Annotated in this window: 215 protein-coding genes, 4 tRNA genes and 1 other RNA gene (2 of these 220 running past the window's edge); 126 read left to right on the forward strand and 94 right to left on the reverse strand. The window is 66.9% G+C overall.

The annotated features are described in order from the left end of the window. The 3 genes from V5740_RS01585 to V5740_RS01595 all read right to left on the reverse strand — a co-directional run. Positions 1-689, reverse strand: partial view of an amidohydrolase gene (locus V5740_RS01585; protein WP_347303343.1) — the start only. 901 nt of this gene lie to the left of the window's left edge; only the first 689 of its 1,590 coding nucleotides appear in the window; it begins with the start codon at positions 687-689; its stop codon lies beyond the left edge, outside the window. A 73-nt stretch (positions 690-762) separates the two neighbouring features. Further along, positions 763-3,690, reverse strand: a complete 2,928-nt coding sequence (locus V5740_RS01590; protein ID WP_347303344.1) for a TonB-dependent receptor — start codon at positions 3,688-3,690, stop codon at positions 763-765. A gap of 247 nt (positions 3,691-3,937) precedes the next feature. Continuing rightward, positions 3,938-4,435: an Lrp/AsnC family transcriptional regulator gene (locus V5740_RS01595; protein ID WP_347303345.1), complete on the reverse strand. Its 498-nt coding sequence runs from the start codon at positions 4,433-4,435 to the stop codon at positions 3,938-3,940. 269 nt (positions 4,436-4,704) lie between these two features. Here V5740_RS01595 and V5740_RS01600 point away from each other — a divergent pair, with 269 nt between their 5' ends. From V5740_RS01600 to gcvPB, 6 genes are read left to right on the forward strand one after another with little or no spacing between them, the layout of a single operon-like run. Beyond that, entirely contained in the window at positions 4,705-5,808 is a 1,104-nt protein-coding gene (locus V5740_RS01600) for an efflux RND transporter periplasmic adaptor subunit (RefSeq protein WP_347304417.1), read from the forward strand. Continuing rightward, a complete protein-coding gene (locus tag V5740_RS01605; RefSeq protein ID WP_347303346.1) occupies positions 5,808-8,918 on the forward strand; it encodes an efflux RND transporter permease subunit in 3,111 nt (1,036 codons plus the stop codon). Before V5740_RS01600 ends, V5740_RS01605 begins: the two co-directional genes overlap by 1 nt. A 1-nt stretch (position 8,919) precedes the next feature. After that, the gene (gcvT, locus tag V5740_RS01610; RefSeq protein WP_347303347.1) at positions 8,920-10,059 is read left to right on the forward strand and encodes a glycine cleavage system aminomethyltransferase GcvT; all 1,140 of its coding nucleotides are present in this window, start codon (positions 8,920-8,922) and stop codon (positions 10,057-10,059) included. Beyond that, complete coding sequence (gene gcvH / locus V5740_RS01615) at positions 10,059-10,433, forward strand: glycine cleavage system protein GcvH (protein ID WP_347303348.1); 375 nt, start codon at positions 10,059-10,061, stop codon at positions 10,431-10,433. Before gcvT ends, gcvH begins: the two co-directional genes overlap by 1 nt. 30 nt (positions 10,434-10,463) lie before the next feature. Then, positions 10,464-11,822 (forward strand): aminomethyl-transferring glycine dehydrogenase subunit GcvPA, encoded by a 1,359-nt coding sequence (gene gcvPA / locus V5740_RS01620; protein WP_347303349.1) that lies wholly within the window; start codon positions 10,464-10,466, stop codon positions 11,820-11,822. Next, positions 11,819-13,381 (forward strand): aminomethyl-transferring glycine dehydrogenase subunit GcvPB, encoded by a 1,563-nt coding sequence (gene gcvPB / locus V5740_RS01625; protein ID WP_347303350.1) that lies wholly within the window; start codon positions 11,819-11,821, stop codon positions 13,379-13,381. Before gcvPA ends, gcvPB begins: the two co-directional genes overlap by 4 nt. Before the next feature lie 76 nt (positions 13,382-13,457). Here the strand turns inward: gcvPB and V5740_RS01630 are convergent, their stop codons facing one another. From V5740_RS01630 to V5740_RS01670, 9 genes are all read right to left on the reverse strand, one after another. After that, a complete protein-coding gene (locus tag V5740_RS01630) occupies positions 13,458-14,630 on the reverse strand; it encodes a glycosyltransferase family 4 protein (RefSeq protein ID WP_347303351.1) in 1,173 nt (390 codons plus the stop codon). Between the two features lie 198 nt (positions 14,631-14,828). Next, positions 14,829-17,423: a hypothetical protein gene (locus V5740_RS01635; protein WP_347303352.1), complete on the reverse strand. Its 2,595-nt coding sequence runs from the start codon at positions 17,421-17,423 to the stop codon at positions 14,829-14,831. Next, positions 17,420-17,680 (reverse strand): hypothetical protein, encoded by a 261-nt coding sequence (locus tag V5740_RS01640; protein WP_347303353.1) that lies wholly within the window; start codon positions 17,678-17,680, stop codon positions 17,420-17,422. The genes V5740_RS01635 and V5740_RS01640 overlap by 4 nt, the downstream gene beginning before the upstream one ends. Before the next feature lie 274 nt (positions 17,681-17,954). Further along, the gene (locus V5740_RS01645; RefSeq protein WP_347303354.1) at positions 17,955-19,328 is read right to left on the reverse strand and encodes a hypothetical protein; all 1,374 of its coding nucleotides are present in this window, start codon (positions 19,326-19,328) and stop codon (positions 17,955-17,957) included. Then, a complete protein-coding gene (locus V5740_RS01650) occupies positions 19,325-20,557 on the reverse strand; it encodes a WcaI family glycosyltransferase (protein ID WP_347303355.1) in 1,233 nt (410 codons plus the stop codon). The genes V5740_RS01645 and V5740_RS01650 overlap by 4 nt, the downstream gene beginning before the upstream one ends. An 18-nt stretch (positions 20,558-20,575) precedes the next feature. Continuing rightward, complete coding sequence (locus V5740_RS01655) at positions 20,576-21,523, reverse strand: GDP-L-fucose synthase (protein ID WP_347303356.1); 948 nt, start codon at positions 21,521-21,523, stop codon at positions 20,576-20,578. 67 nt (positions 21,524-21,590) lie between these two features. Further along, positions 21,591-22,655, reverse strand: a complete 1,065-nt coding sequence (gene gmd / locus V5740_RS01660) for a GDP-mannose 4,6-dehydratase (RefSeq protein WP_347303357.1) — start codon at positions 22,653-22,655, stop codon at positions 21,591-21,593. 78 nt (positions 22,656-22,733) lie between these two features. Then, positions 22,734-23,525: a hypothetical protein gene (locus V5740_RS01665; protein WP_347303358.1), complete on the reverse strand. Its 792-nt coding sequence runs from the start codon at positions 23,523-23,525 to the stop codon at positions 22,734-22,736. Positions 23,526-23,687: 162 nt separating this feature from the next. Continuing rightward, positions 23,688-24,746, reverse strand: coding sequence for a sialidase family protein (locus V5740_RS01670; protein ID WP_347303359.1), 1,059 nt, complete (start codon positions 24,744-24,746; stop codon positions 23,688-23,690). Positions 24,747-25,077: 331 nt separating this feature from the next. Between V5740_RS01670 and V5740_RS01675 the strand changes: the two genes are divergently transcribed. The 6 genes from V5740_RS01675 to V5740_RS01700 all read left to right on the forward strand — a co-directional run bounded on the left by V5740_RS01675 (position 25,078) and on the right by V5740_RS01700 (position 33,714). After that, positions 25,078-25,959 carry an XdhC family protein gene (locus V5740_RS01675; protein WP_347303360.1) on the forward strand — a complete coding sequence of 294 codons (882 nt, stop codon included), beginning with the start codon at positions 25,078-25,080 and terminating at the stop codon, positions 25,957-25,959. Next, entirely contained in the window at positions 25,952-26,533 is a 582-nt protein-coding gene (locus V5740_RS01680; protein ID WP_347303361.1) for an NTP transferase domain-containing protein, read from the forward strand. The genes V5740_RS01675 and V5740_RS01680 overlap by 8 nt, the downstream gene beginning before the upstream one ends. Before the next feature lie 239 nt (positions 26,534-26,772). Continuing rightward, the gene (locus V5740_RS01685; protein ID WP_347303362.1) at positions 26,773-28,032 is read left to right on the forward strand and encodes a TolC family protein; all 1,260 of its coding nucleotides are present in this window, start codon (positions 26,773-26,775) and stop codon (positions 28,030-28,032) included. After that, positions 28,029-30,206 carry an ATP-binding cassette domain-containing protein gene (locus V5740_RS01690; RefSeq protein ID WP_347303363.1) on the forward strand — a complete coding sequence of 726 codons (2,178 nt, stop codon included), beginning with the start codon at positions 28,029-28,031 and terminating at the stop codon, positions 30,204-30,206. The genes V5740_RS01685 and V5740_RS01690 overlap by 4 nt, the downstream gene beginning before the upstream one ends. A gap of 5 nt (positions 30,207-30,211) precedes the next feature. Then, positions 30,212-31,354 (forward strand): HlyD family efflux transporter periplasmic adaptor subunit, encoded by a 1,143-nt coding sequence (locus V5740_RS01695; RefSeq protein ID WP_347304418.1) that lies wholly within the window; start codon positions 30,212-30,214, stop codon positions 31,352-31,354. Between the two features lie 68 nt (positions 31,355-31,422). Then, positions 31,423-33,714 carry an FdhF/YdeP family oxidoreductase gene (locus tag V5740_RS01700; RefSeq protein WP_347303364.1) on the forward strand — a complete coding sequence of 764 codons (2,292 nt, stop codon included), beginning with the start codon at positions 31,423-31,425 and terminating at the stop codon, positions 33,712-33,714. Here the strand turns inward: V5740_RS01700 and V5740_RS01705 are convergent. Genes V5740_RS01705 through V5740_RS01715 form a run of 3 tightly spaced genes read right to left on the reverse strand, consistent with a single transcriptional unit; the run spans position 33,704 to position 35,954 of the window. Further along, positions 33,704-34,864: an acyltransferase family protein gene (locus V5740_RS01705; RefSeq protein WP_347303365.1), complete on the reverse strand. Its 1,161-nt coding sequence runs from the start codon at positions 34,862-34,864 to the stop codon at positions 33,704-33,706. The genes V5740_RS01700 and V5740_RS01705 overlap by 11 nt on opposite strands. 40 nt (positions 34,865-34,904) lie before the next feature. After that, the gene (locus V5740_RS01710) at positions 34,905-35,504 is read right to left on the reverse strand and encodes a phosphatase PAP2 family protein (RefSeq protein WP_347303366.1); all 600 of its coding nucleotides are present in this window, start codon (positions 35,502-35,504) and stop codon (positions 34,905-34,907) included. Positions 35,505-35,531: 27 nt separating this feature from the next. Then, complete coding sequence (locus tag V5740_RS01715; protein WP_347303367.1) at positions 35,532-35,954, reverse strand: MarR family transcriptional regulator; 423 nt, start codon at positions 35,952-35,954, stop codon at positions 35,532-35,534. Between the two features lie 103 nt (positions 35,955-36,057). On the opposite strand from V5740_RS01715, the gene moaA reads away from it, so the two are divergent. Genes moaA through V5740_RS01730 form a run of 3 tightly spaced genes read left to right on the forward strand, consistent with a single transcriptional unit; the run spans position 36,058 to position 37,776 of the window. Next, the gene (gene moaA / locus V5740_RS01720; protein ID WP_347303368.1) at positions 36,058-37,062 is read left to right on the forward strand and encodes a GTP 3',8-cyclase MoaA; all 1,005 of its coding nucleotides are present in this window, start codon (positions 36,058-36,060) and stop codon (positions 37,060-37,062) included. Next, positions 37,062-37,301, forward strand: coding sequence for a MoaD/ThiS family protein (locus V5740_RS01725; RefSeq protein ID WP_347303369.1), 240 nt, complete (start codon positions 37,062-37,064; stop codon positions 37,299-37,301). The genes moaA and V5740_RS01725 overlap by 1 nt, the downstream gene beginning before the upstream one ends. A gap of 1 nt (position 37,302) precedes the next feature. Next, on the forward strand, positions 37,303-37,776 hold the full coding sequence (locus V5740_RS01730) for a molybdenum cofactor biosynthesis protein MoaE (protein ID WP_347303370.1): 474 nt from the start codon (positions 37,303-37,305) through the stop codon (positions 37,774-37,776). On the opposite strand, the gene V5740_RS01735 is transcribed toward V5740_RS01730, so the two are convergent. Continuing rightward, positions 37,773-38,258 carry a hypothetical protein gene (locus V5740_RS01735; protein WP_347303371.1) on the reverse strand — a complete coding sequence of 162 codons (486 nt, stop codon included), beginning with the start codon at positions 38,256-38,258 and terminating at the stop codon, positions 37,773-37,775. The genes V5740_RS01730 and V5740_RS01735 overlap by 4 nt on opposite strands. A 177-nt stretch (positions 38,259-38,435) precedes the next feature. Between V5740_RS01735 and rplU the strand changes: the two genes are divergently transcribed. The 3 genes from rplU (at position 38,436) to V5740_RS01750 (ending at position 39,845) form a co-directional block, all read left to right on the forward strand. Beyond that, positions 38,436-38,738 (forward strand): 50S ribosomal protein L21, encoded by a 303-nt coding sequence (gene rplU, locus V5740_RS01740; protein ID WP_347303372.1) that lies wholly within the window; start codon positions 38,436-38,438, stop codon positions 38,736-38,738. A 28-nt stretch (positions 38,739-38,766) separates the two neighbouring features. Continuing rightward, complete coding sequence (gene rpmA, locus V5740_RS01745; protein ID WP_347303373.1) at positions 38,767-39,036, forward strand: 50S ribosomal protein L27; 270 nt, start codon at positions 38,767-38,769, stop codon at positions 39,034-39,036. Between the two features lie 218 nt (positions 39,037-39,254). Next, entirely contained in the window at positions 39,255-39,845 is a 591-nt protein-coding gene (locus V5740_RS01750) for a GNAT family N-acetyltransferase (protein ID WP_347303374.1), read from the forward strand. On the opposite strand, the gene V5740_RS01755 is transcribed toward V5740_RS01750, so the two are convergent. After that, complete coding sequence (locus V5740_RS01755) at positions 39,815-40,720, reverse strand: metal-dependent hydrolase (RefSeq protein ID WP_347303375.1); 906 nt, start codon at positions 40,718-40,720, stop codon at positions 39,815-39,817. The genes V5740_RS01750 and V5740_RS01755 overlap by 31 nt on opposite strands. A 28-nt stretch (positions 40,721-40,748) precedes the next feature. On the opposite strand from V5740_RS01755, the gene V5740_RS01760 reads away from it, so the two are divergent. After that, positions 40,749-41,321 (forward strand): TetR family transcriptional regulator, encoded by a 573-nt coding sequence (locus tag V5740_RS01760; protein ID WP_347303376.1) that lies wholly within the window; start codon positions 40,749-40,751, stop codon positions 41,319-41,321. On the opposite strand, the gene V5740_RS01765 is transcribed toward V5740_RS01760, so the two are convergent. Continuing rightward, positions 41,309-42,031, reverse strand: coding sequence for a folate-binding protein (locus V5740_RS01765; RefSeq protein ID WP_347303377.1), 723 nt, complete (start codon positions 42,029-42,031; stop codon positions 41,309-41,311). The two genes, V5740_RS01760 and V5740_RS01765, sit on opposite strands and share 13 nt — an antisense overlap. Positions 42,032-42,095: 64 nt before the next feature. Between V5740_RS01765 and V5740_RS01770 the strand changes: the two genes are divergently transcribed. The 5 genes from V5740_RS01770 (at position 42,096) to V5740_RS01790 (ending at position 47,500) form a co-directional block, all read left to right on the forward strand. Further along, positions 42,096-43,721, forward strand: coding sequence for a phospholipase D family protein (locus V5740_RS01770; RefSeq protein WP_347303378.1), 1,626 nt, complete (start codon positions 42,096-42,098; stop codon positions 43,719-43,721). Positions 43,722-43,806: 85 nt separating this feature from the next. Continuing rightward, positions 43,807-44,223, forward strand: a complete 417-nt coding sequence (locus V5740_RS01775) for a hypothetical protein (RefSeq protein WP_347303379.1) — start codon at positions 43,807-43,809, stop codon at positions 44,221-44,223. Between the two features lie 97 nt (positions 44,224-44,320). Then, positions 44,321-45,787, forward strand: a complete 1,467-nt coding sequence (locus V5740_RS01780; protein ID WP_347303380.1) for a DUF87 domain-containing protein — start codon at positions 44,321-44,323, stop codon at positions 45,785-45,787. 155 nt (positions 45,788-45,942) lie between these two features. Next, on the forward strand, positions 45,943-46,983 hold the full coding sequence (gene pyrC / locus V5740_RS01785; RefSeq protein ID WP_347304419.1) for a dihydroorotase: 1,041 nt from the start codon (positions 45,943-45,945) through the stop codon (positions 46,981-46,983). Between the two features lie 97 nt (positions 46,984-47,080). Then, entirely contained in the window at positions 47,081-47,500 is a 420-nt protein-coding gene (locus V5740_RS01790) for a glycine zipper 2TM domain-containing protein (protein WP_347303381.1), read from the forward strand. A gap of 19 nt (positions 47,501-47,519) precedes the next feature. On the opposite strand, the gene astD is transcribed toward V5740_RS01790, so the two are convergent. Both astD and V5740_RS01800 read right to left on the reverse strand, forming a co-directional pair. Next, the gene (astD, locus tag V5740_RS01795; RefSeq protein ID WP_347303382.1) at positions 47,520-48,938 is read right to left on the reverse strand and encodes a succinylglutamate-semialdehyde dehydrogenase; all 1,419 of its coding nucleotides are present in this window, start codon (positions 48,936-48,938) and stop codon (positions 47,520-47,522) included. A 55-nt stretch (positions 48,939-48,993) separates the two neighbouring features. Continuing rightward, a complete protein-coding gene (locus V5740_RS01800) occupies positions 48,994-50,394 on the reverse strand; it encodes a protein adenylyltransferase SelO family protein (RefSeq protein WP_347303383.1) in 1,401 nt (466 codons plus the stop codon). 90 nt (positions 50,395-50,484) lie between these two features. Here V5740_RS01800 and V5740_RS01805 point away from each other — a divergent pair, with 90 nt between their 5' ends. The 4 genes from V5740_RS01805 (at position 50,485) to V5740_RS01820 (ending at position 54,617) form a co-directional block, all read left to right on the forward strand. After that, entirely contained in the window at positions 50,485-51,357 is an 873-nt protein-coding gene (locus tag V5740_RS01805) for an alpha/beta hydrolase (protein WP_347303384.1), read from the forward strand. Continuing rightward, positions 51,357-52,391, forward strand: coding sequence for a glycosyltransferase (locus V5740_RS01810; RefSeq protein ID WP_347303385.1), 1,035 nt, complete (start codon positions 51,357-51,359; stop codon positions 52,389-52,391). The genes V5740_RS01805 and V5740_RS01810 overlap by 1 nt, the downstream gene beginning before the upstream one ends. 111 nt (positions 52,392-52,502) lie before the next feature. Further along, a complete protein-coding gene (locus V5740_RS01815) occupies positions 52,503-53,285 on the forward strand; it encodes a tetratricopeptide repeat protein (RefSeq protein WP_347303386.1) in 783 nt (260 codons plus the stop codon). 3 nt (positions 53,286-53,288) lie between these two features. Beyond that, positions 53,289-54,617 (forward strand): PQQ-binding-like beta-propeller repeat protein, encoded by a 1,329-nt coding sequence (locus tag V5740_RS01820; protein WP_347303387.1) that lies wholly within the window; start codon positions 53,289-53,291, stop codon positions 54,615-54,617. Positions 54,618-54,626: 9 nt separating this feature from the next. Here V5740_RS01820 and V5740_RS01825 read toward each other — a convergent pair whose 3' ends face one another. From V5740_RS01825 to V5740_RS01835, 3 genes are read right to left on the reverse strand one after another with little or no spacing between them, the layout of a single operon-like run. Beyond that, entirely contained in the window at positions 54,627-55,793 is a 1,167-nt protein-coding gene (locus V5740_RS01825; protein ID WP_347303388.1) for a glycosyltransferase family 1 protein, read from the reverse strand. A gap of 45 nt (positions 55,794-55,838) precedes the next feature. Continuing rightward, positions 55,839-58,370, reverse strand: a complete 2,532-nt coding sequence (locus tag V5740_RS01830; RefSeq protein WP_347303389.1) for an FtsX-like permease family protein — start codon at positions 58,368-58,370, stop codon at positions 55,839-55,841. Continuing rightward, on the reverse strand, positions 58,367-59,065 hold the full coding sequence (locus tag V5740_RS01835; protein ID WP_347303390.1) for an ABC transporter ATP-binding protein: 699 nt from the start codon (positions 59,063-59,065) through the stop codon (positions 58,367-58,369). Before V5740_RS01835 ends, V5740_RS01830 begins: the two co-directional genes overlap by 4 nt. A gap of 49 nt (positions 59,066-59,114) precedes the next feature. On the opposite strand from V5740_RS01835, the gene V5740_RS01840 reads away from it, so the two are divergent. Then, positions 59,115-59,816 (forward strand): arylesterase, encoded by a 702-nt coding sequence (locus V5740_RS01840; protein ID WP_347303391.1) that lies wholly within the window; start codon positions 59,115-59,117, stop codon positions 59,814-59,816. 148 nt (positions 59,817-59,964) lie between these two features. After that, on the forward strand, positions 59,965-60,624 hold the full coding sequence (locus V5740_RS01845) for an RpiB/LacA/LacB family sugar-phosphate isomerase (protein ID WP_347303392.1): 660 nt from the start codon (positions 59,965-59,967) through the stop codon (positions 60,622-60,624). Between the two features lie 43 nt (positions 60,625-60,667). On the opposite strand, the gene recF is transcribed toward V5740_RS01845, so the two are convergent. Next, positions 60,668-61,759, reverse strand: a complete 1,092-nt coding sequence (recF, locus tag V5740_RS01850) for a DNA replication/repair protein RecF (protein WP_347303393.1) — start codon at positions 61,757-61,759, stop codon at positions 60,668-60,670. A 224-nt stretch (positions 61,760-61,983) separates the two neighbouring features. Between recF and V5740_RS01855 the strand changes: the two genes are divergently transcribed. The 3 genes from V5740_RS01855 to V5740_RS01865 are packed head-to-tail and all read left to right on the forward strand — an operon-like array spanning position 61,984 to position 62,509. Continuing rightward, entirely contained in the window at positions 61,984-62,127 is a 144-nt protein-coding gene (locus V5740_RS01855; protein WP_347303394.1) for a hypothetical protein, read from the forward strand. A gap of 38 nt (positions 62,128-62,165) precedes the next feature. Then, positions 62,166-62,309 (forward strand): hypothetical protein, encoded by a 144-nt coding sequence (locus V5740_RS01860; RefSeq protein ID WP_347303395.1) that lies wholly within the window; start codon positions 62,166-62,168, stop codon positions 62,307-62,309. Next, positions 62,306-62,509, forward strand: a complete 204-nt coding sequence (locus V5740_RS01865; protein WP_347303396.1) for a PspC domain-containing protein — start codon at positions 62,306-62,308, stop codon at positions 62,507-62,509. The genes V5740_RS01860 and V5740_RS01865 overlap by 4 nt, the downstream gene beginning before the upstream one ends. 10 nt (positions 62,510-62,519) lie before the next feature. On the opposite strand, the gene V5740_RS01870 is transcribed toward V5740_RS01865, so the two are convergent. Further along, complete coding sequence (locus V5740_RS01870) at positions 62,520-63,257, reverse strand: queuosine precursor transporter (protein ID WP_347303397.1); 738 nt, start codon at positions 63,255-63,257, stop codon at positions 62,520-62,522. Positions 63,258-63,319: 62 nt separating this feature from the next. Here V5740_RS01870 and V5740_RS01875 point away from each other — a divergent pair. Further along, positions 63,320-63,396 (forward strand) — tRNA-Arg (locus V5740_RS01875). Between the two features lie 12 nt (positions 63,397-63,408). On the opposite strand, the gene V5740_RS01880 is transcribed toward V5740_RS01875, so the two are convergent. Then, positions 63,409-65,271 (reverse strand): glycoside hydrolase family 2 TIM barrel-domain containing protein, encoded by a 1,863-nt coding sequence (locus V5740_RS01880; RefSeq protein WP_347303398.1) that lies wholly within the window; start codon positions 65,269-65,271, stop codon positions 63,409-63,411. A 91-nt stretch (positions 65,272-65,362) separates the two neighbouring features. Then, on the reverse strand, positions 65,363-66,661 hold the full coding sequence (locus V5740_RS01885) for a glycosyl hydrolase family 28 protein (RefSeq protein WP_347303399.1): 1,299 nt from the start codon (positions 66,659-66,661) through the stop codon (positions 65,363-65,365). A gap of 314 nt (positions 66,662-66,975) precedes the next feature. On the opposite strand from V5740_RS01885, the gene V5740_RS01890 reads away from it, so the two are divergent. Next, a complete protein-coding gene (locus V5740_RS01890) occupies positions 66,976-70,656 on the forward strand; it encodes a TonB-dependent receptor (RefSeq protein WP_347303400.1) in 3,681 nt (1,226 codons plus the stop codon). Between the two features lie 193 nt (positions 70,657-70,849). On the opposite strand, the gene V5740_RS01895 is transcribed toward V5740_RS01890, so the two are convergent. Next, positions 70,850-70,924 (reverse strand) — tRNA-Gln (locus V5740_RS01895). 76 nt (positions 70,925-71,000) lie between these two features. Further along, complete coding sequence (yghU, locus tag V5740_RS01900; protein WP_347303401.1) at positions 71,001-71,870, reverse strand: glutathione-dependent disulfide-bond oxidoreductase; 870 nt, start codon at positions 71,868-71,870, stop codon at positions 71,001-71,003. Between the two features lie 63 nt (positions 71,871-71,933). On the opposite strand from yghU, the gene V5740_RS01905 reads away from it, so the two are divergent. After that, the gene (locus V5740_RS01905) at positions 71,934-72,950 is read left to right on the forward strand and encodes a DNA topoisomerase IB (RefSeq protein WP_347303402.1); all 1,017 of its coding nucleotides are present in this window, start codon (positions 71,934-71,936) and stop codon (positions 72,948-72,950) included. A gap of 1 nt (position 72,951) precedes the next feature. On the opposite strand, the gene leuC is transcribed toward V5740_RS01905, so the two are convergent. Further along, on the reverse strand, positions 72,952-74,385 hold the full coding sequence (leuC, locus tag V5740_RS01910; RefSeq protein ID WP_347303403.1) for a 3-isopropylmalate dehydratase large subunit: 1,434 nt from the start codon (positions 74,383-74,385) through the stop codon (positions 72,952-72,954). An 80-nt stretch (positions 74,386-74,465) separates the two neighbouring features. Between leuC and V5740_RS01915 the strand changes: the two genes are divergently transcribed. Further along, positions 74,466-74,987, forward strand: coding sequence for a sterol desaturase family protein (locus V5740_RS01915; protein WP_347303404.1), 522 nt, complete (start codon positions 74,466-74,468; stop codon positions 74,985-74,987). Between the two features lie 191 nt (positions 74,988-75,178). On the opposite strand, the gene chrA is transcribed toward V5740_RS01915, so the two are convergent. The 11 genes from chrA to V5740_RS01970 all read right to left on the reverse strand — a co-directional run bounded on the left by chrA (position 75,179) and on the right by V5740_RS01970 (position 80,193). After that, on the reverse strand, positions 75,179-76,375 hold the full coding sequence (gene chrA, locus V5740_RS01920; RefSeq protein ID WP_347303405.1) for a chromate efflux transporter: 1,197 nt from the start codon (positions 76,373-76,375) through the stop codon (positions 75,179-75,181). A gap of 188 nt (positions 76,376-76,563) precedes the next feature. Next, the gene (locus V5740_RS01925; protein WP_347303406.1) at positions 76,564-76,914 is read right to left on the reverse strand and encodes a YbaN family protein; all 351 of its coding nucleotides are present in this window, start codon (positions 76,912-76,914) and stop codon (positions 76,564-76,566) included. 5 nt (positions 76,915-76,919) lie between these two features. After that, entirely contained in the window at positions 76,920-77,330 is a 411-nt protein-coding gene (locus V5740_RS01930; protein ID WP_347303407.1) for a SufE family protein, read from the reverse strand. Positions 77,331-77,355: 25 nt separating this feature from the next. After that, the gene (locus tag V5740_RS01935; protein WP_347303408.1) at positions 77,356-77,604 is read right to left on the reverse strand and encodes a hypothetical protein; all 249 of its coding nucleotides are present in this window, start codon (positions 77,602-77,604) and stop codon (positions 77,356-77,358) included. A gap of 19 nt (positions 77,605-77,623) precedes the next feature. Continuing rightward, a complete protein-coding gene (locus tag V5740_RS01940) occupies positions 77,624-77,887 on the reverse strand; it encodes a hypothetical protein (protein WP_347303409.1) in 264 nt (87 codons plus the stop codon). Further along, entirely contained in the window at positions 77,884-78,201 is a 318-nt protein-coding gene (locus V5740_RS01945) for a hypothetical protein (protein WP_347303410.1), read from the reverse strand. The genes V5740_RS01940 and V5740_RS01945 overlap by 4 nt, the downstream gene beginning before the upstream one ends. A 21-nt stretch (positions 78,202-78,222) precedes the next feature. Continuing rightward, complete coding sequence (locus V5740_RS01950) at positions 78,223-78,525, reverse strand: hypothetical protein (RefSeq protein ID WP_347303411.1); 303 nt, start codon at positions 78,523-78,525, stop codon at positions 78,223-78,225. Between the two features lie 23 nt (positions 78,526-78,548). Further along, positions 78,549-78,926: an envelope stress response membrane protein PspC gene (gene pspC / locus V5740_RS01955; RefSeq protein WP_347303412.1), complete on the reverse strand. Its 378-nt coding sequence runs from the start codon at positions 78,924-78,926 to the stop codon at positions 78,549-78,551. Continuing rightward, positions 78,923-79,216: an envelope stress response membrane protein PspB gene (gene pspB / locus V5740_RS01960; RefSeq protein ID WP_347303413.1), complete on the reverse strand. Its 294-nt coding sequence runs from the start codon at positions 79,214-79,216 to the stop codon at positions 78,923-78,925. The genes pspC and pspB overlap by 4 nt, the downstream gene beginning before the upstream one ends. Positions 79,217-79,219: 3 nt before the next feature. After that, the gene (gene pspA, locus V5740_RS01965) at positions 79,220-80,044 is read right to left on the reverse strand and encodes a phage shock protein PspA (protein ID WP_347303414.1); all 825 of its coding nucleotides are present in this window, start codon (positions 80,042-80,044) and stop codon (positions 79,220-79,222) included. Beyond that, on the reverse strand, positions 80,041-80,193 hold the full coding sequence (locus tag V5740_RS01970) for a hypothetical protein (RefSeq protein WP_347303415.1): 153 nt from the start codon (positions 80,191-80,193) through the stop codon (positions 80,041-80,043). The genes pspA and V5740_RS01970 overlap by 4 nt, the downstream gene beginning before the upstream one ends. Before the next feature lie 150 nt (positions 80,194-80,343). Here V5740_RS01970 and pspF point away from each other — a divergent pair, with 150 nt between their 5' ends. After that, complete coding sequence (gene pspF / locus V5740_RS01975) at positions 80,344-81,363, forward strand: phage shock protein operon transcriptional activator (protein WP_347304420.1); 1,020 nt, start codon at positions 80,344-80,346, stop codon at positions 81,361-81,363. A 141-nt stretch (positions 81,364-81,504) separates the two neighbouring features. Here the strand turns inward: pspF and V5740_RS01980 are convergent, their stop codons facing one another. After that, positions 81,505-82,059, reverse strand: a complete 555-nt coding sequence (locus V5740_RS01980; RefSeq protein WP_347303416.1) for a transcriptional regulator — start codon at positions 82,057-82,059, stop codon at positions 81,505-81,507. Between the two features lie 168 nt (positions 82,060-82,227). Here V5740_RS01980 and rimP point away from each other — a divergent pair, with 168 nt between their 5' ends. The 13 genes from rimP (at position 82,228) to V5740_RS02045 (ending at position 95,444) form a co-directional block, all read left to right on the forward strand. Further along, entirely contained in the window at positions 82,228-82,803 is a 576-nt protein-coding gene (gene rimP, locus V5740_RS01985) for a ribosome maturation protein RimP (protein ID WP_347303417.1), read from the forward strand. After that, entirely contained in the window at positions 82,803-84,452 is a 1,650-nt protein-coding gene (gene nusA / locus V5740_RS01990; protein WP_347303418.1) for a transcription termination factor NusA, read from the forward strand. The genes rimP and nusA overlap by 1 nt, the downstream gene beginning before the upstream one ends. Continuing rightward, positions 84,433-85,197: a DUF448 domain-containing protein gene (locus tag V5740_RS01995; protein WP_347303419.1), complete on the forward strand. Its 765-nt coding sequence runs from the start codon at positions 84,433-84,435 to the stop codon at positions 85,195-85,197. Before nusA ends, V5740_RS01995 begins: the two co-directional genes overlap by 20 nt. A 17-nt stretch (positions 85,198-85,214) precedes the next feature. Beyond that, positions 85,215-87,953 (forward strand): translation initiation factor IF-2, encoded by a 2,739-nt coding sequence (gene infB / locus V5740_RS02000; protein WP_347303420.1) that lies wholly within the window; start codon positions 85,215-85,217, stop codon positions 87,951-87,953. Positions 87,954-88,017: 64 nt separating this feature from the next. Continuing rightward, positions 88,018-88,767, forward strand: coding sequence for a glutamine amidotransferase (locus V5740_RS02005; RefSeq protein WP_347303421.1), 750 nt, complete (start codon positions 88,018-88,020; stop codon positions 88,765-88,767). Between the two features lie 11 nt (positions 88,768-88,778). Then, the gene (gene rbfA, locus V5740_RS02010) at positions 88,779-89,189 is read left to right on the forward strand and encodes a 30S ribosome-binding factor RbfA (protein ID WP_347303422.1); all 411 of its coding nucleotides are present in this window, start codon (positions 88,779-88,781) and stop codon (positions 89,187-89,189) included. 21 nt (positions 89,190-89,210) lie between these two features. Next, positions 89,211-89,813, forward strand: coding sequence for a thymidine kinase (locus V5740_RS02015; RefSeq protein WP_347303423.1), 603 nt, complete (start codon positions 89,211-89,213; stop codon positions 89,811-89,813). Between the two features lie 5 nt (positions 89,814-89,818). After that, positions 89,819-90,505: a site-2 protease family protein gene (locus tag V5740_RS02020; RefSeq protein WP_347303424.1), complete on the forward strand. Its 687-nt coding sequence runs from the start codon at positions 89,819-89,821 to the stop codon at positions 90,503-90,505. Positions 90,506-90,511: 6 nt separating this feature from the next. Further along, positions 90,512-91,396, forward strand: coding sequence for a tRNA pseudouridine(55) synthase TruB (truB, locus tag V5740_RS02025; protein ID WP_347303425.1), 885 nt, complete (start codon positions 90,512-90,514; stop codon positions 91,394-91,396). Between the two features lie 22 nt (positions 91,397-91,418). After that, positions 91,419-91,688, forward strand: coding sequence for a 30S ribosomal protein S15 (rpsO, locus tag V5740_RS02030; RefSeq protein WP_347303426.1), 270 nt, complete (start codon positions 91,419-91,421; stop codon positions 91,686-91,688). Between the two features lie 228 nt (positions 91,689-91,916). Further along, positions 91,917-94,247 carry a polyribonucleotide nucleotidyltransferase gene (gene pnp / locus V5740_RS02035; RefSeq protein WP_347303427.1) on the forward strand — a complete coding sequence of 777 codons (2,331 nt, stop codon included), beginning with the start codon at positions 91,917-91,919 and terminating at the stop codon, positions 94,245-94,247. Positions 94,248-94,418: 171 nt separating this feature from the next. Continuing rightward, entirely contained in the window at positions 94,419-94,703 is a 285-nt protein-coding gene (locus V5740_RS02040) for a hypothetical protein (RefSeq protein WP_347303428.1), read from the forward strand. Positions 94,704-94,754: 51 nt separating this feature from the next. Next, on the forward strand, positions 94,755-95,444 hold the full coding sequence (locus tag V5740_RS02045) for an epoxyqueuosine reductase QueH (RefSeq protein ID WP_347303429.1): 690 nt from the start codon (positions 94,755-94,757) through the stop codon (positions 95,442-95,444). Positions 95,445-95,468: 24 nt separating this feature from the next. Here the strand turns inward: V5740_RS02045 and V5740_RS02050 are convergent, their stop codons facing one another. From V5740_RS02050 to V5740_RS02070, 5 genes are all read right to left on the reverse strand, one after another. Then, entirely contained in the window at positions 95,469-97,448 is a 1,980-nt protein-coding gene (locus V5740_RS02050) for a YadA-like family protein (RefSeq protein WP_347303430.1), read from the reverse strand. Positions 97,449-97,815: 367 nt separating this feature from the next. Further along, positions 97,816-99,081, reverse strand: a complete 1,266-nt coding sequence (locus V5740_RS02055) for an amidohydrolase family protein (protein ID WP_347303431.1) — start codon at positions 99,079-99,081, stop codon at positions 97,816-97,818. Then, positions 99,078-100,487, reverse strand: coding sequence for an amidohydrolase (locus V5740_RS02060; RefSeq protein WP_347303432.1), 1,410 nt, complete (start codon positions 100,485-100,487; stop codon positions 99,078-99,080). Before V5740_RS02060 ends, V5740_RS02055 begins: the two co-directional genes overlap by 4 nt. Before the next feature lie 156 nt (positions 100,488-100,643). Beyond that, positions 100,644-101,954, reverse strand: coding sequence for a trehalase family glycosidase (locus V5740_RS02065; protein ID WP_347303433.1), 1,311 nt, complete (start codon positions 101,952-101,954; stop codon positions 100,644-100,646). A 203-nt stretch (positions 101,955-102,157) separates the two neighbouring features. Then, positions 102,158-102,796 carry a TetR/AcrR family transcriptional regulator gene (locus V5740_RS02070; protein WP_347303434.1) on the reverse strand — a complete coding sequence of 213 codons (639 nt, stop codon included), beginning with the start codon at positions 102,794-102,796 and terminating at the stop codon, positions 102,158-102,160. Positions 102,797-102,917: 121 nt separating this feature from the next. Here V5740_RS02070 and V5740_RS02075 point away from each other — a divergent pair, with 121 nt between their 5' ends. The 4 genes from V5740_RS02075 (at position 102,918) to V5740_RS02090 (ending at position 108,572) form a co-directional block, all read left to right on the forward strand. After that, positions 102,918-104,348, forward strand: coding sequence for an efflux transporter outer membrane subunit (locus tag V5740_RS02075; protein WP_347303435.1), 1,431 nt, complete (start codon positions 102,918-102,920; stop codon positions 104,346-104,348). Beyond that, complete coding sequence (locus tag V5740_RS02080) at positions 104,341-105,480, forward strand: HlyD family efflux transporter periplasmic adaptor subunit (RefSeq protein WP_347303436.1); 1,140 nt, start codon at positions 104,341-104,343, stop codon at positions 105,478-105,480. The genes V5740_RS02075 and V5740_RS02080 overlap by 8 nt, the downstream gene beginning before the upstream one ends. A gap of 22 nt (positions 105,481-105,502) precedes the next feature. Continuing rightward, positions 105,503-107,029 (forward strand): DHA2 family efflux MFS transporter permease subunit, encoded by a 1,527-nt coding sequence (locus tag V5740_RS02085; protein WP_347303437.1) that lies wholly within the window; start codon positions 105,503-105,505, stop codon positions 107,027-107,029. Positions 107,030-107,159: 130 nt separating this feature from the next. After that, positions 107,160-108,572, forward strand: a complete 1,413-nt coding sequence (locus V5740_RS02090; protein ID WP_347303438.1) for an oligogalacturonate lyase family protein — start codon at positions 107,160-107,162, stop codon at positions 108,570-108,572. A 90-nt stretch (positions 108,573-108,662) separates the two neighbouring features. On the opposite strand, the gene V5740_RS02095 is transcribed toward V5740_RS02090, so the two are convergent. Then, positions 108,663-109,565, reverse strand: coding sequence for an NAD(P)/FAD-dependent oxidoreductase (locus V5740_RS02095; RefSeq protein ID WP_347303439.1), 903 nt, complete (start codon positions 109,563-109,565; stop codon positions 108,663-108,665). Positions 109,566-109,674: 109 nt separating this feature from the next. Here V5740_RS02095 and V5740_RS02100 point away from each other — a divergent pair, with 109 nt between their 5' ends. Both V5740_RS02100 and V5740_RS02105 read left to right on the forward strand, forming a co-directional pair. Then, a complete protein-coding gene (locus V5740_RS02100; protein WP_347303440.1) occupies positions 109,675-110,106 on the forward strand; it encodes an Rrf2 family transcriptional regulator in 432 nt (143 codons plus the stop codon). 81 nt (positions 110,107-110,187) lie between these two features. Continuing rightward, positions 110,188-110,682 carry a nucleoside deaminase gene (locus tag V5740_RS02105; RefSeq protein ID WP_347303441.1) on the forward strand — a complete coding sequence of 165 codons (495 nt, stop codon included), beginning with the start codon at positions 110,188-110,190 and terminating at the stop codon, positions 110,680-110,682. Between the two features lie 150 nt (positions 110,683-110,832). On the opposite strand, the gene glgX is transcribed toward V5740_RS02105, so the two are convergent. Beyond that, on the reverse strand, positions 110,833-112,989 hold the full coding sequence (glgX, locus tag V5740_RS02110) for a glycogen debranching protein GlgX (RefSeq protein ID WP_347303442.1): 2,157 nt from the start codon (positions 112,987-112,989) through the stop codon (positions 110,833-110,835). Positions 112,990-113,099: 110 nt separating this feature from the next. Between glgX and V5740_RS02115 the strand changes: the two genes are divergently transcribed. Continuing rightward, positions 113,100-113,972, forward strand: a complete 873-nt coding sequence (locus V5740_RS02115) for an ABC transporter substrate-binding protein (RefSeq protein ID WP_347303443.1) — start codon at positions 113,100-113,102, stop codon at positions 113,970-113,972. Positions 113,973-113,981: 9 nt separating this feature from the next. Here V5740_RS02115 and V5740_RS02120 read toward each other — a convergent pair whose 3' ends face one another. From V5740_RS02120 to V5740_RS02135, 4 genes are all read right to left on the reverse strand, one after another. Beyond that, positions 113,982-114,599 carry a flavin reductase family protein gene (locus V5740_RS02120; protein ID WP_347303444.1) on the reverse strand — a complete coding sequence of 206 codons (618 nt, stop codon included), beginning with the start codon at positions 114,597-114,599 and terminating at the stop codon, positions 113,982-113,984. Between the two features lie 168 nt (positions 114,600-114,767). Then, the gene (locus tag V5740_RS02125) at positions 114,768-116,633 is read right to left on the reverse strand and encodes an ABC-F family ATP-binding cassette domain-containing protein (RefSeq protein WP_347303445.1); all 1,866 of its coding nucleotides are present in this window, start codon (positions 116,631-116,633) and stop codon (positions 114,768-114,770) included. A gap of 153 nt (positions 116,634-116,786) precedes the next feature. Further along, complete coding sequence (uxuA, locus tag V5740_RS02130) at positions 116,787-117,950, reverse strand: mannonate dehydratase (protein WP_347304421.1); 1,164 nt, start codon at positions 117,948-117,950, stop codon at positions 116,787-116,789. Positions 117,951-118,295: 345 nt separating this feature from the next. After that, positions 118,296-118,385, reverse strand: a tRNA-Ser gene (locus tag V5740_RS02135). A 122-nt stretch (positions 118,386-118,507) separates the two neighbouring features. Between V5740_RS02135 and hspQ the strand changes: the two genes are divergently transcribed. Then, positions 118,508-118,888, forward strand: coding sequence for a heat shock protein HspQ (hspQ, locus tag V5740_RS02140; protein WP_347303446.1), 381 nt, complete (start codon positions 118,508-118,510; stop codon positions 118,886-118,888). A 4-nt stretch (positions 118,889-118,892) separates the two neighbouring features. Here the strand turns inward: hspQ and V5740_RS02145 are convergent, their stop codons facing one another. The 8 genes from V5740_RS02145 to V5740_RS02180 all read right to left on the reverse strand — a co-directional run bounded on the left by V5740_RS02145 (position 118,893) and on the right by V5740_RS02180 (position 124,971). After that, positions 118,893-119,639 carry a sigma-70 family RNA polymerase sigma factor gene (locus V5740_RS02145; protein WP_347303447.1) on the reverse strand — a complete coding sequence of 249 codons (747 nt, stop codon included), beginning with the start codon at positions 119,637-119,639 and terminating at the stop codon, positions 118,893-118,895. Continuing rightward, positions 119,636-121,768, reverse strand: coding sequence for a flagellar biosynthesis protein FlhA (locus V5740_RS02150; RefSeq protein WP_347303448.1), 2,133 nt, complete (start codon positions 121,766-121,768; stop codon positions 119,636-119,638). The genes V5740_RS02145 and V5740_RS02150 overlap by 4 nt, the downstream gene beginning before the upstream one ends. Beyond that, complete coding sequence (locus V5740_RS02155) at positions 121,765-122,622, reverse strand: transglycosylase SLT domain-containing protein (RefSeq protein WP_347303449.1); 858 nt, start codon at positions 122,620-122,622, stop codon at positions 121,765-121,767. Before V5740_RS02155 ends, V5740_RS02150 begins: the two co-directional genes overlap by 4 nt. A gap of 61 nt (positions 122,623-122,683) precedes the next feature. Next, a complete protein-coding gene (locus V5740_RS02160; protein ID WP_347303450.1) occupies positions 122,684-123,028 on the reverse strand; it encodes a hypothetical protein in 345 nt (114 codons plus the stop codon). Continuing rightward, positions 123,025-123,321 (reverse strand): flagellar biosynthesis anti-sigma factor FlgM, encoded by a 297-nt coding sequence (gene flgM, locus V5740_RS02165; protein WP_347303451.1) that lies wholly within the window; start codon positions 123,319-123,321, stop codon positions 123,025-123,027. Before flgM ends, V5740_RS02160 begins: the two co-directional genes overlap by 4 nt. Before the next feature lie 92 nt (positions 123,322-123,413). Then, positions 123,414-123,911: a flagella basal body P-ring formation protein FlgA gene (locus V5740_RS02170; protein WP_347303452.1), complete on the reverse strand. Its 498-nt coding sequence runs from the start codon at positions 123,909-123,911 to the stop codon at positions 123,414-123,416. A 44-nt stretch (positions 123,912-123,955) separates the two neighbouring features. Then, positions 123,956-124,327: a hypothetical protein gene (locus tag V5740_RS02175; protein ID WP_347303453.1), complete on the reverse strand. Its 372-nt coding sequence runs from the start codon at positions 124,325-124,327 to the stop codon at positions 123,956-123,958. After that, positions 124,324-124,971, reverse strand: coding sequence for a MotA/TolQ/ExbB proton channel family protein (locus V5740_RS02180; RefSeq protein WP_347303454.1), 648 nt, complete (start codon positions 124,969-124,971; stop codon positions 124,324-124,326). The genes V5740_RS02175 and V5740_RS02180 overlap by 4 nt, the downstream gene beginning before the upstream one ends. 228 nt (positions 124,972-125,199) lie before the next feature. Here V5740_RS02180 and flgB point away from each other — a divergent pair, with 228 nt between their 5' ends. From flgB to V5740_RS02245, 13 genes are read left to right on the forward strand one after another with little or no spacing between them, the layout of a single operon-like run. After that, positions 125,200-125,547, forward strand: a complete 348-nt coding sequence (flgB, locus tag V5740_RS02185) for a flagellar basal body rod protein FlgB (protein ID WP_347303455.1) — start codon at positions 125,200-125,202, stop codon at positions 125,545-125,547. Between the two features lie 4 nt (positions 125,548-125,551). Then, positions 125,552-125,956, forward strand: a complete 405-nt coding sequence (flgC, locus tag V5740_RS02190; protein ID WP_347303456.1) for a flagellar basal body rod protein FlgC — start codon at positions 125,552-125,554, stop codon at positions 125,954-125,956. After that, positions 125,953-126,243, forward strand: a complete 291-nt coding sequence (locus V5740_RS02195) for a flagellar hook capping FlgD N-terminal domain-containing protein (protein ID WP_347303457.1) — start codon at positions 125,953-125,955, stop codon at positions 126,241-126,243. The genes flgC and V5740_RS02195 overlap by 4 nt, the downstream gene beginning before the upstream one ends. Before the next feature lie 6 nt (positions 126,244-126,249). Next, positions 126,250-127,062 (forward strand): flagellar hook-basal body complex protein, encoded by an 813-nt coding sequence (locus V5740_RS02200; RefSeq protein WP_347303458.1) that lies wholly within the window; start codon positions 126,250-126,252, stop codon positions 127,060-127,062. Positions 127,063-127,078: 16 nt separating this feature from the next. Continuing rightward, complete coding sequence (gene flgF / locus V5740_RS02205; RefSeq protein ID WP_347303459.1) at positions 127,079-127,819, forward strand: flagellar basal body rod protein FlgF; 741 nt, start codon at positions 127,079-127,081, stop codon at positions 127,817-127,819. Positions 127,820-127,843: 24 nt separating this feature from the next. Further along, a complete protein-coding gene (gene flgG / locus V5740_RS02210; RefSeq protein WP_347303460.1) occupies positions 127,844-128,638 on the forward strand; it encodes a flagellar basal-body rod protein FlgG in 795 nt (264 codons plus the stop codon). Beyond that, entirely contained in the window at positions 128,638-129,297 is a 660-nt protein-coding gene (locus V5740_RS02215) for a flagellar basal body L-ring protein FlgH (RefSeq protein ID WP_347303461.1), read from the forward strand. The genes flgG and V5740_RS02215 overlap by 1 nt, the downstream gene beginning before the upstream one ends. After that, a complete protein-coding gene (locus tag V5740_RS02220) occupies positions 129,297-130,400 on the forward strand; it encodes a flagellar basal body P-ring protein FlgI (protein WP_347303462.1) in 1,104 nt (367 codons plus the stop codon). The genes V5740_RS02215 and V5740_RS02220 overlap by 1 nt, the downstream gene beginning before the upstream one ends. Continuing rightward, a complete protein-coding gene (locus V5740_RS02225) occupies positions 130,397-130,678 on the forward strand; it encodes a rod-binding protein (RefSeq protein WP_347303463.1) in 282 nt (93 codons plus the stop codon). The genes V5740_RS02220 and V5740_RS02225 overlap by 4 nt, the downstream gene beginning before the upstream one ends. A 3-nt stretch (positions 130,679-130,681) precedes the next feature. Further along, positions 130,682-132,019 (forward strand): flagellar hook-associated protein FlgK, encoded by a 1,338-nt coding sequence (flgK, locus tag V5740_RS02230; RefSeq protein WP_347303464.1) that lies wholly within the window; start codon positions 130,682-130,684, stop codon positions 132,017-132,019. Continuing rightward, positions 132,016-132,933: a flagellar biosynthesis protein FlgL gene (locus V5740_RS02235; RefSeq protein ID WP_347303465.1), complete on the forward strand. Its 918-nt coding sequence runs from the start codon at positions 132,016-132,018 to the stop codon at positions 132,931-132,933. The genes flgK and V5740_RS02235 overlap by 4 nt, the downstream gene beginning before the upstream one ends. A gap of 54 nt (positions 132,934-132,987) precedes the next feature. Beyond that, the gene (gene motA, locus V5740_RS02240) at positions 132,988-133,851 is read left to right on the forward strand and encodes a flagellar motor stator protein MotA (protein ID WP_347303466.1); all 864 of its coding nucleotides are present in this window, start codon (positions 132,988-132,990) and stop codon (positions 133,849-133,851) included. A 1-nt stretch (position 133,852) separates the two neighbouring features. Continuing rightward, on the forward strand, positions 133,853-134,686 hold the full coding sequence (locus tag V5740_RS02245) for a flagellar motor protein MotB (RefSeq protein ID WP_347303467.1): 834 nt from the start codon (positions 133,853-133,855) through the stop codon (positions 134,684-134,686). Positions 134,687-134,689: 3 nt separating this feature from the next. Here V5740_RS02245 and V5740_RS02250 read toward each other — a convergent pair whose 3' ends face one another. Continuing rightward, positions 134,690-135,364, reverse strand: coding sequence for an HAD-IA family hydrolase (locus tag V5740_RS02250; protein WP_347303468.1), 675 nt, complete (start codon positions 135,362-135,364; stop codon positions 134,690-134,692). Positions 135,365-135,426: 62 nt separating this feature from the next. Here V5740_RS02250 and glmU point away from each other — a divergent pair, with 62 nt between their 5' ends. The 3 genes from glmU to V5740_RS02265 all read left to right on the forward strand — a co-directional run bounded on the left by glmU (position 135,427) and on the right by V5740_RS02265 (position 139,642). Further along, entirely contained in the window at positions 135,427-136,812 is a 1,386-nt protein-coding gene (gene glmU, locus V5740_RS02255) for a bifunctional UDP-N-acetylglucosamine diphosphorylase/glucosamine-1-phosphate N-acetyltransferase GlmU (RefSeq protein ID WP_347303469.1), read from the forward strand. A gap of 41 nt (positions 136,813-136,853) precedes the next feature. Continuing rightward, complete coding sequence (gene glmS / locus V5740_RS02260) at positions 136,854-138,689, forward strand: glutamine--fructose-6-phosphate transaminase (isomerizing) (protein ID WP_347303470.1); 1,836 nt, start codon at positions 136,854-136,856, stop codon at positions 138,687-138,689. Between the two features lie 170 nt (positions 138,690-138,859). Further along, complete coding sequence (locus tag V5740_RS02265) at positions 138,860-139,642, forward strand: SDR family NAD(P)-dependent oxidoreductase (protein ID WP_347303471.1); 783 nt, start codon at positions 138,860-138,862, stop codon at positions 139,640-139,642. A 49-nt stretch (positions 139,643-139,691) separates the two neighbouring features. Here V5740_RS02265 and acs read toward each other — a convergent pair whose 3' ends face one another. Continuing rightward, positions 139,692-141,641, reverse strand: coding sequence for an acetate--CoA ligase (acs, locus tag V5740_RS02270; RefSeq protein ID WP_347303472.1), 1,950 nt, complete (start codon positions 141,639-141,641; stop codon positions 139,692-139,694). 164 nt (positions 141,642-141,805) lie between these two features. Between acs and V5740_RS02275 the strand changes: the two genes are divergently transcribed. The 5 genes from V5740_RS02275 to V5740_RS02295 all read left to right on the forward strand — a co-directional run bounded on the left by V5740_RS02275 (position 141,806) and on the right by V5740_RS02295 (position 149,065). Next, positions 141,806-144,769: a TonB-dependent receptor gene (locus tag V5740_RS02275; RefSeq protein WP_347303473.1), complete on the forward strand. Its 2,964-nt coding sequence runs from the start codon at positions 141,806-141,808 to the stop codon at positions 144,767-144,769. Positions 144,770-145,010: 241 nt separating this feature from the next. Next, complete coding sequence (locus V5740_RS02280) at positions 145,011-145,493, forward strand: Rrf2 family transcriptional regulator (RefSeq protein WP_347303474.1); 483 nt, start codon at positions 145,011-145,013, stop codon at positions 145,491-145,493. Between the two features lie 65 nt (positions 145,494-145,558). Then, positions 145,559-145,723: a YezD family protein gene (locus V5740_RS02285; protein WP_347303475.1), complete on the forward strand. Its 165-nt coding sequence runs from the start codon at positions 145,559-145,561 to the stop codon at positions 145,721-145,723. A 74-nt stretch (positions 145,724-145,797) separates the two neighbouring features. Beyond that, positions 145,798-148,248 (forward strand): TonB-dependent receptor, encoded by a 2,451-nt coding sequence (locus V5740_RS02290; protein WP_347303476.1) that lies wholly within the window; start codon positions 145,798-145,800, stop codon positions 148,246-148,248. A 73-nt stretch (positions 148,249-148,321) separates the two neighbouring features. Next, positions 148,322-149,065 (forward strand): SDR family NAD(P)-dependent oxidoreductase, encoded by a 744-nt coding sequence (locus V5740_RS02295; RefSeq protein WP_347303477.1) that lies wholly within the window; start codon positions 148,322-148,324, stop codon positions 149,063-149,065. A gap of 6 nt (positions 149,066-149,071) precedes the next feature. On the opposite strand, the gene V5740_RS02300 is transcribed toward V5740_RS02295, so the two are convergent. Genes V5740_RS02300 through V5740_RS02315 form a run of 4 tightly spaced genes read right to left on the reverse strand, consistent with a single transcriptional unit; the run spans position 149,072 to position 157,048 of the window. Next, complete coding sequence (locus V5740_RS02300) at positions 149,072-149,980, reverse strand: transglutaminase family protein (RefSeq protein WP_347303478.1); 909 nt, start codon at positions 149,978-149,980, stop codon at positions 149,072-149,074. Then, positions 149,977-152,475, reverse strand: coding sequence for a circularly permuted type 2 ATP-grasp protein (locus tag V5740_RS02305; RefSeq protein ID WP_347303479.1), 2,499 nt, complete (start codon positions 152,473-152,475; stop codon positions 149,977-149,979). Before V5740_RS02305 ends, V5740_RS02300 begins: the two co-directional genes overlap by 4 nt. Before the next feature lie 36 nt (positions 152,476-152,511). After that, complete coding sequence (locus V5740_RS02310) at positions 152,512-153,639, reverse strand: acyltransferase (protein ID WP_347303480.1); 1,128 nt, start codon at positions 153,637-153,639, stop codon at positions 152,512-152,514. A 31-nt stretch (positions 153,640-153,670) separates the two neighbouring features. Beyond that, on the reverse strand, positions 153,671-157,048 hold the full coding sequence (locus tag V5740_RS02315; RefSeq protein ID WP_347303481.1) for a transglutaminase family protein: 3,378 nt from the start codon (positions 157,046-157,048) through the stop codon (positions 153,671-153,673). A 385-nt stretch (positions 157,049-157,433) separates the two neighbouring features. Here V5740_RS02315 and rpsM point away from each other — a divergent pair, with 385 nt between their 5' ends. The 4 genes from rpsM to rplQ all read left to right on the forward strand — a co-directional run bounded on the left by rpsM (position 157,434) and on the right by rplQ (position 160,101). Continuing rightward, on the forward strand, positions 157,434-157,802 hold the full coding sequence (gene rpsM, locus V5740_RS02320) for a 30S ribosomal protein S13 (protein WP_347303482.1): 369 nt from the start codon (positions 157,434-157,436) through the stop codon (positions 157,800-157,802). A gap of 68 nt (positions 157,803-157,870) precedes the next feature. Beyond that, the gene (gene rpsK / locus V5740_RS02325; RefSeq protein WP_119082761.1) at positions 157,871-158,260 is read left to right on the forward strand and encodes a 30S ribosomal protein S11; all 390 of its coding nucleotides are present in this window, start codon (positions 157,871-157,873) and stop codon (positions 158,258-158,260) included. A 115-nt stretch (positions 158,261-158,375) separates the two neighbouring features. After that, positions 158,376-159,440 (forward strand): DNA-directed RNA polymerase subunit alpha, encoded by a 1,065-nt coding sequence (locus V5740_RS02330; RefSeq protein ID WP_347303483.1) that lies wholly within the window; start codon positions 158,376-158,378, stop codon positions 159,438-159,440. A 241-nt stretch (positions 159,441-159,681) separates the two neighbouring features. Beyond that, positions 159,682-160,101: a 50S ribosomal protein L17 gene (gene rplQ, locus V5740_RS02335; protein WP_347303484.1), complete on the forward strand. Its 420-nt coding sequence runs from the start codon at positions 159,682-159,684 to the stop codon at positions 160,099-160,101. Between the two features lie 75 nt (positions 160,102-160,176). On the opposite strand, the gene V5740_RS02340 is transcribed toward rplQ, so the two are convergent. Continuing rightward, positions 160,177-161,841 carry a formate--tetrahydrofolate ligase gene (locus V5740_RS02340; RefSeq protein ID WP_347303485.1) on the reverse strand — a complete coding sequence of 555 codons (1,665 nt, stop codon included), beginning with the start codon at positions 161,839-161,841 and terminating at the stop codon, positions 160,177-160,179. 157 nt (positions 161,842-161,998) lie between these two features. Between V5740_RS02340 and V5740_RS02345 the strand changes: the two genes are divergently transcribed. Together V5740_RS02345 and V5740_RS02350 are read left to right on the forward strand one after the other, a co-directional pair. After that, complete coding sequence (locus V5740_RS02345) at positions 161,999-163,402, forward strand: DNA recombination protein RmuC (protein WP_347303486.1); 1,404 nt, start codon at positions 161,999-162,001, stop codon at positions 163,400-163,402. Between the two features lie 18 nt (positions 163,403-163,420). After that, entirely contained in the window at positions 163,421-164,122 is a 702-nt protein-coding gene (locus V5740_RS02350) for an SH3 domain-containing protein (protein WP_347303487.1), read from the forward strand. A 31-nt stretch (positions 164,123-164,153) separates the two neighbouring features. Here V5740_RS02350 and V5740_RS02355 read toward each other — a convergent pair whose 3' ends face one another. The 8 genes from V5740_RS02355 to V5740_RS02390 form a co-directional block, all read right to left on the reverse strand. After that, positions 164,154-164,975 (reverse strand): sialate O-acetylesterase, encoded by an 822-nt coding sequence (locus V5740_RS02355; RefSeq protein ID WP_347303488.1) that lies wholly within the window; start codon positions 164,973-164,975, stop codon positions 164,154-164,156. 34 nt (positions 164,976-165,009) lie between these two features. Then, entirely contained in the window at positions 165,010-165,813 is an 804-nt protein-coding gene (locus V5740_RS02360) for an RNA methyltransferase (protein ID WP_347303489.1), read from the reverse strand. Between the two features lie 46 nt (positions 165,814-165,859). Next, positions 165,860-166,138, reverse strand: a complete 279-nt coding sequence (locus V5740_RS02365) for an HPr family phosphocarrier protein (RefSeq protein ID WP_347303490.1) — start codon at positions 166,136-166,138, stop codon at positions 165,860-165,862. A gap of 46 nt (positions 166,139-166,184) precedes the next feature. Continuing rightward, the gene (locus V5740_RS02370) at positions 166,185-166,589 is read right to left on the reverse strand and encodes a PTS sugar transporter subunit IIA (RefSeq protein WP_347303491.1); all 405 of its coding nucleotides are present in this window, start codon (positions 166,587-166,589) and stop codon (positions 166,185-166,187) included. 85 nt (positions 166,590-166,674) lie between these two features. Next, positions 166,675-167,595, reverse strand: a complete 921-nt coding sequence (rapZ, locus tag V5740_RS02375) for an RNase adapter RapZ (RefSeq protein WP_347303492.1) — start codon at positions 167,593-167,595, stop codon at positions 166,675-166,677. Positions 167,596-167,624: 29 nt separating this feature from the next. Beyond that, on the reverse strand, positions 167,625-168,080 hold the full coding sequence (locus V5740_RS02380; RefSeq protein WP_347303493.1) for an HPr kinase/phosphatase C-terminal domain-containing protein: 456 nt from the start codon (positions 168,078-168,080) through the stop codon (positions 167,625-167,627). Next, complete coding sequence (locus V5740_RS02385; protein WP_347303494.1) at positions 168,077-169,633, reverse strand: stimulus-sensing domain-containing protein; 1,557 nt, start codon at positions 169,631-169,633, stop codon at positions 168,077-168,079. The genes V5740_RS02380 and V5740_RS02385 overlap by 4 nt, the downstream gene beginning before the upstream one ends. After that, complete coding sequence (locus V5740_RS02390) at positions 169,626-170,381, reverse strand: response regulator transcription factor (protein ID WP_347303495.1); 756 nt, start codon at positions 170,379-170,381, stop codon at positions 169,626-169,628. The genes V5740_RS02385 and V5740_RS02390 overlap by 8 nt, the downstream gene beginning before the upstream one ends. Positions 170,382-170,710: 329 nt before the next feature. Between V5740_RS02390 and V5740_RS02395 the strand changes: the two genes are divergently transcribed. Continuing rightward, entirely contained in the window at positions 170,711-172,300 is a 1,590-nt protein-coding gene (locus V5740_RS02395; RefSeq protein WP_347303496.1) for a phosphoenolpyruvate carboxykinase, read from the forward strand. Between the two features lie 37 nt (positions 172,301-172,337). Here V5740_RS02395 and V5740_RS02400 read toward each other — a convergent pair whose 3' ends face one another. Further along, positions 172,338-173,906, reverse strand: a complete 1,569-nt coding sequence (locus V5740_RS02400; protein WP_347303497.1) for a DUF1570 domain-containing protein — start codon at positions 173,904-173,906, stop codon at positions 172,338-172,340. A gap of 75 nt (positions 173,907-173,981) precedes the next feature. Then, positions 173,982-174,461 carry a DUF3597 domain-containing protein gene (locus V5740_RS02405; protein ID WP_347303498.1) on the reverse strand — a complete coding sequence of 160 codons (480 nt, stop codon included), beginning with the start codon at positions 174,459-174,461 and terminating at the stop codon, positions 173,982-173,984. A 55-nt stretch (positions 174,462-174,516) separates the two neighbouring features. Here V5740_RS02405 and V5740_RS02410 point away from each other — a divergent pair, with 55 nt between their 5' ends. After that, the gene (locus V5740_RS02410) at positions 174,517-174,696 is read left to right on the forward strand and encodes a hypothetical protein (protein ID WP_347303499.1); all 180 of its coding nucleotides are present in this window, start codon (positions 174,517-174,519) and stop codon (positions 174,694-174,696) included. 17 nt (positions 174,697-174,713) lie between these two features. On the opposite strand, the gene V5740_RS02415 is transcribed toward V5740_RS02410, so the two are convergent. Then, a complete protein-coding gene (locus tag V5740_RS02415) occupies positions 174,714-175,370 on the reverse strand; it encodes an alpha/beta hydrolase (RefSeq protein ID WP_347303500.1) in 657 nt (218 codons plus the stop codon). Positions 175,371-175,460: 90 nt separating this feature from the next. Between V5740_RS02415 and V5740_RS02420 the strand changes: the two genes are divergently transcribed. From V5740_RS02420 to V5740_RS02430, 3 genes are read left to right on the forward strand one after another with little or no spacing between them, the layout of a single operon-like run. Then, the gene (locus V5740_RS02420; protein ID WP_347303501.1) at positions 175,461-176,537 is read left to right on the forward strand and encodes an aminotransferase class V-fold PLP-dependent enzyme; all 1,077 of its coding nucleotides are present in this window, start codon (positions 175,461-175,463) and stop codon (positions 176,535-176,537) included. Beyond that, on the forward strand, positions 176,534-177,622 hold the full coding sequence (locus V5740_RS02425) for a cysteine desulfurase family protein (protein WP_347303502.1): 1,089 nt from the start codon (positions 176,534-176,536) through the stop codon (positions 177,620-177,622). Before V5740_RS02420 ends, V5740_RS02425 begins: the two co-directional genes overlap by 4 nt. Beyond that, positions 177,622-177,924 carry a 2Fe-2S iron-sulfur cluster-binding protein gene (locus tag V5740_RS02430; protein ID WP_347303503.1) on the forward strand — a complete coding sequence of 101 codons (303 nt, stop codon included), beginning with the start codon at positions 177,622-177,624 and terminating at the stop codon, positions 177,922-177,924. Before V5740_RS02425 ends, V5740_RS02430 begins: the two co-directional genes overlap by 1 nt. Before the next feature lie 3 nt (positions 177,925-177,927). Here V5740_RS02430 and V5740_RS02435 read toward each other — a convergent pair whose 3' ends face one another. Beyond that, complete coding sequence (locus tag V5740_RS02435; RefSeq protein WP_347303504.1) at positions 177,928-178,467, reverse strand: type 1 glutamine amidotransferase domain-containing protein; 540 nt, start codon at positions 178,465-178,467, stop codon at positions 177,928-177,930. Positions 178,468-178,566: 99 nt separating this feature from the next. Between V5740_RS02435 and parC the strand changes: the two genes are divergently transcribed. Both parC and V5740_RS02445 read left to right on the forward strand, forming a co-directional pair. After that, positions 178,567-180,852: a DNA topoisomerase IV subunit A gene (gene parC / locus V5740_RS02440; RefSeq protein WP_347303505.1), complete on the forward strand. Its 2,286-nt coding sequence runs from the start codon at positions 178,567-178,569 to the stop codon at positions 180,850-180,852. Between the two features lie 35 nt (positions 180,853-180,887). Further along, positions 180,888-181,085 carry a hypothetical protein gene (locus V5740_RS02445; protein ID WP_347303506.1) on the forward strand — a complete coding sequence of 66 codons (198 nt, stop codon included), beginning with the start codon at positions 180,888-180,890 and terminating at the stop codon, positions 181,083-181,085. 60 nt (positions 181,086-181,145) lie between these two features. On the opposite strand, the gene V5740_RS02450 is transcribed toward V5740_RS02445, so the two are convergent. Continuing rightward, a complete protein-coding gene (locus tag V5740_RS02450; RefSeq protein WP_347303507.1) occupies positions 181,146-182,951 on the reverse strand; it encodes an HWE histidine kinase domain-containing protein in 1,806 nt (601 codons plus the stop codon). A gap of 244 nt (positions 182,952-183,195) precedes the next feature. Here V5740_RS02450 and V5740_RS02455 point away from each other — a divergent pair, with 244 nt between their 5' ends. After that, positions 183,196-184,188, forward strand: a complete 993-nt coding sequence (locus V5740_RS02455) for a hypothetical protein (RefSeq protein WP_347303508.1) — start codon at positions 183,196-183,198, stop codon at positions 184,186-184,188. A gap of 80 nt (positions 184,189-184,268) precedes the next feature. Continuing rightward, positions 184,269-187,112 carry an excinuclease ABC subunit UvrA gene (gene uvrA / locus V5740_RS02460; protein ID WP_347303509.1) on the forward strand — a complete coding sequence of 948 codons (2,844 nt, stop codon included), beginning with the start codon at positions 184,269-184,271 and terminating at the stop codon, positions 187,110-187,112. A 50-nt stretch (positions 187,113-187,162) separates the two neighbouring features. On the opposite strand, the gene V5740_RS02465 is transcribed toward uvrA, so the two are convergent. From V5740_RS02465 to dapF, 5 genes are all read right to left on the reverse strand, one after another. Then, positions 187,163-189,301 carry a hypothetical protein gene (locus tag V5740_RS02465; RefSeq protein ID WP_347303510.1) on the reverse strand — a complete coding sequence of 713 codons (2,139 nt, stop codon included), beginning with the start codon at positions 189,299-189,301 and terminating at the stop codon, positions 187,163-187,165. Between the two features lie 157 nt (positions 189,302-189,458). After that, positions 189,459-190,091: an inner membrane-spanning protein YciB gene (locus V5740_RS02470; RefSeq protein ID WP_347303511.1), complete on the reverse strand. Its 633-nt coding sequence runs from the start codon at positions 190,089-190,091 to the stop codon at positions 189,459-189,461. Next, positions 190,091-191,014, reverse strand: coding sequence for a signal recognition particle-docking protein FtsY (ftsY, locus tag V5740_RS02475; RefSeq protein ID WP_347303512.1), 924 nt, complete (start codon positions 191,012-191,014; stop codon positions 190,091-190,093). Before ftsY ends, V5740_RS02470 begins: the two co-directional genes overlap by 1 nt. After that, positions 191,011-192,183, reverse strand: a complete 1,173-nt coding sequence (locus tag V5740_RS02480) for a radical SAM protein (RefSeq protein ID WP_347303513.1) — start codon at positions 192,181-192,183, stop codon at positions 191,011-191,013. The genes ftsY and V5740_RS02480 overlap by 4 nt, the downstream gene beginning before the upstream one ends. A gap of 10 nt (positions 192,184-192,193) precedes the next feature. Further along, entirely contained in the window at positions 192,194-193,018 is an 825-nt protein-coding gene (gene dapF, locus V5740_RS02485) for a diaminopimelate epimerase (RefSeq protein ID WP_347303514.1), read from the reverse strand. A 58-nt stretch (positions 193,019-193,076) separates the two neighbouring features. Between dapF and V5740_RS02490 the strand changes: the two genes are divergently transcribed. From V5740_RS02490 to V5740_RS02525, 8 genes are all read left to right on the forward strand, one after another. Next, the gene (locus tag V5740_RS02490; protein WP_347303515.1) at positions 193,077-193,493 is read left to right on the forward strand and encodes an EVE domain-containing protein; all 417 of its coding nucleotides are present in this window, start codon (positions 193,077-193,079) and stop codon (positions 193,491-193,493) included. Between the two features lie 66 nt (positions 193,494-193,559). Then, positions 193,560-193,730, forward strand: coding sequence for a CsbD family protein (locus V5740_RS02495; RefSeq protein ID WP_347303516.1), 171 nt, complete (start codon positions 193,560-193,562; stop codon positions 193,728-193,730). A gap of 125 nt (positions 193,731-193,855) precedes the next feature. Beyond that, the gene (locus V5740_RS02500; protein WP_347303517.1) at positions 193,856-194,020 is read left to right on the forward strand and encodes a hypothetical protein; all 165 of its coding nucleotides are present in this window, start codon (positions 193,856-193,858) and stop codon (positions 194,018-194,020) included. 22 nt (positions 194,021-194,042) lie between these two features. Beyond that, positions 194,043-195,149, forward strand: coding sequence for a DUF2279 domain-containing protein (locus V5740_RS02505; RefSeq protein ID WP_347303518.1), 1,107 nt, complete (start codon positions 194,043-194,045; stop codon positions 195,147-195,149). A 42-nt stretch (positions 195,150-195,191) separates the two neighbouring features. Beyond that, an RNA gene (ffs, locus tag V5740_RS02510) (signal recognition particle sRNA small type) lies at positions 195,192-195,286 on the forward strand. Between the two features lie 100 nt (positions 195,287-195,386). Continuing rightward, complete coding sequence (locus V5740_RS02515; protein ID WP_347304422.1) at positions 195,387-197,168, forward strand: DNA polymerase III subunit gamma/tau; 1,782 nt, start codon at positions 195,387-195,389, stop codon at positions 197,166-197,168. Next, on the forward strand, positions 197,165-197,506 hold the full coding sequence (locus V5740_RS02520; protein ID WP_347303519.1) for a YbaB/EbfC family nucleoid-associated protein: 342 nt from the start codon (positions 197,165-197,167) through the stop codon (positions 197,504-197,506). The genes V5740_RS02515 and V5740_RS02520 overlap by 4 nt, the downstream gene beginning before the upstream one ends. A gap of 142 nt (positions 197,507-197,648) precedes the next feature. Next, a complete protein-coding gene (locus V5740_RS02525; protein WP_347303520.1) occupies positions 197,649-200,123 on the forward strand; it encodes a zinc-dependent metalloprotease in 2,475 nt (824 codons plus the stop codon). 7 nt (positions 200,124-200,130) lie between these two features. Here the strand turns inward: V5740_RS02525 and ybaL are convergent, their stop codons facing one another. Both ybaL and V5740_RS02535 read right to left on the reverse strand, forming a co-directional pair. Further along, a complete protein-coding gene (ybaL, locus tag V5740_RS02530) occupies positions 200,131-201,792 on the reverse strand; it encodes a YbaL family putative K(+) efflux transporter (protein ID WP_347303521.1) in 1,662 nt (553 codons plus the stop codon). 227 nt (positions 201,793-202,019) lie between these two features. Beyond that, the gene (locus tag V5740_RS02535; RefSeq protein WP_347303522.1) at positions 202,020-202,484 is read right to left on the reverse strand and encodes a hypothetical protein; all 465 of its coding nucleotides are present in this window, start codon (positions 202,482-202,484) and stop codon (positions 202,020-202,022) included. A gap of 111 nt (positions 202,485-202,595) precedes the next feature. On the opposite strand from V5740_RS02535, the gene lon reads away from it, so the two are divergent. Next, positions 202,596-204,992, forward strand: a complete 2,397-nt coding sequence (lon, locus tag V5740_RS02540) for an endopeptidase La (protein ID WP_347303523.1) — start codon at positions 202,596-202,598, stop codon at positions 204,990-204,992. A gap of 201 nt (positions 204,993-205,193) precedes the next feature. Next, entirely contained in the window at positions 205,194-205,466 is a 273-nt protein-coding gene (locus V5740_RS02545) for an HU family DNA-binding protein (protein WP_347303524.1), read from the forward strand. A 33-nt stretch (positions 205,467-205,499) separates the two neighbouring features. Here V5740_RS02545 and rlmB read toward each other — a convergent pair whose 3' ends face one another. Then, positions 205,500-206,303: a 23S rRNA (guanosine(2251)-2'-O)-methyltransferase RlmB gene (rlmB, locus tag V5740_RS02550; RefSeq protein ID WP_347303525.1), complete on the reverse strand. Its 804-nt coding sequence runs from the start codon at positions 206,301-206,303 to the stop codon at positions 205,500-205,502. 160 nt (positions 206,304-206,463) lie between these two features. Here rlmB and V5740_RS02555 point away from each other — a divergent pair. The 3 genes from V5740_RS02555 to V5740_RS02565 all read left to right on the forward strand — a co-directional run bounded on the left by V5740_RS02555 (position 206,464) and on the right by V5740_RS02565 (position 208,305). Next, a tRNA-Tyr gene (locus tag V5740_RS02555) sits at positions 206,464-206,549 on the forward strand. 92 nt (positions 206,550-206,641) lie between these two features. Continuing rightward, positions 206,642-207,394, forward strand: a complete 753-nt coding sequence (locus tag V5740_RS02560; protein WP_347303526.1) for a phosphatidylserine decarboxylase — start codon at positions 206,642-206,644, stop codon at positions 207,392-207,394. Continuing rightward, on the forward strand, positions 207,391-208,305 hold the full coding sequence (locus V5740_RS02565; RefSeq protein ID WP_347303527.1) for a phosphatidylcholine/phosphatidylserine synthase: 915 nt from the start codon (positions 207,391-207,393) through the stop codon (positions 208,303-208,305). Before V5740_RS02560 ends, V5740_RS02565 begins: the two co-directional genes overlap by 4 nt. On the opposite strand, the gene V5740_RS02570 is transcribed toward V5740_RS02565, so the two are convergent. After that, positions 208,199-208,756 carry a hypothetical protein gene (locus tag V5740_RS02570; RefSeq protein WP_347303528.1) on the reverse strand — a complete coding sequence of 186 codons (558 nt, stop codon included), beginning with the start codon at positions 208,754-208,756 and terminating at the stop codon, positions 208,199-208,201. The two genes, V5740_RS02565 and V5740_RS02570, sit on opposite strands and share 107 nt — an antisense overlap. On the opposite strand from V5740_RS02570, the gene rpsB reads away from it, so the two are divergent. From rpsB to V5740_RS02655, 17 genes are all read left to right on the forward strand, one after another. Further along, positions 208,734-209,546, forward strand: coding sequence for a 30S ribosomal protein S2 (gene rpsB / locus V5740_RS02575; RefSeq protein ID WP_347303529.1), 813 nt, complete (start codon positions 208,734-208,736; stop codon positions 209,544-209,546). The two genes, V5740_RS02570 and rpsB, sit on opposite strands and share 23 nt — an antisense overlap. 96 nt (positions 209,547-209,642) lie before the next feature. Continuing rightward, positions 209,643-210,569 (forward strand): translation elongation factor Ts, encoded by a 927-nt coding sequence (tsf, locus tag V5740_RS02580; RefSeq protein WP_347303530.1) that lies wholly within the window; start codon positions 209,643-209,645, stop codon positions 210,567-210,569. A 161-nt stretch (positions 210,570-210,730) separates the two neighbouring features. Further along, a complete protein-coding gene (gene pyrH / locus V5740_RS02585) occupies positions 210,731-211,453 on the forward strand; it encodes a UMP kinase (RefSeq protein ID WP_347303531.1) in 723 nt (240 codons plus the stop codon). Continuing rightward, positions 211,453-212,013, forward strand: a complete 561-nt coding sequence (gene frr / locus V5740_RS02590; protein WP_347303532.1) for a ribosome recycling factor — start codon at positions 211,453-211,455, stop codon at positions 212,011-212,013. Before pyrH ends, frr begins: the two co-directional genes overlap by 1 nt. A gap of 95 nt (positions 212,014-212,108) precedes the next feature. Next, on the forward strand, positions 212,109-212,750 hold the full coding sequence (uppS, locus tag V5740_RS02595) for a polyprenyl diphosphate synthase (protein ID WP_347304423.1): 642 nt from the start codon (positions 212,109-212,111) through the stop codon (positions 212,748-212,750). Further along, positions 212,737-213,513: a phosphatidate cytidylyltransferase gene (locus V5740_RS02600; protein ID WP_347303533.1), complete on the forward strand. Its 777-nt coding sequence runs from the start codon at positions 212,737-212,739 to the stop codon at positions 213,511-213,513. The genes uppS and V5740_RS02600 overlap by 14 nt, the downstream gene beginning before the upstream one ends. Before the next feature lie 13 nt (positions 213,514-213,526). Continuing rightward, entirely contained in the window at positions 213,527-214,681 is a 1,155-nt protein-coding gene (locus V5740_RS02605; RefSeq protein WP_347303534.1) for a 1-deoxy-D-xylulose-5-phosphate reductoisomerase, read from the forward strand. 4 nt (positions 214,682-214,685) lie between these two features. Continuing rightward, positions 214,686-215,801, forward strand: a complete 1,116-nt coding sequence (gene rseP, locus V5740_RS02610) for an RIP metalloprotease RseP (protein ID WP_347303535.1) — start codon at positions 214,686-214,688, stop codon at positions 215,799-215,801. A 255-nt stretch (positions 215,802-216,056) separates the two neighbouring features. After that, complete coding sequence (gene bamA, locus V5740_RS02615) at positions 216,057-218,759, forward strand: outer membrane protein assembly factor BamA (RefSeq protein WP_347304424.1); 2,703 nt, start codon at positions 216,057-216,059, stop codon at positions 218,757-218,759. Beyond that, positions 218,759-219,436 carry an OmpH family outer membrane protein gene (locus tag V5740_RS02620; protein ID WP_347303536.1) on the forward strand — a complete coding sequence of 226 codons (678 nt, stop codon included), beginning with the start codon at positions 218,759-218,761 and terminating at the stop codon, positions 219,434-219,436. The genes bamA and V5740_RS02620 overlap by 1 nt, the downstream gene beginning before the upstream one ends. After that, positions 219,436-219,912 carry a 3-hydroxyacyl-ACP dehydratase FabZ gene (fabZ, locus tag V5740_RS02625; RefSeq protein ID WP_347303537.1) on the forward strand — a complete coding sequence of 159 codons (477 nt, stop codon included), beginning with the start codon at positions 219,436-219,438 and terminating at the stop codon, positions 219,910-219,912. The genes V5740_RS02620 and fabZ overlap by 1 nt, the downstream gene beginning before the upstream one ends. A gap of 253 nt (positions 219,913-220,165) precedes the next feature. Further along, the gene (rpmE, locus tag V5740_RS02630; RefSeq protein ID WP_121116886.1) at positions 220,166-220,393 is read left to right on the forward strand and encodes a 50S ribosomal protein L31; all 228 of its coding nucleotides are present in this window, start codon (positions 220,166-220,168) and stop codon (positions 220,391-220,393) included. A gap of 183 nt (positions 220,394-220,576) precedes the next feature. After that, positions 220,577-220,756 (forward strand): 50S ribosomal protein L32, encoded by a 180-nt coding sequence (rpmF, locus tag V5740_RS02635; RefSeq protein WP_347303538.1) that lies wholly within the window; start codon positions 220,577-220,579, stop codon positions 220,754-220,756. Positions 220,757-220,783: 27 nt separating this feature from the next. Continuing rightward, positions 220,784-221,869 (forward strand): phosphate acyltransferase PlsX, encoded by a 1,086-nt coding sequence (plsX, locus tag V5740_RS02640; protein ID WP_347303539.1) that lies wholly within the window; start codon positions 220,784-220,786, stop codon positions 221,867-221,869. Beyond that, positions 221,866-222,831, forward strand: a complete 966-nt coding sequence (locus tag V5740_RS02645) for a beta-ketoacyl-ACP synthase III (RefSeq protein WP_347303540.1) — start codon at positions 221,866-221,868, stop codon at positions 222,829-222,831. Before plsX ends, V5740_RS02645 begins: the two co-directional genes overlap by 4 nt. 138 nt (positions 222,832-222,969) lie before the next feature. Then, entirely contained in the window at positions 222,970-223,272 is a 303-nt protein-coding gene (locus V5740_RS02650; RefSeq protein ID WP_347303541.1) for an integration host factor subunit alpha, read from the forward strand. Between the two features lie 25 nt (positions 223,273-223,297). After that, on the forward strand, positions 223,298-223,669 hold the full coding sequence (locus tag V5740_RS02655; protein ID WP_347303542.1) for a MerR family transcriptional regulator: 372 nt from the start codon (positions 223,298-223,300) through the stop codon (positions 223,667-223,669). Here the strand turns inward: V5740_RS02655 and V5740_RS02660 are convergent. Then, positions 223,663-224,538 (reverse strand): mechanosensitive ion channel, encoded by an 876-nt coding sequence (locus V5740_RS02660; protein WP_347303543.1) that lies wholly within the window; start codon positions 224,536-224,538, stop codon positions 223,663-223,665. The two genes, V5740_RS02655 and V5740_RS02660, sit on opposite strands and share 7 nt — an antisense overlap. Before the next feature lie 131 nt (positions 224,539-224,669). Between V5740_RS02660 and V5740_RS02665 the strand changes: the two genes are divergently transcribed. After that, a complete protein-coding gene (locus V5740_RS02665) occupies positions 224,670-226,298 on the forward strand; it encodes a lysine--tRNA ligase (RefSeq protein ID WP_347303544.1) in 1,629 nt (542 codons plus the stop codon). On the opposite strand, the gene V5740_RS02670 is transcribed toward V5740_RS02665, so the two are convergent. The 3 genes from V5740_RS02670 to ettA form a co-directional block, all read right to left on the reverse strand. Next, positions 226,264-226,953: a 2OG-Fe(II) oxygenase gene (locus V5740_RS02670; RefSeq protein ID WP_347303545.1), complete on the reverse strand. Its 690-nt coding sequence runs from the start codon at positions 226,951-226,953 to the stop codon at positions 226,264-226,266. The genes V5740_RS02665 and V5740_RS02670 overlap by 35 nt on opposite strands. Before the next feature lie 111 nt (positions 226,954-227,064). Then, positions 227,065-227,973 carry an RcnB family protein gene (locus V5740_RS02675; RefSeq protein WP_347303546.1) on the reverse strand — a complete coding sequence of 303 codons (909 nt, stop codon included), beginning with the start codon at positions 227,971-227,973 and terminating at the stop codon, positions 227,065-227,067. Positions 227,974-228,091: 118 nt separating this feature from the next. Further along, positions 228,092-228,667: the 3' portion of an energy-dependent translational throttle protein EttA gene (gene ettA / locus V5740_RS02680; protein WP_347303547.1), read on the reverse strand. 1,104 nt of this gene lie beyond the right edge of the window; only the last 576 of its 1,680 coding nucleotides appear in the window; its start codon lies off the right edge, out of view — the gene reads right to left on this strand; it ends in the stop codon at positions 228,092-228,094.

Consider the following 228,667-nt stretch of genomic DNA (forward strand, 5'->3'; position numbering starts at 1 on the left):
TGGCTGGTCTTGCCTTTGAAGGTGTATTCAACTGAGACCATGCCGTTGCTGGTGCTGGGACCGTAGCTGGTCGAAAAATCGGAACTGACATGGGTGAAGATGCAGGCATCGACCCCTTCGAACATGCCGTCACGCACGAAGAAGGCCTTGGTCGCCAGCAATTCCTCCGCCACACCCGGCCACAGCATCAGCGTGCCGGACAGATTGTGCTTCTCCATCACCTCCTTGGTGGCGAGGGCCGCGGCAACCATCACCGGCATGCCGGAATTGTGCCCTTCGCCATGGCCAGGCGCGCCTTCCACCATCGGCTTGATCTCGCCGGTGCCGGGATACTGGCTGAGGCCGAGCAGCCCGTCGACATCGCTGCCGAGCGCGATCTTCGGCCCGCCGCTGCCGCGAGTGTAGGTGGCGGTCCACGCAGTCGGGATGCCGGCCGCGCCCTTCACGATGGTGAAGCCGTTCTCTTCCAGAATGCCGGTCAGATATTCCATTGTCTGGAACTCCTGAAAGCCGGGCTCGGCGAAGCTGAAGACGCTGTCCACCATGACCTGCACCAGCTTCGCGTTTCCGTCGATGCTGGCAGTGGCTTCCTGCTTGTAGGCAGCGGGTGCCTCCGCATGGGCGGTGCTGCCGATGGCGAGAGCGCCGGCGGCGGCGGCGTATAGGGTGGCAGTCCGGAACGCTTTCATCTCAATTGTCCTCCCCAAGGTGGAAAGCAGACGGAGCGAACCTGGATGGTTCGCGCCGCCGTGATGACCGATGTCAGTAACGGACCCGCAGGCCCATCCGGAATGTCCGGCCGAAGGTGTCGTAGCGTGACCTGCTCGTCTGCGGGTATGCGGGCGTATTGTTGCCGTCCGGCCCGTTGCCGACCAGTTCGGGATCGCGATCGAACACGTTCTTCACCGCGAACAGCAGCTGGGCATCGACGCCCCTCAGTTCGAAATCGTAGTTGAAGTTGGTGTCGAAATAGATCGCGCCAGGCACGTCGTTGATGTTGATCGTGCGATACAGTGCCCGGTCCGTGCTGCTGGTGAAGGTCGGGCAACCGGTCGTGCATTCGATCCAGTCATTGTCGTAGGTGCCGCCGGTATGGCCGCGCCCGACCAGCGAGGCGCCGAACCCGCTGTCCATGTCGTAGCCGACGCTGAAGCGGTATTGCAGTTCGGGCAGGCTGAAGGTGCCGGCGGCATCGTCCGTGATCGGGTCGATGCCGTTGTCGGTCACATTTTCCAGCGTGTAGGTGCCGAGCGCCCGCAGCGATAGCTCGCCGGGGCCGACCGGCCGGCGATAGCTCGCCTCGAAGTCGATCCCGCGCGATGTCTGGCTGGCGAAGTTGTAGTTGGTGATGTCGATCGTGACGATGTCGGTCGACCCGGGCGCGGCATAGTTGATGTCGTCGCAGAATTCCTGCTGCGCCTGTTCGAAGCAGAAATTGACTGTCGTCTGCGCGCCGATCTGGCTGATCGCGTCCTCCACCTCGATGTCGAAGTAATCGACAGTCAGGGCGAGGCCCGGCGCGAAGGAGGGTGTATATACCGCACCCACGCCGTAGGTCTGCGCAACTTCCGGATCCAGCAGCGGGTTGCCGGCGAAGTTCTGGACGAACTCGTCCGCCCGCACTGATCCATTGGCCAGCGGCACGTTGACCGAGTTGGTTCGCGCCGTGCCCGGATCGAACAGCTCGGCGATGTTGGGCGCGCGGATGTCGCGCGACACCGTGCCGCGCAGGCGCAGGTCGTCGAACGGTTCGGCAACCAGGCCGGCCTTCCAGGTGGTCACCGTGCCCGATGTCGAGTAATCGGTGACGCGCACCGCGCCGTTGAACTCGACGCCGTCGTACAGCGGGAACAGCAGTTCCGCGTAGGCTTCCTTGACGGTGTACGATCCTTCGATCACCCGGAAGTTGCCGTACAGCCAGAACAGGTTGGGATTGGTGCTGTACTGGTTCTCGTCGGTGTAGCCGTCGACCGATTCCTTGCGCCACTCGCCGCCGAACGCCAGGCTGACCGGGCCGGCCCAGTTTTCGAACAGGTTGCTGGTAGCGAAGTTGAGGCCGGCGACCTCCTGCTTGATGTACTGCGTCCGCTCCGGATAGATGGCCAGGAGCCATTGCAGCGCGTCCTGCGTGACGCCGCCGATGCCGATGCGGTTCAGGGGGACGCAGCCCGGCTGGTCGTTGGCCGGATTGGCATCGATGTTCACGCGGCACACGATATTGCCGCGGCTGTCATAGACCGCGTCCTGCGCGGCGTTCATGCGGTCCGCGCGCCAGGAATTCACCAGCACCTCGTTGGAGGTGGTCTTGCCGTACTGGTAGTAGCCGTCCCACGACCAGCCCATCGATCCCACGTCGAAATCGCCGTTGCCGCCCACGACATAGCGTTCGACCTGCCGGTCCGTCCGGCCGCCGCCGGCAGGGATGCCGGCATTGCTGGTGCCGATCGTGTAGGTCGTCGTGCCCGCCGCATTGTACAATGCCGCCGGCAGGAAGGCGTTGTCCGACCGGATCGGCACGTTCACGCTGGGCGTCTGCTGGTAATAGCTGAGCCCTTCGAACCGGTTGTACGATGCTTGACCGAACAGGGTGAACCACGGCGCGAATTCGTATTCCGCGCGGCCGAACAGCGACAGGCGATCCTCGTCATTCGCCAGCGAGTTGGAGCTGCGGTGATTGGCGCTGGTGATGTCGTAATCGCCGCCGATCATCCACTGTCCGCTGATCGCGCCATAGGCGAGCTGGTTCAGCGTGGGGCGGCCGGTCGCGGGATCGATCACGCCGAAATACGTGCCGCGCCGGGGCCCTGCGGTGATGAGGCCGCCCGGCGTGAAGTTTGACGAGCCAATGCCTGCCTGGATCAGCCGCTGGGGCAGGCCATTGGTGGCCGTGTAGGCCGGATTGTTGATCTGGAAGTAGCCGCTGTCGTTCCAGTCACGATCGATCGTGTGCTGCCCCTCCTGCGTGAAGTATTCGGCCGAGACCACCACATGCCCGCGGTCGTCGGCAAAGGGCGAGCCCAGCGTCATCGAGACCTTGTGGTTCGGGATGTCGCCATAGGTGGTGACGCCGTATTCGTAATCGGCGCTGATGCCGGTGAAATCAGTATCCAGCACGAAATTGACCACGCCCGCGACCGCGTCCGACCCGTAGACGGAGGAGGCGCCGCCGGTGACGACCTCGACCCGTTCGATCAAGGCCTGCGGGATCGTGTTGATGTCGACCAGCCCGGTGGATGTCGACGCGACGGAGCGCTGCCCATCGATCAGGATCAGCGTGCGGTTCTGGCCCAGGCTGCGCAGGTTCAATGCGCTGACGCCGGTCTGCCCGTTGGAGAGTGAGCCCGAATTCGTCACCGCAGTCTGGCTGCCGGTGACGGAGGGCAGGGTGTTGACGAAGTCGGCGATGTTGGCGGGCGCCTCCGTGCTGATCTCCTCCCCGCTGACCACGCTGACGGGGGTGGGCGCGTCATTGCCGTCGCGCACGATGCGTGAGCCGGTGACGATGATGGCCTCGCCGCCATCCGCCGCTTCCCCGGCCGCGGTGTCGACCTGCGGATTGGCCGGCGCAGATGCGATCTGCGCACTGGCAGCGGCGGGAAGCACGGCGATGGCCCCGACAAGGCCGGCTGCGTGGCATAGCAAACGTGCCTGATACCGCCCGCGCAGCTGCGCCCGTTGCGTCGTATTCATGGATCAACCCCCCTGTTGCAGGTGCCTGTTGATCCTCCCCCGCACGCCCGCCAGCGTTGTGTTATCGGCCTCGCAGCGAAGATTTCCCCCGCGAGTGTCTGATGACGGACGACGGCAATGTAACTGAAAGATGGCGGCGCATGACAACTAACTTTCTACGATTCACCGCCAGATTAGATGATTTCTTGCGCAATGTGGCATTCCGACGACAGGATCGCAAACGTCCCATTGACGGCGATTCTGGCACCTATCCCGCCGATTCATCCAAGACCGCCGGCGCGACCCGCCGCCGGGCGACCTCACGCAGCAGGAAGCTCGACCGGATCTTGGCGACATGCGGCAGGTTCGACAGCTCCTTGCGATAGACCAGGTCGTAATGGTCGAAGGAGCGCACGTTGATCATCATCATGAAGTCGTTTTCGCCCGAGATGAAGGAGCAGAACGACATGGAGGGGCATGACATCACCGCCTCTTCGAACTCCACCAGCTTGTCCTCCGACTGGCTGTTCAGTTCGATAAGCACCAGCACCGTGATTGCGTAGCCCAGCTTCTGCTGGTTGATGACCGCGGAATAGCCGGTCACCACCCCCTTTTCCTCCAGCAGCTTGCGCCGACGCGCGACCGCGGTGCTGGACAGGTTCACCTTTTCCCCAAGGGTCACGTCGGCGGCGCGGCCATCATCAACCAGTGCGCGCAGGACTCGAAAATCGGTACGGTCCAGCGCCTCACGCACGCTTTTTGCCATTACATTCCCTCGCTGCGGTGAAATCCATCAATTTGGCTGCCAAATACTGCCGTCTTTCCCAAGATATGCAAGGGCAGGAATGATACTTCTCACGGCAAGGCATCCGCATCGGGCGCCGCAAGTACCACCTCCTGCATGTGAGAACTTCCCGGATGGGTCGCGCCCTGATGATCCCTGCCTGTCTGCCGAAAGCCTGCTGCAAGGGTGGCGACATGCTTGGGAATTGCGCGTAGGGGTGGCGCTTGCCTGATCTCCTGAGCGCCCGGTCCATGCTGCAACCTTCCGCTTTTGCCCGATTTTTGGGGCCTGTGGTGCTTTCCGCGCTGCTGTGTGCCGCATGTGCCGACGGGGAGGAGAAGGGTGGCGGCCGCCCCCGCGCTGCACCGCTGGTGGAAGTGGTCGCGCCCCGGCCGCACGACTTTGTTGAGGTGATCGAGGCGGTCGGCACGGCCCGCGCGAACGAACAGGTGACGATCAGCGCCCCAGTGACGGAGCGGATCGAGCGGCTGCATTTCGATGACGGGCAGTATGTCCGCCGCGGGCAATTGCTGGCAACGCTCGCGCAGGGGCAGGAGCAGGCGGTGCTGGCGGCGGCCAATGCCACGGGCGCCCAATCCCGCGCGCAGCTCGACCGTATTCAAGCATTGAGCGAGCGTGGCTTCGCAACCACGGCGCAGCTCGACACGCAGGTCGCGATCGAGGCGCGCGCCAGGGCGGAGGCGGATGAAGCGCGGGCACAGATTGCCGATCGCACGTTGCGCGCGCCGCTGTCGGGCGCGGTGTCGTTGCGAACCATTTCCGCGGGGTCGATAGTGGCCGCCGGATCGCCGATCGCGGTCATCAGCGACCTGTCGCGCATCAAGGTCGATTTCACGGTGCCCGAGACGCAGTTGCGCCGGCTGCGGATGGGCGATCCGATCGAAGTTCGCTCCGCCGCGTTCCCGGGCGAGGTGTTCGGCGGCCGGATCGCCACCATCGATCCGGTGCTCGATCCCGCGACGCGCGCGGTCATGGTTCGGGCGGTGCTGCCAAATCCCGACGCCCGGCTGAAGCCCGGCATGCTGCTGGAAGTGGCGGTGCAGGCCGCCACCCGGCCCGCACTGGCCGTGCCGGAAATGTCCGTGACGGGCGAGGGAGCCAACCGCTTCGTGTTCGTGGTCGATGACAAGGGCGTGGCCCGCCGCCGCCAGGTGCGAACAGGCCTGCGTGATGCCGGCGTGATCGAGGTTGCCGGCGTGGAGCCGGGCATGCGGGTGGTGAGCCGCGGGATCGTGAAGGTTGAGGACGGAATGACCGTGCGCATCGCCGACCAGCCTCGGCGGGCCGCCGATGCTGCTGACAGCGGTCCCGCCCGCGCGCGGGTTCGCGGCTAATGTGGCTTTCCGACCTCAGCGTCCGGCGGCCGGTGGTGGCGCTGGTGCTGGCCATCCTGCTGACGCTGGTCGGGGCGATCGGGTTCCTGAGCCTGTCGGTGCGCGAATATCCGGATACCGACCCGCCAGTCGTGTCGGTGCGCACGACCTACACCGGCGCCAGCGCGACGGTGGTGGAAAGCCGGATCACCCAGCCGCTGGAGGACCGCCTCGCGGGCGTGGCCGGGATCGAGACGATCACTTCCCAGTCGAGTGACGGTCAGTCGTCCGTGTCCATCGAGTTCGCCACCGGCACGGATGTCGATTCGGCGGCCAACGATGTGCGCGACCGTGTTGCCGGCGCCCTGAACGACCTGCCGGAGGATGCGCTGGCGCCCGAGGTGCGCAAGGTCGATGCCGATGCCCAGCCGATCCTGTTCCTGATGGTTCGTGCGCCGGGCTGGGACCGGCTGCAGCTTGGCGAATATGTCGAGCGGGTGCTGGTCGACCGGCTGTCCAACATCAACGGAGTCGCGCAGGTCAATCCGTTCGGCATCGCCCGGCCGGCAATGCGCGTGTGGCTCGACGTGGACAAGCTGGCGGCGTTCCGCCTGACCCCGGCGGATGTGGAGGCGGCGCTCCGCACGCAGAACGTGGAGCTGCCCGCCGGCCGGATCGAAAGCGAGCAGCAGGCGCTGACGCTGCGCGTGGATCGCCAGTTCGTCAGCCCGGCCGATTTCGGCGGCCTCGTGATGGGTCGCGGGGCGGACGGCTACCTGGTCAGGCTGGGCGATGTCGCCCGGATCGAACGCGGTCCGGAAAACCCCTATTCGGTGTTCCGCCTGAACGGGGAGGACAGCGTCGGGCTGGCCATCGTGCGCCAGTCGGGGGCCAATACGCTGCAGGTGGCGCAGGATGCGAAGGCGGCGGTCGCCGCCATGGCCGGCGAATTGCCGGAGGGCATGACGATCACGCCCGGATCGGACAGCTCCCTGTTCATCGAGCGCGCGATCGATGGGGTGTACCACACCCTGGCCGAGGCGTCGGTGCTGGTCGTGCTGGTGATCTTCCTGTTTCTGGGTAGCTGGCGCGCGACGATCATCCCGGCCGTGACCGTGCCGATCTGCGTCCTGGCGACTTTCGCCGTGCTGTGGATGCTGGGCTTTTCCATCAACCTGCTGACGCTGCTGGCGCTGGTACTGGCGATCGGGCTGGTGGTCGACGACGCGATCGTCGTGCTGGAGAACATCCATCATCGGATCGAGGATGGCGAGCCGCCGCTGACCGCCGCGTTCCTGGGCGCCCGGCAGGTCGGTTTCGCCGTAATCGCCACCACACTGGTGGTGTGCGCGGTGTTCGTGCCGGTAATGTTCATCGCCGGCCAGACCGGCGCCCTGTTCCGCGAACTGGCGGTGGCGATGATCGCCGCTGTCGCGCTGTCGGGCGTGCTGGCGCTGAGCCTCACGCCCATGCTGTGTTCCAAGTTGCTGCGTCCGAAGCAGGCCGGCGGCTTCGCCGGGCGGGTCGATCGCGTGTTCGCGCGGGTGGAGCGTCTGTATGCCCGCGGGCTGGAAGGCGCGCTGCATCGGCCCCTGCTGGTGCTGGTGCCCACGGTTGCGGTGCTGGCGGTGGCGGCGTGGATGTTCGTCGCTCTGCCAAGCGAGCTGGCGCCGGCGGAAGATACCGGCGTGGTCGAGGCGCGTCTGACCGCGCCGGAAGGTACCAGCTATGCCCAGCTAAACGCGTTCACGCGCGAGGCGGAGAGCGCCATGATGCCGCTGCTCGGCGCCGGGGCGGTTCGCGGCCTGATGGGGCGGGCGCCATCGGGCGGCGGTGGCGGCACGTCGGAAGATTTCACGCAGGCGCAGGTCAACGCCTTCCTTGTCCCATGGGAGGAGCGTGAGCAGACCAGTGCCGACATCGCCACGGAGATGAACCGACGGCTGGGCGAGCTGACGGCCATGCGGGGCAATGCCAGCGTGCGCTCCTCGCTGGGTCGCGGGCGAGGCCAGCCGATCAACTTCGTCATCGCGGGCACCAGCTACGAGGCCCTGGCCGATGCGCGCGACCGGATCATGGCGGCAGCGCGCGACAATCCGGGGATCGTGAACCTCGACGCCGATTATATCGAGTCCAAGCCGCAGATCCTGATCGAGATCGATCACGAGCGGGCGGGTGACCTCGGAATCTCGGTCGATGCGATCAGCCAGGCGTTGCAAACGCTGCTCGGGTCGCGGCGGGTGTCCACCTATATCGAAGGGGGCGAGGAATACCGCGTGATCGTGCAGGCCGATGCCGACGAGCGTGATCGCGAGTCCCGGCTCGACAGCATCTATGTCCGGTCCCGCACCGCTGAGCTGGTGCCCTTGTCCAATGTGGTACGCCTGCGGGAGGATGCGTCGGCCCGTTCGCTGGGCCGGTTCAACAAGCTGCGCTCGATCACGCTGCAGGGGGGCATCGCGCCCGGCTACTCGCTCGGCTCCGCGCTGAAATTCCTGGAGGATGTCGCGGCCCGTTCGCCGGAGGTGCTGTCCGTCGGCTATCGCGGGGAAAGCCAGAGCCTCCGCCAGACCGGCTCCTCCATCTGGATCGTGTTCGGCTTCACCCTCATCACGATCTACCTGCTGTTGGCGGCGCAGTTCGAATCCTTCCTGCACCCGGCGGTGATCGTCACCGCCGTGCCGCCTGCCTTCGCCGGCGGGGTTGTCGGATTGTGGCTGACAGGGGGCTCGATCAACCTCTACAGCCAGATCGGCCTGGTGATGCTGGTCGGCCTTGCGGCCAAGAACGGTATCCTGATCGTGGAATTCGCCAACCAGCTGCGTGACGAGGGTCTTGCCTTCGCCGATGCAGTGCGCCAGGCGGCGCACCGGCGCTTGCGGCCCATCCTGATGACATCGGTCGCCACGGTGATGGGCGGGGTGCCGCTGGCGATCAGCACAGGCGCCGGCGCCGGGGCGCGTCAATCCATCGGCGTCGTGCTGGTGGCGGGCGTCACGCTGACGACCCTGGTCACGATCTTCCTGGTCCCGCTGCTCTACGACCGGCTGGCGCGGCGCACCAGTTCACCCCAAGCCGTCGCCCGCCAGCTCGAGGCAGAGCTGGACGACCTGCATCCGGAGCCTGCTTGAAATGAGTGACAGCGCCGTGGCCGAACGGCCCATCGCCACCCTGCCGCTGGACGCCTGGCATCGCGCGGCCGGTGCCAGGATGGTTCCTTTCGCCGGCTATTCCATGCCGATCCAGTATGCCGACGGGATCATCGCCGAACACGAATGGACGCGCACGGCAGCCGGCCTGTTCGATGTGAGCCACATGGGGCAGCTGCTGGTCACCGGTGCCGGAGCCGCCGAGGCGCTGGAGGCGCTGCTGCCCGCCGACGTCAGCGCGCTGGCGCCGGGCCGGATGCGTTATTCGCTGCTGCTGAACGAGCGCGGCGGCGTGATCGACGACCTGATCGTCACCAATGTGACGGTGGACGAGCCAGCCTACTTCGTCGTGGTCAACGGCGCGACCAAGGCGAACGACATCGCTCATCTAACGGCGCATCTGCCCGCCGGCGCCACGCTGACGCCGCTGCCCGGCAACGCGCTGCTGGCGTTGCAAGGGCCGCAGGCGGCGGCCGTGCTGGACCGTCTGCTGCCTGGCGTCACGACCGAACTCGGCTTCATGGAGGCGACCAGCCGCCTGCTCGACGGTGTGGAGGTGCGCATCTTCCGTTCCGGCTACACGGGGGAGGATGGCTTCGAGCTGTCGCTGCCCGCAGATCATGCCGCGATGCTGGCGGACCGGCTGATGTCGCAGCCGGAAGTGCGGCCCATCGGCCTGGGTGCGCGGGACTCCCTGCGACTGGAGGCCGGATTGCCGCTCTACGGCCACGATCTGGATGAGGATGTCGACCCTGTCATGGCCGGTCTTGCCTTCGCAGTCAGCAAGGCGCGGCGGGCGGAAGGTGGCTTCCCCGGCGCCGACCGCATCATCGCGCTGCTGCGCAATGGCCCGGCGGTCCGCCGCGTCGGGCTGGTGCTGGAAGGCCGCATGGCCGCGCGTGAGGGCAGCCTGGTGTTCGCCGGTGACGAGCAGGTCGGCCGGGTCACCTCCGGCGGTTTCTCGCCGACACTCGGCCACCCGATAGCACTGGCGTTCGTCGATGTCGCGCATGTCGCGCCCGGCACCGCCCTCACCACCGAAGTCCGCGGCAAGCGCCTGCCGGCGATTGTCACGCGTCCGCCCTTCGTTCCTCATCGCTACCACCGCAAAGGAGAGGCCTGATGGCCCGTTACTTCACCACCGAACATGAATGGATCGAGGTCGATGGCAACACCGCCACGATCGGCATCACCGATCATGCGCAAAGCCAGTTGGGCGACCTCGTCTTTGTCGAGGTGCCGGCCGAAGGTACCGAAGTGGTCAAGGGCAAGGAGGCTGGTGTCGTTGAATCGGTGAAGGCCGCATCCGACGTTTACTCCCCGGTCAGCGGCACCGTGATCGAGAGCAATGCCGCGCTGGAGGACGATCCTTCGCTGGTGAACAGCGGTGCCGAAGGGGAGGGCTGGTTCTACCGCCTGACCATTGCCGACGCCGCTGAGCTCGATGGCCTGATGGATGAGGCCGCCTACAAGGAATACGTGGCCGGGCTCGACTGAGAGCCCGCGCCCCCATTTTGAAAGCACCCGATGCGCTACCTGCCCCTGACCCAGACCGATCGCGCAGCCATGCTGCAGGTTATCGGTGCGCCCGATATCGACGCGCTGTTCGCCGATGTGCCTGAATCGGCCCGTTTGACCGGGCCGATCGCCGGCTTGCCGCTGCATGCCGGCGAACAGGCGGTCGAACGCCACATGCGGCGCCTTTCCGCGCAGAACCTGTCGGCAGCGGATGCGCCGTTTTTCCTGGGTGCGGGCGCCTACCGTCACCACGTCCCGGCCAGCGTCGATCACCTGATCCAGCGTGGCGAGTTCCTGACGGCATACACGCCGTACCAGCCGGAAATCGCTCAGGGCACGCTGCAGATGCTGTTCGAGTTCCAGACGCAGGTGGCGCGACTGCTCGGCTGCGATGTGGCCAATGCGTCCATGTATGACGGCTCGACCGCCGCTTGGGAGGCGGTGGTGATGGCGCGCCGCATCACGAAGCGCGGCCGGGTGCTGGTGCATGGCGGGCTGCACCCGCATTATGTCTCCACCATCCAGACAATGGCCCGTTTTACCGGCGATGTGATCGACTACGCACCGCCGGGGCTGACGGCCGATTGCGGAGAAGACGCGCTGTCTGCCCGCATCGATGGCGAGACGAGCTGCGTGGTGGTGCAATATCCCGATATCCTTGGCCGGCTGCCGGACCTCCAGGCGATTGCCGCAGCGGCGCAGGCGCAAGGCGCTCTGCTGATCGCCGTGGTGACGGAGCCGGTGGCATTGGGCGCGATCACCAGTCCGGGCGAGCTGGGCGCGGACATTGTCGTGGGGGAAGGACAATCGCTCGGCGTGGGGCTGCAGTTCGGCGGGCCGTATCTCGGCCTGTTCGCCACGCGCACCAAGTACGTCCGCCAGATGCCCGGTCGCCTGTGCGGTGAGACGCTCGACGCCGCAGGCCGCCGCAGCTTCGTGCTGACGCTGTCAACGCGCGAACAGCATATCCGGCGGGAGAAGGCGACCAGCAATATCTGCACGAATTCGGGCCTGTGTGCGCTTGCCTTCTCCGCGCACATGACCCTGCTGGGCGAGAAGGGCCTTCGCGCGCTCGCCGCGGAGAACCATCGGCTCGCCTGCGAGGTGGCCGACCGCTTGGCAGCCATCCCCGGTGTGGAGCTGGTGAACGACACCTTCTTCAATGAATTCACCATCCGCATCGGTCGTGATGCGCGTCAGGCAGTGCGCGAGCTGGCCGAACAGGGCGTGCTTGCCGGCGTGTCGCTTGGCCGGCTCTACCCGCAGGAGGAGACGCTGGCGGACGCATTGCTGGTGGCGGTGACGGAAACGGTCAGCCCGCAGGACATCGACGCCTTGGTTGCCGGGCTTGAAGGAGCGATCGCATGAACGTGCTGAACACCAGCGGCTGGCGGCCCGGTACCCCCGTGCCTGCCGAAGGCGAAATTGGCACCGTCACCGGCAATCGTGGGCTGATGCTGGAGGAGCCGCTGATCTTCGAGATCGGGACGACCGAAACGACCGGCGTCGATCTGCCGGAGCCCGCCGCGGGTGCGGCCAGCCGCCTTGGCAAACTGGCCCGCACTGCCCCGATCGGCCTGCCCGGCCTGTCGGAGCCGGAGACGGTGCGCCACTACACCCGGCTGAGCCGCCAGAACTATGCCATCGACTGCGGCATCTTCCCGCTCGGCAGCTGCACTATGAAGCACAATCCGCGCCTGAACGAGAAGGTCGCACGGATGCCAGGCTTCGCGGATGTCCATCCGCTGCAACCCGTCGATACGGTGCAGGGTGCGCTTGGTGTCATCAACGAGCTGGCGGTGTGGCTGATCGAACTGACCGGCATGCACGGCGTCGCCATGACGCCCAAGGCCGGCGCACATGGGGAGCTGTGCGGCATCCTGTGCATCAAGGCCGCGCTGGAGGCCCGTGGCGAGGACCGCCGCGTCATTCTGGTGCCCGAAAGCGCACACGGTACCAATCCCGCCACCGCCGCCTTTGCTGGGTTCACCGTGGAAGGCATTCCCGCCAATGCGGACGGCCGGGTCGATCTCGCGGCCCTGACCGCCCGGCTTGGCCCGGATGTCGCTGGCGTGATGATCACCAATCCCAACACCTGCGGCCTGTTCGAACGCGACATGAAGGCGATTTCGGACGCGGTGCATGCGGCGGGCGGCTATGTCTACTGCGATGGCGCCAACTTCAACGCCATTGTCGGCCGGGTGCGTCCGGGCGATCTCGGCATTGATGCCATGCACATCAATCTGCACAAGACCTTCTCGACCCCGCATGGCGGCGGTGGGCCGGGCTCCGGACCGGTGGTTCTGTCAGAGGCGCTCAGCCCCTATGCCCCCCTGCCGTTCACGGAACGGCATGCCGATGGGCACATCACCCTGGTTGAGGAGGAGACGGTGGGCGACCGCCATCCGCATTCCTTTGGCCGGATGAGCGCCTTCCACGGCCAGATGGGCATGTTCACCCGCGCGCTCGCCTACATACTCAGTCACGGCGCTGACGGTCTGCGCCAGGTGGCGGAGGACGCGGTGTTGAACGCCAATTACATGCTCCGCAGCCTTGAGGACGTGCTCGACGCACCTTTCGGGCATAGCGGTCCGTGCATGCATGAGGCTTTGTTCAGCGACGCGAGCTTTGCGAAGGGCATCAGCACGCTGGATGTCGCCAAGGCGCTGATCGACGAGGGGTTCCACCCTATGACCATGTACTTCCCGCTGGTGGTGCATGGGGCGATGCTGGTGGAGCCCACCGAATGCGAGAGCAAGGCGACGCTCGACCAGTTCATCGCCGCCTTGCGCAACGTTGCGCAACGGGCGAACGATGGTGATGACAGTCTCTCGGCTGCCCCGATGCTTGCACCCCGGCGGCGAGTGGACGAGACGGCTGCTGCGCGCAAACCGCAGCTGGTGTGGCGGGATCCGGCACCGGGCTGAAGAGGCCTGCGCTAGCTGCGTTTGAGAGTAAAGGCGTGCTGTCGGCTTCGGGCCGGCCGCACGCCCAGCCGGGCGCTCAGGCGTTTGCCGCCAGCTTCACGCTGTCGGCGATGTTCGCGGCGATCTGCTCGAGGGAAAAGCGCTCCCGGTATAGCTTGAGCGATGCCTCACGCATGCGCAGAACTTGCTCCCGGTCCTGCACCAAGCTGCTTACACGCGCAGCCACGCTTGCCGCATTCGCCGGATCGATGACGTAGCCGTTCTCGCCATCGATCACCGTCTCCGCCGTCGCACCGTCCCTGCTGGAGGCAAGCAGAGCGAGGCCATAACCCAGCCCTTCGAAGCCGGCGAGTGAACGGTAATCCGCCAGCGACGGGATCACCAGCACTTCCGCCGCGGCATAGAAATGGCCGAGGTCAGCGTAGCTCTGCCGCCCGGCGAAACTTATCCGCGCTCCTGAGACATGCTGCTCCGCAAAGGTCGCGAGCTCCGCCCGATCGGGGCCGTCTCCTACCACCACAAGGTCCAGTTGCGCGCGTACTCCAGGATCGCACAGGGACAACGCCTGCAGGAACTCGCGCAAACCCTTGCGCTGCGTAATGGAGTTGGCGAACAGCAGCCGTAGCGGACCCTCAGATCGTTGTATTTCGGTGTTCGGTCCAGGCGGGCGGGACGTCAGATAGGGCGCAACCCGCACCTTTTCCGGCCTCGCTCGCAGATCTTCTACCAGATACCGGCGCCCGCCCTCATTGTTGGTCTGGATTACGTCGGCCTGGCTAACCACCCAGCGCTTCACCTGTCGGACCACCGGATTGGTGCTGCCGCCACGGGCAGCAGGATCGGATTCGACCAGCAGCACCAGGCCGGTTCGCCGCCGCAGGGTTGCGGCCAGTGTTGTCATCAATGCCGGCGCGGTGAACTCGATCGTCACGAAGACCTGCACAGGCTCCCGTAACAGGCGGACGAACAGCGACGGCGCGGGCACCGCGATTTCGGTCGGGTAGACCTGCCCGTCTGGTGTCGCACGCTGGACGGAACGCCGCCGAAGACGCATCATGGGCTTCAATGCAATGCCGTAGCGATTGTTAAAGCTGGTGTCCGCATCGACGGCCACGCTCAGGGAAGGGATGAGGGTTCGAAGGCAGCGGAATATTTCCCCGAAATACATCAGGTCGTTGCCATAGCCAAAGCCATGAGACACGATCATCACGCTCGGAGTACCGACGCGGTCGCGATCGTTCCTGGTCATGGCTGACGATCGCTCCTGCTCGTGACCCCTACCTTCAGCGTGACTACCCCATATGATAGTCGTTCCGCAATGCGGCATCGGGATGGAGGCAGACGCGGTCCCTCGTCGGCGCAACACAAGCGTGGTGAGACCGCTCCCCCTTCCTTCAGGTCGTAAAAAGGGGCGCAGCGTCCAACGGCGCTGCGCCATTTCTGCATGTCAGGCGAGAAAGCCTTTCGCCACCTGCACCCGCAGGGTGGTGCTGGGCAGATCGATTGCGGCGGTCATGGGGTTCGTCAGCCATACCGTGACGGTATTGTTGGCCGTCACTTCGCCGCGGACCATCAGACCCTGCAGACCGACACTGCCCAACGACACACTCGTCACAAGGTCACCGACGACCGCACCCGCCACGGTGACCGTCGTGCTGGCACTTCCTCCCGCGGGGATGGAGGGCGCGTCGTAGACCGCTTGTCCCTTCATCGCCAATGCGGCGCTGGTGCTGTACCCGGTTTCGACCCAAGCGGCGAGATTGCCATCCCAGCGCAGGCTGACCCTGTCACCCTTGTTGATGAGATAGCGGTCCTGCTGCAATCGCAAGCCCCCGCTGCTCGCCGGCAGGCGGATGATCCGCCCATTGTTTCCGGTATGCAGGAGGGTGACTAACTGGCCGTCGACATACCCCGTGCCGGTGTTGTCAATACCGATCGTGAAGGTACCAGCGACCGTGGGCTCAAGCCCATTGGCTCCAACCCACGGGGTGATGTTGCGGTCGGCATTGATGTAGAAGAATGCCGCAGCCCCGAGGTTCGGGTTAATGGGCACGAAATCGGGCGCGGCGATGATCCGTGGCCAGACAAACCCTGAAACAGGCGTGTTGCTCAACAAGGCCAGACGACCGGCACCCGATCCATGCACGGTGACCGAAACGTTGGGCGCGTCGAACAGCTTGGCATAGACCACCACCGCCTGGTTCCACATCCGCCCTTCGATCTTCGCCAATTCCGAACGTTCGCAGGTCAGGTCGATACGCACGTTTGTGCCCGGCTGAACCATGGTGGTGGCGGCTGGCCCACTGCTCGCAACCGGTGTCGTCAGATTGTCTGGCCCGTGTAAGGTCAGCGGTTCAGTCGGGCCGTTCGCACTATCTTTGATGGCGAGGATACGCAGGTCGATGTCGGTCAGCTTGCCGGCGTTCGACCCGAAGGCGAGTTGGGTATCGATCAGGGTCATCTCACCCCGAGCGTACGAGGTGAGATGCACCGAGTTGCACCGCTCAACCGTAACGCCGGAAAAGTTCATGTACGGCGCCACTCGGTCCGCGTTCCGCCAGGGATAGGAGAATGGCCAGCCGCCGACCATGCCCGTGGGCCAACGCGCGCCTGCACCACCCATCAGCGACACGCTCTGCGTGAAGTCGTAGAAGCGGCAGTTGAAGAAGTTCTTGCCGAAGCCGCCGATGATTTCGCACTGGTACGAGTTGCCGGCTTCGACGTTGATGTAGGTGCTTCTGGCGCAAGTTCCTGAGTTGATCGTGCATTGCGGTGATCCGTCCAGCACGCAATTCTGCAGCAGCTCCTCTTTGATCCCGGTGCTGCCGGCCGTGTAGAAGATTTCGCCACCCCAGTTGCGCAGCACTACGTCGCGCATCTCCACGCGGAAGCAGTTCACGTCCTGGATGCGCACCGCTTTATGGGTCAGGTTCAGCTGTGGGGTGCGAGAGGTGGTCCGATCGAAAGTTTTGGTACCGTCGATTTCGACGTTCTCCAGCCGGAAGAAATCCATGGAACTGGTCGGCCGCACATTGACGCCGCTACCCATCCAATCCTTCTGCTGGGTCATCATGTCGCCGGTCGGCAGTGGCGCACCATAGACGATGTCCGGCTGGGTGACGGTGTCGTTCGTGCCACCAAGGCTGTTGAGGCAACGGAGCAGCGTCTTGCCGCGTCCGGTCCCGACGATGGCGATGTTCTCGCGCACCAGCATGTAATGCCCGGACAAGCCGGTATTCACATGCTCGCCGGGATTACGGATGGGGCACCAGAGCTCGTAGCGCTGGCTTGGCAGTTCCAGACGCTGCACCCGTATCGCGTGAGCGTAGTTGATTGCCGCCTGGATGAAAGGTTGGGCATTGCCGCTGGATGGGCAGCCCATTTGCTCGGGTGTGATTGCCCCCGATGCGCCGGGCATCAGCCGGAAATAACGTTCGCCCTCACCTTTGAAGCAGGCGAGCGGATGCGCCGCTGCCAGCGCTGCGGTGGCTCGGGCATCGCTGATATAGGTTGCTGCCCCGGTCCCGATCTCCGCATAGCCATTGGTCTCGATGCGGGTCACGGTTGCAGGCAGCTTCGCGGCAGCCATGCCGGTGAACAGCCGTGGCGTGGATGCAAGGGCCTGCAGCGCGGACTGTTCCGCTTGTGAAGCCGCCTTGCTGGCCGATTGCGCCGTGGTCTCCGCCGTCCGCGCGGCAGTGGTGGCGGATGCTGCGCTGGCGCCCGCCACCTTGGCGGACTCGGCCGCTGACTGCGCTGTCGCGCCAGCTGCCTGCGCAATCTCGCTTGCCGATTTCGCCGCTGCGCCAGCCGCTTGCGCGGTTTCGCTCGCTCCGGTGGCAGCGGCATGTGCCGCCGCCACCTGCAGCGCCGCGGCGTCCATCGCCTTGCGCGCCTGTTCGGTGGCGGCAATTGCACTGTCGGCGGCGGCCCGCGCCTGTGCGGCGGTGTCCTGCGCGGCATGGGCCGCGCCGTTGACCGCTTCGGCCAGTTCCAGTGCGTCCTGCGCCTGCGCCAATGCAGCGCGTTCGAAGGCGCTCACTGCGACACCCGGTAGATCAGTTCACCCGACGTCATCTCGATGTTCAGCCAGAACGTCGCGCCGGCCTCATTCTCCTGCCACACAGGCTCGTTCGCCGGGGTGGTAAAGCTGCCCCAACGCCGACCGCCGACCGTCAAACCCTGGCGGGTCGCGCCGCCGTCCACCGAGCGTTCCAGGCTGACCCGCCCTGCCCATTCGCCGCTGAGCTGAAGGTGGATCGGCGTGGCCGCAACGGGTCGAAACGGCCCTGCGACCATGGACTTGGTTGTCTTGCCAACCAGCGGCTCTGCGTTCTCAGGGACAGCAGGAGGGTTCCCGGAGTTCGTTATGATTACGGGCAAAGGCGCAACCTGACTGACAAGCGCCAGGGTGCCTCCGCTATCCGTAAAGCCCATCGCGGTAGGCGTGGCATAGCGCGACGGGATGGTGATGGGCAGTTTGACTGACATAGAGCCTCTCTTGCTTGGGAGTCTCATGGTCAGCTATACATAATGGCTCTTGTAGGAAAATACTTTTAACCAGATTGGCGTTTCAGCCGGAACGTTGTCGCAGGGCGCGGAGCATGCCCGCCGGGTTGCGCAAATGCTGGAAGGTAGTGCAGGTGCCGTCGCGAAACTCCGGCGATATCCACCATTCCTGGCGAACAAATCGTACTACCGCGACAACGGTGACAAGGTCTACCGCAGCAAAGGCGAGGCCAGCAGCAACGGCTCCTAGGTGGTCGCCTGTGACCGCTATCAGCAGCAGTCCCACGATACTGGCACCAAGGTTGATGTTGGAGATAGCACCTTGGCGGTTCACGCTGCTGATCAGGTTAGCGACCGTGTTCCAGAGCACTGCGGCAGCCGAGGACAGCGCCATCGCCAGCATAAGCGTGAACGACACCTCGATCGCGCCGGCAGTCCACAATCTGACGAACGTCGTGCCGAGAACGACCATGCCGAAGGCGATACCAACGCTCATCACCAATGATGTCGCGAGCACCAGTCCGAAATAGCGGCCCGCGCGCTCGGCTCGCCCGCCGGCCATCTCTTGGCCGAACTCCTGCGCCACCGGGCCTGCAACCATCTGCGAGATTTGCAGCCCGACGCGCGACAGGGTTCGCACTGCGACGAATGCCGGTACCGCCGCTGCCCCGGCGCTTGCGCCGAGGGCAAGGACGCTCAGTTGCAGGAAGGCGATAACACCAAAACCCAGTACCGCTGCTGACAGCGCAGGTCGCCACATCTGCACCCACTCGTCCCTGCTGGCCTGCATGAAACCGGGTCGCAGTTCGGGATACTTGATGTTTCCTAGCACAAAAACGCCGACGATGCTTATGCATCGCGCTACCAGCAGCACGCCCGCCGCCGTCACGATACCCGCGCCAAGCAGCACGGCGATCAGCACGCCGACATTCTCGATCGTATAGCTGGCGGTATTGCACCACAGGTTCAGCGGCACGTTACCGGCTGCCCGAAAGATGACGGTGTTCAGTCGGAACAGCACGGTGCCTAGTCCATAGGCGATCAGCATGAACAGGGCGGCTCGCGAGTCGACATCGCCTAGTCCGGGCGCATTGGGCAGGATGCCTGCGGGCAGAAGAATCAGGGTAGCCCCGCTCAGCACCACGAGTGCCAGCGTGATCAGTCCAGATGATAGCCACGCGGTGTGGAGCACCATGCGCGCCCGCTCAACCTCGCCGCGGGACACGAACAGCGTCATGCGAGCCCAGGCTGAAGTGATGATGCCGAAGTCGCTCAGCGCCAGCATCGTCGGGATCGTCGCCAGCATGGCCCAGATGCCGAACAACGTCAGCCCCCACGCATTTGCCAGCACCGGCACCAGCAGCAGCTGGACCACGGTGACCACGATCTTGTCGAAGAGGCCGGATCCGATCCCCAGCGACAGACGACGCAGGTTCACCGTGCTCGCTGCTTTGTCAAAGGCAGCATCCGGCGTTCCGCGGCGGCGATGATGGCCGTCTTGGACCAACGTTCCACCGCTCGAATGCGCGCGGCAGCCCCCATCGCCTGGCGACGCGCGGGATCATCAACCAACTGGGTCACGGCCTCTGCCAGCGCCAGACCGTCACCCGGGGGCGTGTTGATCCCGCAATCCTCGACTTCGGCGTGCAAGCCTGTCTCTGGCGCGGCTGTTGCGATCACCGGCCGGCCTGAGGCCAGCATGTTGGTCAGCTTGGACGGCAGGACCAGATCCGCCGCTTCGGCCTTCTGTGGCAGCAGGTGCACGCTCGCTAGTGACAGGAACTCGGCCATCCGTTCGGCTGGCTGAAGATCATGGAACTGTATGTTGTCGAGGCCTTCCGCCTGCTGCTGCAGGTTGGCCCGGTTCGGCCCTTCACCACAAATGACAAAGGCGATGTCACGTCGGTTGGCAAGCGCGCGCGCGGCGTCGATCACCACTTCGAGGCCTTGCTTGTTGGCAATATTGCCGGAGTACAGCGCTACGTGCCGGTCACCGATCCCCCACTCGCTGCGATAGCGCGACGGATCGGGCGTACCACCGCTGAAATCCGCATTGGACCAGTTGCGCATTTCATAGATGCGCTCTCTCGCCACGCCCTTACTGGCGAGCAGCGCGCACATCTGTGGGCTTATGGTGGAAACCATCGCCGCCTGCTTCAGGATCGCGCGCTCAATGGCATGTGCTCTCTGCTCCAGCCGCGCGGCGGTGCTGCTGAGCAGCCCGGTGGCGAAGGCGGCGTCAACCTCGAAGTCCTGCACATGGACCCACAAGGGCGCATCGGCGCGCTTCGCCACCCGCGCGGCTACCGGGACCGACATCAACGATGGCGCGATCGCCAGCACCAGATCGGGTCGTTCCCGCGCTGCCGCCATGGCAGGTCCGTACACCGATGCGGCGAAGCTCGCATGGTGCAACAATCGCTGAGCGCCGGACGGCCGGGCGGGGATGTAATGCGGTACCCGGGTGACTTTTACGCCCTGTTCTTCCGTGGTGCAGCGCCGGTTCGCATACCCGCCCGCCAATCGCCATTGTGGATAATATGGCACCCCGGCCAGCACCTCGACCCTGTGGCCGTGTACCGCCAACCCTTCCGCCAGCCCGGCGGTGTATGGGCCGACGCCGACCGGTTCGGGCGCGTAGTTCAGACCCAGTATCAAGATATGCATGATGCGGAACGCGGAGGCTCAGAGAGCCGGCTGCTTGATGTGGCCGGCGAGGAACTCGGCATAGGCGTTCTCGATGCCTTCACGCAGTGCAATCCGCGGTTGCCACCCCATCGCCGCCAGCTTGGCCCCGCTCATCAGCTTGCGCGGAGTTCCATCGGGCTTGCTGACGTCCTTGGAGATCGTGCCGCGGAAACCAACCACATCGCAAACCAGTTCCGCCAGTTCCAGGATGGGCAGATCCTCGCCCGATCCCAAGTTGACATGCTCCTCGCCCGAATATGTCTGCAGCAGGAAGACGCAGCCATCGGCAAGATCATCGGCATGCAGGAACTCGCGGCGCGGCGTGCCGGTACCCCAGATCTCGATGCTGGCGGAGCCCGCTTCCTTGGCCTCGTGGGCCTTGCGGATCAACGCGGGCAGCACATGGCTGCCCTTCAGGTCATAATTGTCGCCCGGCCCATACAGGTTGGTGGGCATGGCGCTGATGTAATCGCAGCCATATTGCCGGCGGTAGGACTGGCACAGCTTGATGCCGGCGATCTTGGCGACCGCGTACCACTCGTTCGTCGGCTCCAATGGACCGGTCAGCAGCGCATCTTCTGTGATCGGCTGGGGAGCAAGCTTCGGGTAGATGCAGGACGAGCCAAGGAACAGCAGCTTCTCGACACCTACCTGGCGCGCGCCCTCGATAAGGTTCGCCTCGATCATCAGGTTGTCGTAAAGGAATTCAGCAGGGTAGGTGTCGTTCGCCAGTATGCCGCCGACCTTTGCCGCGGCCACTACTACGACGTCGGGCCGGTTTTCGGCATACCATTCGCGCACCAGCGCCTGCTCGCGCAGGTCGACAGACCGGTCGGACGTCAGGATCTCGCACCCTTCACCCGCCAGCCGGCGCACGATGGCAGAACCGACCATGCCCTTGTGCCCAGCCACATAGACGCGCTTGCCAGCGAGCGAGTAGGTCATCGTTCTGCTACCTTACAAGCTTGCCGAAACATTCCTAGTGTGCCGTTCGATCACGATCTGCGCCCGCTCAGCTGTCCTTGGCGATCGGCGCGTCGCGCATGACCTCAAGGTCCGCCATCACCATTTCGCGAGCCAGTTCACGCACGGACGTGTCATGCTTCCAGCCAAGCTTCCGGTGAGCCTTGGCAGGGTCGCCGATCAGCAGCTCCACCTCGGTAGGGCGGAAATACCGCGGGTCGATCCTGATCAGGCACTTGCCGGTCCGCTGGCAAATGCCCTGCTCCTCGACACCTTCGCCACGGAACTCCAGCGCGATGCCCACATCCTCGAACGCCCAGCGGACGAAGTCACGCACGGTGGTCGTCTCGCCGGTGGCGAGCACGTAATCGTCCGGCTCGTCCTGCTGCAGCATCAGCCACATGCCGCGGACATATTCGCGCGCATGACCCCAGTCGCGCTTGGCATCAAGGTTGCCGAGGTACAACTGGTCCTGCCGACCCAGCTTGATCGCGGCCGCGGCGCGAGTGATCTTGCGCGTCACGAAGGTCTCGCCGCGCAGTGGGCTTTCGTGGTTGAACAGGATCCCGTTAGAGGCATGCATGCCATATGCCTCGCGATAGTTGACCACGATCCAGTAGCCGTACAGCTTGGCAACGCCATAAGGTGAGCGCGGGTAGAACGGTGTGGTCTCGCGCTGCGGCACTTCCTGGACCAGCCCGTATAGCTCGCTGGTGGACGCCTGGTAGAAGCGGGTCGCATTTTCCAGCTTCAGGATCCTGATCGCTTCCAGCAGGCGCAGCGTGCCAATCGCGTCGGCGTTGGCGGTGTATTCAGGCGTTTCGAAACTCACCTGCACATGGCTTTGCGCCGCGAGATTGTAGATCTCGGTCGGCTGCACTTCCTGGACGATGCGGATCAGGTTCGTGGAGTCAGTCAGGTCCCCGTAGTGGAGATGAAAACGGGCATTTTCCTCATGCGGATCCTGATAGATATCCTCGATCCGACCAGTGTTGAAGGAAGAGGAACGCCGCTTCAGGCCATGAACTTCATAGCCTTTTTCCAGCAGCAGCTGCGCTAAATAGGCACCGTCCTGCCCGGTCACGCCCGTGATCAATGCCCGCTTGTCTGCCACGCCTGCCCATCCATGTTGCGCCTGCGAAGAGGTGTTACAGGGCGCTTGCGTAGCTTGCAAGAAACCTTCCGGTAAGGATCAGACGGTCCAGGAATGGTTGGTCAGGCGAATGCCCTGACTGGCAAGGCTCGCGTGCATTGCGCCGAACTGCTCTCGTGCCGCGTTGAAGACTCCTATTCCCGGCGCGTTCTGTTCCGCCCCCATCGATGCTGCCCGTCCATCGGAGAAGTCGCAGCCGATCAGGTTAATGTCGCGCGACCCGCACATTGCCGCGAACATGACGGCAGACAGGGCGGAGGTCGTCTCCACAATGGGGATGGTCCGTCCTGTTGGCGGGACCTCGAACGTGCCCCAGTCCGGCTGGCGCGGGTGGTAGCGCAACACCACGGGGAAGGGGATGGAACCTAGCCGTTCCCATCGCCAGCCTGCCGCATCGTACCGCAACCACGTGAACATGGCGCGGCCGCGCTTTGTCAATCGGTGCCAGAAATCGAGGAACACCGGAGCAACCACGCAGCGCTCTGGCCCGAGCCGTTCGAACGGCTCGCTGCCGACGCGATCAAGGAACTCGCGCACCGGTCCGAGATCCATGGTGAAGAAGTATTCCGGCCGATCGAAGGAGGCGCGACGCAGTGCGAAATTGACATAGACGAGCGTGTCGAAGTCATCGAAGAATTCAGGAGGCACACGATCCAGGCTGGGCCCGGTGCCGATAATTAGCGTGCGCTTGCCGGGGAAATCCTGCTGCCAGATCGCGGGAACCGTCGTATCCACATGGCGCAACAACCCGCGCGCGCCCAGCCGGCTACGCCACGGCACCGTGCTGACGAACCAGGCGAACCAGCGTGCGCTGGGCTTCACCGCGCTCATCTGCGGCCATGGATGGAACACCTTGCGCGCGGCCGGGCCAAACTCGGTCTTCGTCGGCGGAGTGGCCATGCCGTGCGTCCTCCCTGCAGCCATGTTGCAGTGCGGCATGTCGTCGGTCGGGCGGGAAAGTGCAAGCACTCCCGCTCGCCGGCACGTCCCCTATTACCGGCGAACGGCGTGGTTCACGGTCGTCAGCGTCACTTCCGGTACCCCGCGGACGATTGAGTCCTCGTTGATCCTGGCAAGCATGATCTTCCCGTAAAACCGGCCGAAATCATACACGACCAGCAGGTCGCCATCGGCCGTAAACACCATGTCGGGGTACGAAATGCCCGCCTGCGTATCGAAGGTATGCTGATATGGCCAGGTTGCCCCCTCGTCGGCGCTGAAGGCGACGGTCATGTTCTCGCGCTGGGTCGAACTCTTGTTGGTCACCATCGCCAGCCTGCCACTGGGGCTGCGCAGCAGTGCGCTGCGCGTGCTGACCGTCGGGAAACCGGCGAATGGCTGCCCGGCGGTCCACTGCCAGGCACCCGGCGTCGTGGTGAAGCGCTGGTACAGCCCTCGTGCCATCCGCTGGTGCGCCAGGACCCGGCCGTCGCGTAACTGCACCAGGGCCGGTTCGGTGAAATCCTCGGGTATGTTGCGGGGCAGGGTGGTCACCCACTGGAATCGCCGGTTGTTCCAGTCGATCCTGTAGACATGCTGACCTGCCCGCTCCGGCCGTCGCGGGTTCATGAACGGATAATCGATCGGCAGCAGCCATTCGCCGTTGTACAGGAACGGGCGCTGCGGAATGCCGTCGGCGAACCAGCCCGCCTGTTGCAGTGTCGGCACGGCGGCCTGAGGGTCGGGAATGATCGTCAGCCAGGCGCCCATTTGGTTGTCGGTTGCCTGTCCGTTGCCGGACTGGAAGAAGAACACCCACAGCTTGCCGTCGGGCGCAGTCCAAAGGCGTGGATCGCCCACGCGGTCGGTCACCGGCAGGACCGGCACCTGGTAGAACTCGCGCGACCAGGTACGACCGCCATCATCGCTGTAGACGAAGGTGTGATAGTCGCCGGGCACCTCGCCGGGGCGGGCGCCGGCGCCGCCTGTCCATGCCAGCCAGATGCGGCTGCCGGTGATCGCAATGGACGGCAGGCCCTGGAAGGTCCGCGTGCCGTAAGCGGCGGTGTCCAAGCTCGGGATCGGCGGCGCCAGCACGTAGCTGTCGTTCAATGCCGGTAGCGGCGGCCCGCCAATGGCGGGCGGCGGGGTTGGCGTGGGTGTTGAGGTAGGTACCGCCGTCGGTGCGGGCGAGGGCGCGGGCGCGGAAATCGGCGGCGTGCCACCGCCGCTGTCATCGCCGCCACAACCCCCGATCGCAAGGGTCAGCGCCCCAGCTATAGCCAACGAGAGAACCCGCCGCATTTCACCGTCCCTGATTCTGACTCGCCCCTATGTTCTGATTACATGGGGGTTAGCTTTCTGCCGTCAGGTTTTTTGGTTGGCCGGTGACGCAAAAAAGGACAGCTTCACACCGGACGGCCGAGACCCTACCTGTTCCGCCGTGAAGATTGACCCCCTTGGCGCTGCCTCGGCCCCTGCCGCGATCCTCGGGACTATGGGCGTGGTGCATGACCGTTCCGCCCTGCAGGCCGCTGGTGAGGACGGGGTCGGGCTGTGCACCATCGTGAATATCGCCGGCAGCTATTCGCGTCGCATCGGAGCGCAGCTGGCGGTGCTGCCGGACGGGCGCACGGTCGGCAGCCTTGCAGATGGCTGCCTGGAGCGGCAGCTTGCCGCAGAGGTGGCGCTGTCGAGCAAAGACGGTTTGCCGGTCATGCGGCGGTTTGGCGCGGGTTCAGCCAATATCGACTTCCGCCTGCCATGCGGCAGCGGAGTTGACGTGCTGATTGACCCGGCGCCCGATCATCGCGCCTGCCGGGACGCGATCACGGCACTCACCGGGCGGCAAGCGGCAGAGTTGCCTTTGCCGTTAGGGCAGGGTGCTCGGCGCTACATTCCGCCTGCGCGCCTACTTGCCTTCGGCGAAGGGCCTGAACTTGCAGCATTGCTGGCACTCGCGCCGGCCGCCGGCCTCGTGGCGGAGGCTCCGGCCGGCAATGCGGCGCTGGGCGATGTGCCGCATGACGCGCCGGTCGATCCGTGGACCGCCATCGTCCTGCTGTACCACGATCATGAATGGGAGATGCCCCTCCTCCGGTGGGCCCTTGCCACGCCCGCCTTCCTGATCGGCGCGCAGGGTGGGGCGCAGACCCGCGCCAACCGACTGCAGCAGCTGGCAGACGATGGCATCGACGAGACCGGCCTTGCGCGCGTCACCAGCCCGATCGGCCTGATCGCCCGCAGTCGGGAGCCGCAGGTACTGGCCCTGTCTATCCTGGCGCAGGTGGTGGGCGAATACGAGAAACTGCACCCGCATGGCTGAACGTGTGCTGGCGGCGGTGCTCGCCGCCGGTCAGGCACGGCGGTTCGGCGGGGGCAAGCTTGATGCAGCCTGTGCAGGGCGCCGGCTGGGGAGCTGGGCGCTGGACGCGGTGGCTGGCACTGACGTGGTCGATCGGGTCATCATCGTGCCGCCCGTTCCGCCGCTATTCGCATCGGCGTCTGGCTGGACCCTGATCCCGAACCCGCTGGCGGCGGACGGGCTCGGCACCTCGCTCGCGATAGCGGCGCGCCATGCGCTGCTGCTCGGGGTGGAGGCGCTGCTGGTCGTGCTGGCCGACATGCCCTTGGTCGATACGCCGATGTTGCGCGCATTGCTGCAGGCCGGGTCACCGGCGGCGGTCTGCCATGGCGAGCGGCCGGGCGTGCCGGCTTTGCTGCCTGCCGCTACCCTGCCGGCCTTGTCGATGCTGGACGCCGATCATGGCGCCGGTGGCTTGCTGGCCCGGACTCCGGAACTTGTCCGGATGACCGTCGCGCCGGAGCTGCTCCTGGATGTGGACGAACCCGCGGCGCTTGCTCGCGCCGCCGCTGCTTTGCTGAAAAGGCGGCGTTAACCACGCTTTGTCCGGTAACTAGGTGGCAAACCTGTTTGACGCATGTCGGACCAGCGCATATCCAACCGGTTGCTTGCCAAGCATTCCGGCTCACGGTCCATGGGGGGTCTGGGCGGCTGACCGTATCCGCGACCCGGCAGGGGTAACCTTGTCGTTCGCCTGCCCGAAGTTGTGCGATGCTTCACGTCCTCCGCCGATTGCCTTTGCCGATCCGCATCGCTCCCGCGTTGGCTGTGCTGGTGCCGACGTCGATTTCCGCGCAGGAGGTCTACGGCCCACCCGCTGCAGACACCGACGCCATGCGCCAACCACCACCGGCCGTCGTCCCGACTGAGCTGGACCGCGCCGCAGTCGCGGCCACCGGCACGCACCCGATCATCGCCGCCGCCGAGGCGGAGAGCGAAGCGCTTGAAGCGGAGCTGCGAGGTGCGCGCTGGCAGCGCTATCCCAATCTGGGGGCGGAGGCGCTGGCCGCCACGCGCGGCAGCAGCTTCGCCGATCGCGACGGGCTGACCATCAACGTCGTGGCGGAACAGCCGCTCTGGTCCGGCGGTCGCATCGATGGGGAGATCGACCGGGCCACCGCCACTGCGCGCGCCGGGCAGCTGCGCATCGGGGAGGCCGCGCGCGACATCACACTGGACGTCACCAACGCTTATTACGAGCAGGTCCGCGCCGCCGAGAGTGCCGCCGTCCTGACCGACAGCCTGGCACAGCATCGCGTGCTGGTCGCCTCCATCGAACGGCGCGTCCAGCAGGAGGTGTCGCCAGTAGTGGATCTGACGCTCGCCCGCTCGCGCATCGCCCAAATCGAGCTTGAGCTGGCCTCCGCGCAGGATCTCGGCGGCAGGGCGCGGGCGCGGCTGCTGCAGCTGACGGGCGGCGTGGAGGTAGAGCCAGTGCTGCCGCCTATGGTGACGGTCGAGGCCCTGCCGCCGCTGGAACAGGCGGTGAGTGACGGGCTGCAATGCAGCCCCACGCTGCAGGCTTTGCTGAGCCAGGTGGACGCCGCGGAAGCGCGCCGCCGCGTGGCGCGCGGCGAATTGCTGCCGCAGGTGCTGCTGCAATTGTCGCAGAACGAGATCACCGGTGCGCGCGCCGCCCTGGTCGTGCGGGCGGAAACGGGCAGCGGTCTGTCGCGCCTCTCCGCCATCGACAGCGCGGAGGCGCGGATCGCCGGCGCCTTTGCCGAATTCGGCCGGGCGGAGCGGAACCTGCGCGAACAGCTGCAGAGCGATTACGTCCAGCTGCGCGCCGCGCAGGACCGGGTCGCCGCCGGCAGCTTCGCCGCCGACACGGCGGCCGATCTGATCGAATCCTACCAGCGGCAGTTCATCGCCGGCCGGCGCAGTTGGCTCGACGTGATGAACGCCGTGCGCGAAGCCGCCAGTGCGCGCCTGTCGGAGAACGATGCGCGGGTCACCGCTGCATTGTCCGCGGCGCGCATCATGGCGCTGTCCTGCCGCTGGGAACCTATGGGGATGGGGAACGCACAATGACCGGGCAGGGCAGCATCATCCGGGCGATCGAGAGCTACGCCCGCGCCACCGGGGCGCCCCTATCCCCGCAATGGAGCGCGGAGCTGGGCGATTACGAGCTGGCGGAGGACGCGGATGCGCTCGCCGGGCTGTGTGGTGTGCTCGGCTGGCCATATCCCACGCGGGTGGAGGACCGGCCCCGGCCGGACCAGTTCCCCCTGCTGGTCTATGATGCGAACAGCGGCTGGTCGGTCGTACGCCAGTGGGACAGCGCCGATGCGATGCTGCTGGCGGGTGAACGCGGCCTGCTGCCTTACGCGGAAGATCAGCGGTTCTACCGCTTGCGCCTGCCCGATCCGCTGTCGGGCGGCGGAGAAAAGGCGATCGACGTGTTCAAGCGGGCGATCGGGCGCCGCCGCGGCGCGCTGGTCATGGCCGGGCTTGCCACCGTGTTCGCCAACATCCTGACGCTCGCGACCTCGCTCTATTCCATGCAGCTGTACGACCGGGTCATCCCGCTCGCCAGCTTCGACACGCTATGGGTGCTGACCGCCGGCGTGATCTTCGCCCTCACGCTCGACTTGGTGCTGCGCGCGCTGCGGGCCGTGCTGATCGAGAAGGAAGCGAACCAGATCGATGCGGAGGTGAGCGAGTATTTCTTCGCCCGCGCGCAGGCGATCCGGCTGGACGCCCGTCCGCCCGGCATCGGCACGTTGGCGGCCCAGCTGCGCGGGCAGGAACAGATCCGGCAGGTCATGTCGTCTGGTTCCCTGTTCCTGCTGGCGGATTTGCCGTTCGCCATCTTCTTCATCGTCGTCATCTCCTGGATCGGCGGCTGGCTCGCCATCGTGCCCATCGCTTCCCTGCCGATTGCCGTCATCATGGCGCTGATCCTGTCGCGCGTGATCCGCACCGGCGCAGACCGCGCGCAGGTCAGCGGCAATCGCAAGAACGGCATGCTGGTGGAATCGCTGGACGCGGCCGAGATGGTCAAGGCCAACCGCGGCACCTGGTTCATGATGGGCCGCTGGAACGCGCTGATCCGTGAGATCCACCATTACGAGGATCCGGTGAAGAAGGCGTCCGCCGTGTCCGGCACGCTGTTCTCCACGCTGCAGCAGCTTGCCTACATCGTCATCATGGGCTGGGGCGCCTACCTGGCGGCGAACAACCAGATCACCACCGGTGCACTGCTCGCCTGCTCCATCATCGCCGGCCGCATCAACGGCCCGCTGGTGGCGCAGTTGCCGAACCTCATCATCCAGTGGAGCTATGCCCGCTCCTCCTTGCGGGCGCTGGACGGTATCCTGCAATTGCCGCTCGATCCCGCGACCTCGTCCGGCGCATTGCGGCCGGACCACCTGTCCGGCCCCTTCGTGCTCAGCGATGTCAGCTTCACCTATGCCGGCGGGCGGCAGGCGTTGCAGATTGATCGGCTGGCGATCGCGCCGGGCGAACGGATCGCCATCGTCGGCGGGATCGGTTCGGGCAAGTCGACGCTGCTGAAGCTGCTGACTGGCCTCTACGCCCCGCAGACCGGCACTGCGCTGATCGGGGGGCTGGACCTGAACCAGATTGCGGACTCGGTCGTGCGCCGGCACATCGGCTACCTTCCGCAGGATGCGCGCATGATCAACGGCACGCTGCGCGACAATCTGACCATGGGCCTGGGCGAGGTCGGCGACGCGGCGATCATGGACAAGGCCAAGGCCACCCGGCTGGAGGTCATGATTGCCAGCCACCCGCAGGGTCTCGCCATGCAGATCCAGGAGGGCGGACGCGGCCTGTCCGGCGGGCAGCGCAGCCTGGTCGGCATCAACCGCCTGCTGCACGCCGCCCCGTCCGTCTGGCTGCTGGACGAACCCAGCGCCGCGCTGGACCAGTTGACGGAAACCGCCGCGCTCGACGCGATCGACCGCCAGATGGCGAGCGACGACATTCTGGTCATGGTCACGCACAAGCTGCAATTGCTCAGCCGCTTCAACCGCATCATCGTCATGCGGGAAGGTCGCATCGTGCGCGATGGCAAGGCGCAGGACATCATCGCCGAACTGGCCGGCCCGCGCCGGCCGGGCGCGCCGGGGCAGGGGCAGGGTAGGCCCCGCCCGGTCGCCCCGCCCGAAGGCGGGGTCACCACCACCATCAAGCGTCCGCCCGCGCCTCCCGCGCCCGCGGACGAGGAGACCGCATCGTGACGCGCATGCGTTCATCGTACTGGATCATCATCACCATCGCGGTGGCGCTGGTCGGCTTCATCCTGTGGGCCAACTGGGCCACGCTGGACCAGGTCACCCGCGCCCCCGGCCGGGTCATTCCGTTCGGCCGGGTGCAGATCGTGCAGAGCGAGGAAGGCGGCCCGATTGCGGCCATCAATGTGCGCGAAGGCGACCGGGTGGAGAAGGGCCAGTTGCTGGTCGAACTGGATCGAGTGAAGCTGGACGCCGGCATCCGCGAATCCCGCGCCCGCGTCGCCGCGTTGCAGAGCCGCATGGCGCGGATCAATGCCGAGCTGTTCGACCGGCCGCTCACTTTCCCGGCCTCCGTCTCCCAGTTCCCCGAATTCGTGGCCAATCAGCGGCAATTGTTTCAGCGCCGGCGTGCCGCGCTGCAATCCGAACTCGCGTCGCTCGGCGCGATGGCCACCCTGCAGCGGGAGGAGCTGTCGCTGAACCAGCCGCTGGTCGGCAGCGGCGACGTTGCCCGGTCGGAAATCATCCGCATGCGGCGTGAGGTGGTGCAGACCGAAGGGCAAATGAGCAACATCCGCTCCCAGTACATCCAGGAACTGCAGACCGAATTCACCCAGACGGAGGAGGAGCTGGTCGCCGCCCAGCAGGAGCTGGCGCAGCGCGAACGCTCGGTGCAGGCGGCCAACCTGGTCGCGCCCGCCACCGGCATCGTCAAGAACGTGCGCCTGACCACGATCGGCGGTGTGCTGGCCCCGGGGGACGAGGTGCTGCAGATCGTGCCCACCGAAGAGCGCCTGATCGTGGAGGCGCAGGTGCCGCCGCGCGACATCGCCTATGTCCGCCGCGGGCAGGAGGCGCGGGTGAACTTCGACGCCTACGATTACACCATCTACGGTTCCGCCAACGGCAAGGTGGTCTATGTCGGGCCCGACACGCTGAGCGAGGAGACGGGCGACGGCCGCACCAACACCTATTATCGCGTGACGCTGGAGGTCGACATATCCGACCTGCGCCCGCGCAATGCGGGGGAGCGGATCGACCTGCAGCCCGGCATGACCGCCACCGCGGACATCAAGACGGGTGAGCAGACCGTGTTCCAGTACCTCACCAAGCCGCTGCTGAAGACCACGCATCAGGCGATGCGGGAGAAGTAGGCGCCTGAACCCATCCGCCACCTTGCGCGTTCTTGCCACAGGCAGAGGAACAAGGCGGGACGCGGCGGATGGACACAGGCGATGGCAAGGGTGCGGCGACGCCCCGCGAATATAGCGGCTCCACCGGCGGCTGGGGTTCGCTGGAAGGGATCGCCCGCGTCGCTTTGCGCGAACGCGCCACGCCCGGTGCGATCGAGACCCTGTCGCGGCAGAACAAGCCCGGCGGCTACATGTGCACCTCCTGCGCCTGGGCCAAGCCGCCCAACCCGCATGCGTTCGAATTTTGTGAGAACGGCGCCAAGGCGACCATCTGGGACCTGACCACCGCGCGCTGCCGGTCCGAGTTCTTCGCGCGGCACACCGTCACGGAATTGCGCGACATGGGCGATTACGAGCTGGAGATGCAGGGCCGGCTGACGCAACCGCTACGGTACGATGCCGGCACCGACCGCTATCTGCCGGTCAGCTGGGATACGGCCTTCACCGCCATCGGTCAGAAGCTGCGGGAACTCGATCCCAAGTCCGTCACCTTCTACGCCAGTGGCAAGGCCGCGTTGGAGCCTTCCTACCTCTACGCCCTGTTCGCGCGGATGTACGGGCACAACAATCTGCCCGACAGTTCCAACATGTGCCACGAGACGACGTCGGTCGGGCTGAAGAAGGTCACCGGCTCACCCGTCGGTACCTGCACGTTCGAGGATCTGTCGAAGTGCGACGCGATCTTCTATTTCGGGCAGAACCCCGGCACCAACAGTCCCCGCATCCTGCACCCGCTGAAGGACGCGGTGGAGCGTGGCTGCAAGATCATCGTCTTCAACCCGCTGAAAGAAAAGGGGCTGATCGAGTTCACCGATCCGCAGAACCCGCTCCAGATGACGGTCGGTACGCCCACGAAGATGAACCACATGTACCTGCAGGTGCGCCCCGGCGGTGACATCGCGGCGATAATGGGCCTGTGCAAACGGGTGCTGGAACGTGAGACGGCGGCAAAGGCGGCCGGTGCGGCTCCGGTGTTGGATCACGGCTTCATCGATCAGCACACCCATGGCATTGACGATTTCCTCGCCAAGCTGGACGCGACCGGATGGGACGAGATCGAGGCGGATTCCGGCCTGTCACGCGCCGACCTGGAGGCCGCCGCCGACATTTACTGCGCCGCGGAGCGTGTGATCGGCATCTATGGCATGGGCCTGACGCAGCACGTCCATGGCGGACAGACGATCGGCATGCTAGTCAACCTGCTGCTGCTGCGCGGCAACATCGGGCGGGAGGGTGCCGGCTGCAATCCGATCCGCGGCCATTCCAACGTGCAGGGGCAGCGCACCGTCGGCATCACCGAAAAGCCCGAACTGGCGCCGAACGACAAGTATCGTGAGCTGTTCGGGTTCGAGCCGCCGATGGAGGAGGGGCACACCACCGTCACCTTCCTGGAGGCGCTGCTGACGGGCGAGAACAAGGGCTTCATCGGCCTTGGCGGCAATCTGGCGATGGCCGTGCCGGAGCATCAGCGCGTCCACAAGGCCTGGGCCGAAATGGAGCTGACCGTCCACATCGCCACCAAGCTCAACACCACGCACTGCATGCCGGGCAAGAGCGCCTGGATCCTGCCCTGCCTCGTCCGTGCGGAAGAGGACATGCAGGCGAGTGGACCGCAATCCGTGAGCATGGAGGACAGTTTCAGTCACATCTACGGCTCGCAAGGCCGCAGAACCCCTGCAGGCGAGCTGCTGAAGTCGGAACTGGCGATCGTCGCCGGCCTGGCCAAGGCGACGCTCGACCCGAACCCGCAGGCACGGTGGGACGAATGGACCGCCGATTACGGGCTGGTGCGCGATCTGATCGCCCGCACCTGGCCCGAACAGTTCCACGACATGAACACCCGCATGTGGCAGGCGGGCGGCTTCTATCGCGGCAATGCGGCGCATGACCGGATTTGGAAGACGGAAAGCGGCAAGGCGGAATTCACCACGCCAACCGTTCTCAATGCGTGCGGGGTGGAGCGGACGGCTGATCGGTTCCATCTCGTGACGCTGAGGTCCAACGACCAGTTCAACACCACGATCTACGGCCATTCGGACCGCCTTCGCGGCCTGTCCGGCAGCCGCATGATCGTGCTGGTCAGCCCGGCGGAGATGCAGCGGCTGGGTTTGGTCGAAGGGCAGCGGGTGACGCTGGTGGGCGATGCCGGCGATGACGAGGTGCGGGAGGTCGGCGGCCTCACCGTCACACCATATGATCTGCCGGACGGCACCCTCGCGGGCTATTTCCCCGAACTCAATCCGCTGGTGCCGCTATGGTATCATGACGAGATGTCGAAGACACCCGCGGCCAAGGGAGTGCCCGTGAAGATCAGGGCGTAGCCGTCAGCCCGCTGCGGTGCAGCGGCAGCGGCCCGCGCACGCCATTGAAGGCGAGCGACAATGCGCCGACCCGGCGGATCACCAGCCACGCCCCCCATGACAGTGCCAGGGTCAGCGCATTGACTGCCAGCACCTTGATCCATGGGCTGACCGGCACGGCTGTGCCCAGCCATGCCAGCCAGATGGCGATGGGCATGTGGAACAGGTAGATCACGAACGCCGCCTCTGTCACCGCCTGAACGGGGCGGCTCGGCCGGTCGAACCAGGTGCGCGCCGCCGCCACCAGCACCTGCGTCCAGCCCAGCGCGGCAAAGGTGGCGATGAAACGCCCAGTGGCGGGATGTACCGCCTGCCCCCAAAGCACAGATGCCACCGTGCCCGCCAGCGCCAGCGCGACCATCGCCGGGCTCACCTGCCCGAACCGCGCCTGTACTGCCGGCATCCGCTGCAGCAGGCAGCCGAGCACGAACCATGGCAGGTAGGCGATGAATTCATCGATGCGCAGGATCTGCTGGTACAGGTTGGTGGCGAAGCCCCAGTCCCAGAACGCCTCCACCGCCGCGCCCTGCCACAGGCCGATTACGATGGCCGTCGCCAGCAGCGTCACCGGCAGATGCCTGGCCAGCAGCGCGTCGGTCGCCGGCGCCAGGCGCCATTGTGTCAGCGCTGGCACCAGCCGGACCAGCCCGGCGGCGAGCGCACTGCAATACAGCAGCACGATGATGAACCACAGGTGCCGCACCCAGTACCCGCCCGAGGTCAGCGAATTGTTGCGGAACGAGCGCAACGCTTCCGCATAGGGGAGGGTAGAGAACTCGCAGGCGAGGTTCAGCAGCGGTACCAGCGTCAGGATCGTGGCGATGAATGGCAGGCCCAGCCGCTTGACCCGGCCGCGCAGCCAGGTGCCGGGCGCACGGCGCGCCAGCAGCATGGCGGCGAAATAGCCGGCGATGGTGAAGAAGGTCGGCATGCGGAAAAGGTGGATCAGCTCCGCCAGCAGCGCCATGCCGGGTACGCCTTCACCCGTGCGCACGATCCAGTCCTGTCCCACGCGGTAACAGAGCGCGACATGGTACGGGATGCCCAGCAGCATCGCGCAGGCGCGCAGCGTATCCCAGTAATGTTCGCGTGGTGCCGGTGTGCTGGCCAATGTTGATGCTCCCTGATGGGGGGCAAGTACCTCGACGGGGTTAGGTTCCCCGGCGGCCGAACAGCCGGTTGACCAGCGCCGCCGCCACGCCGCCGACGGTCCAGCCGGCGAGCACGTCGCTGGGGTAATGCGCGCAGGTCGGCACCTGGATGGCCCCGATCGCACCGGCCGCACCCAGCGCGGCGGTGCGGTGCTGCGGGTATTCGGCGGCGAAGGCAGCCGCCACCGCCAGCGCGCCGGCGCTGTGGCCCGACGGGAAGCTCGACAATTCCTTCGCCGGCTGGCCGCCCGGCTGCGGGCGGTGATCCTTGCCATCGGCGCTGCTGCGCGGGCGCCAGCGATCGACGGAGGCCTTGACCGCGCTCTTGGCCGCGGTCGCCACCTCGTGCGCCAGCAGCATGCGCGCGCCGGCCCGCACCATCTTGGCATCGCCGCGCATCAGCCCCACCAGCGCCACGCCGGCGCACAGGAGCCGCAATTGCGGCTGGTCCCCCGCCTCGCCGATGACGCGCAGCCCGCGTACCAGCGGCGTGCGGTGATGCGGGTGCAGCACGTCACGCGCCTTGCGGTCCAGCTCGAACAAGGGTTCCGCCAGATCGGCCACGTCGCCCTGCGTCTCGGTCATCTCTCGGCGGTCCATTGCCGGCAACCTAGGGATGCCGGGGCCCTACCGCCAGAGCGCGTTGAGCGCGGGCACCAGATGATCGCGATGTTCTGCGGGAATGCGCTGCAGCACCTCCGCCTCGAACACGTCGATGATGGCGCGCGCCGCCCGCATCCGCTCCTGCCCGGCCGGGCGCAGTTCCAGCCCCTGGCTCTTGCCGTCGATCGGCTCCCGCTCGATCAGGCCCGCATCCTCCAGCCGTTTCAGCAGCGGGACCATGTTGGCCCGCTGAATGTCGAGTTGCCGCCCCAGCGCCGCGGCCGTGACGCCGGGATTGGCACCCACCAGGATGAGCACGCTTGCATCCGCCTGGCGGAGGTCCAGCGTCGCCAGCCGGCCCGCAAGCTCCGCCGCGATGGCGGTATGCGCCCGGCGCAGCGCATATCCGGGCAGTTGCGGCATGGGATCATTGAGGATGTCCGACATGCGCGCACTTTTAGGCATTGTTGCTGCTGAAACAATCCGTCGTGCAGTAGCGGACGCAAAGGGCGTTGCCGTTCGTGTTTGCCATCCCTAGCTTCTGCGGCAGATGAGCTGTTCGGCCGGCCCCCTCGTGGATGCGTTCAACCGGCGCATCACCTATCTGCGCCTGTCGGTGACGGACCGCTGCGATCTGCGCTGCACCTATTGCATGCCCGAACGCATGCAGTTCCTGCCCCGGCGCGAGGTGCTGAGCCTGGAGGAGATGCACCGGCTCGGCCTCGCCATGATCGATCGCGGCATCCGCAAGATCCGCCTGACGGGCGGCGAGCCCTTGGTGCGGCGCGATGTGATCGAACTGGTCCAGGCGCTCGGCCGCCGGATCGGTGACGGGTTGGAGGAGCTGACGCTTACCACCAACGGCACACAGCTTGCCGCCTATGCCGACGCGCTGTTCGCCGCCGGCGTCCGCCGCGTGAACGTCTCGCTCGACACGCTCGACCCCGGCTTGTTCTTCGAACTGTCCCGGCGGGACCAGTTGGCGCAGGTGCTGGAGGGGATCCGCGCCGCCACCGCCGCGGGGCTGAAGGTCAAGCTCAACGCGGTGGCGCTGAAGGGGCTGAACCAGCACGAACTGCCCGACCTGATCGCCTGGGCGCACGGCCATGGGCACGAGGTCACGCTGATCGAGGTCATGCCGTTGGGCGAGGTGGAAGGCGAGCGGGTCGACCATTACCTGCCGCTCACCGCCGTGCGGGACGAACTGGAACGGCGCTGGACGCTGGTGGACAGCCCGCACCGGTCCGGCGGGCCGGCCCGCTATGTCGATGTGGCGCAAACCGGCGGCCGGCTGGGCTTCATCACGCCGTTGACCAACAATTTCTGCGCCAGCTGCAACCGCATCCGGGTGACCGCGACGGGGCAGCTCTATGCCTGTCTCGGCGGGGCGGAACGGGTGGACCTGCGCACGGCCCTGCGCTCCGATGCGCCGGACCTGCAACTGGCGGCGGCGCTTGACACTGCCATGGCGATCAAGCCCGAACGCCACCATTTCGCCCATGCGCGGGGTGCCGCACCGGCGCAGCCGCGGCATATGTCGCTGACGGGGGGCTGATGATCACTCTGGTGTTCCTGGGCAAGCTGGCGGAACTCGCCGGCACGCCGACGCGCGAGGTGTCGGCGCCGCTCGACTGGCCCGGCTTGCTCGGCGCGCTGGGGACGGCGCTGGCGGCGCAGGCCGCCAGTGATCGCGTGCGGCTGGCGCTGAATGGTGCGCTGCTGGCCGACAAGACGCAGTTGCAGGCTGCCGCCGGTGACGAGGTGGCGCTGCTGCCTCCGGTCAGCGGGGGCTGAGGTGACGGCCGACGTCCGCCTGCTGGATGCGCCGTTCGCGCCGGGCGAGGCGATCGACAGCTTCGCCGCCACTCATGCGGAGGCGGGCGGCATCGCCAGCTTCGTGGGGCAGGTCCGGGCCGAGCAGGATGTGCTCGCGCTGGAGCTCACGCATTACGCGCCATTGACGCTGCCGGGCATGGAGGCGCTGGCGCACCAGGTTCAGGCGCGCTGGCAATTGGCGGGCCTGCTCATCTGGCACCGCACCGGTACCATGCGCCCGGGCGAGCCAATCGTGCTGGTCGCCGCAGCCGCCCGCCACCGGCGTGATGCGTTTCAGGCGGCCGACTTCGCGATGGATCACCTGAAGTCCGATGCCTGGTTCTGGAAACGGGAGCAGCGCGCCGACGGCTGGCACTGGATCGAGCCGCGCGAGCAGGATCATGCCGATCTTGCCCGTTGGCGGGACCGGGATGGCGAGGGCGCCGGGGCCTAGCGGGCGAGGTCCGCCAGCACCCGGTCCTCCTCGGCGGCCAGCGCCTCCACCTCCGCCAGCACGGCGGCGAGGCGGTTCAGGTCCTCACCCGCATTGGAGGCATCGACATACAGCCGGTCGATGCTGGCGAGTGGCACCAGTGTGCGGCTGCGCGCTGCGGCGAGGGAGGCGCGGGCGACCTCGGCCCGGGCCCATGCCTCGCCACTGGTGGCCCCGCGTGCGGCGACGACGGTCCGGGTCGCCCTGGCGGCTTCGGTGGTGAAGGCGGCATGCGCGCTGCGGGCTTCCGCCGCCAGCGCCTCCAGGCTGGCGAGGGTCGTGCTGGCCGGCGCCGGCGGGACGTAGGCGGGCGGCGGGGTCCACTGGCCGGTCTGCCGCTCGGCCGGGCGAATCGCCAGGCTCGGATAGCCTTCCGCCGCACCGGCACAGGCCGACAGCAGGACAGGCAGCAGGAGGGCGGCGAGAATGGGATTGCAGCGCATCGTCCACCGCCTTAGCGGGGGCGGGGCGGCAGGGCCAGATGGCCGGTTCGGGCAGTGCGCAGGCATTGACAGCCGCGCCGCCGTCCCTTAACGGCCCTGCACTTTCCGGCGCCCGTTTCGGGTGCCTCTTTTGGCGTTCCGCGGTGGGGCGCCCTCGCAGAACGGATACGAGAGACCATGTTCGCAGTAGTGCGCACCGGCGGCAAGCAGTACCGCGTCGCCGCAGGAGACAAGATCGCGGTCGAGAAGCTGGCGGGCGACGCTGGCGAGACGATCACGCTGGGCGATGTGCTGCTGGCTGGCGAAGGCGGCGATCTGGCCGACGTGGCGGGCGTGACCGTCAGCGCGGAGATCATCGCGCAGGCCAAGAGCGAGAAGGTGGTCGTGTTCAAGAAGCGCCGCCGTCACAATTACCGCCGCAAGAACGGTCATCGCCAGCAGCTGACCCTGCTGCGCATCGTTTCGGTCGGCAAGGCCTGAGCCCGTCGGGCCCGAAGGAGTTTAGACAATGGCACACAAGAAAGCAGGCGGCTCGTCGCGCAACGGTCGCGACTCGGAAGGCCGGCGCCTCGGCGTGAAGAAGTTCGGCGGTCAGGAAGTGATCGGCGGCAACATTATCGTGCGCCAGCGGGGGACGAAGTTCTACCCGGGCGCCAATGTCGGCATGGGCAAGGATCACACCCTGTTTGCCACCGCGGAAGGCCGCGTGCGCTTCCACCAGGGCAAGCTGGGCCGTTCCTACGTGTCCGTGGACATGATGGCCGAGGCTGCCGAATAACATACGGACAGGTCGCTGACGGGGCTGTCCAGACGGGATGGCCCAGCCGGCGACATGAAACCGGCATCGACAGAGGGAGATGGGGCCGCCCCGTCTCCCTTTTTTGCATTCTCCCTCTCCGCCGGCAGCCCGCCAGCATCAATTTGCAACAGGGTTGCCATCACTTCGCCACACGCACCTGCAAAGGACGGGTGCGTGGCGGGATTGGAGACACGAGAATGTTCATCCGCACCGAACGGCTGTTCCTGCGGCCTGCCTGGGAAGAGGATGCGCCCGCGCTAACGCGCGCGATCGCGCACGAGCAGGTGGCGCGGATGCTTGCCCGCGTGCCCTGGCCTTACGAGGAGGCCGACGCGCTCGCCTGGATCGGCGCACCGCGCGATCCGTACCTGCCCAGCCTGCTGGTGACCCTGCCGGACCTGGGCGGGCAGATCATCGGCGGCTGCGGGCTGCATTGCTTCGGCAATGATCGCCCGGCGGAGGTCGGCTACTGGATCACGCCCACGCTGCAGGGGCGCGGCTTCGCGCGGGAGGCGCTGGGCGGTCTGCTGGAGCTCGCCCGTGGCTTGGGTCACCGCCGGCTGGGTGGGCGGCACATGGCCGACAACCCGGCATCGGGCCACGTGCTGCTCGCGGCCGGCTTTCGGCCCACCGGGCAGACTTATGTCCTCGCCAGTCTTGCGCGGGGCGGGCCGGTGGCCACGGTCGAATATCTGGCGGACCTGACGGCGGAAGAACCGCAACCAGTTCCGCCGGCCTGCTGGACCACCCCGGCGCCTTATGTCGCCGGGATCAACGCCGCCGCCTGACCCTTGCGGGTGCGGGGCGCGTCGTAGCCCCGCACCAATGCGGAATCGTCCCGATCCCATGGATGGAAGCCGGGCAGGAAGAACGACGCCCAGGCCGGTAGCAGCCGGCGCAGCATGCCCGGTCGGCCCAGCAGGTACCAGCCAAGCCGCGCCTTGGCCCGCCAGCCGGTGATCCCGTCCTGCGCCATCAGGTCCAGCGCATCGGCGTTGGCGCTGCGCATGAAGTTGCGCGTCACGCGCAGCATCAGGGCAGAACGCAGCGACCAGCGCCGCCACCGGCTCCAGCCCCGTGTCGCATGGTTCCAGGTGTCGAAGGCGACCGCCTTGTGCTCGATCTCCTCAACGGAATGCCAGCGCCACAATTCCGCCTGCTCGTTTTCGCCGGTGATGTAGCGGCCGGGCTGCGCCAGGAACTCGTGCGCGAACAGGGCGGTGAAATGCTCCAGCGCGACGGTCACTCCCAGCCACACGATGGGCGGCTGTTCGCGTACCTGGCCGATCAACGAATGCAGCCGCGCCTCGACCGCCGTCAGGTCGTACCCGGCATCGGCGACCGCGCGGTTGAAGGCGAGGTGTTCGCGGGTGTGGTTCACCTCCTGCTTCACGAAGTCGCGGATCTCCGCCGCCAGCCTGGGCGGCACGCCGTCGCGGAAGGCTTTCACCGCATCAATAAACAGCGTCTCGCCTTCGGGGAAGGTGACGGACAGCCCGTTCAGCCAGGCCGTGCCGACCGGGTCGCCATCGGCCCACCAGCGGGCGGCAGGCGCATGACCATGGCGCGCGCGGCCAAAGCGGCGGTCGCGCACCTGGATGGGCGGGGTCGCCGGCTGCTTGCCGACGGGCGAGGTGCCTTCTAGGCCATTGATCCTGTTCATGCCGTCAAGCTGGGATTAGCTGACACCAATGTCAATAAGAACGCGCCTGTCATCGGAGGAGAGCCGTGCGTTGGCGCTGGCCGCCGCGCATGCGCTGCTCTTGGCGGATGGTCCCGCGGCGGTGACGCTGAAGGCGGTGGCGGCCAAGGTCGGGCGGACCCATGCCAACCTGCTGCACCATTTCGGCAGCGCGGCGGGCCTGCAGCAGGCGCTGGCCCAGCACCTGACGGCGCAGGTCGCCGCCTCCATCGCGGCGTCGGTGCAGGGTGGCCTCGCATCGCCGCGCGCGATCGTCGACCTGGTGTTCGACGCCTTCGGGCCGGGGGGCGGGGGCGCGCTGGCGCAGTGGATGCTGGCGACCGGGCAGGACGGTGCGCTTGATCCCTTCGCCGCCGCGATCCGGCAGGTGGTGGACGGCCTTTTCGGCAATGGCAGCGCGGCGCCCGCGCGCCTGCACGAGACTGCGCTGGCGCTGGTGCTGCTGGCGCTGGGCGATGCGCTGCTGGGTCAGCGGCTGGCGGGCGCCATGGACCTCGGTCCCGGCGCCGCGCGCACGCAGGCGGAGGCGCTGGTCGCCGCCGCGCTGGCTCAGCCTTCCTGAAGCGGCATCCACCCGGGCCGCAGGTCGGCGGGAATGTCAGCGACCCGCAGATGATCGACGGCGAGCCCCAGCTCCGGATATTCCACCCGCCGCCGCGTCGCGTCACCACGGTCCGCCGGCACCACCACCAGCCGGCGATTGACCTTCTGGCGCCAGTTCATGCGTGCCGTGTTCTCCTGCCCGACATAGCATCCCTTGGTGAAGCTGACCCCGTTCAGCTCCACCGCATTGGCCTCCAGCCACAGCGTGTCGCCCAGCTCCGTGCGGCCTTCCGCCACGCCCAGTGACAGCCGGTGACGCAGCCACGCGCCATCCGCCGCCGGCGCGCTGCCATCGGCCGGGCCGATCCATCGCCGCCCCAGCGCAGGCAGGCGCGGATCGGGCGAACCCGCCGCGCCGTCCGCCTGCCAGTACACCGCCAACGCATCGTCGCGGGCGATACCGATCTTCTTGCGCAGGCGATAAAGCGACAGCCGCCGGACCAGCTCGTCCGCGAACGCCGCCTCGCAGTCCAGGAGCAGCGATCCGTCCTCTCCCGGCCAGACCAGGAAGTCGAACAGCGCCTTGCCCTGCGCGCTCAGCAGCCCGGCCCATGCGGGCAGCGCGCCACCGACATCGTTCGTCACCAGCCCCTGCAGGAATGCGGCCGGCGCGTCACCTTCGTCGCTGAGCCGTATCACGGCCCGATCGTACAGACGTCCCTGTTCCATGGCGCCCAGATGGCAGGCACATGCCCGGTTGCAAGCCCCGCCGCAAATGGCCACGGTGCCGCTCATGCGCGTCCCCCCCTGGATCAAGGCCCATCCCGTGGCCGCCACCGCCGCCGCGCTCGCCGCCGGCTTCGGCACGCTGGTGCTCGCCAGCCGCCTGCCGCGCCGCCACCGGCCCCGCAGCGAGCCGATTCCCCGCCACGCCCCGCCCCAGCGGGAGACGCGGCTGGCCAAGGGGGCGGAACGGCAATGCGCGGCGCATCCGGGCCTGTCGGGCCTGCACTTGCTGGAAGATGGGCTGGATGCCTTTGCCGCCCGCCTGCTGCTGATCCGCCGGGCGCAGCGCACGCTCGACCTGCAATATTACATCTGGCACGGCGACCGCACCGGCACCCTGCTGCTGGAGGAGCTGCACAAGGCGGCGGAGCGGGGCGTGCGGGTTCGGGTGCTGCTGGACGACAACGGCATCGCCGGGCTGGATCGCGCGCTGGCCGCGCTCGACGCCCATCCGCTGATCGAGGTGCGGCTGTTCAACCCGTTCCGCATCCGCTGGCCCAAGGCGGTCGGCTTCCTGACGGACTTCCGCCGCCTGAACCGGCGGATGCACAACAAGAGCCTGACGGCGGATTGCGCCGCCACCATCGTCGGCGGGCGCAACATCGGCGACGAATATTTCGGCGCGCACGAAGGGCCGCTGTTCGCCGACCTGGACGTGCTGGCGATCGGCGAGGTGGTCCCGGAGGTTGCGGCCGACTTCCAGCGGTACTGGAAGTGCGCCGCCGCCTTCCCCGCCACGCAGATCCTGTGGCCGGTCGGACAGGCGCAGCGCCGCAAGCTGGCCCGCAGGGCCTCGCTGGTGGAGCGGGATGCCTCCGCCCGCGCCTATGTGGAGCGGATCGAGACGCTGCCGCTGCTCGACCAGCTGGAGGACGGCACGCTGCCGCTGCACTGGGCGCCGGTCGACATGATCAGCGACGATCCCCGCAAGATCGCGGGCAAGGCAGGGCGCCGCGGCCTGCTCGCCGGGCAGCTCCAGAAGGCGATCGGCACCCCGCGGCAGGAATTCGGCATTATCTCCGGCTACTTCGTGCCAGGGGAGCGCAATGTGGCGGAGCTGTGCGAACTGGCGCGGCAGGGCGTGACCGTCTGCGTCCTGACCAACGGCTATTCCGCCAGCGACGTGCCGATGGTCCATGCCGGCTATGCACCGTGGCGGCGACAATTGCTGGCAGCGGGCGTCCACCTGTGGGAGATCGCGCGGAGCGACCAGGACCGCCTCACCCGCAAGCAACGGCGGCGCGGCGTGCGGCTGGGCATCGGCAGCAATCTGGCGGGCAGCGGCACGGGGCGGACCGCCGCCTATCGCGCCGGCGCATCGACGCTGCATGCCAAGACCTTCACCGTGGATCGGGAACGCCTGTTCATCGGCTCCTTCAACCTCGACCAGCGCTCCATCGACCTCAATACGGAAATGGGCTTCATCATCCGCTCCCCCGAACTTGCCGGGCAGGTCGCCGATGCCTTTGCCGATGGCATTCCGCGCCACGCCTGGCGCGTGCGCCTGGGGCAGGGCGGCGCCATGGAGTGGGAGCGGGAGGGCGAGGTCTGCCGGTCGGAACCGGGGATGGGCTGGGCCGCGCACCTGATGATCGCGGTCGCCAGCCGCCTGCCGATCGCATGGCTGTTGTAACGGCGCTGGCAATCGCCCCGGCGATCCGATAGCCTTCCATTGCGGGCGACAAAGACCCGCGAATTACATGGGAGGATTCCAGCCGATGGCGCTGACGATCTTGCAAGGGGCCGTGGTGGGCACGCTGGCGCTGGCGGTGCCGGCGGGCGGATACTGGTTGAACCAGCTTGGCTCCACCGATGTGCGGTTCCTGCGCGGTACGGATACGACCACGCTGGCGGGCAGCGTGGAAGGTGACGGCTCGCATGATTACCGTGTCCGCGCGCGCGCCGGGCAGGTGCTGGAAGTGGCGCTGGACGGATCGCCGCTGATCGCGTTCGACGTGCTGGTGCCGGGTGATGGCGAGCCGATCGCCAGCGGATCGGGCGCGCAGGACATTCGCCAGAACCTGGTCAAGGGCGGCGCCTACACGATCCGCGTGCATCATCAGCCCGGCGCGGATGATCGCGGCAATGATCCGTTTGCCCTGAAGGTCCGCCTGCACCGGCCCACCGAAAGCTGATGGCGACAAGCTGACGGGTGAAGGCGGGGGAAAACGCCCCGCCATTGTCAGGCTCGGCCTTGGGCATGCGCGTGCTGCCCGCTACATGCGGGCGGCAATGGAATCGCGGGTCATCATCGGGCAGGATCAGGCGGGCGCCCCCGTCCACGTCGACATAGAGGAACTGCTGGCCACCCGGCTGCTGGTGCAGGGCAATTCCGGCAGCGGCAAGTCGCACCTGCTGCGACGCCTGCTGGAGGAATCCGCCGGCATCGTGCAGCAGATCGTGATCGACCCGGAGGGCGACTTCGTCACCCTGGCCGATCATTTCGACCATGTGGTGATCGACGGCGCCGGCCATTCCGCCGCGGAGATCGAGGCACTGGCCGCGCGCACGCGGCAACACCGCGCATCCGTGGTCCTGTCGCTGGACGGGCTGGACGTGGAACAGCAGATCCGTTGCGCCGCGCATTTCCTGACCGCTTTGTTCGATGCCCCGCGCGAACACTGGTATCCCGTGCTGGTCGTGGTGGACGAGGCGCAGATGTTCGCGCCCGCCGCCGGTGGCGAGATCAGCGAGGATACGCGCCGCCTCAGCCTCAATGCCATGACCAACCTCATGTGCCGCGGGCGCAAGCGCGGCCTCGCCGGCATCGTCGCGACGCAGCGGCTGGCGAAGCTCGCCAAGAATGTCGCGGCGGAAGCGTCCAATTTCCTGATGGGACGCACCTTTCTCGACATCGACATGATCCGCGCGGCGGACCTGCTGGGCATGGAGCGGCGCCAGGCCGAACAGATCCGTGACTTGGATCGCGGCATGTTCCTGGGGCTGGGGCCGGCGATCACCCGCGTGCCGCTGAAGGTCAGGATCGGTGCCGTCCGTTCAGGGCCCCGCACCACCACCGGCAGCGGGCTGCTGCCGTTGCCGTCCGCCGCCCCGGCGGAGATGAAGGACCTGCTCCACGCCGAACTGGCGGAAGCCGCGGCGGAGCGGGGGAGCACGCCGGCACCGCCGCCCGCCGCCTTCGTCGCCGACCAGCCGAGCGGTGCTGAGCGACTGGCCGAGCGCATGGCCGAACTGGACGCGCAGGCCGAGGAGGCGGAGGCCGCCGCGCCAGCGTCCGGCGGGGCCGAGCGGGTCGAGATGGTGCTGCGTGAACTCGCCGCCGATCCCAAGGCCGCCTTCACGCCGACGGCTACCCTGTTCCAGACGTTCCTGATGCAATGCCGCCGGTATCAGGTGCCGTCGGCTGGGATCGACATGGCCGGCTTCCGCCGCCGGTTCGCGCTGGCGCTGGCCGGCATGGACCGGGTGGAGGCCGATACCCGCGCCGCCATCCTGCAGCTCGCCGCCCCGCTGGAGGACGACCTGCTCGCCCCGTTCCTGCTGATCGCCCGCAGCGCGGCTCAGGGCCACGGCACCCCTGACGAGGATCAGCTCGCCCGCGTCTACGGCACCAGCAGCCCCAGCCGCATCCGGCGCCTGCTCGATCATCTGGAAAAACGCGGGCTGATCGTCGTGCGGGAGGATTACGGCGGCGAACGCAGCGTCACCGTGCCGGGCATCGCCGCGCTGGTCGACTGACCACGCATTGCCGCAAACCTGTCCTACAGGCCCTGCTTGTGGCACAGGATGCGGCGCTGTGCGCGCCTGCACTTCCGCCCGCAGATTAACGGTTGGGCGGCATGCTTCGCAGGTGTCAACTTAGTGTCAACTTAGTCAGGAACAACGCAGTGAACATGAACCAAATCACCATCCGTCGCCCGGATGACTGGCATGTCCACCTGCGTGACGGCGACGTGCTGACCGGCGTCACGCCCTACACGGCACGGGTATTCGGGCGGGCGATCATCATGCCCAACCTCGTCCCCCCGGTCACCACCGCCGCCATGGCGGAGGCATATCGTAGCCGGATCATGGCGGCCGTGCCCGAAGGCAGCGGCTTCACCCCGCTGATGACCTGCTATCTGACGGACGGCACCAGCCCGATCGACCTTGCCGACGGGCGCGCCGCGGGCATCTTCACGGCCGCCAAGCTGTATCCCGCCGGCGCCACCACCAATTCGGCGAGCGGCGTCACCTCCATCGCGAACATCCGCCGCGTGTTGGAGGTGATGGAACGGATCGGCATGCCGCTGTGCGTGCATGGGGAAGTGACCGATCCCGACATCGACATCTTCGATCGGGAGGCGGTGTTCATCGACCGGATCCTGACTCCGTTGCTGCGCGACATGCCGGGGCTGCGCGTCGTGCTGGAACATGCGACCACGATCCAGGCGGTGCAGTTCGTGGAGGCTGCCGGATCGAACGTCGCTGCGACCATCACGCCGCAGCACCTGCACATCAATCGCAACGCCATGCTGGTCGGCGGCATCCGTCCGCATGCCTATTGCCTGCCCGTTGCCAAGCGGGAGGAGCATCGACTCGCGCTGCGCCGCGCAGCGACCGGCGGGTCCGGCAAGTTCTTCCTCGGCACCGATACGGCGCCGCATGCCCGGCACCTGAAGGAATCGGGCTGCGGCTGCGCCGGCATCTTCAACGCGCCTCACGCGCTCGAAAGCTACCTCACTGTTTTCGATGAGGAAAACGCGCTCGAGCACTTCGAGCAGTTCGCGAGCCTCGCCGGTCCGGCCTTCTACCGGTTGCCGGTGAACGAGGATTCGGTGACGCTGGAGCGGTCGGAGGTGGTCGTCCCCGGCGAAATCGACGCTCACGGCACCACGATCGTGCCGTTTCACGCCGGTGAGACGATGGGCTGGAAGATTTTGTCGACGAACTGAGTGGAAAGGTACTTTTCTTGCAGCTTGGTTGCCGATTGTTCAGCTAGTCGGGTCTAAACATGAACCAACGACACGTTTGGTTCAAAGGAGACCAGCCATGAAGACCCTGTTCAAGAACGCCGCTCTCGCTCTCGCCGCCACTGGTGCGATCGCCACCGCGATGCCGGCTGCCGCGGCCGAGCTGCCGCAGGCGCGCAGCGCGACCTTCGCGACGTTCGACCAGGCGTCGGACCAGTCGGGGACGGAATGGAACCAGTGGCGCCGTGATCGCGACGATCGTCGCTACGGCCGCCGCGACCGGGACTACGATCGCCGCTACGACCGTGATCGCGATTACCGCCCCCGTTGCGAGCGCAAGAGCGGCACGACCGGCCTGATCGTCGGCGGTGCGGCGGGTGCCCTGCTCGGCCGGGAGATCGACGGTGGCCGTGACCGGACCCTCGGCACCGTGCTCGGCGCCGCCGGTGGCGCGCTGCTGGGCCGGGAGATCGAAGGCACGGGCGTCCGCTGCCGCTAAGCCCGGTACCGGGCCGGTCTCAACCGGCCCGGAAGCCGACCCCAACGCTGGCCCGTGGCTGCGGCACTTCGGTGCTGGCCACGGGATAGGCGCAATAATCGGCGGCGTAGAAGGCGGCCGGGCGATGATTGCCCGACAGGCCCACGCCGCCGAACGGCGCCGCGGAACTTGCCCCGTTCGTCGGCCGGTTCCAGTTGACGATCCCCGCCCGGATATTGGCCCAAAAGCGGTTGTATTCCTGCGGTGACCCACCCACCAGGCTGGCCGACAGGCCGAACCGGGTGTCATTGGCGACCGCGATCGCCTCGTCGAAATCGCCCACCCGAATCACCTGCAGCAGCGGGCCGAACAGCTCCTCATCAGGCCGCTTGCCCGCCTGGCTCATGTCGATCAGCGCCGGGGTGACGAATGGCAGGTCGCCGCCCATCGGCCGCCGCATCGGCACGATCGCCCGCCCGCCGCGCGACAGCAGGTCGACGAAGCCTTCCGTCAGCTGCTCTGCCGCGGCATTGTCGATCACGGGCCCCATGAAGGGCTGCGGATCGTCGAACGGCGCGCCGATCACCATCCGCTCTGTCAGGGCGGCGACCTCGGCCATCACGGCATCGAACAGGCTGTCCTGTACGATCAGCCGCCGCGCGGCGGTGCAGCGCTGGCCGGCGGTGGTGAAGGCGGACTGCACGATCAGCGCCGCGGCATCGCTGACCAGCGGCGTGTTCCACACCACCAGCGGGTTGTTGCCGCCCATCTCCAGCGCGACGATCTTGCCCGGCTCCTCCGCCAAGGCGCGGTTGATCGCGATCCCCGCTTTGGCGGAGCCGGTGAACAGCACGCCGCCGACGTCCGGATGCGCCACCAAAGCGCGTCCTTCATCCGGTCCGCCGACCAGCAGTTGCGCCGCGTCCTCCGGCACTCCGGCCCGGTGCAGGCACGCGATCAGGAAGGCGCCGGTTGCAGGCGTCTTCTCGCTCGGCTTGAAGATCACGGCGTTACCCGCGATCAGCGCCGGCACGACGTGCCCATTGGGAAGGTGGGCCGGGAAATTGTAAGGGCCGAGCACCGCCATCACCCCGTGCGGCTTGTGCCGCACGGCTGCGGTCGCGCCCATCGCGCCGTCCAGTCGCCGCTGCCCGGTGCGCTCGGCATAGGCCTTGATGCTGATCTCCACCTTGGCGATCACCGCCTCGACCTCGGTCACCGCCTCCCAGCGGGGCTTCCCCGTCTCGCGCGCGATCAGATCGGCGAATGCATCCTGTCCGCTGCGCACCTCGTTGGCGAAGCGGCGCAGCAGTTCGATCCGGTTGGCGAGCGGCCGGGCCGCCCATTGCGGCCAGCTCTGGCGCGCCCGCTCCACGGCGGCATCCACGTCGCCCACAGCCCCGCGCCACAGCTCCACCCCGGTGGCGGGCTCGAACGAAACGATCTCGGCATCTGGCACGGGCAACACCTTGATATATGCGAAAAGCGGGGTTCTAGCTGCCGGGCGGCGATCGTCAAACGGGCAGATGACCGGCGGGAACGGGCGGCTCGCCGAGTGCCTCCCCTAGTCGCCGGATCGCCACAACCTTGGCGTGCAGAGGCTGCCAGTCGTCATGCTCGGCGATCGGCTGCCACAAGGCTTCGAGCTCCTCGATCAGCAGACTCGGCGGTGCCTCCGCCCAGAGTGGATCATCGCTGGCGACCCGCTGGTATCCGGCGAGGGCCGCAGCCAGATCGCCCTCGGCATCCCGACCTTCACGATGGGCGAAGAAGAACGCGTCAGGACCGATCCCGCCGGCCCTCATCTCCCGTTCCGCCGCGGCGATCAGCGCGAAGTCCGCGTCCGTGCCCTGACTGGCCACACCCAGCCGCCAGCAGAAGCGGCGCGCCATGGCCGCGTTGTAATGCCCGGCGAAGCTGTTCAGCGCGGCCATCAACGGCTCGCTGTCCGCCAGCCGACGCAGGGCGATTGCCAGTTGCATCAGGTTCCAGCGGATCGCCTCCGGCTGGCGGCCGAAGGCATACAGGCCCGCATGGTCGAAGTAGGCGGCGGTGAAGCCCGCGTCCCAGCGCGGCAGCCAGCGCCACGGGCCGTAGTCGAAGCTTTCGCCCGTTATGTTCATGTTGTCGGTGTTGAGCACGCCATGGACGAAGCCCGCCACCATGTAGCTGGCGGCGAGATCGGCCAGTCGCTCCGCCACCTGGTGCAGCAGGATGACGGCCGGTTCGTCCCGGCCCGGAGCGTCCGTCGGGGGCGGTGGTCCGGGATAGTGGCGCAGGCAATAATCGACCAGCGCCGCGAGGTGGTCGTCCTCCTCCAGCGCGGCGAGGCGTTGGAAGCTGCCGATGCGGATGTGCCCGTGGCTGAGCCGGACCATCACGGCGGAGCGGGTCGGGCTCGGTTCGTCCCCGCGCCATAGTTCCTCGCCCGTTTCCACCACGCTGAACGTCTTGCTGGTGTTCACGCCGAGCGCCTCCAGCATCTCGGTCGCCAGGATCTCCCGCACGGCGCCCTTCAGCGTCAGCCGGCCATCGGCGGTACGGCTATATGGCGTGGTGCCGCTGCCCTTAGTGCCGAGATCGAGCAGCCGCCCCGCGCCGTCACGCAGCTGCGCATGCAGGAAGCCGCGTCCGTCGCCCAGGTCAGGGTTGTACACCTGGAACTGATGGCCGTGATACCGCAGTGCGAGCGGCGCTGGCAGGTTGCCGGGCAGGGGGGTGAAGCGGGCGAAGTGCCGCACCCATTCCGCCTCCGTCAGCTCACTCAGGCCAACCGCCTTGTCCCAGCGATCGTTGCGGAACCGCAGGACCCTTTGCGGGAAGTCCGCCGCAGCGACCACGTCGCCCAGCCACGGCGCGATGGCGGCAATGGCGGGGTCGGGGCGATAGGGGGCGGGTTGCGGTTCGGCGCGCATCCCCGCAATAGTGGGCACGGGCAGGCGGGCGCGCAACCGCGCGCCTGGATTAGGCAGGCGCGAACCGCGCCCGGGATTACAGGCGGGTCGATGCAGGATACTGGGTTCGAGGTGCTGGAATGGACCAGCGATGACGGGCTGGTCCTGCGCTGCCGCGACTATCCGGGGCGCATGGACCGCCCGCCGATCCTGTGCATCCCCGGCCTGACCCGCAACGCCCGCGATTTCGAGCCGGTGGTGGATGCCTTGGCCGGCGAGTGGCGCGTGCTGTGCGTGGATCTGCGCGGCCGGGGGCAGAGCGACTATGCGCGCGATTCCGCCAGCTACATGCCGATGCGCTATGTCGCGGACATCGCCGCGCTGCTGGAACAGGCGGAATTGGAGCGGGTGGTCGCCATCGGTACCTCGCTGGGCGGGATTGTCACCATGTTGCTGGCGGCCATGCAGCTCGAACGGTTCGCCGGCGCGGTGCTGAACGACATCGGACCGGAAATCGAGGAGACGGGCCTCGCCCGCATCCGCGACTATGTCGGTCAGGGGCGCAGCTTCCCCACCTGGATGCATGCCGCGCGTGCCTTGCGGGAGCAGGCCGGGGAAGCGCATCCCGACCATGCCATCGCGGATTGGCTGCGAATGGCCAAGCGGCTGATGTGCGTGGGCGCGGGCGGGCGCATCGTGTTCGACTATGACATGAAGATCGCCGAGCCCTTCGCCGCGCCGCCCGCCGGGGAGGCGCCGGATCTATGGCCGCTGCTGCGCGCCCTCAGCGGGCGGCCGGTGCTGGTGCTGCGGGGTGAGCTGTCGGACATTCTGTCTGGGGCCACGCTGGACCGCATGGCGCGCGAGGTGCCCGGGCTGGAGGCGGTGACGGTGCCGCGCACCGGGCATGCGCCGACGCTGGAGGAGCCGATCGCCCAGCAGGCGATCAGCCGCCTGCTGGCACGCGTGGCGGAAGCAGGCTGATGGCGGGCATCCTGCACTGGGTCGCGCCGGGCGCGGACGCGATGCCGGAACGCTGCGCGGCGGTGATCGCCGGCATGTCGGGCGAGAGCACGCAGGCGCTGGCAGGTGACGCGCCGCCCACAAGCGGTCGAGGCATCGCCCGTGCCGATCTGCCCCCGCTTGCCGGACGGCGCTGGCCCGCGCGGTTGAAGCGGCTGGCGGCGGCAATGGCCGGCTACGACCTGCTGTGTACCTGGGGCAGCGGCGCGCTTGACGCGGTGTTGGCGCATACCCTGTTCGCCGATGTCTACGGACTGGCGCCGCTGGTCCATCACGAGGGGGAGGGCGGGCAGGGTGGCGCGCTCGCCCGCCGGATCGCGTTCGGGCGCACTGCGGCGATCGTGGTGCCGGATGCCGGTACGGAGCGGCTGGCGCTGGAACGCTGGCAGCAACCGAGAAGCCGGGTGCGGCGCATCGCCGATGGTATCGACCTTGCCCCGTTTGTCCGCGTGGCCAAGCGCGACGCGCTGCCCGGTCTGGTCAAGCGGCGAGACGAGCTGTGGCTGGGCGTGCCGCCCGGCAGCGATTCCGCGCCCCTGATCGTCGCACTGCCGCGGCTGCCTGATGAATGGCAGGTGGTGTTGTGGGGAGATGGGCTGGACCGTGCGGCGCTGCTGGCCACGGCGGAAGCAAACGAGCAGGACCACCGCCTGCTGTTTGCCGGCACTGCGGCTGCGGAGCGCGTGCTGCCGTTGCTGGACCTGTTGGCCGCCACCGTCACGCCCACGTCCGGGCTGCTGTTGCAGGCCATGGCCGCACGTCTGCCGGTCGTCGCGCCGCGGGGCGCTGCGGCGGAAGTGCTCGCCAGTGCGAACGGCCCCTTGCTGGTGGAGGACAAGGCGACCGTTGCCGACCGGGTCGTGACGGTCGCGGGTGACCCCGCCAGCCGGACGATGATCGGCACCGCCAACCGCAAGCTGGTCGAAAGCGAACACGCGCTCGCCACCACCGTGGAGCGGCACCGGGCGCTCTATCGTGGGCTGCTGCGCCGCTGACGAAGCCGTCACTATTCGGTGCAGCTTCAGACAGGGTTCACGCCGGGAATTGAATTGCGAGGCCCATGCGCTAAACAGCGCCGCCTTTCCCTAGCAACAGATCGACAGACCTTGGCCTCTCCTACCGACTACGACACCGCCCGCGCCGAACGGCTGGCCGCACGCCGGCAGGCGGAGGAAAACGTGCTGGTGCGCGAGATCGACGAGGCGGTGCGCAAGGAGGAGTTCGCCAGCAAGGTGCGCCGCTACGCCATCCCGATCGGGCTGGGCGTTCTGGCGCTACTGCTGGCGCTGGGCGGCTGGCTGCTGTGGCGGGACTGGCAGGCCAACGCGGCGGAGAAGCGTTCCGAACAGCTCGTATCGGCGCTGGACGAAATGGAAGGCGGATCGCGTGAGCAGGCGGAGAAGGAACTCGCCGCCATCGCCGAGGACGGCAACGATGCCGCCGCCCTGTCCGCCAGGCTGGCCCAGGCCGGGCTGGCCCTGCGCGGGGAGCGGCGGGACGAGGCGCTGGCGATCTACCGCACGATGAGCGCGGATGACGCTGCGCCCAAGCCGTACCGCGATATCGCCACGATCCGTCTCGCCGCCGCCGAGTTCGAGGATGTGCAGCCGCAGGTCATCATCGACCGGCTGAAGCCGTTGGCAGTGCCGGGCAATCCCTGGTTCGGCAGCGCCGGCGAACTGGTGGCGATGGCCTACCTCAAACAGAACCGCACGGACCTTGCCGGGCCGCTGCTGGTGCAGGTCGCGCGGGACGAGGCGGTGCCGCCATCGCTCCGTTCCCGCACCCGGCAGCTTGCCGGCATGCTCGGCTTCGATGCGGTCGATGATGCCGACCTGCAGCTGGAGGCGCCGGGCGGCGCCGCCCCTGCCACCGCGCAACAGGATTGATCCATGCTTCGTAACACGCGCACCCTGCTGGCCCTGCCGCTGCTGTCGCTGCTTGCCGCCTGCGGTATCTTCGGCGGCGACGATGGGCCGCGTACCCCGACCGTCGGCAACCGCACCCCGATCCTGTCGCGAGTGTCGCAGGTGGTGGAGGCGGACGAGGCGCTCGCCGGGACTCCCGTGGTGCTGCCGGCGCAGGCGCCCACGCCCGACTGGCCGCAGCCCGGCGGGAACGCGGCCAAGTCGCCCGGCCATGCGGCGCTGTCGGCCGCCCCGACACGGGTATGGGATGTGCAGATCGCGGGATCGACCAACCGGCGGCGGCTGGCGGCGAGCCCGGTGGTGGGCGGCGGTTCCCTGTTCGTGGTGGATACCGATGGCGTGGTCCACGCGTTCGACGCCGCCAGCGGAGCGGTACGCTGGACTCACCGGATCGAGGTGCCGCGTAACCTGGCTGGGGTGACCTATGGCGGCGGCGCCAGCTATTTCGATGGCCGCCTGTATGTGACCGATGGCGCGGGCGACGTGATCGCGATGAACGCCACCGACGGGACGGAGATCTGGCGGCAGAAGCCGGCGGGGCCGCTGCGCGGTGCGCCGACCGTGGCCTTCAACGCCGTCTACGTCATGACGCAGGACAACCAGATCCACGCGCTGGCGATGGCCGATGGCAAGCCGATCTGGCGCGATGTCGCGGCCAGTGGCCAATCGGGCGTGTTCGGCGTCGCGGCACCTGCGGCGGGGCAGGGCACGGTGATCGCCGGCTATTCCAGCGGTGAACTGGTCGCCTACCGGTACGAGAACGGGCGTACGCTGTGGTCGGACGCGCTGGCGAGGACATCGTTGTCCACGCAGGTCGGTTCGCTGACCGACGTCGATGCCGATCCGATCATCGATGCCGGCCGCGTATATGCGCTGGGGCAGGGCGGGCGCATGGCGGCTTACGAACTGCTGACCGGGCAGCGCGTGTGGGAGCTGAACCTCGCCGGCATTTCGACGCCGACGATCGCAGGCGACTGGATCTTCACGCTGACAGATGATTCCCGCCTGCTGGCGATTGCCAAGGCGACCGGTCGGGTGAAGTGGATCACGCAGCTGCAGCGCTGGCGCGATGCGGAAGATCGTGAAGGGCCGGTGTTCTGGACCGGCCCTGTCGCGGCCGGGGGCAAGCTATGGATCGCCAGCTCGCGCGGTTCGGTCCAGTCGGTCGATCCCGCCACTGGCGCGGCGACCCCTTTCACCGACCTGGACGAGGCGGTGAACCATGCCCCGACGGTTGCCGGCGGAATGCTCTACATCATGGACGAGAGCGGCCGGATCACGGCGTTCCGCTGATCCCGTGCGTTACGCGGCGCGCAGCAGTGTGCCGCGTGCGCCGATCAGCCGTGCGTAGGTGTCCACCACCGCGGCATTGATCGCATCCCAGCTATAGGCAGCGCTGCGGCGCTCGCCCGCAGCCCCCATGCGGGTGCGCAGGGTGCGATCGGTCACCAGGCGACCGACCGCATCGGCGAAGCCGGGAATGTCGCTCGGCGTGACCAGCAGGCCGGTCTCTCCGGCAGCGATCAGGCTGTTGCTGCCGGTCGCGTCCGCGCCGATCACCGGCACGCCGCAGGCCATCGCCTCCAGCGTGACGTTACCGAAGGTCTCCGTCACCGAAGGGTTCAGCAGCAGGTCCATGGCCGCGACCGCGCGACCAAGACCAGCTCCCTTCTGGAAACCGACGAATACCGTGTCGGGCGGCAGGTGAGATGCCAGCCAGCCATGCGCCGGCCCTTCGCCCACGACCAGCACGCGCGCGGCAAGACCGCGATTGTGCAGTTCGGCGATCGTGCCGGCGAACACGTCCAGCCCTTTCTCCATCACCAGTCGGCCGAGGAAGCCGACGGCGACCTCGCCATCGGTGATCCCGTGCTGCTGCCGCCACGCAAGTTCGCGGGCGTCAGGGTTGAAGATGTCCCGGTCCACCCCGCGCTGCCATAGTCCGATATCGCCGTTCATCGCCTGATCGCGCAGCACCTGCGCCATCCCCTCCGACGGGGCGACCAGGGCATCGCATCGACTGTAGAAGCGGCGCAGCATGGCCTCCACCAGCGGCTCTGCGAAACCCAGGTGGTAGTAGCGGGGATAGGTTTCGAACCGGGTGTGGACGGATGCGAGCACCGGCAGATCACGCCGCCGAGCCCATGACAGCGCCTGCTGGCAGGCGATATCGGGGGAGGCGAGATGGACGATGGTGGGGCCGAACGCCTCCAGATCCTGCCGCAGGGGGGCGGACAGGCCCAGCGGGAAGCGGTACTCGCCACGGCCGGGAAATGCGATCGACGGGACGCTGACGAGATCGCCCTTCGGCTCGAAGGCGGGCTGTTCGACGGTCGGGGCGTAGACGCGCACGGCGGCACCCTGCCGCAGCAGGTAGTCGACCAGCCGGTTCAGCGCCTGGTTGGCGCCGTCACGCACATAATTGTAGTTGCCGCTGAACAGCGCAACGCGAAGGGCACTCATGTCCATGCGCCCGACCCTAGGGGAAGCGGCCGGTTGCGACAATCGCCCGCCCTACAGGGTGCGTAGTGTCTGCGCCGGTCGGGCGCGCAGCACCTGCAGACTGGAGCCAAGCGCGAACAGCAGCACCAGCGCGAGGCCCGCCGCCAGTGTCAGCAGAACGCGCGGCCAGTCCGGCAGCCAGTCGAATTCGAACTGCCACACGATGACGATCCAGGCGAGCGCACTGCCCAGCACCAGCGCCACCAGAGCGAGCAGCGAAGCCAGCAGGCCGAACTCCGCCAGTTGCAGCGCCAGTACCTGCCGCCCGCTGGCACCCAGCACCCGCAGGATCACGCTGTCATAGGTGCGCTGTGCCCGCGCGGCGGCGATCGCGCCCAGCAGTACGGCGATACCCGCCAGCACGGCCACGCCCGCAGCGGCGAGGATGGCGAGCGAGACCTGGCTCAGGATCTCGCGCGCCTGGGTCAGCAGCGGGCCGACCTCGATCACCGAGCTGGTCGGAAAACTGCGCACCATCTGGCGCAGCAGCGGCCCGGTCGCGGCCCCTTCCGGCAGGTCGACGGTCGCGGCGATGTTGTGCGGCGCGTCGGATAGGGTGTTGGGGGAGAACACCAGCACGTAATTGAAACCTAGGCTTTCCCAGTCGATCCGCCGGATGCTGGCAATCCGTGCTTGCCGCTCAACGCCGAGCAGGCCGATGGTCAGCATATCGCCCACCTCCATGCCCGCCGCGTCCGCCAGATCGGCATCGACGGAGACGAGCGGTTCACCCTGGTAGTTCGCGGGCCACCACTTGCCTTCGGTCAGTACGTTGCCTGCGGGCAGGCGGTCGGCATAGGTGAGGCCGCGCTCGCCGGTCAGGGCCCAGGCGCCCTCCGGTATCTGCTCCAGATCGGCAACGCGGGTCTGGTTGCCTTTCGGACCGTAGGCGAGGATCGCGCCGCGCATGGTCGGCACCGTCTCGATCGTGGCGCCCGGCGCGGTGGCGGCGACGGTGCCGCGGAACTGCGCCACCCGGTCGCGCGGAATGTCGAGCACGAAGTAGTCAGGCGCCCGCTCCGGCACGGAGCGGCGGATGTTCGCATCCAGCGAGGTCTGCACCGCCGCCAGCAGGACAAAGGCGGCAAGCCCGAAGCCGAGCGCCGTCACCAGCGACGTGGTGGCCGAGCCCGGACGATAAAGGTTGGCGAGCCCTGCGCGCAGGATCGGATCGCGCGGACGGGGCAGACGTGCGGCGATGCGGCGGATCAGCAGCCCAAGGCCCGCGAGCAATGCCAGAAGCGCTGCCGCGCCGGCCAGGAACATCAGATTCAGCAGCGGCTGCCGGCTGCCCAGCACCGCCAGCGCGACGACGCCGAGTAGACCCAGCCCCACCGGCCGCAGTGCCGCGCGCCACCGGCTGCCACCCAGCGGGTCAATCCGCGCCCGCATCAGCGCCATCGCTGGGAAATCGCGCGCGGCGATCAGGGGCGGGGCGGCGAACACCAACGCGACCAGCATGCCAAATCCTGCCGCGCGCAACAACGCCAGCGGGGCGAGTACCACGCCGGTATCGACCGGCAGCAGGGCGCCCAGCGCGCGGGCCAGAAGCGGCGTCACTAGGACGCCTGCCAGCAGGCCTGCCGCCGCCCCCGCCAGCGCCGCCGCGCCGATCTGCAGGGTATAGATGCGGGCGATGTCGGCGCTGGTCGCACCCAGGATCTTCAGCGTGGCAATGCCAGCCCGGCGCCCCTCCAGATAGGCGGAGACGCCGCCGCCAATGCCGATTCCAGCGATCACCAGAGCGGCGAGGCCGACCAGTGACAGGAACTCGCCCATGCTGCCCACGAACCGTTCCGCGCCCGGCGATGCCCGGTCGCGGGTACGAGTGTCGAGGCCTGCCTCCGGGAAACGGGCCAGCAGCGCCTCCTCCACCTCCTGCGGATTGGCGGGCTGGTCGAAGCGCACGCGTGTCTTGGTCTCGTACAACGCACCGGGAGCGGTGAGGCCGGCAGCGGCCGGCAGGTCGAGCGGGACGATTACCGTCTGACCCAACTGGAAACCTTCGGACAGGCGGTCCGGCTCTTCTGCGATGATGCCGCCCACGCGCACGATGGCGGTGCCGATACGCAGGGTCGCGCCCGGACCGATCCCCAGCCGTTCGGCCGCGCCGGGCGCGATCCACGCCTGTCCCGGTGGCGGCGCGCCGACGCGGTGCCCGCCGTCGAGCAGCAATGCGCCATAGAGCGGCCAGTTCGGCGCGACCGCCTTCAATTCGACCGGGATGGTGGCGTCGCCGCTGCTCGCCATCGCCTGCAGCCGGAGGCCGGGGGAAAGGGTGCCGAAACGTTGGAGAAAAGCGGTCTCATCCCCGTTCAAGGGCCGCTGCCAGACCTCCACCTCCAGATCGCCGCCCAGCAGCGTCTGGCCTTGTGCAGATAGTTGATTGTCGATCGCCGCAGTCAGCGATCCGATCGCGGCCAGCGCGCCGACGCCCAGGAACAGGCAGACGAGCAGCAGACGCAGCCCGCGGAACCGGCGATTGAGGTCGCGCCGGGCAATGCGCCACGCCGCCGCCCAGGGGAGCGCGGCATTGGGGGTCACGCGGCGGTGTCGGCGGCAATGCGCCCGTCCGCCAGCGTCACGATCCGGTCGCAGCGGGCGGCCAGTCCTTCGTCATGCGTGATGATGACCAGTGTCGCGCCTGTCTCCTCCCGCCGGGCGAACAGCAGTTCCACGATCCCGGACCCGGTTGCGGCATCGAGATTGCCGGTCGGCTCGTCCGCGAAGACCAGCGGCGGCCGCGGGGCGAGCGCGCGGGCGATGGCGACGCGCTGCTGCTCCCCGCCCGAAAGCTGCGCGGGGTAATGGCCGAGCCGGTGGCCGAGGCCGACCGCTTGCAGTTCGGCGGCGGCGCGCCCCCATGCGTCAGGCTCCCCCGCCAGTTCCATCGGCGTGGCGACATTCTCCTGCGCAGTCATGGTCGGCAGCAGGTGGAAGGCTTGCAGGACGATGCCGATCCGCCCACGGCGGGCGCGGGCTAGCGCGTCCTCCCCCAGCGTGGCGAAGTTGGCGCCCGCTACTTGCAGGGTGCCACCGGTGGCGCGTTCCAGGCCGGTCAGCACGCTCATCAGGCTGCTCTTGCCCGAGCCTGAGGGGCCGAGCAGTGCCAGCGTCGTGCCGATGGTGACGGAAAGGTCGATACCGCGCAGGATCTCCACTGCCGCATCCCCGCTGCCGAGGGTTAGGCGTAGATCACGGGCATGGAGGGCGAGCGATTGGGATGCGGGACTTGCCACCCGGCTGCGATGGCATAGCTAGGGCGCGCGAACAAGGCGGGAGCGATGCATGAGGCGACAGGCGGCGATGATGGCGATCGGCATGGTGGCGAGTGGCAGCCTGGCGGCATGCGGCAGCGAGCCGGCGCCCCAGCCCACACCAACCGCCAGTGCAACGGCCAGCACCGGCGCGGCGGCGGTCACCGGGCCGGAGCGGCGGATCCTGACCTTCGGTGACAGCCTGTTCGCCGGATACGGCTTGGGGGAGGGTGAGAGCTACCCCGCGCGGCTGGAGGCTGCCCTGCGCGCGAGGGGCATCAATGCGCAGATCACCAATGCCAGTGTTTCCGGCGACACCACGCAGGCGGGCCTCCAGCGGCTGGCGTTCACGCTGAGACAGCAGGACGATTACGACCTCGCCGTGGTGGAACTGGGCGGTAACGACCTGCTGCGGCAATTGCCGCCGCAACAGACCCGCGACAATCTGGATGCGATCCTGCGCGGATTGCAGGAGCGGGACATTCCCGTTCTGCTGATGGGCATGCGTGCCCCGCCCAACCTGGGCGCGGAGTACCAGCGATCCTTCGACGCGATCTACCCCGATCTGGCGCGCGAATATGATGCGGCGCTGGTGCCGTTCTTCCTCGAATCGGTGTACAATCGGCCGCAGCTTATCCAGCCCGATCGGGTCCATCCCACTGCCGAGGGGATCGACACGATGGTTGCCGCCACCGTCGATGCGGTGGCCGCAGCCGTGCCCCCGACGGAGTGAGCCGCCGCCCGGACAAATCGGGCGCTCGGGTGTTGCGCAGGCGCGCCGCACAGTGCAGAGTCGTCAGTGGACACCGGTTACCCGCCAGGATGTGGCGCGTGCCCGATCAGGCCGCGCCTGACCATTTCCCTGCCAAGGAGCAAACCCTATGAAGATCGCCCTCATCGTCGAGAACAGCCAGGCCGCCAAGAGCGAGGTCATCCACCACGCGCTGACGAGCGTCGCCGAGCCGCTGGGCCATGAAGTCCACCACTACGGAATGTACACACCGGAGGACAAGGCCTCGCTCACCTATGTGATGAACGGCCTGCTGACCGGCATCCTGCTGAACTCGGGCGCTGCCGACTTCGTCGTCACCGGCTGCGGCACCGGCATGGGTTCGATGCTGGCGTGCAATTCCATGCCCGGCGTGTTCTGCGGGCTGGTGATCGACCCGACCGACGCCTTCCTGTTCGGCCAGATCAATGACGGCAACGCTATCTCTATGCCGTATGCCAAGGGCTTTGGCTGGGCGGCCGAGCTTAACCTGCAGGACGTCTACCGCAAGCTGTTCGAAGGCGAGCGCGGCCTGGGCTACCCCAAGGAGCGGGCCGAGATCATGGCCAAGAACCGCGGCATCCTGAAGCAGCTGAAGGAAGTCACCTGCAAGGACATGCTGACCGTGCTGCAGAACGTGGACCAGGACCTGCTGAAGGCCGCGGTCGCCGGCGAGAAGTTCCAGCAGCACTTCTTCGCCAATGCCACCGACCAGGGCATCGTCGATTACATCAAGGGCCTGGTGGGCGCGCCCGCGCTGGCCGACGCCTGATTGCTTGCGGAGGGGCGGCTGCCGGTCGGCGGTTGCCCTCCCGTCACAGCGGGGTGGCCGCGCCGGCAGTGACCTGCCAGCCGGCCGCATCGCTCATGATACCGGCGAACGGCGACGCCTCTGTCCCGGTAAGCCAGACCTGACCTGCAAAGTCGCGCAGCAGATCGAATAGCGCATCGCGCCGCATCGGATCGAGATGCGCCGCCACCTCGTCCAGCAGCAGGACACCCGGCCGGTCACCGGCGCTCCCTCCGCTCAGCAGCCCCGCATGGGCCAGCGTCAGCGCGATCAGCATCGCCTTCTGCTCGCCAGTGGAACTGAGCGCCGCCGGCATGGCCTTGGCCGAATGGGTCACCTGCAAATCGTCGCGTTGCGGCCCCACCAGAGTGCGCTGCGCCGCCCGATCCCGGGCCCGGCCACGCGCCAGTTCGGCCACCAGTGCCTCCGCCGTCAACGGTCCGCCGGGCCGGTAGGCGAGGGTGGGCCGGGCGAACGGCGCGTTGGGCATGGTGGCCAAGGCGGCAGCTAGCCGTTCAACCAGCATGGCGCGTGCATTGGCGAGCGCAGCGCCCGTTTCCGCCAATTGTGCCTCCACCGCGTCCAGCCAGCGCGCTTCCGGCATGGCTTCTGCCGAAAGCAGGCGATTGCGTTCACGCAGCGCCCGCTCATGCCGGGCGGCCAGCGTGGCGTGGCCGGGCTGCAGCGCCAAGGCCAGCCGGTCCATGTAGCGGCGCCGGGCACCGGCGCTATCGGCAAACAGCCGATCCATGGCCGGCGTCAGCCAGGCGATCGCAAGCCATTCCCCCAACTGGGCCGCGCTGGCGGTGGCGCCGTTCACCTGCACCAGCCGCCTGCCGGGCTGGTCCGGACTGGTGCCGGTGCCGAGCTGCACGGGATCGGCATCGGCCTGCGCCAATCGCGCGCTGATTGCGAAGCCGCCGCCGGTGCCCTCTGCCGCCATCTCCGGCAAGGCGGCGCGGCGCAGGCCACGTCCGGGAGCCAGCAGGCTGACCGCCTCCAGCACGTTGGTCTTCCCTGCGCCATTCTCCCCCACCAGCAGGTTCAGACGGCGAGCGCCCACAAGCATCGTGTCGCGGTGATTGCGAAATGATCGGAGGGCGACACGGTCCAGCATGGTGGTGGCAACGCGCTAAAGCCCGATCGCGGCCAGTAACAGCCGTAATCATGCATCCTAATTGTTGGTGAAAATTCCCGAGGCTGCGCAACGCGCACTAGCGTGTCTGGAACGCCTTTTTGCCAAACTGTTGTTAATGTTGCAGAAAGGCAGTTTGGCACGCACCGTGCAAAGTCCCTGGCATGGCACGGACGAACCGGCGCCAAGCAACAAGGACCAGACAAATGACGCAGACCACCACCATCGCCCAGCAGACCGTCGCCGCGCTGAGTGCCTTCGCCATGACCGCGACAATGCTGTTCGCCAGTTTCGCCCCGCCGGCCCAGACTGCTGAGCAGACCGTCGCCATCGCCGAAACGCTGGCCTGATTTGAAACAGGCTACGAAGCCAGAAGGATAACGACACCATGTACCAGATGTCCGATTTTGCCCGGCAGTCGCTTGCCGCCGCCGGTGCGCTGGCGATCACCGCCACGCTGCTGGTGACGAGTTTCGCCCCGCCGGTACCGGCTGCGACCGACAGCACGATCGTCGCCGAGGTGACGGCATGAGCGGCCTTGATCCCCGTCCGGTTAACACTGGCCTGCGGCTCGACAAGGCCAACGGTAAGCTGATGGGCGTATGCGCCGGGCTTGCCAACCGGTTCGAGGTCGACGCGATCTGGATGCGCCTGCTGTTTGTCACCGGCACGCTGGTCGGCTTCGGCAGCTTCATCCTGATCTACCTGCTGATCGCGCTGCTCGCCAAATGAGCGGCGCGGTTCAGCCGGCGCGCGCGAAGGGCGAAAAGTCGGTGCCCCGATCGAACACCTCCGCCCCTTCGCGCCGCTTCAGGAAGCCGACCACGGCGTAAGTGACCGGCGTCAGCAACGCCTCCCACGTGGATTTGATCAGCCATTGCGACACCACGACCTGCGCCAATTGTTCGGGTGGCCATCCGGCCAGGCCCCAGAAGGCCAGCGGGTAGAAGATCAGGCTGTCGACACCCTGACCCACCAGGGTCGAGCCGATGGTGCGCAGCCATAGCAACCGGCCGCCAGTCGCAAGCTTGAGCTTGGCCAGCACGATGCTGTTGACGAATTCGCCGCACCAAAAGGCCAGGACCGATGCGCCGACGATCCGCCAGGTGCTGCCGAATACGAATTCGTAGGCCGCCTGTCCGGGCCACCCGGGCGCCGGCGGCAGCGCGACGACCACAGCCGCCATCACGGCCATGAACACCAGCGCCGCCGTACCCGTCCAGATGACCCGCCGCGCACGCGCGAAGCCATAGACCTCTGTTAACACGTCGCCGATGATGTAGCTGACCGGGAAGAACAGCACGCCCGCCCCGAACGACCACATCGTGCCGTTAGGCAGCATGACGTAGCTCGGCTTGGCCGCACCGATGATGTTGGACAGCAGCAGGATGCCGACAAAGCCGGCCATTACCAGGTCGTAGTACCGGAACGCGGCGCGCGCACCCGCCTGCCCGTCCAGCCGCTGCATGTCCCCCTGCATGGATGCGGGGCATAGCCGCTGTTTGCGGGCAGCGCAAAGCGCGGCTAAGGGACCGGTAGCGCGCGCCCGTAGTTCAACTGGATAGAGCACGAGCCTTCTAAGCTTGGAGTTGCAGGTTCGAGTCCTGCCGGGCGCGCCAGCTTCGCCGCATTCACCGCGTCGCCCCCGCCTTGGCGGCATAATAGGCGGTCAGGACGTCGAACGCTTGCTTGCGGACCCCCGTCTCGGACAGCAGCCCCTTGCGGTTCCAGCCATTCTGAAAGACTGGATGTTCCCGCCGCGGCGACCTGAAGTCCTTCAGCACCCAGGGCGACATGCCGCGCAGGGTGGGAATGTTGTCCGCCATCGCCAACGTGTTGCGGTAATAGGCCGCCTGGAACTCTTCGGAGAACTTCCGCAACGCGGGATCGTGGAACCCGGCCAGCGCGTCGGCGCCGAATTCTGACAGAATCACCGGGCGATCCGCTGGCAGACGCCATTTCAGGGTCGGAATAGCGTCCAGCGGATCATCCCCGTACCAGCCGGCGTAGGTGTTGATGGCAAGAACATCGAGCTTGTCCGCCAGCGGATCGTTGATCGCCGTCACGCTCTCGCCATTCTCGTCCCGCCGTTCCACGAGCAGGGCCGCGCTGATCAGGCGGGTCGGGTCAAGTGCGCGCGCATTGTCGGCAAGGGCGCTGTGAAACGCGGTACGCGGTGCTGACACCGGCGTCTCGTTGCCGATGCTCCACAACACGACCGAGGCGCGGTTGCGATCGCGCAGGATCGCCTCTGTCTGCATGGCGAGACCCTTGCGCAGCACATCCGGGTTCTCCCAATCCACCGTCCAATAGACCGGGATCTCGCTCCATACGAGCAGGCCCAGTTCGTCCGCGAGCTTCACCGTCGTTTCGGAATGGGGATAGTGCGACAGGCGCACGTAATTGCCACCGAGCCCGTGCTTGATCTCGGTCAGCAGGGCGCGGGCGGCCTGCGGTGTCATGTTGCGCGCCGGGTTGGGGCCGAACTCCTCCTCATGCATCGACATCCCGCGCAGGAAGATCGGTTCGCCATTCAGCAGGATATCGTCCCCGCGCACCGCGATCGTCCGGAAGCCGACACGATCGTGGATCTCGTCACCCTCAGTGGCGAACCGCACATCGTACAGTGTGGGCGTCTCGGGCGACCACAGGGACAGGGCGCGCGGACGGCGGAAGGCGAAGGTCGCGCGGCCGCCCGCGTCGGTGGTGGCCGTGTAGGTGCCCAATGCGCCGATCGCCACGCTCACGCGCTGACCGGCGGCGTCCGGTCCCTTCAGCAGCACCTCGCCTGTGATGCGGCCATCCGCGCCCAGCGACAATGTGGCATCGTCGATGAACGTCTCCGGTGTATGGATCAGCGTGACGGGCCGGGTGATGCCGCCATACAGGTCCCAGTCGGTGATCGGCGTGGGGATGGTCTGCGCGTCGAGTGCCGAATCAACGCCCACGACCAGCCGGTTCTCGCCAGCACGCAACACATCGGTGACCTCGATGACGAAGGGCGTGAAGCCGCCCTCGTGCCGACCGATCTCCTGTCCGTTCAGGTAGACATGCGCGCGGTAATTGACCGCTTCGAACCGCAGGAACGATCGCCCGTCCTGCCGCGTGGATGGTGTGAACTTGCGCTGGAACCAGATCAGCCCGTCATAATAGCGCAGTTCCGGCTCGGCCGCGTTCCATGCGCCCGGGATCGTCATCAGCGGGCCGCGATCCAGGTCGAATTCGTAGAAACCGGTTCCGCCCTTCGCTTCTTCCGCCTCTACGTCGATGTCACGGAATCGCTGCATCCGCGACTTGGCGACCCAGCCGTTGATGTCGGTCAGGCCGGTCCGGTACAAATCCTTGCCGTAGGTCCATTGGCCCGTAAGCGCCTGTGAATCACGGCTGGCCGCGCCGGTCAGCAGGAAATCGGGCCGCAAATCCTGCGCAGCCACGGGCCTGCATAGCGCCGCACAGGCCAGCAGGATCACCCATACGAAACGAAGCCCAATCACGGCCACCCTCCTGCATCAATTACGCACTGTCGCGGTTGGTCTGGCCAAATTTGACCGATTGTTCAACCATGCAGGAAGCCTGATTGGCAAATCAGGTGGAGGTAACTGCCGCGCCGTTGATCGTCACATTCTCGAACCGCAGGTTACTGACATTGGATGTGGCCAGCTCGGCGTCATCCAAGCGAAGGTTGATGTCGCTGAAAGTGATGTCGCTGATCGCCGTCTGGCCGGGGTTCGGGCGGATCGATCCCAGCGCGCCGAAGCGGCCGGCAATGCGCGAAAAGGTGATGTTGCGCACGGCCGATTGCGGTGGCTCCTGACCCTTGAGGTCGAAGTATTGGGTCCAGGGAATGATCTCGACGACCGATCCTGCCTCGTTGTCGAGCTCGATGCCGCAGAAATGGATGTCTTCGTACAATTGCGGGGTGTCCGGCCTGATCTTCAGACGGGCGAGGACCATGTCGCCGGTGACCCGGCTGTTCTCGATCACGACGTCGCGTACGATCGTCGCCTCGCTGCCGCAGGCGAGGGCGTGGTGGCCACGGCGGAAATGACAATCGCGGACCCGGATCCGCTCGACCGGCGGGCTCGCCGCGTCCTCCATTGCCAGCGGACCCTTGGACCCCTTGGCCGCGATGCAATCGTCGGTGACGGAGAACGTGCAGCCTTCGATCGTCACGTCCTGGCAGCTGTCGAGGTCGATGCCGTCGGAACTGGGCGCCTGTGCATAATCGTCCGGCACCTCGAACCGGGTCCGCCGCACCGTCACGTCGCGACATTTATAGAGATGCAGGTTCCAGAACTGCGAGTCCTTGAACGTCACCCCCTCGACCGACACCCCGGCCGAGTTTTCGATCAACGCCAGCCGGGCGCGCGGGACACCCAGATTCGGGAATTCACTTGGGACCGGGGCCGCGTTCCGCAGCTGCCAGAACCGCTCCCAGATGGGCAGGCCGGCCCCATCCAGCGTGCCATCGCCGCTGATGCGAAAGCCGTCACAGCCATCGGCGTTGATCAGCGCGGGGGTGAAGCTTTCTTCGAAATGCCCCTCGATCCGGGTTCTCCGCGGCGGAAAGTTGGCCATGTCAGTCGAGCATTGCAGCACGCCGTCACGCTCCAGCAGCAGGTGAACCCCGGGTTTGAAGAACAGTGCGCCGCTGACGAACACCCCCGCGGGCACGACAACGGTGCCGCCGCCCTGTTCGGCCAACCGGTCGATCAGCGTCTGGATGGCGACTGTATTAAGCGTTGTGCCATCACCCGTCGCGCCCTCGTCCGCGATCGAGCGGCGTTGCCTTGGATCATCCTGTGCCATGGCCACCGTGTGGCTCAGGAACGGCGCAGCCGCAAATACGGCGGCGAAGCGGCGGCGGGTGATCTTGGGAAACATGGCATCGGTGCTCCAGGTCGGGACGCGTAAGTCCGACCCTTCGCCGCCGAACGCAAGTGCTCAATCATCAGGGACTTAGCCTGCCGCAAAGCTGGGGCGAGTGCCAGGTAGTTAAGTCGGACAAATCGGACTTGTTTTTTGAACAACGATCCCGCATGATGGTGATCCGTCCCAAAGACTTGGTCTGGCCAAATTGCCAGCGAAAGTTTTTTGACGGCAAAAAAGGATCAAATCCGCCCGCAGAGGCGCACGGTCGCAGATTTCTGAGGGGCATGGTCAGCCACCAGGCGGGCCGGCATACAGGGAGAGAGTGAATGGGTAGAGCGGATACGCGCCGTGCGGCGCGGGTGACTACGTCATGGGCAGTGCTGGGCATCGCACTGGTGACCGGGACCACCCCGGCAGTGGCGCAAGTGGCACCGGGTACCGAGGACAGCCCCGTCGTGACGGGTAGCGTGACCCAGGATGTCGATCCTGCCCCGGACACGGTTGCAGATGCGACCCCCGCTACCGGTAACGAGATCGTCGTCAGCGGTGCGCGCGAAAGCCAGCAGAGCGCCAACAACCGCAAGCGCAATGCCCGGACTGCCACGGATTCGATCGTGGCGGATGACATTGGCTCCTTCCCCGACCGCAACGTCAACGAGGCGATCAGCCGTATTCCCGGCGTGGCGTTGAGCCGCAACGAGTTTGGCGAGGGCGATGCGGTCGCCGTGCGCGGCAATGGCCCCGACCTGACCCGTGTGGAACTGGACGGCATCGGCGTGCAGAGCACCACCGGTCTGGCGGTCGCAGGGGCTAACAGCCGCGGCGCCGACCTGCGCGAACTGCCGGCGGAGCTGGTTAAGAGCATCGACGTGGTGAAGGGTTCTACCGCCGATATGACGGAAGGGTCGATCGGTGGCACCATCCAGATCCGCACGCGTACCGGTCTGGACTTTGATGACTTCTACCTGACGGCTCGTGCTGGCGTGACGCAGAACTCCCTGGGGAAGGATTGGACGCCCGACTTCAACCTCGTTGCCGCAGACAAGTTCTTGGATGACCGGCTGGGCATCATCCTGTCCGGCACCTATGCCAAGATCCAGAACAACGGGCACAATTTCGAAAACGTGACCTCCGGCCGTGCCGGGTACGCTCGCTTCTACGATTTCGACCAATCGCCTGAGAAGACCTTTGAGTACAACTTGGACACGCTGGGCACCGACCTGGCGGATGTCCCGTTCGGCAGCAGCAGCTACACCCCGCGCACCCTGCTGGAAACGATGATCGCCGCCGATACCAAGGCGGAGTGTCTGGAGCTGCTGCCCTACCTCGCCACCAACGCCAGCAATGCCGCCAAGAACCAGCGCACTTTGGAACAGCGATCCTGCCTGGCGCAGTGGTATGACGACACGCCGTCGCTGATCCGCCAGTTCGTGAATACCCAGACTGACGAGCGCTACTCGATCGACGGTCGCGTCGATTTCGAGATCGTGCCGGACTGGACGGTTTTCGCCAAGGGTACCATCGCCAACCGCAAGGTCGACGATCAGCTGCGCACGCGCAACCTGGTGACGCTGTTCGACGAGAACCGGGCCGGCACCTTCGATATCAACACGACGTATCCGCGCCGCCGCACGGTGTCGCCGTTCGCGCCCGAAGGCTACTTCCTCTACGACCCGCTCTATGCCCTGCGCAGCGTGGCCAACAATCCGGTAACCGGCGACGTGCTGAACGTGCGCCCGGACAGCATCGTCGTGGACGAGCTGCACAATGTCACAAACTTCACGCTGACCAACAACTCGGTCGGGATCGACCAGATCGACAATACGATCGACAACAAGTCCAGCTACATTCAGGCGGGCACCAACTATTATGGCGACACGTGGGAGGTCGAGGCCTTCGTCGGCATGACCAATGCGTCCAGCAGCCGGTTCGACAAGCGGTTCTCGCGTTCCTACCAGTACGGCGATGCGACGCTGGCGCTGCAGCCGAACGGTCTTTGGGACATCCAGCTGCCCGAGAATTACGACGACACCGATCCGGCCAATTTCGTGCAGTTGCGGCCAGTTCCGTGTGTGAGCGGTTCGACCGTTCCGCCGCCGAACTGTATCGCACAGACGGCCGTCCTGGCGGGAGAGTTCAACCCGGCCTCCCCTGCTTACACCCAGGCGCAACTGCCGCTCGTCACGCCTTCGTTCGGCCTGCAGTACTCGCCGCGTGCCGGCGAATCCTCGGAGAAGATCGCCAAGCTGGACGTGTCGTACAAGGTTAACGACGAGATCCCGTTCTTTACTCGGTTCAAGGCTGGCGCCATGTATCGCAAGAACGACATTGACCGCTGGGATGGCGGTGGACGTACCGTGGCGAGTGCGGTGGGGACGTTTGGCCAGCCGGGCTACATCCCGGCGATCGTCACCCCGCGCGCGCTGGTCCGTGGTTCTCTGCGCGCTTGCGAGCCGACGGCGACCAGCGTCGTCAGCTGCAATTACGGCTTCGTCCCCAATGCCAATCCGGCCCTGGGCCGGGAAGGCGTGGACACACTGACCCCCGACCAACTGCGTCAATTGTTCGTCGACACGCTGGAGGAATCCGACTCGGATTACTTCGGTGACCTGCCGAACCGCGGCAATCTGCCCGGCAATTGGCAGGGCATCCAGGTGGCCGAGCTGTTCGAGCAACTGGGCGCCAACCAGTTCATGAACTTCGACTGCCTGAAGGAATGCGTCGGCAGCGATGGGCAGGTCTATGACCAGCCGGTGACCCGTACGCGCGAGACGATCAAGAACGTGTATGCCATGTTCGATTTCGAGTTGGACGATCTGCCGCTCGGTCTGGTGCTGAACGGCAATGCCGGCGTGCGTGGTGTTTTCCGCGACGTGCAGGGCACGGGTTTCCTGACGCTGACATCGATCACGGTAACGCCGTCCTATAACCCGGCGCTGCCGGATCAGCCCGGCGGCATCATCACCCGTTCCTTCTCCCAGAACACCACGCTGGAGGGCAAGAGCAGCAACTGGCTGCCGAGCTTCAACGTCAATCTCTGGGCCTTCGACGAGGAGGTTGTGCTGCGCGTCTATGGCGCGAAGACGGTGGCGCTGCCCAACCCGGCGCTACTCGCGGCGAGCGGCGTGTGCACCATCGACGAGCGTGACGTGCTGGACGGTGATGGCGACTTCGGCTGCACCGGCCGCGTCGGCAATCCGGATCTCAGCCCGTTCAAGGCGTGGAGCTACAACGCTAGCCTGGAATGGTATCCCAACGCGGATACGGTGCTTTCGGCGACCTTCGGCCGGCTGGACGTGACCACCGGCAACCCGATCAACGTGCAGCGCACCGCTCGCCCGTTCGAAGGCAACGAGACGGTAGACCCCGGCACGGGCCTGCCGCTGTCGGATTTCGAATTCACCTTCCCGACCTATGGCGATGGACCCGGCTACACGCGTGACATCCTGGAGTTCCAAGCCAAGACTGCCTTCACTTTCCTGCCATGGTTCCTGCGCTACACCGGTGCCGACGCCAACATCTCCATCCTGTCTACCGGCATCACCACCGGTCAGCAGGACCCGCTGAGCGGGGACATCATGGGCGTTCCGGGTGAGTCCAAGTACACCACCAACGTGTCCCTCTGGTATGACGATACCAAGCTGCAGGCGCGCGTTACCTATCAGGAACGCAGCGAGCGGTTCGATTGTATCACGCCTTGCGGCCTCAACAGCACCGCCTTCAACTATCCGGGCGAGCAGTGGACAAACGTGCGCTTGGCGGGGACGGGCTACAATCCGGGTGTGCCGCGCTTCATCAACGGGACGACCTTCATCGACGCCAAGATCGCGTACAACTTCAATGAGATGTTCCAGGTCTACGTCGAAGGCCGGAACATGACCAAAGAGGCGCAGATCGAAGGTTCGGGTGACTATGCGCGCTTCGCCGATGGCACGGAACGCGTGCACCGCCTGCGCTACGGTGGCCGCCGTTTCATGGCCGGCGTCCGCTTCCGCTTCGGCGGCTAAGTCATCGCCGCCAGTTAATGGAAGGGCGTCCGGTCACCAGACCCGGGCGCCCTTTTCTTTCGCGATGGGAGACTCGCGCCATCAACTCAGCATTCGGCTGGCGAGAGGGGAGCGCCTACGGGTAGGGCGCCGCAGGCAATGCATGTCGGCGTTAGGTGACATCCAACGACCCTGAACCGCTAGAGATGCTGTTTGGCTGGGGCGGCAGGATTCGAACCTGCGCGTGGCGGTACCAAAAACCGCTGCCTTACCGCTTGGCTACGCCCCAGCAGCGCCGTTGCCGGCGGAGCGCTGCCCTATAGCGTGCCGCCCCCGCCATGCAAGGGGCGGGTGTAGGCGGCGACTCAGCCGCCAATGCGCTGCCGCACAGGGCCGAGCAGCGCCGGGTCCAGCGTGTCGAAGTCGCTGGCGGTGTGCCGCTCAGCCAAGCCACCCTGGGCGTTGACCAGCCGGCCGCGGATCGCGCCCGGCCGTGCGTCGATCGCCCGGACCCAGCGGCCCACATGCTCGTACTCGTTCATGGACAGGAACACGTCGGCCCCGTTGTAACCGCCATGATATAGCATCGACAGCCACGGATAGGCGGCAATGTCCGCCACCGTGTAGTCCGCGCCAGCCAGGTATTCGTGCTGCGCCAGCTGGGCGTCGGCCACTGCCAGCAGGCGCTTGGTTTCCATTGTGTAGCGATCGATGGGGTACTGGTACTTCTCCGGCGCGTAGGCGTAGAAATGGCCAAAGCCGCCGCCGATGAACGGCGCGCTGCCCACCTGCCACATCAGCCAGCTCAGCACCTCAGCCCGCGCCGCGCCACTTGCCGGAAGGCCCCAACCGAACCGTTCCGCCAGATGGATCAGGATCGCGCCGGATTCGAACACGCGTACCGGTTCCGCACCGCTGCGATCGACCAGAGCCGGGATCTTGGAATTGGGATTGATTGCAACGAAGCCGCTGCCGAACTGGTCACCATCCATGATGCCGATCCGCCAGGCATCGTAATCAGCCTCGGCAAAGCCGGCAGCGAGCAACTCCTCCAGCATTATAGTGGCCTTCTGGCCATTGGGCGTACCTAGCGAATACAGCTGAAACGGATGTTCGCCGACCGGCAGCTCCGCCTCGTGCCGGGCGCCGGCAGTGGGGCGGTTGAGGCCGGCGAAGCGGCCGCCATTCTCCGTATCGGGCGTCCAGATGGCGGGCGGGGTATAGGTCTGTGTCATGGTCTGCGATCTGGCGTCGGGCAGGCGGAACCGCAAGAGCGCGACGCCCGTTCTCCGCCAGCCATGGCAGACACCTCCACCAAGCTGATCTTCGTCGACGACGAGCTTCCCGGCATCACCCGCCGCAAGGCGGGCAAGGGCTGGGCGTACTTCGATCCCACCGGCGAACGGATCAAGGACCGGGACGAGATCGACCGGCTGAATGCGATTGCCCTGCCGCCCGCCTATGTGGACACCTGGTTCTGCCCGGCGGACAACGGCCATATTCTGGCGACCGGGTATGACGACAAGGGGCGCAAGCAATATCGCTATCACCCCGTTTTCCGTACTCAGCAGGAGGGGATGAAGTTCGACGGCTGCCGCACCTTCGGCGAATTACTGCCGCTGGTGAGAAAGCGCGTGGAGGCAGATCTCAGCGGATCGAAGGTCACGCGCAGCCATGCCATCGCCAGCGTGGTGCGCCTGTTGGACCTGGGGGTGATCCGCATCGGGAACGAAGCCTATGCGAAAGAGAACAACTCCTTCGGCGCGACCACTCTGAGGCAGGACCATGCCGAGGTGCGCGGCTCCACGCTGAAGCTGTCGTTCCGCGCCAAAAGCGGCAAGCAGCGGGAGGTGGCGATCACGGACCGGCGGCTGGCGCATTTCGTGCGCAAGATGCAGGACCTACCCGGGCAGCACCTGTTTCAATATCCCGGCGAGGATGGGGAGGTGCACAATGTCGGCTCGGACGAGGTGAACGAGTATCTGTGCGAGACGATGGGCGAGCACTTCACCGCCAAGAACTTCCGTACGTGGCATGGCAGCGTGCTGGCGTTCAACATGCTGGCGAGCGCTAAGGGCCAGTTGACGATCAAGGCGTTGATGGCGGAGGTCTCGGAGAAGCTGGGCAACACGCCTGCTGTGGCGCGCCGATCCTACGTCCACCCGGCGGTGACGGCGTTGATCGACAGCCAGAGCAAGTGGCGCGAGACGCTGAAGCTGCCGCGCAGGACGCAGTGGCTCAGCCGCGAGGAGCGCGGCCTGCTGGCGCTGCTGGAACAGAGCCCGCCGGCCGCGGAGATGCTGGCCGCGGCCTGACCTAGTCTGCCAGTTCCCGGACGTCGGTCAGCCGGCCGGTCACCGCCGCCGCCGCCGCCATCGCCGGGCTGACGAGGTGCGTGCGCGCACCGGGACCCTGCCGGCCGACGAAGTTGCGGTTGGAGGTGGAGGCGCAGCGTTCACCTGCGGGCACCTTGTCCGGGTTCATGCCGAGGCAGGCGGAGCAGCCGGGCTCGCGCCATTCGAGGCCCGCTTCGGTGAAGATGCGGTCGAGCCCTTCCGCCTCCGCCTGTTCCTTCACCAGGCCCGATCCGGGGACAACGATAGCCCACTTGACGTTGTCGGCCAGGTGCCGGCCTTTAAGCACGGCGGCGGCGGCGCGCAGATCCTCTATCCGGCTGTTGGTGCAGCTGCCGATGAACACGTTCTCGACCGGAAGACCCGCCAGCTTCTGCCCCGGCTCCAGGCCCATATAGACGAGGCTCTTGCGGGCGGCGTCCTGCTTCGACGAGTCGGCAAAGCTCTCGGGCGCGGGAACCAGGCCGCCGATCGGGGCGGTGTCTTCAGGGCTGGTGCCCCAGGTGACGGTCGGCTCCACGTTAGCGGCGTCGATCACCACCGACTTGTCGAACGTCGCGCCTTCGTCCGTGCGCAGGGTGCGCCAGTACTCGACGGCCGCGTCCCATTCGGCGCCAGTGGGCGCGAAGGGGCGACCCTTCAGGTAGGCGAAGGTCTTGTCGTCCGGCGCGATCAGGCCGGAGCGTGCGCCGCCCTCGATGCTCATGTTGCAGACGGTCAGGCGGCTCTCGACGCTCATCGCCTCGAACACGGGGCCGCGGTACTCGATCACGTGGCCGGTGCCGCCGGCGGTGCCGATCACGCCGATGATGTGCAGGATCAGGTCCTTGGAGGTGATGCCGAGGCCAAGCTCGCCCTCCACGCGCACCTCCATGGTGCGCGACGGCTGCAGCAGCAGCGTCTGCGTGGCGAGGACATGCTCGACTTCGCTGGTGCCGATGCCGAAGGCGAGCGCGCCCATGCCGCCATGCGCGGCGGTGTGGCTATCGCCGCATACGATCGTGGTGCCGGGCAGGCTGAAGCCCTGTTCCGGGCCGACCACGTGGACGATGCCCTGCTGGCGGGCGGTGGCGCCGAAATAGCGGATGCCGAACTCCGCCACGTTGCGCTCCAGCGCGGAGAGCTGCTGGGCGCTCTGGCCATCGGCGATCGGCAGGCGGTTGCCGCCGGCGTCGAGGCGTGCAGTGGTGGGCAGGTTGTGGTCGGGCGTGGCCAGCGTCAATTCGGGCCGACGGACGGGGCGGCCGGCCATGCGCAGGCCTTCGAACGCCTGCGGGCTGGTGACTTCGTGTACCAGGTGCCGGTCGATGAACAGCAGGCAGGTGCCGTCCTCCTGCCGTTCGACAACGTGGGCGTCCCAGATCTTCTCGTACAGAGTGCGTGGTTTGCTGGCCATGCCGGGCAGATGGCGCGGCTGCGCGGGCATAGCAAGCAGGGGCTGTCTTTCGAGCGGCGAAGCGCCTATTTAGCCCGATCATGACCGACTGGCTGTTTCCCCTGCTGATCGTGCTGGCGAGTGCCGCCGCCATGGAATGGGTGGCGTGGGCGAGCCACAAATACATCATGCACGGCTGGGGCTGGGCATGGCACCGCGACCATCACGAGCCGCATCATAACATGCTGGAGCGGAACGACCTGTACGCGCTGGTCGGCGCGGCGATGAGCATATCCATGTTCGCGCTGGGCAGCGAGCTGGTGATGGGCCAGGCGGCCTGGTGGCCGGCGACGTGGATCGGCACCGGCATCCTGGTGTATGGCGTGATCTACACGCTGATCCATGACGGATTGGTCCACCAGCGTTACTTCCGCTGGGTGCCCAAGCGCGGTTACGCCAAGCGGCTGGTGCAGGCGCACAAGCTGCATCACGCCACCATCGGCAAAGAAGGCGGCGTCAGCTTCGGCTTCATCCTGGCGAGCGATCCGGCCAAGCTGAAGGCTGAACTGCGCCGTCAGCGGGAGGCCGGCATCGCCCAGTTGCGCGAGAGCGCGGAGGCATAGCCGAGCGGCTGCGGCTGGAAGTTGACACTAAGTTGACACCTAGCTGAGGTGCCGAGGGCGAGCGGGAGGACCGGTTCACCGGCCGACGTAGAAGGGGTATGCGGAAGGGCGAAACGAGGCATCCGCTTGGTATGGCAGCAGCGCGCCGTGTAGGACAGCCTGCCGGCGAACCCCTGCAGATATGGCTGCCGTCAGGTCGGCATGAGCAATCCGGCGACTGCGCCGAAGGCGATCAATGCCGGTGTGACCCAGCGACCTTTCAGCCGCCATGCTGCGATTGCGGCGACGATGAAGATGATCGTGGTGAAGACGAGGTTCTGCGAGCGCTGCACGGTGCTCGCGCCCAGGTCGACAAAGGTCGCGCCGATGATACCGACCACTGCCGCGGCCACGCCATCCAGCAAACGGTGTAACCTGGATTTGTCCACGACAGCCTCAAGCCGTTCAAAGAACAGCATCGAAAAGGCGAAAGCGGGCAGGAACATGCCGACCGTGATGGCAAGGGCCCCGCTCAAGCCGCCGGCCACGTAGCCGGCAAAGGTGGCGAAAATGACCAGCGGTGCCGGAAGCAGCCCCGCCGCCGCCACACCGTCCAGAAAGGCTCCGTCGGACAGCCATCCCCGTCCGACGGTGTCATCCCGGACATACGGAATGGCGGTGTAGGCGCCGCCGAAGGTGAGCAGCCCGCCCTTCAATCCGGCGACGAAAAGCGCCAGCACGGTGACCGGGGCGGAAATCGCAGCGACGGCTGCGGGGTTCGTGATGGCGGCCGGGTGGAGCGCAAGCCAGGCGATCACCGACACCAATGTTCCCGATAGCACAATGGCAGCGGGGTTGCGGAACGCTGCAAAGGCGACGCCGGCAGCCGCAAGGAGTATCCAGAACGGCAGGCCAGCCGCTGTTCCGACGAACGCCAGAACAGCCAGGCCGATCAGGGCGACATTCGTCAATATATGAGAAGCGATCCGCTGCACCGCGCGCAGGATGATCGCGAGGACGGCTGCCTGCACCCCGATCAGCAATCCGCCGAGCGCGACACTTCCGGCGATGAAGGATGTATAAGCCCAGGCGCAGGCCAACATCAGGATCAGTCCGGGCAGCAGGAAGCCCAGGCCGGCGACCAACCCCCCAAGCCGTCCGCGGGCGATGATGCCGAGATGGACGCACAGTTCATGAGCCTCCGGCCCCGGCAGGACCTGCATAACCGCCAGCAGCCGATTGAAGCGGGCGCTGTCAATCCAGCGCTCTTCCTCGACCAGGGCCTGACGGATCATGGCGATCTGCGCCACGGGTCCGCCGAAGGCCAGCGCGCCGAAGCGGAGGAACCGCAAGAACAGGTGCGTGAGGCTGATAGCGGGCGGGCGGGCTTCTGGCAGGTTCATCGTCATGCAGCTCCGATGTCGCGATACGACTTCTGGAGCGGACTTGGACGATCATCGTCTGAACGGGCGCCGCATATAGCCCGTGTCCCGATCCTGCGCTTTCCGGCCGCCACATGCAATGGTTTGATCGAGGCGGCCGCGTTTAGTCGGTCGCATGAATGCAGCCGATGCAATTCCCACTGCGATGCCGACATTCACCCCGGTCGGGTCACGATCCACAACGCCACTGCCAGCAGAGCCGCGCTCGACACCCCGGCCCAAGGCCAGCCGACCAGCCACCAGGCCAGCGCCGCCGCCAGTGCCATCATCGCCACCGCCGCGCGCTTGCCCCTGGCGGAGATCGCGCGACGGGTGCGCCAAGCGACGAGGTGCGGGCCGACCTGCGGATGAGCGAGCAGGCGCTGTTCCCATGCCGGGTTGCCGCGGGCGAAGCAGTATGCGGCGCCGATGAAGAACACGACGCCGGGCATCATGGGCAGGATCACGCCCACGACGCCAAGTCCCACCAATAGCAGGCCGGCCGCCGTCCATAGCGGCCGCAGCATGGGGTTCAGGCTCCGCCTGCGATGCGGGTGGCGTGTTCGCGGACCAGCGCGATCATGTTGGGGACGCCCTGCGTCCGGTTGGAACTGAGCTGGTTCTTCAGATCGAACGGTGCCAGCCGGTCGAGGATGTCGGTGTCCGCCACTTCCGCCGCAGGCCGATCCTGGATCGCGGCGATCACCAGCGCGACGATGCCCTTGGTGATGGCGGCGTTGCTGTCGGCCAGGAAGTGCAGCTTGCCCGCATCGCCGGTGGGGTAGACCCATACGCTGGCGGAACAGCCGCGCACCAGGGTGGCATCGGTGCGCAGGGCGGGTGGCATGGGATCAAGCTCCCGCCCCAGCTCGATCAGCAGGCGATAGCGTTCGTCGCCATCGAGGAATTCGTATTCTTCAAGGATGTCAGGCAGCGACCGCATGATGCGGGGACATAGCGCACCGCCATCACAAATCCACCCCGCTGGCGATCGCTTCCAACCGGCGGATGCGTTCCCTGAGGTCGGCCAGTTCGATCCGGGCGGCACCCTCAGGGGAGCCAACGGCGCGGTTGCCGCTGTCGAGCGGCGCGCTACGGTGGGCGTCCAGTTCGCGGGTCTTGAGCGCCAACCAGCCCTGCCACCCTTTCAGTGCGGCGGCCGCGACCACCAGCAGGGCGGCAAGAACGGTCAGGGCAAGCAGCAGGTCATGAGGCATGGCGGCAGGCTCCCTTCATCTATTCGTCGCGCAGCCGGTCGATCTGGTCGGACAGGCGGCGACCGTGGGTGTCGTCGGTGGCGATGCGTTCCAGCACGCGGACCCGTTCGCGCAATTCGGCGACCTCGCGCTGCAATTCGGCGGCACGCTCCCGGTCCGGCGCGGGGATGGGGTTGCCGTCCTCGTCCGTGGCGAAGCCCAGCCGTTCGTGATGGCGGACGCGCAGCACGCTGGTGATGCCCCAGATGAGCGCAAGGACGACGATGGCGGTCCAGAAGCTCATTGCACATTCTCCCGCCCGTCGCGCAGCCGTTCAATGTCGTGGCTGAGGTGGTAGCCGCTGTCGGTGACGATCCGCTCCACATTGGCGAGGCGGTCCTTCACCGCGCCGACCTCGGCGCGGAGCTGGGCGTTTTCCTGCGTCACCAGCTTCAGCCGCTCGGCCGTCTCGGCATCCTTCTTCGGGTACACGGACTGGCCCCAGGCACCGTCCAGCGGATAACCGTGGCGGATGCGCAGCCAGGTGGTGGCGACCCATCCAACCACGCCGGAGACCCCGACTATGGCGATCACTTCGGCGGTCAGCTCAAACGGCATCGTGCTACCTTCCTGCTGGCGTTAGTTGTGCGAGGAGATGGAGGTGGGCTCGGCCAAGCGATCCTCCACCCGGCGCTGGTCGCGCAGCGCCTCGATCTGGGTGACGACGTCGTAGCCGCGATCGGTGACGATGCGTTCCAGCACGCGGACCCGATCCTCCAGCTCCTTCACATGACTGGCATATTGCGCCGCCTTCTCCGCAGTCGCCTGACTGGTGGTGCCGATCTGGCGATCCATCATCTTCTCCCGGTGCTTGATCCAGATCGCGAAAAACGGGATCATCAGCGCCAGGATCGGGATCATCAGGGCCATCGTGCCGTGCATGGTTCAGTCCCTCTGAATGTGGCTCAGCGCAGCCGCTCGATCTCGGCGGAGAGGCGCGGATTGCTGGTGACGTAGTGCGTCTCCACCTCCGCCAGGCGGCGGTCGATGTCGCGCATCCGGGCGCGCAGTTCGCGGGCGGTGCGCTTCGGGCTCTGCCGCACGCCCTGCCAGTACTTCTGCTCGTGCCGGTCGGTGTAGAGTTCGGGCGGCTTCTTGTTCAGCAGGATGCCGGCGATGAAGTAGAACGGCAGGACGGCGCCGCCCGACATGAACACCAGGAACAGGAAGCCCAGCCTGGTCCAGATCGGATCCACCCCGGCATAGTCGGCCAGGCCGGCGCAGACGCCCATCAGCTTGCCTTCCTGCTTGTCGCGGTAGAGGCGGGTGCGGGGAGAGTTCACCGGAAGGTTCCTTTCTTCTCGGCGAGCAGGCGGTCCAGCTCGCGCAGCTGCGGGGTCGTGTCGCTTTCGTCGGACAGGCGGGCCGGGCGGAAGTCGGGGCTGTCGTGCGCGACCAGGCGCTCCACCGTCTCCATCCGCTCATCGAGCCGCTTGGCGAGGTTGTAGAGTTCCTCCAGCAGTACCTCGTCATCGGTGGTGATGGTGGCGGCGGTCTTCCACTTGGTCATGTAGTGCAGGATCAGCCATGGCAGGCCGACGAAAATGGCAACAATGGCCAGTGCTTCTTCCATGGATCAGTCCCCCTGTCGGCTGTCCGCACCCTTGCCCAGGGCGCGCTTCATCTCTTCGAGTTCCGCGTCGATCTTGTCCGACCCTTCCAGTGCGGCGATCTCGTCCGCCAGGCTGGGGCGGCCGCCCGCCACATTGAGCGAGTCGGCGCGGCCTTCGGCATAATCGACGCGGCGTTCCAGCTGGTCGAACCGGGCGAGCGCATCGTCGACCCGCTCGTTCGTCATCAAGCTGCGCAGCTTGACGCGGTTCTCCGCGCTTTCCAGCCGGGCGGCAATCTGGCTCTGCCGGCTGCGCGCCTCGCGCAGGCGGGTCTGCAGCTTGGAGATATCCTCCTCGTACGCGCGGAGGGAGTCGTCCAGCACGGCGATCTCCGCCTTCAGCTGGCCGCCCATGTCGGCGGCCTTCTTGCGTTCGACGAGGGCGGCACGGGCCAGATCCTCGCGGTCCTTGCTGAGCGCGAGCTGCGCCTTTTCCGCCCAGTCGGCCTGCAGCTTTTCAAGGCGCACGGTGTGGCGGTGCATCTCCTTCTGGTCGGCGATCGTGCGCGCCGCGCTGGCGCGGACCTCTACCAGCGTCTCCTCCATCTCCAGGATGATCATGCGGATCATCTTGGCCGGGTCATCCGCCTGGTCGAGCAGTTCGGTGAAGTTCGCCGCGATGATGTCGCGGGTGCGGGAAAAGATGCCCATCAGGGGTACTCCGCTGTTCAGGATATTGCCCATGGTGGGCGTAGGGCTGGTACGCAGCCGCTCGATCTCGCGATCGAGGCGGCTGCCGAGGGCGGTGAGGCGCTGCTGGCGCGGCGCGGGGACCTGGTCGTCGCTCATGCCAGCGCCACCACGGGTGCCACCACCAGCCGCGGGGCGAGGGTGACCTCCACGCTGCCGAGCGCCGCGATGTTGAACGACACCAGCAGCACGAGGCTGACCAGGGCCGCGAGGCGGGACGGATGGGCGTAGATCGAGCGGATCGACATGGAGTGGCTCCTGAACCTTTATGCCATCAGCTTTGCATGGGCCATGCCAGATGCAGCGGTCGCCGTGAAATCAATGACTTGCATCCTTTGCTATCATTGTCCAATGGTGCAAATTGCCAGATGTTGGCGTCAGATGCTATGATCTGGTTCATGGAGCGGGAAAGCCAGTTTATTGGTCAGTCGGGCGCATTTCTGGACGCGGTGGAGCGTGCCAGCCGGGCGGCGCCCCTTCGCCGGCCGGTGCTGGTGATCGGAGAGCGGGGGACTGGCAAGGAACTGATCGCCGAACGCCTTCATCGCCTGTCCGATCGGTGGGATCATCCGCTGGTCACGATGAACTGCGCCGCTTTGCCGGAGACGCTGATAGAGGCGGAGCTGTTCGGGCACGAGGCGGGCGCATTCACGGGCGCGACCAAGGCTCGCGCTGGTCGCTTCGAGGAGGCGGATCGCGGGACCCTGTTCCTGGACGAGCTGGGCACCCTGTCCATGGCCGCGCAGGAACGGCTGCTGCGCGCGGTCGAATATGGCGAGGTGACGCGCATCGGCGCCAGCCGGCCGGTCAGGGTGGACGTGCGCATCGTCGCCGCCACCAACGAGGATCTGCCCCGTGCTGCGGAAACGGGCCGGTTCCGCGCCGACCTGCTGGACCGGTTGAGCTTCGAGGTCATCACCCTACCACCGCTGCGCGTGCGGGAAGGGGACATCGCCGTGCTGGCCGATTATTTCGGGCGGCGCATGGCGGCGGAGCTTGGCTGGCGCGACTGGCCGGGCTTTGCGCCTCACGTGGCGCAGCAGCTGGACGACTATCCGTGGCCCGGCAATGTGCGCGAATTGCGCAATGCGGTGGAGCGAGCCGTCTATCGCTGGGACGAGTGGAACGAGCCGGTGGGCCATGTGCAATTCGACCCGTTCGACAGCCCATGGAAGCCCGCGCCCCCGCCGCGCGCAGCGGAGGTGGAGCCGGCGCAACTGGCGGCTGCGGTGCCGACCGGTGGGCCGCACTACGACACGATCGCCGACCTGCGCGGCGCGGTCGATGCGCATGAGCGGGCGATCCTGGAGCATCATCTGGGTCGGAACCGCTGGAACCAGCGGCAGACGGCGAAGGCGCTGGGCCTGTCCTACGACCAGTTGCGGCACTGTATCAGGAAGCATTCCCTGAGCGAATAGGGGACTGGTGCCAGCGCAGCGATCCGGTAATCTTACCCCAAGGAGGGTACCATGTACGCCATCTGGATTTCACTGGGGGTCACCTTTTTCGCGCTGGCGATTGCCGGCCTTTCCGCTTCCCGGAAGCGGGACTGAGGCGGTTCAGGCGCGGACGTGCTCCCCGGCGATTTCGCGCGCCCGTTCTGTTACCCGCTGCCATTTCCGCCACTCGCCCTGCGCGTCCTCCAGCGCGCGGTGCGTGGGCGCGCCTTCGCGCAGGTCGTCGAGCGTCAGGATCGTCTCCAGCGCGGACTGCAGCCGGTCTGCCGGAAGGTGAGGGTGCAGGATGGCGCGCGCGCTTTCCGCAATCACATCGTCGCTGTCGCGCAGCCGCAGCGAATGACGCGGCAGGTCGGCGGCGCGCAGCAGGGCGGACAGCCACTTGCCGTCCCACGACGGCGCGCTGGCGCAAAGATCGTGGCCGGACAGGACATCCACCATGCGCCGGGCGACCGCGGCATGATCCTCGCCCTTGGTCTCGAGCTCCGCGCGGGCGATGCCGTGGATCGCCTGCGCCCGCATATCCCAGTCGGTCCAGCGCGGTGCCGGGTGGATCAGGTGCGCCTCGCCCCGGCCGTCTTCCCACACCCAGCCGACCTCTATCGGGTATGACCGGTCGCTGAGTGACGAGGCTTCGAAATCAAGGAACACCAGCATGGTGCTGGTGACAATGCACGACAGGGGTAAACGGCTTCCTGCTTGCTTTCATAGGCGACTCCGCCTACATGGCCGTCATCCCGACATTGTCGCGACATTGTGGGGCTGGCGCCGGAAGGGGCCGGCACGATCGGCCGTTGGCCACAACAGGATTTTAGACGCACGCCCATGGCCGATGTTACCCGCCTGATCGAAGTGATCGAACCCGAAGCTGTGGCGTTGGGGTTCGATCTCGTGCGGGTCAAGTTGACGGGTTCCGGGGAAGAGAGGACGTTGCAGGTGATGGCGGAGGATCCCGCCACCGGGCAGCTGATCGTGGAGCAGTGCATGGCGCTGTCCCGCCGTATCTCCGACGCGATCGACACGTTCGAGGCGGAGAGGGGCGAGCTGATCGCCGGCGCGTATCACCTGGAGGTCAGCAGCCCTGGCATCGACCGGCCGCTGACCCGGGCGAAGGACTGGGCCAACTGGGCCGGGCACGAGGCGCATGTCAGCCTGACGGAGCCGCTGGGCGACCACCGCAAGCTGCGCGGCATCGTGCAGGGCATCGACGATGACGGCATCATCGCGTTCGAGGATAACAAGCACGGCCGGCTGGACGTGCCATTGGCACAGGTCCATTCGGCCAAGCTGGTGCTGACCAACAAGCTGATTGCCGCCACCCGCCCGCTCGACATGAGTGGTGCGGAAGAGATCATGGAAGTCCCGGAAGACATTTCCGAAGAAGAGAAGGCAGACGACTGATGGCCAGTCCGATTTCCGCCAACAAGGCCGAACTGCTCGCGATCGCGAACTCCGTCGCGTCCGAGAAGATGATCGACCGCACCATTGTCATCGAGGCGATGGAAGAGGCGATCCAGAAGGCCGCGCGGGCCCGCTACGGCGCGGAGAACGATATCCGCGCCAAGCTCGACCCGATGAGCGGCGACCTGAAGCTGTGGCGCGTGGTCGAGGTGGTCGAGGAGGTCGAGGACTACTTCAAGCAGGTCAGCGTCGAGCAGGCGGAGAAGCTGCAGAAGGGCTCGGCCGTCGGCGATTTCATCGTCGATCCGCTGCCCCCGGTCGATCTGGGCCGCATCGACGCGCAGAGCGCCAAGCAGGTGATCTTCCAGAAGGTCCGCGATGCCGAGCGCGAGCGCCAGTTCGAGGAGTTCAAGGACCGCGCGGGCGAGGTCATCACCGGCGTCATCAAGTCCGTCGAGTTCGGCAACGTGATCGTGAACCTGGGCCGCGCGGAAGGCATTATCCGCCGCGACCAGCAGATCCCGCGCGAGGCGACCCGCGTTGGCGAGCGCATCCGCGCCTGGGTGATGAAGGTGGAGCGCAACAATCGCGGCCCGCAGATCTTCCTGTCCCGCGCGCATCCCGAATTCATGAAGAAGCTGTTCGCTCAGGAAGTGCCCGAGATCTACGACGGCATCATCGAGATCAAAGCCGCCGCGCGTGATCCGGGCAGCCGCGCCAAGATCGGCGTTATCAGCCGCGATTCCAGCATCGACCCGGTCGGCGCCTGCGTCGGCATGAAGGGCAGCCGCGTGCAGGCGGTGGTGCAGGAACTGCAGGGCGAGAAGATCGACATCATTCCCTGGAGCGAGGACACCGCGACCTTCGTGGTGAACGCGCTGCAGCCCGCCACTGTCAGCCGCGTGGTGCTGGACGAGGATGAGGGGCGCATCGAGGTGGTCGTGCCCGACGACCAGCTGTCGCTGGCGATCGGCCGCCGCGGGCAGAACGTGCGGCTGGCCAGCCAGCTGACCGAGAGCCAGATCGACATCATGACGGAGGAGGAAGCCTCCGAGAAGCGGCAGAAGGAATTCGCCACCCGATCGAAGATGTTCGAGGAGGAGCTGGACGTCGACGAGACGCTGAGCCAGCTGCTGGTGGCTGAAGGCTTCGCCGAGCTGGAGGAGGTCGCCTATGTCGACCTGTCCGAACTCGCCGGCATCGAAGGCTTCGACGACGACCTTGCCGAAGAGTTGCAGAACCGTGCGCAGGAAGCGCTGGAGCGGCAGGAATCGGCCCATCGCGAGGAGCGCAAGGCACTGGGCGTGGAGGATGCGCTGGCCGAGCTGCCGCACCTGAACGAGAACATGCTGGTGGTGCTGGGCAAGGCCGGAATCAAGACGCTGGACGACCTGGCCGACCTCGCCACGGACGAGCTTATCGCCCGCCGCCGCGAAGGGCCGCGCCGTCGCAATACCGACAAGCCGCAGGCCGGCCCGCCGGCCCGCCGTCCGCAGCGCGAGACCGACAAGGGTGGCGTGCTGGGTGAATTCGGCCTGTCGGAAGAGCAGGGTAACGAGATCATCATGGCCGCGCGCGCCCACTGGTTCGCCGACGAGGATGATGCCCCTCAAGCGCAGGAGGCCGCCAATGCGGAATCCTCGCAATGAGCCGGTAAGCGACCACGACAGCAGCGACACGCCGGAGCGGCGTTGCATCCTGTCCGGCGACAACGCTGGCCGGGATGCGATGCTGCGCCTGGCGCTTGGGCCAGGGGGCGAGGGCGGACTGCAACCAGTGCTGCCCGACCCGCTGGCGCGAGCGCCGGGCCGGGGCGCCTGGGTCGGCGTGGATCGTGCGGCGCTGTCGGCCGCGCTTGGCAATGGCAAGCTGAAGGGCGCGCTCGCCCGCGCGTTCCGTACCGGCGCGCTGGCGATCCCGGACGACCTGCCCGATCTGGCACAGGCGGGCCTGACCCGCGCGTTTACCGAACGGCTGGGACTCGAATTCCGCGCCGGACGCCTTATCTTGGGATCGGACCGCATTGCCCGCGCCGCGCGTGAGGGGAAGGTGGCCGCACTGTACCATGCCGCTGATGCCAGCGCCGACGGTGCACGCAAGCTGGATCAGGCGTGGCGCGTGGGGCGGGAGGCGGAAGGAACCGGCCTTGCCGGCACCACCCTGCCACTGGACCGTGCGGCCCTGTCTGTGGCATTGGGCCGCGACAATGTCGTCCATCTGGCGCTGACCGATCACGGATCGGCGCAGCGGGTATCCGGCCCGCTGCAACGCCTGCTGAACTTCCTGGGCGCCCCCGCCGATGGCGCGCAGCTGACACAGGCACGTAACGATGGACGCGAGCGCCTGGCGGCGCCGGAGCAGGCCGACGAGGTCATGCCCCCCGAGCAGATTTGAAGGACTGTTGACCACCAATGAGCGATAACGACGACACCACGACCCGCATCCGCAAGCCCCTGGGCTTGAAGCGTTCGGTCGATGCAGGCGAGGTCAAGCAGACCTTCAGCCACGGCCGGACCAACAAGGTCGCGGTCGAGGTCAAGCGTTCGCGCAAGCTGACGCGCCCAGGCGACAAGCCGGCTCCCGCCGCCGCCGAAGCACCCGCACCTGCGCCTGCGCCTGCTCCGGTGGCCAGCCAGCCGCGCCCCGTCGCCCCCCCGCCCCCGCCCGTGCGCCCCGCCGCATCGGCGGAAAGCCGCCGCGAGATGCAGGAACGGCTGCTGCGCGAGGCCGAGGAAGCCCGGCTTGCCGCCATGGAAGAGGTGAGCCGCCGCGAGGACGAGGAGCGCCAGCGTGCTGCCGAGGCCGAGCGTCGCCGCGCCGACGAGCGCCGCAGCGAGGCGGAGGCCGCCGCTGAGACGCCCGCACCCGCGCCTGCCGAGCCGGTGGCCGAGACGCCGGCACCGGCCGCTGCCGCTGCCCCCGCCCCTGCCGAGGATGCGCCTGCCGCTGCCGAAGCGGCACCCGCACCTGCGGCCGAGTCCGCCACGGATGCGGGTACGCCAGCCGAGGCTCCGGCTGCTGCCGCAGCAGCCCCGGCGGAGGTTGAGGAAGCGCCGGCCATTCCGGCTCCGCGCCGCTTCTCCCCGGTGCCTCGTCCCGAGATCCGGCGCCCGGCGCCAAGCGAGGCCACAACTCGTGCGGGTGATGGCGACAAGTCCGCTGCCGGCCGTGCCAAGGCCGCCGGCGCGGCGCTCAGCACCGGCCGTACCGCGACCGACCGCAACGCGGCCGACCGTGGCGCCACGAACGACCGCGACAAGCGGCGTGGGGGCAAGCTGACGGTCAACCGCGCGCTGAACGATGACGAGGGCGCCCGCGCGCGCAGCCTCGCCGCGCTGAAGCGTGCGCGGGAGAAGGAGCGTCGCTCGCATGGCGGCTCCTCCAAGCCGCGCGAGAAGCAGGTGCGCGACGTCACCGTGCCGGAGGCAATCACCGTGGGTGAACTCGCCAATCGCATGGCGGAGAAGGGCGCCGACCTGGTGAAGGCGCTGTTCAACATGGGCATGATGGTCACCGTCAACCAGACGATCGACCAGGACACGGCGGAGCTGCTGGTCGAGGAATTCGGCCACACCATGATCCGCGTGTCGGCCGACGACGTGGACATCAAGCAGTCGGTCGACACCGATCCGGAGGAGACTTTGCGTCCCCGTCCGCCGGTGGTCACGATCATGGGCCATGTCGATCACGGCAAGACCAGCTTGCTTGACGCCCTGCGCGGCGCCAACGTGGTGAAGGGGGAAGCCGGCGGTATCACCCAGCACATCGGGTCGTACCAGATCACCACCAAGGACAAGCAGAAGATCACGTTCCTGGATACGCCGGGCCACGAGGCGTTCACGCAGATGCGCATGCGCGGCGCGAACGTGACCGACATCGTGGTGCTGGTGGTCGCGGCGGATGATGGCATCATGCCGCAGACGATCGAGGCCATCAATCACACCAAGGCGGCGGGCGTGCCGATGATCGTGGCGATCAACAAGGTCGACAAGCCCGAGGCCAATCCGCAGCGCATCCGCGAACGCCTGTTGGAGCACGAGGTCGTGGTCGAGCAGATGAGCGGCGACGTGCAGGACGTGGAGGTCTCCGCCAAGACTGGCGCGGGTCTCGACCAGTTGATCGAGGCGATCAACCTGCAGGCCGAGCTGCTGGAGCTGAAGGCGCGTCCGGATCGCGAGGCGGAGGCGACCGTGATCGAGGCGCAGCTCGACAAGGGCCGCGGGCCGGTGGCGACCGTGCTGGTGCGTCGCGGCACGCTGAAGCGTGGCGACACCTTCGTGGTCGGCACGCAGAGCGGCCGTGTCCGCGCGCTGGTCGACGATGCCGGCAAGCAGATCAAGGAAGCCGGTCCGTCCATGCCGGTGGAGGTGCTGGGCCTTGGCGGCGTGCCGCAGGCCGGTGACCTGCTGACCGTGGTCGAGAACGAGCAGCGCGCCCGCGAGGTGGCGGAATACCGCCAGCAGCAGGCGACGGAGAAGCGCACGGCCATGGCGCCGGCCAACCTGGATGCGATGTTTGCGGGCCTGAACAGCTCCGTCATCGAGTTCCCGCTGGTCGTGAAGGCCGACGTGCAGGGCTCCGTCGAGGCGATCGTGCAGGCGCTGCACAATCTGTCGAACGACGAGATCAAGGTCCGCGTGCTGCAGCAGGGCGTGGGTGCGATCACGGAGAGCGACGTGTCGTTGGCGGCGGCGTCCAAGGCGCCGGTCATCGGCTTCAACGTGCGACCTAACGCCAATGCCCGCCAGCTGATCCAGCGGGACAAGGTGCGGATGATGTATTACGATGTCATCTATCACCTGACGCAGGAGATCGCCAAGGAGATGGCGGGCGAGCTTGGTCCCCTGCGGATCGAGAACGTCGTGGGCCGTGCGCAGGTCAAGCAGGTGTTTCCTGCGGGCAAGCGCGACAAGGCGGCTGGCCTGCTGGTGGAGGAGGGCGCGATCCGCAAGGGTCTGCATGCCCGTCTCACCCGCAACGACGTCATCGTCAGCGCCACGACCATCGCCTCGCTCCGCCGGTTCAAGGACGATGTGGACGAGGTGCGCGCGGGTACGGAATGCGGTGTGGTCCTGGCCGACACCAACGACATCCGCGCCGGCGACCAGCTGGAAGTGTTCGAGGTGACGGAGCAGGAACGCACGCTCTGATTGGGGAACGGCTGTTGTTTCCGGGGCGTTCCAAGCCCCGGAAAACAATACGGGATCGCTCCGCATGAAGACTGCGCTGCTGCTGCGGCATCTGAGTTTCGAACATGTCGGCGTGTGGCAGCATTCGCTGGAACAGCGGGGCTTCACCATCGATTATGTCGATGCGCCGCGGCAGGATCTGTCGCGGGTGGACGTGGAGAGCCCGGACCTGCTGATCGCGTTGGGCGGCCCTGTGGGCGTGCACGATGCGGACAAATATCCGTTCCTGCATGGCGAGCTGGACTTGGTGAAGCGCCGGCTCGCCAGCGGGCGGCCATTGCTGGGCATCTGCCTGGGCGCCCAGCAGATCGCCCATTCGCTGGGCGCGAAGGTGGGGAAGATCGACGGGCCGGAGATCGGCTTTTCGGCGCTCCAACTCGCTGATGCCGCTGATGCTTCGCCGCTGGCGCCGCTTGGCGACTGGCCAGTGCTGCACTGGCATGGGGAAGGGTTCGACCTGCCGCCGGGTGCGCAGCATCTGGCCGCCACTGGGCCATGCCCGCACCAGGCGTTCTCCATCGGTCCGAACGTGCTCGGCCTGCAATTTCACCTGGAGGTGGACGGGGTCGAGATCGAGGACTGGCTGGTCGGTCATTGCAGCGAGCTCGCCAGCAACGGTATCGACCCGCGCACCATCCGTGCGGACGCGGAACGGTATGGACCGGAACTGCGCCGCCGCGCCGACAGGGTGCTGGGGGCATGGATCGATGGCTGGCGGGACGACGCGCCCGGTGCCATGATGAAGGCGGAACAGGCGGCCTTCTCGCCTGCATGATAGAGTGAATTGTGGCACGTCAGCCGAACAAGAACGAAGATCCGTCCGTCCGCCTGCTGAAGGTAGGCGAACGCGTGCGCCATGTGTTGTCCGAACTGCTGACGCGGCAGACGGTGCATGACGATACGCTTTCCGGTCACACCGTGTCCGTGACGGAGGTGCGCATGTCGCCCGACTTGCGACAGGCCAAGGCTTACGTGAAGCCGTTGCTGGGCGGTGACGAGGCGGAGGTGCTGACCGCCCTGCGGCGCAATACCGCCTTCCTGCAGCGCGAGGTGGCGCAGCGGCTGGGCCTGAAATTCGCGCCCAAGTTGCGCTTCATGTCCGACGAGAGCTTCGACGAGGCGCACCGGATCGACCAGTTGCTGGCCGATCCGCGCGTCTCCCGCGATCTCGACACCGACGAGGTGGACGAGGACTGAGCGTGCGGGTTACTGGCCCCGATGGCTAAGCTGTATTTCTACTACGCCAGCATGAATGCGGGCAAGTCGACCAACCTGCTGCAGGCGGACTTCAACTACCGCGAGCGGGGCATGGAGACGATGCGCTGGACCGCGGCAATCGACACCCGTGATGCGGCGCCGATCGCCAGCCGGATCGGCCTGATCGCCGATGCCCACCTGTTCACGGCGACGACCGACCTGTGGGAGGTCGTGTCCGGTAGCCATGCGGATAGACCGCTGGCGTGCGTGCTGGTGGACGAAGCGCAGTTCCTGACCCCGGCGCAGGTGTGGCAATGCGCGCGCATCGCCGACGAGGCGAACATTCCGGTGCTGTGCTATGGCCTGCGGACGGATTTCAGGGGCGCACTGTTCCCCGGTTCGGCTGTGCTGCTGGGGGTGGCGGATTCCCTGATCGAACTGAAGGCGGTGTGCCATTGCGGGCGCAAGGCGACCATGAACCTGCGGCTGGGTGACGGCGGCGATCCGGTGCAGCAGGGTGAGCAGACGCAGATCGGCGGCAACGAGCGGTATGTCGCGCTGTGTCGACGACACTTCGCGGAGGCGCTGGCCCTCTATCGCGGTGGCGCCGCTGTCACTAACTGAGCGTCATGAACGACACATTCCTGCTGGCGCTGGCGATGATCCCCGCGCTGGTCATCGCCATCGTCTGCCACGAGGTCGCCCATGGCTGGGCCGCGCTGATGCTGGGTGATCCCACCGCCAAGGAGCGGCGGCGGCTGACGCTGAACCCCATCCGCCACGTCGATCCGGTCGGCACGCTGCTGGTGCCGGGCGGCCTGGCGCTGGCGGGAATGCCGGTGTTCGGTTGGGCCAAGCCGGTGCCAGTCGATTACCGCCGCCTGCGCGATCCGCGCACCGGCATGATGCTGGTCGCCGCGGCCGGTCCGCTGACCAACCTGGTGCTGGCGGCGCTGGGCGCGGTGGTTCTGGGTCTGACCGCCCGGTTCGCCAGCGGGCCGCTTGATGGTGCGCTCGGCTATTTTGTGGTGACGGCGCAGTTGTTCATCCTGATCAACATCTTCCTGGCGCTGTTCAACCTGCTGCCGATCCCGCCGTTCGACGGATCGCACATCCTGGAAGGCCTGCTGCCCCGGCGCGCGGCGATGGTGTATGACCGACTGCGGCCGCTGGGCTTCCCGCTGGTGTTCGTGCTGCTGGTGGCGGTGCCATACCTGTTCCCTGGCAGCGGCATCGTGGAGAATGTGGTGGCCCCGCCGGTCGACTGGCTGGAAGGCAACTACATGCGGCTGGCCGCCTTCGTGGCAGGGGCCTGAGTTCCCGTGCCGCATGGCTGGCTGATCCTCGACAAGCCGCGCGGGCTCGGCTCCACCCAGGCCGTCGGCGCGGTGAAGCGGGTGCTGCGCGCCGGCGGTCATGGTAAGGTCAAGGTTGGCCATGGCGGCACGCTGGACCCGCTGGCCGAAGGGGTGCTGCCGATCGCGCTGGGGGAGGCGACGAAGCTGGCGGGGCGGATGCTGGATGCCAGCAAGACCTACGCCTTCACGGTCGCGTTCGGCATCCAGACCACGACGTTGGATACGGAGGGGGAAGTCGTTGCTGCCAGCGAGCACCGGCCTTCGGTGGCCGAGGTCAAGGCGGTGCTGCCGCGCTTCACCGGGCCGATCGACCAGGTGCCGCCCGCCTTCTCCGCATTGAAGGTCGATGGCCGGCGCGCCTACGCTTTGGCGCGGGCGGGGCAGGAGGTGGAACTGGCCACGCGTTCCGTGACGATTCACGCGCTGACGCTGTTGGATACCGGTGCCGATCACGCGACCCTGCTGGCACATGTCAGCAAGGGCACCTATATCCGCAGCCTGGCGCGCGACATCGCGCTGGCGCTGGGTACAGTAGGTCATGTGACCTTTCTGCAGCGCCGGCAGGCCGGACCGTTCACCCAGGATCAGGCGATTTCGCTGGACATGCTGGAGGAAATCGGCAAGGGCGCGCCGCTTGAAGACCACCTCCTGCGCTTGGAGGCGGGGCTGGACGGTATCCCGGCCCTGACCCTCGATCCGGAAGACGTGCAGGCGGTCCGCCAGGGCCGGGTCTTGTCCGGACAGCCCCATGCAGACGGGCTCCACCTTGCGACGACGGGCGATGTGCCGGTCGCGCTGGTGGAGATCGCCGGCGGGACGATGAAGGTCGTTCGAGGGTTCAATCTCTAGTCGATACCGCGGAGCAAGAAGAATGACGGTTACCGCAGAACGCAAGCAGGAAATCATCACCGACAACGCCCGTCAGCAGGGCGATACCGGTTCCCCCGAAGTGCAGGTCGCGATCCTGACCGAACGGATCCGCAACCTGACCGAGCACTTCAAGAGCAACCACAAGGACAACCATTCGCGCCGCGGCCTGCTGACCATGGTCAACAAGCGCCGCAGCCTGCTGGCCTATCTGAAGAAGAAGGACGTCGCGCGGTACAACGCGCTGATCGCCAAGCTGGGCCTGCGCAAGTAAGAATGACGGGGAGGGGCGGCCGGTTGGCCGCCCTTTTCGCAAGGATGCAATGAACGACCGGCATTGAATGCCGGCAGGCACAACCAGACAGTTTTGGGCACAGGCCGCGCAATCCGGCGCTGCCACGCCCCGGAGCCGTACACTACGAGGCTCCATACCGGACCGGGACGGCATACCCGGCAGCAAACCCCGCCAGTGCAATAGGGCCGGCGGGTACGAGGAACACAGATGTTCGACACCAAGACCGTATCGCTGGAGTGGGGCGGCAAGACCCTCACCCTCGAAACCGGGCGCATCGCGCGCCAGGCCGATGGCGCCGTGCTGGCGACCTATGGCGAAACCGTGGTGCTGTGCGCCGTGACGGCCGCACGCACCGTGAAGGAAGGGCAGGATTTCTTCCCGCTGACCGTCCACTACCAGGAAAAGTTCTCCGCCGCCGGGCGCATCCCGGGCGGCTTCTTCAAGCGTGAGCGCGGCGCGACCGAGAAGGAGACGCTGACCAGCCGCCTGATCGACCGGCCGATCCGCCCGCTGTTCCCCGAAGGGTTCTACAACGAGATCAACGTGATCGCGCAGGTCCTGTCGTATGACGGCGAGACCGAGGCCGATGTCGTGGCGATGATCGCCGCGTCGGCCGCGCTGACCATCTCGGGCGTGCCCTTCATGGGCCCGATCGGGGCCGCGCGCGTCGGCTTCGTCGATGGCGAATACACGCTGAACCCGAAGCAGGACGCAGCCCTCGCCAATGGCCGCCTGGACCTGGTCGTCGCCGCCACGCACGAGGCGGTTATGATGGTTGAGTCCGAGGCCAAGGAACTGACCGAGGAAGAGATGCTGGGCGCAGTCATGTTCGCGCATGACGAATGCCGCAAGGTGATCGACGCGATCATCGATCTGGCCGAGCAGGCGGCGAAGGAGCCGTGGGAGCTGACTCCGGTGGAGGACAAGTCCGCCACGCTCAAGGAGCTCGACAAGCTGATCGGCAAGGACCTGGCCAAGGCGTACAAGCTGACCGACAAGCAGGCCCGCCAGAATGCCGTGAACGAGGCCCGCGCCAAGGCGCGCGCGCACTTCGAAAGCATCGAGGGCGCGAACCCGGCTGAGTATCTGGGCAAGCTGAAGCTGGTCAAGAAGCTGGAAGCGGACATCGTCCGCAAGGCCATCCTGAAAGACGGCAAGCGCATCGACGGCCGTACCGTCGACCAGGTCCGCCCGATCGAGGCAATGGTCGGCTTCCTGCCGCGCACGCACGGCTCGAGCCTGTTCACCCGTGGCGAGACGCAGGCGATCTGCACCACCACGCTGGGCACCAAGGATGCCGAGCAGATGATCGACGGGCTGGAAGGCCTGTCGTACCAGTCCTTCATGCTGCACTACAACTTCCCGCCCTACTCGGTCGGTGAAGTGGGCCGCTTCGGCGCGCCGGGCCGCCGCGAGGTCGGGCATGGCAAGCTGGCATGGCGCGCGCTGCACCCGGTGCTGCCGTCGAAGGAGGACTTCCCCTACACGATCCGCGTCCTGTCCGACATCACGGAGAGCAATGGTTCCTCCAGCATGGCGACCGTGTGCGGCGGTTGCCTGTCGATGATGGATGCGGGCGTGCCGATCGAACGGCCCGTCAGCGGCATCGCGATGGGCCTGATCCTGGAAGGCAAGGACTTCGCCGTCCTGTCCGACATCCTGGGTGACGAGGATCACTTGGGCGACATGGACTTCAAGGTCGCGGGCACTGAAGCTGGCATCACCAGCCTGCAGATGGACATCAAGATCGCCGGCATCACGCAGGAGATCATGGGCAAGGCGCTGGAGCAGGCGAAGGCTGGCCGTGCGCACATCCTGGGCGAGATGACGAAGGCGCTGGGCACCGCCCGCACCGAGCTGTCCGCCCATGCCCCGCGCATCGAGACGATGCAGATCGACAAGTCGAAGATCCGCGACGTGATCGGCACCGGCGGCAAGGTGATCCGCGAGATCGTGGCCGAGACCGGCGCCAAGGTCGACATCGACGACGAGGGCGTGATCAAGATCTCCTCTTCCGACATCGCCCAGATTGAGGCGGCGAAGAAGTGGATTTCCGGCATCGTGGAAGAGGCGGAAGTCGGCGCGATCTACACCGGCAAGGTCGTCAACATCGTCGATTTCGGCGCCTTCGTGAACTTCATGGGTGGCAAGGACGGTCTGGTCCACGTGTCCGAGATGAAGAACGAGCGGGTCGAGAAGCCGACCGACGTTGTCTCCGAGGGCCAAGAGGTGAAGGTCAAGGTCCTGGAGATCGACAATCGCGGCAAGGTCCGCCTGTCGATGCGCGTCGTCGACCAGGAAACCGGTGAGGAGCTGGAGGACACCCGTCCTCCCCGTGAACCGCGTGAACCGCGCGGCGATCGTGGTGGTGACCGCGGCGGCGACCGTGGTGGCCGTGGTGGTGACCGGCGTGGGCCGCGCGGCGGCGGCGACCGCAACCGTGGTCCGCGCGGCGAGGGTCGCGGTGACCGCGGTGGCCGTGGCGGTGACGAGGGCGGCAACCCCGATCACATCCCCGCCTTCCTGCGCGAGGAATGATCGTTTTTTGATCGGCTGTTCCATTCTGGAATGGCACAGGGGCCGCGATCGGTTTGTCCGATCGCGGCCCTTTGCATTTGTTCGCAGACGCAGCACACTTCGTCGGACGACTCGCCGGCTGTTTACTGTCTGTTTACCATGGGCATTCACACCCGACGCATGGCGGTTACAATGATCGACAGGGCTGTATCGATGACTGGCGGCAGGGAGGGCGAAGGCATGGCGCGTGCGGCGATCCTGCAGCACCTGCGCCGTGACTGGCCCGATAGCACCGACGTGGTAGCGCGCGACCTTGGCGCGGCGCTCGATACCGATGCCTTCATCGGCGCGGCGGTGGCGCTGCAGGACGAGGGCCTCATCATGTACGAGGCGCTGCTGGTAGGCACCGGGCCGTCGCCCCTGCTGGTGTCAGCCGTGCTGACCCGCAAGGGGCAGGAGGCAGCGGGCGAAGGCTGACCCGCGGTCCCGCCTCTCGCATCGGGGCGCGGTTTCCAGTATGGGCGGCGCATGACCGACCAGCCTGCCACCACCCCGATCGACCGCCCGGTCCTGACCCCGCCCGATGGGGAGACGAAGGTGCTGCTCCATTCGTGCTGCGCCCCCTGTTCGGGCGAGGTGATGGAGGCGATGACCGCCAGCGGCATCGACTACACGATCTTCTTCTACAACCCGAACATCCACCCGAAGGAGGAGTACATCCTGCGCAAGGAGGAGAACATCCGCTTTGCCGAGAAGCATTCCATCCCGTTCGTCGATGCGGATTACGACACCGCGAACTGGTTCCAGCGCGCCCGCGGGCTGGAGCAGGAGCCGGAGCGTGGCGCGCGCTGCACCATGTGCTTTGACATGCGGTTCGAGCGGACGGCGCTGTACGCGCACGAGCACGGCTTCCCCGTCATCACCTCCTCGCTCGGCATTTCGCGCTGGAAGAACATGACGCAAATCAATGATTGCGGGGAGCGTGCAGCGGCGCATTATCCGGGCATCCGGTACTGGACGTTCAACTGGCGCAAGGGTGGCGGTGCCGCGCGCATGATCGAGATCAGCAAGCGCGAGCAGTTCTATCAGCAGGAATATTGCGGCTGCGTCTATTCGCTACGCGACACCAACGCCCACCGGGTAAGCCAGGGGCGTGAGGAAATCCGCATCGGCGAGCTGTATTATGGAGTAGGGCAGGACGCACCAGGCGGGAGCTGAGCCCGCCCGGCGCGCCGACTGGCACTAGAAGCTGAAGCCGGCCCCGGCGGAGAAGCCGCCCTTGCCGTGGGTGTCGAGCGTGCCGCCCGCCTTTACCACACCGCGACCTTCGCTGAAGGTGCTGGAGACGCCCAGTGCAAAGGCGGTCTGTCCGCGGTAATGGCCGATGCCGCCGCCGACCATCGACCGGCCCGCCTCGATTGTTTGCGGCAGGCCGGCGACCGCCATGGCCCCCGCGGTCCCGCTGAATGCATCGCGCCGCGCCCGGCGCAAGCTGTTGTCCATCTCTCCCAGGTCAAAGGCGATCTGGTCGACGCGCGTGGTCAGCTGGTTCACACGGTTGTCGACCACGCCGAAGCGGGTGTCGGTGTATGCATTAGCGTTCACCAGCGTGGAGTTCAGGCCTGCCTGCAACTGCCCCAGATTGGTCGCATCGGTCGCCGCCGTGCCGTTGGCGACATTGTGCAGCCGCACGGGCTGTGCCGCATTGGCGCCCACCAGCGTGACATCGTTGGTGATGGTGCCGCCATTGCTGACGGTAGGGGTTCCGGGGTTGGAATATTGCACCGCCACCACCGTGCTGCCGGCGAGATTGTTGTTGATGGTGGTGATGTCAGCCGTGTTCTGCGCCACCTGATCGTTCGTGGCGGCGAGCTGCGCGCCGTTCACCGCATCGGTCGATCCGGCGGTCAGCGTACCCGCTGCCACGCCCGTCACCCGCACTGCGCCGCCGCCGGCGCCGGAAAATGCGGCGGTGTTGGTCGAGGTGGTGCTGGGGGTAACCCCGTCGGCATCGGCGACGTAGCCGACCGGGATGTTATCCACCGCCACCTGCAAGTTGGTGACATTGGTTTCCGTGGTCGTCAGCCGCTGGTTGGTGGCGAACAGCTGGGCACCGTTCACCGCGTCGTCCGACGTGGCGGACAATGCGCCGGCGGCCACGTTGGTGATGGTCGTGCCGGGCGCCCCGCCGCCCAAGGAGATGGTGGCGAAGGAGGCATCGTCGTAGGTCACGGCCAGGCCCGATCCGCCTCCGGGCTGCAGGGCGGCGATCGCCTGGTTGGTGGCGAACAGCTGCGACCCGTTGATCGCCTCTGTAGATCCGGCACTGATCGTGCCCGCAGCGACATTGCTGATCGTGGTGCCGCCTGCGCCGGCCAGGGCGACGTCGGTGCGGGTGGTGTCGGTGTACTGCACCGCGAGGTCGCTCAGCGCACCGACCTGGCCGGCCACTGCCTGTACCTGCCCGACGGTTGCGGCGTCGGTCGCAGCCGTACCGGGCGCGACATTGGTGATCTGGCGCAGGGCACCTGGTGCACCCACGGACACCGTGCCGATCGAGTCATAGGTGCCGCCGAGCAGCGGCGCGGTGTAGCCGGTGAGGGCACCGCGATCCGCCACCGAGCCTGCACCCAGCGCCACGCTGTTGCCCGCCGTGACCGATGCGCCGGTGCCGATCGCCACCGCGCCGGCGAGCCCGGCACTGGTGGTCGCCCCGTTGCCGAAGGCGATAGCGCTAAGATCGCCAGCGCTGGCGGTCTGGCCATTGGCACCAAGGCCGGTGATCTGGTTGCCACCGATGGCGATGCCGGCCGGGGTGTCGAGCGTGAAGCCGTCCGCCGTCACGTTGCACGCGTCGGTGGGCGATATCAGATTGCCGTCCGTGTCGAGCACCTGCAGCGTGATCGGGTCGCCCGCGGCGATCGCATCCAGGGTGTTGCCAAGGTTGGTGTCGAAATCCGTGATCGAGATCAGGCCAGGGATCAGCACGTTGAGGCCGAGGAGATTGCCGACCACTCCATCCACACCCGTGGCAAGCGGCACCACCGCCTGGTCGAGAATGTCCGTGACCACGGATTGCGGCAATTGCACGCCGGAACAGGCGCTGACGACGGGTTGCAACGCTTGGCCCTGAGCAGGCGTGGCTAGCGCGATCGCAACCAAGCCGGTGACGCCCGCCGAACCGCACAGGGTGCGGCGGCGCGAGAAATGTCCGAAACTCATTGTCAACTCTCCCACGGTTGCTGTTTTTTGTCCGGAGCGTTCGTCGAACAATCCGGGCGACCGTAATCGGCAGCTAAATGGCCATCGCCATCCGCCGCTTCTTTGTAATGGCCTCAGCTTTCAAAGCAGGAGGCATGAAGACTAGCCAATTATCGAATCATTGTCTGCTAGAAGACAAATGAAGCCGAGTATAGCTGCCGTCAGTGGGAGAAATAATTGCATGTAAGTGATTCAGTTCCTTACGCTTTTAGGAACTGACCTATTAGGTATGCCAACGAACACTTCGTGTGCAGACGCGAAAAAGCCCGGGAAGCGCAGTGTGCGCTGCCCGGGCCGGGTCTATCACGGCAACTTGTCTGAAGCTTGGCTAGCGCTCGTAAGCCTTCGGCAGTGCGCCTTCCACCGATTGGCGGTACCGGTCGCGCAGGCGGCTCATGTGGGTGTCGAGCGATTGTTCGACGCCGTCGATGAACACCTGCTCCACGCCGGTCTGCACTTCCAGCGGGTCCCCGTCCCAAATCACTACGTCGGCGCGGCGACCGGGCAGCAGGCTGCCGAACTCCCGTTCCATGCCGACGATCGCGGCCGGGGCGGAGGTGATGGTGGCGAAGGCGTTGCCCCAGTCGAGCCCGGTGGCGCCGGGCACATTGGCGAGGCCCACGAGATTGCCCGCCTCCTGCGCGGTGTTGCGCGTGGTCTGCAATGCAACCGATACGCCGGCGGCGCGCATGCGGCCGACATTGGACTGCGTGGAGGCGAGGCTTTCAAAGGTTTCGGGCAGGTCGGTCAGCGCGGTGGTGATGACCGGCACCTTCGCCGCGGCGATCTCGCGCGCGACCATCCACCCTTCGTGCGCGCCGACCAGCACCAGCCGGATGCGGCGAAATTCCTGCCCGAAGCCGAGCACGGTCAGGATGTCGCTGGCGCGGTTCACGGTGACGAACAGCGGGATGCGCCCTTCGACCACGGGAATCAGCGCGTCTGCATCCATGCGGGTCAGTTGTCGGTCGAACCCGTCATCGCGGCCCTGCTTCAGCGCGTCCGCCTCCTGCAGCGCGTTACGCAAATAGGCGAAGGCGCCAGGACGCCCGCCGCCGACGTTCCGGCCGCCGCCCTGGCCCAGCACGACGTGCTGGAAGGCGCGCGGCTGCATCAGCGCGGCCATGTCGGTGCCGAGATCGATGATTGCACCTTGCCCGGCGAAGATCGAGTCGCCCGCCTCCGGCCCGACAATGGCACGGGTGTAGCCTTCCGCGCGCGTCACCTGCAGCGGCTGCGCCTTGGGATTGATGGCGGGCGCGACGTCGATTGCGGCGGAGAACGGGGAGGTGGCGACGACCGTGTCGTTCGTCTCCTCCACGCCGCTGACCTCCACCAGGCCGACTGGCGCCAGGCCGACGACCAGGCCGGGGGAGACCCACTTGCCGGTCGCGTCGATGGTGCGGATGCCCGCGGGCACGGCGACGCCGCTGCCGGCAGCCACTACGCGGCCGTCGCGCACCACGACGGTGCCGTTCGCGATCGGTTGCGAGCCGTCGCCGATTGCCACGGTGCCGCCGGTGATGGCGAAGGTCTGCGCGCTGGCGGGCATCGCCAGTAGCAGGCCGGCGGCGAGGATCAGGGCCCGCTTCACTTCACGTCTCCTTCACCGACCTGGCCCAATTCAAAATCGGAGACCGGGCGCCGCGTCGGATCTGCCGCATCGTAGAGCAGCGCGCCATCGACCCAAACCTTGTCCGTGCGGGTGTAGGTGGAGAACGGATTGCCGTTCCACAGCACGACGTCGGCCATCTTGCCGGGGCGCAGGCTGCCGGTCTGTTCGGCGATGCCCATGGCGCGTGCCGGGTTGTAGCTGAGCCAGGTCCAGGCGCGTTCGTCGGCGATGTCGATGCCGATCCGGAGCCCGTCGCCGAGCGCCTTGCCAACCTCCTGATTCAAGCGCTGGATGCCGTCGGGATCGTCGGAATGGATGGTGGCGCAGGCGCCCTGCGCCTCCAGCAAGGGCAGGTTCTCGTAAATGGCGTCATAGGATTCCATCTTGAAGCCCCACCAGTCCGCCCAGACGGACGCGCAGGTGCCGCGTTCCTTCAGCAGGTCAGCGATCTTGTACGCCTCCACCGCGTGCTGGAACGTGCTGACCTGGTAGCCGAACTCCCGCGCCATATCGAGCACGATGGCCATCTCGTCCGCGCGGTAGCAGTGGTTATGGACCAGGATGTCGCCGCGCAGGACACCGGCGAGCGTGTCCATCTGCAGGTCGCGCGCGGGCGGGGTGCCGCCCTCCTCCGCGTACTTGTCCCACTTGGCCATGTATTCGCGCGCTTCCTGCCAGGTGGCGCGGTTGACGGCGACATTGCCCATGCGGGTGGAGGGCATGCGGTTGCGGTTGCCATAGACCCGCTTCGGGTTCTCCCCGCAGGCCATCTTGAGGCCGTAAGGCGCGTCCGGGAACTTCATGCCCTGCATCGTGCGGGCGTAGACGTTTTTCACCACCACTGACCGGCCGCCGAACAGGTTGGCGGAGCCAGGCAGGATCTGGATCGTGGTGACGCCCCCATTGGTAAGCGCACGGGCAAAGCCGGGGTCCTGCGGCCAGACGGAATGTTCGGCCCAGACCTGTGCGGTCACGGGGTCCGTCGCCTCGTTTCCGTCCGAATGCGCGCTGACGGACGGGGTGGGGTAGTCGCCCAGATGGCTGTGGATGTCGATGATGCCCGGCGTCACGAACTTGCCGGTGCCATCGATCACCACGGCGTCTGCCGGGGCCTGCACATCCGTGCCGACCGCGACGACCTTGCCATCGGCCAGCAACACCGACCCGCCATCGACGCGCCCGCCCTCGCCATCGAAGATCGTGGCGTTGGTGATGATCGTCGTGACGCCGGGATAGGGCCGGTAGGTGGAGGGGAAGGGATCGGCCGGGAAGGCCACCCGTTCGCCATCATCCCGGCTGCTTCTGCTGGCACTGCCGGTCGGCTCCGCCTGGCCACACGCTGCCAGCGCCAGCATGGCGGCGCCCGTCAGCCATCGTAATTTCATGCAAGAACCCCGTTGCGACGGCGGCCGCCGATCGGTGATCGTGACGGCTGCCTACCCCTTGTCGGCGCATCTGGGCAGAAAAACATGCGCGAGGAAAGGGCAAAGTGCAGCATATCACCATGTTTATGCCTGATATGTGCAAGATCGACGTAAGGGTCAGATCATCTCCAGCACCAGCAGGTTCCAGTTCATGAACCCCTTGTGGCTGAGCGGTTGGCCCGTGTCGGGGTGGTAATATTCGTTGAGGCTGCCGTCGGTCCGCAGTGATCCGGCGAGCAGGCGGATAGTCTTGTCCGCCATCTCGTCCGCCAGCGCGGTGAAGCCATATGCCTTCAGCGCGCGCCAGACGAAGTAGTTGGAGACGACCCACACCGGACCGAGCCAGTTGCTGGGATTGCTGGTGAATTCCAGCGAGTACATCGTCTCCCGGTCGGACAAGGTGCGGACGCCGTGATTGGCCCGCAGGCGATCGTCCGCCGCCCAGTTGCGCGCGACCATCGCCGCCGCCTGTTCGGACGTCGCGACACCGCACCACATCGGCAGGAAGCCGGTAAAGACCTGCAGGCGCAGCGGCAGCGTCCGCCAGCTCGTCGCCATTCCTTGCGGAACATTGGTGATCAGTTCCGCGCGGCGATCGACGACCTGGATGTCGACCGTGTAGAAGAATTCGTCCCGCGGGTCCCAGCATTCGCGCCGGATCGCATCGCCCAGCGCGCTGATCTGGCTGGCCAGTTCCGCCTGTTCGGCGGCGGGGCGCGACAGTCGCTCGGCCAGGGTAAGCCGAGCCTGCAGATCCTGGTGATAGAGGCAGTTCAGCAGCAGGTTGGCGGACGAGAAGGGCGGACGGCAGAAGGTGGTCGGATCATTGTCGTTGCCGATGGCGACATCGTTGCTCCACACCAGCAGGCCGGCATCGGTCATGTTGTGCGCCAGCCAGCTCTGGTGGAAGCGGACCAGCCTGTCATAGAGCGGCGCGAACCAGCCGGCGTCGCCCGTTGCGTCGGCGATCACCAGCGCCATCTGCGCCATCACCGGCTTGGCCTGATTGCGTTCGGGTTGGTTGAACGGGAAGCGGTTGGCATCGGGATCGGTCGACTGCATGATGATTGGCAGGCGACCTTCGGGCGATTGATGGTCGAAGAAGTTGAACAGGCTACCTCTGGCATGTTCGGCCACCAGGTCGCGAAAGGCATCGTCGCCGGTCACCTCCGCCAGGCGGAACAGGCCGCGGGTGGTCCACATCGTGTCCCAGTCCCACAGGTCCGCCGAGTATTCCGTGGATGGCAGCGTGGGCGCGATGGAGGGATAGGCGAACAACCCCTGTTTGGCGCGCATCAGCTTGGGACCGTTCTCCTGAAAGTAGGTGACAAGCGCCTGGGCATCCGCGCCGCGGGCCGGAACGGATGGCCGACCCTGCGCCAGAGGCGGCGCCGCCTGCGAAGCGCCCAGCGCAAGCGCCGACATCATGGTTTGGCGCCGGGACAAAGCTAGCATCACAGATATCTCCCAAAGCAGATGCGCCGGACGCGGCGGTCCTGCCGGGCACGGTCGCGGGATGCACGCGCCGTGCGTCCAGCAGCCTTGCAGGCTAGGGCATTATTGCATGGGTGCAACTAGTGCCAAGCTAATCAGAGGCGCACGGCGCGGCGGCGAAGCGCCTTCGTGCCGGATCAGCCTGGCAGGGCGAACAGTCGCAGGAAGTAGCCGACGAACTTGCGCGCTTCCGCCTCCGCATCGGTGCCGTCCGCCGGTTCCACGCCCCACAGGCGGCGGTTCAGGCCAGCCTTGTGCATGCCCATCAGGAGCCGCGCCATATCCAGCGCGCCCTCGTCGCGCAGCCGCCCGCTATCGATCTGCTGCTGGAGGTAGCTCGCCAGCACGCGTTCGATCCGGCCCGCCGCCTCTTGGTAGAAGATGCGTCCGACTTCCGGGAAGCGGTTGCTTTCCGCCATGATCAGCCGCCAGGTGGCGACCCCGTCGGGGCAGGTCAGCCGCCGCACGAAGCTGCGGCAGAACTGGACCAGCGTCTCCTCCATTACCCCCGGCGTCAGCAGGTCGGTTTCGATCTGCTGGCGGAAGGATGCGGTCAGGTCCTCGATCACGGCGGCGAACAGCTCCTCCTTGGACCTGAAGTAACCCCACAGGGTGGCCTTGGACCCACCCACGCTGTCCAGCAGCCCCGACATGGAGGTCGCGGCGTAGCCTTTATCCAGGAAAGACCGACGTGCGGCCGCCACGATGGCGTCGCGTCGCTCCTGCTGGCGGGGGCTCGGTTCCTGGCGACAGGGCTGTTTCACTGCATTGTTCACGAACTGTACTATACGGTACGCTCTCTGGTTGACAAGTGTGCGCTGCAGCATCATCTGGCGAACTGTACCACACAGTACGGCCACTCACATGATTCCTCCCGACTTCCAAATCGTCAGTCGCGTGGCACCTCTTGCCGCCCTGCTGCTGTCTGCGTGCGCGACGGTGCCCGGCCTCGATCCTGCCCCGCAGGTCGCGCCCGCGCAGGACTATGCAGCCACCCGCACCTTTGCCGGGGCGGACAGCCCATGGCCGGATCTCGACTGGTGGCGCGCCTACGGCGATCCGCAACTCGACGCATTGATTGCGGAGGGGCTGGCCGGTTCACCCGATTTAGCGGCGGCGGCCGCCCGCGTACGGCAGGCCGACGGTTACGCCCAGCAGGCCGGCGCGGCGCGGCTGCCCTCGCTCGATCTCAACGGCGATGTCGCGGCGACCAAGCAGAGCTACAACAACGGCATCCCTGCCGCGTTCGTGCCGCGGGGCTGGAACGATACGGGGCGGGTTTCGGCCGATCTCGGCTTCGACCTCGATCTGTGGGGGCGCAATCGTGCTGCCTTCGCCGCGGCCCGTTCCGATGCGGAAGCTGCCCGGCTGGACCAGGCGCAGGCGAGCCTGACGCTGTCCACCAATATCGCCGCCGCCTACGCCGACCTGTCCGGCCTGTTTGCCGCCCGCGATGTCGCGCTGACCGCGCTGGACATCCGCCAGCAGACGGAGCGTCTCACCGCTGACCGCGTGACCGCCGGGCTGGATACGCAGGCCGAGCTGAAGCAGGCGCAATCGGCGGTGCCGGCAGCCCGGGCGGAGATCGCCGCCACGGACGAGCAGATCGCCCTGACCCGCAACCGGATCGCGGCCTTGCTGGGGCAGGGACCGGATCGCGGCCTTGCCATCACCGAACCTTCGGTGGCGGTTGCTGCCCGCGGCCTGCCCGCCGGGCTCACCACCGACCTGATCGCCCGCCGGCCTGATGTGCTGGCAGCTCTGGCCCGGGTCGAGGCGGAGGCTGCCCGGGTCAAGGTCGCCCGTGCCGACTTCTACCCCTCCTTCAGCCTGTCGGCCGTGCTGGGCTTCCAGTCCTTCGGTATCGACAATCTGCTGCGCGGCGGGTCGACCTTCGGCAGTGCAGGGCCGGCGGTGAACCTGCCGATTTTCCGTGGCGGGCAATTGCAAGGGCAGTACCGCGTCGCGCGCGGGGAGTATGACGCTGCCGTCGCGGATTACGATCGGACGGTCACTGCCGCATACCAGGCGGTCGCCGATGCGGTGGTCAGCCAGCGGGCGCTGGAGGTGCGTCTCGGCGAACAGCGCCAGTCGCTCGCCGATGCCAGCGCGGCCTACGACATCGCGCGCCAGCGCTACGAAGGCGGGCTGTCGCGCTTCGTCGATGTGTTGACCGCGCAGGATCGCGCCTTGCAGGCGCAGCGCATCGTCGCCGACCTACAGGCCCGCGCGGTGACGCTCGATATCGCACTTGTGCGTGCATTGGGCGGTGGCTTCTCCGCCCCGGTCGCCGCCGCCGCCATCAACAAGGACCCGACCCATGGCTGATGCCGCACCTGCCGATCTTCCCACCGATGGCGCGCCCGCGCGCAACGGCAAGCGGAAGCGCGCCTTGACTGCGATCCTGGCGGCGGTGCTGCTCGCCGGTGCCGGATATGGCATCTGGTACTGGCTGATCGGTAGCCATTATGTCGAGACCGACAACGCCTATGTCGGGGCGGAAACCGCGCAGGTCACGCCGATGGTTGCAGGGCAGGTGGTCGAGGTGCTGGCGTCCGACACCCAGGCGGTGAAGCGCGGCGAAGTGCTGGTTCGGCTGGACGACAGCGATGCACGCATCGCGCTCGCTTCCGCCGAAGCCGATCTAGCGCAGGCGCGGCGTGAGTTCGGGCAGACTTCCGCCACCAGCACGGCCCTGTCCGCGCAGGTGCAGGCGCGTGGCGCGGACGTCACCAGTGCACGGGCGCAGCTGCAGAGCGCGCAAGCCTCGTTCGAGAGGGCGCAGGTCGATTTCGACCGGCGACAGGCACTGGCGTCCAATGGTGCCGTTTCCGGCGACGAGATCACCGCTGCGACCAATGCGCTCGCCACAGCACGTGCCAACCTGGCGCAAGCCCGCGCCGCCGTGGCGCAGGCGACATCGCAGCAGGGTGCCGCCGCCGGCAATCTGGCGGCCAATCAGGCGCTGGTGCAGGGCGCCGACGTCAACACCGCCCCCGACGTGCTCGCGGCCGAGGCGCGCGTGCGGCAGGCGCGGCTGGACCTGGAGCGTACGGTGATCAGGGCGCCGATCGACGGCGTTGTCGCCAACCGTACGATCCAGTTGGGCCAGCGGATCGCACCCGGCGCGACGATCATGCGCATCGTCCCGGTCGGGCAGGTCTATGTCGATGCCAATTTCAAGGAAGGGCAGCTCGCCCGTGTGAAGGAAGGGCAGCCCGTGGTGCTGACTTCCGACCTTTATGGCGGGGATGTGGAATATCACGGCCGCGTGGTCGGCTTTTCCGGCGGCACCGGCTCCGCCTTCGCGTTGATCCCGGCGCAGAACGCGACCGGCAACTGGATCAAGGTGGTGCAGCGCCTGCCCGTGCGCGTCGCGCTCGACCCGCGGGAGCTTGCCGCGCATCCCTTGCGCGTCGGCCTGTCGATGACGGCCGAGATCGACGTCTCGGCCCGGTAAGGCATACGCAGGAGCGGCGGATATGGCGGGCGCGGATACCTTCAGGCCGTTCACCGGACCCAGGCTGCTGCTGGCAGGCCTGCTGCTGGGACTGACCAACTTCATGGTGGTGCTGGACACCACCATCGCCAATGTCAGCGTCGGCCACATCGCCGGTTCGCTGGGTGTATCGACCACACAGGGCACCTGGGTCATCACGTCCTACGCCGTGGCGGAGGCGATCTGCGTGCCGCTGACCGGCTGGCTGGCGGGGCGGTTCGGCACGGTGCGCACCTTCATCATCGGCATGATCGGATTCGGCATCTTCTCGGTGCTGTGCGGGCTGTCGACCAGCCTGGGCATGATCGTCGCTGCGCGTATCGGCCAGGGCCTGTGCGGCGGGCCGCTGATGCCGCTGACACAGACCATGCTGCTGCGCATCTTCCCGCGGGAGAAGCACGCGCAGGCGATGGGCCTGTGGGCGATGACCACCGTCACCGCGCCGATCCTAGGTCCGATCCTGGGCGGCACGATCAGCGACAGCTGGTCGTGGCACTGGATCTTCTTCATCAACGTGCCGATTGCGCTGCTGTGCATCTTCGGCGCGCTGCGACTGCTGACCCCGGCCGAGACGGAGCTGCAGAAGCTGAGCATCGACAAGATCGGCCTGCTGCTGCTGGTGATCTGGATCGGCGCGCTGCAGATCATGCTGGATATCGGGCGTGAGCATGACTGGTTCGAGGATCCGACGATCATCATGCTGGCGCTGGTCGCTCTGATTGTCGGCGCGGTGTTCATCGCCTGGGAACTGACGGAGGAGCATCCGATCGTGGACCTGCGCGTGTTCCGCCATCGCGGCTTCACGGTGGCGGTGGGCACGCTGTCCTTCTCGTTCGCCGCGTTCTTCGCCACGGTCGTGCTGATCCCGCAATGGTTGCAGGGGAGCCTGGGTTACACCTCCACCTATGCCGGCTATGCCACAGCCTTCACCGGCGTGGGGGCGGTGATCATGTCGCCGATCGTGCCCCGGCTGATGAAGCGGTTCGATCCGCGAGCCATGGTGTGCTTCGGCATCCTGTGGCTGGGTGCGTCCTCCCTGCTGCGGGTCCACTGGACCAGCGGGGCGGATTTCTGGACGCTGGCCTTCCCGCAGATGGTGCAGGGTTTCGGCATGCCGTTCTTCTTCATTCCGCTGACCACGATCGCGCTTGGCGCGGTGCGGCCGGAGGAGACCGCGTCGGCCGCCGGCTTGATGAGTTTCCTGCGAACCATGGGCGGTGCGATCGGAACATCGATCTCGACCACGATGTTCGCCAACAACATCTCGGTCGCGCGCAGCGAGATGGTCGGGCGGTTGAACACCGATGCCACGGCCCAGACGCTGCAGGCGAACGGCTTCTCCACCGATCAGGTGCGCGCCGCGGTGGAGCAGGTGGTGACGCAGGAAAGCAGCACGCTGGCGATTGGCCACATGTTCCTGCTGGGCGCGATCGTCTTCGCTGTCGCCGCCACCGCCATCTGGCTGGCCCCGCGTCCCACGCGCGCCGCCGGCCCGGGCGCTGCACACTAAGGTCGCGGAATACCGGGATCCGGTTCGTTGAACTCGGGTGTTCCCGTGGTTATGAGCACTGCTTTCCGGGTCGATCGTCATTCCGTTTGCCGGACTGGCGAGAGCCGAACCCGAGGGTTGAGGATTGATTATGAAGTTCTTGATGGTCGCCGCGCTAGGATACACTTCTGTCATGGCGATGACGGCGCAGGCGCAGGACCGACCGGCCACCCTGATGGCGGCGCCGGGGAGTGAGACTCCGCCCGAGGAGTGGGTCGATGCGACCACCGGCCACCGCGTAGTCCGCATTTCCGACGAGCCGGGCAGCAGCAGCAATTACTTCAACGTCAACAGCTACACGCCCGACGGGCGCTGGATGGCGTATAGCTCGCCCAGCGGAATCATGGCGCTGGACCTGCGTACCTTCCAGTCCAGGCTGATCGTGCCGGGCAGCGTCAGCCTGCAATTTGTCGGTCACCGTACGGGCGATGTCTATTACATCAACACCATCGAGCAGACGCAGGGTCATGACGCCAACTCGGCCCACACGCCCGGTGCCGCCGTCCGTTCACCCGACAGCGACCGGCAGGGGCAGCGGGCGATCATGGCGTACAGCTTCGCCACCGGGCAGTCGCGCATGATCACCACGCTCGATCCCGAATACTCCATCGCCACGATCAACGCCGACGAGACGCTGTTCGCCGGCGCACGCAATACCGGCGATGCTGGCGTGGGCGTCAATCCGGGTAGCGTCATGGCCAACCGTAGTCCGGACGACGAGGTGGGGCCAAATGGGGAGGAGCTGACCTATGCCGAAGGGCGCGAGGTGCAGATCAACCGCCGGCTGAACATGAAGATCCCGATGGAGATATTCACGATCGACATCGGGACCGGCGAGAAGAAGACGATCACCGCGTCGACCGACTGGCTGAACCACCTGCAGTTCTCGCCGACCGATCCTGGCCTGCTGCTCTATTGCCATGAGGGGAACTGGCACGTCGTGGATCGCATGTGGCTGGTGCGCGTCGACCGGCCCGACACACCCAAGCTGATCCATACGCGAACCATGAACATGGAGATCGCCGGCCATGAATGGTGGAGCCAGGATGGATCCACCGTGTGGTACGATCTGCAGACACCGCGCGGAGAGGACTTCTGGGTTGCCGGCTACAATGTGGAAACCGGCAAGCGGACGTGGAACCACCTCGACCGCAATAGCTGGGGCGTCCATTTCAACAGCAACGAGGACACCACCTTGTTCTCCAGCGACGGCGGCGACGCGGAAATGGCGGCGCATGCGCCCGATGGAAAGTACATCTGGCTACTGCGCCCTCGCGCCATTCCCGATGTCGCGGGCATCAGTGCGGCCAACAGCGCCAGCCTGATCACGCCGGGCGTGCTCGATCCCGAACAACTGGTTGACCTGCGCAACCATGATTACCGGTCGGAGCCGAATGCGAGCTTCACGCCCGATGGCAAATGGCTCGTCTTCCGTTCCAACATGTGGGGTCCCGGGCACGTCTACGCCGTGGAGCTGGCCAAGCCATCTGCCACGGCGAACTGATCGGCAGTCCGCGGCGCGGATAAGCGGGGGCGAAGGGCGGTGGCACGTCTGGCCCCGGCACCCGCTGCCGTTCCGCTCCTGATGCCGTGACTATTCCGGCATAGCTCGCGCGGAGGCCTGATGCGCGGCGATGCCGGCCAGGACGCCGGCGGCGGACGCTAGCGTGGCGTTGTGCATGGGCGTGGCTGCGTCACCCGCGACCCAGACGCCAGGCACGGAACTAGCACCCCATTGATCGACCTGGACATAGGGCCCTGTCGGCCCGTCCTCGTGCTCACAACCCAGCATCGCTGCCAGCGGCGTCGCCGGTCTGGTCCGGGGTGCGGTAAACAGCGCAGCGGTTTCGATGGTGCGTCCGTCAGCCAGTTGCACACCGTCCAGTGCTGGTGCGTCACCCAGCAGCCTGACCACGGGGGTGCGTTCCACCGCTATGCCGCGCGCGGCAAATGCCAGCAACTCGGCCGGGTCAGGCTCGAACTCGCCTTGCGTGAAGTAGGTCGTTGGTCCCCAATCTGGCAGCAGCACCGCCTGGTGCGCTGACATGGGATGAGCCGCGATGACGCCGAGCGGCAGGTCCCGCACTTCGTAGCCGTGGCAATAGGGGCAGTGGAGCACGGTCGTGCCCCACCGTTCCACCAGACCCGGCATGGCAGGCAGCTCGTCCGCGACGCCAGTCGCCAGGACAAGGCGATGGGCCTGTTGTGCGGAACCATCTGCGAGCGTGATGGCGAAGCCGCCGTCGATCGCACGGGCGCTGCTTGCCTCGCCGTCGAGGATCTCCGCCGTGGGATAGCGGCGCAACTGGGATCGGGCGTCCTGCATGATTGCGGCGGGCGCGCGGCCATCCTGACCCAAAAAGCCATGAGCCTCCAGCGCGAAGCGGTTTCTGGGCAGGCCGGCGTCGATCACCAGCACGTTGCGTCGGGCGCGCGCCAGCTGGGTGGCGGCGGACAGGCCCGCAAAGCTGCCGCCAATCACGATCACGTCATACATCAGCTTGCCCTCTCAAGAAACAATTGCTGTTACATGACGGCGCGTCATAGCTTTTGCAACACGGAAAGTGACGTGATATCGCGTGTGCTGTCGCCGGAGGATCGGAAGCTTGGACGCGCGTCTGTCGAGAATGCTGCACCTGCTGATCCATATGGGGCAGATGGACAGGCCGCTGACCTCGGAAGCGGCCGCCACGATGCTCGGCACCAATCCCGTCGTCGTCCGTCGGACTATGGCCGGTCTGCGGGACGCAGGGTACGTCCGTTCAGTCAAAGGGCATGGTGGCGGGTGGTCGCTGAACAGCGGGCTGGAGACCATCACCATGCTCGACGTCTATCGCGCGCTGGGAGAGAACCGCATCTTTGCGCTCGGTCCCGCCGATCCCCAGCCGGCTTGTCTGGTGGAGCAGGCCGTCAACGGATCACTCGCAGATGCCCTGCATGAGGCGGAGGGAGTGCTCCTTCGCCGTATGGCCGACGTGACCCTGGCGGATATCGCAGCCGACTTTACCCGGCGGTTGCCGGCGGCAGATCCTGCATAGCTGCCAACCCTGACGACAGCACGGGGTATCCAGTCCTGAAAAGCCCGCCTGCGCGTTGGACGCGTACAGGAGGCATGTTCGATGAGCGCAGGTGACGATGAACATTGGATGCAGATGGCGATCGACGTCGCGCGATCGAAGGGCATGGACCCGGCGAGTTCGCCGCTGGGATGCGTGATCGTTCTTGATGGCAAGGTCCTGTCGGCCGAACGTAACCAGACGCAGGAACTGCCAGATGCGACCGCGCACGCGGAAATGATGGCGATCCGGCGTGCGTGTGAGGCGACGGGCGACATGGAGCTGCGCGGGGCTACGCTTTATTCCACGCTTCAGCCCTGCGGTATGTGCACGATGGCCTCGATCTGGTCGAAAGTCGGGCGCGTGGTTTACGGTGCCGGTCGGGAAGACGTGCATCCGATGTATTTCGAGGCAAGGCATGTCGACACCCTGGCATTCATCTCCGATGCCTACCGGGACGACATCGAGATCGAAGGCGGGTGCCTGGCGGATGATTGCGCCAAGCTTTACTATCCCCCGAACGCCGATCTTTCCACCGAGGAGCAGGCCAACCTGTAAGCACGTCCCGATGAGTAGCGGCTGCGAGGGAACATCTAGGCCTCATCGCAACCCGCCAGGGCGCGGCGTCTTTCCCGGTCCTTCCTCAGACGCCGGTGAGTGGATGCGGTGATTGATCGAACCGCATCCACTCACGGGCTTGCTCGCAAGCTATCCAGCGCGATCGGATTGCACGAGCCGGAACAGCAGGACCGAGCGGCCGGTCACCTGATAGGTTGAACCAACTTCAAACTGCTCCTCTGTTGCGTCGGGAGCGTTGGTGTCGATCAGCCGCTCCCATCCAGCGGCGCCCGCCGTGTCCGGCAGGGTAAAGTTGATGAGGTCATGCCAGGCGTTGAAGACGATCAGCAGCGTCTCGTCCTCGCCGCGGCGGCGCAGTCCTGTGACACGTGCGCGTCCGTCGATCATCATGCCGACGCAGCGGGCGCTGGTATCGCTCCAGTGGCCCGCATCCATTTCGCCGCCGGCAGGATTGATCCAGGTGACGTCCTTGACGCCCAGTTCCTCGTTCACCTCGCCGACCAGGAAGCGTGCCCGATGCAGCACGGGGAAGCGGCGGCGCAGCGCCGTCAGCTTCCGCGTGAAGGCGATCAGGCCTTCACCCTTCTCCTTGATGTCCCAATCCAGCCAGCCGATCTCGCTGTCCTGGCAATAGGCGTTGTTGTTGCCGCCCTGCGTGCGTGCGAACTCGTCGCCGGCCAGCAGCATCGGGGTACCCTGGCTCAGCAGCAGGGTCGCCAGGAAGTTGCGGATCTGGCGTTCGCGCAAGGCAAGTATCTCGGCATCGTCCGTGTCGCCTTCGACACCGCAGTTCCAGGATCGGTTGTCGTCCGACCCGTCCTTGCCATCCTCGCCATTCGCATCGTTGTGCTTGCGGTCGTAGCTGACGACGTCGTTCAGCGTGAAGCCGTCATGCGCGGTGATAAAGTTGACGCAGGCCCAGGATCGGCGCCCGCTATGATTGTACTCCTCGGGAGAGGCGCACAGCCGCGGTGCAAGCTCGGCGACGCTTGCCTCGCCGCGCCAGAAATCGCGCACGGTGTCGCGGTACTTGTCGTTCCATTCGGCCCAGCCCGGCGGGAAGGAGCCCACCTGATAGCCGCCGGGACCGATGTCCCACGGTTCCGCGATCAGCTTGACGGCGGCAAGCGTCGGGTCCTGCCCGACCGCACGCAGGAAGCCCGACTGTTCGTCAAACCCATGCGGCTCCCGTGCCAGGATGGTGCCGAGATCGAAGCGGAAGCCATCGACATGCATCTCCTCCACCCAGTAGCGCAGGCTATCCGTGACGAGCTGAATTACGCGCGGGTGGCTGAGGTTCACCGTGTTACCGGTGCCGGTATCGTTGATGTAATAACGCGGCTGATCGGGCAGGAGCCGGTAATAGGTCGCGTTGTCGATGCCCTTGAACGAGAGCGTCGGCCCAAGCTCGTTCCCTTCCGCCGTGTGGTTGTAGACCACGTCGAGGATTACCTCGAGATCGTTTTCGTGGAAGCGGGCGACCATCTCCTTGAACTCACGCAGGGAGTTGGCAATGTCGTGGGCGTAGCGCGGTTCGGGTGCGAAGAACCCTATGGAGTTGTAGCCCCAGTAATTGGCGAGGCCTTTCTCCACCAGCTGGCTGTCCTGTACAAAGGAATGCACCGGCAGCAACTCGACCGAGGAGACGCCCAGCGCTCGCATGTGGTCGAGCACGGCCTGCTTCCCCATGCCGGCGTAGGTTCCGCGCAGATGTTCGGGCACGCCCGGATGGCGCATGGTCAGCCCCTTCACATGCGCCTCGTAGATCACAGTCCGGTCCCATGGGACCGCGCGCTTTTCCGCCTGCCCGCGCCAGTCGAAGCTGGGATCGACGACGACGCATTTCGGCATGAACGGCGCGCTGTCGCGTTCGTCGAACGTCAGGTCGTCGCCGGTCTCCATCTGGTAGCCGAACAAAGCGGGGTTCCACTCAAGCGTGCCGGCATGCGCGCGCGCATAAGGATCGAGCAGCAGCTTGTTCGGGTTGAAGCGGTGCCCCGCCTCCGGCTGATAGGGGCCGTGGACCCGGTATCCGTAGAACTGCCCGGGCTTCACATCAGGCAAGTAGCCGTGGAATACCTGGTCGGTATATTCGGGCAGGGTGACACGCTCGATCTCCGTCTTGCCGTCGGCATCGAACAGGCACAGCTCGACCTTGGTGGCGTTGGCGGAGAACAGCGCGAAGTTCGTGCCGCTTCCATCCCATGTTGCACCCCGCGGGTAGGGCAGGCCTTCCTTCAGCCGGGCAGCGAAATCGGTCACGCGCGTCTCCTTGTATGCAGCCATCGCACAACCCGGTGGCGCCGTGTCGTATCCGGCGAAGATCGGGGGATTGCAGATATTTCCGGAGGCCGGTGTTCGTTGACTATGGCGCGCAGACTTGCGACGCAGCGGCGATGCAGCAGCTTCGCATCGCGCTCGAATGGTTTCTCAACCCCGATCACCTGCCGCTGATCGCCGCGCGCGATCGGCTTCGGGCGGAGGGGCTGGAACTGGACCTGATCGTGCCGGACGATCATTACGACGGGTTCGAGGCGCTGGCTGACGGAGACGTCGACCTGGTCGTGAACGAACCGCTTCACCTGGTCGAGCGGCGGGCAGTGCGGCTGACTTCGCATGGCTGCTTCTTCGCCACTGACGGCGGGGTGCTGATGCATCGCGTGGCGCTTGGCCGCCTCGCGGCTGGAGCGCCGGTCCGCATCGCATCGCCAGTGTCGAACCCGACGACGGATGCGCTATGCCGCGATATCCTGTCGGCTTGGTCGGCGCAGCAGGGCCACAGGCCGGACGCCGCGGCAATCAGCATCGAACCGGCCGGCTTCGCGCATATCGACAATCTGGTGGCCGGGTTTGACGGGGCATGGCTGGCCTTCGCCAATGTGGAAGGTGTGTCGGCCGCATGCCGCGGGCTGGACACGCAGCTCGTCACGACGGCGGAGGCGGGCGTTCCCAACTTCTCCGCGCTGGAACTGATCGGCGCGGCCGACGCGGCGGGCCCCGTGCGGGAGGCAATCGCCCGGCTGGTCGATGCCTTGGCCGTGGTCACGCCAGAACTGCGCCGTGACCCGGTACAGGCGCGTGCGCTGTGGTACGAGGCGAGCGGGGAGCCCCGCAGCGCGGAGGCCGACGCCATCGTGGATGCTTCCCTGCCGCGCTTCCTGGCCCCGGTCCGGCGTGATGTGGAGGTGTGGCGGCCGATGTGGCGCTATCTGCACGAGCGGGGCGGCGACGTGGTGGACGAAGCGCGGTTCGAGGCGATGTTCGCCTGAGAGAGGCCGTCAGTCCGGGCGCATCATCCGGAACAGCCGGTCTTCGGTGATCTCGAAATAGTCGGCCGGTCCGCCACCACGGGTAATCGGGCGCGGGCGTGCTGTCTGGTACACGCCGTCTTCCAGCGTGGCCCGTTCGATATGGATGCCCACCGCCTCGCCAATCACGAGCCATTGATCGAGCTTGTCGCCGCTCCTGCCTTCCAGCTGGATGAGTTGCGTCAGCCGGCATTCGAAGTGGACGGGACTGCCCGCCACGCGGGCGGGTGACACCAGCGTGGACGGTAGCGCGGCCAGACCCGCCAGGTCGAACTCGTCGACCTCAGCCCCAACGCCGGCGGAGCTGACATTCATCGCCTCTGCCTGCGCCCGGGTGGCGAGGTTCCAGACAAATTCCCTGCTCGCCGCAATGTTGGCTACCGTGTCCTTCCAGCCTGATGACGAGAAGGCGATCAGCGGCGGGCGATAATTGATGAGGCTGAAGAAGCTGTAGGGCGCGAGATTGCGGATGCCATTCGGGCTGATCGTCGAGATCCAGCCGATCGGGCGCGGGGCAACGATCGCGTTCAGCGGATCATGCGGCAGCCGGTGCCCGTCGCTCGGCTCGTAGAAGTGGTAGTCGCTCATCACTGCACCTAGAGGGGACTGGTGGCGATGCTGCAAGCTCGCGGGGAGCAGGGCAAACCAGCCGGCGCCAGATGCCTCGCTTGTAAATACAGCCCGCCCTTGCTGACGGAATTTTTAGCCGGGTGTGAACAGCACCGGCTGACAAAGGCGAGGTTCAGGCGCCTGCGTTCAGTTCAGGTGCTCCTCCAGCTTCTCGCTCGCCGCCAGCCAGGTCTGCTCCGCCTCATCCAGTTCCTGGGATAGGGCGGCCCGGCGCCGACCCAGCTCGCTCATGGTCAGGCGTGCCAGATCCCTCGTCGCCGCGGCGGGATCGGCCATCGCCAGGTCGACCGCGGACAATTGGGCCTGAGCCCGCGCGATCATCGTTTCCGCTTCCGATACCTGCTTGCGGGCCTGCTTCTCCTCCTCGCGCGAGCGGGCGTTCGCCGGGCGGCGCTTCTTGCCCGGCCCATCGCCGGCGCCGGCCTTGGGCTGATTGCGGCCCAGGATGAAGTCGATGTAATCCTCCATGCTGCCGGGGTAGTCGGCGGCGGTGCCGCCATCGACCAGGACCAGGCGGTCCGCCGTCAGTTCGACCATGTGCCGGTCGTGGCTGATGAGGATGACCGCGCCGCTGTAATCGTTGAGCGCCTGCACCAGCGCCTCGCGCGTGTCGACGTCGAGGTGGTTGGTCGGCTCGTCCAGGATCAGCAGGTGCGGCGCCTCCCGCGTGATCAGCGCCAGCGCCAGCCGCGCACGCTCCCCACCGGAAAGCTTCGCCACCTGCTGCGTCGCGCGGTGACCCGAGAAGCCGAACCGGCCGAGCTGCGCCCGGACCGCGGCGGGACTCTTGCCGTCCATCGCGCGGGTCATGTGTTCCAGCGGGGTGGCATGGGAGGTCAGCTCCTCCACCTGGTACTGGGTGAAATAGCCGACCCGCATGCGCCCCGACGCCTGCATGGCACCGTCCATCGGCGTGAGCTGCGCCGCCAGCAGCCGCGCCAGCGTGGTCTTGCCGTTGCCGTTGCGGCCCAGCAGCGCCAGGCGGTCGTCCGGGTCGATGCGCAGGTTCACCCGCCGCAGGATCGGGGTCTCGTCATAGCCGACGGATGCGAGATCGAGCGTGATCAGCGGTGGTCGCAGCTCGTCCGGATTGGGGAAGGTGAAGCTGAGGCTGGGGTCTTCCATCATGGCCGTGATCGGCTGCATCTTCGCCAGCATGGTGGCCCGCGACTGCGCCTGCTTGGCAGTGGAGGCGCGTGCGCTGTTGCGGGCGATGTAATCCTGCAGGCGCGCGCGTTGCGCATCCTGCGACGCCTTGGCGGAGGCGAGCTGCGCCGCCCGCTCTGCCCGCTGCGCCTCGAAGCTGTCGTAATTGCCCGCGTACAGCGTGGCCTTGCCGCCCTGCAGGTGCAGGATCGTATCGACCACGTTGTTCAGCAGGTCACGTTCGTGGCTGATGACGATCAGGGTGCCGGGATAGCTCTTGAGGAAGGATTCCAGCCACAGCGTCGCTTCCAGGTCGAGGTGGTTGGAAGGCTCGTCCAGCAGCAGCACGTCGGGCGCGGAGAACAGCAGGGCCGCCAGCGCCACGCGCATCTTCCAGCCGCCCGAATAGGTGTCCAGCGGGCGGGCCTGCATCGCCTCGTCAAAACCCAGGCCGAGCAGGATGCGCGCGGCGCGGGCAGGCGCGGTGTAGGCGTCGATCGCCAGCAGCCGGTCATAGATATCGCCTAGCCGGTCCGGATCGGCGCAGTGTTCGGACTCTTCGAGCAACTGGGTGCGTTCGAGATCGGCGGCGATCACCGCCTCGAACGGGGTCCGGGTGCCGCTGGGCGCCTCCTGCGCGATGTAGCCCAGGCGAATCTTGCGGGGTGTGTCGATCGTGCCCTCGTCCGGGTCGAGCTCGCCAACCAGCACCTTCATGAGGGTGGACTTGCCCGCGCCGTTGCGGCCGATGAGGCCCACATGCGCGCCCGGCGCGATCGCCGCCGATGTCCGGTCAAGGATCGTGTGGCCGCCGAGCCGGACGGTGATGTCGTTGATCGTGATCATGCGACGCGCGCCTAGCAGGGCTGTGCCGCGCACCCAAACGGTAGAATGATCGGCTGGAGCGCGGATCGAACGCCAGCGCGCTGGCGCGAGGAAACAATCAGAACCCAGCGCAACGGTATCGAAATTGGACAGACCAAACGTACGTGCAGGCAGTCAGCTTCCGCGGGCGTAGGCGATGCCCCGTTCGACTCCGCGCAGTTCGGCCATGCCGCGCATCCGGCCCAGCAGCGAGTAGCCGGGGTTCACGGTCTTGCCGAGATCGTCGATCATCTGGTGTCCGTGATCGGGGCGCATCGGCAGCGACCGGCCAAGGCGCTGCTGCAGGTCGTGGATGCGGCCGATCACCTCCACCATGCCGGCGCTGCCTTCCAGATGCGCGGCCTCGTGGAAGGCGCCGTTCGCCTCACGCTGGACGGAGCGGAGGTGCAAAAAGCCGATGCGATCACCCAGCCGATCGACCATGCCGGGCAGGTCGTTATCCGCCCGCACGCCGAACGACCCGGTGCAGAAGCACAGTCCGTTGGAGCGGTTGGGCACCTGATCGAACAGGTGTTGGACGTCCGCCTCCGTACTGACCACGCGCGGCAGGCCGAAGATCGGGAAGGGCGGATCGTCGGGGTGGACAACCAGGCTGATGCCGGCATCGTCCGCCACCGGGCAGATGGCCCGCAGGAATGCGACGTGATTGGCGCGCAGCACGTCCGCGTCCACGTCCGCGTAACTGCCGATGGCGACGAGGAACTCGGCATCGTTGAAACTTTCCTCGCTACCCGGCAGGCCAGCCAGGATGGTGCGGGACAGGGCCGCCGCATCCGCCGGGTCCATGGCGGCGAAGCGTCGGGCGGCGGCCTCGCGGATCGCCGGGTCGTAATCCGCCGCAGCATCGGGCCGCTGCAGGATGTGAATGTCGTAAGCGGCAACCGCCTCCAACTCGAACCGTAGGGCAAGGGCGCCGTCGGGCATGGCCCAGGCGAGATCGGTGCGCGTCCAGTCCAGCATCGGCATGAAGTTGTAGGTCACGGTATCGATGCCGCACGCCGCCAGATTGCGGAGTGTGACGCAATAGTTCTCGACAAAGCGGTCGCGCCCGGGACCGGCGGTCTTGATCTCCTCGTGCACGGGCACGCTTTCGACCACGCGCCAGTCCAGCCCGGCCTCAGCGATCATCCGCTTGCGCTGCTCGATCGCCGGGAGCGTCCAGATTTCGCCATTGGGCACCTCGTGCAGGGCCGTCACCACACCAGTCGCACCAGCCTGGCGGATGTGGGCGAGCGGCACCGGATCGCCCGGACCGAACCAGCGCAAGGTGGGCGTCATCAAGGTCACTTAGGATGCTCCACAGCAATGAGGTAAGGCGGCCGTATGCAATCGGTCAGTCCAATTCGCAAATGGAATGTACGATCCTGACCTTTGGGTCACGCTGCCATCTCCGATAGGATCGACGAACGGACCTTCTTCAATCAAGGGCATCTCGCCGTCCTCTCCAGCATGGTCCCGGCAGCGCCGGTGACAATCTTGGGCGAGGCTACAGGCTTCGGCAACAGGTGGCTTCGAACTCTGCTGAGGCAACGCCGCCATTTCCTCAGCGCAGATGCGTGCAGAATGGACGGTCAGTCCAACCGCAAAGGGCGGCCTGGACGTGTGGGATCTTGCCGGAATGTATGGCGGAGAGGGTGGGATTCGAACCCACGGTACCCGTGAGGGCACACCGCATTTCGAGTGCGGCGCATTCGACCACTCTGCCACCTCTCCGCGCGAGGTTTGCGAGGCGCCGCGAGGCGCCCGGCCGGTCGGGAGCGCGGCGCCTAGCGCAGGCGGGGCGGCTTGCCAAGCGGGAACCTTGCCGCATTTCGCCGGTCGCTTATATACAGACCATGGACGTATCGCAGTTCTTCTCGCCGCAAGCCGGCCGCCTGATCGAGGCACCGCGTCACAGCGCCGCGAGCTTTTCGATCGGCGACATCGTGCGGCACCGGATGTTCGACCTGCGCGGCGTGGTGTTCGATATCGACCCCGTCTTCGCCAACAGCGAGGAATGGTACGCCGCCATTCCGGAGGCGATCCGCCCCGCGCGCGAGCAGCCATTCTACCACCTGCTGGCGGAAAACGAGGACGGATCGTACGTCGCCTATGTCAGCCAGCAGAACCTGGTGGAAGACAGCGAAGCCGGCCCCGTAGACCATCCCAGCGTCGGGCAGATCTTCGAACCCTGGACCAAGGGGCGCTACCGTATGCGGCGGCGGCTGACGCACTGACGCGTCAGGGATCGTCCCGCAGCGCGCCGCGCAATTGTTTCAGCGCGGCCGTCTTCAACTGATGGACACGCGGAATGCTGACGGACAGCACCTCTGCAATCTCGGCCAGGTTCAGCTCCTCCACGAAGTAGAGCTTCACAACCAGTCGCAGCCGTTCGGGCAGGGCCGAAATCGCGGCGATCAGCCGGGTACGGTCTTCCTGCGCCAGCAAAACCTGTTCCGCCGTGTCGCTGTCGGCGGCGAAGTGCAGGTCGGCATCGTCGTAGTGTTCGTCGATTGACCCTACGCTGACCGGCACCGCGTCATCCCGCAGGCGCTGCGCCTCCCCGGTGGACAGACCCAGTGCCGCGGCAAGTTCGGGCAGGGTCGGGTCGCGGCCAAGTTCGGTCCGGAGGCGGGCCGATGTGCGTTCCAGCTGCAGCCGGCGGGTGCGCGCACCGCGTGGTTCGGCCGAGCAGGCGCGCAGCAAATCAACCATCGCGCCGCGCACGCGCAGCTTGGCATAGGCGGCAAAGCCATCCTCCCCCGGTCCGGAATGCTTCTGTGCGCATTCGGTCAGCGCGACCATCCCGGCCTGCAGCAGGTCCTCCACATCCAGTGCCCCGGTGGCGCTGCCAGCGAGATGCCAGGCAAGGCGGCGGACCATGGGCACGAAGCGGGTGACCCGGTCGGCCACCTCATCCCCGCGATAGGAGCGTTCCGCCCGGACGCCGGCGTGGCGTGCGAAGGCGATGTTGGCGTGGTACATCATGCGGCCTGCGCCTCCTCATGCGCGGGACTGGCAAGGGCGGGGAGCGGCGGCTCCTTCCCGCCAACGATGCCGATCACCTCGATCGGCTGGGTCGGCGGCAATTCCGCGATGGACAGGACCGTGCAGGCCGGCGCGCGCAGCCGCAGCAGCGTGGCGAGCGGGCGGCGGGCGCGCGGCTGCACGATCAGCGCGGCGTTGCGACCGGCGGGAAGCCCGGCGGTGATCGCCACCACCCGTTCGCCGATCGATCGCGCGAGATCCGGTTCCACTACCAGTTGGCCGGTCATGGGATCGGTCAGCCCGCCGACCACCATCTCCTCCAGCTCCGCCGCCAGCGTGATGACGGGCAGCACTTCGTCCGGCTGGCACAGGGCGCCGACCAGCAGCGGGCCGAGGTCGGCGCGGATCATGTCCACCAGCCGGTCGTGCTCCACCGTGATCTGCACTGCTTGCGACAGGCTGGCGAGCATGGGCAGCGGGTGGCTGAGCGGGATACCGTCGGCCAGTAAGGCGCGCAGCAGGCGGGTCAGCGCCGCCAGCGAGAGCGGGGCGGGGGTGATGGTGTCGACAAGCTGCGTGTTGCGTTCACGCAAGAGGTCGATCAGCTCACGCACCTGATCCGGCCCCAGCAGATCCTGTGCCCGGACGCTGAGCAGCTGGTTCACATGGGTGGCCACCACGCTTTCGAGGTCCACCACCAGGTAGCCTTCCGCCACGGCGAGGTCGCGGGCGCCGGGATCGATCCACAGCGCCGGGCAGCCGAAGCTGGGGTCCAGCGTGGCCTCCCCCTGCACCAGGCTGCTGCGCCCCACCTGGCCGGTATCGATCGCCAGCAGCCGCCCAATGCGCAGGGACGCGGAGCCGAGCGGCGCGCCGCCGAGCGTGATGCGATAGCGATCGGGCGCCAGGTCGAAGCTGTCGCGGATGCGGAATTGCGGCACGATGAAGCCGAAGCTCTGGCACATCTGCTTGCGCAGGCCCGTCAGCCGGCTGACGAGCGGCGCGCCGCGCGCCTCGTCCGCCAGCTGCACCAGGCCATAGCCGAGCTCCACCGTCACCAGCGCGCGTTCCGACACCTCGCCGATGGTGATGCGCGCCGGGTCGGGGGTCGGCTCCGGCACGATGGCGTTGGCAGTCGCGGCGGCGCGCTCCTGACGAAGGTGGCGCCACAGCATGAAGGTCGCGGCGGCCAGCGGCAGGAACAGTGTCTGCGGCATGGCGGGCACCAGGCCCAGCGCACCCAGGATCAGGCTGACCGGCAGCCAGATGCGCGGGTCCGCCAACTGCCCGCCGATCTGGCCGGACAGGTCGCGCGTGTCCGACACGCGGGTGACGATCACGGCGGCGGCGATCGACAGCAGCAGCGCGGGAACGCTGGCGACCAGCGCGTCGCCCACCGCGAGTGTGACATAGACCTCGCCCGCCTCTGCCGCAGACAGACCGTGACTGACCATGCCGAGCACCAGGCCGGCGATGATGTTGACGCCCAAGATCAGCAGAGCGGCGACCGCGTCGCCCTTCACGAACTTGCTGGCGCCATCCATGCTGCCGTAGAAATCGGCCTCCGTCGCGACTTCGCGCCGGCGGGCCTTCGCCTCGTCCGCGGTCAACAGGCCTGCGGCAAGGTCGGCGTCGATCGCCATCTGCTTGCCGGGGAGAGCGTCGAGCGTGAAGCGGGCGGAAACCTCCGACACGCGGCCTGCGCCTTTGGTGACGACCACCAGGTTGATGATCATCAGGATCAGGAAGACGAAGATGCCCACGGCGAAATTGCCGCCGATGAGGAAGGCGCCGAACGCCTCGATCACCATGCCGGCGGCGGCTTCCCCTTCGTGCCCGTTCATCAGCACCACGCGGGTGGAGGCGACGTTCAAAGCGAGGCGCAACAGGGTGGCGAACAGCAGGACGGAGGGGAAGGCGGAGAAGTCGAGCGGCTTTTCGGCGTTGATCGCCGCCATCAGCACGGCGACCGACAGCGCGATGTTGAGCACAAAGAACAGGTCCAGCACCAGCGGCGGGATGGGCATGACCATCAGTACAATGATGGTCAGGATCGCCGCCGGCAGCGCCAGTGTGGGCGGCAGGAAGCGGCTGGCACCACGGGGGGCGACGAAGCTGGCGGCGGTCACAGGTTGAAGGCCCGGAGCTTGCCATAGGCGGCATCGACATGGGCGAGCGCGCGGCCCGGCAGCGATGCCTCACCGCTGCCGAAGGTGGAGCGCAGCGTATCGGCCATGGATGGCCGCGGGGCAGAAGCGCCACCGCCACCGCCGCCGCCGTTGGCGACCGGGCGGACGAAACCGACCGTGCGGAAGCCTGCCGGCAGATTGCTGCCGCCCGGCAGGGCCGCGTTGCCGGTCATGGCATTGCTCATCTTGGTGCGCAGCAGGTCCATGACCTGGCCGATCGACCGGGGGCCAGCCGCGCCGTGGAAGATCGCGCGATTGCTGGCGGCGGCGGCCGGGAACAGCGCGGCGGCGGATTGGCCAGGATCGGATTGCAGCGCCTGCAGGAAATCGCGCGCACCGGCCTGGCCCATGAAATGCGCGAGGTAGAGCTCGGCCGCGTCAGGTTCCCGGCCTAGGATCGGACGCAGAGCGGCGGCATTGTCGCGCGCCAGCTCCGCCGCCATCAGCGCGGCCGCGTCGGCATCGTGGCGCAGGTTCATGACCGCGCCGGCGAGCGAGGGATCGCTGACCCGGGCGCGCCCGCCGCTGCGCGTGATCGCGCCTTCCGCCCAGCCGTAGCCGTGCTGCGCGCCGTGCCGGTCCAGCGTATCGAGCCAGGTGCCGTTGACGAACTGGAACAGCCCGGCCGCGCTGCTGGTACCGGCCCGAGCGTCGGGGTTGAGGCCGGATTCAATCCGCGCCTGCGCCAGCAGGTAGTTGAAGTCGACGCCGGTCGCGGCGGCGGCGCGGGCGATCGCCGCGTGGGGGTCGCCCGCCGGTGTCGTACCGGGCAGGGCGGCATTCAATGTGGGCACTCGTGATCCCCTCTGCTTGGGTCCATGCAGAGAGGATCAGCAAGGGGCGTGCCAGTTTCGCCTAGCTGGTGGCGACTGCGCGGCTGTACAGGCGGATGGAGCCGGTCAGCGTGGCGAAGCGCGCGGCCATGTTGGTGGCGATCAGATTGCGCAGCCGGCGATTGGTCTCGTTTACCCGGCGCACGGAATCGAGCAGGCCCAGGCTCTCGTCATCCAGGTCGGCGACGTCCACATCGGCCAGCACCTCGCACAGGTCCAGCTTGCCCTGCACGCAGGTCAGGATGCGTTCGAGGTCCAGGGCGGCAAGCGCCTGCCGTTCACCTTCCAGCAGGGCAAGCATCTGCCGCAGGCGCAGCGCGCTGTTGGGCTGGTCGGCATCGATGGCGGCGGGGAAGGGGTGGGTCATTCGCTGTCTCGCGTCAGGTGGCCGGCGGCGATCAGCGCATCGGCGATCTCGCCCGGTTCAAGGGAGTATTCACCGCGGCTGATCGCGGCGCGGATGGTGGCGACCCGGTCCATGTCCACCGGCGGTTCGCCCGCCGCGCTCAGCTCAGCGGCGATGGAGGCGATAACGGCGACTGGTGCCGCCTCGACCGGGGTTCCGGCGGCTTGGGCACGCGCGCCGGCAAGGCGGGCGACGGGTTGCAGCGGGCCGACCCGCTGCGCGGCAATCTGTCTGGCACTATCGATCGGGGGCATCGCGGCTGCTCCGGCGACTGAACTGTCTCTGGTTAGAGAACGGCCGGGGCGCGGCGATTTATAGGGCTGCCGGTGGCAGACCCTTGCCGCCCCTACGGCATCTCCATGCCGACCAGACCCGGCCGGATGACGCGGGCGCGCAGCGGTTGTGCGTCCCTGCCGCCGGATCGCACGCGGATCCATTCGCCAACGGCGCCGGGTTCCAGCACCTCCGCCTGCCGCTGCAGCGCGAAGCCGCGGCCCCGCAGGGCGACTGTCACGGTTTCGCCACGCAGCACGGCGGGTTCGGTCCTGGCCGGCGTCGCCGCCTGCGCCGGGGCGGACAGCGGCACGAACAGGCGCCAGCCTGCCACCGGGCAGCGGACAAGAACGGTGTTCTGGGCCGGGCCGTACCATTCCACGGCCAGCGGCTGCACGCAGGCGGCCAGGCGCAGGCGTGCATCGACCGGTTGGCGGGCGCCGCCGACCTGCCCGACGGCATGGCCGGTGAACTGCGCGATCGCCTGGTCGATGGCGGCAGGTTCGGTGATGGAGTTCGCGACCGCCGGGGCGGACAGCAACAGGGCGGCGGCAAAGGCAGGAATTCGCATGGGTGCTCCCTCGTGGTTGTCACACCAAGGCAAGCACCATGCCATTATGGCGCGCGATCGTAGGCGAGCATCGCGACAATGCCGGCATGCCGCTGCGCCGACGGATCGACCACCACCCGCGCGCCCGGATGATCGGCGGCGAGTTGCAGTGCGCGCGGCCCCGCCGCAGGGCTGGCCAGCAGCGTGAGCTGCAGGCGCGGATCGCGCTGTTCGGCGACAAGCCAATGCGTCAGGGGCGGTGCATCCGCGCCTTCGCGCCAGATCGCCACGGGCTCACCGTGCGGCGGCAAAGCGGGCGGCGGGACGGCAGCCTGCGGCCGGTCCAGCGCAGAGGCGGCGACGAGGAACAGGATCAGCGCCAGGTCGGCCAGCATCGTCTGCCAGCCGGCCGACCCGGGGCGGGCGGCCGCGATCATGCGGCATTGTCCAGCGATCGCGGTTCGCCGTGCGATCCGCTGCGCCGCACGGCGCGGGCGAGCCAGTCGACGAGGGCTTGCCGCTCCGCCTCCTCCCGCGCCGAACGCCGGGCGATCGCGGCAGCGAGCGGCATCAGTATGAAATGCGCCAGCACCAGACCATACAGCGTGGTCGTCACTGCCATGGCGATCGCATCGGCATAGGAACTGCCGCCCGCCACCGCGCCTGTCAGACTGCCCAAGGATAGCAGCGTGCCAGCGAGTCCCAGCACGGGCGCGAGGTCGGCGGCGCCGTGCAGCACGTCCGTGGCCGCCATGGCATCGCCGGTGCGTGACCGGCAGAACCGGTCATGTTCGGCGAACAGGATGTCGATCGACCGGGACCGGATCAGCGCCTGAGTCGCGCAATCGAACTCGCCATCGTCGAAGCTGTGCGCCTGCGCACGGAGTAGGCCGTCACGATCGATCTCGCCGATCTGGCCGCTCAGCCGCTGACGGATGCGGACGGGGTCGAAGGGGCGGCGTAGCAGGCCAGCTAGGGCGCGGGCTGTGACGCGCAGCTCCGCCGGGCCGCAGCGGAGCGCGGTCGCCGCCAGCGTGCCGCCGGCCACCAGGGCTGCCGAGGCCGGGTCGAACACGTCCATGCACAAATCCTCCAACGCGGGCCCGACCGGCCGCACCAGACAGAACGGCAGCGCGGCGATGTCTTTCAGGGCAGGGGCGGCGCCTTGCCGCCGGGCGGCAAGCAATTGCCGGTCGCAGCGCGGGCGTAGCTGGCGATGGCGGCGCCGCGCAAATTGGCACGCCCCTTGCTGAACATGCCAGCGAGGCCCGCATCCGGCGGGTTTCACGCAACGGAGCACCTTCACGTCATGAGCCATTCCCTGTTCGGCATCCACGGCGCCGCGCTGGAGGTCCGGTCGCAGCGCATGGGTGTGCTGGCGGCCAACATCGCCAATGCCGCGACCCCCGGCTACAAGGCGCGGGATATCGATTTCGGCACCGCGCTGCAGGCCCGGCTGGGCGGTGTGGACAGTGATGCCGCCAGTAACGCGGCCACCCTGTATCGCCGCCCGGTGATGTCCAGCCTGGACGGCAACACGGTGGAGATGAACACCGAACAGGCGGCCTTTGCCGAAAACGCCGTCGGCTATTCCGCGACATTGGGCTTCCTGAAGGGCCGGGTTGAGACGGTCACCCGCGCGATCAAGGGCGAGTAAGGCCGTGCCGAACCCAACCACGCTGTTCCAGCTGGGGCATCAAGCGATGTCGGCGCAACTCGTGCGCATGAACGCCGCCGCCTCCAACCTCGCCAATGCAGGCAGCGTCGCGGCGACGGAGGATGGCGCATACCGTCCCGTCCGCGCTGTCTTCGCCGAACAGCTCGACCGGCAGACCGGCCTCAGCACCGTGGCGGTCACTACCGTCGCCAGAGCCGATGTGACGCCCGTGCGCCGCTACGATCCCGGCCATCCGCTCGCCGACGAGAACGGCGAGGTCTGGGTCAGCCCGGTCGATGAGAACGAGGAGATGGTCGAGATGCTCGAGGCGTCCCGCCAGTACCGCAACATGGTGGAGGCGCTGTCCACCGCCAAGCAACTGATGCTCGAAACCATGAGGATGAAATGAGCCTTACCTCCATCACCCAGTTGCAGAACACGGCCACCGCCGCGGCGAAGGACAAGGCGACCACCGGGCGCGGTCTCGACAGCCTGGGGCAGGGCGATTTCCTGCGGCTGATGACCACGCAGCTGCAGCAGCAGGATCCGTTCAATCCGGTCGATAACACGCAGATGCTGGCGCAGATGGCCCAGTTTTCCAGCCTCGCCACCATGACCGACGTCAGCGCCACGCTGGAGGCGATCAACACCAAGCTCGACAAGCTGACGGCCGCCGCCGCCACCCCCAAGGAGTAAGCACCGATGTCCTACTACACTTCAATCAGTGGGCTGAAGAACGCCCAGACCGATCTGGGCGTGATCGCCCACAACATCGCCAATACGGAAACCACCGGCTTCAAGAAGTCGACCACCAGCTTCGCCGATATCGTCGCCAAGTCGGCCATGTCCGACCCGCGCAAGACGATGGGCATCGGCTCCACCGTGGAATCGATCTCCCAGAACTTCAGCGTCGGCTCCATCGAGCAGACTGGTTCGGCGCTCGACATCGCGATCAATGGCGAGGGGTTCTTCGCCACCAAGGCCGCCGATGACGGTTCCATGTCGTTCACCCGCAACGGCGCGATGATGCTGGATCAGAACGGCTACATCCAGGATGGGTCGGACAACCGGCTGCAGGTGTTCCCGGTCGATGCGGCGGGCAACGCCACCTCCGCCACCCCGGTCGATGCGATGGTACCGGCGACGAACGGCGCCGGATCGAAGTTCGCGGGGCTGACCATTGCCGAGGACGGGCTGGTCACCGTCACCTATGGCGACGGCACGACCCAGCCGGTCGGGCAGGTGGCGCTCGCTTCCTTCGCCTCCAACACCGGGTTGCAGCAGGTCGGCTCCTCCAATTGGGAAGCCACCGGCCTGTCGGGTCCGGCAAGCTACGGCCAGGCGGGCATCGGCCGCTTCGGATCGCTGCTGTCGGGCGCTCTGGAACGGTCCAACGTCGACATCGCGGAGGAACTGGTCGGGCTCATCAGCGCGCAGCGCAACTTCCAGGCCAATGCCAAGGCGATCGATACCGCCACCCGCATCACCGAAACCATCATCAACCTGCGTACGTAACGGACGGGCTTGAGCGATGGACCGCCTGATCTACACCGCCTTGTCTGGCATGCGCGCCTCCATGGACCAGCAGCGCGTGACGGCCAGCAACATGGCCAACGCGCAGACCATCGGCTTCCGGGCCGAGGAGCTGGACCGCCGCCCCGTCACGCTGCGTGGCGAGGCGCTGGAGGTGCGTGCCATGCAGCAGGGCGAGGTGCGCGGCGCCGACATGCGCGGCGGCGAGGTGTTCGGCACGGGCAACCCGCTGGATGTCGCGCTGAATGGCGAGGCGATGCTAGCGGTCCAGGCGCCTGACGGCAGCGAGGCCTACACCCGCCGTGGCGACCTGCGCATCGACGCGTCGGGCATGCTGATGAACGGGGAAGGGTTGCTGGTGCTGGGCGCCGATGGCCCGATCAGCGTGCCGCCGGGCGGTCAGCCGCAACTCTCCGCCGACGGTGCGGTGACCGTGCGTGATCCGGCCCAGCCGCTGGCCCCGGCGACGGAGGTCGGCCGGCTGAAGCTGGCATCGCCCGCGGGTAGCCAAGTGCTGAAGGGGCTGGACGGCCTGTTCCGCGTGGTCGGCGGCGGCGTGCTGCCGGCGGACGAGCAGGCGACGATCGTCACCGGATCGCTGGAACAGTCCAACGTGAACACCTCGCAAGTGCTGGTGGAGATGATCGATGCCCAGCGCCTTTACGCCATGCGCAGCAAGCTGATCGCCACCGCCGGCGACATCGATGAAAGCGGCGCATCCCTGATGCGTCTCAGCTGACCTTAGAATTCAGGAAACACGGACATGCCAACCAACGCACTCCAGGTCGCCAGTACCGGGCTTGAGGCCCAGGGTCACCGCATGCAGGTGATCGCCAACAACCTGGCCAATGTCGGCACCAGCGGGTTCAAGCGCGACCGGGCGAACTTCGCCACGCTCGCCTACCAGGACGCGCGCGTCGCCGGGCAGCGGTCGAGCGCGCAGACCGCCTATGCCACGGGCCTGAACCTCGGCACCGGCGTCGCGCTGCAATCGACCAGCCAGATCGTGACGCAGGGCACGCTCAACATGACCGACCAGCCCTATGACTTGGCGCTGGATGGCAATGGCTATTTCCAGGTGGAGCGGCCCGATGGCGGGCTGGTCTACACCCGCGCCGGCAATTTCTCGCTGAGCGCGGATGGCCAGCTGGTGACGCAGCAGGGCTTCGCCGTGCAGCCGACCATCACCGTGCCCGAAGGGACCACCGGCGTCGCGATCGCGCCCGACGGCACGGTCACCGCCATGCTGCCGGGGCAGGCGGAGCCATCGGAGGTCGGCCAGCTGCAGGTCGCCCAGTTCGTCAATCCGGCGGGCCTGCGCGCGATCGGTGACAACTTTCTGCAGGAAACCGCCGCCAGTGGGCCGGCGCAGCTGGCCGCCGGCGGCGAGCAGGGGCGCGGCAACATCCGGCAGGGCATGCTGGAGCAGAGCAACGTCAACATCGTGGAGGAGCTGGTCGCCATGATCGAGTGCCAGCGCGCCTACGAGATCAATTCGAAGATGGTCTCTGCCGTGGACAACATGCTGCAGAACGCCAACCAGACGCTGGGGCGGTGATGCGCGCGGCCCTTCTCCTCGGCACGGCGCTGCTCCTGTCCGCTTGCGGTGGGGTGGGGCAGCGGCCGATGGGCTACATGCCTGCGCTGCCGCCGGCGCCTGTACTGGCCGCTGCGACGGTGGACGGCAATGGTGCGATCTACCAGGCGGCGAACGGCTACGCCCCGCTGTACAGCGGCTACCGCGCGCAGGGGATCGGCGACCTCGTCACCATCCGTCTGGTGGAGGTGACGAGCACGGCCAAGTCCGCCAGCAGCCAGACGCAGCGCGACGGCGGCATCAGCGTCTCGCCGCCTGCTACCGGTCCGTTCTCCTTCAACCCGGCCGGGATTAATTCGGGCGCGTCATCGTCGTTCAACGGGCAGGGCGATGCGGCCCAGCAGAGCAGGCTGCAGGGGGACATCACGGTGACCATCATCGATGTGCGTCCCAACGGCACCGCGCTGGTCCGGGGCGAGAAGCTGATGTCGTTCAGCCAGGGCGAGGAATGGATCCAGCTGTCGGGCATCATCCGCCTGGCCGACGTGACGCCCGGCAACGAGGTATTCTCGAACCGGGTGGCCGATGCGCGCATCACCTATGGCGGGCGCGGATCGGTGCAGCAGTCCAGCCGGCAGGGCTGGCTGACCAACTTCTTCAACCTGGTGAGCCCGTTCTGATGCCCCCGTTCCGCTCCCTCCTGCTCGCCGCCGCGACCGGCATGGTCGCGCTCGCCAGTCCCGCCATGGCGGAACGGGTGCGCGATCTCGGCACCTTTCAGTCGGTGCGCGGCAACCAGCTGACCGGCTACGGCATCGTCGTGGGCCTGGACGGCACTGGCGACGACAACTTCATCTACACGGCGGAGGCAATGCGGGGCGTGACCAACCGCCTCGGCTTCCAGTTGCCGCCGGGCGTGAACCCCGCGCTACGCAACGCCGCCGCCGTGATGATCACCGCCGACCTGCCGGCCTTTGCCAAGCCCGGTCAGCGGATCGACATCACCGTGTCCGCCATCGGTCGCGCCCGCTCCTTGCGGGGCGGTGCGTTGATCATGACGCCGCTCTACGGTGCGGACGGGCAGGTCTACGCCATGGCGCAGGGCAGCTTGGCAGTCGGTGGACTGGGCGTCACCGGGCGCGACGGGTCCAGCCTTACCGTGAATGTGCCAACGGTCGGCCGCGTGCCCGAAGGGGCCACGGTGGAACGCGGCGTGGCGATCGGGTTCGAGACCCAGCCGGTGCTGCGCTGGAACCTGTACCAGGCCGATTTTCTGACCATTGCCCGTGTACGCGACGCGGTGAATGCACGCTTTCCCGGTGCCGCGTCGGTGGAGGATGGTGCCACGCTGGCGCTGGCGCTGCCTGCCGGAGCCGACATGCGCGCAGGGCTGATGGCCGAGATCGAGATGCTGGACGTGAACCCGGCGGAGGCCGCGGCACGGGTGGTGGTGAACAGCCGCACCGGCACCGTCGTCATCTCCAGCGCCGTACGTCTCGCGCCTGCGGCCATCAGCCATGGCAGCATGGTCGTGCGGGTGGAGGAGAGCCCCACCGTGGTGCAGCCCCAGCCCTTCGGCAACGGCCGCACCGCGACGCAGCAGGATTCCGCCGTCAGCATCGAGGAGGAGGGTGGCCACGTCGCGCTGTTCGAACCCGGTGCCAGCCTGTCCGAAGTGGTGGATGCGCTGAACATGCTGGGCGCGACACCGTCCGACCTGGTCGCAATTCTGGAGGCGCTGAAGCAGGCCGGGTCGCTGAAGGCGGAGATGGTGGTGATATGATCGCGCCCATTCATTCCACTGCGGCTGCTGCCGCGCCCAAGTCTGACCTGCGCAAGGCGGCGCAAGGCTTCGAGGCGATCATGCTGCGCCAGATGCTGGCCGCCGCGCGTGCCAGTGACTTCGGCAACGACCTGCTGGGCGATGGCGCCGGGCAGGACACCTTTGCGGAGATGCGCGACTCGCACTTCGCCGACCTCGCCGCCGGTTCGGGCCTGCTGGGTCTGGCCGACAAGATCGAGGCGCAACTCGCCCGCCACGGCGCGGCACAGGAGATCTAGCACATGGCATCCGACCTGCTGACGATCGGCGCCGCCGGCGCCAAGGCCGCCCGCGCCGCGCTGGACGTGACGGCACACAACATCGCCAATGCCTCTACGGAGGGATACGTCCGCCGCTCAGCGCGCTTGGACGAACTCGCCGGGCGCGGTGCCTTCCCCTACATGGCCGATATCAGCCTGTCGGGCGCGCGGGTCGGGTCGATCCACCGCAATGCCGATGCCTTCCGGCAGGCGGAGGTTCGCCGCACCGCCAGCGACCTGACGCGCTCCGACGCGGAGCTGGCCGCGCTTCGCACGGTGGAGGCAGCCCTTGACGACACCGCCGTCTACGACTCGATCGTCGAGTTCGAGGCCGCGTTGCAGCAGCTGGCGAACGACCCGGTCGATCCGGCGCTGCGTGCGGTGACGCTGGCGCGGGCCGACGCGATGGCGGGCAAGTTCAACATCGCGGCGGAGACGCTGGACGCCGCCGCGGCGGGGATGCAGTTCGACGCCACCGCAGGCGTCACCCGCGCCAACGAGGTGGGCGCGGAACTCGCGCGGGTGAACGTCAACCTCGCCCGCGCGGTGAACGGCACCACGGACAAGGCCGCGCTGCTGGATCGACGCGACATGCTGCTGGCGCAGCTGAGCGAGCATGCCAACACCGCCACCGACTTTGCCGCCGATGGAACGGTGACCGTTCGGTTGGGCGGCGCCGCCGGGCCGGTGTTCGTCGCCGGCGACGATGCGGGTACGCTGTCGCTGACGATCGCTGCGGACGACACGATCGCCTTTGCCGTAAACGGCGCGGCGGTCGATGTCACAGGCGGCAAGCTGGCCGGCGCGCAGGCTGGCCTTGTCGCCAACGACACGTTCCGCACGCGCCTGAATACGCTGGCCGACAACATTGCGGCGACCGTCAATGCCGCGCAGGGTGCGGGCGCGGACCTGACCGGTGCAGGCGGGCAGCCGATGTTCACCGGCACCGGCGCTGCCGGCTTCTCCATGGCGCTGACGGATGGCGGCCAGATCGCCGCCGCCGCGGCCGGCTCACCTGCCAATAGCCGTGACGGCACCAACCTGGCGGCCTTGCGGCAGGCAATCGGCACGCTGGACCCGGCAGGCGACATGAACCTGCTGCTGTTCGACGTGTCGGCGGTGGTCTCCGCCCGTACGCTCACCAACGAGGCGCTGGGCTCCATCGCCTCCTCCGCCCGGATCGTGCTGCAGCAGCAGGCGGGCGTCGACCTCGATACCGAAGCGGCCAACCTCATCCGCTTCCAGCAGGCTTTCCAGGCCAGCAGCCGGGCCATGCAGGTGGCCAGTGACCTGTTCGACACGCTTTTGGGGATCAGATGATGACCATCAACCTTTCCACCGCCTCCTTCTACGAGAAGTCGACCCGCCAGCTTACCGAGTTGCGCGGTCAGGCGGCCAAGCTGCAGCAGCAGGCCAGCACGGGCGACCGGCTGACTGCATCGTCCGACGATCCGGTCGCCGCCGCCCGCCTGCGCACCCTCAGCCGGGACGAGCGCCTGTCCCGCGTGGACCAGGCCGGATCGAACGCCGCCATGGCGGAGATGGAGCTGGTGGACAGTGCGCTCGGTTCCGTGGCGAACGTGCTGATGCGGGCGACCGAACTGGCGCAACAGGCGGCGAACGGGACGTTGACCGACGGACAGCGGGCCGCATTGGGCGTGGAGGCGGCGGATTTGCGCGCCACCTTGCTGACCATCGCCAACGGAGTGAACGGATCGGGCCACGCTCTGTTCGGCGGGCAGGGGGCAGGCGCCGCCTACGCCGACGTGGGTGGTGTCATCACCTATCAGGGCAGCACCACCAGCAAGGCGATCGACCTTGGCGCGGGGCAGATGGTGACGCCATCGCTGACCGGGCCGGAACTGCTGTCGTTCGAGGTAGGTGGGACAGAGACCGACCTGTTCGCGGTTCTTGGCACGCTGGCCGCATCGCTGCAGGGTGACGGGACCGACACCGGGGTCGCATCACGTACCGCGCTGGATCAACTGGCCGTCGGAATGGACAAGATCACCACCAGCCAGGCGGTGATCGGCGCGCGCATGAACTGGGTCGAACTGATGGACGACCGCCGCCTCACCAATGGCGAACTGCGCGCGGCCGAAGTGGACGATGTCGGCAGCGCCGACCTCGCCGTCACGGTCAGCAAGCTGCAGGAGGTGATGACCGTGCTGGAAGCGAGCCAGGCCAGCTTCGTGCGCCTCGCCAACCTGTCGCTGTTCAATCAGCTTTCGTAACCTTTCCGCTTTACCCCGCGCCCGTCGCCCCACGCCAGATAGAGGCCCTGACGCATGTACGCTGCAATCGGTATCGTTGTCCTGCTGGTGATGGTGTTCGGCGGGTTCGCCTTCACCGGCGGCGCGCTGGGCCCCGTCATGCACGCCTTGCCGCATGAGATGCTGATCATCGGCGGCGCCGCCGTCGGCGCCATGATCGCGGGCAATTCGCTGCACGAATTGAAGGCGATCGGCGGCAGCTTCGCCAAGATCTTCAAGGGGCCCAAGCACACCAAGCAGGACCATGTTGACGCCATCGCGCTGACCACCAAGCTGATGAAGGTGCTGCGCGCAGATGGCCCGGTGGCGCTGGAATCGCACGTCACGGACCCTGCGAACTCAGCCATCTTCGGCGAATATCCGCGGCTGCTGGCGAACAAGCCGCTGACCGCGCTGATCGGCGACACGCTGACGCTGATCGTCGTCTCCTCCGGCACGCTGGAAACGCATGCGGTGGAAGACGTGATGGACAACGCCATGAAAACGCACTTCCATGAACTGCACGAACCGCAGCACGCGCTGCAATCGCTGGCCGATGCGCTGCCCGCGCTCGGCATCGTCGCTGCGGTGCTGGGCGTGGTGAAGACCATGGGTTCGATCAGCGAGCCGCCGGAGGTGCTGGGCGGCATGATCGGGTCCGCCCTGGTCGGGACCTTCCTGGGCGTGCTGCTGGCCTATGGCATCGTCGCGCCGCTGGCCGGCAGGCTGAAGCAGGTGCTGGAACAGGACGAGCAGATCTTCCATGCGGTCAAGCAGGTCATCATCGCCTCGCTGAACGGCTATCCGCAGCCGCTGGTGGTGGAAAGCGCGCGGTCGGGCCTCGGTCATGCCTTCCGGCCGGGCCTGTCCGAACTGCTCGACAGCCTGCGGGGCCGCTGACATGCCCGCTGCTGCCCGCGGCAAGAACGAGCCGCCCGCCCCGATCATCGTCAAGAAGGTCACCATCGTACAGGGCGGCGGCCATCATGGCGGTGCGTGGAAGGTGGCCTATGCCGACTTCGTGACCGCGATGATGGCCTTCTTCCTGCTGCTGTGGCTGCTGGGCGCCACGACGGAGGCGCAGAAGAAGGGGCTGGCGGATTACTTCACCCCCACGCTGGTCAAGACCAAGGACGGCAGCGCCGGATCGAACAACGGCCTGCTGGGCGGATCGTCCCTGACCGAAGTGGACCGGTATCCCAACCGGCAGGGGCAGACGGGTACCCGCACCCTGACGGTGCCGCGCGATGCCACTGGCGGTCCAAAGGAAGGCGCGGCGGCCATCGCCCGCATGCGCGAGAAGGTCGCGGAAAAGCTGGCGGAGAACCGCAAGCTGCAGCGGCTGATGAATCAGGTGAAGATGGTCGACACGACGGAAGGCATCCGCATCGACCTGGTGGACGATGCGAACTTCTCCATGTTTCAGCTCGGCACCACAATCATGACCCCGGAGGCGGATGCGCTGGTCGAGGCGCTGGCCGACAGCATAGCGGACGAGGGCGGCCTGCTGACGGTGCGCGGCCACACCGATGCGCTGCAATGGCGTAGCGGCGTCGGCAACAATTGGGCGTTGAGCGGCGGCCGCGCCGAAGCGACCCGGCAGGCTTTCGTACGCCATGGCATTGGCCCGAGCCGGTTCCGTCGGATCGAAGGTGTCGCCGATCGGGAGCCGCTGGTGGCTGACAAGCCAGCCGACCCCCGCAACCGGCGCATCTCGATCCTGTTGGGGAAGTAAGGACTACAGCTGGCGGAGCGCAGGTATCAGCTGGTCATAGTGATCGATGACGGCGTCCGCCCCGAGCTCCGCCGCGGGCCGGTCGTTGTAGCCGAAGCTGACCACGACTGACGGCACGCCGGCATTGCGGGCCGCGCCGGTGTCGAAGGTGGTATCCCCCACCATGGCAAACCGGCCCGCGCCGCCGCACAATCCGTGGGCATGGTGGATCATGTCGGGCCGCGGCTTGGCCCGGCCTGCCCCCAGCGTGTCGCCACCGACGATCGCGGCGAAGCGGGTCGTCATGCCCAGCCGGTCCAGCAGCAGGCGGGCCAGCCGCTCCGCCTTGTTGGTGACGACGGCCAGCGATACCCCTGCCTCGGCAAGGATATCCAAGGCCGGCAGGCAGCCGTCATACGGCACCGTATTGTCGGCGATGTGCGCGGCGTAATGGTCCACCAGCGCGGCGTGCGCCGCCTCGAACTCGTCTGCCAGCAAGGGGCCGCCGGACAGCACCAGCGCGCGTTCGAGCATCACGCGCGCGCCGCCGCCGATCAGGTTGGCGAACTCGCTTTCGGCCACCGGAGGACGCCCGGCCACGGCGAGCCCGTGCTGCAAGGCGATGCCGAGGTCGGGCAGGGAATCGACCAGTGTTCCGTCGAGGTCGAAGCCAACGGCGCTGAAGGGGAGGGGATGCATGGCGCCCGTCCGTGCCCGAGCCGGGTGGAAACCGCAACCGAACGGTGGCATTGCCCGGCGTCATGAGCTCAACGCCCCCCGACCAGCCGCTCGCCCCCATCCCGCTTGCCGTGGTCATCCTCGCCGCAGGGCGCGGCACCCGCATGCGCAGCGCCACGCACAAGGTGCTGCATCCGGTTGCCGGCCGGCCGATGATGGATCACCTGCTGGAGAGCGTGGCCGAGTTGGCACCCCGCCACGTGGTTGTGGTGACAGGTGATGGGCGCGAACAAGTGGAGCGTCATCTCGCCGGCCGGGCGGACTTCGCCGTGCAGGAGCAGCAGCTGGGTACCGGGCACGCCGTGGCGCAGGCCGGGGCCGCGCTGGAGGGCTTCGCGGGTGACGTGCTGGTGCTGTATGGCGACGTGCCATTCGTCACCGCCGCCACCATGCGGGCGATGCTGGACCGGCTGCATGCTGGTGACGCCCCTGCCGCGGTGGTTCTTGGGTTCGAGCCGGCCGACCCGCTGACCTATGGCCGCATCGTGGCGCAGGATGGCGCGATCACCCGCATGGTCGAGTGGAAGGATGCCGACCCGCAGGAGCGCGACGTAGGCCTCTGCAATTCCGGCCTGCTCGCCGCTCCGGCCGCTGACCTGTTCGCGCTGCTGATGCGGGTGGGCAACGCCAATGCCCAAGGCGAGTACTACCTGCCCGATATCGTCAACATCGCCATCGCCGATGGTCGCACCTGCGCCGTGATTACCGCCGCTGATGCGGACGAGGTTGCCGGCATCAACTCGCGCGCCGAACTCGCCGCGGCGGAGGGACGCTGGCAGGTGGGCGCGAGGACCCGCGCAATGGTCGGCGGTGCGACGCTGCAAGCGCCCGAGACGGTGTTCTTCAGCTGGGATACCCGGCTGGGCCAGGATGTGACGGTCGGGGCCAATGTGATCTTCGGGCCCGGGGTCACGGTGGCGGACAACGTCACGATCCACGCCTTCTGCCACCTGGAAGGGGCGGAGATTGCGGCCGGCGCCTCCGTGGGTCCGTTTGCCCGCCTGCGACCGGGCACGGTGCTGCAGGAAGGATCGCGCATCGGCAATTTCGTGGAGGTGAAGGCGGCCACGATCGGCGCTGGGGCCAAGGCCAACCACCTCAGCTATATCGGTGATGCAACGGTCGGTGCCGGCGCGAATATCGGCGCGGGTACCATCACCTGCAATTATGATGGTTACTTCAAATACCGCACGGAGATCGGTCCGCGCGCATTCGTCGGCTCAAACTCTGCGCTGATCGCGCCTGTCCGGATCGGGGCGGACGCGATCGTCGCGGCGGGCAGCGCGGTCAGCCGCGATGTGGGCGATGGCGAATTGCGGATGGTCCGCGCCGACCAGTTGGTAAAGCCCGGCTGGGCCGACGCTTTCCACGATGCCATGCGTCGCAAGAAGGAAGCGGCCAAGGGCTGATCCGCTCGCTCCCCCATCTCTCCTGACAGGATTACTCAAGAATGTGCGGCATCATCGGTATCGTCGGCCAGCAGCCCGTGGCGGACCGGCTGGTCGAAGGGCTGCGCCGAATGGAATATCGCGGTTATGACAGCGCGGGCCTGTGTACGGTATACACAGGCGAGCTGCTGCGCCGCCGGGCGGAAGGCAAGCTGGCCAACTTGGTCGCCGTGCTGGCCCACGATCCGGTTCCCGGCACGACCGGCATCGCCCATACCCGCTGGGCGACCCATGGCGCCCCGACCACCAGCAACGCGCATCCGCATGCCACAGCCGAGGTGGCTCTGGTGCATAACGGCATCATCGAGAACTTCCGCCCGCTGCGTCAGGCGCTGGAGGCGCGGGGCCGCCGTTTCGAGAGCGAGACCGATACCGAAGTCGTCGCTCATCTGCTGTCCGAACAGGTGGAGGCTGGCGCCAGCCCACAGCAGGCGGTCGCCGCCGTGCTGCCGCAGCTGCGCGGTGCCTTCGCGCTCGCCATCGCGTTCCGCAGCCACCCGGACCTGCTGATTGGTGCACGCCTCGGCAGTCCGCTGGTGGTCGGCTATGGCGAGGGCGACAGCGCGAAGGAAATGTATCTCGGATCGGATGCGCTGGCGCTGGCCGGGCTGACCCAGCGCATCGCCTATCTGGAGGAAGGCGACTGGGTGGCGATCACGCCCGGTAACGCAGCGATCCATGACGTGGCCGGGAACCGGGTGGAGCGGGCTGTCACCCGTTCCGGCGCGAGCGTGCTGGCAATGGAGAAGGGCAATTACCGCCACTTCATGCAGAAGGAGATTTTCGAGCAGCCGACCGTGGTGGCGCAGACGCTGTCCAGCTACATCCGCCCGGTGGAACAGAGTGTCGCGCTGCCGCAGCTCGGCTTCGACATTTCCGCCGTGGAGCGGGTCACGATCGTCGCCTGTGGCACCAGCTATTACGCCGGGATGGTCGCAAAGTACTGGTTCGAACGCTTCGCCCGCGTGCCGGTGGACATCGATTATGCGTCCGAGTTCCGGTACCGGGAACCGGTTCTTGCGCCTGGCGGGCTGGCCTTGTTCATCAGCCAGAGCGGCGAGACGGCGGACACGCTGGCGGCGCTGCGGCATTGCAAGGCGGAAGGGCAGACGATCGCGGTCGTGGTCAACGTGCCCACCAGCTCCATGGCTCGGGAGGCGGACCTGCTGCTGCCGACCCATGCTGGGCCGGAGATCGGCGTTGCCAGCACCAAGGCGTTCACCTGCCAGCTTGCCGTGCTGGCCGCACTGGCGACCCACTTCGCAGTTAAGAAGGGCCGCCTCTCGCGTGAGGAGGAGGCGGAGATCGTGCGCCACCTGCTGGAAGCGCCTGCCAGCCTTAACGCCGCGCTGGACGGGGACGAGGCGATCGCCGCCATGGCCCACCTGATCGCGCCGGCGCGCGACGTCCTGTACCTGGGTCGTGGCCCGGACTTCCCGCTGGCACTGGAAGGCGCGCTGAAGCTGAAGGAGATCAGCTACATCCACGCAGAAGGCTACGCCGCCGGCGAGATGAAGCACGGGCCAATCGCCTTGATTGACGAGGCGGTGCCGGTGATCGTGCTAGCGCCCTCCGGCCCGCTGTTCGAGAAGACGGTATCCAACATGCAGGAAGTGCGGGCGCGCGGTGGCAAGATCGTGCTGATCTCCGACGCGGAGGGCTTGGCGGAAGCGGGGGAGGGCTGCCTCGCCACGATCGAGATGCCGGCGGTCCACCCGCTGATCGCGCCGCTGATCTATGCCGTGCCGGTGCAGCTGCTGGCCTATCACGTCGCTTGTGCCAAGGGTACCGATGTGGACCAGCCGCGCAACCTGGCGAAGTCGGTGACCGTGGAATAGGCCTCCGATCCGCTGCCGTGAACTCCCGCGGTTTGATCAGGCCGCCTAAATCTTTGAAGGCGGGAAAGAAAACGGCTCGCGCGGTTTAGCACCCTGTGACATGCGGGACGTGTGGCGGCGGCATTCCGCACCGCGGCGCGGCTCGCCAGATCGGCAAGCGAGGTGCAATCATGGCAGACAAGTTCGCAATCATCACTGGCGCATCAACCGGCATCGGCTTCGAACTGGCGACGTTGGCGGCGAAGGACGGCTACGACATCCTCGTCGTCGCCAACGAGCCGCTGATCAACGATGCGGCGGCCGATTTCCGGCAGTTTGGTACGGAGGTAACGGCAGTCGAAGCGGAGCTGTCAACGATCGAGGGGGTGGACCAGCTGCTAACGGCGGCTGGCGGCCGGCAGGTCGACCTGTTGTGCGCCAATGCAGGGCACGGCCTGGGCCATGCGTTCCTGGATCAGCCGGTGGCCGACTGGCGGCATGTGGTGGACACCAACATCACGGGCACCGCCTATCTGCTGCAGTGCGTGCTGAAGCAGATGGTGGCGCGCAACAGCGGCAAGGTGCTGGTGACCGGCTCCATCGCCGGATATATCCCCGGATCGTTCCAGGCGGTGTACAACGGCACCAAGGCGTTCGTGGACAGCTTCGTCGCGGCGCTGCAGAACGAGTTGAAGGAGGTGGCGGGCGTCACCCTCACCAACCTGCTGCCGGGGCCGACCGATACCGAGTTCTTCGACCGGGCAGGCATGATGGACACGTCCGTTGGCACCGATCCCAAGAAGGAGGATCCGGCGATCACCGCGAAGAACGGCTGGGACGCGCTGATGGCGGGCGACGCCAAGGTCGTGTCCGGGTGGAAGAACAAGGTGCAGGCGGCCGTTTCCGGCATCGTGCCGGAATCCATCAAGGCCGAACAGCACCGCCAGATGGCGGAGCCTGGCACGGCCAAGTAACCGCTTGTCCGCCCCTGCGCAGCATCGTGCGGCGCGGGGGCGGGCTGCGTCAGCGGTTCTGCCGCCCGTCGACCAGCGTATCGACGATGGACGGATCGGCCAGCGTGCTGGTGTCGCCCAACGATCCGAAATCGTTCTCCGCGATCTTGCGCAGAATGCGGCGCATGATCTTGCCGGACCGGGTCTTTGGCAGGGCAGGCGTGAACTGGATGAAGTCGGGTGTGGCGATCGGGCCGATCTCCTGCCGGACATGCCGGCGCAGTTCTGCCGCCAGATCTTCACTCGGCTCCTCCCCTGCATTCAGGGTGACGTAGCAGTAGATGCCCTGACCCTTGATGTCGTGCGGGGCGCCTACGACCGCCGCCTCCGCTACCTTGGGATGCAGGACCAGGGCGCTCTCCACCTCGGCCGTGCCCATCCGATGGCCGGATACGTTCAGCACGTCATCCACCCGGCCGGTGATCCAGTAATAATCGTCGGCATCACGCCGACAGCCATCGCCGGTGAAGTACTTGCCGCGGTAGGTGCTGAAATAGGTCTGTACGAAGCGCTCGTGATCGCCATGCACGGTACGCGACTGGCCCGGCCAGCTCAGCGTCAGGCACAGATTGCCTTCCGCCACTCCGTCCAGCACAGCGCCGTCATTGTCGACCAGCTGCGGGCAAACGCCGAAAAAGGGCCGCCCCGCACTGCCCGGCTTCATCGGATGCGCGCCGGGCAGGGTGGTGATCATGATCCCGCCCGTTTCGGTCTGCCACCATGTATCGACGATCGGCACCTCGCCGCCACCGATGTTCTGGTGGTACCAGCGCCAAGCCTCCGGATTGATCGGCTCGCCTACGGTGCCGAGCAGGCGTAGGCTGGAAAGGTCGTGTTTCTGTGTATGCGCCACCCCTTCGCGCATCAGCGCACGAATGGCGGTGGGGGCGGTGTAGAAGATGTTGACCCGGTGTTTCGCCACCACCTGCCAGAAGCGGTCGTGATCGGGGTAGCTTGGCACGCCTTCGAACATCAGCGCGGTGGCACCGTTCTGCAGCGGGCCATAGACAATGTAGCTGTGCCCGGTGATCCAGCCGATGTCGGCGGTACACCAATAGATCTCCCCCGGCTGGTAGTCGAAGACGTAACGGAACGTCGTCTCCGTCCAGACGGCATAGCCGCCGGTCGTATGAACGACGCCCTTGGGCTTGCCCGTGGAGCCGGACGTGTAGAGAATGAACAGTGGATCTTCCGCCTCCATTACTTCGCACGGGCACTCCATGCCGACCTCCTGCGACAGCTCGTGATACCAGTGGTCGCGGCCATCCGTCATGGTGACGTCCGTTCCGGTGTGACGGATGACCAGCACGGCCTTCACCGTCACCTTCTCCAGCGCGGCGTCGACATGCGCCTTCAGCGGGATCGGCTTGCCGCCCCGCAGGCCGCAGTCGGCGCACACGATCCAGTCACTGGCGCAATCCTCCACCCGGCCGGCAATGGCATCGGGGCTGAAGCCGCCGAACACCACCGAATGGACCGCGCCGATGCGCGCACAGGCCAGCATGGCGAAGGCCGCCTCCGGGATCATCGGCATGGTAATGGTCACCCGGTCGCCGCGCGCCACACCCATGGACTTGAGCGTGTTCGCAAAACGGATGACCTCTGCCTGCAAATCCGCATAGGTGATACGGCGCACCTCCCCGGCAGGATCGTCGGGCTCGAAGATCAGCGCCACGGCGTCACCGCGCCCCGCCGCCACATGGCGATCGACTGCATTGTGGCACAGGTTCAGCTTGCCATCGGTGAACCAGCGGATCGCCACCGGGTCGAAGCTCCAGTCCGCGATGATGGAGGGCTGTTCGAACCAGTCGAGCCGTCCGGCCTGCTCCGCCCAGAAGGCATCAGGCTCCTTGATGGAGCGGCGGTACATGTCGTCGTATGTTGCCGCATCGCACCGCGTATGTTCGCGCGCCTGCTGCGGCGGCTCGATCCAACGTTCCGCGGTCTTGGTTTCTGACATATGTTTTCCTCTTCCAGGCGGCCGGTCTGACCGACGGCCGCGCGCCCCGCAAGGTCGTAATGCACGATCGCCGCCATCGGTGCCGCCATGCACGGGCGCTTCGACTTGATCCTTTTCGCAAGCGCAGTATCGGGCGTGCGCACGTGTTTTGGGGCAATGTTGACATGATGATCTATCGGCTGCTGGCGACGGCGTGCCTGCCGGCGGTGGCGCTTGGCGCGATCCCTGCGGCTGCGCAGGAGACCACGGGCGAGGCGATCGTCGTGACGGGCACCCTGATCCGTGGCGATGCCGGCGGGGTCGCCCCCGTGCAGGTCTGGCGGGCGGAGGATCTGGCGGCGCAAGGCTCACCGACATTGCTCGAATTCACGCGCCTGTTGCCTGTGTCGAGCGGAGTGCTGGGCGATTCCGCGCAATTCGACAGTCGCAGCCAGTTCGCGGAGGGCAGCGCATCCGTGAACCTGCGAGGCCTTGGCCCGCAGCGCACGCTGGTGCTGCTGAACGGCCGCCGCCTGGCGCAGAGCGGATCGGGCAACGTGCCCTATGTCGATGTGAACCTGCTGCCTGCGGATGCGCTGGACCGGATCGAGGTGCTGACAGATGGCGGGGCCACCACCTATGGTTCTGACGCGATCGGTGGCGTGGTGAACTTCATCACCCGCACGGATCAGCAGGGTTTCACCGCATCTGCCGCCTACCGCTTGATCGACGGTTCGGACGGTGACGTGAACGGCGCACTGGCGTGGGGCGGGCGGATCGGACCGGTGCGCGCGTTTCTTTCGGCAGGTTACCAGCGCCGCAGCGAGTTGATGGCCGGCGATCGCCGTGCGGTGCTGCGACCCTTTGCCGAGAACCCGCAGGGCGGGTGGACCGGCGGCGGCAATCCCGGCAACTTCGATTGGGACGGGCCGCTGAACGGCACTGCCTTCACCGCGGATGAGGGATGCGAGGGGCTGGGCGGGTTCCGCTCCCTGCCGGGCAGCAATGCCGACCTGTGCTCCACCAACTTCCTTGGTTTCACCAATGTGGTGGAGCCGGAGGAACGGTACCAGTTGTTCGCCGATCTCTCGCTCGATCTCGGCCCGGCGGCGGAGTTGCGGCTGACGGGGCTGTATGGCCGCACCACCACGACGCTGGCCACCTCGCCATCCTTCCTGCCGACAGTGGCGCCGTCCGGCAATGCGGCATTCGGCGGGGGCGGGCTGTTCGTGATCCCGGCTTACGCCCCGACGCTGCAGGATTACTGCGCGCGGTTCGGTGCGGCCGCCGGCTGTGCGCCCGGGCAGCCGGCACTGGCCTTTCCCGTCCGGTTCCGCCCGCTGCTGAGCGGTGGCAACCCGCTGTACGACAATGCCCGCCACACCGCCAAGCAGCCGCGCGATGCGGACATGTACCAGGCGAGCGCCGAACTTGGCTGGCAGGTGGGGCGCGATCTGCGCCTGACGGCGAGCGCCACCTACAGCGAATACGATCGGCGGTTTGCCGTTGGGGACAGCTTCGTGGACCTGCTGCAGAATGCGCTGGCAGGTTTCGGCGGGCCCGACTGCGCCTATGCCAGCCCGGCCAGTCGCGCGGGATTATCAGCCGGGCAGCTTGCCGAGATCGCGGGAACACGCGGGTGCAGTTACTTCAATCCGTTCTCCACCGCGATAGCCGCCAACACGGTCACCAGCGTCGCCAATCCAAATTTCGGTGGGGTGGCGCTGTCCAATGACATAGCCACGATCGACCAGATCTACGACCTGTCATGGCGGGTCGCGAACACGCAGGCATTCGTGGCGGACGTGATGCTGGCTGGCAGTGCCGGTATCGCGCTGCCGGGCGGCGAGGTGGAGTTTGCCGCCGGTGCGCAGTTCCGCCGCGACCGATATGCCCGGCGCTATACCGGCGGCAACAGCCTGGACCTTTATCCTTGCCCCGGTTCGGTGCTGGACCCGGCAGCGACCTGTGCGGTGGAGACGGGCGCTCTGGGCTTCATAGGATCTAACCGGGACATCGCCGCTGCAGACAAGGTGTGGGCCGGCTTTGCCGAAGCACGCCTGCCCGTGCTGCCGGACGTGCAGGTGCAGCTGTCCGCCCGGTATGAACGCTACGGCACGAGCGGGGGCGACACCTTCGATCCGCAGGCGCGGGTCCGGTGGGAGATGCTGCCGGGGGTCGCCATTCGGGCGGGCATCGGCTCCACCTTCCGCGCCGCGCCGCCGCAGAGCCGGCTGGTCGATCAGGTCGCCCTGACCCTGATCGGCAGCGCGCTGCGTGCGGTGGACGTGCGCGGCGATCCTGCGCTGGCGCCGGAGAGCGCGACCACCTGGAGCACGGGCGTCGACATCGCCCGCGGCGGCTTCACCGCCACCGTGGGATACTGGCGATATGACGTAAGCGGCGCGATCGAGGCGGAGCCGGTTGCCGGCATCGTCAATGCCCTGTTCGGCGGCAGCGGAACCGCCAATTGCAGCAATCCCGCCTATGCCGCATTGCAGGCGCGCTTCACCTTTTCAGGCGGGCAGTGCGGCATCAACAATGTGCAGCGCCTGTCCACGCGGGCGATCAACACCGGTGCGATCGACACCAGCGGCATCGATGCCAGTGCGGCCTACACCTTCGCCATCAGCAACCGGTGGCAGATGGAGGCGGGGGGCACCGGCACTTATACCTTCGAGTATCAGGTGGACGCGCTATCGGTAGAAGGGGTTGCGGTGCAGCCGGCGTTCGATGCCGCGGGTCAGCTCAACTTCCAGACCACCGCCTACCCCCTGCCGCAGTTGAAGGGTTCGGCCTGGCTGCAGGGCATGCACGAAGGGCGGAGCGGCGGGCACCTGCTGCGGCTGCAGGTCAATCATATCGCCGGCTATGACGATGCGCGGGGGGCTGCCATCTTCGGACCGAACACCGCTTCGCTGGCCGGGCAGAGCGTCACCGCCGGCAAACGCATCAAGCCCTGGACGACAGTGGATGCGATCTGGCGCTGGACGCTGCCGACGAAGCAGGGGGATACAGTGCTGTCGCTGGCGGTCGTCAACCTGGCCGATTCGATGCCGCCGCTGGCGCGGATCGACCAGAACTTCGACCCCTTCACCCACAATGCGCTGGGTCGCACGGTGAAGCTGGGGGTGGCGCAGGCGTTCTGAACAGGGGATCGAACGCTGGAAGTTGACACTAAGTTGACACCTCCCGCACTCAGCCCGGCCCGTCATCCCGATCGGTGACGGACGGGCTGCCTGGGGGCGGGCAATGGCGGGTCGGTGGGCGATGCATGGGATCGTCCAGCCATAGAGCGGGGCATGTAGGAAAGCGGTTTCGCCGAACTTGTCACCTCCGCCACGTCGCCCTTGCCGATCACGCCGGCGACGCGCATCAAGGCTGCTCGTCATGCTGTCGCAAAAAACCCGCTATGCCATCCGTGCCATGCAGCATCTGGCTGATCGCCATGGCGATGGGCCCGTCCAACTGGCGGAGATCGCCGCGGCCCAGAACATCCCCACCAAGTTCCTGACTACGATCCTGTCCGAACTGTCCCGGTACGGTCTGGTCAGCAGCAAGCGGGGCAAGGTGGGTGGTTATTGGCTGGCCATCCCACCGGTCGATATCACCTATGGCGACCTGATCCGCCTGATGCGCGGGTCCCTGGCGTTGGTCCCGTGCGCAAGCCGGTTCGCGCATGAGAAGTGCAGCCATTGCCTGGCGGAAGGGGAGTGCCGGACCCGTGCGCTGATGCTGGAAGTGAGGGATCGCACAGCGGAGATCCTGGACAGCATCCGCCTGTCGGACGCGATCGACCTGGTGCCCGCCTTCGACAATGACGACGTGCCCGATCGACCGGCCGCAGCAAAGCTTCGCTTGGGCGAAGAGTAGCGGAAGGTTATTGTCTACCAGCTGAGTTGAGATAGAAAGCTCCCCATCGAAGCAGGAGCAATCCGATGGGCACACGTTCCGACCAAATCCCTTCGCAGGATCGAAGCGATGCAATGGCCACGGTGGCCGACGCACTTGGTCGCCTGCGCTACGGCGTGATCCAGCTGACCGTACATGACGGCAAGCTGATGCAGATCGACGTTACCGAACGGCGCCGTTTCGCCGGCTGAGCCGGCCACGCCCGATAACCACCAGTGATCAGACCGGACCACCGGATGCATCTCCACCTTACGAAAGCGAGACCATGCATCCCCAATCCGTTGCGCTGCTGCTGGCGGCGACATCCCTGCTTGCCGTCAATCCTGTCCGTGCGCAGGAGGTCGATCCCGGTTCGCGGCAAGGCGCGACACCGCCGTCAGTAGGTACCGGCGCGCGCGATGCGCCGGCGCCGGAGATCGTGGTCACGGCCCGCCGCCGGCAGGAAACCGCGCAGCAGGTGCCGCTGGCGATCAGCGTGGTGGATGCGGACAAGATCGACAATACCGGCGCCTTCAACGTGGGCCGGCTGCAGCAGCTGGTCCCGTCACTGAACTTCTACAGTTCCAACCCACGCAACTCTGCGGTGAACATCCGCGGCATCGGCGTGCCGTTCGGACTTACCAACGATGGCTTCGACCAGGGCGTCGGCATTTATGTCGACGATGTCTATTACAACCGCGTCGCCTCCGCCACGTTCGACTTCCTGGATGTGGCGCAGATCGAGGTGCTGCGCGGGCCGCAGGGCACCCTGTATGGCAAGAACACCACGGCGGGTGCGATCAACATCACCACCCGCCAGCCGACCTTCGATTTCGAGGGCCGGGCCGAGGTGTCGATCGGCAATCTGGGCTTCACGCAGGCAAAGGCGAGCGTTTCCGGTCCGTTGAGCGAGAATGTGGCGGCGCGCATCGCCTTTTCCGGCACCGACCGTCGCGGCACGATCCGCAATGTGCGAACCGGTGCGTGGATCAACGAACAGGACAATCTGGGCATTCGCGGGCAGATCCTGTGGGAACCGTCCGCCACCGTGGAGGTGACGCTTGCGGGCGATTACAGCACGCAGGACCCGGAATGCTGCGGCACGGTGTTCGTCCGCACCGGTGCGACGCAGCGCGCGCTGAACCGGCAATATGCCGCGCTCGCCGCCGCGCAGAATTATCAGGTGGTCAGCACCAATCCGTTCGACCGGCGGACCGATATCGATGCCAACCTCAATGCCGGCAACACCATCGCCGGCGCATCCGCCCGCATCCGCTGGGACACCGGCTGGGGCGAGCTGACCAGCATCACCGCATGGCGGCTGTGGGACTGGTTGCCGGAGAACGACCGCGACTTCACCGGCCTGCCGATCACCAGTGTCTCGCAGAACCCGAGCCAGCAGAACCAGTGGACGCAGGAACTGCGCTTCAACCACGATGGCGATGGCATCGACTTCCTGCTGGGCGCGTTCGCGTTCTACCAGGAGGTGCGCACGCAAGGTACGCAGGCGCAAGGATCGGCGGCCAGCGCGTGGCTGCTGGCGCCCTCCAGCGCGCTGTCGCGCGACCCCAGCGTACTGAACGGTCTGACTGCGACCAACGACATCCGGCTGGACAACCTGTCTCTGGCCGTGTTCGGCCAGGCGAGTTTCGAGCTGACAGACAGCCTCAGCATCCAGCCCGGTGTACGGCTGAACTACGACAAGAAGGACGGCCTCTACAATTCGGTCGTCACCAATGGCTCGGGTCAGCTGGTGACGTTCACCAGCACCGATCCGCGGATCGTGGCCCAGCGCGGCGTGCTGGCGCCGCAATTCTTCGAGCCTGAGTTCGACGACTGGAACGTCAGCTACGACGTGACGCTCGCCTACGCGATCACGCCCGACATCCGGGCCCATGCAACCTATGCCCGCACCTTCAAGCCGGGCGGCGTCAACCTGAACGGCGTGCCCAACGATGCGGCGGGCAATCCGGTTCTGGAGGTGGGCGCCGTCGATCCGGAACGGGTGAGCCATTACGAAATCGGCCTGAAGAGCCAGTTCCTGGACGGACGCGCCACGGTGAACCTGGCCGCGTTCCGCACCGACATCCGCGATTATCAGGCGCAGGTGGTGAACGGGCAGACCGGCGTGCTGCGCGGGTATCTCGCCAACGCGGATGCCGTGCGCACACAGGGGATCGAGATCGACGCCTCGCTTCGCCCCTCCGCCCGGTTCAACACCTACATCAGCGGTGCGTACACCGATGCAACCTATCGCTCCTTCCCCGATGCGCCGTGCCCACCGGAGCTGTCGGGTGGTACCACCGTCGGGGCCGGGCAGTCGCCTTCCGCACCGGGGACGCCGGGCGGCCTCAGCCCGGCCAATTGCGACATCTCCGGCCAGCGTCTGCCAGGCGTGTCCAAGTATGCGCTGTCCTTCGGCGCGGAGGGCAACCTGCCGGTCACGCTGCTGGGGCGGGAAGGGCAGATCTACCTGGGTTATGACGGCAGCTACCGGTCCGATTTCTCGTCCAACCCATCACCATCGGCTTACACCTGGATCGACGGGTATGACCTGCATAACCTGCGCGCCGGCTTCCGCACGGATGCGGGGCTGAACACCTTCGTCTGGGTGCGTAATGCCTTTGACGAGGATTACTTCGAGCAATTGCAGGTGCCATCGGGGAATACCGGCCTGATCGTCGGCAATCCCGGTGATCCGCGCACCTGGGGCGTCACGGTCCAGGCGCAGTTCTGATCCTGCGACGAAGCGGGCGGGCACCAAGGCACGTCCGCTTCGTCTTGCCTCTGAACCGAAGCAGGAGGCTCCCATGAAACTTGATGGCAACACCATCCTCGTCACCGGCGGCGGATCGGGGATCGGGCAGGCGCTGGCGTGGCAATTTGCGGACCGCGGCAACACGGTCATCGTCGCCGGGCGCACGGAGGCAAGCCTGGCGAAGACAGTGGCGGACCGGCCGGGCATGCATACGCAGGTGCTGGACGTGGCGGATGGCGCCAGCGTGGACGCGGCGATCGACCGGTTGCGGCGTGACTTCCCGCAGATCAACATGCTGATCCACGCAGGCGGCGTGATGGAGCGCCAGGAACTCGGCAGCGGCGGCACGCTGGCGACGGCGGAGCAGGTCGTGAACATCAACCTGCTTGGCACGATGCGCATCTGCGAAGGCGTGATCCCGCTGCTGGATGGCAAGTCTGACGCGGTCATCTGCACGATGTCGAGTGGCCTCGCCTTCGTGCCGCTGCCGGCGACGCCCGCCTACAGCGCCAGCAAGGCGGGCGTGCACAGCTACTCGGTATCGCTGCGGCATCGGCTGCAGGGCCGGATCGAGGTGATCGAGATCGCGCCGCCGGCCGTGCAGACCGGCCTGACTCCGGGGCAGGAAAGCCGCGCAGGCTACATGCCGCTGGATGATTACATCGCGGAAACGATGGCGAACTTTGAACAGGTGCCAACGCCGCCTGAAAACCTGGTCCAGCGGGTGTTGCCGCTGCGTCATGCGGAACGCGACGGCAAGGTGGCCGACATGCTGCAGGCGCTGGGCAGGCTGTAGGCGGGGCTACCCGCTCCGCCGGGAAAGCGGGTGCGCGGCCGGCTCGCCTGCGGGAACGACGTCGACCCGGAAATCCGTCTGCTGCCGTGCCCGGCCGACGAAAATGCCGTTTACGGGCGCGACATCCGCATAGTCGCGCCCCATGCCCAGGAAGATGTGATCGTCCCGCGCCAGGCTGTTATTGGTGGGATCGATGCCGATCCAACCGGCATCCGGCCCGCACCAGACCGCTGCCCAGGCATGCATCGCGTCCGCCCCCACCAACCGGGGACGGCCGGGTGGAGGCAAGGTGCGCAGGTATCCGCTGACATAGGCCGCGGGAACGCCGTGCATCCGCATGGCGACGATCAGCACATGGGCGAAGTCCTGGCACACGCCCTTGCGCTGCGCGAACGCCTCCGCCGGCAGGGTGCGGGCGGTCGTGCTGCCGGAGGAATAGGCGAATTCCCGATGGATCCGCGCGGCGAGGGCGCGCGCGCCGTCCAGCACCGGCATCTCGGGCGACAGGTCGGCAGCGGCCCAACTGCCGATCGTCTCATCCAAGGGAGTCATCGGTCCGCCGTACAGGTACGGCGCAGGGGCCAGCGGATCGAGCCTGCGCGTGGTGGCGGCGAGTTCCGGTATCCGCCCGATCGCGGGCGTGGCTGACGGAACGGGCGGCGGATGGATGTCGGCCGTGAACTCGGTCACGATGCGCAATGTCTCGACCGGCTGATCGTATCGCACTGCCGTGACATGGGTGAGGTAAGGTCCCGGTGCGTCCGCCCGCCATGCCGGCTGGGGATCGATCGTCATGGAAAAGCCGCTGATCGTCTGTCCCGGCCACCCGACCGGCTTCAGGCGCAGGTTGAGTCGGGCATCGGAGATGCTGCCGCGGTAGAACAGCCGCGTATCCTGCCGTACGCTATACCTCACCCCAGCAGCATCTCGCGTTCCGGCCGGCGTAGCACCTCCTGCTGCAGGAAGAACCGCTTTCCGATGGCGTTGGACAGCACCGCCAGGCTGTCGAGCAGATCGCCGATTACCGCGGGCGTCACATCCTCCGCCTCCAGCGCCTCCACCCTGGCATGCAACTGGCGCGCGAGCCGCAATGGCAGGTCGGCGCGACCTGAATGGCGCAGATGAGGCAGCGCCTCCATGTGCTGGACCAGACGGCGGGTCTGGAAGATCGCCCCGCGCGGCTGTTCGGGGTCGAGCAGCACGATGTCGATCACCGGCACGGGGAACGGCCGGGTCATGTAGCGGCTGATATACAGCGCCTCCGCATCGGCGAGGTCCAGCAAGGCGCCCAGATCGTCGCCGCTGGGTTCCGCCGGGAGCAGGGCGTCCGTCGCCTGCAGGATGAGCGATGCGCGTTCCAGGCACAGCCCGGTGTCGAGGAAGCGCCATGCATCGGCGCGGCTCAGCGTATCGGCGATCAGGCGCTGCACCGCCGCCCCGCGTTCGATCGCCGCTTCCGCCGCGGCGATCAGGGATTCGGCATTGCCGGGCACGAATGGGGCGAGCGGCCGGTTCAGCGCACGCCAGCTGTCCCGGCTCAGCCGGTCGCGCAGCAGCAATGCCAGCGAGCGCATCCGCTCGTCCAAGGCCGCGACCGAGCCGTAGGCGGTCGTGTCGCCCAATGCGGCGGCGGCGATATCGAGCACCGGTGCCTGGGCGTTGCCGCCGGGTGCCGCACCCCACCGGGCCAGCAGACGGCACAGCCGCTCCACCGTGCCCATGGCCGACGGGTCGGCGGCGAGGTCGCCGGCGCTCTGCAGCAGCGTGCGCGCGGCGCGGGCGGTCTGCTGGCAGCGTTCGGCATAGCGGCCGAACCAGAACAGATTGTCGGCCGCCTGGCTGGGCAGCAGACCGGCGCCGCGCCGGACGCTGGGTGCCTCCTCCGGCGCGGAGACGGTCATAGGCGGACTGGGTGCGGCAGCCGCCGCGGGATCGACGATGCACACGTCGGCGGACAGGTCGCCCTGGCCCATAAGCCAGGTGCGCAGTTCGCCGCTCTGCGAAATACGGCCCAGTCCGCCGGGCAGCACGGTCCACGCGCCCGCCGCATCCCGCGCCAGGAAAGCACGCAGGGTGAAGCCGCGCGGCTCCAGTCGATTGCCAACGAGACACGGCGTGGTGGAAACCTGAATGATCTCCTGCGCGGTGTAGTCCATCGCGCGCCTGCGCATCGCTTCGGCCAGCTGGGCGCGCTCCTCCACCGTCAGGCTGCTCCCCTGGCGGGTGGCTCCTTCCGGCAGCAGCGCGACCGGCGTGCGGAAGGAGGAGGACAGGACCAGTTCGTCCAGATGCTCCAGAACGTAATCCCGTTCTGCCGGGCCGCCGCACCACCAGGTGGCGGCATTGGGCAGCAGCAGCGGTTCGCCCCGCAGTTCGTGGCACAGACGCGGGATGAAGGCGGACATGGCGCGCGATTCCACCACGCCGCCACCCATCCAGTTGGCCACGGCGAGCTGCCCGCTCTCGCAGGCGGACAGGAGGCCAGGGACGCCGATGCCACTACGAGTGTCGAAGTTCAGCGGATCGATCGAATGCGTGTTGATCCAGCGCCACAGCGCATCGATCCGCTTCAGTCCGGCGATGGTGCGGACAAACAGCTGCCCGTCGCGCACCACCAGGTCGCGCCCTTCCACCAGGGAGAAGCCCAGATGCCGGGCGAGGTAGGCCTGTTCCGGGTAAGACTGGCTGAACCGGCCGGGCGTCAGCAGCGCGACCCGCGGCTCGCTCCGCTGGCAATCGGCGGCGATGCCGGCGCGCAGCGCGGTGAAGAAGTCGTTCTGCCGGCGGGTGGCCATGCGGGCGAGGGCACCGCCGGTCGCCCGGCTCATGGCCAGGCGGTTCTCCAGCGCGTAGCCGACGCCGATGGCGAAGCGGACCCGGTCCGCCAACACCCGCCATTCGCCGGTCGGCCCACGCGCGAGGTCGATCGCCACCACCTGCAGGTGATGGCGCGGCGGCGCGATGCCGACCATGCGACGCGCGAAGTGGGGGGAGCCGGAGACCATCGCGGCCGGCAGGTGCCCCTCGCGCACCAATCGCTGCGGGCCGTAGATGTCGGCAACGATCGTTTCCAGCAGCTCGGCCCGTTGGACGAGGCCGGCGGCAATGCCGCGCCATTCCGCGGCGCCGATCACGATCGGCACCGGGCCGAGCGGCCAGGACCGTTCCTGCTCATCCCCGGTCAGGCGGAAGGCGATACCCAATTCCGCGACATGGCGGTCGATCTGCGCCTGTGCCGCGGCAAGATCGCCGTCACCCTGTTGCGCCAGGGTGCTGACGAAGCCGCGCCACGCCTCCGCCACCGACAACGGCGAGGCGGCGAACAGGTCGCTTTGCTGGTTGCCGGAATACCAGGCGAGCGGATCGGTGCCGGGTTCCTGACCGAACAGATCGACACCCAGGCTGGCCATGCGCTTCCCAAACTCCCGTTGTTGAAGCCGGCAGGCTTACCGGGGCTGGCCTAACGCTTCCGTTTCGGGGTGACTACGCAATTCTGGCCGCTCGGTGCCCTGCGGGTACGGCACCCGGGCCTTCAGCCGCAGCATCGGCTGTTCCAGCCAGCGCCACGACAAGGCGGCGAGGGCAATGCTGGCGCCACCGACGACCAGCAGGACGATCCAGCCGCGCCCGTGGCCGGTCAGCCAGATGCAGGCGAGCAGCAGGTAGATATGGTACAGGTAGATGCCATAGCTGCGCCGCCCCACCCAGACGAGCAGCCGGTTGCCAAGCAGCCGTTCCGCCAACCCGAAAGGAGCGTGGCGGGCGAACAGCAGCACCGCGACGTAAAAGGCGGCGGACAGCGGCTGGATCACCGCCACGCCGACGGCGTCGATCAGGATGCCGACCAGCGGCCAGCCCCAGTCGAGCCCGATCGTAAGCGGCGACAGCGCGATGCCGACGATGCAGACAGGCACCAGCCACCAGGCTGACATGCGGCCATGCCGTTCGGCAAAGGCGAGCAGCGCCCCGGCGCCGAGCACGTCGAACTGCGCCGGCAGCAGGATCATCGGCCCCGGTTCCTGAAATATCTCGGCCGGCGTGAGGCTGGCCATGTAGGCCATGCAGAGCAGCGGCAGGCTGGCGATCGCCCAGCCGATGGCCCACCGGGGCAGCAGCAGGATCAGCAGCGGCCAGACAAGATAGAATTGCTCCTCCACCGCCAGCGTCCAGAGATGGCCGACCGCCTCCGGCTCCCACACGCCGAACATGGCGAGCTGGAAATTGGTGGCGAACACCAGATGCCACAGCGCCGTCTCGCGCACACCCTGCGCACCGACGAGCATCGCCGCCAGCAGCGCCGCATAATAGGCGGGCCAGATGCGCAGGATCCGCCGGGCATAGAACGCCTTCAGGATGGCGGGCAAGCTGCCGCCCCGCTCGCGCGCGGACAGCAGGATGTGTGTGATCAGGTAGCCGCTGATGCAGAAGAACAGCCGGACACCTGCATTGGAGAAGCCGGGGACGGGTGTGACCATGTGCCCGTAGAGCACCGACAGGACGGCGAGGGCGCGCAGCCCGTCGATCGCCGGGCTGTAGGCAATGCCGGTCTGTGGCTGCGCTGCGCCTGCCCCCAAAAGCCTTGCACCCCCGTGCCGAAAACCTGCTTTACCCCCGGCGAGCCCGGCGCCGGAGGTCCAGCGTCATCGGGAACTCGCCGCCAGATTCTGCGGCGGGGATCTCCACCGGGCCGGGCGTGTGGCCATGTCCCTGGAAGCGCGCCTTGCGCCGGCTCTCAGCCTCGTAGTCGTTGACCGGCACGTCGTCATACGACCGCCCGCCGGGATGCGCGACATGGTAGACGCAGCCACCCAGGCTGCGCCCATTCCAGCTGTCCAGCACATCGAAGGTCAATGGCGGATCGGCCGGCAGCAGCGGGTGCAGGCAGGAATGCGGCGCCCACGCCTTGTAGCGGATGCCGCCCACCGCCTCGCCCGGCTGCCCCGTGGGATGCAGCGGCACGCGGCGGCCGTTGCACGCGATCACATGCCGGCCGGGCACCAGCCCCTTGGCCCGCACCTGCAGTCGTTCGGTGGAGCTGTCGACGTAGCGCACCGTGCCGCCGATCGCGCCGGTTTCGCCCAGCACATTCCATGGTTCGAGGGCGTGGCTGATCTCCAGCTCCACGCCGCCCGCCTCCACGCTGCCATGCACGGGGAAGCGGAACTGGCGCTGCGCCTCAAACCATTGCGGGTCGAAGTCGTAGCCGGCGCGGCGCAGGTCGCCCAGCACCTCCTGGAAATCGGCCCAGCAGAAATGCGGCAGCAGGAACCGGTCGTGCAGCGCGGTGCCCCAGCGGACCAGGTCGCCATCCTGCGGCTCCCGCCAGAACCAGGCGAACAGCGCCCGCAGCAGCAATTGCTGCGCCACGCTCATCTTCGCGTCCGGCGGCATCTCGAACCCGCGGAACTCGACCAAGCCGAGCCGGCCGGTCGGCCCGTCGGGCGAGTAGAGCTTGTCGATGCAGATCTCGGTCCGGTGGGTGTTGCCGGTCACATCGACCAGCATGTTGCGGAACAGCAGGTCGACGATCCACGGGAATTGGTTCGACTGGTCCGGGCCGGGCACCTGGCCGAGCGCGATCTCCAGCTCGTACAGGCTGTCGTGCCGCGCCTCGTCGATGCGGGGCGCCTGGCTGGTGGGGCCGATGAACAGGCCGGAGAACAGGTAGGACAGGGAAGGGTGCCGCTGCCAGTATAGCACGAAGCTCTTCAGCATGTCCGGGCGGCGGATGAAGGCGCTGTCGGGGAAGGTCGCCCCGCCCAGCACGATGTGGTTGCCGCCGCCGGTACCGATGGACCGGCCATCGACCATGAACTTGTCCGCCGTCAGCCCGCATTCGCGCGCCGCATCGTAGAGCTGCGTGGTGATGTCGGTCACCTCCGCGAAGCTGGCGGCCGGATGGATGTTGACCTCGATCACGCCGGGGTCGGGCGTCACCTTCAGCACATGGACGCGCGGATCGGGCGGCGGAGGGTAGCCTTCGATGCGGACGGGCAGGGCCATACGCTTCGCAGTCGCCTCGATCTCGGCGACGAGTTCGAGGAAGTCCTCCATCGCCTCGACCGGGGGGACGAACACGGACAGGTAGCTGCCGCGCGCCTCGACCGTCATGGCCGTGCGCACCGCGCCTTCGATGATGCGTTGTTCGACCAGTTCCTGCTGGTTGTTGTCCGGCCCTTCCACGCGCTGGGCGCGCTGGTTGGCAGCCCGCTCGCGGCTGTCGGTGCCAGGCTCCGCGGCCTGCGCGCGGTAATCCGCCAACGGTGCCGCCGCATCGGTGGTGACGCGCGGGTGGATGTAGGGGTAGTCGGACTTGCCGACATGCGGCAGGCTGCCAAGCGGCAGGCGATAGCCGAGCGAGGCATCGCCCGGAACGGCGAACAGGGCGTCACGTCGGACGCTCCATTGCTCGCTCTTCCACTTGCTCGTCTTGGTGGGCTCCGCCTGCCAGCGCTGGATCGGCAGCACGAAGCCGACAGGCTGGCTGAGCCCGCGGCTGAAGGTCCGCACGATCCGCGCGCGTTCTTCCGGATCGTCGATCTTGGGATCGGCGGCGGTGACGTTGACCGGCAGCTCGCCCTCGCGCTCGATCCAGCGGACCGGGTCCTCGTAGACCGGCCGAACGTAATCGCCTTCAAGGCCGAGGGCACCGGCGGTCTGTTCCAGGAACGCCTCCGCCTGCGCCGGGCCCAGCGCGCCCTGTTCGACCGTGTTGTCGCCGGTCAGTTCGCTGCTGTCGGCAAAGGCGATCAGTCCTTCATCCTGCCACAGCGGCGTGCCGTCCTTGCGCCAGTAGAGCGAAAAGCCCCAGCGCGGCAGGCTTTCGCCCGGGTACCACTTGCCCTGTCCGTGATGCAGCAACGCCCCGGGCGCGAACCGGCGGCGAAGGTTGCGGATCAGCCGGTCGGCATAGATCGCCTTGGTCGGTCCGACAGCCTCCCCGTTCCATTCCGCCGCCTCCGGATCATCGGCGGCGACGAAGGTGGGTTCGCCGCCCATGGTCAGCCGGCAATCGCCCGCTTCCAGATCGGCATCCACCCGCGCGCCGAGATCGAGCAGCGCCTGCCAGCGGGCATCGGTGAACGGCTTGGTGATGCGCACCGCCTCGTGCACGCGGTCCACCCGCATGGCGAATTCGAAGTCGGTATGCGCCGCCTCCAGCAGCACGCCCGACACCGGCGCGGCGGAGCGGAAATGCGGCGTCGCGGCGAGCGGGATGTGCCCTTCGCCCGCGAACAGGCCGCTAGTGGGGTCGAGCCCGATCCACCCCGCGCCGGGCACGTAGACCTCCGCCCAGGCGTGCAGGTCGGTGAAATCCTCCGCCGGACCCTTGGGTCCTTCCACCGGCTCCACATCGGCCTTCATCTGGATGAGATAGCCGGAGACGAAGCGCGCGGCATAGCCGAGCCTGCGCAACACATTGACCAGCAGCCAGCCCGAATCCCGACAGCTGCCGGTGGCCATCTGCAGCGTCTGCTCCGGCGTCTGCACGCCGGCCTCCATCCGCACGGTGTACCCGATCCGCTGCTCCACCGCGCGGTTCAGCGCCACCAGGAAGTCGATCGTGCGGCCCGTCCAGCCGCGGAATTCAGCCACCAGCGCACCGAACAAAGGCCCATCGCCCTCGTCGGCGAAATAGGCGGTCAGCTCCTCGCGCAGGTCAGGCGCATAGGTGAAGGGCACCTGCTCGGCGCTCTCCTCCACGAAGAAGTCGAACGGGTTGATGACGGCGAGGTCCGCCAGCAAGTCCACGGAGATGGACATGTGGCTGACCGGCTCCGGAAAGACGATCCGCGCCAGCCAGTTGCCGTGCGGGTCCTGCTGCCAATTCAGGAAGTGGTTCGCCGGCTCGATCTTGAGCGAATAGTTCGGCACCGGGGTGCGGGTATGCGGGGCGGGACGCAGGCGGATGACCTGCGGACCGAGGCGGACGGGCCGGTCGTAGCGATACGACGTGGCATGGTGCAGTGCAGCGCGGATCACGGGACGGTTCTAGTCCCGCCATCAGCCATGGCAAGGGCGGCTGCCGCACGGTGGGCCATACCGCTGCGCAGCCAGGGGGCTGGGCCGCCCTCCTTTGACCTTCGCGGCCAGCTGCGCTATATCCCGTACCGCGCTGGCGGGTCGCGCAGCGACCATCGAAGGCAGGCCGTTTACGGCATGTTGACGCGCGCGGCGAATCGCCGTAAGCGCGCATTTCATTCGCTTAATCGGGGACGTTCAACTGACAGGCAGCGATGATGCATGCCGGTCGGTTGTCTTGTTCGTTTCGGGCACTTGCCCTCTCCCGTGCCGGCGGATGCAACCGCGATGAGATGGGGTCCCGCGCCGTCAGGCCGGCTACCCTGTGGAGCATGGAGAACAAGTTTTGGCTCGTATTGCCGGGGTAAACATCCCCACCAACAAGCGCGTAATCATCGCGCTGACCTACATCCACGGTATCGGTCCCGCCACGGCGAAGGAAATCGCCGCTAAGCTGGGCATTGACGAAGCCCGCCGCGTGCAGGACCTGTCCGATGCCGAGGTGCTGCAGATCCGTGAAGCGATCGATGCGGACTACACGGTGGAAGGCGACCTGCGCCGCAACACCGCCATGAACATCAAGCGCCTGATGGACCTCGCCTGCTATCGCGGCCTGCGTCACCGCAAGGGCCTGCCCGTCCGTGGCCAGCGCACGCACACCAATGCCCGCACCCGCAAGGGCAAGGCCAAGCCGATCGCCGGCAAGAAGAAGTAAGCCGTCGCGGGCCCGCGCAACTCGCGGGCCGCGCGCTTTCTTGACGAGACAGACAGGACACCCAATCTATGGCACGCGAACCTCAGCGCCTTCGTCGGCGGGAACGCAAGAACATCTCTTCCGGCGTCGCTCACGTGAACGCCAGCTTCAACAATACCATGATCACCATCACCGACGCGCAGGGCAATGCGATCAGCTGGTCTTCGGCCGGCATGATGGGCTTCAAGGGCAGCCGCAAGTCGACGCCCTACGCCGCGCAGGTCGCTGCCGACGATGCCGGCAAGAAGGCCGCCGAACATGGCGTCCGCACGCTGGAAGTGGAGATCAAGGGACCGGGTTCGGGCCGCGAAAGCGCCCTGCGCGCGCTGCAGGCGGTGGGTTTCACCATCACCTCAATCCGCGACGTGACCCCGATCCCGCACAACGGCGTGCGCCCGTCCAAGCGTCGCCGCGTCTGATCGTGTTGTCCGGTCGGCCGTTCGCCGGTCGCCGGGCACACCCTTTGCACGGCCGCGACGCTTTCCCGGCGTCTGCGGCCGTTGCCGCCAGCACCAGATCATTTAGGGGAAGTCCATGTCCGTCAATGTGAAGAACTGGCAGGAACTGAAGAAGCCCAACAGCCTCGACATCAAGGCCGCCGGCGATGCCCGCCGCCGCGCCACCTTCGTGGCCGAGCCGCTTGAGCGGGGCTTCGGCCTGACGCTCGGCAATGCGCTGCGTCGGGTGCTCCTGTCCAGCCTTCAGGGCGCCGCCATCACCTCCATCCGCATCGAGAACGTGCTGCACGAATTCTCCAGCCTCGCCGGCGTGCGCGAGGATGTGACCGACATCGTGCTGAACGTGAAGCAGATCGCGTTGAAGATGGAGGGCGAGGGCCCGAAGCGCCTGCAGCTGTCCGCCACCGGTCCGGCCGAGGTGAAGGCCGGCGACATCGCCGTCACCGGCGACATCGAGGTGATGAACAAGGATCTGGTGATCTGCCATCTGGACGAAGGTGCGACGCTCAACATGGAGCTGACCGCCGACGTGGGCAAGGGCTACGTCCCTGCGGTGCAGAACCGTCCTATCGATGCGCCCATCGGCCTGATCCCGGTGGACTCGCTGTATTCGCCGATCCGCCAGGTCAGCTACAAGATCGACAATGCCCGCGTCGGGCAGGAACTCGACTATGACAAGTTGAACCTGACGGTCGAGACCGACGGTACGGTGACGCCGGAAGATGCCGTGGCCTACGCCGCGCGCATCCTGCAGGATCAGCTGCAGCTGTTCGTCCACTTCGAGGAAGGCCTGCCGCAGGCCTCCGCGCCGATGGTCGGCGGCGGCGGCATGATGGTGCCGGCGGAAGAGAGCGACACCAACCAGCTCAACCGTTACCTGCTGAAGAAGGTGGACGAGCTGGAGCTGTCGGTCCGTTCGGCCAACTGCCTGAAGAACGACAATATCATCTATATCGGCGATCTGGTGCAGAAGACCGAGGCGGAGATGCTGCGTACGCCGAATTTCGGCCGCAAGTCGCTGAACGAGATCAAGGAAGTTCTGTCCGGCATGGGCCTGCGTCTCGGCATGGACATTCCCGGCTGGCCGCCCGAGAACATCGAGGAAATGGCCAAGAAGCTGGAGCAGGAGCTTCTCGGCTAAAGCCGCGAAGCGGCCGCGCGCTACCAAGCAACGTTCTGCGCAGCAGAACGGTAGCTTGGCAGCGAACAGCGGCCTGCCCGGCCAGCGGCGCGCAAGCGCCGTCTGACTTCACGGGATTTACTCCCGTGACGGCTGGCTTTGGCAAAGCATCTGAGTAACAGGGTGATAGGCAGCGACCCTTCCAAACCGCTGCCAGGACCGGGCTACCTGAAACGGGCCCCCTACGAACGGAGTACAAAACATGCGTCACGGCATTTCCGGCCGCAAGCTGCAGCGCAAGTCCGGCCACCGCGCCGCCCTGCTGCGCAACATGGCCGCCGCGCTGATCAAGCACGAGCAGATCACCACCACGGTCCCCAAGGCCAAGGAACTGCGCCCCTATGTCGAGAAGCTGATCACGCTCGCCAAGCGTGGTGGCCTGTCCAACCGTCGTCTGGCCCATGCCCGCCTGATGGACGAGACGCAGGAGCGCAAGCTGTTCGCCGCTCTGGCAGAGCGTTATGCCGGCCGCGAGGGTGGCTATACCCGCATCATCAAGGCCGGCTTCCGCGCCAGCGACGCGGCACCGATGGCGATCATCGAGCTGGTCGACCGCGACGTGGATGCCAAGGGTCAGGACAGCGGCCCGGTGCAGAATGCCGACGAGTTCGAGGAAGCCTGAGGCTCCCTCCTTCCTTCATCTGAAAAGGGGCGCCCGCAACGGCGCCCCTTTTTTGTTCGTGCTGTAAACTGGCGGTCAGAATAGCCCTTCTATCTGGCCATTGTCGTCCAGGTAGATGCCCTCTGCGCTTGGCACCTTCGGCAGGCCGGGCATCGTCATGATCTCGCCGCAGATCGCCACCACGAAGCCGGCGCCGGCCGACAGGCGCACCTCGCGCACGGCGATCTCGTGCCCGTCCGGCGCACCCATGGCGGTGGGATCGGTGGAGAAGCTGTACTGGGTCTTCGCCATGCAGATTGGAAACTGGCCATAACCCATCTCCTCCCACTGCCTTAGCTGCGTCCGCGCCGCCTGGGGGATGAACACGCTGCCCGCGCCGTAGATCTCGGTCGCGATGGTCTCGATCTTGGCGGCGAGCGCCATATCGTCAGAATAGAGCGGCTGAAACGCAGCGGCACCCGCATCTGCCTTGTCGGCCACGATCCGCGCCAACGCCTCCGCACCCGCGCTGCCATCGGCCCAGTGCCGGCAGATCACCGCCTCCGCACCGTAGGCGCGCGCCATTTCCTCGATCGCTGCCAGCTCCTCCGCCGTGTCGGTGTGGAAGTGATTGATGGCGATGGTGGGTGTCAGGCCGAATTTCTGCAGGTTGGCGATGTGCCGCTGCAGGTTCACCGCACCTGCGCGCACTGCCGCCACATTCGGGGTGGCGAGATCCTTCTTGGCGACGCCGCCATGCATCTTGAGTGCGCGCACCGTGGCGACCAGCACCACCGCGTCGGGCGACAGTCCACCCATGCGGCACTTGATGTCCATGAACTTCTCGGCCCCAAGATCCGCGCCGAACCCAGCCTCCGTCACCACGTAATCGGCGAGTTGCAGCGCGGTGCGAGTGGCGATCAGGCTGTTGCAGCCATGGGCGATATTGGCGAACGGTCCGCCATGCAGCAGTGCCGGGCGGTTCTCCAACGTCTGCACCAGGTTGGGCAGGATGGCGTCCTTCAGCAGCACCGTCATTGCGCGATCGGCTTTCAGGTCGCGGCAGAACACCGGACTGCGATCCCTGCGATAGCCGACGATGATCGCCCCCAGCCGCTGCTGCAGATCGGCGAGATCGCTGGCGAGGCACAGGATCGCCATGATCTCCGACGCGACGGTGATGTCGAAGCCGGTTTCACGCGGGAAGCCGTTGCTGACGCCGCCGAGCGGGCCGACTGTCTGCCGCAACGCCCGGTCGTTCATGTCGAGCACTCGGCGCCAGGTGACCCGGCGCAGGTCAATCTCCAGCGTGTTGCCCCAGTAGATGTGGTTGTCCAGCATGGCGGACAGCAGGTTGTGCGCGCTGGTGATTGCGTGGAAATCGCCGGTGAAGTGGAGGTTGATCTCGTCCATCGGCATGACCTGGCTCTTGCCGCCGCCCGCGCCGCCCCCCTTCACGCCGAAGCACGGCCCCAGGCTCGGCTCCCGCAGGCAGAGCATGGCCCGCTTGCCGATGCGGTGCAACGCATCCGACAGGCCGACGCTGGTGGTGGTCTTGCCTTCGCCCGCTGGCGTCGGATTGATCGCGGTGACGAGGATCAGCTTTCCTTCCCCGGATGCCGGCGGCAGGTGCGCGGTGTCGATCTTGCCTTTGAACCGACCATAGGGGATCAGCGCGTCATCGGGCAGCCCGGCGTCCGCTGCCACCTCCGCAATCGGCTTCAGCGTGGCGGCGCGGGCGATCTCGATATCGGTCGGCATGCTCTTCCCCAGTCCTTATGGCGGCGGCGTTAGACGCTGAAAGGCAGTTCTTCGCAACCCTGAACCCTTCATGGTTGCGAACGTAACCGCCGGGTGCTTGCGCGCCGGGTCCAACGCAGCTACGTTCACCATGTGTTCCAAGGCTGGTGGAGTTTCGATGGACCTTGCAACCTTGCTGCTGATCGCCGTCGCATTGCTGGCCGGACTGGCGCTTGGCTGGTTTGTCGGCGGGCGACCAGCGGCGGATTGGCGCAAGCGGCATGGTGAACGTGATGCGGAGGCGCGGGCGCTGGAAGAGCGGTTCCGCAAGGCGATCGTCGATCTGGAAGGCGCCAGTGTGCGCGCGGAGCGGGCGGACGAGTTGTCCGACCTGCTCGATCTTGCGCGCGACGAGCTGGCGACCTTGAAGACGCAGGCCGCCGGCTTTGCGGAGCAGAAACGGCTGCTGGAGGAATCGCGGGACCGGTTGCTCAAGGAGTTCGAGCATACCGGCGCGCAGGTGCTGACGCGCGCGCAGGAGATGTTCCTGGAACGCGCCGCCGAACGCTTCGGCCATGCGGAGAAGTCGAGCGAGGCCCGGATCCGCGCGCTGCTGGAGCCGGTGGGCGAACGGCTGCGCAGCTACGAACAGCAGGTTGAAGCGCTGGAGCGCAAGCGTGTTGATGCCTTTGGCCAGCTGACCGGCATGATCGATGCGATGCGTGTTGGACAGGAAGCCGTAAGGACGGAGGCGATGCGGCTCGGCAATGCTCTGACCAACGCGCCCAAGGCACGGGGACGCTGGGGGGAGCAGCAATTGCGCAACCTCCTAGAAAGCTGCGGCCTAGCGCAGCATACCGACTTTGTGCTGGAGCACTCGGTATCGGCGGACGAAGGTCGGCTGCGCCCTGACGCAATCGTTCGCATCCCTGGCGGCAAGATGCTGGTGATTGATGCGAAGGTGTCGCTGAACGCCTATCAGGAGGCATTCCACGCCGATAACGAGCCGGCGCGGCTGACGGCGCTGAAGGCGCATGTGGCATCCATGAAGAACCACATCCAGGCGCTCGGCACCAAGAGCTACCAGAGCCAGTTCACCGATGCCCCGGACTATGTCGTGATGTTTGTGCCAGGCGAGCATTTCGTGGCCGCCGCGCTGGAATTCGATCCGGAGCTGTGGGACTACGCCTTCGAACGCCGCGTGCTGCTGGCGACACCGACCAACCTGGTGGCGATTGCGCGCACCGTCGCGCAGGTCTGGCGGCAGGACGCGCTGGCGCAGGAAGCGCGGGCGATCGGGACCTTGGCTGGCGACCTCTACGACCGGATAGCCACTGCCGGCGAACACCTGAAGCGGGTCGGCAGCGGGCTGGAAAGCGCCGTCGGCAATTACAACAAGTTCGTCGGCAGCTTCGAGCGTAACGTGCTCTCGTCCGCCCGCAAGCTGCGGGACAAGGGGGTGGAGATCGGCAAGCGGGAAGTGGACGAGGTGCCGTTGGTGGAGAGTGCGCCACGCTATACCGCCGCCGATGTACCCGCGGCTTCGGAACCGGAGCCGGTGCGGTTGGTTGATCCTGCCTGATAGCGGGAGTTCGGGTTGATGCGACTGATGCTGGCGACGTTGATTTTGCTGGCAACCAGCGCGTGCCGGCAGGATGAGGCGCCAGCCGAAAAGATCGAACAGACTGCCGAGCAATTGATCGAGCCTGACGCTAGGCCGACACCGCTTGCCCGTGGGCGCTTCGCGCCTCACGACGATTGCGCCGACGTGGCTGGCGCTGCCAACTTTCGTGCTCAGTTGTCCCGCGCTGTCGAGGCACGGGATGCTGCTGCCATGGCGGGGCTGGCGGCAAGCGACATCAAGCTGGATTTCGGCGGCGGCTCAGGTGTAGCGGAGCTGCAGCGGAGGCTCGCCGATCCTCAGCAGGACTTGTGGGCGGAACTTTCCGCAATCCTGCCGCTCGGCTGCGCGGCGGACGAGAGCGGGGGCGTGATGATCCCGTGGATCGCGGCGCAGGATCTGGGTGATCGCGATCCGTTCTATAGCATGCTGGTGCTGGGTGAGGGCGTTCCGGTGCGTTCCGCTCCTGCGGCTGGTGCGCCCGAGATCGGGAAGATCACCTGGGATCTGGTCCAGATCAGCAGCCTGCAACCCGGCGCCGCATTCCAGCAGATCAAATTGCCCGACGAACGTTCCGGGTTCATTGCCAGCGACATGCTGCGCAGCCCGGTCGATTACCGGCTCACCGCTTCCAGTCGCAATGGCAAGTGGAGCATCACGAGCCTGGTAAGCGGCGACTGACGCAGCCCGGCATCCCGCCAAAGACGCAGGATCAGTGGCACCCACGCCGGTGCAGGTCGTCCATGGCTGATGCCAGCATGTCGCCCAAGCGACGCTGCCCGGCCGTCGACAGGTGCAAGTCATCGGCGTTTCGTGGCAGGGATCGGGCCGACACTGACGAGGTGCATGGCAAATCTACTCGGCCTTGCTGCTCCTGCACGAGCGACCAATTAGCGAAGCGGGTGCGATTTGCCTCGGCATCGGGGCGGTCGCTGAGTTGAACCATTACCACGGGCACCGTCGGGTTGGCTGCATCGCTGCGGAATCGGGCGACCAGTTCCCGAAAGCCTCGGCTCCAATCGGCGGCAATCGCCGTTGGTTTGTCGGCATCAGTTTCGCCCTGGTACCACAATACGCCCGCCAGACGTCCATTCGCCTCCCGCACGCGCGCCAGGCACGAACCGTACAGCGTGTTCCGGCTGTCGGCAGGGCGCCATTCCGCCATGGATGAGCCACCCTTGGCGCAGGGCACCAACAGGATTGGCCGATCATTCAACCGGTGCAGCGCGCGTGCGAAAAACAGGCCGGGTCCGACCGCCGCCATTCGATCGGCCGACACCGCATCCAGTTGGCCGGCGGCATCGTCCAGCGGCTCCGTCGCGGGCCGCTCCTGCCCGTCATTGCCAAACAGCTGGATCGCCGGATCGACTGCGCGTTCACCCGCTGACAGGTCGTCCAACGCGCCACGGCCGGACATGTTGGACTGGCCAGCCAGGATGTAGATGTCCGGCTGCTCGTCCGCGGCAATCGCGGGTGCCGGACAGGTCAGTGCGACCAAGAGTAACGCGGTGGACAGGCGCAAGGCAGAAAGCATCAGAGTGTTCCTCGTTGCCACGCTGGGCAGCGCCTCAAGGCGCCACGCTCGCCAACACCTCATACGCCAGCACGGCCGCTGCGACTGCCGCATTGAGGCTGTCGGCGGAGCCGCGCATCGGCATCGTGACGTGGAGGTCACATGCCGCCTCGTACTCCGCCGGCAGTCCGCGGGACTCATTGCCAACCAGCACGAAGCAGGGCCCACGGTACGGGGCGCCACGATATGGTTGCGATCCTGGCGTCAGCGATGCGGCGACCAATTGGCCATCGCCGCTGCGAAGCCAGCCGATGAACTCCTCCCAGCTCGCCTGTGCGAGTTGTTGCGTGAAGATCGCGCCCATGCTCGCGCGTACCGCCTCCACCCCGAAGGGGTCGGCGCAATCGTCCAGCAGGATCAGCCCGCCCGCACCCACCGCATCGCCGGTCCGCAGCATCGTGCCCAGATTGCCGGGATCGCGCAGCGCCTGTGCCACCAGCCAGATCGGCGCTGCGGTCCGGTCTAGCCGGGCAAGGGTCGTATCCCACTGCCCGAATACACCCGCGACCGCCTGGGTGTTGTCCTTGCCAGTTATTTTGGACAGGATCTCGGCACTCGTCTCGATCACCTCGCCTCCTGCGGCGAGGACGTCGGCCTCCAACGCCTCGAGCAGCGGGTGATCGGCGCGACCTTCGGCCATCACCAGCATTTCCGGCAGGCGGCCATGCGTGCGCGCGTCCGTCAGCAGGCGGAGTCCTTCGGCTAGGAAGCGACCGTGCAGGCGGCGCTGCTTCTTGTCGCGCAGCGACCGCAGCAGCTTGACGGTGGGGTTGGAGAAACCGGTGATTTGGCGGCGCATGGGGCCAAGCGTCTGTGCGCTGTGGCCCGCCCGGTCAATCCTTGTATCAGTCCTCCCCGAAGCCGTCCTCGATCATGGCGACGAGTTCGGCCAACCGATCCTCCGCCGCATCGCCGCTGACCTGCAATTGGACATGGTCGCCGCGCGCGGCGCCCAGCATCATCAGGCCCAGGATCGATCCGCCCGACGCGCTGCCGCCATCCTTGGTGACGCGCACTTCGCTGCCTTCCATCTGCGCGACGGCCGCGACGAACTTGGCGCTGGCGCGTGCGTGAAGGCCGCGCTTGTTGACGATGGTGACCTCGGCTCGTGCCTGTTCTGCCATCCTGCCCTCTTCCCTTCGCATCCACCCCCGACTCCGGGATGGGCGCTCAGGCGTCCTGACCCAGGAATTCGGAGGCGATCGTGATATAGTTACGCCCCGCATCGCGTGCTGCCGCGGCGGCGGCACGCAGGCTCATATCCTTGCGTGCGCCCGCGAGTCGAATCAACATTGGCAGGTTGATGCCGGCGATCACCTCCGTACTGCCTTTCTGCAGCAGCGAGATCGCGAGGTTGGAAGGGGTGCCGCCGAACAGGTCGGTCAGCAGCACCACGCCGCCACCGCTGTCCACCTGCCTGATAGCATTGGCGATGTCCTTGCGGCGCTGTTCCATGTCGTCGCTCGGCCCGATGCAGACGGTCGCGACATCGGCCTGCGGGCCGACGACATGCTCCATCGCGTGGACGAACTCGTCGGCAAGACGGCCATGAGTGACCAGGATGATCCCGATCATGTTGCAGTGCGATCCTTTTGTTGTTGCAACCCCGGCCGCGATGACGCGGCGAGCAAACCTTTGTTCTGCAACGATGTGCTCTGCGTCATGCCCCGTCCGGCCTTTCCGGCAGCGCGGCGCTGCGTAACGCCAGGTTGCGGTGCAGCACAGTGGGCGAAAACCCGCGTCTGCGCAAGCCTTCGGCGATCCGCTCGGCAGTGAAGACCGACCGGTGTTTCCCTCCGGTACACCCTATCGCGATTGCCAGATGGCTCTTGCCGCGGGCCGCATAACGCGGAACGAGATCGGCAAGCAGGTCCAGGATCCGCTGCAGGTTGGGGGCGAAGCCGGGATCGTTGCGGATGTGTTCGCCCACGGCCGGGTCCAGCCCGGTCTGCTCGCGCAGGCCCGGTACCCAGTGCGGATTGTCGAGGAAACGCATGTCGAACACCAGATCGGCGACCGGCGGCATGCCGCGAGAAAATCCGAAGGAGGTGATCGTCACTGCCATCCCCTGTGGCGCGGTAGCGCCGAACGATTCGCGGATGCGTTGCTGCAGTTCGTTGCTGTTGAGCGCGGTCGTGTCGATCAGCATGTCGGCCCAGGCATGCAGCGGGGCGAGCAACTCCCGTTCGGCGGCAATCGCATCGGCGACCGGCCGCTCCTGCGCCAGCGGGTGACGGCGGCGCGTCTCGTTGAACCGCCGCTCCAGTTCCGCGGCGCCGCAATCCAGGAACAGCGAGGTGAGGGCGAGGCCCGGCCGGTCACCGATGGCGGCAGCGCGCGCGATAACTTCAGCCGGGACAAAGCCGCGGGTCCGGCTATCGAAGCCGATCGCCAGCGCCTCCTCCTCATCCTGGGGCGGGGCTGGACTGTCCAGCAGCCGATCGAGCAGGCGGACGGGAAAATTGTCGATCGCCTCCCACCCCAGATCCTCCAGTTCGCGCAAGGCGGTCGTCTTGCCGGCGCCCAGCATTCCGGTCAGCAGCAGGATGCGGCGCGATCGTACGGGCGAGTCGGTAGCCATGGGTGCGGCTTCCTTGCGCCTCCCGCTCGCTATTGTGAAGCGGCGAGACCATGCAGCCGCAGTGCCCATTCGGCCCGCAGTGGCAATGCGGGCGTGTCCGGCCACAGGCGGATGAGCGGCAGCCGGACGCCCGCTCGCGCGGCGCTCTCGGCCTCCTCGACATAGCGCGGCGCGCCCGGATCGAGCCGCAGCACCAGTGCGATCCAGGCCGGAACCGAAGGTAGGGTGACGAGGCCGACATTGCGGATTTCCAGCAACCCCGCCGTCGCCGGTACCGGGTGGGCCCAGAGCGTGTCACCAGCCATCTCAAGCCGCACGCCGTCATCACCCACAAGGGCGGCGCCACGATCGATGAGCGCCAGCGCCAGGCTGGACTTGCCGCTGCCCGGCGGCCCTTCGATCAGCACGCCCCGACCGGCGATGGCGACGCAGCTCGCCTGCCACAATGCCGCATTTCTGGCAGCGTTCGGGCCGGCTACGCTCACGCCGCCGGCAGGTCCAGGACCAGACAGGCGCCGACCAGGCCGCATTCCTCCGGCGCGTCGCAGACCCGCAGCGACCCGTCATGCGCCTCCGCAATGGTGCGCCCCATGGCGAGGCCCAGGCCGCTGTGATCGCCGAACCCCTCCTCGTCCGGCCGAACGGAGTGGAAACGGGCGAATACCTTCTCGCGCCGTTCCTCCGGGATCCCGGGTCCCTCGTCGCAGATCGTGGCCGTCACCCGCTCGTCATCGGCATGGATCGTCAGACGAATGCGGCCACCCGGCGGGGAGAACGACACCGCATTGTCCAGCAAATTGTCGAGCACGCGCTCCAGCCGCAGCGGCACGCCCATGACGATGGCAGGGCGTCCTTCACGTATCACTTCCACCCGGCAGTCGCGATCCAGCTCGCGCTCCTGCCGCGCGCGAACGCGATGTTCGGCCAGCGCCGCGAGATCGGTCGCCTCGAAGGTGGCCCGGCTCAGTTCGGCATCGATGCGGCTAGCCTCCGCAATCTCCGTCACCAGCCGGTCGATGCGGCGCACGTCATGCGCGGCGATGTCGATCAGCTGGGTACGCAGCGCCGGGTCCTCCACCCGCTGCAGGCTGTCGACGGCGCTGCGCAGGGAGGCGAGCGGGTTCTTGATCTCGTGGGCGACGTCTGCGGCGAAGGTCTCAACCGCGTCGATCCTGAGGCGCAGGGCGGCGGTCATGTCGGATACGGCACGGGCCAACACCCCCAGCTCGTCACCCCGAGCGCCCATGCGCGGCACCTCCACGTCGCGCTCCCGCCCCAGGCGTACGCGCACGGCGGCGCGGCTGAGCCGGCGCAGCGGATCGATGATGGTGCGCGCAAGATAAAGCGAGAGAAAGAAGGAGATGACCAGCACGATCGCGATGATCAGCAGCAACTGACTGCGTGCCGCGCGCACCGCCAGCGTGATGTCACGGGCATTGCGGGTGGTCAGCAGCGTCATGCCGCGCCGGCCCACGGGCGCGGCCGCGGTGATGACAGGTGTGCGGTCCGGCGCTCGGCGCAGTTCGATCTGGGTGAGGCCTTGTTGCCGCGCACGGGCGACTTCCGGCCAGGCGTCGGCCACCGGCTCTACCGGCTCCACGTAATCGGGGGAGGCACGGGCACCCGTCGCGAAATCGACCGCCGCATCCATCCACCGCGCGACGTCCTCTCCCCAAGGATCGGCGGCCGGATCGTTGAAGTGGAACGATGGGGGGGCCAAGGCGAAGCTGTCGGCCGCCAGCGTGCCGTCGCGGTGATAGATCCGCAGCCGCATATTTTGCTCCTTGCCGATCTGCATCAGCAGGGCCTGTTGCCGTTCGGGCGTGGCACCGGAGAGCGCCTCTGCCGTGATCTGCGCCTCGATCCGCGCCAGCTTGTAGCGCTCGTCCAGCAACTGCCGGCGATAGGAATCGAGCAGGAACAGGCTGCCGCCCAGCGCCACCAGCGGGATCAGGTTTACCGCCAGGATGCGTGTGGTGAGCGAGACCGAGCGCCCGACCCGTGCCGGTGGACGGACTTCCGCCAGCAGGTCAGCCATCGGCGAAGCTGTAGCCGGCGCCATACAGCGTCTCGATCGCGCCGAATTCCGGATCGACCACGCGGAACTTGCGCCGCAATCGCTTGATGTGACTATCAACCGTGCGATCGTCCACGAAGACGTCGTCGGGGTAGGCGGCGTCCATCAGCTGGTTGCGGCTCTTGATGACGCCGGGCCGCTGGGCCAACGCCTCCAGGATCAGGAACTCTGTCACGGTCAGGGATACCGGCCGGCTGCCCCAGGTGACCCGGTGGCGCGACGGGTCCATCTGCAGTCGACCACGTTCCAGCATGGGGGCGGCTGGCTGGTCATCAACCACCGCAGGCTGGTCGCCGGTCGGTGCCGGCTCGCTCACAGGCGCCGCGCGGCGCAGGATGGCGCGGACACGGGCGAGCAGCAGGCGTTGGCTGAACGGTTTGGCGATGTAGTCGTCAGCGCCAAGGGCGAGGCCGGCCTCCTCGTCCTCCTCGTCATCCTTGCTGGTCAGGAAGATAACCGGCAGGTCGGATGTCGCGCGCAGGCGGCGCAGCAATTCCATCCCGTCCATCCGCGGCATCTTGATGTCGAAAACCGCCAGGTCTGGGGGATTGTCGGTCAGCGCCTTCAGCGCCGCTTCCCCGTCCGAATAGACCCGCGTGGCGTAACCTTCCGCCTGTAACGCGATCGACAGCGTGGCCAAGATGTTCCGATCATCGTCGACCAGCGCGATGGATCGGCGCAGTTCCGCGGCAGGGGGCAGCTGGGTCATATAAATTGAACGCTCGTACACAGGGCCAGGTGTCAGACGGGATGTAGCTAGGGGCCACCTGCCGGCATAGCAATCGACGTGTGAAATGCCGACGATGTTCAATGATTTATCATACAAGCTCGTCAGCGGGATGTAGCCTTTTCAGGCGTGACTTTCGCCGATGGATCGTTGATGATCCGCCCGGATGTGACGGGGACCCCTGCTTACCTGCGGCTCGCTAGCAGGAAGCCGTGGAAGCGGGGCGCACACCAACCGACTGTGGGGCCGAACGGCCGAAGAACGAATAAGCCCACAAAGGGAGAGACACGGTGACTTCTACGTTTTCAACAATGCCCAGGTTCGATGGGATCGCTACCGCCGCGACGGTTCATGCCAATCTCGGCACCGCCGCGCTGGTGGAGCATGCGATTGCCAATGGGGAAGGGCGGCTTGCTCGGCATGGTCCATTGGTGGTGGAAACCGGGCGGCACACCGGCCGCAGCCCGCGCGACAAGTACATCGTCAGGGATGCCGAGACCGCCGACACGATCTGGTGGGGCAACGTCAATCGCGCCATGAGCGAGGAGCATTTCGCCGCACTGAAGGCTGATTTCCTGACCGCGCTGGCAGGCAAGGAAACGCTATACGTCGCGGACTTGTTCGGCGGGTCGCAGGCCGATTACCGGGTCAATGTGCGGGTCATCAACGAGCTTGCGTGGCACAACCTGTTCATCCGCACGCTGCTGGTCCGGCCTACCGCGGTCGAGCTGGAAGGTTTCGCGCCGGAATGGACGATCATCGACCTGCCGAGCTTCCGCGCCAATCCTTCTCGCCACGGCTGCCGTAGTGAGACGGTGATCGCCGTCAGCTTCGCGGAGAAGACCGTTCTGATCGGCGGCACGCAATATGCGGGCGAGATGAAGAAGAGCGTCTTCGGCATCCTGAATTACCTGCTGCCGGCCCAGGGGGTCATGCCGATGCACTGTTCGGCCAATGTCGGACCGGACGGGCGCACCGCGGTATTCTTCGGCCTGTCGGGCACGGGCAAGACGACCCTGTCCGCCGATGCCAGCCGGACGCTGATCGGCGATGACGAACATGGCTGGTCCGACACCGCCGTCTTCAATTTCGAAGGGGGCTGCTACGCCAAGATGATCCGCCTGTCGGCGGAGGGTGAGCCCGAGATCTACGCCACCACCCGAATGTTCGGCACCGTGCTGGAGAACGTGGTGATGGACGATGCCACCCGCGAACTCGACTTTGACGATGCCAGTCTGGCGGAGAACAGCCGGGGTGCCTACCCGATCGAATACATTCCCAATTGCTCGACCGAGAACCTGGGGCCGGTACCGTCCAACGTAGTTATGCTGACCGCGGATGCGTTCGGCGTGCTGCCGCCGATCGCGCGGTTGACGCCCGAACAGGCGATGTACCATTTCCTGTCCGGCTACACCGCGAAGGTTGCCGGGACGGAGATCGGCGTGACGGAGCCAGAGGCGACCTTCTCCACCTGCTTCGGCGCCGCCTTCATGCCCCGCCATCCCAGCGTCTATGGCAACCTGCTGAAGGAGCGGATCGCGCGGGGCGGCGTACAGTGCTGGCTGCTCAACACCGGCTGGACGGGCGGTAAGTACGGTGTGGGCAAGCGGATGCCGATCAAGGCCACCCGTGCCCTGCTGAATGCCGCGCTGGACGGGAAGATGGACGAGGTCGAATTCCGCAAGGATCCCAATTTCGGCTTCGACGTGCCGGTCAGCGTTCCCGCCTTGGCAGAGGCCGGTATTGACCAGACGCTGCTGGACCCCCGCGCCACCTGGGCGGACAAGGACCAGTACGACCTGGCCGCGCAGAAGCTGGTGCAACTGTTCGTCGACAATTTCGCCGAGTTCGAGGCGCATGTCGATGAAGGCGTCCGGCAGGCGGCACCGCAGGTCGCCTGACAACGGCAGGCCGGGGCGCTGATCGCGGCACCCCGGTCTAGTCGCTGGCGACCGGCTCCCCGCCGCCGTCTGCCTGCCCAACCGGTCGCTCGTAAAGGTTCGCGGCGGCGTCCGCAATCGACATGGTGGTGCCTTCGGGCTGTGCCTGCAGGAACGCCAGCAGCCGCGCCGCTGCCTCCGCCCGACCGCCGCCATGCGGATCATAGGCGAGCGGCTGTACGCTCAGCCGCGCCTGTTCCATCCGGCCCTCGCTTGCCTGTTGCAGGACGACCATCATCCGCAGCGACTGGTCATAAGGCGCAAGTTCCAGCGCGCGTTCCAGCGCCTGGACCGCCAGGGCATTAGGCTCCTCACCCCGCTCCAGGAAACTGCGATAATAGTAGATCAGCGGCAGCGGGTGGTCGTTCTCCCGCGCGTTCAGCGCGCGCAGCGGCGCCATCGCCGCGGTGAACGCCGCCGCCTCGTCCTCCGCCTCGCCCGCTTGGCGGAACAGGGCGTAGCCCTTCTGCACATAGGCGTTCACCTGCGTCGGATCGAGCGCCAGCGCGCGGTCGGCCGCGGCGATCGCCTCCGCATCATTGCCGGCATCGTACTCCGCCTCCGCCAGTGCGGCGAGGACGGCACCGTCGCCGGCATGCTCGCCTGCCAGCCTGCGGTAATCGGGCAGCAGTTCCAGCGCCTGCTCGCGATTGACCCCGCGCTTGGACACCATGCGCAGCGGCACCACGGCGGCCTCGCCGGCGGTCAGCGCGCGAATGGCGATGGGAGAGCCTGCCAGGCTGCCGATCTCCAACTGGTTCATGCGGCGGCCCTTCAGATAATTGTCGACCTCGCGCTGCAGCACCGCCAGGTCCCCAAACGCCTGCCTGCCGGCCTCCGGACTGGGCGTGCCTTTGGTCAACAGTTCCCAATATTGACCCAGTTGCCCCTGCCTCCCGTCGTTGAAGATCAGGTAATGATACAGCAACCAGGCGCGGCCATAATAGGCATCGTGGCTGCGTCCGCGCTCCTCCCAGTACAATTTGTCATCGAACAATTGTTCGAGCGGCACGTCCGCCGAATAGAAGAGCTCTCCCGCCCGGTGGGACGCCGGGCCGCCGAGCAGCACGGTGCCATCCTGCTTGAACTTGGTGGAAGCGTAGAACTCCGCCGATCCCTCGGACAGCCAGCGCGGCATGGCCTGCAACCCGCTGGAGATCATGAAGTGGTGGGCATATTCATGCAGCAGCACGATCTGCGAGAAATCAGTGGTGCTGCCCCGGTTCACGATGCGCGGCACAAAGGCCAGGGATCCGGCCGCCCGCGGGATGTAGAAGCCGGCGACGAACGGATTTCCGTCGCCGTTGATTCTGCGGACCTCACGCTGGTCACCGACGACATAGATGGTCACCCGGGCGGACGGGCTGGGCGTGCCCATCTGAGTGCCGGTGATCCGTTCCATGGCGCTGTGATACAGCTCCAGCTCTTCGGAAAATTCGCGCAGGGTCGCCTCGCGCGTGTCGGCGTAGATTACGAAATGGTCGCTGGCGGCCTCCAGCCACCGGGCCTCCGCGGCGGATCCGGGCAGGATAACAGCCAGCAGGAACAATCCAACCCAACGCATCATGCAAGCCCCAGTCCCGTACACCCGGCCGGATGCTAGGGTGCCGCATGGACCGGGGCAAGCATTGGTCTGGTAGTATCAGTCGGTCAGGTCTGCGGGTACCTTGCCGCCGTTCTTCGCCAGCTCGCGCATCAGCCGCCGGTGGAGCGCGATGTTCTCCTCCGCGGTGCCGGAATAGTCGCTGTCGCCCAGCTCTCCCGCCAATTCCTTCCTGTTGGCGAAGGAGGAATCGATGTCGAGCAGCTTCAGCAAATCGACAATGGAGCTGCGCCAGTTCAGCTTGTCCGCACCGTCCATGGCGGCGAGGCGAGCGGCCACATCCACGTCGTTCAACACCGCCGGTGTTGCCGCCACTGCCGGCGCGGCGGGCGCCGGACGGGCAGCCTGCGGCGAAGGGGCGGCAACCGGTGCCGGTGCGGCCTTCGGCGCGGCGGCGGGCGCCGGCGGTGCCTTCTTCTCCGGCTTCTTGCCCAGGATGGCGTCGGTTATCTTCTGGAACAGGCTCATGGAAATCAGCTCCTCAACCGCGCGGAAGGGTTGCGCGTTCAGGGCTGCCAATCGCTCGTAATGCAGCGGGGTTCCGACTGAGGCGACAGGCCGCTAGGGTCGGGCGATGAACCTCGCCCTTTCGATCGCCGTACTCGCCGCCCTGGCACTGATCGCCAATGCCGCGTGGCTCTGGCGGCGGCAGGGCGGCGGCAGGCAGGGCGCGACACAGCAGGTCTGGCTGATGCTGGGGCTGGCGGCGATCATGCTCGCCAACGTGGCGATCGTCACGCTGCCCGCCCCCTGAGCCCCGGTGCTGGTCCGTCAGCGGATGGTGCAGGCCGGGTCCAGCCGGAAGTCGAGATACCGGTCCACGGCGCCCATCAGTTCCTCCTGCTCGTTTTCGAAGAAGTGGTTGGCGCGCGGGATTTCCTCGTGATGGATGGTGATGTGCTTCTGGGTGCGCAGCTTGTCGACCAGCTTCTGCACGGAAGACGGCTGCACCACGGTGTCCGCCGTACCCTGGATGAAGATGCCGCTGGCCGGACAGGGCGCCAGGAAGCTGAAATCGTACATGTTGGCGGGCGGCGCGATGGAGATGAAGCCGCGGATCTCCGGCCGGCGCATCAGCAATTGCATGCCGATCAGCGCGCCGAAGCTGACGCCGGCCACCCAAGTGGTCTGCGCCTCCGGGTGAACCTGCTGCACCCAGTCGAGCGCGCTGGCCGCATCGCTCAGTTCCCCGATGCCATTGTCGAAGCTGCCCTGGCTGCGGCCCACGCCGCGGAAGTTGAAGCGCAAGGTGGCAAAACCGCGATCGGTGAAGGTCTTGTACAGCCGCTGCACGATGCGGTCGTTCATGGTTCCGCCGCCCTGCGAATGCGGATGCAGGATCATCGCCACGGGCGCACGCGGGCGGGTGGCGGGGGCGAAACGGCCTTCGAGGCGGCCTTCGGGACCGGGGAAGATGACGGACGGCATGGGGCAGATACTCGCAACGGACGGGCGCGGCTGGCGCGCGGAAAGTGCGGCGCTATATAGGATCGCGACCACTTTTCGCAATTGTCACGAATGACCCGCATTTATCTCGACCACGCGGCCACCACGCCGCTACGTCCCGAAGCGCGTGCCGCGCTGGAGGATGGCTGGCGGCTGTGGGCCAATCCATCCAGCCCGCATGCGGACGGCCGCGCAGCCCGCCGCGCGCTGGAGGATGCGCGTGACCGGATCAGGACGGCACTTGGCTGGACGGGCGAGCTGGTGTTTACCAGCGGCGCCAGCGAGGCGGCGACGCTGGCGCTGAACGGGGCCAAGGCCGGCAGTCGGCTGGTCAGTGCGGTGGAACACGACGCAGTGTTGCAGCAGGCCACCGGTGCCGCGGTGCTTCCTGTGGGCAACGACGGTACGCTGTGTCTCGCCGCACTGGACCGGGAGTTGCAGGCGGCGGACGATCCGCTGGTGGCGGTGCAATCCATCAACTCCGAAACGGGCGCGGCGCAAGACATCGCTCCCCTCGCCGCGCAGGTGCAGGAAGCTGGTGGCCTGCTGATGGTCGACCATTCGCAGGGCGCGGGTAAGGTTGCGCTGCCTGCCGGGGCCGACCTTGCCATCATCGCGGCACACAAGTTCGGCGGGCCGGTGGGTGTGGGCGCCCTGCTCGTGCGCGACTGGGCCATGCTGACGCCGTCCGGCGGGCAGGAGCGCGGCTATCGCCGGGGAACGGAGAACCTGCCCGGCGCGCTCTCCATGGCTGCCGCGCTTGAAGCGGCCCTGGCGGGGCCGTTGACGGCGGAGCCGGTGGACGACCTGCTGGCTGATCTTGCGGCCGGGGTGCGCGCCGCGGGCGGCATGTGGCTCGGTGACCGGCTGGCCAAGCCGACCCCGCTGATCCACGCGCTCGCCACGCCGCACCTTTCCGCCACGGCGCAATTGATGCGACTCGACCTTGCCGGGATCGCGGTGAGCCAGGGCAGTGCATGTTCGTCAGGATCCATGCGCAGCAGCCATGTGCTGGCCGCGTTGGGCATCGCCGACGACGACGCTGCGCGGTTCATTCGCATCAGCCTGGGCTGGAGCACGACCCGCGCCGATCTGCAGCGTTTCGGCGATGCCTGGCTCGCCATGGCGCGTCGGGAAGCGGCGGCGTGATCTACCTCGATCATCAGGCGACCACGCCGCTCGCGCCGGAGGCGCGGGAGGCGATGCTGCGCTGGCTGGGCGGGCCGGACAGCACCACCTTTGGCAATCCGCACTCGCCGCATCGGCTCGGCCGGCAGGCGGAGGCGGCGGTGGAGGTCGCACGCGAACGCGTGGCGGCGCTGTTCCCGGCGGGCGGCCGGGTGATCTTCACCGGCAGTGCGACGGAGGCGCTGAACCTGGCCCTGCGCGGCTGTGCGCCTGTGCGTGCCGGCATGGGCGTGGCGATCAGCGGGATCGAGCATGCCGCGGTGGAGGAGACCGCTAGGAGCCTGCCGAATCCGCTCACCATCCTGTCGGTCGATGGAGACGGGCTGGTCGATGCCGAAGGGGAGTGGCCCGCCGGCACCGGTCTTGTCAGCGTCATGCAGGTGAATAACGAGATCGGCACGATCCAGCCGGTCGATCGCCTCTACGAACGCGCCCGCGCCGCCGGGGCTCTGTTCGTGTGCGATGCGGTGCAGGCTGCGGGCAAGCTGCCGATCGCAGCCGCTGACATGATCGCGATCAGCGCACACAAGTTCTACGGGCCCAAGGGGATCGGGGCGTTGTGGGTGCGCGAAGGGGTGGAGCTGACGCCGCTGCTGACCGGCGGGGGGCAGGAAGGGGGCTGCCGCTCCGGCACGCTGAGCCCGGCATTGTGCGCCGGCATGGGCGTTGCCGCCGAGCTGGCGCTTTCCCGCATGGCAAAAGATGCGGCACATACCGATCGCCTGTTCGCCCGTGCGCTGGACCTGTTCGCTGGGTGGACCCTAAACGGCAGCGCCACGCAACGCTACACGGGCAACCTCAATCTGCGGCGGCAGGGCGTAGACGTCGCCCGCCTGATGTCGGATGTCCGGCAGGTGGCCTTCTCCGCCGGCAGCGCATGCGCCAGCGACAGCGGCAAACCCAGCCGGGTGCTGGCCGTAATCGGGCTGTCAGCGGCGGAGGCGAAAGGCTCGATCCGCCTCGGACTGGGCCGCTATACCGCCGATGCCGATCTGGAGCAGGCCGCCAGCCTGCTTGAAACCGCCGTGGCGGCACAGGGTCGCTGATGCAGGTTCATTTCATCGGGCGGAACGGCGATCGGGTTACAGCGTCGCCTAAGCCGGGCGACCGCCTGCTTGATGCCGCGCAATCCGTCGGCCTGCCGCTGGAAGGTACATGCAACGGTCAGATGGCCTGTTCCACCTGCCACCTCATCCTGCACCCGGACTGGTTCGCCCGGCTACCACGCGCCAGTATTGAGGAGGAGGACCTCCTCGACCTGGCGCCGGATGCCTGCAGCACCAGCCGGCTGGGATGCCAGATCGTGCTGCAGGATCATCTCGATGGCCTGCTTGCCAGACTGCCCTGAGGGTCAGGCCGGCTCGCCGACCTTCGCCAGCAGGTCCTGCAATGCCTTGGTGAAGGCGGGGATATCATCCGGCTTGCGACTGGTGACAATGTTGCCATCCACGGCCGCTTCCTGATCCACCACGTTCGCCCCGGCATTCTTCAGGTCGGTGCGGATGGAGGGCCAGCTCGTCACCGTCTTGCCGCGCACCACGTCGGCCTCCACCAGCAGCCACGGACCGTGACAGATCGCGGCGACCGGCTTTCCGGCCGCGGCGAAATCCTTCACCAACTGCACGGCCTTGGCCTCCATGCGCAGCTTGTCCGGATTGATCTGCCCGCCGGGCAGCAGCAGGGCGTCGAACTCGTCGGCGCTCGCCTCGCTGAGCGACAGGTCGACATCGACCTCCTCGCCCCAATCATCTTCGTCCCAGCCCTGGATGCTGCCGTCTTCCGGACTGGCGACCAGCACTTCGTGGCCGGCCTCCTCCAGCAGGCGCTTGGGTTCGGTCAGTTCGGACTGCTCGAACCCGTCGGTGGCGAGGATCAGGATGCGGTTGGCCATGGGGTATCTCCTTGAAAAGATGTTTGCCCGCCAACGGGCGGTGGATGGCCTGCGTTCCACGCTTCCCCCGCCAGCCGTGGCGGTGATAGGGCAGGGCGCATGGCCATTCTCGATGACCCCAGCGATCCCGTCGATGCCATCATCGACGCGCCGTTCGACCATGCCCTGTCCGAACGTTACCTCGTCTATGCGCTGTCGACGATCACGGCCCGGTCGCTGCCCGACCTGCGTGACGGGCTGAAGCCGGTCCATCGCCGGCTGTTGTGGACCATGCGGCAGTTGCGGCTGAATCCGACGGACGCGCCCAAGAAGTCGGCCCGCGTGGTGGGCGATGTGATCGGCAAGTACCACCCGCATGGCGACGTCGCGGTTTATGACGCGATGGTCCGCCTGGCGCAGGATTTCACCCTGCGCTATCCGCTGGTCGAGGGGCAGGGCAATTTCGGCAACATCGACGGCGATAGCGCCGCCGCCTACCGCTACACCGAATGCCGCCTGACCCGCACGGCGCTGCTGCTGATGCAGGGTCTGGACGAAGGTGCGGCCGATTTCGTGCCCACCTACAATAACGAGGAGGAGGAGCCCGCGCTCTTCCCCGGCCTGTTTCCGAACCTGTTGGCGAACGGCGCCAGCGGCATCGCGGTTGGCATGGCGACGAGCATCCCCAGCCACAACGTGGCGGAGATCCTGGACGCGGCGCTGCTGCTGGTTGACGATCCCCATGCGGAACATGCCCGGTTGATGGAGGTGTTCCACGGGCCGGACTTTGCCACCGGCGGGGTGATCGTCGACAGTCCGGAGGCGATTTCAAAGGCTTACGAGACGGGGCGGGGATCGTTTCGGGTGCGGGCGCGGTTTCGGGCGCCGGAGGCGGCGAGCGACAGCGACCAGGCGGCGGGGATCGAGCGGCTGGGGGCGGGGCAATGGCAGCTGGTCGTGTCCGAGATCCCGTACCAGGTGCAGAAGGGCAAGCTGATCGAGCAGATCGCCGCGCTGATCGCGGACAAGAAGCTGCCGATCCTGGAGGATGTGCGCGACGAGAGCGACGAGCAGGTGCGCATCGTGTTCGTGCCGCGCAGCCGCAATGTCGATCCGGAGCAGCTGAAGGAGGCGCTGTTCCGCCTCAGCGACCTGGAGGTGCGGTTCGGCCTGAACCTGAACGTGCTGGACGCGACGCGCACGCCCATGGTGATGGGCCTGCATGAGCTGCTGTCCAACTGGCTGGCGCACCAGATCGACATCCTGCAGCGCCGCGCGCGGCACCGGCTGGCGAAGATCGCCGACCGGCTGGAGCTGGTCGCCGGCTACATCACCGCGTTCCTGAACCTCGACCGCGTGATCGAGATCATCCGGACGGAGGACGAGCCCAAGCCGGTGATGATCGCCGAGTTCGAGCTGACCGACCGGCAGGCGGAGGCGATCCTCAACATGCGGCTGCGGTCCCTGCGCAAGCTGGAGGAGTTCGAGCTGCGCAAGGAGCACGACGCGCTGGAGAAGGAGCGCGACGAGCTGACCGTGTTGCTGGACAATCCGGCCAAGCAGCGCACCCGGCTGAAGCGTGATCTGCGCGCCCTGCGCAAGGAATATGGCGAGGACACCGCGCTGGGTCGGCGGCGCACCGCGCTGGTGGAGGCGGCGCCGACCGTCACCTTCAGCCTGGACGCGATGATCGAGAAGGAGCCGATCACCGTCATCCTGTCGCAGCGCGGCTGGATCCGCGCGGCCAAGGGGCATGTGCCGCTGGACGGCGAGTGGAAGTGGAAGGAGGGTGACGGCCCCGCCTTCGCCATCCACGCGCAGACCACGGACAAGCTGCTGATCGCGGGCGATGATGGCCGCTTCTTCACGCTGGGCGCGGACAAGCTGCCCGGCGCGCGTGGTTTCGGGGAGCCGATCCGCACCGTGCTGGACATGGAGGCGGAGGCGAAGACGGTGGCGCTGCTGGTGCACCGGCCCGGCCGCAGGCTGCTGCTGGCCGCCAGCACCGGCCGCGGCTTCGTGGCGGAAACCGGCGAGTTGCTGGCGGAGACGCGCAAGGGCCGGCAGGTGGTGAACCTGAAGGACGGCGCGAGGCTGGCGGTGATCCGCGAGATCGCGGCGACCGACGACCATGTCGCGGTGATCGGCGACAATCGCAAGCTGGTGGTGTTCCACCTGGACGAGTTGCCGCAGATGGCGCGCGGGCAGGGCGTCGCGCTGCAACGCTACCGCGATGGCGGCATGGCGGACGCCACCACCTTCCGGCTGGAGGACGGTCTAAGCTGGGCGATGGGGGGTGAGACGGGCCGCACGCGGACGGAGCGGGAGATCCAGCAATGGAAGGTCGCACGCGGCGGGGCCGGGCGCCTGCCGCCCAACGGATTTCCGCGGGATAACCGCTTCTGATCATGCGTTAAGCCGGGAAAGGAGGCGCCCGGCTTATGTTCACCGACTTCCGCGAGGATCAGCCGCTGCCGCCGCCCTGGCAGCCACCGCGCAGGGAACCGGCGCGGCTGACGCGGGAACAGGAAAAGCGGCTGGGGCAGGTGTTGCTGGCCAATGTGGTGCTGATCTTCGCCGCAGCCCCATTGGCGGGATCGTCCGTTCTGGTCGGATTGTGGTGGCTGGTCGGATGGTGAGGGCGTTCCATCGCCCGTCCCGACACATCGTTCGCGGACGTCGTGCCCCCTTTCAACCGCTCAGATCGTAGGGCCGCCATTCGTATCCGGCAGGATCGCCTCGATCATGCAGATCAGGCCCTCGGGACGGAAATCCATCGCCACCGGGCTCCCAAGTTCGGCGGCTAGGGCCCGCTCGATCAGGCGGGAGCCAAAGCCACGGGTCGTCGGCGCGGTGACCGGCGGACCGTCACTTTCGACCCAGGTGAAGCGCAGGCGACCGCCACCCGGCGGCTCCTGCTTCCAGCGGATGCTGACCCGCCCACGATCGTTGGACAGGGCGCCATACTTCACCGCGTTCGTGCATAGTTCGTGCAGCGCCAAAGCGATGGACACGGCGGTTTGCGGGGGCAGTTCCATGTCGGGACCACTGATATCGATCCGCCCGCGATCCGCGCCACAGCCGGGGCCCACCACATCCGCCACTAGCGCACTGACGGACACCGCCACCCAATCCTGCTGCACCAGCAGCTTGTGCGCGGCGGCCACCGCCATCAGCCGCGCCTCGAACGCCTGCTTCGCGGCAGACGTCGCCATGTCTCCGCGGAACGATTGCTGGGCCAGGCTCTGCACCACGGCCAGCGTGTTCTTGACCCGGTGATTCAGCTCGTCGAGCAGCAGCCGCTGCTGCGCCTCCGCCCGCTTGCGATCGGTGATCTCCAGCGATGCCGTTGCGAAGCGGGGTGCATCCGGCGCGGAGCCGGCGATGGGGCTGATCGTCGTCGCGAACCAGCGCGTGCCGGCCGCCGTTTCGAAGCAACGTTCCAGTTGAGCGGGGGCGCCGCTGGCTTCCACCTGCCGCAGCTTGTCGATCAGGGCGCCGTCGGCACGTTCCATGTCGACGTCGTGCACGCTCACGCCCACAAGGCTCCCCCGGCCGAGCAGGTCGGCCAGCGCGTGGTTCGCCGCGAGATAGCGGATGTCGTCGCCCCGGCGTTCCAGGATTGAGGCGAACAGCCCGTCCGTCTCGAAAAAGGCGCGCAGCGTCGCCTCGCTTTCCTGCAGGACCTCCGCATCGCGGCGGACAGATACCAGCGTGTCGAGCTGGGCCGTGCCCCACAGCGCCAGCGCCGCCAGCAGCGCGACGGTGATGGCGGTGGTGAAGGCGAGCTGGAAATCGCGCGGGTAGAGGTCCGCGGCCGACCCCTTCAAGGCCAGCGTGGCGACAACCACCGGCACCACGACCATGATCGGCAGCAGCCAGCGCGCCGCGGTCGCGCCAATGGAGCGTCCGACCAGCAGGTGGACCCAGCCGCCGGCCGGTTTAAGCGCCAGCACCCCGACCGACGCACCGCCCAGTGCCAGCGCCGTTGGCAGGGAAACCTGCGTGAACCCAAGCACGCCGCCCAGCGGGGCGACCAGATACAGGTGGCTGAGAAGGGCGATCGTGACCAGCAACAGTACGGTCGTCGCCGCCGCCGATGCCACCAGCGCGGCAAGGTTGCTGCGGATGCCTGCAGCCAGCAGCCCTGTACCGACCAGCAGGAACCCGATGGCGGTCGGTGCCGCCATCCGGCCGGGATGGCGGTAGCCGGACGGCTGGGCATTCACGGCGTCGGCAAACAGCAGGTGATCCGTGCCGAAATCGATCCCCAGAGCGAATTGCAGCAGCGTTTGCACCGCCAGCGCGATGATCGCCACCGCGAGTATGCGGGAGACAACCGGACGCGCATGGCGGATGGAGACGGACACGAGACCGGCCCCTACCAGTATGGCGCACAAGGCGGTCACCGGCTGCATGGCGCTGCGGGTGGAGAGGAACCGGGTGAGTGCGGGCAAGTCCAGCGCCCATCCGATGACGGCGACGACGCCGATCACGATCGGCACGCAGGCGCTGGTCGCGCTGACGCGCCGGAGCCGCGCAAGCGCGGCGTCGTCTATCGTGCGACTGATCGTATCCCCCTGGAACCTGTGCTTGCTGCCCGAGTGCCGATATTGCCATGCCTGAAAAAAGGCCCACTTTGCAACAACTTTACCTCTCCCGACGCGCGAAGCTGACGCGTGCGGGATCGTCGCGGATGTCGTCTGGCGATCATTGACGGTGCGAACCGCGGCGATAGTCTTGGCCACTATGCATCGGCTTTCAACCCTTGGCCTGTTCCTCGCCATCCTTTCCCAACCGGCTGCCGCGCAGCAGCAGACGGAGGCGGAGCAACGGGAACAATGGTCGGCGGCGCAGGCCCGTCAGCGTGCCTTCGTCCGCGAATTGTTCGACCGGGCCGGCTTCGCCCCGGTGGCCGAACTTTCCGCGGAGGGTCGGGAGGTGCGGCGAATGCTGCTGAGGGACCCGTATGGTGGGTTGCCGGTCCCCGGGGTGGAACTGGAACGACGTGCCAGTGGTGAGGTGACGTTGCGCCTGCAATACCGCAACTGGTCGACCGATCCGGTCCAAGTAGCAGCGAGCGCCTGGCAGGAGCTTGCTGCGCTGGAGGATGCGGTTCTGACCCAGGCCGACTTCGTTCCGCTCCCGCCGTCGCCGCCATCCTCTTCATCGCCGCCTTTGCCACCACCGATATGTCACGGCTGGAACGCGCGGTTCGAAGCGGATTACCACCGGAATGCAAGCTGGTCGCAATGTGGTGGGGACCGCGGACCGGCCCTGGATTATGCGGTCGCTTTCGCGGAAATCGCCGTCTCTAGCAAGGCAGGCTGCGCGTTCGACCGCGGCGATCCATTCGGGTCGTACAACAAGTGTTGGGGCGAAACGCTGCAGCTGGATGACCGTGCACTGGATCGGGACTTCGCGGCGCTGCGGGCGGAGTATGACGCTGCGCATGGCCACGAACAGCTCGGCAAGGCCCGCGTGGCGCTGCGGGTGGAGGGGATGGAGGTGGGCGATCCGCAATGGGTCGCCGCACGCGACGCGGTGGCGGAGGTGAAGGCGGTGCGGGATGTGCGCTGGGATTGCCTGCGCCGCTTGCAGCAACTGGCCGGGCGCGCCTCCGACGCCTCGCCCGCAGACCGAGCGAAGATGCGGCAGACGGTCGATCACTGGTCCAGGTGGCTGACGGAGCAGGAGAGGAACTACGCGGAGGTCCTGCAGGGGCTTGCCTGGCCCGGGTAGCGCCGGGCCGGGTGCATGCTGCGTCATTGGTCGCCGCGCCCGCCTTGCACCCGGAACGGGCCGCGAACATATACGCGGCCATGAGTCTTTCCCACATCACCGTCCGCGGCGCCCGTGAGCACAACCTCAAGGGCATCGACATCGACCTGCCGCGCGATGCGCTGATCGTCATCACGGGCCTCAGCGGCTCCGGCAAGTCGAGCCTGGCCTTCGACACGATCTATGCCGAGGGGCAGCGCCGCTATGTCGAGAGCCTCAGCGCCTATGCCCGCCAGTTCCTGGAAATGATGCAGAAGCCCGATGTGGAGCATATCGAGGGCCTGAGCCCCGCGATCTCCATCGAGCAGAAGACCACCAGCCGCAATCCCCGCTCCACCGTCGCCACGGTGACGGAGATCTACGATTACATGCGCCTGCTGTGGGCGCGGGTGGGCGTACCCTACAGCCCCGCCACGGGCCTGCCGATCGAGGCGCAGACCGTGTCCAACATGGTCGATCGCGTTATGACCCTGCCGGAGGGGACGCGCCTGTACCTGCTCGCCCCCGTGGTGCGCGGGCGCAAGGGGGAATACCGCAAGGAGCTGGCCGAATGGCAGAAGGCGGGCTTCACCCGCGTGCGCATCGACGGCGAGCTGTACGAGATCGAGCAGGCGCCCGCGCTCGACAAGAAGTACAAGCACGACATCGAGGTGGTGGTGGACCGCCTGGCCGTGCGCGAGCGGATCGAGACCCGGCTGGCCGACAGTTTCGAGACCGCGCTGAAGCTGGCGGACGGGCTCGCCTATGTCGATCTGGCCGATGACAGCGGCACGCGCATCACCTTCTCCGAACGGTTCGCCTGCCCGGTCAGCGGCTTCACGATCGAGGAGGTGGAGCCGCGGCTGTTCTCCTTCAACGCGCCGCAGGGGGCGTGCCCGACCTGCGACGGACTGGGCGAAAAGCTGCTGTTCGATCCGCAGCTGGTGGTCCCGAACGAGCAGCTTTCGCTGAAGCAGGGGGCGATCGTGCCGTGGGCCAAGTCCAACCCGCCCTCGCCGTACTACATGCAGGTGCTCGCCAGCTTGGCGGGGCACTTCAAGTTCGACCTTGCCACCCCCTTCGCCGAGCTGGCGCCCGAACATCGCGACGCGATCCTGTTCGGCACCAAGGGCAAGAAGGTGCCGCTGACCTTCAAGGACGGGCGCAAGAGCTACACCGTGGAGAAGGCGTTCGAGGGGGTGGTCGGCAACCTCAACCGCCGGATGCTGCAGACCGAAAGCGCCTGGATGCGGGAGGAGCTGCAACGGTACCAGACGGCGCAGCCGTGCGAGACGTGCCACGGCAAGCGCCTGAACGACAAGGCGCTGGCGGTGAAGGTCGCGAACGAGGACATCGCCACGCCGGTGCGCTTCTCCGTCAGCAATGCGCTGGCCTGGTTTACGTCGCTGCCGGAGAAGCTGACCGACACGCAGAACCAGATCGCCAAGGCCATCCTGAAGGAGATCACGGAGCGGCTGGGATTTCTCGACAATGTGGGGCTGGACTACCTGAACCTCGACCGGACCAGCGGCACGCTGTCGGGCGGGGAATCGCAGCGCATCCGCCTCGCCAGCCAGATCGGGAGCGGCCTGTCGGGCGTGCTGTATGTGCTGGACGAGCCGAGCATCGGCCTGCACCAGCGCGACAACGACCGGCTGCTGGAAACGCTGAAGCGGCTGCGCGACCTCGGCAACACGGTGATCGTGGTGGAGCATGACGAGGACGCGATCCGCTTCGCCGACCATATCGTCGATCTCGGCCCCGGGGCGGGCGTCCATGGCGGGGAGATCGTGGCGCAGGGGACGCTGAAGCAGATCCTGAAGTCCAAGACCTCGCTCACTGCCGCCTACTTGAACGGCACCCGCCGGATCGAGGTGCCGGCGGAGCGGCGCAAGGGCAACGGCAAGCAGATCACCGTCCACAATGCGCGGGCCAACAATTTGAAGGGCGTGACGGCGAGCATTCCGCTGGGCACCTTCACCTGCATCACCGGCGTGTCGGGATCGGGCAAGTCGTCCTTCACCATCGACACGCTGCAGGCGGGGGCCAGCCGCCAGCTGAACGGCGCGCGCGTGCTGGCGGGGCCGCATGACCGCATCGACGGCCTGCAGCATTGCGACAAGGTGATCGAGATCGACCAGTCGCCGATCGGCCGCACCCCGCGTTCCAACCCCGCGACCTATACCGGCGCCTTCACCCTGATCCGCGACTGGTTCGCCGGCCTGCCGGAGGCGCTGGCGCGCGGGTACAAGCCGGGCCGCTTCTCCTTCAACGTGAAGGGCGGGCGGTGTGAGGCGTGCCAGGGCGACGGGCTGCTGAAGATCGAGATGCACTTCCTGCCCGACGTCTACGTCACGTGCGAGGAATGCGGCGGCAAGCGCTACAACCGGGAAACGCTGGAGGTCCGGTTCAAGGGCCTCAGCATCGCGGACGTGCTCGACATGACGATCGAGGATGCGGAGGAGTTCTTCAAGGCCGTGCCGCCCATCCGCGACCGGATGCACATGCTGAACGAGGTGGGCCTCGGCTACGTCAAGGTCGGCCAGCAGGCGACCACCCTGTCCGGCGGCGAGGCGCAGCGGGTGAAGCTGGCGAAGGAACTGGCCCGCCGCTCCACCGGGCAGACGCTCTACATCCTGGACGAGCCGACCACCGGCCTGCACTTCGAGGATGTGCGCAAGCTGCTGGAAGTGCTGCACCGGCTGGTGGAGCAGGGCAATTCCGTGGTGGTGATCGAGCACAACCTCGACGTCATTAAGACGGCCGACTGGATCATCGACCTGGGGCCGGAGGGCGGCGTGCGGGGCGGGGAGATCGTGGCCGAGGGTGTGCCGGAGGATGTGGTGGAGGTGGAGCGGAGCTATACGGGTCGGTACCTTGCGCCGCTTCTTCAACCAACAAAGTAAATTAGTTTAGCAGCACTGGGGTTTAATTCCAGTAATTTAGTTCCGCTTATCTAAGCTGAATCCACATCTACATTCAGTCCTCTCTCCTTGTTATCTGTAAAGTAACCCTCTTCTGCTTCTTTACTGAGTCGGAAAATACGCCGATTCCCGCTGTTCCTGTCCCGTATCACTAAACGTTGATCAGAAAGCTTCCGTCCTCTCCGTCCGATCAACTGATATGAGCAATCAAGCTCACCCGCCAGCTCAGAGGCCACCATATCCCTTGCCTCGCTAAATAGAGTTTCTAAAATACCCAGCTCAGTGCGCGGAAGCAACAATTCTTTATCTACTTCTTTTAATTTATCGCTATACTTTTTTGAAAGATTCGCGACACGACAGGTGCCACTCTTGCACTTCGGGCATAACATATCAAAAAGTTCGAGACTGGGAAGCTGATCCAGTTGGTAAGTTTCAGCACAGCTATCGCATTTAATTTCCTGATTCCTGTTCAAGAATGCTCGTATTATAGTCGTATAGTTAAAAATTCTTTCCACGAAATACAGCCTGTGCTCGCGAGAGAGCATCGGTCGACCAAAGCTGATCCCGTACTTTTGGCAAAGGCCGTGATTAAGAGCATAGACGTTTACAGTATGACCATCGCGATCCTTCATAACATAGTACAATGTTATAAAAAAGTTTAGCTCTAACGTGTCTAGAATAGACTCAAGTTGAACAGGCACGTGGAAATGACTAGAGGGCGTTCTGCCGCGGACGCCGCGTGTCACAGCAGACTCTTTATAATCCCTTAGTTCTCTCGCGCGATCTACAATCTCTTCAATGAGTTCTTTTAGGCTGTAGATTGAGGCCCTCTCTGAGAAACTTACATGAGCAAACTTTTGCAAGCCAAAAAATGGCTCAATCTTATCCGCAAAATATTTGCCGGAAGCTTCCTGGATAGCTCTAATGGTGACAGGCTGCCCATATGTTATAAAATTGTCATAGAGGTTAGAAAGAATGTGCCCGAGGCTCCTGGGATTAGCCATCGATGCATAGTATAGTTGCCGATACAGGGTATCTTTCTCTCCTTCGCAAAAGTTTGAGAAAGATTTTCTGACGAAGGATTGGAACCGAGATTCTAAAAGTCGCTCAGTGAAGTCGATTGCCTTCTGTTCCATCGTGGATACATCGGTTTCTCCGTATAGGCGGAAGAGATCCAAAGATATTTGATCAATCTTCTGAGGATCAATTTGCCCTAAATACACCCTATTTGGATAGCAAGCTATCTTGAACTTTACGAGTTCATTTGACCAATTATTTAGTGGTGCCAGTACGGAGTCAACAAACACCTCCATTGCTTGTTGGGGAAGTTCGGAAAAATCATCGATGAATACGTATAGCTTCTTTATGCCAACAGAAGACAAAACTTCTTGAAGTCTTTCAAGTACACCGGTGATGTTGAGCGTTCGGAGGATGAAAGTTGCTTCTTCTTCGTCAGCAGATGCAATGGCCTCACTTCGCACGCGAGATCCCTTAGATGCTGACACATTAAGAGCCGCGGAAGAAGAGAGCTTGGCTCCCGCGGACAGATTCTTTCGCTTTTCGCTTTCTGCTGTATGGCGATTTGCTCGCGTGACCCGCTTTTCCTTGAGAAGACTGAGATCAGTCTCAGAGAACTCGATCCCTTGAGCAAGTAAATCTGAAATCTCAGCACTAATGTCACTCTTCTTCAAGCCAAGAGCCTTCAGAACTTTCTTGAACGTGTCTTGCTCTAAGCTTTTCTGTAGTTCACTTTGAATGTCTCGTAGAACTGCTCGTATAAATGCCTGATGCAAAAGTATTTTTTGCACTGTGTCGTCGTCCGCTGCGACCCCGGCTTTGCGGATCGCATTCAGCGCCGTAGGATCAACTTCCGCAGCTTCGTACACGGTTTTAATATCAACGTAGGCGGTAACGTTTCCTTGCTTTGCTCGTAATCCATGCTGCGCACGCAGGAATATTGTCGATTTTCCCGTTCCTTTCCTCCCAACGATAAACGTCGTATTTGGCTTCAAGATAGTCTTCAGTACGCCATCATTTTGCAGAGGATCTACGTAGAGCTTTTCGATAAGCGACTCATCGCTTTCGTCATCGCGCAGGTCTGCTCTTCTATAGAGCTTCAAGGAGTGAGCGGCGTTGGAACAGCCAACGAGATCGCGTGACGTGTATGACATGGATCCAAGGTACTATGGATCCACTCTGCCGGCAACTGCGTGCGGCTTGAACCTGCTCTCACCAGCCACTCCGCTGACGTTCTGTTTGATGGTTGGATGAGTGAAGCCGAAGCTATCCCGATGTTCTGCTAGCTTCCCGCCGCCGGTGGCGATCACCTTACTCCGGCGTCTTGCCGACCACCTCGCCCTCGGCCTCCGCGCTCAAGCCATGCCGCAGCAGCATCGGCAGCTGGGTGAAGGTGAACAGGAAGCTCAGCGGCATGAACAGCCACAGCTTGGCCGCCAGCCACGCCTCGAAGCTCAGCGTATAGGTCAGCGCGGTGTTCAGCGCCGCCAGCACCAGGAAGAACCCGCCCCAATTGCGCGAAAGCTTCAGCCAGCCTTCGTCGGTGAGGCCGTCGAACGCCGCCTCCAGCAGCACCTTCAGCAGCGGCCGCCCCCTGCGCCAGCCCCACAGCAGCGCGATGCCGAAGCCCAGATAGATGATCGTCGGCTTCCACTGGATGAAGCGCTGGTCCTGGAACCAGATGGTCAGCGCGCCGAAGCCCACGATCAGCGCGGTGGAGAGGGCCAGCATGGGGGAGATGCGGCCCAGCCGCCACTTGCTGACGCCCAGCGCCACCAGCGAGGCGGCGATGAAGGCGGCGGTGCTCTTCACCACGGCCAGGATCTCGCCCGCGGCATCCTGCCCGTCGGGGCGGAAGTGGCGATAGGCGAGGAAGAACACCAGCAGCGGGCCGTAATCGACCAGCACATTGATCCAGCCGCTTTTCGCTTTGGTGTCGGCCATCAGGCGATACCGGCGATGACGCGGGCGACCAGGTCGGGGTCGAACGGGCGCAGGTCGTCCAGCCGTTCGCCCACGCCGATCGCGTGGATCGGCAGGCCGTATTGTTCCGCGGCCGCAACAAGGACGCCGCCGCGGGCGGTGCCGTCCAGCTTGGTCATGATGAGGCCGGTCACGCCCGCCACCTCCCGGAACACGTCGATCTGCGCCAGCGCGTTCTGCCCGTTGGTCGCGTCCAGCACCAGCACCACGTCATGCGGCGCCTCCGGGTTCAGGCGGCCGAGGACGCGGCGGATCTTGGCCAGCTCGTCCATCAGCTCGCGCCGGTTCTGCAGGCGGCCGGCGGTGTCGACCACCAGCGCGTCGATCCCGGTGTCGGTCGCCTGCTTCACCGCGTCGAACACCACGCTGGCGGGGTCGCCGCCCTCCGGCCCGCGCACCAGCGGAACGCCGATCCGGTCGGCCCAGACGCCCAGCTGGCCGATCGCGGCGGCGCGGAAGGTGTCGCCGGCGGCCAGCAGGACGCCGTAATCCTCCTCCTGGAACAGGTGGGCCAGCTTGGCGATGGTGGTGGTCTTGCCGCTGCCGTTGACGCCGATCACCAGCACGACCTGCGGGCGGGGGAAGGCGGTCACCTCCAGCGGCTTGGCGACGGGGCGCAGGATGGCGGCGATCTCCTCCGCCACCGCCTCCCGCAGTTCGCGCTCCGTCATGGAGAGGCCGAAGCGCTTGTCGGCGAGGCGGCGGCGAATGCGGCCGGCGGCGGCGGGGCCGAGGTCGGAGAGGATCAGGGCATCCTCCACCTCGTCGAGGGTCGCATCGTCCAGCCGCGCGGTGCTGACCACGCCCGCCAGGTTGCCGCCCAGCCGGTCGGACGTCTTGCGGAAGGCGCCCAGCAGGCGCTCGCTCCAGCCGGGTTCGCTCATCGCAGCAATCCTTCTTCGTATCGGGTGGGCACGATCGTCACCTCCGCGCCCGGCGGGGTGCCGGCGGGGAGGGCGACGCGTGCGAAACAGGGGGTGTGGCCGGTGCCGTCCCGCTCGGCCAGCACGCGCAAGGGGCGGCCGATCAGGGAAAGGAGCCAGGCGTCGCGCTGGTGGGCGGTGGCCGCGCGCAAGGCGGCGGCGCGCTGCTTCACCTCCGCCGGCGCGACCTGCGGCATGCGCGCGGCGGGGGTGCCGGGGCGTGGGGAGTAGGGGAAGACGTGGCCGTGCACGATGCCGAGTTCGGCGATGATGGCGAGGTTCGCTTCGTGCATCGCGGCATCCTCCGTGGGAAAGCCGGCGATGAGGTCGGCGCCGAGGGCGAGGTCGGAGCGGCGGTCGCGCAGGTGGCGGACCAGGCGAATGGCATCGGCGCGGGTGTGGCGGCGCTTCATCCGCTTCAGGATCAGGTCGTGCCCGTGCTGCAGCGAGAGGTGGAGGTGCGGCATGATCCGCAGCTCGCCCGCCAGCAGGTCGAGCAGCAGCGGGTCGATCTCCACCCCGTCAACGGAGGACAGGCGCAGGCGGGCGAGCTGCGGGAAGGCGGCGAGGATGGCGGCGGCCAGCGTGCCGAGGCGGGGCCGGTCCGGCAGGTCGTGGCCCCAGCTGGTGAGGTCGACGCCGGTCAGCACGATCTCCCCCGCGCCGCGGCTGAGGTCGCGCTCCACCAGGCGCAGCACGTCCGCCACTGGCAGCGATCGGCTGGGTCCGCGCCCCTGCGGGATGATGCAGAAGGTGCAGGCATGGTCGCAGCCGTTCTGCACCGCGACGAAGCCGCGCGAATGGAGCGGGGCGGTGGGGGTCGGACCGGGCGGCACGTTCCAGCTGCGCGGGTCGAGCTTGGCGGCGTTGGGCACCAGCCCGTCCACCTCCGGCATGGCGCCGATCGTGTCGCGTTCCACCTCCGCCGCGCAGCCGGTGACGAGGAGGCGGGCGGCGGGGTGCGCGCGGCGGGCGCGGCGGATCGCCTGGCGGGTCTGGCGCACCGCCTCCGCCGTGACGGCGCAGCTGTTGACCACCACCAGATCGTCGGCGCCCGCCAGCAGGCCGCGCATCCGCTCCGCCTCCGCCAGGTTGAGGCGGCAGCCGAGGTTCACGACCTCGACACTCAAAGCTTGAAACTCAAAGGTAGTCGCCCCAGTCGAACGATCCGCTGAAGCTTTCCGCGGCGGGACCGGCCATGCTGATCCGCCCGTCCGCGCCCCAACTGATGCGCAGGGGGCCGCCGGGAAGGGCGACCTCCACCTCGCGCTCGGTGAGGCCGCGGCGCATCGCGGCGATCGCGGTGGCGCAGGCGCCGGTGCCGCAGGCGCGGGTCAGCCCGGCGCCGCGCTCCCACACCCGCAGGCGGATGCGGGTGCGGTCGATCACGGAGGCGACGTTGACGTTGACCCGTTCGGGGAACAGCGGGTCCCGCTCGATCTGCGGGCCGAGGCGGGCGAGCGGCACGGCGTCGCAATCGGGGACGAAGAACACCGCGTGCGGGTTGCCGACATTGACGCAGACGGGCCGTTCCAGCCCCTCCCACCCGACCGGCAGGGCCAGCGTGTCCATCGGGTAGGCGAGCGGGATCGCGTCCCAGTCAAGCCGGGGTTCGCCCATGTCGACCCGGAAGCCGGCGCCGTCCGCTTCCGCCCGGATCACCCCGGCGGCGGTCTCCATCGCCAGCACCTGCGTCCCGCTGTCGCCTGCCGCGCGCAGGGCGACGGCGCGCATGGCATTCCCACAGGCGGCGACCTCGCTGCCGTCGGCGTTGAAGATGCGGACCTTGAGGTCGGCGATGCTGCTCGGCTCCAGCAACAGCAACTGGTCGCAGCCGATCCCGGTGTGCCGGTCGGCGAGGGCGCGGATGGTGCCCGCGTGGAGCGGCGGCAGCAGGCCGTCGCGCGCGTCCAGCACGACGAAATCATTGCCGAGGCCATGCATCTTGGTGAAGGAGGCGCGCATCGCCTGCCACCTAGTGACCCCAGCGGGGCAGGGCAATCACCAGTGAAGGAGTACCGCCATGCCAGACCGCCTGTGGCTGATGAAGTCGGAGCCCGAGGCCTTCGGCTGGGACGATCTGGTGCGTGACGGCACCACCTTGTGGGACGGGGTGCGCAATCACCGCGCGGCCAACAACATGCGTGCCATGCAGGTCGGCGACCGGGCGTTCTTCTACCATTCGGTGACCGGCAAGGAGATCGTCGGTATCATGAAGGTGGTCGAGGCGGGCCTGACCGATCCGGCCGATGCCAAGTGGGCCTGCGTACGGCTGGAACCGGTGAAACCGCTGAAGCGGCCGGTCACGCTGGCCGAGATCAAGGCCGATCCCGCGTTCGCCGAAATGGAGCTTGTCCGCCTGTCGCGCCTATCGGTGGCGGAGGTGCGGCAGGAGGAATGGGATCGGATCATCGCGCTCAGCGACGGAACCTCACCTTAGTTAAGCGGTTGATGTGGCAAGAGGGCGGCATCCCCCCGGCCGCCCGCTCAGAAAAGGAGCCACATCATGGGTGAACTGACCGACAAGGTGAAGGGCATCGCCAACGAAGCTATCGGTAACGTGAAGCAGGGGTCCAGCAATCCCGCCACCCGCGCCGAAGGAGAGGCGCAGGAGCGCAAGGGCGAGGCCCAACAGGTCAAGGGCAGTGTCAAGGGCGCGCTGGGCGACAAGGTCTGACCCGGCCCTGATCCGAGTTACCGTGTCATCACGGTAGAGGGGCTGCTCCATTGCGGGGCAGCCCTTTTCGTTTGTGCCCTTCAAAGCCGCTTGGGCAATGGTTGATAAAGCGTTAACCTGCCCGGATGCAGACGCATCCCGCTCGTCACTGGCTGCGCACGCTGGTGCCCGATGACGCATCGTGCCCGGCCGCCGACGCGCCGGAGCCCGTCAAGGCGAGGACGACCTTGCAGCAGGCGATCGGCGCCTATACCGCGGGATTGACCGCCACCCTGGCCTTCATCGCCTGACCCCTGCGGCATCTGCCGGGGCATGGCCGACAAGGAAGTACCGTTGCACCGCATCCCCGGCGCCCTGATCGCCGCCACCACGGCCCTGACGCTGGCCTTCCCGGCCGCAGCGTCCGACCTCTCGCCGGGTCCCGACCTGTCCGTCATCACCGCCGACCTGCCGCGACTGGCCGTGACCGACTGGCGCCTGACGCCGGGGCCCGCGGACCTGTCGCGCATCACCGTCGACACGCTGTCCACCCCGCCCGCCGATTCCGCGTCGGTGGCGCTGCTGCCGCAGGTCACGGACACCTACGGCCCGCCGGCGCCCACGCAGGCGCGGCTGGACCGCTGGGCCGATCCGAAGACCGGGGGGCAACGGCTGAGCTTCGCGTCGCAGGCCGACGCAGTGAAATGGGAATTCGGCGCGGTGATGGCGTACTACACGCTCACCAACGGGGCCAAGCTGTTCGACGACCCGCGCTGGCCGCACGGGCAGGTGGAAGGCTGGTTCGGGCGCGACACGAACAATATGGGTGTCGACAAGCTGGCCCACGCCTACAGCTCTTATGTCATCTCCGAATTGCTGCACCATCGGCTGAGCCGCAAGACGGGCGATGCGCCAGGCATCGAATACACCGCCGCCGCGCTCGGCTTCGGAGCGATGCTGTACACCGAGTTCTGGGATTCGATCGAAAGCAGCGGCGGCTGGTCGTGGGAGGATGTGACCTTCAACGGCCTCGGCGCCGGCTTCTCCGTCCTGCGCAACAGCGTGCCCGGTCTCGACCAGAAGCTCGATTTCCGACTGATGATCCAGCCGCAGGAAGGCCGCTACCGTTTTTCCGGCAAGAAGCATTTCGAAGCGCAATGGCACTTCTTCGCGCTGAAGCTGGCCGGGTTCGAAGGGCTGAGGGACACGCCGCTCCGCTATATCGAGCTCGACCTCGGCTACCGGGCGGAGGATTTCACCAACCCTGACCGGGAGGCGGGTATCCGGCCCAAGCGGCACATCTTCGCCGGCGTGTCGCTCAATTTCAGCGAGCTGGTCCGCCGCTTTGCCGGGGGCAATCGCTACGGCCGGGCTGCCGCAAGCGCGCTGGAATACATCCAGCCGCCTTATACGATGCTGAGCACCAACCTGACGGAATGATTGCGACCCTTGCGTCCCGCTCGTCTCCCGTCCATATGCGGCGCGGGAGTCGGGTGGACGTTCGCGTCCGCCAACCTGGTCAGGTCCGGAAGGAAGCAGCCACAACGGATGGCAGCGGGTCGCCCGGCTCCTATTTCACTCGCAACTTTTCCCCGGCACGCTCGCCGATGTGACGCCCGCGGGTTCGACAGCGCGGGCCTGCGCCCCTAGATTGCGCGTGTGAACGACCTTCCTGACATGTTCGGCGATTCTGCCGCCCCGCCTCCCGAACCCGAGGCCGATCGTGCCAGTGCGGCGGAGCTGGAGGCGGCCGGCCAGTCGGCGATGTTCGGCGATCCCGCCCCGGCGAAGGCCGCGCCGGTGGTTGCCGCGCCCGCACCTGCCGCGTCCCCGCCGCCGACTGCCGATGGCCAACCCTATCGCGTGCTGGCCCGCAAATACCGCCCGCAGACCTTCAGCCAGCTGATCGGGCAGGAACCGATGGTCCGCACGCTGGCGAACGCCATCGCGCGCGGCCGGTTGGCCCATGCTTTCCTGATGACGGGTGTGCGCGGGGTGGGGAAGACCAGCACCGCGCGCCTGATCGCCAAGGCGTTGAACTGCATCGGCCCCGACGGGCAGGGCGGCCCGACGATCGACCCGTGCGGTGTGTGCGAGCCATGCGTCGCCATCGCGGAGGGCCGCCATATCGACGTTATCGAGATGGACGCCGCCAGCCATACCGGCGTCGACGACGTGCGCGAGATCATCGAGGCGGTGCGCTATGCCGCGGTCAGCGCCCGCTACAAGATCTACATAATCGACGAAGTCCACATGCTGTCCCGCAATGCGTTCAACGCGCTGCTGAAGACGCTGGAGGAGCCGCCGGCGCATGTGAAGTTCCTGTTCGCCACCACGGAGGTGGACAAGCTGCCGGTCACGGTACTGAGCCGGACGCAGCGCTTCGACCTGCGGCGCATCCCCGCCGCCATGCTGCGCGAACATTTCGCCAGCGTCTGCCGGCAGGAAGGCGTCGCGGCGGAGGAGGAGGCGCTGGCCATGGTCGCCGCCGCCGCCGAAGGATCGGTGCGCGACGGCCTGTCCATCCTGGACCAGGCAATCGCCCATGCCGACAGCGACACCGACGGGACCGTCACGGCGGAACGGGTGCGCGACATGCTGGGGCTGGCCGACAAGGGCGCGCGGCGGCGGCTGTTCGCCAGCCTCTTGGGCGGCGAGGCGGCCGCCATGCTGGAGGAGGTCGGCCGGCAGTACGCGCTGGGCGTCGATCCGCTGGCGTTGATGCGCGCGCTGATGGACGTGGCGCACCAGGTCGCGGTAACGCAGGTGGGCGGCGGCACCAGCGATGCCCCCACGCTGGAGGAGCGCGCCGATGTGGAAGGCTGGGCCGCGCGCCTGTCGCCCGGGCAGGTCCATCGGCTGTGGCAATTGCTGCTGAAGGGGCACGAGGAGGTGCGGACCGCGCCCGATCCGCTGGCCTCGGCCCAGATGGCGTTGCTGCGCGTGACCCATGCCGCCGATCTGCCCGATCCGGGCACGCTCGCCACCCAGTTGACGGATATGCTGTCGCGCGCGCCCGCGGCCGTACCGGCGGGCGAGGACGGAACCGGCGGCCAGGTGCAAGCCGCCGCGCCGGCGATGGACTGGCGCGACCTGTGCGAGCAGGTGGACGATGCCGGGCAACTGATCGCGGCCAATCTGATGCGGGACTGGCTGCGAGTGATCGAGCTGGCGCCCGGTCGGCTGGTGTACCAGCTTGCCCCCGGCCTGCATGAGGATCCTGCGGCGCAGTTGCGCGATGCGTTGCGCATCGCCACCGGGACCAAGTGGCAGGTGGAACGCGGCGCCGGGCAGGGCGCCCCCTCCTTGCGCGAGGAAGCGGAGGCCGCGAAGGAGGCGGAACGGGCGCGGGTGCGCGCCGACCCGCTGGTGGAGGCGGCATTCGCCGCGTTCCCCGGGGCCGAACTTATCGAGGAAGAGCGCGCCGGTGCCGGCGCCAAGCGGAGAGACGCACGATGAAGTCCATGGAAGAGATGATGAAGGCCGCGCAACAGGCGGCCGAGACGATCCAGAAGCAGATGAACGAGGCGCAGGCCAAGCTCGACAATGTCGAGGTGGAAGGCACCGCCGGCGGCGGACTGGTGAAGATCCGCTGCACCGCCAAGGGCCGCATCCTGGGCGTGGCGATCGACGACAGCCTGATCGTGCCGGAGGACAAGCAGATGCTTGAAGACCTGGTCACCGCCGCGTTCAACGATGCACGGGCCAAGGCCGACCAGGCCGCCAATCAGGAGATGCAGTCCATCCAGTCGGGCATGGGCCTGCCGCCGGGTCTGAACATCCCCGGTTTCAGCTGAACCAAGCAGCGCATCTTTTCTGCCTGTGGCAGAGGAGATGCGCAATTATCCACCACGATTTTGATGGTGCGATGCAACATTCGCCGTGAACCAACGCCCTGATCCCGCTAGACATCGGCGGGTATTGTGACGGGGGCGAATAATGATGGTGACGGGAAGCAAACTGCGCGGCGTGCTGCTGGCCGGGGCGGCGCTGCTGCTGGCCGCGGGCGGGCCGGTCGCGCTGACGCAGCCGGCGATGGCGCAGGCCGCGCTGTCCGGGCTGCAGCGGACCGATGGCTACGTGCCGTTCTGGTTTGATGCCGCCAAGGGCAAGGTGCTGCTGGAAGTGCCTGCCTTTGACGAGGACGTGCTGTATTACGTCTCCGCCGCGACCAATCCCGGATCGGTGCAGGTCGGCATGGATCGCGGGGTCATCTACACCGCGGTGATCCACTTCGTGCGCTCCGGCGACCAGGTGGTCGTGAACCAGATCAACCTCGATTACCGCGCGACCCAGGGCAGCGCGGCGACGCAGGCGGGGGTGACGGACAGCTTCCCCAGTTCGGTCCTGGCGGTGCTGCCGGTGGTGTCCGATGCCAGCGGCCGCGTGGTGGTGGACGGCACTTCGCTGTTCATGCGCGATGCCGGCTATGTCGCCAACCGGCTGAAGCGGTCCGGGCAGGGCGAGTTCCGGTTCGATGCGGGCAAGAGTGCTTTCTACCCCGACCGGATGAAGGCCTTCCCCGAGAACACGGAGATCGAGACGATCGCCAGCTTCACCAGCCCCGCGCCCGGCGTGGCGGTGTCGCAGGTGATGCCGTCGCCCGACACCTTCACGATCCGCATCCATCATTCGTTCCTGAAGGCGCCCACCGGCTATGTCCCGCGGGCGGCAGACCCGCGGATCGGCGTCGGTTCCATCCAGTTCCAGGATTTCAGCAAGCCGATCGACGACAACCCGTTCACCAACTGGGTGCGCCGCTGGCGGCTGGAGAAGAAGGACCCGGCCGCACCGATGAGCGAGCCGGTGAAGCCGATCGTCTATTACTTCGACCCCGCGATCCCCGATCCCATCCGCCAGGCGATGAAGGAAGGGCTGCTGTGGTGGAACAAGGCGTTCGAGGCGGCCGGCTTCATCAACGCGATCGAGGCGCGCGACGCGCCGGCCGACATGGACCCGATGGACATCCGCTACGCCTATGTCCTGTGGATCCAGCGCGACGGACGCGGCTTCTCTTCCTCCGGCAATTTCGGCGATCCGCGCACGGGGGAGATCCTGGGCTCCAAGACCCACATGGATACGTACCGCATGCGTACGGTGGGCAATTACTGGGACATCTACAGCGGCGCACTGCCGGGTGACGGGTCTGGGCTGCTGGTGGCCGATCCGGCGCTGACCAGCACCGACGCCTTCAACGCCATGCCCGTCGGTCAGCGCGATCTGGCGTTTCAGCGGCAGGCGGTGCTGACCGCGCACGAGCTGGGGCACACGCTTGGCTTCTCCCATGCGTGGAACTCCAACTTCAACGACCGGTCCAGCGTGATGGAATATCCGGTGCCGAAGGTGACGGTGAAGGATGGCAGGATCGACCTCAGCGATGCCTACCAGAAGGAGATCGGCACCTACGACACCTGGATGACCCGCTATGCCTACACTCCCTTTGCCGAGGGGCAGGAGCAGGCGGGGCTGAACGGCGTGGTCGCCGACATGCGGCAGCAGGGTATCGTGTTCACCGGCGGCGATGACCCGCGGTACATGTGGTATGTGAACGGCCCGGGGCCGGAGGCGGAGCTGCGCAATACCGCCGCCGTGCGCGAAGTGGCGCTGGCGGAGTTCGGGCCGGAAATGCTGAAGGCGGGCGAGCCCTACGGCACGCTGCGCGACACACGGTTGTGGATGGCCTACCTCCACGAACGCTACGCGGTGGAGTTCGGCCAACGCTATATCGGCGGGCAGCTGCAAAACATCGCCGTTCGCGGGCAGGAGGATGCCCTGCCGCCGGTGCAGGAAGTCGCCGGGGCGGAGCAGCGGACCCTGCTGGACCTGATGCTGGACGTGATCGAACCGGCGCACCTGGCGATCCCCGACACGCTGCTGGCGCAATTGCAGCAGCATCCGGGCGTCAATCGGGAGGATATGTCGGACGATGCGGTGTTCGACCAGTTGCGCGCCGCGCGCATCCTGGCGGGCATCGTGATCGAACCGCTGTTCGATGCCGACCGCTCGCGCCGGATGGTGGCGCAGGCTGCGCGCCAGCCCGACACGCTGACCTTCCCGCAGATGGTGGACGCGGTGCTGGCGGCGACTTGGGGCGCGCCGGTGCGCGGCGACGCGGGTGAGCGGGCGTTGCTGCGCCAGACGCAGAACATCGCCATGCTGTCGATGATGAAGCTCGGCGCCGCGGACGACGCCGCGCCGGAGGCCCGCTATTATGTGCTCGACCGCCTGGCGACACTGGCGGACGATCTGGCGGGCCGGCGCGACGGCGACCCGCTGACCGCTGCGTTCTACCGCCAGTCCGCGCGGGAGATCGAGCGCTTCCTGGAGGAGCCGGTCGCGCCGGAGGAGATCACCCCGCACTGGGGCGAGCAGCCGCTGTCCCGCTGGCCGCTGTCGCCCGGGCCGCCGCTGTAAGGCGCGATCAGCCCGGCGCCTCCCGGCTCCTCGCCAGCATGGCGATGAGCCGGCGGGCGATCTCCCGCTCCCCCATCACGACGTGGTCGGCGCCGTGACGTTGCAGATGGGCGACCTCCTCGTCCGAATGCGCGCGCGCGAAAATCGTCAGGTCCGCATTGGCTTTGCGGGCCCGCTGCGCGATCACGCCGGCCTCGTACCCTTCCGGAATGGCGATCACCAGCTTGGCCGCCTCCGCGATGCCGGCTTCCCGCAGGGTCCTGATCGATGCGGCATTGCCGTGGACGATGGTGAAGCCGTCATTGCGGGCCCGCTCCATCACGTCGGGCTGATCCTCGATGATGACCAGCGCGCGGCCTGACTGCCGCGCACCTTCGGCAAACAGCCGGCCGACCCGGCCATAGCCGATCAGCACGACATGTTCGCGCCGTTCCCGCTCGCGCTCCCGCTCGATCGCGTCGGCCTCGTCAATGGCATCCTGCCGCGCGCGGGCGATGCGGCCTGCGGCCGCGGTGAAGACCACCGGGTTGACGAAGATCGACAGGATCGCCCCCGCCAGGATCAGGTCGCGCCCTGCATCGGGCAGGATACCCAGATCCGTGCCGAGGCCCGCCAGGATGAAAGAGAATTCTCCGATCTGCGCCAGGCTGGCAGCGATGGTGACAGCGGTGCGGGTCGAATGGCCGAACGCTCGCACGATGGCGAAGGCGGCGGCCGACTTGCCCAGGATGATGATCGCGACCGTCACCAGCAGCGACAGCGGCTGCTGCGCGATCACCGACGGATCGAACAGCATGCCCACCGACACGAAGAACAGCACGGCGAAGGCATCGCGCAGCGGCAGCGTCTCTTCCGCGGCGCGGCGGGACAATTGCGTTTCGCCCAGGATCATGCCGGCGAAGAAGGCGCCCAGCGCGAACGACACGTCGAAGACGGAGGCGGCGCCGAACGCCACGCCCAGCGCGATCGCCAGCACGGCCAGCCGGAACAGCTCGCGCGATCCGGTATGCGCCACCCAGTGCAGGGCCAGCGGAATGATCCGCCGTCCGACGATCAGCATGAAGGCGATGAAGCCGCAGACCTTCAGCAGCGTGACCCCAATGGTCGCGGCGATGTCGCTGCCGCCGGAGGCGCCGCCGCCGTCGATCAGCTCCGCCAAGGGGGGTAGCAGGACCAGGGCGATGACCATGGCGAGATCCTCCACGATCAGCCAGCCGACGGCGATGCGCCCGCGCTCCGTCTCCAGGAGGTCGCGCGCCTGCATCGCGCGGAGCAGGACCACGGTGCTCGCGACCGACAAGGCGAGGCCGAACACCAGCCCGGCGGCCAGCGACCAGCCCAGCCACGAGGTGAGCGCGAGGCCGAGCATCGTCGCCACCGCGATCTGGATCAATGCGCCGGGCACCGCGATGTGGCGGACGGACAACAGATCCCGAAGGGAGAAATGCAGGCCGACCCCGAACATCAGCAGGATGACGCCAAGCTCCGCCAGCTCGTTGGCCAGCGCCACGTCGGCGACGAAGCCCGGCGTAAACGGGCCGACCAGCACGCCCGCCGCCAGATAGCCGGCGATTGGCGCGATGCGCAGGCGGTGGGCGATCGCCCCCATGAAGAAGGCGGCGACGAGACCCGCTACGATCGTGGCGATCAGCGGTGAATGGTGCAGCATGCGATCGTCCTGCCGAGCCTAAGCGAGAAGGGTGAGGACCAGCACCGCCACCGTGCCGCAAGCGGCCATGGCGCCGGCAACCAGCGCAGGTGCGAACCATGCGGGCGGCTTGTTACGTCGAAGCTTCATCTTGACCTCCTTCCACCCGGTGGGCGGCGGGGAGCATGTCGGGCGTGCAGGCGCTGCCGCCCATGCGGGAAAGGCGCGCGCGTGGCGCCCCGGCCGGATCAGATGGTGGGAGGGGCCCGGGCAGGTCCGGCGTGGCGGAAGGCCAGCAAGGGATGATCGGGTGGGCCGCGCGCGGTGACGCGCTGGGGGCTGCCGCGATCGTCGTGCGTACGGGCCACACCGTGCCATGTCGGCGCCGGCACCGCTCCCGGCAGGTCGGCTAGCGCATCGTCGCGCCGGACGGCCTCCGCCCGCACGATCTCGTCCCGTTCCTGCGGGCGGATGGTGACGGAGAGGGTGGCCGGATCGAAGGCCGATCCCACAATGCGGGGGGAGGTCTGCGCCCCGCTCGGCGTGGCGGAGAGCAGGACCACCAGCAGGATCGCCCAGCCCCACAGCGCCGGCAGGATGCGCCTGCCGGTAAGCTGTGTGGAAGGAGGGGCGCCGGTCGTCACCCCGCCGATGCTACACGATGCGTCGCCAAAGGCGAGTGCGTCGACCCGGCCGCCGATCGCCCGGCGCATCGCTATCCTGTTGGCAGCGGTTCCCTGCGCATTGCAGTCAAGGCGGCAGGTGCCCATATTCGGATCAAACGAGGCGCCGCGATGCGCCCCGCGATTGACGGGATCCGATCTATGACCACTTATCCGCTCCTCCCCTTGCGCGACATCGTCGTGTTCCCCGGCATGGTCGTGCCGCTGTTCGTGGGGCGCGAACGTTCGGTCGCCGCTCTGGAGGCGGCGATGGAGGGTGACAAGGACATCTTTCTGCTGAGCCAGCTCGACCCCGGCTGCGACGATCCGGGCGCGGACGACCTGTATGACGTGGGTGTGATCGCGCAGGTGCTGCAATTGCTGAAGCTGCCCGACGGCACGGTGCGCGTGCTGGTGGAAGGCCAGTCCCGCGCGCGGCTCGACACGCTGGAGACGACGGACGACCACGTGGTCGCCACCGTGGAGGCGATGGAGGACGAGGTGGAGGAAGGCGACGAGGCCACCGCCATGATGCGCTCTGCCCTCGAACAGTTCGGCGATTACGCCAAGCACAGCAAGAAGCTGCCCGACGACATCGAGGAGGAGCTGGGTCAGATCGAGGAGGCGGGCAAGCTCGCCGATGCCATCGCCGCCGCGTTGCAGGCGAAGGTCTCCGTCAAGCAGTCGCTGCTGACCGAACCCAGCGCCACCAAGCGCCTGGAGATGATCCTGTCGATCATGGATGGCGAGCTGTCGGTGATGCAGGTGGAGCGCAAGATCCGCGGTCGCGTGAAGCGGCAGATGGAGAAGACGCAGCGCGAATACTACCTCAACGAACAGCTGAAGGCGATCCAGAACGAGCTGGGTGGCGGTGACGAGGGCGACGGCAACGAGATCGCCGAGCTGCAAGCCAAGATCGAAAGCACAAAGCTGTCGACGGAGGCGCGTGCCAAGGCGACGGCCGAGCTGAAGAAGCTGCGTTCCATGCAGCCGATGAGCGCGGAGGCGACGGTGGTGCGCAACTACCTCGACGTGCTGCTGGGCCTGCCATGGGGCAAGAAGTCGCGCCTGAAGAAGGACATCGGCAAGGCGCAGGAGGTGCTCGACCAGGATCACTATGCGCTGGACAAGGTGAAGGACCGGATCGTCGAGTACCTGGCGGTGCAGGCGCGGACCAACAAGCTCAAGGGGCCGATCCTGTGCCTCGTCGGCCCGCCGGGCGTGGGCAAGACCAGCCTTGGCAAGTCGATCGCCAAGGCGACCGGGCGCGAGTTCATCCGCCAGTCGCTGGGCGGTGTGCGCGACGAGGCGGAGATCCGCGGGCACCGGCGCACCTATATCGGCAGCCTGCCGGGCAAAATCGTGCAGAACCTGCGCAAGGCGGGGGCAAGCAACCCGCTGTTCCTGCTCGACGAGATCGACAAGCTGGGCCAGGACTTCCGCGGCGACCCCGCCAGTGCGCTGCTGGAGGTGCTTGACCCCGAACAGAACGCCAAGTTCCAGGACCATTACCTGGAGCTCGACATCGACCTGTCGGACATCATGTTCGTGTGCACCGCGAACAGCCTGAACTTGCCGCAGCCGCTGCTAGACCGGATGGAGATCATCCGGCTGGAAGGCTATACGGAGGACGAGAAGGTCGAGATCGCGCAGCGCCACCTGATCGAAAAGCAGGTTAGCCAGCACGGCCTGAAGAAGGAGGAGTTCTTCCTGGAGGAGGAGGCCCTGCGCGACCTCATCCGTTATTACACGCGGGAGGCCGGCGTGCGCACGCTGGAGCGGGAGATCGCCCGGCTGGCGCGCAAGAGCCTGCGTCGCATCCTGGAAGGCAAGGCGACCAGCATCAGGGTCACGCCGGAAAACCTCGGCGAGTTCGCGGGCATTCGCAAGTTCCGTCACGGCATGTCGGACGAGGACGCGCAGGTCGGTGCCGTCACCGGCCTCGCCTGGACGGAGGTGGGCGGCGAGCTGCTCACCATCGAGAGCGTGACCACCCCCGGCAAGGGCGAGGTGCGCACCACCGGCAAGCTGGGCGAGGTGATGACCGAATCGGTGCAGGCGGCGTTCTCCTTCGTTAAGGCGCGCAGCCCGGCCTACGGCATCAAGCCGTCGCTGTTCGCGCGCAAGAACGTCCACATCCACCTGCCCGAAGGGGCGGTACCCAAGGACGGCCCGAGCGCGGGCATCGGCATGGTCACGTCGATCGTCTCCACCTTGACGGGCATCGCGGTGCGGCCGGACGTCGCCATGACGGGCGAGGTCACCTTGCGCGGCCGCGTGCTGCCGATCGGCGGGCTGAAGGAGAAGCTGCTGGCCGCGCTGCGCGGTGGTATCCGCACCGTGCTGATCCCGGCGGAGAACCAGAAGGACCTGGCCGAGATTCCCGCCAATGTGAAGGAAGGGCTGGAGATCATCGCGGTCGAGCATGTGGACGAGGTGCTGGCGCGCGCGCTGGTGCATCGGCCCGACCCGATCGAATGGTCGGAAGCGGACGATCTCGCCAGCCAGCCGCCGGTTGCCGGTGCCCACGGGTCCACGGCGCCGTCCACCGCGCACTGACAAAAGTCGGTTCGCCGCAAAAGCTTGCCCGGGGGGTGCGGTGGTCGCCGCGCCCCCCTTGCAATTGTCCCCCTGCCGGACAAAAGCGGGGTATCACGCGATCTGCCGCTTCCTGCTTTGACACCGCCGTCAATCCGGAGTGTGATGGCAGCTTCGCGCGTTTGCCCGAGTCACGGATTGGAATGGGGGTTAGTGCCGAACATGAACAAGAATGAGCTGATCGTCGCGGTTGCCGAAGCCAGTGGCCTGTCTCGCACCGACACGACGAGAGCCGTCGAGAGCGTGTTCGAGACCATCACCGAAACGCTGAAGAGCGGGAACGAGGTCCGCCTGGTCGGCTTCGGCACCTTCACCGTGTCCAAGCGCAAGGCGTCCACCGGCCGTAACCCGCGAACCGGCGAGCCGATGACGATCAAGGCGAGCAGCCAGCCCAAGTTCAAGGCCGGCAAGACGCTGAAGGATTCGGTCAACTGACCCGGCGGGCGGGGCCGGCATGGCCCCGCCAATTCATCGCGCCGCCGCCGCGTACAGCGCGATCGCCGCGGCGTTGGATACGTTGAGGCTTTCCATCGCGGCGCTGATCGGCAGGCGGCACAGCGCATCGCAGTGCGCGGCGATATTGTGCCGCATGCCTTCGCCTTCCGCCCCCAGCACGAATGCCACCCGCCCGGCCGGCAGCGCCTCGGCCAGGGTGGCGTCCGCCTCCCCCGCCAGGCCCAGCCGCCAGTAGCCGGCCTCCGCCAGGTCCTCCAGCGCGCGGGCGAGGTTCACGACCCGCACCCACGGCACGATCTCCAGCGCACCGCTGGCGGACTTGGCCACGACGCCGCTTTCGGGCGGGGCGTGCCGATCCTGCGTGACGATCGCGCAGGCGCCGAATGCCGCGGCGGAGCGCAGGATCGCGCCCACATTGTGGGGATCGGTCACTTGGTCCAGGATCACGATGGGGCGGTTCGCCTCCTCCGTATCGCTGTCAGGGGCGATCACGTCGGCAAGGTGCAGCTCCTCCAGCGGGGCGCATTCGAGCACCAGCCCCTGGTGCGGGGCATCGCGCGCGACCAGCCGGCCGAGATCGGCGACATCGGCATATTCCACCGGGAAGTCGGCCGGCAGTTCCCCATCCAGCGATGCGATGCCTTCGCGCGTGGCCCACAGCTTGCGATGCTGGCGCTGCGGGTTCTTGAGCGCGGCCTCCACCGCATGCCGGCCCCACAGGCGCACCGCCCCCTGTGATGCTCGGCCGGACCCGCGCCCGCCCTGCATCCGTCCAGCGCGCCCGCGCAAGGGAGCCTTGTCGTTGCGCCTGGCCATCAATCGTTTCCTGTGTTGTTCATTGCGCGGCCTCCTGCCAGCGTGGCCATTGACAGGCAAGCGCGCCTTGGGCATGGGCGCGCTTCACTCGGCCGGGCGGCTCTTTTCGAAGGGCTCTCGACAAGGGCGGCAGCGATGCCGTCGTGACCGGCCAACCGGTGGACAGGTGGCCGAGTGGTTAATGGCAGCAGACTGTAAATCTGCCCGCGAGAGCGTACGCTGGTTCGAATCCAGCCCTGTCCACCAGCCGGCCCTTTCTTCCGATCAGCCGTTCCCGTACGGCGGCGAGCCGCGCCTGTGGGTTGTGGCGCGTGGGTGATGGTCCTAAGCATCCGCGGATGGCTGGAGAATTGCTGGACAACAAGGGCCGCGGCACGGCCGCCTGGTCGCTGCCGCCGATCCACCCGGAAGGGCGCAAATTCGGGCTGATCGCGGTCGCGGCGGCTTTATTTTTTCTGTTCGCGCTGGATTGGGAGATCATCGGCTGGCCGCTGCTGTGCCTGTCGGCCGGCGTGTTCGCCTTCTTCCGCGATCCCGAACGGGTGGTGCCGCAGGGGGAAGAACTGGTGGTCGCACCGGCCGACGGGCTGGTCACGATGATCGCCACCGTGCCGCCTCCGGTTGAGCTGCAGATGGCGGATGCCGCCGGCCGGGCTGGGCTGGGCGCCGCGCCGGTGACGCGCATCTCCATCTTCATGTCGATGTTCGACGTCCACATCAACCGCGCGCCGGTGGCCGGGACGGTTCGCCGGGTGGTGTACATCCCCGGCAAGTTCGTGAATGCCGACCTCGACAAGGCGAGCGAGGATAACGAGCGGCAGCATTTGCTGATCGAGCGGGCCGATGGCGTGGCGATCGGCTGCACCCAGATCGCGGGACTGGTCGCGCGGCGCATCGTGCCGTTCGTGAAGCCGGGCGACATCGTGGCGGCGGGCCAGCGGATCGGCCTCATCCGGTTCGGCAGCCGGGTCGATGTGTATCTGCCGGCCGGAACCGATGCGCAGGTCGTGCTTGGTCAGAAGACTGTCTGCGGCGAAACCGTGCTGGCGCAGCTGGGCGGGCAGGGCCTGATCGAAGGAATAAGCCAATGACCGCCACCATGCCCGATCCCGCCGACAGCGGTGCCTGGCTGGGTCCCAAGGCAAGCGAGGACGATGATCGGGTCGCCTCGGCGCAGCGGCCGGCGCCGGGCCTGGCGCTGCGGGCGGTCATCCCCAACGCAATCACCGCCGCGGCGCTGTGTTCCGGCCTGACTGGCATCCGCTTCGCCATCACCGGGGACTGGGAACGCGCGCTGTTCGCCATCATCCTGGCGGGCCTGCTGGATGGCATCGACGGCCGCATCGCCCGGCTGCTGAAGGCGCAGTCGCGCTTCGGTGCGGAGCTGGACAGCCTGGCCGATTCGCTCAGCTTCGGCATGGCACCCGCATTGGTGCTGTTCCTGTGGTCGCTGCAGGACCTGCCGCGCTTCGGCTGGTTCGCGGCGCTGGCCTTCGCCATCTGCTGCGCGCTGCGGCTGGCGCGGTTCAATGCCCGCATCGACATGGAGGAGCAGCCGCACAAATCGGCCGGCTTCCTGACCGGCGTGCCCGCGCCATTGGGTGCGGGCCTCGCCTTCCTACCGATGTATCTATGGCTGGCGAGCGGGGAGCCGGTGTTCCGCGAACCCGCGCTGGTGGCGGTGTGGACGGTGCTGGTCGCCGGGCTGATGATCTCCAACCTGGCGACGCTCAGCTGGACTTCGTTCCGCCCGCGCTCCAGCGTCAGGCTGGCGGCAATTGCGCTGGCCGGGCTGACCTTTGCCGCGCTGCTGACCGAACCGTGGGCGACGCTGGCGGTTCTTTCGATCGCCTATCTGGCGCTGCTGCCGGTCAGCATCGTGCGCTACGCCCGGCTCAGGCGGCAGCGCTCCACGCCGGGCGGGCGCGCGGCAGCGCCTGCCGCCGCGACGGCACCGGCCGCAGCCGTCGGTCCTGAGGCCGATCCGCCGCTGGCGAAATGACCGGCGCCGCCGTGCGGCGCACCGTCACCATCCGGTAATGCGTCTGCGCGGCGAGCTCTTGCGGGCCGAGCAGCAGGCGTGCGGCCGGCACCAGCGTGCGGACGGCATCGGCCAGCACGAGCAACGCGCCAAGCGTTGCGGCGACAAACAGCAGGGCAAGCATGTGCGGCATGGCGTCAAACTCCCGTGCAGGCGGCGATGGCCGACTCACACCGGCAATGTTCCGCATTTGTTCTGCAACGTCAAGCGAACATGCACCGCGGCATTCCCGCTGGCCTTGCGTCGCCTGATCGCGTATGGGCAGCGCCGTCGGCGGCACCCCGAATCGGGATGGCGCGGGCAAATTCACATGGAAGGCAAACATACCGGTGCCCGCCGCGACGGCAGGTTCCCCGCTTTCCAGAGGACCAACCGGAAAGGAATTACCCATGGCGGTTCCCACCGTCTCCATGCACCAATTGATCGAAGCCGGCGCGCATTTCGGGCACCAGACTCACCGCTGGAACCCGCGCATGAAGCCGTACATCTTCGGCGCGCGCAATGGCGTCCACATCATCGACCTGTCGCAGACCGTGCCGCTGATGGCGCGCGCGCTGGACTTCGTGTCGGCCACCACCCGCGCGGGCGGCAAGGTGCTGTTCGTCGGCACCAAGCGCCAAGCGCAGGAGCCGATCGCTCAGGCCGCGCGCGCCTGTGGCCAGCACTTCGTCAATCATCGCTGGCTGGGCGGCATGCTGACCAACTGGCGCACCATCAGCCAGTCGATCAAGCGGCTGAAGACCCTTGAGGAGCAGCTGGCGGGCGACACCGCGGGCCTGACCAAGAAGGAAGTGCTGCAGCTGACGCGTGAGCGTGACAAGCTGGAGCTGTCGCTGGGCGGTATCCGCGACATGGGCGGCATCCCCGACGTGATGTTCGTGATCGACGCCAACAAGGAAGAGCTGGCGATCAAGGAAGCCAACGTGCTCGGCATCCCGGTCGTCGCCGTGCTCGACACCAATGTCGATCCCAGCGGCATCGCCTTCCCGATCCCCGGCAATGACGACGCCAGCCGTGCGGTCCGCCTGTATTGCGAGGCGCTCGCCGCCGCCGCCAGCCAGGGCCGGACGCAGGGCGTGGTGGATTCGGGTGCCGATTTCGGCGCCATGGACCTGCCGCCGGAAGAGGCTGAGGCCGCTGCAGAGCCCGCGGCTGCCGAGCCGGCCCCGGCTGAAGAGACCGCCGCCCCCGCACAGGCGTAAAGCCTGCGTCACATTGGCGGATCAGAGCGCCGGCCTGTCGCACCCCATCCAGTGCAGCGGGCCGGCGCCCCTATTCATTCAAGAGGATTATCGATCATGGCAGCTTACACCGCCGCTGACGTCAAGAACCTGCGCGAACGGACTGGCGCGGGCATGATGGACTGCAAGAAGGCGCTGTCCGAGACCAATGGCGACGTGGAAGCCGCCGTGGATGCGCTGCGCGCCCGTGGCCTCGCCGCCGCGCAGAAGAAGTCCAGCCGCACCGCGGCCGAGGGCCTGGTCGGCGTTGCCGTCGAGGGTCTGAAGGGCGTGGCGGTGGAGGTGAACTCCGAAACCGACTTCGTCGCCAAGAACGAGCAGTTCCAGGACTTCGTCCGCAAGGTCACCGGCGTAGCGCTGACGCAGGACGGCGATGAGATCGACGCGCTGAAGGATGCCGGCTACCCCGGCGGCGGCACCGTTGGCGAGAAGCTGACCGACAATGTCGCCACCATCGGCGAGAACCAGCAGCTGCGCCGCATGAAGAGCGTGCGCGTGAACAGCGGTCTGGTCGTGCCTTACATGCACAATGCGCAGGCGCCGAACCTGGGCAAGATCGGCGTGCTGGTCGCGCTGGAGAGCGAAGCCGGCGCCGATGTGCTGGAGCCGCTGGGCAAGCAGATCGCGATGCACATCGCCGCCGCGTTCCCGCAGGCGCTGGACGCCGACAGCCTGGATGCCGACGTGATCGAGCGTGAGCGCGCGATCGCCCGCGAGAAGGCGGCCGAGAGCGGCAAGCCGGAAGCGGTGCAGGAGAAGATGGTCGATGGCGCGGTGAAGAAGTTCGCCAAGGAGAACGCCCTCCTCAGCCAGCTGTTCGTGATGGACAACAAGACCCCGATCGCGGACGTGGTCGCGCAGGCTGGCAAGGAAGCCGGCAAGCCGATCACCCTGGTGGATTATGTCCGTTACCAGCTGGGTGAGGGCATCGAGAAGGAGCAGACCGACTTCGCTGCCGAGGTCGCTGCCGCCGTTAAGGGCTGATCCTTCCGCCATTTGCGAGTAATTGGCGGCCGCCGGGGCAGGAATGCTCCGGCGGTCGTTTTCGTAAGTGGTTTCATCTGCTCCGCTGCACCCTTGGCAGCGCCCCCGCCCGCTCTATAAGGGCGCCTGTCCCCGCCACCGCTGAAGGTTGTTTCCGTTCCATGTCCATGCCGCCCGCCAAACGCGTCCTGCTGAAGCTGTCGGGCGAGGTGCTGATGGGGGAGAAGCAATTCGGCATCGACCCCGCCTTCGTGGCGGAACTGGCGGCGGAGGTGAAGGCGGCCAAGGAAACCGGACTGGAACTGTGCCTGGTAATCGGCGGCGGCAACATCTTTCGCGGCATGGCCGGTGCGGCCCAGGGGATGGAGCGGGCGCAGGCCGATTACATGGGCATGCTGGCGACGGTCATGAACGCCCTCGCCATGCAGAGCGCGCTGGAGCAGCTCGGCGTGGAGACGCGGGTGCAATCCGCGATTGACATGGACCAGGTGTGCGAGCCGGTGATCCGGCGCCGCGCCGAGCGTCATCTGGCGAAGGGCCGCGTGGTGATCTTCGCCGCGGGCGTGGGTGCACCCTATTTCACCACTGATTCCGGCGCTGCGCTGCGCGCGGCCGAGATGCAGTGCGATGCGTTGCTGAAGGGCACCAGCGTCGACGGGGTCTACAATGCCGATCCGAAGAAGGATCCGGCAGCCAAGCGTTTCGACACAGTCACTTACGACAAGGTCTTGGGTGACAATCTGAAGGTGATGGATGCCTCCGCCGTGGCACTGTGCCGCGACAACCGGATCCCGATCGTGGTGTTCTCCATCCGCGAGAAGGGTAATCTGGCGCGCGTGCTGGCGGGCGAGGGTGTCCAGACGATCGTGCAAGGGGAAGCCTGATGGCGCAGAAGTATGACAAGGCCGACGTCGAGCGGCGGATGACCGGCGCGGTGGAGAGCCTGAAGGGTGATCTGTCGGGCCTGCGTACCGGCCGCGCCAATGTGGCGCTGCTCGATCCGGTCATGGTGGAGGTCTACGGCGCGCTGATGCCGCTGAACCAGGTCGCCACCGTCTCCGCGCCGGAGCCGCGCATGTTGAGCGTGCAGGTGTGGGACCGGGCCAATGTGATCCCGGTCGAAAAGGGGATCGCCCGGTCCAATCTGGGCCTCAATCCCAGCATCGATGGGCAGACGCTGCGCCTGCCGCTGCCGGACCTGACGGAGGAGCGGCGCAAGGATCTGGCGAAGCTCGCCGGCAAGTATGCCGAAGGGGCCAAGATCGCCATCCGCAATGTCCGCCGCGATGCGATGGAATTGCTGAAGGATGACGAGAAGAAGAAGCAGATCAGCGAGGACGAGCGCAAGCGGCTGGAGGACGAGGTCCAGACCCTGACCGACCGTTACATCAAGGACGTCGACGCCGCGACGGAGGCGAAGGAAAAGGAAATCCTGCAGCGGTGAGCGACCGGGGCGCCCGGACCGGCGCGCTGGACGCTGCCGCGGCGCCCGCCGGTGGGGCGCGTGCAGGCCATGGTGCGCGCCATGTCGCGATCATCATGGATGGGAATGGACGCTGGGCGCGCCGTTTCCACCTGCCGCGCGCCATGGGGCACCGGCGCGGTGTGGAGGCGGTGCGTAAGCTGGTGCGCGCGCTGCAGCCGATGGGGATCGACTGCCTGACGCTGTATGCCTTCTCGTCGGAGAACTGGAAGCGGCCGGAGGACGAGATCAGCGACCTGATGGGGCTGATGCGGCAATTCATCCGGTCCGACCTGCCGGAGTTCATCGCCAACGATGTGCGGCTGAAGATCATCGGCGATTACAAGGCGCTGGCGCCGGATATTGTCGACATGCTGGAAGACGCGCTGGCGCGGACCGCCGGCGGCAGCCGTACGCTGGCCGTGGCGTTGAACTATGGCTCGCAGCAGGAGATCGCGCGGGCGGCGGCGAAGGCCGCGGCCGAAGGTGCGGTGACGGCCGACAGCATCGCCGCGCATCTCGATACCGCCGACCTGCCGCCACTGGACCTGCTGATCCGCACCAGCGGGGAAGTGCGCTTGTCGAACTTCCTGCTGTGGCAGGCCGCCTATGCGGAGATGTGGTTCACCGAGGTGCTATGGCCGGATTTCACGCCCGCGCACCTGGAAGAAGCGCTGGCGAGCTTCGCCAATCGGGAGCGTCGCTTTGGCGGACGTTGAGGGTACGACGCAGCGCAAGCGCGACCGGTTCAAGGCCCATGCGAAGCGTTATGCCACCGTGCCGCTGGCGGTGCGCACGGGTGACCTGCCGAAACGGCTTGCCTCCGCTATCGTCATGCTGGTGCTGGCGGGCGCCGCCTTCGCGTTGGGCGGCATCGTGCTCCAGGCGTTCCTGCTGCTGGTCGGCGTGCTGGCCTTTGGCGAGGCGGTGCGGCTGATCCTGCGAGCGACGCTGCGCTGGCGGCTGCGGCTCGCCGGCCTGCTGGCGGCGGCGGCCTATATCGGCCTCGCCGCGGCGTTCCTGATCGGCATGCCGCGTTTCGTGCTGGTGGTGGCGGTCGTGGCGGTGATCGCGACCGATACCGGTGCCTATTTCAGTGGGCGCACCATCGGCGGCCCGCGCATCGCGCCGCGGATCAGCCCGTCCAAGACCTGGGCCGGGCTTGCCGGCGGCATGGTCGCGGCGGCGCTGTGGCTGACCTTGGTCGCTGCAGTGCTGCACCAGGCGCTGAACGCCCTTTCCCCGAACGAGCCGGTGGCGATCGCGCCCGGACAATGGCTGATGGGCGCGCTGGTCGGCGCCGGGCTGGCGGTGGCGGCGCAGGCTGGCGACTTCCTGGAAAGCTGGCTGAAGCGCAAGGCGCATGTGAAGGATTCCTCCCGTCTGATCCCCGGCCATGGCGGGGTGCTGGACCGCGTCGACGGGATCATCCCCGTCGCGCTGATCGTCGGCCTGCTCGGCACCTATGGCAGTGCGTGGTAGCTGCGCGGCGCACGTGACCCGTTCCATCTCCATCTTCGGTGCGACCGGCTCGATCGGCGCCTCGACGCTCGACCTCGTCGGCCGCCAGCCGGAGGAGTGGCGGGTGGAGGCGCTGACCGCCAATTGCCAGGCGGCGGAGCTTGCCCGGTTGGCGCGGCAGCACGGGGCGCGCATAGCGGTCGTCGCTGACGAGGGGTGCCTGCCCGAACTGCGCGGCCACTTGGCGGGCAGCGGTATCGAGGCGGCTGGCGGTGCGCAGGCGCTGGTCGATGCGGCGGCAAGAGGGGCCGACCTGACGGTCGCGGCCATTGTCGGCTGCGCGGGGTTGGCACCGACCATGGCGGCGATCCGCGCCGGCAAGACGGTCGCCCTCGCCAACAAGGAGGCGCTGGTCTCCGCCGGCGAGGTGATGACCGCCGCGGTGAGGCGCCATGGCGCCACGCTGCTGCCGGTCGATTCAGAGCATAACGCGATCTTCCAGTGCCTGGCCGGCAACGACATCGCCGATGTGGCCGTCATCACATTGACGGCGAGCGGCGGCCCTTTGCGCGACTGGCCGCTGGAACGGCTGCGCGGTGCGACCGCGGCGGAGGCGGTGGCGCACCCCAATTGGTCGATGGGCGCCAAGATCAGCGTCGATTCCGCCACCATGTTCAACAAGGGGCTGGAATTCATCGAGGCGTTCCACCTCTTCCCCGTCGGTCATGAACGGCTGCGGATCGTGGTCCATCCGCAAAGCGTCATCCATTCCATGGTGGAATACCGCGACGGCTCCACGCTGGCGCAGCTCGGCCCGGCCGACATGCGCGTGCCGATCGCCTCCACCTTGGCATGGCCGCGCCGCATGGACACGCCGTGCAAGCCGCTGGATCTGCCCGCGATCGGCCAGCTCACCTTCTTCGCGCCTGACGAGGACCGTTTCCCCGCGACCCGCCTGGCGCGGGAGGCGGTGGTGGCGGGCGGCGGCGCAGCGGCCGTGCTGAACGCCGCGAACGAGGTGGCGGTGGCAGCCTTCCTGTCTGGTCAGATTGCATTCACCCGGATTGCGCAAATTGTGGCGCAAGTGCTTGAAACCTATTCCCCCGCGCCGCCCATGACTCTTGACGAGGTGCTTGCCGTCGATGGCGAGGCGCGCCGACGCGCCACCACCATGCTGCGGCCGGCCTGACAGCATGATCGAGAGCCCCCCGCTGTGGATGTGGGTCATCGGCTTCCTGCTGGTGCTGGGGCCGCTGGTGACGCTGCACGAGCTGGGGCACTACCTGGTGGGCCGCTGGTTCGGCGTACAGGCGACCGCATTTTCCGTCGGCTTCGGCAAGGAGCTGGCCGGCTACACCGATCGGCGCGGGACCCGCTGGAAGCTGTCGGCGCTGCCGCTGGGCGGCTATGTCCAGTTCGCCGGCGACATGAACCCTGCCAGCCAGCCGAGCGACGAGTGGCTGGCCCTGCCGGCGGAGGAGCGGGCGCGCACGTTCCAGGCCCGCACGCTGTGGCAGAAGGCGCTGATCGTCGCGGCCGGACCCGTCACCAACTTCGCAGTGGCCATCGCCATCCTCGCCGGCCTCAACCTCGCCTATGGCCGGGTGGAGGTGCCGCCGGTGGTGCAGGTGCTGGCGGAAGATGGCGCCGCGGCACAGGCGGGCGTCGCGCTCGGCGATCGCATCGTCAGCCTGAACGGCGAGCCGATCGAGCAGTTCGAGGAGGTGCGCGGCTTCGTCGCCCCCTATCCGGACGAGCCCGTGACGCTGGTGGTGGATCGCGGCGGGCGGCAGCTGACCTATCGCTTCACCATCCGCAGCGTGGAGGAGCAGGACCGGTTCGGCAACCGCTTCCGCATCGGCCAGATCGGGGTTGGTTCCGGCGACGGGCAATTGGTGCCGGTGCAGCCTGCCGAATCCGTGGTGCTGGCGGTGCGGCAGACGGGCGAGATCGTGGAGACCATGGTGATCGGCCTGTGGCAGGTCATCAGCGGCCGGCGGTCGGTGGAGGAACTGGGTGGCCCGATCAAAATCGCCAAGTTTTCGGGCGAGCAGCTGAGCCTAGGCTGGCCGCAATTCATCCACTTCGCCGCCCTGATCTCGATTAACTTGGCATTCATTAACCTCCTGCCAATTCCGGCGCTCGATGGTGGTCACCTGGCCTTCTACGCGGCGGAAGCGATCCGTCGCCGACCGGCCAGCCAGCGCAGTCAGGAATGGGCATTTCGCACCGGCATCGCCTTGGTGCTGGCGCTGATGCTGTTCGTGACGATAAACGATGTTGCCACGCTGCCCATCTGGGGGCGGTAGGCCATGCACCGCCCACCTTGTCGCGAGGGGGCATCACGGGAACGACCAAGGGGATCGCGGCACGTAAGCTTCCAAACGCTCGCTTGATCGTCCGCCCGGCATGGGGCAAGGGCGCGGGCTTCCACCGCGTGAGGGGAACCGGCATGACGCTGCGGGGGCGGCGGACAGGGCCGGGTTGATGTGCCGCTATCCATGCAGATGATTGGACCGACGGGAATGACCGCCAGGAATACTGAAGTGACTGCCTTGCCCCTGATGGCGGCGCTGCTCGGCTGCACGATGCTGGCCGGCCTGCCGGTGGTGGCCGTGGCGCAGGACTCGCCCGCAGCCACGCCTCCGGCGGCTACGCCGCCTGCCACCACGGGCCAGGCCGCACCGGGGCAGGCCCCCGCGGCCGCCCCTGCCGCCGCGCCGCAGCCACAGGGCGAGGTGATCCGGTCCATCGCGGTCGCCGGGGCCCAGCGGCTGGAGCCGGAGACGATCCTCAGCTACATCAAGCTGCGCCCGGGCGACCGCTACAGCCCCGCCGCCGCCGACCAGGCGCTGAAGGATCTGGCCGCGACCGAGCTGTTTTCGGATTACCGCATCGACAACAATGCCGGCAATCTGGTCATCACCGTGGTGGAAAACCCGGTCATCAACCGCATCGTGCTGGAAGGCAATCGCCGGATCAAGGACGACAAGATCCTGCCGGAGATCCAACTGGAGCCGCGGCAGATCTTCACCCGGTCGAAGGTGCGCGCCGACGTTGCCCGCATCATCGAGCTGTACAAGCGCCAGGGCCGCTTCGCCGCCACGGTGGAGCCACAGATGGTGCAGCTCGACCAGAACCGCGTGGACGTGGTGTTCGAGATCACGGAAGGGCCCAAGTCCAAGGTCCGCCAGATCAACATCCTGGGGAACGAGGCGTTCAGCGACGGCGAGCTGCGCGACGAGATGGTGACCAAGGTCGCCAGCATCACCCGCATCTTCTCGTCCGGCACCAGCTACGATCCGGACCGGCTGGCTTTCGACCAGCAGCAGCTGCGCGCGTTCTATCTCCAGAACGGCTATGCCGATTTCCGCGTTGTGTCCGCCGTGGCGGAACTGACGCCCGACAAGCGCGACTTCATCATTACCTACGTGGTCGAGGAAGGGGAGCGCTACAAGTTCGGTGAGGTCGGGGTCGACAGCCAGCTGCGCGACTTCGATTCCGATCGGATGAGCGCCAACCTGCCGATGAAGTCGGGCGACTGGTACGACGCCAAGCTGGTCGAGGACACGATCGAGCAGATGACGGAGCTGGCCGGCACCTACGGCTACGCCTTCGCCGACGTGCAGCCCCGCTTCACGCGCAACCAGGAAGACCTGACGATGAACGTGCGCTTCGTCATCAACGAAGCGCCGCGCGTCTATGTCGAGCAGGTGAACATCAACGGCAACACGCTGACGCAGGACAAGGTCGTGCGGCGCGAGTTCCGCATCACCGAAGGCGACGCCTTCAATTCGCTGCAGGTGCAGCGCTCCACCGCGCGCATCAACTCGCTGGGTTACTTCCAGGAGAATTTCGAGGTCAGCCAGGTCGATGGCTCGGCCGCGGACCGCATCATCCTGGACGCCAACGTGCAGGAACAGGCGACGGGCGAACTGTCGCTGTCGGCCGGCTTCTCCTCCATCGAAAGCTTCATCTTCCAGGGATCGATCCGGCAGCGCAACTTCCGCGGTCGCGGGCAGACGGTGGGCCTGGCGGTCAGCTATTCCCGCTATTCGCGCTCGGGCAGCATCAGCTTCAGCGAGCCGTATCTGTTCGACAAGAACATCTCCGCCGGTGTCGACATCTATCGCCGGGATTTCAACAACGGCTATCTGGATCGCAATTCGGCGACCTACGAACAGGCGCAGACCGGTATCTCGCTGCGCGCGGGCGTGCCGCTGACGGAGTACATGACGGCGGTTGCCCGCTACACGTTCAACTACGACGATGTGACGCTGGACGAGGATCAGTACTTCATCGACGGCCAGTGCTCGCCGCTGATCGCCGGCCGGTTCCTGTGCGATGCGATCGGCACCCGGACCAGTTCCATCCTGGGCGGTTCGCTGATCTACTCCACGCTCAACAGCCGCGTGCGCCCGACATCGGGCGAGAACGTGGTGCTCAGCGTCGATCTCGCCGGCCTGGGCGGATCGGTTAAGTATGCGCGCGTCACCGCCAATGCCGACAAGTACTGGAACATCGGCAGTGGCTTCATCTTCAACCTCAGCGCGCAGGGCGGCTACATCAAGGGGCTGGGCAACAACGGCAACGTGCTGCTGACCGACCGCTTCTTCCTGGGCGAGCCGCAGATCCGCGGCTTCGACATCCGGGGCGTCGGCCCGCGCGTGATTCGGCGCTTCTACCAGACCGACGCGGCACAGGCCGATGGTTACGCCCGCGATGCGGCCGGCAACGGCATCCTGCTGCCCTTGCGCGATCGCGGCAATTCGGACGACGCGCTGGGCGGCAACGCCATGTACCTGTTCCAGGCGGAGCTGGAGATCCCGCTCAGCTCCGGCGCGCGGGAGCTGGGCCTGCGCCCGTCGATCTTCGTCGATGCGGGCGCGGTGTTCAATGTCCGCCGGCCGCAGCTGACCTCCACCCCGTTCCCGGGCGGGCAGGGCATTCCGGCGCGCGACGCGAACGGCAACCAGCTCTATTCGCAGATCGTGTACGATGCCGCCGGGCAGCCGACAGGCACGACGGCGGTGACGAACCCGACCTCGCCCACCGGCATCGCCAACGAACCGATCAACCGTTTCACCCTCCCGCCCTTCGTGGAGCAGTTCTATGGTGACACGCCCAAGCCGCGCGTCGCCATCGGCATCGGGGTGGACTGGAACTCGCCATTCGGCCCGTTCCGCATCAACGCCGCCTATCCGCTGCTGAAGGCGGAAGGCGACGACACGCAAATCTTCTCGTTCAACGTAGGAACCCAGTTCTGATGACCAAGCTTCTGAAGCCCGCGCTGGCCGTCGGCCTCGCTTTCGCCGCGCTGACCGCACCTGCCGCCATCGCCCCCGTCGCTGCGCAGACCGCGCAGACCGTCGGTGTCGTCAACTACCAGGCGGTGATCGCCAGCTCCAACGCGTTCCGCGCCGCGCAGCAGCAGCGCCAGACCACCTACCAGGCGCAGATCGAGCAGGCGAACCAGCGCCGCACCGCGATCCAGCAGCAGCTGCAGCCGCTCGTCACCCAGTTGCAGACCGCCAGCCAGCAGCCGAACGCCGACCAGGCCGCGCTGCAGCAGCAGGCCGCGCAGATCCAGCAGATCGAGGCGGCCGGCCAGCGCGAGCTGCAGCAGATCATCGCCCCCGTGCAGCTGAGCCAGGCCTATGCGGAGGAGCAGGTGCAGGCGCAGCTGCCGACCGCAATCGAGAACGCGGCCAAGGCGCGTGGCGTGACGCTGGTGCTGACGCCCGACACGGTGCTGTATGCGGAGGCCGCGCTGAACCTCAATCAGGCGGTGCTGGACCAGCTCAACACGCTGCTCCCCTCCATCCAGGTGACGCCGCCTGAAGGGTGGGTCCCGGCCGAGATCCGGGAACAGCAGGCGGCGCAGGCCGCCGCGCAGGGCCAGGCGCCCGCCGCAGCCGCGACCACTCCGGTCGAGGGGCGCTGATGACCGACGCCGCCACCCCAGTCGCCGAGCCACGCACCATGGACGTCGCGGGCATCCTTGCGATGCTGCCGCACCGTTATCCGATGCTGCTGGTCGACCGGGTGGCGGAGCTGGTGCCGGACGAGCGCATCACCGCCATCAAGGCGGTGTCGTTCAACGAAAGCTTCTTCCAGGGCCATTTCCCCGGCCGTCCGATCATGCCGGGCGTCTTGCAGATAGAGGCGCTGGCACAGGCCGCGGGCATCCTAGCGGTCGAGACGCTGGGCCTCGCCGGTAGCGGCAAGCTGGTCTATTTCATGGCCATCGACGAGGCGAAGTTCCGCGCCCCCGTGGAGCCCGGCTGCCTGCTCACGCTGGAGGCGAGTTTCGTGCAGAAGCGCGCCCGCGTGTGCAAGTTCCGCGGCGTCGCCAGCGTGGAAGGGAAGGTGACATGCGAGGTGAACTTCACCGCCATGATCGCCGATGCGCCGGCCTGACTGCAAAAGCGCTTTCCTACAGCCCCGCAGGATGGCTCAACCGCGCTCAAGCCCGGTCGCGCCGCCCTGCCTGATTCGCCTGAACAGCATCGGCCTAAGCGTGAATGGGGCCGAGCGGTAGGTGTCAACTTAGTGTCAACTTCCGCCTGATCCGGCGACTTGCCATGACCGTCCGATGGCCTTATGGGCGCCGCTTTCCATCCCAATTGCCCAGCCGGTCGGTACCGGCCCCATGCACGAGGACTTGTACGCCATGAAGGCCGATATCCACCCCGACTACCACATGATCAAGGTGCAGATGACCGACGGCACCGTGTTCGAAACCCGCTCTACCTGGGGCAAGGAAGGCGACACGCTGGCGCTCGACATCGACCCGACCAGCCACCCGGCCTGGACCGGTGGTACGCGTCAGCTGGATACCGGTGGCCGCGTGGCGCAGTTCAACAAGCGCTTCGGCGGGCTGTCGCTCAAGAAGAAGTGAGCCGGCGTCCGGCCCCGCCATCGCGCAGGGCTGGCGTGACGGTTGCGCGTTCGCGAGAAATCGCTATAGGGCGCGCCTTCGCCGCATGATCCGCCATCGCCCCCGCGCATGCTTGCACGGGTGGCGGCGGCGTTCTAGGGCGGCCGCAACATCATTGATCAATTCTAAGGAACAGGTGCCGCAATGGCCGTCCCCAAGAGGAAAACTTCCCCGCACCGTCGCGGTAACCGCCGGTCCCACGACGCACTCAAGGTCGAGGCCTTTCACGAGTGCACCAATTGTGGCGAGCTGAAGCGCCCGCACCACCTGTGCGGCGCCTGCGGTCACTACAACGGACGCGAAATCGTCGCCCCCGCAGCCTGATCGTCAGGTGATGGGGAATTGGCGCGCATGAGCCTGCCGCGTATCGCCGTTGACGCGATGGGCGGGGACGAGGGCGTGCGCGTCATGGTCTCCGGGGCGGCGCTCGCCCGTCGGCGGCATGACAAGTTCAAGTTCCTGCTGGTCGGCGACGGTCCCCGGATCGAACAGGCGCTTGACCAGCATCCCGGCCTCCGCGCCGCTGCCGAGGTCCTCCATTGCGAGGATGTGGTCGCCGGCGACGAGAAGCCGACGCAAGCGCTGCGCCGGGCGCGCACCACCTCCATGGGCCTCGCCATCAATGCGGTGAAGCGCGGCGATGCCGGCGCCGCCGTCAGCGCAGGCAATACCGGCGCGCTGATGGCGATGAGCAAGCTGGCGCTGCGCACCATGCCGGGCATCGACCGGCCGGCTCTCGCTGCGCTGATGCCGACGCTGGGCGACAACGATGTCATCATGCTGGATCTCGGCGCCAACACCGAGTGCAGCGCGCAGAACCTGGTCCAGTTCGCGATCATGGGCGCGGCCTATGCGCGGATCGTGACGGGGCGCGAACGCCCGCGCGTCCGCCTGTTGAACATCGGCACCGAAGATACGAAGGGCACCGGCGACCTGCAGGATGCCGCCCAGGCGCTGCGCGACGCGCACGGGCTGGCGCTCGACTTCGAAGGCTTCGTTGAGGCGAACACCATCAACCGCGGCAATGTCGACGTAGTGGTGACCGATGGCTTCTCCGGCAATATCGCGCTGAAGGCGATCGAAGGCTCCGCCCGGTTCGTGACCGACCTGCTGAAGGATGCGTTCCGCTCCTCGCTCCGGTCCAAGATCGGCTTCCTGATCTCCCGTCCGGCAACCGAATTGCTGCGCCATCACCTTGATCCAAACAACCACAATGGCGCGGTCTTCCTCGGCCTGAACGGTGTGGTCGTGAAATCCCATGGCAGCGCCACCGCCGCCGGCGTTGCCAATGCCGTCGCCGTGTCGGCGCGCCTGTTGGAAGAGGATCTGACGCAGCGCATCACCGCCGACCTGCACGAACTCGGCACGGACCGGCTGCGCGCCCGGGTGTCGCCAGCCAATCTTGGCGCTCGACCCAATCTGGAGCCGTCACAATGATCCGGTCGGTGTTCCGCGGGGTGGGCCACGCTCTGCCGGCACGAGTGGTCAGTAATGACGAGCTGGCTCAGCAGCTCGACACCAGTGACGAATGGATCCGCGAACGGACCGGCATCACCCAGCGCTACATTGCGGGCGAGGGTGAGACCACCGGATCGCTGGCGACCGCCGCAGCGCGCGCCGCACTGGCGGATGCCGGTATCGATGCGTCCGCCGTGGACCTGATCGTGCTGGCGACCGCTACGCCGGACCAGACCTTCCCCGCCACCGCCACGCTGGTGCAGCACGCGCTGGGTTGCAGCGGCGCGGCGTTCGATGTCGCGGCGGTCTGCTCGGGCTTCCTGTATGCGCTGGGCACCGCCGATTCGATGCTGCGCAGCGGCATGGCGACGACGGCCCTGGTGATCGGCGCGGAGACCTTCAGCCGCATCCTCGACTGGGAAGACCGCACCACCTGCGTGCTGTTCGGCGACGGCGCGGGCGCCTTCGTCCTGCAGGCGGCCGATGTGGCGGAGCATGACGGACCAGGCGTCCTGGCGACGAAGCTGCATGCCGACGGCCAGCATCGCGACCTGCTGCATGTCGATGGCGGTCCGTCCACCACCGGCACCGTGGGCAAGCTGCGGATGAAGGGGCGCGAGGTGTTCCGCCACGCCGTCGTCAATCTGGCGGAGGTGCTGGCGGAGGTGCTGGAGGCATCGGGCCACACGCCGCAGGACATCGACTGGGTCGTACCGCATCAGGCCAATTTCCGCATTCTGGACGCGACCGCGCGCAAGCTGGGCTTGCCGATGGAGCGGATGGTGGTGACGGTCGACCGCCATGCCAACACCTCCGCCGCGTCAGTGCCGCTGGCCTTTGCCGTTGCGCGAGCCGATGGCCGGATCAAGGATGGCGACCTCGTCATGTTGGAGGCGATGGGCGGCGGCTTCACCTGGGGGGCCAGCCTGCTGCGGCTGTGACGCGGGAATTACGTCCGCAATCGTCCCGATGTGAGCAGTTGCAATAAAATCGCGCCGAGTTGATGTTGCGAACATTCTGTATTTCCGGCAAACAAGCGTCGGGGTCGCACCGGTCTTGTTGGGGGAAATTTCATGCACATGATGCGCTCCGTAGGTACACTGACGCGGGCTGATTTGGCCGAGACGCTGAACCGGAAGCTGGGCCTGTCCCGCGCCGAAAGCCTGAACCTGGTCGAATCAATCTTGGCCAAGATGTGCGAGGCGTTGTCCGAGGGGCAGAACGTCAAGATCTCCAGCTTCGGCAGCTTCGTGCTGCGTGACAAGCGGGAGCGGGTGGGCCGCAATCCCAAGACCGGGATCGAGGTGCCGATCACGCCGCGCCGCGTGATGACCTTCCGCGCCAGTCAGAAGCTGAAGGACCGGATCGGCGCCTCTGCCTGACCTACCGCCTGCTGCTGCCGCCACCATGCCGGACGGGAAGGAGCCAGGTGCGCTGCGCACCATTGGCGAGCTGTCCGCCATGCTGGGCGTAAAGCAGCATGTCCTGCGATACTGGGAACAGCAATTCCCCACATTGCGCCCGCTGAAGCGCAGCGGTGGCCGCCGCTACTACCGGCCGGAGGATGTGGCGCTGGTCACCCGGATCGATGCGCTGGTCAATCGGGACGGCTACACGATCAAGGGCGCCCGCGCCGCGCTGTCGCAAGGACCGAACGCGGACGACACGCCGGTCGCGGCACCCGCTCCTGACACGGCGGAGATCGTCGCCGATGCGGACGAGGTGCTTGCCAGCCTGCGGGCCATCCGCGACCGGCTGGCCACGGCGCTGGCCTACTGATCGGTCGGCAGGACCGCCGCCCGTCGCAACGGCAGCGGTTCCTTGAAGGTGTGGGTCAGGTAGGGGAAGGGTATCTCGATCCCAGCGCCGTCCAGCTTCGCCTTGATCGCCAGCAGCACGTCTGTGCGGGTCTCGCGCTGGTCGCGCGGGGCGGCGGCCGTCCACCATTGCACCAGCAGGTCAATCGAACTGGCGCCGAACTCCCGCGCATAGATGCCGATCGGCTTGTCGGGGGCGATACCTTCCAGCCCGTCAAAAGCGGACCGGATCAGGTCCATTGCCTGCTTGAGGTCGGCATCGTAGCCGACGCCCACCACCAGCTCGTCCCGGCGCAGCGTCTGGTCGGTCAGGATGCGGACCGGGTTCTTGAACAGCATGGAATTGGGCAGCAGCGTCAGCTCCCCGGTCAACTGGCGGATGAACGTTTCGCGCAGGTTGATGCGTTCAACCCGTCCGCGGATGCCTTCCACCTCAATGATGTCGCCGATGTGCATCTTCTCGCGCACCATGATGAGCACACCGGCGAGGAAGTTCTCGAAGATGTCCTGGAAGGCGAAGCCGATCGCGACGGCGCCGATGCCCACTCCGGCGAACAGGCTGGCAGGTGTCAGGCCGGGCATGACGACGGTGGCGGCGATCATGATACCGGCGATCCAAATGCCGACCCGCACCAGCGTTTCCACCAGTTGCTTCAGGCTTTCGCGCAGGTGCGTGTGGGCGGTCAGCCGGTCGGCAATGCGTACCGCGAAGCGGGCGAGGAACCAGGTCAGGAACAGGATCAGCAGCGCAATGCCGATGTTCGGCAGAATGGCGACGAAGCCGCGGGCCATCTGCAACACGCGTTCCTGCAGCACGGCGATGTAGTTCACGTAAGCCCTGCCTTCATGTCACCCCACCACCGTCTGTCGGTGAGGGGTGTACGGGTTGTCCGAGGCATGGTTCCGGCTGCGGGGCGTCCAGGCCCTTGCACCCGCACGCCGCATCCGCGAAAGGCAGCGGCATGTTTGACGAAGCGCTGATCGCCGCCGCCCGCGTGTCCAAGGCCTGGCCGTTCCAGGAGGCGATGAAGCTGGTGAAGCGCTATCCCGGCGGTAAGCCGGGCGGTGCGCCCGTCCTGTTCGAGACCGGCTATGGCCCCAGCGGCCTGCCGCATATCGGCACCTTCCAGGAGGTTCTGCGCACCACGCTGGTCCGCCGCGCCTACGAGATCGTCGCCAGCACGGACGGCACACCCGCGCCGACCCGGCTGGTCGCGTTCAGCGACGACATGGACGGTCTGCGCAAGGTGCCCGACAACGTGCCGAACGGCGATCTGCTGCGCGCGCATCTGGGCCGGCCGCTCAGCCGCATTCCCGATCCCTTCGGCACGCATGCGAGCTTCGCCGCGCACAACAATGCGATGCTGCGTGACTTCCTGGACCGGTTCGGGTTCGAGTACGAATTCGTCTCCGCGTCGGACCGGTACAATAGCGGCGCGTTCGACGATGCTCTGCGCGGTGTGCTGCGCCATTATGACGCGATCATGGGTGTGATGCTGCCCACCCTGCGGGAGGAACGGCGTCAGACCTACAGCCCGGTCCTGCCGGTCAGCCCCATTACCGGCGAGGTACTGCAGGTGCCGGTCGAGGTCGTCGATGCCGATGGCGGTATCGTCCGGTTCGTCGATCAGGGCCGCACAATCGAACAGTCGATCCTGGGTGGGCAGGCCAAGCTGCAGTGGAAGGTCGACTGGGCGATGCGCTGGGTCGCGTTGGGCGTCGATTACGAGATGTACGGCAAGGATCTGACCGACAGCGGCACGCAATCCGGCAAGATCGCGCAGGTGCTGGGCGGCCGTCGGCCGGAAGGGCTCATCTACGAGCTGTTCCTGGATGAGCATGGCGAGAAGATCAGCAAGTCCAAGGGGAACGGCCTGACGATCGACGAATGGCTTACCTACGGCACCGAAGAGAGCCTGGGCTTCTACATCTTCCCCAATCCCAAGAGTGCCAAGAGCCTGCATGTCGGCGTGATCCCGCGCGCGGTGGACGATTACTGGCAGTTCCGCGGCAAGATACCGGAGCAGCCGGTCGATCAGCGATTAGGCAACCCGGCCTGGCACCTGCTGCGCGCCAATGGCGATGCCGGCGGGGCGGGGGACACGCTGCCCGTGACTTATGGCCTGCTGCTGAACCTGGTGGGTGTGCTGGGCGCCGGCGCCACGCGCGAACAGGTATGGTCCTATCTCGGCAATTACATCGCCGATCCCGACCCGGCGAAGCACCCGCAACTGGATGCGCTGGTCACCGCCGCGCTCGCCTACAACCGGGATTTCGTCGCCCCCACGTTGCAACGGCGGGCCCCCACCGTGAACGAAGCGGCCGCGCTGGCCGAGCTTGACCGCCAACTCGATGGCATGGCCGGTGCCGATGCGGAGGCACTACAGACCATGGTGTACGAGATCGGCAAGCACCCGGAGTACGGCTTCGAGAACCTGCGTGACTGGTTCAAGGCCTTGTACGAGACGCTGCTCGGCAGTCCGCAGGGGCCGCGAATGGGCAGCTTCATCGCCCTCTACGGCATTCCCGGTACGCGCACGCTGATCGCGGAGGCGCTTACAGCCACGGGCGGACCCGATACCACTTCGTGATGACGTATTTCACGCCGGCGGTCACCGGACGGCCGGCGTGGATAGTCCACGGATTGGGCGTGCCATCAGCGGTGGCATTGTTCCACACCAGCAGCGCGCCGGGCTTGGGCTCGATCGAGAGACTGAGCCGCGGGAAGTCGGTCGTGCCGCCGCCCTCCACCGGGTTCAGGAAGGCCATCGCCGTGACCGCCCGTTGCCCGCCGCGGCCACGCTCCATCTGCCAATAAGGGGAGTTGGAGGGGAACCAGTCGGTATGATGCTGGAACTGCTGCCCCACGAGGTAGCGTTGTCCCTGGATGGTCTCTCCCGTCTCCGGCTCCAGACCCAGCAGATCGTCGAACCGGCGCTGGATGCGGCGGACGAAGGGCGCAGCGGGATCGACATCGCCTGAATAGCTGGTGCGGTATCCGGATTCGTACGGCATATCGAAGGCACCGCTCGGCTGCGCGGTTTCGTCGATCATGGTGATGAGCTGCGCGCATTCCGCGGCCGACAGGAAGTCGCCGATCGCCCACAGCTCCACCTTGTCGCCGGGCACCCGGTAGGCTGCGGGATTGTCCGCCAGCCGATCGCGCAGGGTGCGACCGATCCGGCGCAATTGCGCCTTGTCGGGATGGCCGCTTTCGTCGGGCAGATTGTCAGGATCGGCAGCCATGATGTTGCCATCTGTCCATCAACCACACGCCGCAGGCAAGCGGCAAAGCCCCCGGCCGGGCACGACCGAGGGCTCCGCCCTGCCGGACCACTCACCCGGCAGAAGCTTGGCTTACCAGTAGAAGTCGTAGATCGCGTCGACCACCTGGCCAGAATAGGTGTCCACCAACAGCACGTCGTCGTAGTACCGGATCCAGCGATACTGGCCGTAAACAGGCGGCAGGCGATACTGCCACGGGTCGTTGATCCAGTAACGGCTGCCGAAGAACAGGCTGTTCAGCGTAAAGCCGATGTTCAGCCGGCGGTACGACCAGTCGCGATAGGGCGAATAGTACCGTCCGGCACGGTAGAGGTTGCGGTTGGCCTGACGATACCGGCCCCAATCGTACCGGTTGTCGTTACGCCAGCCACGGTCCCACCGCCGTTCGTCGCGACCGCTGTAATAGCGATTGTCGCGGCGATTGTCCCAGCGGCGATTGTCATACCGGCTGCGGTCCCGGTCCCACCGGTCGCGGTCGTTGTTGTTCCAACCCTGGCGATTGTTGTTCCAGTCGCGCCGGTTGTTCCAGTTGCGCCGATTATCCCAATTGCGTCGGTCGCTGCGGTCGTCGACGCGATCGGCCCGCCGATCGCCACGCCGCTCCACCTGTTGCGCGCGCCAGTCGCCGCGCCGTTCGATCCGGCGGGCATCGCGGTCGCCCGCCTGCTCTACCCGGCGGCCGATTTCCTCCGCACGTCGATCGATCCGGCGGCCTTCGCCCAAGCGGCCTTGCATCCGCGCCTGATCGGCCCGCCAGTCCCCACGGCGTTCGATCCGCTGCGCCTGGCGCTCGCTGCTGCGATCGACCTGCTGCGCACGCTGCTCGCTACGCCGGTCGATCCGTTGGGCCCGCTGCTCGCTGCGGCGGTCGATCCGCTCGGCCCGGCGGTCGCCGCGGTCCTGCGCCTCGGCCGCTACGGGCGGCACGGCTAGGCCGGCTGCCAGTGCGGCAAAGCCGACCATCTTCAAGAACTTGGTCACGCGCATCGCTGTAACACTCCAAAATGCGGTTGCGCCGCGTGAGTGGCTGCGGCCGATACCGGAGCATTACAGTGATTCGGCTTTCCGTTAACTGAATGGTCGACTTATCTGAACAAGATTAACGTGTCAGCTTCTTGTAGGCCAGTTTCGTCGGCCGGTCGGCGGCATCGCCCAGCCGGCGGCGCTTATCTTCCTCATACGCGGCGAAGTTGCCTTCGAACCATTCGACATGGCTGTTGCCCTCGAACGCCAGGATGTGCGTGGCGAGGCGATCCAGGAAGAAGCGATCGTGGCTGATGACCACGGCGCAGCCGGCGAAGTTTTCGATGGCATCCTCCAGCGCGCCCAGCGTTTCCACGTCGAGGTCGTTGGTCGGTTCGTCCAGCAGCAGCACGTTGCCGCCCTGCTTAAGCATCTTGGCCATGTGCACGCGGTTGCGCTCACCGCCGGACAGCTTGCCGACATTCTTCTGCTGGTCGCTGCCCTTGAAGTTGAACGCGCCGACATAGGCACGGGTCGACGTCTCGTGCTTGTTGACGGTCATGTAGTCGAGCCCGTCGGAGATTTCCTCCCACACGTTCTTCTTGGGGTCGAGGTGATCGCGGCTCTGGTCGACATAGCCCAGGTGGACGGTGGAGCCGATCTCGATCGCGCCCTCATCCGGCTGTTCCTGCCCGGTGATCAGCTTGAACAA

It is taken from the genome of Croceibacterium sp. TMG7-5b_MA50 (genome assembly GCF_039830145.1).
Lineage (GTDB): Bacteria > Pseudomonadota > Alphaproteobacteria > Sphingomonadales > Sphingomonadaceae > Croceibacterium.

Coding starts and splice junctions, on each gene's coding strand:
- V5740_RS02535 (WP_347303522.1), bottom strand. CDS start 202,484: ATGCGCCGGGCGATCGGCGGCCGGGTCGACGCACTCGCCTTTGGCGAC.
- parC (WP_347303505.1), top strand. CDS start 178,567: ATGGCCATTCTCGATGACCCCAGCGATCCCGTCGATGCCATCATCGAC.
- lon (WP_347303523.1), top strand. CDS start 202,596: ATGACCACTTATCCGCTCCTCCCCTTGCGCGACATCGTCGTGTTCCCC.
- V5740_RS02105 (WP_347303441.1), top strand. CDS start 110,188: ATGAGCGCAGGTGACGATGAACATTGGATGCAGATGGCGATCGACGTC.
- gcvPB (WP_347303350.1), top strand. CDS start 11,819: ATGAACGTGCTGAACACCAGCGGCTGGCGGCCCGGTACCCCCGTGCCT.
- V5740_RS02670 (WP_347303545.1), bottom strand. CDS start 226,953: ATGGCTGCCGATCCTGACAATCTGCCCGACGAAAGCGGCCATCCCGAC.
- V5740_RS02090 (WP_347303438.1), top strand. CDS start 107,160: ATGAAGTTCTTGATGGTCGCCGCGCTAGGATACACTTCTGTCATGGCG.
- V5740_RS02285 (WP_347303475.1), top strand. CDS start 145,559: ATGGGCACACGTTCCGACCAAATCCCTTCGCAGGATCGAAGCGATGCA.
- V5740_RS02520 (WP_347303519.1), top strand. CDS start 197,165: ATGAAGTCCATGGAAGAGATGATGAAGGCCGCGCAACAGGCGGCCGAG.
- flgK (WP_347303464.1), top strand. CDS start 130,682: ATGGCATCCGACCTGCTGACGATCGGCGCCGCCGGCGCCAAGGCCGCC.
- V5740_RS01970 (WP_347303415.1), bottom strand. CDS start 80,193: ATGTCGATCCGCTCGATCTACGCCCATCCGTCCCGCCTCGCGGCCCTG.
- V5740_RS01590 (WP_347303344.1), bottom strand. CDS start 3,690: ATGAATACGACGCAACGGGCGCAGCTGCGCGGGCGGTATCAGGCACGT.
- V5740_RS02245 (WP_347303467.1), top strand. CDS start 133,853: ATGCCCGCTGCTGCCCGCGGCAAGAACGAGCCGCCCGCCCCGATCATC.
- V5740_RS02045 (WP_347303429.1), top strand. CDS start 94,755: ATGACCGACCAGCCTGCCACCACCCCGATCGACCGCCCGGTCCTGACC.
- V5740_RS01605 (WP_347303346.1), top strand. CDS start 5,808: ATGTGGCTTTCCGACCTCAGCGTCCGGCGGCCGGTGGTGGCGCTGGTG.
- V5740_RS01650 (WP_347303355.1), bottom strand. CDS start 20,557: ATGCATATCTTGATACTGGGTCTGAACTACGCGCCCGAACCGGTCGGC.
- frr (WP_347303532.1), top strand. CDS start 211,453: ATGGCGCAGAAGTATGACAAGGCCGACGTCGAGCGGCGGATGACCGGC.
- V5740_RS01800 (WP_347303383.1), bottom strand. CDS start 50,394: ATGCGCGCCGAACCGCAACCCGCCCCCTATCGCCCCGACCCCGCCATT.
- rpmA (WP_347303373.1), top strand. CDS start 38,767: ATGGCACACAAGAAAGCAGGCGGCTCGTCGCGCAACGGTCGCGACTCG.
- V5740_RS02350 (WP_347303487.1), top strand. CDS start 163,421: ATGCGACTGATGCTGGCGACGTTGATTTTGCTGGCAACCAGCGCGTGC.
- uppS (WP_347304423.1), top strand. CDS start 212,109: ATGGATGGGAATGGACGCTGGGCGCGCCGTTTCCACCTGCCGCGCGCC.
- V5740_RS01905 (WP_347303402.1), top strand. CDS start 71,934: ATGGCAGACACCTCCACCAAGCTGATCTTCGTCGACGACGAGCTTCCC.
- V5740_RS02415 (WP_347303500.1), bottom strand. CDS start 175,370: ATGCCGTCCGTCATCTTCCCCGGTCCCGAAGGCCGCCTCGAAGGCCGT.
- moaA (WP_347303368.1), top strand. CDS start 36,058: ATGAGCTGTTCGGCCGGCCCCCTCGTGGATGCGTTCAACCGGCGCATC.
- V5740_RS02365 (WP_347303490.1), bottom strand. CDS start 166,138: ATGGCAGAACAGGCACGAGCCGAGGTCACCATCGTCAACAAGCGCGGC.
- V5740_RS01680 (WP_347303361.1), top strand. CDS start 25,952: ATGGCTGAACGTGTGCTGGCGGCGGTGCTCGCCGCCGGTCAGGCACGG.
- V5740_RS02265 (WP_347303471.1), top strand. CDS start 138,860: ATGGCAGACAAGTTCGCAATCATCACTGGCGCATCAACCGGCATCGGC.
- V5740_RS02160 (WP_347303450.1), bottom strand. CDS start 123,028: ATGACCCACCCCTTCCCCGCCGCCATCGATGCCGACCAGCCCAACAGC.
- V5740_RS02565 (WP_347303527.1), top strand. CDS start 207,391: ATGACCGCCACCATGCCCGATCCCGCCGACAGCGGTGCCTGGCTGGGT.
- V5740_RS02545 (WP_347303524.1), top strand. CDS start 205,194: ATGAACAAGAATGAGCTGATCGTCGCGGTTGCCGAAGCCAGTGGCCTG.
- V5740_RS01820 (WP_347303387.1), top strand. CDS start 53,289: ATGCTTCGTAACACGCGCACCCTGCTGGCCCTGCCGCTGCTGTCGCTG.
- V5740_RS01855 (WP_347303394.1), top strand. CDS start 61,984: ATGACGCAGACCACCACCATCGCCCAGCAGACCGTCGCCGCGCTGAGT.
- V5740_RS02525 (WP_347303520.1), top strand. CDS start 197,649: ATGATGGTGACGGGAAGCAAACTGCGCGGCGTGCTGCTGGCCGGGGCG.
- V5740_RS01845 (WP_347303392.1), top strand. CDS start 59,965: ATGAAGATCGCCCTCATCGTCGAGAACAGCCAGGCCGCCAAGAGCGAG.
- V5740_RS02665 (WP_347303544.1), top strand. CDS start 224,670: ATGTTTGACGAAGCGCTGATCGCCGCCGCCCGCGTGTCCAAGGCCTGG.
- flgF (WP_347303459.1), top strand. CDS start 127,079: ATGGACCGCCTGATCTACACCGCCTTGTCTGGCATGCGCGCCTCCATG.
- motA (WP_347303466.1), top strand. CDS start 132,988: ATGTACGCTGCAATCGGTATCGTTGTCCTGCTGGTGATGGTGTTCGGC.
- V5740_RS01860 (WP_347303395.1), top strand. CDS start 62,166: ATGTACCAGATGTCCGATTTTGCCCGGCAGTCGCTTGCCGCCGCCGGT.
- V5740_RS01940 (WP_347303409.1), bottom strand. CDS start 77,887: ATGAGCTTCTGGACCGCCATCGTCGTCCTTGCGCTCATCTGGGGCATC.
- glmU (WP_347303469.1), top strand. CDS start 135,427: ATGAGCTCAACGCCCCCCGACCAGCCGCTCGCCCCCATCCCGCTTGCC.
- ybaL (WP_347303521.1), bottom strand. CDS start 201,792: ATGCTGCACCATTCACCGCTGATCGCCACGATCGTAGCGGGTCTCGTC.
- V5740_RS02005 (WP_347303421.1), top strand. CDS start 88,018: ATGAAGACTGCGCTGCTGCTGCGGCATCTGAGTTTCGAACATGTCGGC.
- rpsB (WP_347303529.1), top strand. CDS start 208,734: ATGGCGGTTCCCACCGTCTCCATGCACCAATTGATCGAAGCCGGCGCG.
- V5740_RS02215 (WP_347303461.1), top strand. CDS start 128,638: ATGCGCGCGGCCCTTCTCCTCGGCACGGCGCTGCTCCTGTCCGCTTGC.
- V5740_RS02505 (WP_347303518.1), top strand. CDS start 194,043: ATGGCCGACAAGGAAGTACCGTTGCACCGCATCCCCGGCGCCCTGATC.
- V5740_RS02340 (WP_347303485.1), bottom strand. CDS start 161,841: ATGCCGACCGATATCGAGATCGCCCGCGCCGCCACGCTGAAGCCGATT.
- uxuA (WP_347304421.1), bottom strand. CDS start 117,950: ATGACGCCCACCTTGCGCTGGTTCGGTCCGGGCGATCCGGTGCCGCTC.
- V5740_RS02065 (WP_347303433.1), bottom strand. CDS start 101,954: ATGATGTCGGCGCTTGCGCTGGGCGCTTCGCAGGCGGCGCCGCCTCTG.
- gcvT (WP_347303347.1), top strand. CDS start 8,920: ATGAGTGACAGCGCCGTGGCCGAACGGCCCATCGCCACCCTGCCGCTG.
- plsX (WP_347303539.1), top strand. CDS start 220,784: ATGAGCCTGCCGCGTATCGCCGTTGACGCGATGGGCGGGGACGAGGGC.
- fabZ (WP_347303537.1), top strand. CDS start 219,436: ATGACCGACGCCGCCACCCCAGTCGCCGAGCCACGCACCATGGACGTC.
- nusA (WP_347303418.1), top strand. CDS start 82,803: ATGGCCAGTCCGATTTCCGCCAACAAGGCCGAACTGCTCGCGATCGCG.
- V5740_RS02645 (WP_347303540.1), top strand. CDS start 221,866: ATGATCCGGTCGGTGTTCCGCGGGGTGGGCCACGCTCTGCCGGCACGA.
- glmS (WP_347303470.1), top strand. CDS start 136,854: ATGTGCGGCATCATCGGTATCGTCGGCCAGCAGCCCGTGGCGGACCGG.
- V5740_RS01775 (WP_347303379.1), top strand. CDS start 43,807: ATGGCGCTGACGATCTTGCAAGGGGCCGTGGTGGGCACGCTGGCGCTG.
- V5740_RS02220 (WP_347303462.1), top strand. CDS start 129,297: ATGCCCCCGTTCCGCTCCCTCCTGCTCGCCGCCGCGACCGGCATGGTC.
- V5740_RS01870 (WP_347303397.1), bottom strand. CDS start 63,257: ATGCAGGGGGACATGCAGCGGCTGGACGGGCAGGCGGGTGCGCGCGCC.
- V5740_RS02470 (WP_347303511.1), bottom strand. CDS start 190,091: ATGGCCGACACCAAAGCGAAAAGCGGCTGGATCAATGTGCTGGTCGAT.
- V5740_RS01945 (WP_347303410.1), bottom strand. CDS start 78,201: ATGCCGTTTGAGCTGACCGCCGAAGTGATCGCCATAGTCGGGGTCTCC.
- V5740_RS01980 (WP_347303416.1), bottom strand. CDS start 82,059: ATGCTGGTGTTCCTTGATTTCGAAGCCTCGTCACTCAGCGACCGGTCA.
- pspF (WP_347304420.1), top strand. CDS start 80,344: ATGGAGCGGGAAAGCCAGTTTATTGGTCAGTCGGGCGCATTTCTGGAC.
- V5740_RS01865 (WP_347303396.1), top strand. CDS start 62,306: ATGAGCGGCCTTGATCCCCGTCCGGTTAACACTGGCCTGCGGCTCGAC.
- V5740_RS01655 (WP_347303356.1), bottom strand. CDS start 21,523: ATGACCTACTCGCTCGCTGGCAAGCGCGTCTATGTGGCTGGGCACAAG.
- ftsY (WP_347303512.1), bottom strand. CDS start 191,014: ATGAGCGAACCCGGCTGGAGCGAGCGCCTGCTGGGCGCCTTCCGCAAG.
- leuC (WP_347303403.1), bottom strand. CDS start 74,385: ATGGCCAGCAAACCACGCACTCTGTACGAGAAGATCTGGGACGCCCAC.
- V5740_RS02330 (WP_347303483.1), top strand. CDS start 158,376: ATGTCCGTCAATGTGAAGAACTGGCAGGAACTGAAGAAGCCCAACAGC.
- V5740_RS01710 (WP_347303366.1), bottom strand. CDS start 35,504: ATGGACCGCCGAGAGATGACCGAGACGCAGGGCGACGTGGCCGATCTG.
- V5740_RS02355 (WP_347303488.1), bottom strand. CDS start 164,975: ATGCTTTCTGCCTTGCGCCTGTCCACCGCGTTACTCTTGGTCGCACTG.
- yghU (WP_347303401.1), bottom strand. CDS start 71,870: ATGACACAGACCTATACCCCGCCCGCCATCTGGACGCCCGATACGGAG.
- V5740_RS01810 (WP_347303385.1), top strand. CDS start 51,357: ATGGCGGGCATCCTGCACTGGGTCGCGCCGGGCGCGGACGCGATGCCG.
- V5740_RS01805 (WP_347303384.1), top strand. CDS start 50,485: ATGCAGGATACTGGGTTCGAGGTGCTGGAATGGACCAGCGATGACGGG.
- V5740_RS02495 (WP_347303516.1), top strand. CDS start 193,560: ATGGGTGAACTGACCGACAAGGTGAAGGGCATCGCCAACGAAGCTATC.
- V5740_RS01995 (WP_347303419.1), top strand. CDS start 84,433: ATGCGGAATCCTCGCAATGAGCCGGTAAGCGACCACGACAGCAGCGAC.
- V5740_RS02500 (WP_347303517.1), top strand. CDS start 193,856: ATGCAGACGCATCCCGCTCGTCACTGGCTGCGCACGCTGGTGCCCGAT.
- infB (WP_347303420.1), top strand. CDS start 85,215: ATGAGCGATAACGACGACACCACGACCCGCATCCGCAAGCCCCTGGGC.
- V5740_RS02430 (WP_347303503.1), top strand. CDS start 177,622: ATGCAGGTTCATTTCATCGGGCGGAACGGCGATCGGGTTACAGCGTCG.
- V5740_RS01765 (WP_347303377.1), bottom strand. CDS start 42,031: ATGGAACAGGGACGTCTGTACGATCGGGCCGTGATACGGCTCAGCGAC.
- V5740_RS01700 (WP_347303364.1), top strand. CDS start 31,423: ATGGACACAGGCGATGGCAAGGGTGCGGCGACGCCCCGCGAATATAGC.
- recF (WP_347303393.1), bottom strand. CDS start 61,759: ATGCTGGACCGTGTCGCCCTCCGATCATTTCGCAATCACCGCGACACG.
- V5740_RS02060 (WP_347303432.1), bottom strand. CDS start 100,487: ATGAAATTACGATGGCTGACGGGCGCCGCCATGCTGGCGCTGGCAGCG.
- bamA (WP_347304424.1), top strand. CDS start 216,057: ATGGCGGCGCTGCTCGGCTGCACGATGCTGGCCGGCCTGCCGGTGGTG.
- V5740_RS01715 (WP_347303367.1), bottom strand. CDS start 35,954: ATGTCGGACATCCTCAATGATCCCATGCCGCAACTGCCCGGATATGCG.
- V5740_RS01825 (WP_347303388.1), bottom strand. CDS start 55,793: ATGGACATGAGTGCCCTTCGCGTTGCGCTGTTCAGCGGCAACTACAAT.
- dapF (WP_347303514.1), bottom strand. CDS start 193,018: ATGCGCGCCTCCTTCACCAAGATGCATGGCCTCGGCAATGATTTCGTC.
- V5740_RS02250 (WP_347303468.1), bottom strand. CDS start 135,364: ATGCATCCCCTCCCCTTCAGCGCCGTTGGCTTCGACCTCGACGGAACA.
- V5740_RS01600 (WP_347304417.1), top strand. CDS start 4,705: ATGCTGCAACCTTCCGCTTTTGCCCGATTTTTGGGGCCTGTGGTGCTT.
- V5740_RS01840 (WP_347303391.1), top strand. CDS start 59,115: ATGAGGCGACAGGCGGCGATGATGGCGATCGGCATGGTGGCGAGTGGC.
- V5740_RS02170 (WP_347303452.1), bottom strand. CDS start 123,911: ATGCGAATTCCTGCCTTTGCCGCCGCCCTGTTGCTGTCCGCCCCGGCG.
- V5740_RS02655 (WP_347303542.1), top strand. CDS start 223,298: ATGCCGGACGGGAAGGAGCCAGGTGCGCTGCGCACCATTGGCGAGCTG.
- V5740_RS02015 (WP_347303423.1), top strand. CDS start 89,211: ATGGCTAAGCTGTATTTCTACTACGCCAGCATGAATGCGGGCAAGTCG.
- V5740_RS01790 (WP_347303381.1), top strand. CDS start 47,081: ATGAAGACCCTGTTCAAGAACGCCGCTCTCGCTCTCGCCGCCACTGGT.
- V5740_RS02085 (WP_347303437.1), top strand. CDS start 105,503: ATGGCGGGCGCGGATACCTTCAGGCCGTTCACCGGACCCAGGCTGCTG.
- V5740_RS01690 (WP_347303363.1), top strand. CDS start 28,029: ATGACCGGGCAGGGCAGCATCATCCGGGCGATCGAGAGCTACGCCCGC.
- V5740_RS02360 (WP_347303489.1), bottom strand. CDS start 165,813: ATGCGCCGCCAAATCACCGGTTTCTCCAACCCCACCGTCAAGCTGCTG.
- V5740_RS01725 (WP_347303369.1), top strand. CDS start 37,062: ATGATCACTCTGGTGTTCCTGGGCAAGCTGGCGGAACTCGCCGGCACG.
- V5740_RS01890 (WP_347303400.1), top strand. CDS start 66,976: ATGGGTAGAGCGGATACGCGCCGTGCGGCGCGGGTGACTACGTCATGG.
- flgM (WP_347303451.1), bottom strand. CDS start 123,321: ATGCCCCCGATCGATAGTGCCAGACAGATTGCCGCGCAGCGGGTCGGC.
- V5740_RS02080 (WP_347303436.1), top strand. CDS start 104,341: ATGGCTGATGCCGCACCTGCCGATCTTCCCACCGATGGCGCGCCCGCG.
- rpsK (WP_119082761.1), top strand. CDS start 157,871: ATGGCACGCGAACCTCAGCGCCTTCGTCGGCGGGAACGCAAGAACATC.
- V5740_RS01695 (WP_347304418.1), top strand. CDS start 30,212: ATGCGTTCATCGTACTGGATCATCATCACCATCGCGGTGGCGCTGGTC.
- gcvH (WP_347303348.1), top strand. CDS start 10,059: ATGGCCCGTTACTTCACCACCGAACATGAATGGATCGAGGTCGATGGC.
- V5740_RS01760 (WP_347303376.1), top strand. CDS start 40,749: ATGTCAATAAGAACGCGCCTGTCATCGGAGGAGAGCCGTGCGTTGGCG.
- hspQ (WP_347303446.1), top strand. CDS start 118,508: ATGGACGTATCGCAGTTCTTCTCGCCGCAAGCCGGCCGCCTGATCGAG.
- V5740_RS02235 (WP_347303465.1), top strand. CDS start 132,016: ATGATGACCATCAACCTTTCCACCGCCTCCTTCTACGAGAAGTCGACC.
- V5740_RS02175 (WP_347303453.1), bottom strand. CDS start 124,327: ATGATCGCGGCCGCCCGCCCCGGGTCGGCCGGCTGGCAGACGATGCTG.
- V5740_RS02650 (WP_347303541.1), top strand. CDS start 222,970: ATGATGCGCTCCGTAGGTACACTGACGCGGGCTGATTTGGCCGAGACG.
- rseP (WP_347303535.1), top strand. CDS start 214,686: ATGATCGAGAGCCCCCCGCTGTGGATGTGGGTCATCGGCTTCCTGCTG.
- acs (WP_347303472.1), bottom strand. CDS start 141,641: ATGTCAGAAACCAAGACCGCGGAACGTTGGATCGAGCCGCCGCAGCAG.
- flgB (WP_347303455.1), top strand. CDS start 125,200: ATGAGCCATTCCCTGTTCGGCATCCACGGCGCCGCGCTGGAGGTCCGG.
- V5740_RS02280 (WP_347303474.1), top strand. CDS start 145,011: ATGCTGTCGCAAAAAACCCGCTATGCCATCCGTGCCATGCAGCATCTG.
- rpmF (WP_347303538.1), top strand. CDS start 220,577: ATGGCCGTCCCCAAGAGGAAAACTTCCCCGCACCGTCGCGGTAACCGC.
- rplU (WP_347303372.1), top strand. CDS start 38,436: ATGTTCGCAGTAGTGCGCACCGGCGGCAAGCAGTACCGCGTCGCCGCA.
- V5740_RS02290 (WP_347303476.1), top strand. CDS start 145,798: ATGCATCCCCAATCCGTTGCGCTGCTGCTGGCGGCGACATCCCTGCTT.
- tsf (WP_347303530.1), top strand. CDS start 209,643: ATGGCAGCTTACACCGCCGCTGACGTCAAGAACCTGCGCGAACGGACT.
- V5740_RS02125 (WP_347303445.1), bottom strand. CDS start 116,633: ATGATCACGATCAACGACATCACCGTCCGGCTCGGCGGCCACACGATC.
- V5740_RS01935 (WP_347303408.1), bottom strand. CDS start 77,604: ATGCCTCATGACCTGCTGCTTGCCCTGACCGTTCTTGCCGCCCTGCTG.
- V5740_RS02390 (WP_347303495.1), bottom strand. CDS start 170,381: ATGACCCAGCTGCCCCCTGCCGCGGAACTGCGCCGATCCATCGCGCTG.
- V5740_RS02275 (WP_347303473.1), top strand. CDS start 141,806: ATGATGATCTATCGGCTGCTGGCGACGGCGTGCCTGCCGGCGGTGGCG.
- V5740_RS02145 (WP_347303447.1), bottom strand. CDS start 119,639: ATGATGTACCACGCCAACATCGCCTTCGCACGCCACGCCGGCGTCCGG.
- V5740_RS01950 (WP_347303411.1), bottom strand. CDS start 78,525: ATGCACGGCACGATGGCCCTGATGATCCCGATCCTGGCGCTGATGATC.
- V5740_RS02515 (WP_347304422.1), top strand. CDS start 195,387: ATGTTCGGCGATTCTGCCGCCCCGCCTCCCGAACCCGAGGCCGATCGT.
- V5740_RS02465 (WP_347303510.1), bottom strand. CDS start 189,301: ATGTCATACACGTCACGCGATCTCGTTGGCTGTTCCAACGCCGCTCAC.
- V5740_RS01750 (WP_347303374.1), top strand. CDS start 39,255: ATGTTCATCCGCACCGAACGGCTGTTCCTGCGGCCTGCCTGGGAAGAG.
- V5740_RS02445 (WP_347303506.1), top strand. CDS start 180,888: ATGTTCACCGACTTCCGCGAGGATCAGCCGCTGCCGCCGCCCTGGCAG.
- V5740_RS02410 (WP_347303499.1), top strand. CDS start 174,517: ATGAACCTCGCCCTTTCGATCGCCGTACTCGCCGCCCTGGCACTGATC.
- pyrH (WP_347303531.1), top strand. CDS start 210,731: ATGTCCATGCCGCCCGCCAAACGCGTCCTGCTGAAGCTGTCGGGCGAG.
- chrA (WP_347303405.1), bottom strand. CDS start 76,375: ATGACGATGAACCTGCCAGAAGCCCGCCCGCCCGCTATCAGCCTCACG.
- V5740_RS01770 (WP_347303378.1), top strand. CDS start 42,096: ATGCGCGTCCCCCCCTGGATCAAGGCCCATCCCGTGGCCGCCACCGCC.
- rplQ (WP_347303484.1), top strand. CDS start 159,682: ATGCGTCACGGCATTTCCGGCCGCAAGCTGCAGCGCAAGTCCGGCCAC.
- V5740_RS01915 (WP_347303404.1), top strand. CDS start 74,466: ATGACCGACTGGCTGTTTCCCCTGCTGATCGTGCTGGCGAGTGCCGCC.
- V5740_RS01735 (WP_347303371.1), bottom strand. CDS start 38,258: ATGCGCTGCAATCCCATTCTCGCCGCCCTCCTGCTGCCTGTCCTGCTG.
- rpsO (WP_347303426.1), top strand. CDS start 91,419: ATGACGGTTACCGCAGAACGCAAGCAGGAAATCATCACCGACAACGCC.
- V5740_RS02400 (WP_347303497.1), bottom strand. CDS start 173,906: ATGATGCGTTGGGTTGGATTGTTCCTGCTGGCTGTTATCCTGCCCGGA.
- V5740_RS02620 (WP_347303536.1), top strand. CDS start 218,759: ATGACCAAGCTTCTGAAGCCCGCGCTGGCCGTCGGCCTCGCTTTCGCC.
- V5740_RS02435 (WP_347303504.1), bottom strand. CDS start 178,467: ATGGCCAACCGCATCCTGATCCTCGCCACCGACGGGTTCGAGCAGTCC.
- V5740_RS02180 (WP_347303454.1), bottom strand. CDS start 124,971: ATGGACGTGTTCGACCCGGCCTCGGCAGCCCTGGTGGCCGGCGGCACG.
- V5740_RS02295 (WP_347303477.1), top strand. CDS start 148,322: ATGAAACTTGATGGCAACACCATCCTCGTCACCGGCGGCGGATCGGGG.
- V5740_RS02120 (WP_347303444.1), bottom strand. CDS start 114,599: ATGAGCGACTACCACTTCTACGAGCCGAGCGACGGGCACCGGCTGCCG.
- V5740_RS01630 (WP_347303351.1), bottom strand. CDS start 14,630: ATGACCAGGAACGATCGCGACCGCGTCGGTACTCCGAGCGTGATGATC.
- pspA (WP_347303414.1), bottom strand. CDS start 80,044: ATGAGCGACGACCAGGTCCCCGCGCCGCGCCAGCAGCGCCTCACCGCC.
- V5740_RS01885 (WP_347303399.1), bottom strand. CDS start 66,661: ATGTTTCCCAAGATCACCCGCCGCCGCTTCGCCGCCGTATTTGCGGCT.
- V5740_RS02345 (WP_347303486.1), top strand. CDS start 161,999: ATGGACCTTGCAACCTTGCTGCTGATCGCCGTCGCATTGCTGGCCGGA.
- V5740_RS01780 (WP_347303380.1), top strand. CDS start 44,321: ATGGAATCGCGGGTCATCATCGGGCAGGATCAGGCGGGCGCCCCCGTC.
- rapZ (WP_347303492.1), bottom strand. CDS start 167,595: ATGGCTACCGACTCGCCCGTACGATCGCGCCGCATCCTGCTGCTGACC.
- V5740_RS02095 (WP_347303439.1), bottom strand. CDS start 109,565: ATGTATGACGTGATCGTGATTGGCGGCAGCTTTGCGGGCCTGTCCGCC.
- V5740_RS01930 (WP_347303407.1), bottom strand. CDS start 77,330: ATGCGGTCGCTGCCTGACATCCTTGAAGAATACGAATTCCTCGATGGC.
- V5740_RS01665 (WP_347303358.1), bottom strand. CDS start 23,525: ATGAGCGCGGTGAAGCCCAGCGCACGCTGGTTCGCCTGGTTCGTCAGC.
- V5740_RS02050 (WP_347303430.1), bottom strand. CDS start 97,448: ATGAGTTTCGGACATTTCTCGCGCCGCCGCACCCTGTGCGGTTCGGCG.
- V5740_RS02370 (WP_347303491.1), bottom strand. CDS start 166,589: ATGATCGGGATCATCCTGGTCACTCATGGCCGTCTTGCCGACGAGTTC.
- V5740_RS02195 (WP_347303457.1), top strand. CDS start 125,953: ATGAGCCTTACCTCCATCACCCAGTTGCAGAACACGGCCACCGCCGCG.
- V5740_RS02560 (WP_347303526.1), top strand. CDS start 206,642: ATGGCTGGAGAATTGCTGGACAACAAGGGCCGCGGCACGGCCGCCTGG.
- uvrA (WP_347303509.1), top strand. CDS start 184,269: ATGAGTCTTTCCCACATCACCGTCCGCGGCGCCCGTGAGCACAACCTC.
- V5740_RS02115 (WP_347303443.1), top strand. CDS start 113,100: ATGCAGCAGCTTCGCATCGCGCTCGAATGGTTTCTCAACCCCGATCAC.
- V5740_RS02395 (WP_347303496.1), top strand. CDS start 170,711: ATGCCCAGGTTCGATGGGATCGCTACCGCCGCGACGGTTCATGCCAAT.
- V5740_RS02020 (WP_347303424.1), top strand. CDS start 89,819: ATGAACGACACATTCCTGCTGGCGCTGGCGATGATCCCCGCGCTGGTC.
- rpmE (WP_121116886.1), top strand. CDS start 220,166: ATGAAGGCCGATATCCACCCCGACTACCACATGATCAAGGTGCAGATG.
- rimP (WP_347303417.1), top strand. CDS start 82,228: ATGGCCGATGTTACCCGCCTGATCGAAGTGATCGAACCCGAAGCTGTG.
- V5740_RS02305 (WP_347303479.1), bottom strand. CDS start 152,475: ATGGCCAGCCTGGGTGTCGATCTGTTCGGTCAGGAACCCGGCACCGAT.
- flgG (WP_347303460.1), top strand. CDS start 127,844: ATGCCAACCAACGCACTCCAGGTCGCCAGTACCGGGCTTGAGGCCCAG.
- rlmB (WP_347303525.1), bottom strand. CDS start 206,303: ATGGCCAGGCGCAACGACAAGGCTCCCTTGCGCGGGCGCGCTGGACGG.
- V5740_RS02490 (WP_347303515.1), top strand. CDS start 193,077: ATGCCAGACCGCCTGTGGCTGATGAAGTCGGAGCCCGAGGCCTTCGGC.
- V5740_RS01595 (WP_347303345.1), bottom strand. CDS start 4,435: ATGGCAAAAAGCGTGCGTGAGGCGCTGGACCGTACCGATTTTCGAGTC.
- V5740_RS02455 (WP_347303508.1), top strand. CDS start 183,196: ATGCATCGGCTTTCAACCCTTGGCCTGTTCCTCGCCATCCTTTCCCAA.
- pyrC (WP_347304419.1), top strand. CDS start 45,943: ATGAACCAAATCACCATCCGTCGCCCGGATGACTGGCATGTCCACCTG.
- V5740_RS01925 (WP_347303406.1), bottom strand. CDS start 76,914: ATGCTGCGGCCGCTATGGACGGCGGCCGGCCTGCTATTGGTGGGACTT.
- V5740_RS02200 (WP_347303458.1), top strand. CDS start 126,250: ATGTCCTACTACACTTCAATCAGTGGGCTGAAGAACGCCCAGACCGAT.
- pnp (WP_347303427.1), top strand. CDS start 91,917: ATGTTCGACACCAAGACCGTATCGCTGGAGTGGGGCGGCAAGACCCTC.
- V5740_RS02570 (WP_347303528.1), bottom strand. CDS start 208,756: ATGGAGACGGTGGGAACCGCCATGGGTAATTCCTTTCCGGTTGGTCCT.
- V5740_RS02225 (WP_347303463.1), top strand. CDS start 130,397: ATGATCGCGCCCATTCATTCCACTGCGGCTGCTGCCGCGCCCAAGTCT.
- pspB (WP_347303413.1), bottom strand. CDS start 79,216: ATGGAAGAAGCACTGGCCATTGTTGCCATTTTCGTCGGCCTGCCATGG.
- V5740_RS02385 (WP_347303494.1), bottom strand. CDS start 169,633: ATGGCTGACCTGCTGGCGGAAGTCCGTCCACCGGCACGGGTCGGGCGC.
- gcvPA (WP_347303349.1), top strand. CDS start 10,464: ATGCGCTACCTGCCCCTGACCCAGACCGATCGCGCAGCCATGCTGCAG.
- V5740_RS02420 (WP_347303501.1), top strand. CDS start 175,461: ATGACCCGCATTTATCTCGACCACGCGGCCACCACGCCGCTACGTCCC.
- glgX (WP_347303442.1), bottom strand. CDS start 112,989: ATGGCTGCATACAAGGAGACGCGCGTGACCGATTTCGCTGCCCGGCTG.
- V5740_RS01640 (WP_347303353.1), bottom strand. CDS start 17,680: ATGGTCGCAGGGCCGTTTCGACCCGTTGCGGCCACGCCGATCCACCTT.
- V5740_RS01755 (WP_347303375.1), bottom strand. CDS start 40,720: ATGAACAGGATCAATGGCCTAGAAGGCACCTCGCCCGTCGGCAAGCAG.
- V5740_RS02040 (WP_347303428.1), top strand. CDS start 94,419: ATGATCGACAGGGCTGTATCGATGACTGGCGGCAGGGAGGGCGAAGGC.